The following is a 230686-nucleotide window of genomic DNA, read 5'->3' as shown; positions in this document are numbered from 1 at the left end:
GCGGTTATCAATAGGCTGAATGAATGCAAACACTAACATCAGAAGACAAACAACAGTTACAATCTGCAAAGCAATTATTAGAGAATCCAGGCTTAGCTGCCAAAATGTCTAATGCTATTGGTTCTCCTATCGAGCAAGGATTAAAGCTATTACCTAAAAGTTGGAATAGCACCATTAATGAGGTGACTCAAAAAGCCTTATTAAAAGCCTCTGATGCTGCAATTTATACTATGAAAAGCACTTCAACTGGGCTCGCTTCGAATAGAATTCACAAGTTGAGTGTTGCAGTAACTGGTGGTGTCGGTGGTTTTTTTGGTGTTGCTGGGATTGCCGTAGAACTGCCTATTTCAACCACGATTATGTTACGCTCGATTGCCGATATTGCGCGTGCGGAAGGGGAGTCAATTTCTAATCTAGAGACCAAATTAGCTTGTTTAGAAGTGTTTTCGTTAGGTGGAAAAAGTAAACAAGATGATGGTGCTGAAAGTGGTTATTATGCAGTAAGAACGGCATTAGCTAAGTCGGTCCTCGATGCTTCTGAGTTTCTCGCTAAAAAAACTATTACCGATCAAGGTTCGCCGATTCTGGTTAAGTTTACCGCTGAAATAGCCAAACGATTTGGTATTCAAGTGACTGAAAAAGCGGCAGCCCAAGCAGTGCCAGCAATTGGTGCGGCAGGTGGCGCGATCATTAATACTATTTTTATTGGCCATTATCAGGACATGGCAACAGGGCACTTTATTATTCGTCGCCTAGAGAAAACTTATGGAAAGGACTTTGTGCAACAAGAGTACAATAAGCTTTAATACTAATTCTAACAAGTAACGAGTCACCTTGCTTGTTATCCAGCTTTTTCCCAAGCTAACGTACACTGCCTACTTACTAGATTTGATATAACAATTTATCTCCTATACTGAATAACACTCAATAAAAAAGGAGATGATTATGCAGGAACAAGTTCTTGAATTTTGGTTTCAAGTTTTATCACCAGAACAATGGTGGGCAAAAGATCCTGAGTTAGATGCTTTAATTGAATATAAGTTTGCTAATTTACATATTCAAGCAGAGCAAGGCGATCTCTACACATGGCGTTCAGAGCCGAAAGGTGCGCTTGCAGAAATCATCATTCTCGACCAATTTTCCCGTAATATCTACCGAGATACTCCCAAATCTTTTGCTAGTGATGCCCAAGCTTTAACACTTTCTCAGGTGGCGATTAGCCAAGGCTTTGACCAACATTTAAGTCAAGATGAACGTTTATTTTTATATTTACCTTACATGCACAGTGAATCGCCAATGATTCATGAAATTGCAGTTGGTTTATTTACAGAACTAGGTTTGTCATCCAATTTGGATTTTGAATATAAACATAAAGAAATTATTGATCGCTTTGGTCGCTACCCTCATCGAAATGATATTTTAGGCCGAGCTTCAACCGACGCAGAGGTTGAATATTTAAAACAACCTAACGCCGGTTTTTAATTTAGATAAGGCTCACGTATTAAGGATCGTTTACAAATAACGTGATTTTAAATGAGCTTTGAAGTGCTCGGCATTTAAGGGTTCCCCGGTGGCTTGCTTAACAAGATCATCGGTTGAAAACAGGCTTGCCTTCTTCCAAATATTCTCATCTAGCCAAGCAAAGATTAAGCTTAAATCCCCTGATTCAATAACGTCTGAAACATTCACTTGTTTACGCATACTTGCCATAAATTGTGCGGCATACATTGCACCGAGTGTGTAACTTGGGAAATAGCCAAAAGCGCCATCGGTCCAGTGAATATCTTGCATACAACCATTTTTGTAATTATCTTTGGTTGATAAACCAAGGTAAGCCTGCATTTTTTGATCCCATAACTCTGGAACATCTTGATAAGATATGTTGCCATTCATTAAGTCACGCTCAATTTCATAACGTAGGATGACATGAGCAGGGTAGGTGAGCTCATCAGCATCAACACGAATAAAGCCTTTCTCGACGCGAGTGTAGAGCTTACGGAAATTGTCTGCCGAAAACGCAGGCAGCTTTCCTGATTGAAATTCATTTCTCGCCATTGCAGATAGGTGATTAATAAATTCTGGGCTGCGGCCTAGTTGCATTTCAAAGAACAGAGATTGTGATTCATGAATACCCATTGATCTGGCTTCACCTACTGGTAAGCCTGCTAATGATGTCGGCAGTCCTTGTTCATAACGTGCATGACCCGTTTCATGAATCGTGCCCATTAGCGATTGGATAAAGTCATTTTCATCATAACGAGTGGTGATCCGTACATCAGTCGGTACACCACCACAAAATGGATGCACGCTTTCATCTAATCGACCATGTTCAAAATTAAATTGTAAAAATTTCATCGATTTTAATCCCAATGCTTTTTGTTGTGAGCTTGGGAAACTGCCTTGTGGATATATCACGCTTTCCTTATCTTGCTTTTCAATCACTCGATCAACAAGATTTGGTAGCCAAGTTTTGACGTTTTCAAAAACGGTATCTAAGGATTGGCTACTTGTACCGGGTTCATAGAGTGAGAGCATGGCATCGTAAGGTGTTGTACCTAAATTATTTGCGCGAATTTGGGCTTCTTGTTGAGATAGGTTAACGACTTCTTGCCAGTTTTGAGCAAAGCCATTCCAGTCGTTTTGTTGACGTTGTGTTCGCCATGCATGTTCACATTTAGAACCTGCTAATGATTTGGCTTGTACTAGATCTTGTGGAAGTATTGTGGCTTGTTGCCAGCGTTGTTTCATTTCACGTAAACTGGCTTTTTCGATAGGGCTTAATGATTCTTGTTCTGCTTCATGGAACCAGTCTTCTAATTGTGGTTCAGTGTTGAGTTGATGAATTAACACTGATAACTCCGCCATTGCTTTGGAGCGAGCTTCATTACCACCACTTGGCATCACAGCAGCCTGATCCCAGCCAGATATTGCGGCTAAATGATTAAAGTTAGCAATTTTTTGTGCGTGTTGAACGAGTTTTTGATAATGGCTCATAATATTCCTTAATTCATTGCTGCGCAGTGTGATTTGAAAGAGGCTTACATTCTTTCGCCAGTCTTCCTTACCTTAAAGGTTTGGATGATAGCTTTGAATCCTACACCTTGAAGTCACTTGGATATATAACATCTTGAAAAGAACGCTGCAAAACTCTTTATTTACTAAGCTTTCACTGATATAACAAAGATACATTTGGACGTTCACCATAGGGATATTATGGACTTTTATATCATCAATTCTGGCGCATTTTTAATTGCGATTACAATTTTGACACTCACTCCGGGATTGGATACCGCACTTGTGATCAGGAACACGTCTCGAAGTGGTAGTGTAGATGGTTGTGTAACCAGTTTAGGGATCTGCTGTGGTTTGTTTGTCCATGCCACACTCTCGGCCATTGGTATTTCAGCGATACTATTACAGTCTGCCGAACTGTTCCATGCGATGAAATTAGTTGGCGCAGCTTATTTGGTGTACCTTGGTGTGACGAGTTTAATTGCGATTTGGAAAGGGCAAGGTCAGTTAGATGTCACTAGTGGGACGGTAGGAAAACCTTTATCAGCTAAGCGCTCGTTCCGTGAAGGTTTATTATCGAATGTGCTTAACCCTAAAACGGCGGTATTTTATTTAGCTTTTCTACCACAGTTTATTAATCCTGAACATTCCGCCTTGCTACAGTCATTATTTATGGCCTCGATTCACTTTGTGATTGCTATGGTATGGCAGTGTGGCATTGCGACTATGGTGCATTCTGCTAAAAATTGGGTACAAAATTCTTCGGCGATGAAGTGGATGGAAGGGATCACAGGTGCAGTATTAATCACACTTGGTCTAAAATTAGCATTAGACAACGATTAAGTATTCGAATGAGTGCGGGACTTCACAAAGCGACGCCGTATTCATCAAAAATGACATTGTGAAAACAAACCTTGAGCTAGACCAAGGTAATTTTCCATGAAGATGTTATAAATTTTTAAGCTTATTGAATAACTTACTGGTTTTTGTAAGCGACATAACATTGAAAGGGATACTATGACTCGATTGATTGCCATTGCCATCTTTGTGGTGCTTGCATATTTGCTACTGAAATATCGAACCAATGCCAAACTACAAACCTGGGTGGCAATAGTCTTGTCATCTGCATTGCTAATCTATATTAGCTCCGTGGTGATTACTGAGCTTGCTCGCTAGGTATATATCCATTGGTTCGACATCGTTAATAAACCTAGGAAACACGACATCCATGAATAATAAAGTTCCGCTCATGATTTCAACCGTTATTGGAGTTGTTTTAGGCTCGGTGATTACTTACGCCGTTATTAACCCAGCAGCGCAAGAAGCAACACTTCAGCAAAATGAACTGGCTGGAAAACATCAGCAATTATTAGCGAAAGTAGAAACACTACAAACGAAGCTAGATACCGAAGGGCAATCATTCGAACAACAATCTCAGCAGCAACAAGAAAAGATAGAACAACTGACTCAACAATTATCAAAACTGCAACAACAGAAGAAAAAAGTTGAAAAAACTTTAGTTGTGCAAAAAGAGCAAGCGGTCTCATTGAAAACAGAAAATAAACAGCTAGAGAAAACCACCGAATTACAAAGTGATTTATATAAACAGTCACATGAACTATTTGATAAAGAAGGTGAGTTGAAATCTCAAGTGGCTAAGCTGGCAACGACTCGTGAAAAGTTAGCAGTTCAAACAGAAAAATTGAAAGAAGAATGTAAATTATTTAAAGATGGTACTAGTTGGGATCCAAAATCCGATTCATGTAAAAAAGAGAAACTTGCCACAGACCAGATTGGTAAAATTGATAGTGCTCTAGCTAAGAAAAAACAAGAACTCGCTGATGTAAAAGCCTTAATTACGAAACTAGGTATAAAACCTCAGAGTTAAATTTTAATAAATATTCAATAAAATAAAGGCGATACACTGATGTATCGCCTTTATTTATTAATATACCCAAGTGAATTCTGCATCTTGAAGTTACTTGGGTATATACAAGCGTACAGATTTAGTCTTTAAAGTTGTTGAATTGGAAGGGTTGATCCATTTCCGCACCTTTAACTAATGCCATAACTTGCTGCAAATCATCACGCTTTTTACCCGTTACACGAACTTTATCACCCTGAATCGAAGCTTGAACTTTGATCTTTGAGTCTTTGATTAGTTTTACCACTTTTTTGGCAATGGCAACATCAATACCTTGTTTGAAACTGGCCTCTTGAGTATGTGTTTTTCCAGTTTGATCGGCTTTTTGTAAATCTACCGCATTGGCATCAACACCACGTTTAGCAAGTTGACCACGAAGCATCGTCATCATTTGTCCAAGCTGGTATTCATTTTCTGCTGTCAGTTTTACAATATCGTTTTTAAACTCAAAATTAGCGTTTACGTTACGAAAATCGAAACGTGTATCTAGTTCACGGTTGGCGTTTTCTGCGGCATTTCTTACTTCAACGCTGTCCACTTCAGAAATTATGTCAAATGAAGGCATGATCAGTTCTTCTCCGATTGATTCTTAATGGTATTGGCAAGCATGTCGAGCATGGTTACCGTATCTTTCCAACTTAGGCATGGATCAGTAATCGATTTACCATAGGTGAGGGCATTTAAGTCCGTCATTGGTTGATTACCTTCCTCGATAAAGCTTTCCGCCATAATACCTGCAATTGATTGAGAACCATTGTTGATTTGGTTGCAAATATCTTGCGCTACATCTAATTGCTTACGATGCTCTTTTTGGCAGTTAGCGTGACTGAAATCCACGACTAAACGGGGAGTTAAGCCTACTTCACTTAATTGTTCACAAGCAGATTGAATTGATTCTGCATCAAAGTTAGGGCCTGTATCACCGCCACGTAAAATCGTATGACCGTATGGGTTACCGGATGTGCGATAAACCGTCATTCGACCATTCTTATCTGGAGAACAGAAGTAATGGGAGGCTTGCGCGGCACGAATGGCATCGGTTGAAATCTTCACATTACCATTGGTGCCATTCTTAAACCCAACAGGGCAAGAAAGCGCCGAAGCCATTTCACGGTGAATTTGGGACTCAGTGGTACGTGCGCCAATTGCCCCCCATGAAATAAGGTCAGCAATATATTGACCTGTCACCATGTCTAAAAATTCAGTGGCAGTGGCTAAACCCAGTTTATTGATGTCGAGCAGTAATTTACGAGCTTTGTTTAAACCGTCTTCTAAAGCGTAGCTACCGTCAAGATTAGGATCGGTAATTAATCCTTTCCAACCAATTACGGTTCTAGGTTTCTCAAAGTAAGTACGCATCACAATAAACAGCTGATCTTTGTGTTGCTCTTGTAGTGCATTAAGGCGTTGCGCATAGTCTAGAGCCGCGTCGGTATCATGTACAGAACACGGCCCTACAATAACCAGTAGGCGAGAGTCTTTACCTGACAGGATGTTTTCTATTTGGCGACGCGAGTTTTCAATATGTTCTGCCACATCATCAGGCAGTGGGTGAGCTTGCATTAATTCCATTGGCGTAGGCATAGGCCCTAACGCTTGGGTTCTTAGCTCATCGGTTTTTAAAGGCATTCGTTTGTCTTCATTTAAAGATACACAGAGTAAAGATAACGGAAATAGCGTAGGGAATAAACGTTCATGGGCATTTTGTTGTGGAATTTTATTACTTTGTTATTAATTGATGCCTTATTGACCAGTAAATTGGAGTTTTGCTTGTTTTATCACGTTAATCTCAGTATTTTCAGACGATAACGATTTATTTAATGGAGTAATTATGTCAGATACTGCGCAAGGAACAATCCCAACGAATGCATTACTAGGGGATGTACTGCCATCTTCCCAATCATCATCAATTGAAAGCGCAACGCATTTGTTTGTATCACTGAGTGACTTAGTTCAAGAAAGCATTTTTTATCACCCAGAGATTGGGCTGCATTTAGATACATTATCTGAAGTAGATAAATCGAGTCTACAAGCTTTACTTGGGGAACAATCTTCAGATGAACATTTTGTGTCGACGTTAGTATCCCGTATCGAGTCTTCAATATTGCCTCAGCATAAGCAGGTGAGAGTCTGTTTATCCGATGCTGACAGTTATGCTTATAAGGCATTGATTGGTGGCAATATTGAAATGCAAGAAGTTAACCCTGTGATTGGCGTTCGAGGCGTTTCTCGCTTTGCTTCCGCTGAATATACCCATTCCTTTGAGCTTGAATGTAAAGTGATTAAGCAGCTACGTGATAAGGGGATCGACGTTGAAATCGTGGTGCCATTTGTACGTGCGTTAAGTGATGCTGCAATGGTGATTGACCGTTTGGCTGTTCAAGGGCTTCCGAGAGGACTGGGTGGATTAAAAGTTCTGTATTGCTGTGACGTGCCTTCTTCGGTGCTGCTTGCGGATAAACTTCTTCAATATTTTGATGGCTTAGTGGTAAATACCGGCAATTTAACCCAATTAACTTTGGGGGTAGATATTCATAATGAAGCATTAGAATCGTTATTTAATCCTGATCATGAAGCGGTATTAATGCTGTTATCACAAGCAGTAAAAGCGGCTAGTCATGCTAATAAGCCTTGTGTGGTGTATTGTCAAAATCTTACGGACTACCCTAAGATCCAAGAAATGCTGGCGGAGCTAGACTCGGTACAGGTTCTTGCTGCTGTGTAATTAATCAAAACATACTATTGTTGTCACAAAAAGCCGACTTAACTGTCGGTTTTTTTTATGTTGCTAACAGCTTGTCAATTTTACTGTTGACGAAGTTGTTAATACCGACTTAACTGGTCTGATGTGATAACTAAAAAGGAACATTTCTATGACGGCACTTAGCAAGGCAAATCAACATTTAAAATATTTCGGTGAACAATTGGTTCCAATGATTGGTTATTGCCAGCCTGAGATTTTGAAGCTAACTGATGAATCCGTTGAAATTAAAATTCCATTAAATAAAGAGACTAAAAATCACCTTCAAAGCATGTATTTTGGTGCTCTTGCCGTTGGGGCTGATGCGGCAGGTGGTTTTTTGGCGATCAGTAAATCTGAGCAGATGGGGAAGAAGATATCGTTAGCATTTAAGGCGGTAAAAGCGGAATTTCTTGCACGCCCTGAATCGGATGTGGTTTTCGTTTGTAATGATGGAAAACTCATTGATAAAATGTTATCAGAAACAATGGAGACCGGCGAGCGAGTTAATCAGCCGGTACGAATTACAGCATTGTGTCCAAGTTTACATGATGACAAACCGATGGCTGAATTTGAATTAACCCTGTCAGTGAAAGCGGTAGGCAATTAATAGTGGTTATCTGATCAGCTAACTTTTAGTTTTACGTAGTATTTATGTGAATAATGTCGGTAAGCGAGTATAATATTTTCAGTCTTGCTTCAGTTATCACTAGCAATTAATACGTTTTTAATAAATAAGAGTTTTCATGATTAATATTGGTCAAATCAACACACTTAAAGTTACCAAACAAGCCGATTTCGGTCTTTTCTTAGACGCAGATGATTACGGCTCGGTTTTGTTGCCAAATAAATTTGTACCAGAAGGAACAAGTATTGGTGATGACATTGATGTGATGTTGTACTTTGATTCAGATAACCAACTATCGGCGACAACTGAGAAACCACTGGCTCAAGTAGGTGAGTGGGCAATGATGCACGTGGTAGGTGTCAATAATGTTGGTGCTTTTGTTGATTGGGGAATTGATAAGAAAGATTTATTAGTACCTTTTAGCAACCAACGTGTACCGTTAAATGAAGGGCAAAACATTTTAGTTTATGTTTACTCTGATAAAGCCTCAGGCCGTATCGTTGGCACCACTAAGTTTAATAAATTATTAGATAAAACACCTGCTAATTATGAAATTAATCAGCAGGTTGAACTGTTGGTTGCAGAGCGTACGGATCTAGGCTTTAAAGCCATCATTAATGGTGAACATTGGGGTGTTATCTTTAAATCTGATGTGTTCGGTAAGTTGTTTGTTGGTAAACGCCTAAAAGGATATATCAAAGGTATCCGTGAAGATGGGCGTATCAACCTCTCTTTACAGAAAATTGGTGTGGCGAAAATGGATGATCTTAGTGAAAAGGTTATGCATGTATTAGAGACCAAAGGTGGCTTTTTACCTTTGAGTGATAAATCCACGCCAGAAGCAATTTTCACTGTGTTCCGTACCAGTAAAGGAACATTTAAGAAAACCATCGGCGGATTATACAAACAAGGTAAAATCCGTATAGATAAAGATGGAATTTACAAGATCTAGCATTAAGACTTTAAAAAACGCACAACCTCAAGTTGTGCGTTTTGCTATTCAGAAAGCATAAGGATAGGTGATGGGAAGAATTTTATGGGCTGTCGTATTTGTAGTGACATTTGTATGGTCTGCACTTGATCCGAAAGATACTTTTACTTGGTTTTTGGAAGTGCTGCCAGCATTGATTGGTGCGGCTATCTTACTGTTAACTTATCAACGCTTTAAGCTGACCTCATTACTTTATTTCTTCATTCTTATCCATTGCATCATTTTGATGGTGGGTGGGCATTATACGTATGCTGAAGTGCCTTTATTCGATAATCTATTTGGTGCGGCCCGTAATAATTACGACAAACTAGGTCATTTTGCGCAAGGTTTTGTTCCTGCTTTAATTGCTCGTGAACTATTGCTCAGACTCAAGGTTGTTAATGGCAAAGCATGGATGAATTTATTTGCGCTATCGGTTTGTTTAGCTTTTAGCGCCTTTTACGAGTTAATTGAGTGGTGGGTAGCGGTAGCGACGGGTGAAAATGCAGAAGCGTTCCTAGGGACCCAAGGCTATGTATGGGATACTCAGTCGGACATGGCTTTTGCTCTATTTGGGGCGATTACTTGCCTTATTTTGATGGCTAAGTGGCATGATAGACAGCTAAAGGAGCTTAAAGGGTAAAGTTTAGTTGAGTTATATCAAAGAAGTTGCTTTTCTAGGGGCAGCTTGGTGATAATTTAAACCCCTATGCTTGAACCTACGAAACAAATGGCATTAAATAGCGGCCCACTGAAAGTGAATAACTGTTATACCCAAGTAACTTCAAGAGGCAAGTTTCAGCAAGAGTAAAACAAGCTGTAGGCAAGGCAAATTGAATATGATCAGATACTATCTCTGTTCAAATATAATCAACAAGGTTTTATTATGTATCTTTTAAGTAGAAATAAAATCATGGACTATCAGGTATGGCGTGACTACTTCAATGTAAACACCATTTCCTATGAAGAAGCTGGCTTAATGATTAAAAGCCTTTGGCATGAAGCCTCATCGACCCAATCAGAATTTAACGTGTTTTGTATGTTTAAAGTCTGTGATCCTAAGAAAGCGAAATCATTTTTAAATGCTCCAGAACTGATTCAACAGCAGACAAAAGCCGGAGTAATAGAAAAAGAACACCATTTTCTTGATGAGCTGCCTCATTTTATTCGCCATTAATCTCTTCCCATATTTAATTTGCCTTGCTTAAAATTTGTTTTAATGTGGCTGAAACTCGTATATTGAAGTTATTTGGGTATATTTATACTGCTTTTAATTAATCTTCGTTAACATTGCTCTCATTTTAGTATTCGGTTTGTTACTTCTACTGAAATCAATAGAGGGTTAGGTAGCTTTATTGCTATAGTCATTTTATGGTCATAGATGGATACTCAGTGACCTTGTTATAATGGGGCGTTTTCACCTCAGTTGTTTTATACATGGAAGTTAATAATATGGAAAAGAAACAATATTGGCTTACGGGGCGGATGTGCTTACTGACCATTTGTGTTTCGGTAATGGCTCAATCGGTTCAAGCAAGAACGTGGAATGAAATTAAACAAAGTGGGGAGTTACGTATTGGCCTCACAGGAGACTACTCTCCATTGTCATTTCGTAATAAATTAGGGCACTTAGTCGGTTTTGATGTCGATATGACTAAGAACTTGGCTCACTCTTTAGGGCTAACGGTTAAATTTGTCGAAACTTCTTGGCCAACCTTAAGTGCTGATTTAATGGTTGATAAATTTGATATTGCGGCGGGTGGTGTCACCAAAACCGCACAAAGGCAAAAACAGTTCGCACTATCTAACTCAGTAGCTAAGAATGGCAAAATAGCATTAAGTCATTGCAGTAAAAAGTTGCTTTTCCGAACTCTAGATGAAATTGACCAACCTAACGTGAAAGTAGTCGTTAATCCAGGTGGTACCAACGAAGCGTATGTGAACTCTCATATTAAACAAGCGCAAATTATACGTAAGAAAGATAACTTTGATACCTTGCAAGCGATAAGGTCGAATCGAGCAGATGTAATGTTTACCGATTTAATCGAGGGTAAGTATTACCAAAATCAAGAGAAAGGCGTGTTTTGCATCGCCTCTGAAGAGGTACTTGCAGGGACAGAAAGCCACAAAGTTTATATGATGGATAAAAGTAATACCGAGCTACTCGTTAAAGTGAATGAGTGGTTGGCCGGCAATACTAAAAATCGCTTAGCTAAGCAATGGGAAGTCGTACAATAATCTTTTGTTCTTCTCTGAAAATCAATACGGCTCGTATAAGTAATTTACGAGCCGTAAAAAAGCCTCTCTAAAATAAATTCTTATCTCGGACCAACTCTCGAGGTAGTCCATTTTTTATGCGATTCCCTACCCATTTTCCTAGGCCAATAACCGCACTGGAATGAGTAACCATTACCTCACCAATACCTGACTCTATATTTGGGCGGACATCTCGTCCCATAAACCATTCACGAGCATCTTCGATAGACAACTCAACACTTTTAGCATTGCTTGCTTTACCCAAAGCCATTATCGCTTCATGTTGCCAGCGATAAAGAGGGGCATTTTTTTTCTTTGAGGGTTTTAATACTTCGGCTAATTTCAAGCCAATTCGACTAAAACGGAGCTCACCAATCATATGTGTCATAGCGGCAGGGAACAACCATACTTCTTGATCTCGTAACCATATTTGGCAACTTGTTGGAATATCAAGTCCAAGCGTTGATTGCAGCTCTTGTTGAATTTGTAGGCAGGTTTTGTCATTAGCTGCTTCAAAAGGAAACTTACCTAAGCGTTTTTTTACTTCAGGAGCTTGAACCGATGAAAGCTTTTTGATTTTTGCGACAAAAAAACCTTCGCTATCAAATATTTGTGGGTAAATGTGAAGAAAACCATGCTCAGTTAACGCTTTCTCAGCATTTTCAAATAAGTCACCTAGTGGTAAAAATTCAACCGCATCGCCAAACTTTTGTTTTAGGTGTAGGCAGACTTGTTGATTTTCCTGTTGATTTAGCGTGCAGGTTGAATAGGTGATCGTGCCGCCCGGTTTTAAGGCGTAGAAGGCGCTTTCAATTAGAGCTTTTTGCGTCTCGGCAATTTCAGACACTGATTCCAAATCCCAATTACTCATGGCATCAGCATCTTTACGAACCGTGCCTTCACCAGAGCAAGGTGCGTCTAATAAAATGGTATCAAAATGCTCTGGAAGCCACCCACCAAATACGCGGGCATCAAAGTTACTTAAAGCCGTATTATGAACGCCACAGCGTTGAATATTAGCACTAAGAACTTTAACTCGGCTAGCTGCGTACTCATTTGCAACCATTGCACCTTGATTATTCATTGCTGCGGCAATTTGTGTAGTCTTTGAGCCTGGTGCGGCAGCCATATCGAGTACTAGGTTAAGCTTATCATTGTCTTTTAGTAATGCACTGACAGGTAGCATTGAACTGGCTTCTTGAATGTAAAATAAGCCGGCTAAATGTTCCGCTGTATTGCCAAGTGGTACACTTTCATCTCCACGTTCTATCCAAAATCCTTCTTCACACCATGGAATCGGTGATAATTTCCAGCCTTTTTTAGCTGAAACCGTTTTGAATGTGATGACGTCGGTTTTGAGTGTATTAACCCGAATACTACGACGAAGAGGTCGTTGACATGCTGCGATAAAATCCGCCATAGATAAATGACTAGGCATAGTGGATTTAACAAGTTCAAGAAACTCATTGGGTAGCTTGACATTAGAATGCAAAAGAGTGGCCTCAACGCGTATAAAAAGTAAGGGCGAATTTTAACTGATATAAAAAAAAATGCAGCTGATTTAACGACTGCATTTTCGGTTAATTTACTTTTCTTTTATGTTGGCTATTTGGGTATCGCTAATTGCCATGTGAGCCACTGTGGTTCAGGTTCTTTATTGAGTAAAAATGTAGATTCTACCGCCGCTTTGGGTTGTAAAGGTTCGTCGTCTGGTGTCGCAAAGGCAATACCACCGCGTAATACATTATCCACCGTTCCGGCTTTTATGTTTGCACCAGATAAACCGATACTCACATTCACCCCAGAAACGTTCCAAAACACAGAATTTTTACGGATTAGGTAAGCATACTTAGGCTCAACTTCAAAGCTGGTAATGACTCGATCAGCGAGATCTCCCAATTCGACACTGGTTACATGACCAATTTCAAAATCTCGATAGAGAATTGGGGCACCAACTTTGACCGAAGAACGGCTTAAGCTCTGTAAATAGAAAGTGCTACCACTGGTTGCCTTTTCATGGGACTCAAGATTAAAAGTATAACTAAGTTGAGTTGAGTCTGAAGGGGACACCTCGATATATGGACTTAAGATAGTATCGATATGTTTTGCTCCAGAAAGACCAATTTCAGGTGAGACTACCCAGAAGTGGCTATCTTTTTTAGCAATGTTATCGACGTATTCTGGGAAAATACGAGCTGAAATCTCAACATTTTTACCAGGGAAGTTAAGGTGAACAAGCGTCACTTCACCAACTTGAACACCTTGATATTTGATAGGCATACCTTTGGTGACCGTTTCATTTTTTTCTGTCACTAAGGTGATTTTACGTCCAAACTGGCGAGCAGATTTATAATCTTGGTATAAGATCCAGTTATCATTGAGTTTATTCTCAACTCCTGCCAAGTTATCAAATGAGATACCACCTTTAAGTAAGCTGGAAATTGGTGACGCCGTCACGCTTAGGCCGCTTAGATTAGCATCTATTTTAACGCCAGAATGATTCCAAAATACCGTTTGCTTAGTGAGTAAGTGTTTGTAGCGGTTTTCGATACGAACGTGAATTTTAACGCCACCATCAACCAATGAAAATTGAGAAACTTTACCGACTTCTAGATTACGATACAAAATGGGGCTACCAATGGATACTGGAGGTAGGCTAACCGCAAATAATGTTAAGCCAGTTGAACCTGCAGTTTCATACTTAGCAAGATCGGCTAACGGCTTGCTTGCGTATAAGTGGTACTCTGAGTTGATTTTGTCATCCCCAAGACTATCAAAACTTACAGAGCCTGCTAGAAGGCGTTTTATGGGCGGCATAGAGACGTTAATGCCTGTACCAGTAAAGCTTGCGTCTACGCTAGAGGTAATGAAAAATCGGCTTTTAGACTTAATTAAGTGTAGATATTGGGTATCAATTTGAGCATTAAAACGGACACGTTCACCATCAAGATAAATTTTATTGATATTGCCTACCGGTATTCCGCGATAGAGGATCTGTGTACCTTCTTCTAAACCGTAGGTATCGTCTGCCGCTAAATTAATTTGTGTGGTTTGATGTGACGCACGTAGTAATTCATTCTTTTTCACAACATTAAAATGACGCGCTTTCTGGCCAGTACCAGGTATTAAACTAAGAAAATTACCTCGTATAAAGTTGCTGACATTTTTCATTTCAGTCAAAGAGAGTTTGGCTTCTTCTAAAACAAAATGAGAGCCAGTATTTAACGCATCTGAAAATGCAGGCTGAATCGCGGCAGATGCGACCACTTTGCTTTTGTCATCAGATAAGCCGATATCAGTTATTTGGCCAACTTCAATGCCTTTGTACATGATGGGTGCATTAGCTGAAATATTGCTGTCATCAGGTACATCCATGGTAATGCGAACACCACGGCCCGCAGTTTTGATATCTGAGTAGAGTTTATATACTTTATCTGCGCTAATCGGTTGGCCATCTTCTGGAGAATCAACTGCAATAGCTCCCATGAGCAATGAATTCAAACTGTCTAGTTGAACATCGACACCATTAAATCCAACAGTCGCACTTATACCACTAACATTCCAAAATCGGCTGTCTGAATTCACAATATGGGAATATTCTTGTTTAATCGATGTCTGAATTTTTACTGAACTGCCGTCGTCGGCTAGGGTGAAATTGGTGACTTCACCGATAGGAATCTTTCTAAACATGATTTTAGAACCGACAGAAATGGAGCCTAAATCTTTGGAGGTTAGAGTAATATTGACGCCATTTTGCGCTCGGATATCCATCGGCTCTTCTTTTAGCGCGGTGTATTCTTTTGAAATATCATGTTTTTTTCCATCCATGACATCTTCTGCTGGTTGAATAGCAATATAGTTACCGGATACAAGCGCATCCAAACCAGTGATACCACTTAAACTTGCTTTAGGTTTAACTAGCCAGAAACGGGTGTTTGTAGATAAAAGTTTGGTGGCTTTAGGGTAAATATCGGCAGTAACATAAATGTCTTTTAAATTGTCTGATAGGCTAATTTTACGGACGATACCAACTTCTAGACCTTGATAACGAATGGTCGTTCTACCTTCAATAAGCCCTTGAGCATTGGTAAAGTGAATTTGGATGCGTTGACCCATTTCACTATAACTTTTATAGCCAAGCCAGCCAGCAAGACATAAGGCGATGATCGGTAAAATCCATAGGGGCGATATCTTACGATCTTTTTTTAGTTTGACTTGGTTTTCTGGTGTCTCATTGTTCATAAGAGGATTCATTCTTATTGTTGGTTTTAGACGGTGTATCCCAAATTAGGCGCGGATCTAAGCTTTCAGCTGCACACATGGTTAATACCACCACTGCAGCAAATGCGATTGCGGCAGGGCCGGGTGAAAAATCCAAAATTTGGTCACGGTCGACAAGTGCAATGGTGGTAGCAATGACAAAAAGATCTAAGATTGACCATTTTCCTATCCATTTTACAAAGAGATAGAGTTTCATTCTTTTATATTGGTCTAGTGATGATTTTAATTGTATATAGACCAAAATATAAGCTAAACCTATAATTTTAGCTACAGGGACTAAAATACTGGCCACGAAAATAACAATGGCGATGGGTATATGACCTTTGGTTAAGCTTACAACACCGGAGAAGATAGTATCTTGATAACGAATACCATTGCTAAAAATAATCGATATTTCTAAAAAGTTGGCAGGAATGAGAAAGACGGTTGCCGCAATTAAAAAAGCCCATGTTTTTTGGATAGAGTTTGGCTTTCTATCGATGAGAGGACTATGGCAGCGTTGGCAGCTGTTATTGTTATCTTGAGATAGGTGACAGTGCTGACAGTGGGATTCAATGGCCGTAATATTCAATTCATTACTAGGATTCCAAGCCTCCCAATAGCGGCGAACACTCATACGTATAATTAAGGTGATAGCAATAATTTGCGAAAAGGTGATACAAATTAAACCAATTTTTGGGGTAACGGTTGAATACTCTAGAAGTTTGAAAGCAGCCACTGCAATACTCAATAAAAAAACATCAACCATCCACCAATGTTTTACTTTTTGATAAATGACAAGAGAGTATTTAAAAACAACAAAATTTTTATGCTTTAATCCCCAATGTGCGCCAATGACAGAAGCAAATAGCAGCACAGGAATGACAGATGAACATAAAAAAATTAAAACCCCGAGAGCGTAAAAACCTTCATTAAAGAGTGCAAATGCCCCTGAAACGAGAGTAGATGAAAAGTTTACATTAATGAGACGTATGGTAATAAAGGGTATGAATAGAGCCGGAATGAAAAATAGTAAGCCACTAAAAGCCAGCATCAAGTTGGTATTGAGTAAGAAGTCTTTGCCACGATAAAGCAAAGTATCGCACCTAGGGCAGTGTGCATTTATCCCTAAGTGCAAATCTTGGGTTATGACTTTCATATCACAACAAGGACAAATAATAGAGGGTTGAGCTTGGTGGGGGATGCTTGACATATAGTCCGAAGAAAGGTTGGATAAATTATCCTTACCTTTGGCTTTGGAACTCATGTCGTGAACATTATTAGCACTCATATTGCTCTCTGTTATTACTCTACTTATATATTAGATTGTCATTGTTATATCTGTCTTTTTCGGCGTTACCGTATAACGTTTGGTACAGACCATCTTCAACCAATAGCTCTCGATGAGTGCCACTTTGAATGACTTTGCCGTCTTCTAGAACATAGATAAGGTCTGCTTGTTGTACCGCAGACAAACGATGGGCAACGATAAGAGTAGTGCGTCCGTCAAGAAAGGTATTCATCGCTTTATGTAGTCTTGATTCTGTCGCAGTATCTAAAGCTGAGGTTGCTTCATCTAATATCACAAATTGCGGATTGGTTAATAGCATACGAGCAATCGATAATCGCTGCCTTTGTCCGCCCGATAATCGAACGCCTTGTCGACCTACTCGGGTATCTAAACCTTCAGAAAGCTGAGTGATCACATCATCTAACTGGGCCACTTCCAATACATGCCATAAAGCACTATCGGGAAAGTCACTACCAAGTGTCAGATTTTTCCTGAGGGTGTCATTAAATAGGATAGGTTGCTGTAATACAACTGCTATTTGATCACGAATTACTTCATAACCAATGTTATCAGCATTTTCACCGTTAAATTGAATTACGCCACTTTGTGGTCGGTATACACCGATAAGTAGCTGAATTAACGTTGATTTCCCACCACCGCTTGCACCAACAAGTGCCACTTTTTTACCTGCAGGTATCGCTAGGCTTAAATGGTTTAACACTTGTGACTCATCGTTGTAAGCAAAGCAGACATTATTGAGTTTGATATTGACAGGCTTATCTGTTTCAAATGGGTTAACTGTCGATGTTGGGCGGTGTTCTTCTTCCATTTGTAATAATAAATTGATGCGCTGTAATGCCGCTTTAGCGCTGTACCATGAAAACTGAACGCCTAATAGTTCTTGAACTGGGCCTAACATAAACCACAAATAACCAAAGACGGCAAAAATTTGACCAATGGTCAGATCGCTAAATAACACCATTAACATGGCGACAGCACGGAACAATTCAAACCCTAGAAGGAAGAGTAGAAAGGACAAACGTCCAGCAGCTTCAGATTGCCAAGCAAATTTATCGGCATCTTGGCGTATCTCATCAGCCTGTTGCTTTAATTGTTCTAAATAGAGCTTTTCTTTATTTGATGCTCGTAATTGATAAATACCATCAAGTACTTCAATCAAACGGTTCTGAAAACGTTCAAAAGATTGATTCTCTTTTTGTTTCAGATGCTTAACCTTGCTACCAAGCTTGCGAGAGAAGTAAATGACGATAGGGTTGACCAATAAAATAAACAAGCCTAATCGCCAATCTAACCAAAGTAATACGATGGCGGTACCAAAAACAGTTAAAAAACTAATGATGAATTTACTAAGAGTGGTCCCAATAAAAGCATCTATGGTTTCAACATCGGTAATTAAGTGAGAGTTAATGCCGCCACTACCACGGGTTTCGTATTGTTGAATACTAATTAATCCGAGTTTATCGAGCATTTTAGATCGAATGTGATAGGTGATGGTTTTTGAAACCAAAGTAAACTGTCGGCTTTGCACAATATTAAGAAGTTGGCTTACAGTACGCATTAGTACGATCAGCAAAAAAACAAAACCAATATACCCGGTTGGGTTTTGTAACGAATGGGGTAAAAGCGCATTCATAAACTCAATACCACTAGATGGTTTGTTGAGTAAGACTTCATCTACCATTAAAGGCATTAATAAAGGAATCGGCACACTGATAATAGTCGCCAAAATTGCTACCACATTGGCAAAGATTAATTTACCCTTGTGTTTCTTAACTTGAGTGAACAACCAACTCTGGTTAATTAAATGCCTATCGTTATTATTCATATTTGATAATGATTCCTATTTGCAATGTAAGGCATTGTACGTAAATTGAAAAAAAGATGGAAGACAAAGCATGAGTCTAAAGATGTACCAGCGTATTACAGCCCAAGTAAAAGCATTAATTGAATCTGAACCGGATCTTATTGCTAACTTAGCTAATATTAGCTCGTTATTGAACATGGAATTAGAAGAAATTAATTGGGTAGGTTTTTATTTGTTAAAGGATGACCAACTAGTATTGGGTCCTTTTCAAGGGTTACCAGCTTGCGTACGCATTCCATTAGGTAAAGGTGTGTGTGGCACGGCAGCAGCAGAGAATAGTGTACAGCGTATTTATGATGTTCATCAATTTGAAGGTCATATTGCTTGCGATGCCCAAAGTAATTCGGAACTTGTTATTCCATTTTCGGTCAATAATAAAGTGGTTGGCGTTTTAGATATAGATAGCCCTAATATTGGTCGTTTTTCGGAAGAGGATGAGCAAGGGTTAGTCGCAATGATGAAAGAAGTTGAGCTAATTTTGCAAACTCACTTTAAATAATAGTATTAAATGTGCATTTTTTGAGTGAAAAAAACTTTTTATTAGCATATGGGCATAATAACCTATGTTAATTTGCACGTGTTGGTGGTTTTTCGCTTCCATCTCACTATAATAGCGTGAATTATTTATACGAACACCCGTGCGGATGAGACCGCACCAACCAGGAACCCTCATGGAAAACACTGAAAAGTTAAAGAACAGCAAAGAAGTCATCGCCTATATTGCTGAACGTTTCCCACTATGCTTTACTTTAGAAGGCGAAGCAAAGCCTTTAAAAATTGGTATCTTTCAAGATCTTGCTGAGCGTCTAAACGAAGATCCTAAAGTAAGTAAAACTCAATTACGTGCTGCTTTACGTCAATACACGTCATCTTGGCGTTATCTTCACGGCGTAAAATTAGGCGCAACGCGTGTTGACCTTGATGGTAATGCGTGCGGTGAATTAGAAGCCGAGCATGTTGAGCACGCTCAAACTACACTTGCAGAAAGCAAAGCTCGTGTTCAAGCTCGTCGTAAAGAACAAGCTGATAAAAACCGTGAAGAAAGAGCGGCTAAAGCCAAAGCAAAAGCAACACCAAAAGCACCACGTAAGCCAAAAGCTGAATCTAAGAAACCTGCTCAAAAAGCGCCAGTAGTTGAAACTCGTGAATTGAAATCAGATGAAATTCTCATCGGTAAAGATATCAATGTAAACATGGGTCAAGGCAACATGGCTGCAACGATTGTTGAGATTAATAAAGACGATGTTCGTGTCCGTCTTGCTAACGGCTTACAAATGGTCGTAAAAGCGGAGCACTTGCGCGTATAAAAGGATATTCCTACGCATGAATTGCCGATTAAAAGTTTCACTACTTGCTGCTAGCTTAACGCTAGCGGCAAATTCTGCATTTGCTGTGCAGCCGACGATCAGCGAGTCACAGATTCCTACTCTGACTCCTGAGTCTCAGCATGCAATTGCAAGTCAACGAGTCGCTAAACGTTTTACTCGTTCTCATTACAAACACTTCAATCTAGATGATGCTTTTTCTAAAGGTATTTTCGACCGTTACTTGGAATCTCTCGATTACAATCGTAATATTTTCACTCAAGCTGATATTGATAGTTTCAAACCATTTGAAACGGATATTGATGATCAATTGAAGTCGGGCGATACCAAAGCTGCATTTGATATGTTTAACTTATCAATGAAGCGTCGTTATGAGCGTTTTTCTTATGCATTGACGTTGCTCGATAATGAAATAAAGTTTGATACTGATGAGAAAATGGAGCTTGATCGCTCTAAAGCTGCATGGCCTAAGGATACAGCTGAAGTCGATGAGTTGTGGCGTCAAAGAGTTAAGTATGATGCGCTAAACCTTAAGTTGACTGGTAAAAAATGGCCAGAAATTAAGGAGTTATTAACTAAGCGTTATAATAATGCCATCAAGCGAATTACTCAGGCTCATAGTGAAGATGTTTTTCAAATCTACATGAATGCGTTTGCTCGCCAAATCGATCCACACACTAGTTATCTATCACCTCGTTCCGCGGATGAATTCCAATCTGAAATGAGTTTGTCGTTAGAAGGGATTGGTGCGGTTTTACAATCAGAAGATGATTATACCATCATTCGTTCGCTAGTAACGGGTGGTCCAGCAGCCGGTTCGAAAGAACTTTCTGAAGGGGATAAAATCATCGCGGTTGGTCAAGATGGTAAAAAGATGGTTGATATCATTGGAATGCGTCTTGATGATGTTGTGCAACTGATTAAAGGTCCGAAAGGAACCAAAGTTAACCTGCAGATCTTACCTGAAGGGAAGAATGCAAAAAGTCACGTTGTCACAATTGTGCGTGATAAAATTCGTTTAGAAGACCGTGCTGTTAAATCAAAAGTTATTGAAAAGAATGGCAAAACAATCGGTGTGTTAGAAGTTCCAAGTTTCTATGTTGGATTGGCTAAAGATACCAATAAACTATTAGCTGAGTTTAATCAGAAAAAAGTAGATGGTGTTGTCGTTGATTTACGTAACAATGGCGGTGGAGCATTAACAGAGGCTATTGATTTATCTGGTTTATTTATCACCCAAGGACCCGTAGTTCAAGTCCGTGATAGTTATGACAGAGTGAATGTTGATAGCGATACCGATGCTGTTGAACATTATGATGGCCCATTAACGGTATTAATTAACCGCTACAGTGCATCGGCATCTGAAATTTTTGCAGCAGCAATGCAAGACTACGATCGTGCAATCATTCTTGGTGAAAATTCTTATGGTAAAGGAACGGTTCAGCAACATCGTTCATTAACGCATATTTATGATACTTTCGATCAAGAATTAGGTTACGTGCAATATACGATTCAAAAATTTTACCGTATCAGTGGTGGCAGCACACAAAGAAAAGGGGTGTCACCTGATATTCCATTCCCAACTGCAATTGCGCCTGAAGATACAGGAGAAAGTGTAGAAGATAATGCTCTGCCTTGGGATCAAATTCCAGCGGCTAACTATACCCCAGTTGAATCGAAAGATGCATTACAAGCTGAAGTCGCGAAATTAACTACTTTACATAAGCAGCGTATTGCTAACGACCTTGAGTTTTCATTTATTCAGCAAAATATTGAGAAATATCAAGCAGAAAAAGATGATACTACGATTTCTTTAAATGAGAAGTTCCGTGAAGCTGAAGTCGATAAAGCGGATAAAGAGCGATTAGAGCGTGTAAACAAACGCCAAAAATTAGCAGGTAAACCAGAGTTTAAAACTTTGGACGATATCCCTAAAGACTATGAAGCACCAGATGCTTATTTAGATGAAGCTGTTTCTATTACTGCAGATTTATCAAATAGTTAGTTGTATTCGTTTTGTTTTACCTATATCAAGCGAGGCCATTTCGGTCTCGCTTTTTTTATTCAATTCAATTTGCCGCTCTTAAAACATACAACTATCCTTAATTCATAGGTTCAAGTCTTTTCCTTTTCGATATGCCTGAGTGAAGAGCCTTTATGTCGTATTTACAATGATATGGAGAGAGGCGGATGAAAAGTTTAATTGTGCTATTAAGTAGTCTTGCCTTAGGGGCTGCGGCGTTCGAGTCACCTAAAAAATATGATATGTTTTTGTTTGATAATCCTTTTTTGATTGGACAGTGGCATGTTATTAATCCTTCACCAGAACTAATCCCCGAAGATTTCCTATCTATTACTTTGCAATTAGAATCTAACTATCAGTTTGAAATTCAAATTAAGCGTAAAGATCATACTGTTCATTCATGGTCTGGAGAATATTCTGTGAGTAATGCAAAAATCATTTTGGGTACTCAGTCTGAGGCTCCTCAATCGTATCAATATAGTGTAAATGCCAATCAACTATTATTAAATGGTGTTGCGTTTAATAAAACGGTACCTAAACATTTATCCGGCTACTGGCGTAGTATTGAAGTAAAAGGTGGAGATGTTGCTTCTAGCTCAGTATCTGATATTGATTTGGTTCTATATCCCAACTTTTATTTTTCCATTCAATCCTTTAATGAGAAAGGTGATAACAAGTATCGCGATGGCGTTTACTATATAGAAGACAATTACATTTACTTTATCTATAGCGATGGAGAGCAATCATCTCAATTTGCATTAAACTCTGATCAGTTAGTGTTGAGTAGTCATGATGTGGATATGTATATTGCTTTTCAGCGCAGCAACCTCAAGCTTCATTGAAAAATAGCAAAGGCAGCTTAATAAATAATCATAATAGCTTTTGATAAAGTGTTTATTAGCATTTCTGCTGTGGGCTAATGGGAAATATCAATATTTTGTGCAAGAATGGTTTGACTCATTCGAACATGAAAAGGATTGAATATGACTCACCAGCCACAAGCTAAGTACCGTAAAGATTACACTTCTCCAGATTTTACGATTAGCGATCTCGATTTAACGTTTGATTTATTTGATCAAGAGACAACGGTTACTGCTGTCTCTAAAGTGATTAAGCAAAAAGATAACTCAACACTTACCTTAGACGGTGAGCATATGGAGTTGGCTGGTATTCAAATTGATGGAGTGGAGTGGTCAGCTTATGAGCTTACTGACACCAATCTTCATATTCATGACTTACCGAAAGAATTTGAATTAGCCATCATCACTAAAGTTAATCCATCTGAAAATACGGCATTAGAAGGCTTGTATAAATCTGGCGGTGCATTCTGTACTCAGTGTGAAGCCGAAGGTTTCCGCCGGATTACTTATTTCCTTGATCGTCCAGATGTGTTGGCAAAATACACCACTACCGTTATTGCAGATAAAGAAACCAATCCTTACTTGTTAAGCAATGGTAACCGAGTAGATAGTGGTGATCTTGATAATGGTCGTCATTGGGTGAAGTGGTCGGATCCACACCCAAAACCATCGTACTTGTTTGCTTTAGTAGCAGGCCAATTTGATGTATTAAGAGATCAATTCACGACAATGTCTGGTCGTAAAGTGGACTTAGAAATCTTTGTTGATCAAGGCAACCTAGATAGAGCACCACACGCAATGGCTTCACTGATTAATGCAATGAAGTGGGATGAAGAGCGCTTTGGATTAGAGTATGACCTTGATATTTATATGATTGTAGCGGTTGATTTCTTCAACATGGGCGCAATGGAAAACAAAGGTTTGAATGTCTTTAACTCTAAGTACGTATTGGCGAATGACCAAACTGCAACCGATACTGATTACCTAGGCATTGAAGCTGTGATTGGTCATGAATACTTCCATAACTGGACGGGTAACCGAATTACTTGTCGTGATTGGTTCCAACTGAGTCTGAAAGAAGGCTTAACGGTTTTTCGTGATCAAGAATTTTCTTCTGATCTAGGCTCGCGCGCTGTTAATCGTATTAATAATGTTCGCATTATTCGTGGCCCACAATTTGCTGAAGATGCCAGCCCAATGTCACACCCAATTCGTCCTGAAACAGTTATAGAAATGAATAACTTCTATACTTTAACCGTGTATGAAAAAGGTAGTGAAGTGATCCGAATGATCCACACCTTACTGGGCGAAGAGAATTTCCAAAAGGGTATGAAACTTTACGTTGAGCGCCATGATGGAACCGCGGCGACTTGTGATGATTTTGTTGCGGCTATGGAAGATGCATCTGGTGTTGATTTACAGCAGTTCCGCTTGTGGTATAGCCAATCAGGTACACCACAAGTAAAAGCGACAACAAACTATGATCAGCAAAATAGAACTTTCACTTTACAGCTGACTCAAGCAACGGCAGCAACACAAGATCAGCCTGAAAAACAAGCTCTACATATTCCAATGAATGTTGAATTATATGCCCAAGATGGCAGCATAATTCCTATGGTTATAAATGATAAACCAGCTGGCAATATATTGAATTTCACGCAAGATGAACAAAGTTTTGTATTTGAAAATGTCTCAGAAAAACCGGTAATCTCGTTACTGCGCGAATTCTCTGCACCAATTAAATTACACTACGACTATTCTGATGAAGATCTGATGTTCCTAATGGTTAAAGCACAGAATGAATTTGCTTGTTGGGATGCTGGACAGAACTTGATTGCTAAATATTTACGTCAAAATATTGCCGCATTTCAAACGGACAAAGAATTATCTTTACCACAGTCCGTGCTCGATGCATTTAAAGGTATTTTATTAAGTGAAACATTAGAGCCTGCCTTTATCTCCGAAATGCTTACGCTACCAAGTCAGAACGAAGTAGCAGGTTGGTTTAAACCGGTTGATGTTGATGCAATCGCTGAGGCACTAGGCTTTATGAAACGTGCCATTGCAGCAGAATTAGTTGAAGAACTGACTGCTATGTACCACAACTTAAAGCAAGATCAATATTCGGTAGAACATGATTGTATTGGTAAACGTTCATTACGTAATACTTGTTTAGCCTATTTAGCAGTGACAGATGAAGGTGAAAAGCTGGTCACAGCACAATATCAATCTGCAAATAATATGACAGATACAATGGCGGCGATGAGTTCAGCTAACCAAGCACAATTAGCTTGTCGTGAATCACTAATGAAAGATTTTAGTGATAAGTGGAGCCATGATGGTTTGGTTATGGATAAGTGGTTTATGTTGCAAGGAACGAATCCTGCAAATAATGCTTTAGAGATGATAAAGCAAACCATGTCTCATACTGCATTTAGCTTGAAAAATCCCAATAGAACGCGCAGCTTGGTTGGTGCTTTTTTCGGACAAAATCCAGTGAACTTCCACAAAATTGATGGTTCGGGTTATCAATTTGCCAGTGAGATTCTTATTCAACTGAATGAAAGTAATCCACAGGTTGCTTCTCGTATGATCGATCCTTTATTGAAGTATCGCCAATACGATGAAACTCGTCAGGTACTTATTCGTACTGAGCTAGAAAAGTTATCGAAACTTGAGAATCTGGCTAAAGATCTTTATGAAAAAATCAATAAGGCATTAGAGGCATAAGTCTAACCCTCACAACTTCAATATCATTAATGATAAATCTATAAGCAGTCTTCGGGCTGCTTTTTTCGTTTTATACCTTTGAGAAACAAAGCGATTTCGCTCTTTTAATTATAAAAGTTACCGATAAGTTAAGCTCTTTATAGCGAAAGTGATTATAACAAGTCGCTTAAACAGATGTTTCATTTTTACATTGATAATTTTGAAGTGGTTCCAATAAGTACCTAGGTCACATATTCGACTTTTATCCTGTATATCGCTAGGAAACCATTTAACTTTCTATCAATACTACTCTTACAATATACCTGTATCTAAATAACATCTGGCGGCTTTTGGAATAAGTAATTAAAGATTCTAACCAGTCGTTTTTTAGAAGTGTTTGGTACTGTTTTATAGCGTGAACAATATAAAAATAAATGTTCTACCCATTTTGTGGAGTGTAAAGATGCCAACGAGTGAAAAAGTCACCCCTGTATTACTTGAGAAAGTCTACCAACTCATACAGGACAAATTAGAATCCGAAACTCAGCCTTTAGTCAGCAAATTAGCTGAACATCTATACAGTAATATTTCGCAAGATGATCTTTTTCAAAGGAATGAATCTGATCTCTACGGTGCTGTTGTCAGTTTGTGGCAGCACATCCTAGAAAAAGACGCCGACATGGTGTCAGTGAAAGTGTTCAACCCAACATTAAGCCGCCAAGGTTGGCAGTCGAGTCATACGGTTATTGAGATAGTCGTACCTGATTCAGCATTCTTAGTCGACTCCATCAAAATGGCGATTAATCGTTTAGGGTTAACCAGTCACTTTATGGCCAATGCCCCCACTCAAATTAGTCGAAATAAAGGTGAAGTTGTTGCTATCAATGATGGACAAGGTGACATGCAATCTTTATTTCATATTGAAATAGATCGTTTGAATGACAAAGCTCGAATGTCAGAATTGAAAGAAGAATTATTGTCGGTTTTGAAAGATACTCGCTTAGTCGTTGAAGATTGGCACGAGATGAGTGACAAGTTACTACTTGCGATAAAAGAAACTGAAGACAATATAAAAAATATCCCATTAGAGAAAGAGCGATTACAAGAAGACTTAGCATTTCTACGCTGGCTTGGTGAACATAACTTTACCTTTATGGGGTACAAAGAATTTGAGCTAAAAGCCACAAAAGGGGACTTAGAGCTTAATCCATCTCAATCTCCTGCACTTGGTTTACTGAAACAAGAAAGTCGAATTCGCAGTTACAAACTATCTCAACTCCTTGAATCTGCAAGAGTGGAAGTCACCAAGCAAGAGCTGTTAGTTTTAACAAAAGGCAGTCATGCTTCTACTATTCACCGTCGTGCTCACACCGATTATGTTGGCATCAAAAAGTTTGATGATAAAGGTAAAGTGATTGGAGAGCATCGTTTTGTCGGCCTATACACCTCAGCGGTTTATAACCAAAGTGTTGGTAGCATTCCGCTTATTCGAGATAAAGTTGCGCGTATTTTGCAATCAAGTGGTTATCTAAAAGGATCGTATTCCTGGAAAGCGTTGCATAATATTTTAGAAAACTATCCAAGAGATGAACTCCTTCAAGCCACTGAAGAAGAGTTACTTGAAGTGGGGATGGGTGTCGTGCAAATGCAGGACCGTGATCTATTACGTCTGTTCGTTCGCAAAGACCCATTCGGACGTTTCTTTAGTTGCATGGTCTACGTAACCAAAGAGCGCTATAACACAGAGCTTCGATTCAAAACTCAGCAGATCTTTAAAAACTACTTTAAAAGCGATCAAGATGTTGAGTTTACTACCTACTTTTCGGAAAGCCCGCTAGCAAGAACCCACTACATAGTACGAGTGGATAATAATAATCAAGATATCAATGTTAAATCTATTGAGAGGGATCTGATGGAAGCGTCTTCATCTTGGGATGATCGTTTAACCCAATCTATTATGGGCAATTTTGGCGAAAATAAAGGTACTGAACTGGCTAAGCAATACCAAGATGCTTTCCCTCGCTCATATAAAGAAGCTACATTAGCTGGTGGTACAGCCGTTGCCGATATTGAGTTGTTAGAATCTTTAAATGAAGATAAAAAACTGGGCATGTTGTTTTATCGCCCGCAAGAAGTGAGAGCGGATTCAAAAGCAGTCCGTCTGAAATTGTACCATCGTGATGAACCAATCCATCTTTCTGATGTAATGCCAATGCTTGAAAACCTTGGACTTAGAGTGATCGGAGAATCACCATATGAGATCGAAAAAGCGGATGGGACGGTATTTTGGATCTTAGATTTCTCAATGTTGCACCGTGGTGATCAAAGTGTCGATCTACGTGAAGCGCAAGATCGTTTCCAGAAAGCGTTTGCGGCAATTTGGTCTGGCGATCTCGAGAGTGATGGTTTTAACAGATTGATTCTATCAGCGGGGTTAACCGGTAGAGAAGTCACGATATTACGAAGCTATGCACGTTACATGCGTCAAGTAGGCTTCCCATTTAGTCAACAATATATTGAAGATACACTTTCTAATCATCCTAAATTGGCACAAGCCTTAGTTGCCTTATTTGTGAAACGCTTTGATCCAAAAGTGAAAGTAAGAGGTAAAGGGGAAGAGAAACTGGTTGCTTCAATTAAAGAGCAATTAGAGAAAGTTGAAAGTTTAGATGATGATCGGATTATTCGTCGTTACATGGAAATGATCCAAGCAACCATTAGAACTAACTTCTATCAAACGGATGAAAATGGTATCGAAAAACCGTGGTTAGCGCTGAAATTGATGCCTAGAAATATCCCAGAAATTCCAGCCCCAGTACCTGAATTTGAGATTTTTGTTTATGCACCGGATGTAGAAGGTGTGCATTTACGTGCTGGTAAAGTTGCTCGTGGTGGGCTGCGTTGGTCTGATCGTCAAGAAGACTTCCGTACTGAAATTTTAGGCTTGGTTAAAGCGCAACAAGTTAAAAATACAGTGATTGTTCCAGTAGGAGCAAAAGGTGGCTTTGTTTGTAAGCGTCAACAAAACTTTACTACTCGAGATGAAATTTTTGCCGAAGGGAAGCGTTGCTATAAACGTTTTATTCGAGCGCTATTAGATGTATCCGATAACATTATTGAAGGCGAAATTGTGCCACCGACTAATGTGGTTCGACATGATGCTGATGATGCTTACCTTGTTGTTGCCGCCGATAAAGGAACCGCAACCTTCTCTGATATTGCCAACTCAGTTTCGGCTGAATACAATTTTTGGCTAGGTGATGCTTTTGCTTCTGGTGGTTCAAATGGTTACGATCACAAGGCAATGGGGATTACCGCTAAAGGTGGTTGGGAGTCGGTAAAACGTCACTTCCGCGAAATGGGTATTAATTGCCAAACCACTGATTTTACTTGTGTTGCGATTGGTGATATGGCTGGTGATGTATTTGGTAATGGTATGTTGTTATCTAAACATACTCGCCTCCAAGCAGCTTTCAACCACATGCATATATTTATTGATCCAAATCCAGATTCGGCAAGCAGTTGGAAAGAAAGAGATCGCTTGTTCAAATTACCACGATCGAGTTGGGAAGATTACGATCAAAGTTTGATCTCACAAGGTGGAGGTATATTCTCAAGACGCTCTAAGTCGATCTCGTTGACCCCTGAGATCCAAAAAATGGTCGGCACGCAAAAGCAATCTGTCACGCCAACAGAATTGATCAAGTTGCTGCTGAAAATGAATGTTGATCTACTGTGGAACGGTGGCATCGGTACTTACATTAAATCGTCAGAAGAAAACCATACTGATGTTGGTGATAGAGCCAATGATAGTCTGCGTATTGATGGCCGAGAACTACGCGCCAAAGTTGTCGGTGAAGGCGGTAACTTAGGCATGACGCAGCTTGGCCGTATTGAATATGCACTCACTGGCGGCCGAGTAAATACCGACTTTGTTGATAATGTTGGTGGTGTAGATTGTTCTGATAATGAAGTGAATATTAAGATCTTCTTGAATACGCTAGTCAGCAATGGCGATCTGACCATCAAGCAACGTAACGAAGTACTTAATAGTATGGAAGACGAAATTGGCGAGATTGTTTTAGAAGACGCGTACTGCCAGTCAGAGTCTATTTCGGTGAGTGAGCATCAAGGTACTGCTCAAGTGAAAGAGCAAATTCGCTTTATTCATGCATTAGAAAAGCTTGGCAAATTAGATCGCGCTTTAGAATATATTCCTGACGATGAAACCTTATTGGAGAGGGAAAAGCAGGGCAAAGGGCTGACTCGACCTGAGCTTTCAGTATTGATTGCCTACGCTAAAATGGTGCTTAAAGAGCAACTTGCTTGTGAAGAGATTGCCAATGACCCATTTAATGCACAATTGTTAACTTATTACTTCCCAACCAAGTTACGCCGTAACTATGGTTCATACATGGATCAACATCCATTAAGACAAGAAATTATCGCCACTTCACTTGCCAATCAAATGGTCAATGAAATGGGCTGTAATTTTGTCTCGCGCTTACATGATGAGACAGGGGCAAGTGTGATTGATATTACTAATGCCTATGTCGCTGCGAGAGAGATATTTGATGCTGGCTCTATGTTTGACAAGGTGCGAAGCCTAGATAATACAGCCACATCAGAAGTACAGTATGAATTATTGATGTCTTTACGCCGTATTTTACGCCGATCATCTCGTTGGTTACTAAGAAATCGTATGCTTAAATTAAGTGTTAATGAAATCATTAAACACTACCAAGCAGATGTGATTGCCGTTCAAACGAAAATCGATGATTACTTAGTCAAAGATGAAGTGAAAGAGCACAATCAGCAAGCTCAGTCTTGGATAAAACAAGGTGTAGACTCTGAATTGGCAAATAAGATCTCTCGTTTAACCAGCTTGTATTCTGCTTTAGATATTTCTACGGTAGCAGCTGAATGTGAGGTGACGATTGAACAAACCGCTAAGATGTATTTCACCCTAGGGGATCGATTGTCACTGCATTGGTTCTTGAATCAAATCAATAATCAACCGGTTGATAACCACTGGCAAGCACTTGCTCGTGCAACATTCCGTGAAGATCTCGATTGGCAGCAACGCAATTTAACATTACAAGTTCTTTCTTGTCGTTGTGATGATAAGCAAGCTAGGAAAGTAGAAAGTGAGTTAAGTGATTGGCTGGAATCTAATCGACCATCACTAGAACGTTGGGAAAATATTTTGAATGAGTTCAAAGTCGGTTCTGCACATGAATTCGCTAAGTTTTCCGTCGCACTTCGTGAGCTTATGCTTTTAAACTTAAATTGTGCCGCTAACAGGTGAACAAATAGGTGACCCTGTAACTAATGTTTTGTGTTTTAGCTTTGATTTCATCTATAGCAGTATGAGATCAAAGCTCTGCAAACGATTACAGTAGTATAAGACTGATAACAAAGGTATACTTCGCCCCGGAATTTCGGGGCTTTTTTGATCTTATTTGGAGGAAGTATGCTTTACCGTATCGCCAGAGCTGGCTTGTTTAAATTCAACGCAGAAACAGCACATGAATTAGCGATTAAGAATTTAAGAAGACTGAATGGAACACCTTTAGACTTTTTCTTCCGCCAAAACCTACCAATTCGTTCTGTTGAAGTGATGGGGTTGACATTTAAGAACCCAGTTGGCCTTGCCGCTGGCATGGATAAAAATGGCGAATGCATTGATGCCTTTGGCGCGATGGGGTTCGGTTTTTTAGAAATTGGTACAGTGACGCCACGTCCACAACCTGGTAATGATAAACCACGCTGCTTCCGAATTGTTGAAGCTGAAGGGATTATCAATCGTATGGGGTTCAATAATGAAGGTGTTGATGCACTTATTGAAAATGTTAAGCAATCAAACTTTGATGGCATCCTAGGCATCAATATTGGTAAGAATAAAGATACACCAATTGAAAAGGGTACTGAAGACTACTTAATTTGTATGGAAAAAGTGTATCCATATGCAGGTTATATTGCCGCTAACATTTCTTCTCCAAATACTCCTGGGCTACGTACATTACAATACGGTGAAGCCTTGGATGAATTATTGTCGGCCTTAAAAGAAAAACAAACTGAACTGGCTAAGCAATACGATAAATATGTTCCATTAGCGTTAAAAATTGCCCCAGATTTAACCGATGATGAATTAAAGCAAATCTGTGACTCACTGAAGAAGTATAAGATTGATGGTGTTATCGCAACCAACACAACACTGGATCGTACTTTAGTCGACGGTATGAAAAATGCCAATGAAACAGGGGGCTTAAGTGGTCGTCCTGTGCAATCGAAAAGTACTGAAGTGATCCGTCAGCTTTATAAAGAGCTAGGTGAAGAGATCCCGATCATTGGTGTTGGTGGTATTGATTCTTATGTTGCAGCAAAAGAGAAAATGATGGCTGGCGCAAAACTTGTACAAGTGTATTCGGGTTTCATTTATCATGGACCTAACTTGATTAAAGATATCGTTAAAAATATTTAATCCCGCTGTACCCCCAAATGATCTTAAGATGCTGAAACTCACATCTTGGGGTTACCTGGGTATAATTACCAAAAAAGCAAGAAAAAGTTCTCACCTTAAAATCCAATTTCAGCCTGAAAAGAGGAATATGTTTTCCTCTTTTTTTTTGCCTATCTGTTTGTACAATCAAAGAACATCTAACGGATAGACGAGAAGTGGAGTGTCTATTTCACTTTATTTTTGAAGAGGCTGAAACAATGCTTAAACCGAGTGATACATGGAAATGGTATTACAATGAGACCAACAAGTCCCTTATGCTGGATCTTGGGCGGGACATGGTTTTCAGCGTAAATCTTCCTCAAAAACTTCTAGTAAACAGTGCATTTCAAGAAAATGAATTTTCTGTTGATGATGCATCTAGCTACCACAAATTTAAACAACAAGTTGATGTACTTCCTTTATCAGAACCAAGAAAAGCAGAATTGGCATTAAATAGCGTCGCAGCTCGTCGCTTTCATAAACCAGTTCAACCTAAGAGTTGGTTCTTCTCTTCACAAGGCGGCGATTTTGCGCCAGAAGAGGGGGAGATTGTACATTTACGTAATTGCTTCTCTGAGGGCCATTTCATGGTGGTTGAAGTTGGAGAAAGCGCCAGTATTTGTGTCTCTGTCTCTTTGCGTGATTTCAGTCTTACAGAGTCCAAAGCGCTTAAATTTGGTGAACCAATTAAAGTGATGCACGATCGCTTTGCGAAAGCTAACTTACATACTCAGTTTGAAACTTATGCAATGGTAGGGTAATTACCTTATCTAAACCAGTTCGTTCCTTGTTGTTCATTCGGTCGGCCTTAGCGCCGGCTTTTTTTTGCCTAAAATTTCCTACCAATAGTTACTACCTTCAGTTAACGACTAGCTAAAAATCACATAAAACCAACTTAGTTTGGCTATTGATTCACCAACTCATCGCTATCAATACACAATTAAAACTGTGAATAGGGCAAAATAAAAGCAATACAAAGGCAGTTTTTAAACAAAAATGAAAGTTTTTTAAGCCTTATTTCATCGTATATCTTCCCTTTAAAGTGAACAAATTCCCCATTTAAGCTTATTTAGTAATAAATTTACACTGTAAAAACACCATTGGTATAGACCAATAATGTGTGCTTTATTGGGTGAATAAGTATTCACTTTCGTTTCGGTGTCGATATTTTATATATGCGCATGCTGCATATTTAAATAAAACGAAGTTAGTTAGTGCAGATGTGCTAGTTGTTTAGGATTTAAGTGCTGGAATGAGATGTGCAGGGGGATATTTGAAGTGCTGAATGATGAATGTGGAAAAATATGATGACTTTTCTGTGATATTCGGTGCTTAAAGCATGTAGGTGGTCGCATAAGGTAGGGGTTTCGTTATATAATCTGACTCCATTTATTACCGTACTGAAAGTTATAATGAATCAATATTTAGCGATAACATCTAATGGCCTTGAAAATTTGCTCGCTGATGAGCTGACACAACTAGGTGTTACCGATGCAAAACCAGTGCAAGCAGGGGTTCGATTTACTGCTACCAATGCACAACTTTACCGCTGTTGCCTATGGAGCCGCTTGGCTTCTCGTTTCGTATTAATTCTTTCTGAGTTTTACTGTAACGATGATATGGATCTTTATTTATCAGCCTCTGCAGTAAATTGGTCTTCTTATTTCTCGGTGAACAAGCGTCTAATTGTTGATTTCAATGGTACCAACCGCGAAATTCGCAACAGTCAGTATGGTGCGATGAAAGTAAAAGATGCCATCGTTGATAGCTTTACTAAAAAAGACTTAGGTCGCCCGGAGATCAGCAAAGATCAGCCAGATCTTCGCATCCATGTTCGTTTGCATCGTGATAGAGCGATTCTTGGTATTGATATGGTAGGCCGTGGTTTGCATCAACGTGGCTATCGTATTCAAGCCGGTGCAGCGCCATTAAGAGAAACCTTAGCGTGTGCGATTGTTAGCCGTAGTGGTTGGGATAAATCTCAGCCTTTACTCGATCCTATGTGTGGTTCAGGTACTTTGCTTATCGAAGCGGCTTTAATGGCTGCGAATGTGGCTCCAGGTATTCAACGCGCCACATGGGCTTTTGAGTCACTATATGATTTTGAATCTGAAGTTTGGGCCGAAATTAAAGCCGAAGCTAGTGTTCAAGGGCGTAAGGGTATTAAAGCGCTTGGTGAAAATCGTTTCTTTGGTATTGATAATGATCGTCGTGTTTTACAAACAGCCAAAGACAATGCCAAGCGTGCTGGTTTAGAAGGTGTGATTCAATTTAGCCTAGGTGATGCCGCTAAACTTGAAAAACCACAGGGCTTTACTGAAGGCGTGGTGATTTGTAACCCGCCTTATGGTGAGCGTTTAGGTACTGAGCCTGGCCTTATTGCTCTTTATACGTCGTTTGGTGTGCAATTAAAGAGTGAGTTTGCGGGGAGTCAGGCTTCTATCTTCTCTTCAAGTGAAGAGTTATTAAGTTGCCTACGTATGCGAGCGGATAAGCAATATAAATTGAGTAATGGTGCGTTACCGTGTCACCAAAAAAACTACTCAATTACCGCACGAGTGAATCCAAATGGTGAAACGTTGCGTCATTCTGAGAAAGAAGAGGCACAAATTGCTCCTGATTTTGCTAACCGTTTAAAGAAAAACTTAAGCAAAATAGGCAAATGGGCGAAACGTGAGCAACTCGATTGCTATCGTGTGTATGATGCAGACTTACCTAATTACAATGTGGCAATTGATCTGTATTTAGATCACGTCGTTATTCAAGAGTATGCGCCACCTAAGACTATTCCAGAAGAGGTGGCTAAGCGTCGTTTGACGGACATTATTCGTGCGACCATTCAAGTGTTAGGTGTTGATGCTAATAAAGTCATAATTAAAACTCGCGAAAAGCAAAAAGGCAAACGCCAATACCAGAAGTTATCGCAAGATTCTGAATACTTAAAAGTGAACGAATATGGCGTTCAACTATTAGTTAATCTGCAAGATTATCTTGATACCGGTTTATTCCTTGATCATAAATTAACCCGTCGTCGTTTAGGTCAAATGGCAGAAGGTAAAGACTTCTTGAATTTGTTTGCCTACACGGGTAGTGCAACGGTACATGCTGCGGCTGGTGGTGCGAAAAGCACAACGACGGTTGATATGTCGAATACTTATCTACAGTGGGCTCAACGTAATATGGAGCTTAATGGTTTTACCGGTGAAGCGCATCAATTTGAACAAGCTGATTGTTTGCAATGGTTACAACATGAAGATAGAACGTTTGATTTGATTTTTATCGATCCACCAACGTTTTCTAACTCAAAACGTATGGAGCAAACTTTCGATATTCAACGAGATCATTTAATGTTGATGGAAAATCTAAAGCGTCTGATGCGTGAAGATGCTGTTGTCGTCTTTTCGAACAATAAACGCTTATTTAAGATGGATCTCGATGGTTTAGAACAATTAGGTCTTAAGGCTGAAAATATTTCAGCGAAGACATTGCCGCTGGATTTTTCTCGTAATAAGCATATCCATAACTGTTGGATCATTACTCATCGTGGCTGAGTAATATACTTGTATACATAAGTTATTTGAGTATAAAAGTTAAATAACATAGGGGTAGAAAACAAAAGTGCTGACGCTGTACTCAACTTCGGGTTGTCATTTATGCGAATTAGCTTACCAACAGCTTGATACTTTATGGGGGGAAGATTCTCAACAATCTTTAGCGCATACAGTACAAGTGATTGATATTGCTTTTGATGATGCATTATTTTCTCGTTACGGTGTCACCATTCCTGTGCTTGCCTTACACTCACAAGATATACAAAACGACCAAAGTAACTTAAAACACCAAAATAACTTACAAAGCATTGTTAGTGAGTTATTTTGGCCATTCAATTTAGACGAATTACAAGCGTGGTTAAAACAAAATGGCATTAATTACCATTCATAACGGCCAGCTGGCTTTTGGCGATCATCCATTATTAGATAAAGCCGATTTTGCGCTTCAGCAAAACGAAAGAGTATGTTTGGTTGGCCGCAATGGTGCAGGTAAATCCACCATGATGAAAGTGCTTGCAGGCGAAATCATCATGGATGACGGCAAAATTCAAATTGAGCAAGATGTGGTGGTGTCTCGTTTAGAGCAAGATCCACCAAGAAATGCCGAAGGTACGGTTTACGACTATGTTGCAGAAGGGCTAGCGGAAGTCGGTGAGTTATTAAAAGAATACCAGCACCAGCTAGACATCATGGCGGAAGATCCGTCTGATAAGAACATTAATCGCTTATCTAAAATCCAAGAACAGCTTGATCATAATGATGGTTGGCGTCTTGAAGATCGCATTAAAAATATTTTGACGTCTTTATCTCTTGATGAACATACGTTACTGACGAGTTTATCTGGTGGTTGGCAACGTAAAGCTGCTCTAGCTCGCGCACTAGTGTGTGATCCAGATGTGCTATTACTTGATGAGCCAACTAACCACTTAGATGTCACCACGATTGAATGGCTGGAAGCATTTTTGAAAGACTTCCGTGGTTCGATTGTGTTTATTTCGCATGACCGTGCTTTTATCCAATCGATGGCAACACGTATTCTCGATTTAGATCGCGGAAAACTAAGTTCTTACCCTGGTAACTATGAACAGTATTTGATTGATAAAGAAGAAGCGTTGCGTGTTGAAGAAATGCAAAATGCGGAGTTTGATAAAAAGCTTGCTCAAGAAGAAGTTTGGATCCGTCAAGGTATCAAAGCGCGCCGTACTCGTAACGAAGGGCGTGTTCGAGCGCTTAAAAAGCTCCGTGAAGAACGCTCTGAGCGTCGAGAAGTTCAGGGTAAAGCTAACATTCAAATCGATGAGTCTAATCGCTCTGGTAAAATCATTTTTGAAGCAGAGAATCTATGCTATCAAATTGATGGTAAAACCATTGTAGATGATTTCAGCTTCAATATTATGCGTGGTGATCGTATTGCCTTAATTGGTCCAAACGGTTGTGGTAAAAGTACCTTATTGAAGTTGTTGCTTGATAAGTTAAAACCAGATTCAGGTCGCTTGCATTGCGGAACAAAATTGGAAGTTGCTTATTTTGATCAATATCGCGAAGTACTCGATCCTGAAAAAACAGTGATGGATAACTTAGCTGACGGTAAGCAGGAAGTGACGGTAGGTGGAAGAACTCGCCACGCATTAGGTTATTTGCAAGATTTCCTATTTGAACCGAAAAGGGCACGTACGCCGGTTAAAGCTTTATCTGGCGGTGAGAAAAACCGCTTACTTTTAGCGCGCTTGTTCTTAAAATCGAATAATTTATTGATTCTAGATGAACCAACCAACGATTTAGATATCGAAACATTGGAACTTTTGGAAGAAATTCTTGCCAACTATCAAGGTACTTTGCTTTTAGTGAGTCACGATCGTCAATTCGTTGATAATACCGTGACAACCAGTTGGATTTTTGAAGGTAACGGTAAGATCGAGGAGTTTGTTGGTGGCTACCATGATGCTCAAGAGCAACGAGCTCAAGTGTTGTTGGCTCGTGGTGTTACGCAACAAGCTTCTGGGAACGAAAAACCAACGAAAGCGGACAAAGTGGTTGAGAATACTCCCAAAATTCAACTAAATACTAACAAACCGAAGAAGTTATCTTATAAACTGCAACGAGAGTTAGAATCCTTGCCTCAAGTGCTAGAGTCACTGGAAGCAGAAATTGAACAATTACAAGCTCAGGTCAATCAACCTGATTTTTTCACACAGAGTAGCGACGAGACTCAAGCGATTTTGGATCGATTGAACGCTGCTGAACAAGAATTAGAAACTGCATTCGAGCGTTGGGAAGAGCTTGAATCAATGCAGGGCTAACGGATTAGAAGTTGACTTAATGCCAAATAAAATTTTTAAACTATCAATGGTGGCTGCTGCATTAATGGCAGCCAACTCTGCTAATGCGGCACTGTATAAAGTTGTCCGAGTAGATCCCAGTGTCAGCGCTAAACAGGTTTTTTCAAGTGCGATTAGTGATTCATCTACTGTTTCTGATACGGACCCTCTAGGCTGTTTTGCTGATAGCGCAAGCTGTACCGATGGGGATTACTTACTTGGTGGTGATACTCGACAAGGTGAAGATGGTATTTCTTACCGTGATGAAGTGCCGTTTAAGTATGATAATACTTTCACTTATCTAGATTATGGTGACCTGCGTAATTATTGCTACAACCAATTAGGTTACTCAACTTGTGATAGTTGGGCGGTTAAGCAATGGTTTGGAGCAAATTCAGAAAACTCAGAAGAAGATTGTGATTACAGCTTAACGGGAGGCTTATGCCAAGAGCGTCGAGCTTTTTATCAAGGATACAATGGTCGTAATGCTGTTGGTATTGTGGATGGCACAGAGGTTCCAGCGCCTATAGATTCTAGTTATATTCCTCCAGGCGGTACGCTACAGCAAGATAGTGCCAATGTCGTTGTGAATAAAGTTCTAGAGGATGGAAGTCCAATCGGAATCGCAAGCAGTGGTTATTATAATGTTGGTAGTAATAGTGTTCTAACTTACCGCCAACGTGGTTTTTATAATGATATTGTTTTACAACCAAAACAAGATGGTGACGCGATTGTAAAACAAATGGGCCGTACCTTTGCATATGATTCATTTGAATACCCAGTAGGTAGTGGGACACGATATGTCGTCGGTTCTGCCTCTGTAGCACCATTTGATAATAGTGATGATGATAAAAATTATTGGGGTGACTTGAGTAACTGTACTGATAGCACTACTTATCCAGATCCTGTCTTGCTAGCAGATTGTCAAAATTTCGCATTTGCCACTAAAGCTTATATTTGGAATAGTACTGATGGCGTGTCTGGTAAAGCGGTTTCAGGTTGGGATAATACCACTGCTGCTAACCATGATGAAGCTGCTGCACAAGGTAGCGCAAGAGCTGCTGCGATCAGTGACGTTACAGCCTATAATGGTCTGCCAGTCCTTGCTGGTTTTAACACTCATAAAGATGATGATAATTACTTAATGCAAGCGGCTATCTTCTATCCTAAAGACACGGTTGATCCTGCATTGACGGATGAGAACCAATGGGATTCAGTTTTTGTTCAAGGTGCTGAAGTAGAAGATGATGATGACTATATCTACAGCAATAGTTTAGTTAAAGACATCAATAAAAACTTGATTGCTATTGGTGAAGCGAAACGTAGCGGACGTTATCCTGAGAATGGGGCTGCTAATAATCGCTTATTCTATACTGATGCATCAGTAGGTAATGCTACTACTAAACCTACAGCTGTCTATCTTAGTGGTGATATCTTCTTTAAAGGTGCGGGTGGTGAAGCAAATGCCATTAACAACTATAACGAAGTGGTAGGTTCCATTGATGCTGAAGAAAGTCGTGAGTGGGATGGTAAACAGCGTCGTCGCCGTGGATTTATCGATCCTCTAAATGTTACAGGTACAGATGCTAGTCGTTTGGCTATTTTCCAAGGTAAATCTTGGTGGCTAGATAACCTAACGAATGGCGGTGCTGATTCTGATGCCAACAACGCATATCGCATTGTGAATGCAACAGGTATCAACGATGATGGCGTAATTTCAGCAACGGCTAACTACTGTGTTGGTGGTTATGATAATACCGATCATAATTCATATTGTGGTGATGGTAGTGGTACAGAGGAATTGGTTGCCGTTAAACTCGTTCCAATTGCGGGTGCAACAGTGGATGATATTGTACAACGTAAAGGTGGCCAGCCTAATGTTGAACGTGAGGGCGGTAGCTTAGGTTACTTCGCTTTAGCCTTACTTGGTTTATTAGGTTTCCGCAGAAAGAAAATTAAATCATAACGTTAACAAATTTAACATTATACCGAGGTTCACAAAATTGAATCTCGGTTTTTTTTCGCCTTGAGAAAATGGGATCTTTGGTCGATGCTTAATAAGTGGAATGTATATATCCTTCGTACTGGAAGTTGCAGCTTCATTGACGGTGTTCGCTTATCCCAATCATATAGATGAACTACTCTCATGGGGCTTCATTTACTTGTCGCCTCACTGCAACTTAAATTATTTTGGGTATAAATTGCCACAAGTAGTCATTTTGGTAATTATCAAAGTAAGAGGACCATACTATGAAGAGACAGAAACGCGATCGCCTAGAAAGAGCGCAATCTCAAGGTTATAAAGCTGGCCTTAATGGGAGATCGATGGATGACTGTCCATATCAGCAAATGGATGCTAAATCGAATTGGTTAGGCGGTTGGCGTGATGCAAGGGACGATCGTCAATCCGGACTGATTAAATAATTTAAGATCTTAAACTTAATAAGTTTAGTCGGTGCAGAATTAGGCTCCAGAGTTGGAGCCTTTATTATCAACCCTAACGCACTATAACTAGATGTTTTAAACAAAAATAAATCAGCAAAATTGCTGATTTATTTATTAAAAGGGGACATCTCTTATTCTAGAAAGAAGATGTATCTTGGAAAAGACCTACTTTTAAGTCTTTAGCAACGTAGATTTCTTTACCATCAACAAGTACACGACCATCAGCTAAACCCATAACTAGGCGGCGATTCACGACACGTTTCATGTTGATTTCGTAAGTGACTTTCTTAGCTGTTGGAAGGATCTGGCCTGTGAATTTCACTTCGCCAACGCCTAGTGCACGGCCTTTACCTTCACCGCCAACCCAGCCAAGGAAGAAGCCTACTAGCTGCCACATTGCATCTAGACCAAGACAACCAGGCATTACAGGGTCGCCAGGGAAGTGGCAGTCAAAGAACCATAAGTCAGGAGTAATATCTAATTCTGCAATAATCACACCTTTGCCAAATGCACCTTCGCCTTCAGCGTCTGTGATTTTTGAAATACGGTCCATCATTAACATGTTTGGTGCAGGAAGTTGTGGGCGACCAGGGCCAAAAAGTTCACCTTGGCTTGATGCTAGAAGGTCTTCACGAGTATATGAGTTACGTTTGTTTTGCATTATATAATCACTCCAGAAATAGTCTGTGTATCTTAGAGAACAGGTGTAAGCTAAACAAGTCCGATCAGTGAATACCAAGTAAACTTTTGATCTTATTCACTATGCCGCAAGGTGCAGACTCATGTTTATCAAAGTGTTCGATTCTCTCAGAGATTTTTTTCAATATTGTTTCTTCTTCATCACCACGGAAGGCTTTACCAAAGATGATAGGTAATGCTTCATCAACAGATTCAACTGACCATAGGTGGAATTCTTCATTTTTAATGGCTTCAACAACATCATGATGCAAAGATAAGTGTTTTAAGTTAGTTTTAGGTAAAACAACACCTTGATTGCCTGTTAATCCTCGATGGTTACATATTTGGAAGAAACCTTCGATTTTTTCATTTAAACCACCGACTGCTTGTACACGACCAAATTGGTCCACTGCACCAGTAACCGCAATTTGTTGATTAATCGGGTACTCTGATAAAGCACTTACAAGAGAACAGAGTTCAGCTAGAGAGGCGCTATCGCCGTCAACTTCTGAGTACGATTGTTCAAATACAATAGAGGCCGCAAATGGTAGGGGCTCATCTAAGTTTAAAGCACTGCCTAGAAATGCCTGCATGATCATCATGCCTTTCGCGTGTAAGTTGCCACCAAGCTCGGCTTTACGCTCAACATCAGCAATATCGCCATCACCAAAGTGAATAACACATGAAATACGAGCGGGTTCACCATAAACAACAGGATGTCCAGGCACTTCAATAACCGTTAAGCCATTCACTTGTCCGACACGTTCACCTTGGGTCTCAATGATAACTTGACCTTCCAATATATCGGCTAAAGCTCTTTGAGGAAGATACTCTTGGCGATAAGTCCGAGCGGCTAAAGCTTTTTCCATATCTGATTGAGAAATAGCTTGCCCATTGGAAACTAAAGCCGCTTCCGATAATAGTGTTCTATGCCAGATGGGACAGAGAGGCATTCTTTCTTGATCTTCGGTTTCCCGAGCACCTTGAGTTAATAAAAACGTCCAGGCGTGTGTATCTAAAAGCTGAGGAAGTCGGTATTCATTAATAATGCCGTTAATATACTGAATGTATGATTCAATCGTATCTGCAGAAATTTGAAAATCTAACTCAACTTCAGCAAATAGGCATAAGTGGCTTCTCATATCCGCATCGAATAAGTCTAAATCACCTAACTGCATTCTATCGCCAATAACAACCAACTTTACATCATATTTCTTGAGTGGCGCATTTTCGATAACTTGTTTTGAGTCGGAAGACATGCCAGAACAAGCATTACCTAAAACAGCTGCTTTTAATTTCGGCCAAGCACGTGGGTTAGCTAATATTAAATTTGATGAAATAATGAGATAGCCGCCATTAGCTTTATCAAGCAATCCTTCAGAGGAATGAATAATTTGGCCATTTTCAACTTGGTATTGGCCAAATAATTCTTCAAGTTCAATACTTTCACTAGTGATAATAGGGGTACGGTCAATTTCACCCGTATTCATTAGCATTGAATAAGCATGATGAATTTCTTGGCGATAAATGAAATTATCCGGAGCATTCACTAATAGAAAACGCGGAAAGTTAACCATTTGTGCAAAATGCAGAATAGAAGATTTGAGTCTAGGCTGAAGATCCAAAAAGGATAAGTGACTACTAGAGTCGTTTTGCGTAAGGATATCTTCATATTGTGAAAAGTTGGGTGTTACAGATTGCCAAGACTCTTTGATCATTATAAAAAATTCAATATATGGTTAGAAGGAAAGAAGTATATAGAAAAATAACTTAACCTTATATACCCAAGTGACTTCAAGATGCAGAATTCAGAGCTATTATCCAAACTTTTAGGCAAGGAAGATTGGCGAAGGAATGTAAACACCTTCTCAATTTGCTACCTAAAGCTTGTTTTATTCTTGCTGAAACTCGCATCTTGAAGTTACTTGGGTATACCTGTTTATGCAGTTGAAATAGAGCGCTTAATCAATGGATTTGAGAGGCTGATATCATAAAGTAAAAATAGGTTGGACTATTATTCTAGATTGAGGAAAAACAGTTGAGAATGTGATGGTTTTTAGTTACGCTGTCACTGTGAATCATCTATAGGGAAGATTAATGAAATATCAACAGCTTGAAAACCTTGAATGCGGTTGGAAATGGCAATATTTAATTCGAAAATGGAAAGATGGGGAATCGATCACTCGCTATCAAGATTCGAGTGAGTCTCACGCTGCCATCATGGGGCTTCAAAAGCTAGAACATCAGCCAACACAAGTATTAAGTTGGATTGATGAGCATATGAATCCAGAGCTCGATAATAAGCTAAAGCAAGCCATTCGCGCGAAGCGTAAACGTCATTTTAACGCCGAACACACCCATACCAAGAAAAAATCGATTGATTTAGACTATGCGGTTTGGGAAAAACTGTCGGATAGGGCGCAAGAATTAGGTTGTACATTATCAGAAGCGATTGAATATCTGGTGAGTGAGGCGTCTCGAAGTGAGAAAGCTAGTAAGAAAGTGCATAGTATCAAAGCCGATCTTAGTAAATTACTCGACTTTTAACCTATAAATCATCATCTGCTAAGTCAAATTTTTGTGATAGTAAGTGATCGAGATTAAGTTTCTTATTCTCAGTCCTAGATATTGTCGATTAAATTGCTAGATTGTATACAGTGATGTTCACATTTATCTTCCCATTTTGAGGTGCTGTATGAAAAAGCTCGCTATTTTATCATTATGTTTATTCGCCACATCTTCCCATTTTGCTTTTGCAGGAGATCCTGAAGCTGGTAAAGCGAAAGTCGCAATGTGTGCTTCATGCCACGGTGCCGATGGCGTTGCAGTAATCAAAACGTATCCAAATCTTAAAGGTCAAAACGCTGCTTATCTTGAAAAAGCGATTAAAGCTTTTAAAAGTGGTGAACGAAAAGATCCAGTAATGTCTCCAATGGCGACTGCAATTAATGATGCTGATATCGCTGATATCGCTGCATATTACGAAAGCCTTAAATGAATTTAAGCAGAATCATTATTGATTAGTATGATTGTCGCATCTAACGCTAAAGATGCGGCAGATTTTCAAATGGCCCTAACGGAAACATAATCTTAAATTCTCAGACGGTGTAGTGATCAAGAAAAGAAGTTGAATATGATTATTCACTAGAAGAAGATCTGGAACATTTAAATGTTTATCCTAAGTACAGGCTAAGTTGCCAAGTAGTCGCAAATCCAAATAAAATCATTTAAGAAAACATTTTCGTATTTCACCCAGATAATTTTTGGGCTGAAATTGGTTAACGTTAATTTAGGATAAATAAAGCTGTAATCGCTCTTTAACAAACCAAATATAAGTGCGCATTATGTATCTTATGTTAAATAAAGTGTTCAATTTCTTAATAATCAGTTTGTTATGCCCTGTGATTGCTTTGAATTATAAAACATCCCAAACTACCTCTATTTTTTAAACAGTATAAAGACGATGTTTTGTCTTTTCCGGTAGCTCAACTTAATTCATTCGCTTAGATAAGCTAAATTGCTCTCCGTCCTTACCTAAACAAAGTTCTGAGCTAAAGTGATCTGGATTTTGCATTGCCCAGCATTCTAATTGATGACTGATGTGGATGAGTCGAGTTAGCTTTGGTTTGATTCCTGTGACTATCTCGACAACATCGGTTAGATTATTATGGTTTCTATTTGGATGATTGAATTCCGGTGAATGATTACAATCGATAAGCAAAACATCGACGCAGTTTTCCTCTAGCCATGCTTGAGTTTCTTTTGGTAAACCAACAGTATCCGTTAAATAAGCTAAGTGTTTTGTGCTTTCAGTGTCTAAATCTTGGTAACTAAAGTAATAGCCAAAGCAGATTTTAGAATGTTGCATTGGCAAAGGCGTTATTGTAATTCCTTGCCACTTAAATGATTCAAATGCAGCTAATGGCGGTTGAAAGTCTAATAAGCCTGAATGTTTGAATAAGTCATCACACCCTTGCTCATCAGGTGGACCATCGACTGGAATGCTCTCCCCGACTCCCCAGCGTAAATCAAATAATCCATGAACATGATCCATGTGGTAATGCGTGAGTAAAATCCTATCAATAGAGCCACTTGGAAAGCGCTGTAAAAGCTCATCACAATTAGCATCAAGTAAGAGTTTCTTACCATTACACTCAATTAAAGCAGACGTTTTTTGTCGACGATATTGCGAATTTATCATTGCACGCTGACAAGCCTGACAATCACAACCATATACTGGAAGCATACTAGTGTTGCCCGTACCTAATAAGGTTAGTTTCATTCTTTTACATCCATTAATTGATCATTACTGCTAGTTGAAGAGCATGATTGAATAGATAGTAGTCGTTGTTGATAATAGTGATTAAAAGGCTCAATTGCTTTATCTAAACAGCCACTATTATCGAGCGATAATGCACCTTTTATTGATTGTAAATTCAATTGATTAGAACGAATTAAACGTTGCTCAATCTCCTTAAGGTTTTCTCTTCCTCGGGCAATTAGTCGATTTTTGAGTATGCTACTTTCAACAGTTATCACCACAGGAATTAAGGCATTGCCATAACGTTTTTTAGCTTGCTCTAAATAGGCTCTTGAACCGTTAACCATGACATCGACGCCTTTATCTAACCACACGTCAATTTCACAACCAATACCATAATAATGCCCATTAGCTTGCCAATCTAAAGCGAAAAATTGGTTGTCTTTACGCTGTAAAAATTCATGTGACGACAGTGCCACATGATTTTCGCTTCCTGCATCTGCAAAACGTGTTATATAGCGATGAGCAATCATTATGTGTTTTGGCCAATGCTCACGAATTCGACTTATTACGCTATCTTTGCCAGAACCAGATGGTCCAATTACGTAGAATAAACAAGCATTTGACGTGGAATAAGGATAACTAGCTTCCATTAGAATACCTTTATCCCTTCACGCCAAACACCATCGATATAGGCTTGACCGTGTTTATACTGTGCTAGCAATAAGTCAGCTCGTTTTCCTTCTTCAATCTCGCCACGGTCAAACAGTTGCAGAGATTGAGCAGGATTAAAGGTTGCAAGTTTAACCGCATCAGAAAGCGTTAATGAGTTACGAGAATCATTGGTTAAATTAAATACGGCATCGAGCAAACTGACCGGGTAATAATCAGAGGAAAGGATATCTAACGCTCCAATACTTGCCAGTTCATGTGCGGCAATATTGCCTGAGTGTGAACCTCCACGGATAACATTTGGCGCCCCCATTAATACGTGCAAACCAAGATCTCTTGAGGCTTTGGCCGCTTCCAATGTGGTAGGAAATTCTGCTATCACCATACCGAGATCTTTTGATTCTGTAACATGAGCTAATGTTGCATCGTCGTGGCTGGCCATCGGAATATTACGTTCACGGCATTGCCCACAAATTTCTTCACGATTTGGCGCAGACCACCGTTCGGAATACGCTCGTTGCATGGCTTCAAACTCGGCCATTTCGGCATCGTTGTAACCGTATTTACCTTGGTAATAGGTGCGATATTTCTCTATATTGACGAATTGGCGTTGCCCCGGTGCATGATCCATCAAAGACACCAGTTGTACTCCTGGAGTATTAATATAACGCTCAAAAATACCAACCGTGGTTTCATGTGGTACTTCACAACGTAAATGAAGACGATGATCAACGCGATTAGTACCATTTTTCTGGCTTTGTACTACGGTATCAATCTGACTATCGAGAATTTCATGGCGAAGCTCACCGCGGTGGTCACCTAAGGAAAGTGCATTTAATACTGTAGTGATCCCTGCGCCAATAAGTTGAGTATCATGGGCTTTCATGGCTGATAATGGTGGCCAGTCTACTTTGGGCCTAGGGGCAAAATACTTCTCAAGATTATCTGTATGTAGTTCAATTAGCCCTGGCATTAAAAATCCATTATTGCCATCCATCGCTTGTGGTAATTGGCTTGAAGTATTTGACATACTGCGAATCTCACCATCTACGACTTCAACTGAGCCTTTAACGACTTCATCTTTCAGTACTAAATTTACATTGGTAATGATCATTTTATTCGGTCCTTAAACTGGCGTAGTTGTTGTCGCACTGACTTGACGAGTATGAGAGATAGTTTGAGTGTTCATGTGATATAAGCGATCTGCGACTTGATTACGGTTTATTTCATCATGGAAGATTCCTACAACCGCCGCGCCGCGTTGCTTGGCCTCTTGAATCAACTCCACTACTACTGCACTATTTTTTGCATCTAGTGAAGCGGTCGGCTCATCGAGCAATAAAATTGGATAATCCCAAATAAAGCCACGTGCAATATTTACTCGTTGTTGTTCTCCGCCTGAAAATGTAGCGGGTGCTAAATGCCATAAATGTTCACCAACATTCAAACGATGTAATAAAGTTTTGGCTTTTTGCTCAGCTTCAATACGATCACCCCCCATTTCAATCATGGGTTGCATGACGACTTCAAGTGCACTAATGCGCGGAATAACTCGTAAAAACTGACTGACCCAACCAATGGTATGGCGACGAATATTAAGTATTTGGCGTGGGGAAGCTTGAACTATATCGATCCATTTTTCGTTATGACGAACTTCAATCGAACCACTATCGACCAGATAATTAGCATACAAAACGCGGAGTAATGTCGATTTACCTGAACCTGAGTGACCGTGTAACACAACACACTCCCCCTGCACTACATTAAGATTCGCGTGATTTAATACTGGTAAACGAATCCCACTCTGGTTATGCAACACAAAGGTTTTGCTGACGTTATTGACCTTGAGCATGATTGTATTTTGATCTTTCATGTGTCGTTACCCCTGTAATACTGAAGATACTAATAATTGGGTATATGGATGCTGTGGGTCATCTAGCACTTGGTCGGTTAAGCCGCTTTCTACCACTTTACTTTGTTTCATCACCATTAAGCGGTGTGCCAACAAACGAGCTACGGCTAAATCGTGAGTGACAATTACTACCGCCAGATCCAGTTCATTTACCAAGCGACGTAATAGATCTAATAACTTTGCTTGAACAGAAACATCTAGCCCACCAGTCGGTTCATCCATAAAAATCAATTTCGGATGAGTGACTAAGTTGCGAGCAATTTGTAATCGTTGCTGCATACCACCAGAAAAAGTGGTTGGCATACCATCAATACGATCCGCTGGAATTTCAACATCCTGCAACCATTGCATTGCTTTGTCTCGAATGTCTCCATAATGACGCTCACCGACTGCCATTAATCGCTCACCAATATTGCCACCGGCCGAAACACGTGCACGTAAACCGTCCATTGGATGTTGATGTACTACCCCCCATTCGGTACGCAGTAGATGACGACGTTGACTTTCTGCCATTTGATATAAGTTTTCGAGTTGTTCTACACTGTCTTCACTACCGGGTTGTAGGTACAGCACCTCACCATTATCTGGTGTTAAACGACCTGATAGTGATTGTAATAAAGTACTTTTTCCTGAGCCTGACTCGCCAACAATGCCCAGAACTTCTCCGGGATAAAGCTCGAAAGACACATCACTAAACCCTTTGCCAGGTGCGTATAATTTACTGAGTTTATGCACTTGTAATAACGCGCTTTCAGAACTTGGTGCGCTGCTTTTTGATAAATCTTGTGGCTGAGTTGAAGTTAACATCGCGCTTGCTCTCCATTTTGACGGCAGTAATCGGTATCAGAACAAACAAAGGTACTTTCCCCTTGGTCATTAATAATGATTTCATCTAAGAAGGTATCGGTAGCGCCGCAAATACTGCATGGCTCATCCCACTGCTGAATCTCAAATGGATGATCATCAAAATCTAAGCTCTGCACTTTGGTAAAAGGAGGAACGGCATAAATGCGCTTTTCACGGCCAGCGCCAAATAATTGCAGCGCAGGCATGTTGTCCATTTTTGGGTTATCAAATTTAGGAATCGGTGAAGGGTCCATAATGTAACGGTCATTGACTTTCACCGGATAAGCATAGGAAGTCGCAATATGACCAAACCGAGCAATATCTTCATACAGCTTCACCTGCATCACGCCATATTCTTGTAATGCATGCATTTTTCGAGTCTCGGTTTCCCTTGGTTCAATAAAACGCAGCGGCTCAGGAATCGGCACTTGATAGACTAAGATCTGTCCGGTTTGTAGTGGTGTTTCAGGGATACGGTGACGAGTTTGAATGATGCTTGCTTCAACCGTTTTCTCTGTGGTGTTGGCATCGGCAATATTTTCAAAGAATGAGCGTATCGACACCGCATTGGTCGTATCATCAGCGCCTTGATCAATGACTTTTAAAATATCGGTTTGACCAATGATAGTAGCAGTGATTTGTACTCCACCGGTTCCCCAACCATAGGGCATCGGCATTTCTCGACCAGCAAAAGGTACTTGGTAACCAGGAATAGCGACCGCTTTTAGCAATGCACGACGGATCATTCGCTTAGTTTGCTCATCTAAGTAGCCATAGTTATAACCGGAGTTTGAGACTGGCGAACTGATTTGACTAGACATTGTTTTTGTCCCCTTGCTGGTACTTAGATTCAAATTCTTTATGCATTTCACGTAATAGTGCCAATTCCGATTGAAAGTCGACGTAGTGCGGCAGTTTTAAGTGCGATACAAAACCAGATGCTTCTACATTATCAGCATGTGCTAATACAAATTCTTCATCTTGGGCTGGTCCATCAACTGCTTCACCGTATTCTGGTGCTTGTAAGGCTCGATCCATTAGAGCTACTGACATGGCTTTACGCTCGGTGAACCCCATTGTTAAGCCGTAACCTCGGGTTAATTTCGCCTTGTCTTGTTTATTACCAACAAAGCCATTAATCATTTGACACTCGGTTAATTCAATATCACCAATTTCAATACTAAAACCGAGCTCTTCTGGGCAAACTGACAGCGTGACCTCACCACTACGGATTTCACCAGCAAAGGGATGGTTGCGGCCATAGCCACGTTGAGTCGAATAACTGAGCGATAATAGAAAACCTTCATCGCCCCGTACTAGGTTTTGCAAACGTGCCGAACGATCACTTGGATAATTGACCGGCTGCATCGTGATATCTTCAGGTTGTTGCTGGTTATCGACTTCTGTGACCATCAAGTCAGCATGCTCTAGCATGGATAGTACTTGTGGGCTCTCCTCTGTTTCCGATTTCGCTTGCTGTGAATCGTTACCACTATCTTGTTGTGCTTGCGGATCTACCCCTTCGGCCAGTAGTGAGAAGTCAAGTAATCTATGGGTGTAATCGTAAGTTGGTCCAAGTACTTGCCCGCCGGGAATGTCTTTATAAGCGGCGGAAATTCGACGTTCGATACGCATTTGGGTGGTATCTATCGGCTGACAGACAATCACACGTGATAGCGTTGTTCGGTAGGCGCGTAATAGAAATATCGCTTCGATTAAATCTCCAGCGGCTTGTTTAATGGCGAGTGCGGCAAGATCTTTATCGTAAATGCCGCCTTCATTGATCACTCGATCGACCGAACCAGATAATTGTTCACGAATTTGCGCCACTGATAATTCATTAATCGAGGTATCACCACGGCGTTTTTGCGCTTGTAATTGATGGGCAGCTTTAATCGCTTTTTCGCCCCCTTTCACCGCTACATACATGGCATCACCTCTACAGTCGTTGAGCGAGGCAGTGCCACCACTTGCTCGCCACTCACCAAGATAAAATCAAGCCCTAGTGGGAATTTGTGCGTTTTTCGCTGCGACAACATGACGCTGATGGCTGTCGAGGATAAAGATTGCACGACTACCCTAGCCTCACGTTCGATTCCAGGCCCTGAAAGACGTAAAACGACTGGAGACTCAGTATCAGATTCAGATAACGAGCAAGGTACAGTCGATAACCCGACGACCTCTACGATCACGGTAGTGCTGCGGTCTGGGTATTCTTCACATCCGACATAAAATGAGGTTTGTGACCAATCAAAGTTAGCTATATCGTGCTGACTAATCACAGCAAAATTTGGCTTCTGCTGAATACCCGATAACGATTCCGCATCCTTTTGACTTGATAAAATTGCACAACCGAGGTGAAAATTTAGGTTTTCTCTGATGGCTATATCATTGGCAAATGCATTGGATAACCATACCGGCGTGCTGTTATCGGCCAACGCGAGTAAAATTTGCGTAGAAGCAGGCATCATACTGCCAAATCCTTGTGCTAAATTAAGTTCAACCAAAGTGCCAGGTTGTGACATTGCGGTGAGTAACTGTCTAAAACAATATTGACTGTCGTGTATGGTGTCGCCAAAACCAGCGGCTATTACGCTCATGTGGACTCCTAATTAATAAATTTGTGTATTCCGTTATTTGATTTTCAGCTTGAAGTTAATCGTCACGAGCCTAGTCTTCACTTCTAACTAGTCTTCACCTCTCACTAGAGTAAAGAAATCCACCTTGCTGCTCGCTACTTGCTGCTGACGTAGTTGATGCTTTTTCGCCCGAGTAGTTTGTAATGGTTGAATAACGCTCATCATTAATTCTGGCTGGTAAGTTTCTGATTGCATCAAGCCATCAATCACTGCAGCAAGCTCTGCATGAGGTTTATTTCGACCAGATATATAGCTATAACCAAGATCGCCATTTTCTAGCTTGATTACGCAACGAGTCACAGTGACATCGGCAACATTAAAGCGATTTCCGGTTCCGCCCATACGAGCTTGGACTTGAGCTAAACCGATTTCTGGAGATCGGATAAATTGATAACTAGGCGTAAAAGATTGAGCTTGCCATAGCGCAGTTAATTGTTCGAAATCTGCTGTCGCCAGTGCAGACATCCATTGCTGACGTTGGCTTTGGTTTTGGGCGGTTAATTCATCAGTTTTCATTTAATGGTCCACAACAAGTTCCATCAGATCAGAACGAGTACTTGAGCAGGAGTATTCCGCTATAGTGTCTGTTCCGCTGATCACATTAAGGGTTTTCACCGTGAGTAACGGCAACGAAGGAGTAATTTGTAATAGTCGACAAGTTTGATTATTGGGTGGATTAGCACTGATTCGTGTCTTATTGCGGGTTAGGTTCACCCCCAAATGTTCACGTAAAAATTGGTGTAAAGAGCCTGATTTGAAGTTTTGCAATACTGGCCACCAGTTTAAGTTGGCAAGGTATTGCTCAATCATTGCCATTGGTTTGCCATCAACTTTACGTAATGTTCGAATGTGAATAATGCGACTATCGAGTTCAACATTGAGTTGCTGTGCTAAATCCGAATTGGCATTGATCAATTGTGCTTTAAGCACTTCACTACGAGGATGGGATCCTTGATCAATTAAATTACTGGTAAAAGCGGCATTGGCATGTAATGGGTAACTTACTGGTTGAGTCAGTACTAAACAGCCTTTTCCTTGTTGACGACGCACTTTTCCAAGCATTATTAATTCATCAACCGCTCGGCGAACCGTGTGTCGATTCACCTCAAAGCGCTCTGCCAACATTTTTTCCGAGGGAAGATAATCTCCGCCAGAATATTGGTTAGTGATCTCTTTTTCTAACGTATGAGCAATATCTAAATACACCGACATGTTATTTCAGCTCCCTAATCACTTATCTAGACAAGTAAGAAAGATGCGCTTCTTACTTGTTGCTGAAACTCATACTGATGGCTGAATGTGACAGTTAGATGGCTATTTTGTGTCTTAAAAGTTGCGGTAGGTAACTTGTAGAGCAGTGTAATTAATTGATTTTCTAGCTTTAAAGAGTAACAACTCAATAATAGTTAAGGGGTTGTCTAGACCTGTGTGTCATATAAGGTTCATGGAGATTATTGGTTACGCACATGAGCTTAGGTGAAGAAGGTGCGGAATTTCGCTTCACGCTAGTTAGGTTAGCGTAAGATATTCTAGATAATTCGCACCTTGAAGTGATTTGGGTATAAAAAAGCCAGCACCTATTTGGTAACTGGCTTTCAATCTTTATGGTTGAATTAAACGGTGGTCTACGGTTTACAATCCATTGTAATACTGCTGATTAGTAGACTCTGGCACCATATCGAATAGCACTTTACTCGCTTGTTCTTCTCCGCTTAATACCGCTTCAAATTGCTTAATTAATTCAACTTTTCCTGGTAATTGTTTGCCACCAGCACCGATCTCGGTTAAATCAATCATAAAGCCATCAAACAAGTCACTTAGATCATCGATAATGTCGGTGTTCAAGAATTGATCTTGGTTGTAGATACTCGGGTATCCGCCCTTTTGCTTATCAATAGAAAACGAAACACCTTTTAAGTTTTTAATGCTGGTTTTCTTATCACATGACAACATACAACCATTGTCGATACGCGGTTTTTCACAACCGACACTTTGCTGGAAGAAGCACTGACGACTCGCCATCAACAAAATCGGATGATAGATGCTGTACATCATTTTAAAGTTCTTTGGTCTAACAATGTGGCGGATCTGCTGTTTGCTTATCTCATTAGAAATAAATGCACCACTACAGTTAAAGTTTTGTTGTAGCGATTGCAACACATAAGAGTTAGTGGTGTTAAGCATTGGTCCTGCAATCCATTTAATCCCTAATTGTTCTGCGTGATAAGCAATACCCGTATTATTGGTCACGATCCATTCTGGCTTCACTTCTTGCAAAATATTCAGAGCAACATCGAAGTCTTTACCGATTAATACTGGTGGGAACCACGGAATTAATCGTGGATTCTCTTGGAAGAATGTCACGAACTTTGTGCAACCGCGCTTGTAGGCATCCGGTAGTTTAAAGTAGATGTCGGCATCGGTCTCATCCACCAGTGTGGCATCTTCTTCATCACAAATGAGTATAGATAGTTCTGGTTTTTGACCAGCCGGTTTCGCATGGCGTTCAAGCTTAGGTAGAGTCACTTCTGCTACTGGTTTAATACCATCATTTAAGTAAGTGAGTAACTCATTTTTAAGCGTGGTAATTTCACGATATGGAATGCTTAATCCATCGGCTACTTGCTCTACATCGAACTCAACGAGTTCATAGTTAGCGTTATTTATATTTTTGAAGCGTTTTTCAATAGCTTCTTTATCAACACTCAATTTCTCGCTTTCAGTCATTAGACTGTTTGAAGTGAAGACTGCTGTATTTGTTGACACAGAGCTATTAGGAAGAGCACTCGCATTTTGCTCTGTTGTGACGGTTAGCGTTAAAGGTTGTTCTTTTTGGCTAATGAAATGCAGTTTAAGTTTTATTTTATCGATACTAACTTGCGCGATTTTTTCATCGACCGTGGCATTAATTTGCTGTTTTTCTTCATGCAATTGCTTTTTAGCATCAAAGATCTGCACGACTGAAATAATTTCATTTTTGTCGGCTTTAAATTTATCGATAGCATGATTTTTTGAGTTATCACGAGGGTTATCGATAAACATCGATTGGTTTAAATCACCGCGTAGGAAGGCATTGGTAAAATCTCGGTTAAATACTTTGTATAAGCGCTCACCATCTTGAGTGAGTTCACCCGTTTCTATGTAGCCATCGATTTGTTTACGGAAGCTGTCGATAACGGTATGAACATAGCTAGCACCTTTAATACGCCCTTCTACTTTCAATGAATGAACGCCTGCATCAATTAACGCAGGTAGATCAAAGAAAGCGGAATTGTCTTTGATATTCAGTGGGAAATTATTACCAGACTCAGTTGTTTCATACTCTTCACGGCAGGCCTGGCTACAACGGCCGCGATTACCTGAGTTCCCTGCTGTAGCAGATGTTGAATAGCATAAACCAGAGAATGCGACACATAATGAACCATGTACAAATACTTCAACGAGTACATCATGCTCATTAGATACTTTGGTAAGCGCTGTGATTTCACGTAGGTTCATTTCACGTGATAAATTGACACGGCTGACCCCAAGTTTTTTTAGAAACGGTATTTGACCTACATTGTGAGTAGTCAGCTGAGTAGATGCATGGATATCGAGCGTTGGGAAGTATTCACGTAATACGTACAATAAACCTAAATCTTGTACAATAACGCCATCTAGAGTGGTATTGACGAGACGGTTAAGCAACTTAATAACGGTTTTAAACTCGCTTTCTAATATGACAATATTTAGAGTGAGGAATATTTTACAATCATACTGATGAGCCAGTCGAATCGCACCTACGAGTTGATCAAAGGATATATTAGACGCACGGTTACGAGCATTAAAGGTATCTAGGCCACAGTAAACGGCGTCAGCACCTGCAATAATGGCGGCTTTAATGGCATCTATATCACCACCTGGGGCTAATAATTCAATCTTTGGATTCATCACTCGGAGTCTCGTATAACTTTAAAGGCGGCATGATACCTTGATCTGTAGTTGATGAGTATCATTGAAGGTAATTAATCTATTATCTCGAATAAAATTTAACCATCAAAGTTCAACAGGGCCTAGGTACTTTTACAGATAAATAATTAATTTGAACCATAAGCGTAGAGGAAAACATTATGAATACAAACTTAAGTGGACCGTTACCTATCCTCTATTCTCTTAGAAACTGTCCATATGCCATGCGAGCAAGAATGGCAATATATCGCTCACAGATACCTGTATTACTACGTGATATTGTATTACGCGATAAGCCGCTAGAAATGTTAGCGGTCTCACCGAAAGGTACTGTTCCTGTTGTTGTCACAAGTCGTGGGACAGTCATTGAAGAAAGTGCGGAAGTGATGCTATGGGCGTTAAGTGAAAATGATCCAGATGATTTATTGTTGAGCAAAGAGCCTGAGATGTTAGGTTCAATGCGCAGCCTTATTCACCAGTTTGATACCGAGTTTAAACCTTGCTTGGAAGCCTATCGTGCGGCAAAGCGTTATCACGAACCTAACTTAGTTGAATGCCGGCAAGCGTGTGAGCAATATCTCTGTGAATTAGAGAGCCGTTTAACTCAACATTCTTTTTTAATGGCCAACCAAGAAAGCCTTGCCGATTTAGCGTTGTTGCCCTTTATTCGGCAATTTGCCAGAGTAGAAAGACAATGGTATCTACAGTCGCCCTATCCAAAGTTACGAGAATGGTTAAATCAGTATTTACAGAGCAAAATGTTTAGTAAGGTCATGACAAAGCATGAATTATGGCTAAACAATCGTAGTGATATTCTGATGGAATCTAAAGCCGGTTAAATTGGAAAGCAAAATAGACCTCTCTCCAATTTATAAGTAGCCATGCAAACACTCTTATCCAAAGCGGAGGTTAAGTAACTTAAAGGTTAAGGTTATTCGTGATTTCTTCGTTCAAATAATGGAATATCTTCCCCGATAATATACTTCTGTCGTAGTTTGGATGAGATCATATCCATGGTCATTACGATGACGACCAAATTTAAAGTAATGAAAGTCACTACATCCCAATTCCATAAGCGCATATTTTCGGCATAGACTAAACCAATACCACCTGCTCCAACAAAACCAAGAACTGCCGCAGAGCGAGTATTGGATTCTATTTGATATAAACTTAGAGCTAAGAAGGTAGGAAAGGATTGAGTGAAAATTCCGAAGCGATGTTTTTGTAAGCTCGCAGCCCCTAGTGCCGTTAGACCGCGGGAAGGTTTGTTATCAGCCGCTTCGTGCCCTTCTGCAAATAATTTACCAAGTAACCCTAAGTCTTGAATAAATATCGCCATAACCCCTGCGAGTGGTCCCATCCCAATTGCCCGAACAAAAATCATCCCCCAAATTGCCATATCAATGCCTCGTAAAACATCAAATAACTTACGCATGGCATAAGCAATAATAGCAAATGGGCCAATCATAATATTGCGAGAGGCAAAAAAGGAAAGTGGAAGCGCAACTAAAGACGCGGTGATGGTCCCTCCAAACACTATCGCTAATGTGATCAAAATTTGGTTGTAATAATAAGCAAATGGCCACTCAGCCACCTCTTTCCAAATAAACATATTCGAAAAGTAATGTAATAATTGCCTACTACCATTGAAGAACATTTCCTGACTAACGCCAAATTCAACAAAAAAGAAAGCATAAAATAAAACGATCCCAAGGGTGATGATTGATAATTTAGAAAGATAGCTTTTTTGTTGAGAGAAGATTGCGCCATGTTCCATTTTCAATGTGTCTAAATCGGCATTAGACATGCGATAAATTAATGTCATCATGATTCCTTTAAAACTTTATTGCGTAGGTGCCCAGATAATGAATCCAAAGCGGATACCACGATAATAATGAGTATCAATGTAATACTGACTTGATCGTAACGGTCTAATTTTATATTGGTCATTAATTCTTGACCGATACCACCTGCTCCCACTAACCCTAGAATGGTTGAAGATCTAAAGTTGATTTCTAACCTTAAAAAGCTGTAAGACATAAAAATAGGTTTTACTTGTGGCCATAGACCAAAGCGAACGTTTTCCCAGCGGTTAGCACCACAAGCTCGCAACCCTCTTACTGGTTCCATTGATGCGGTTTCAATTGATTCATAAAACAACTTAGTCAAACTACCTATGGTATGCAGTGCTAAAGCAATAAATCCCGGCAATGCACCAACACCATAGGCCATGACAAACATCACCGCCCAAGCGAGTTCTGGCATGGTTCGTAAAAATGCAACAAAGCCTCTTACAGCCCAGCGCACACTAGCTGGTGCATAGGTATTGTTGGCAGCGAAAAAAGCCAAGATAGTCGCAATAATCGCTGAAACAACCGTAGCCGCCATTGCTACACAAAAGGTTTCCCACAATAGTGGCAATTGAATTGGTAATCGATACCCCCAGTAGACTAAAGATCCTTCTATTGCATGACCATTAACATCACGCCCAGCAAAAAGCACCTCCCATTTCAAACTTGGAATAGTATCGGCTAAATAGTCAAAAAAGTTTGGAGCACTAGTGAGAATCTTGCTTAAACTAAACTCAGCAACATAGCCAGAACTTAGATATAAAAGCATCAATATCCCTGACCACATCAAAGCATCACGTTTTTGCTTTGATCTAATTTGGTGGTAATACTGTTCAAATTGTTTATCCAAAATACAACTTCCGTTTCAATCAATTGACCTAAAAAAGAACGCCAATGGTCTGTAAGTCTTGACCACTGGCGCGTTGATTAGCGAGTCGTTTTCTTTTGTGCTTGAACGAGATCAATGACAGATTGATATTCACTGACAGATGTATCTTCTAAATGAAGCTTTCCACCGGTCGCTTTCATGAAGCAATCGTGCTGCTCTTTATCCAATTGCTTAACCGCCATAACAAGCTTCTCTTTTAATTCTTTATCCATATTGCCACGAACAATTGTCGGGCCATTTGGAATCAGTGGAGACTTCCAAATAATACGTAGTTGTGACATTAGGTCATCAAACCCATTTTCTTTCACTTTACGTAAAGCACCGGCTGAATAACCATCGTCACGGTTTCCAACCATAGAAGACCAAGTTACCGCTGCATCAAACTGACCATTTAATACGCCTAAAATATCCTGCTCATGACCACCAGAAAAACCGACTTTATTAAAGAAGCCATTAAACTGATTATCCATGTTTCCACCCAAAGTTTGCTCAAACTGGTTATTTGGAATTAAGAATCCGGACGTTGAATCTGGGTCAGCAAACGAGAACACTTTACCTTTTAAATCTTCTAATTTTTGGTAAGGACTATCGGCTTTCACTAATACAACAGAGTGATAACCTTTTGAATTATCAGTGTCATCTGTAGTAATACCTACTAGCTCAACTTTGCTTTTATCTTTTAAATAAACTGATGCATAAGCTTTTGGAGACATATTTAATACAAGGTCGACCTGATCACCCAATAAACCCTGAATTACAGCACTATAATCTGATGCGTTACGAATATTGACGGTTGCTCCGGTTCTTTCTTCAATAAACGCTTTGGCGCATTGATTATTTCCTATTTGTGCTGTTGAGTTCTCACCCCCTAGTACACCTAGGTTAATCTCTGTATTTGCCTGTGCAGTAACACTACATAGACCAGCAGCGATCATAGTAAGAGTCAGTAATTTCTTCATTGTGTGTTCCTTTCCAATTGAATATAAGTTAATGATTATTAGTTATTTATGTTATTAGCTAATTTGCTCGACTTCATCGCCATAAAGCGTATGTAAGATGTCATCGGTTAATCCATCTGGTGAACCGTCATAGACAACTTTGCCTTTCTCTAAGCCAATAACACGAGTGCAGTATTGCTTCACCAATTCGATGGAGTGAAGGTTGACCATCACCGCGATTCCTTCTTCACTAACATTCTGTAAAGCATCCATAATTCGAGTCGTATTCTTAGGATCTAAAGAGGCGACGGGCTCATCCGCTAACAAGATTTTGGGTTGTTGCATTAACGCTCGGCAAATAGCGACGCGTTGCTGCTGGCCACCAGAAAGGTTTTCTGCTCGTTGAAGAGCATGAGGTAAGATCTTTAACCACTTGAGTAGTTCAATAGCTTTGGCTCTATCTTTATCATCAAAGATTTTAAACATGGATTTCCACGTTGGGGTATAACTTAAGCGGCCAAGTAATACATTGGTGATGACATCTAACCTAGGCACTAGGCAGAAGTTTTGGAAAATCATGCTACATTGACTGCGCCATTGCCTAAGTTGTTTTCGAGGCATGGTGACGACATTTTCCCCTTGCCCACTGATATCTATAATTTCACCAGAGCTAGCTTCAATCGTGCCATTTAATGTGTGAAGCATGGTTGATTTTCCTGCTCCAGAGCGGCCAATGATGGCGACAAACTCTCCTTCATATAAATCAAAGCTGATGTTGTCTAATACATTCTTCCCACCCTTGTAAGCTTTAGTCAGTTGGTTCACGGCTAATAATTTTTTTTGGGTTTTAAGACGGTTTGTTATTTGATCTCCGAGACTGATGTCTTGATCAAATATCGTTTCAGGGGGAATAAAGTAATTTAATGTATGGTTATCGTTTGATTGGTACATAATCTCGTTCTTCTTAATTCTCAAAACTGATATGAATTAAGAAGAAACACTGTGACACTTTAAATACAAATAAGTGACGGAATTGAAATATTAATATTCTGAGATAAGAAAATTAGGTCGACAAGTGATTGGTAGACGGGGGAAATAGGAGCTTGGATGAATAGATATCTCTTTTTCACATATAAATTAATTTTTTGTGATATTTAGCCCTAAAACAAAAAAACCTAACGCATGTTAGGTTTTTAAGAGAGCTAATTGAAGTTTGGTTTACTTCTCTTGAGCATTTTGTGCTTGTTGTGCAATGCATCCATCAACCAGTTGTTTTGGTTGTACGCTTACCATTTTGTACTCGCCTTTTAAGCTGCGGAATACTTTAGCGACATAAGCCGTACCGTCATCTACGGTAAATGCGACTTTATAGTTCATACCTGCCACAACTTGCTGCTCAACAGAAATTACTTCTTTAAGAGTGTGGTTTCCATCCATGCTTGCGATAGCCAATAATGCAGATTGCTTTGCTTCTGGTGTTATTTCAGCTTTTTGCCAGCCACCAACGAGGCGTTGAGCCGTTTCACATTGAACCTTCAACTCTGGGTTTGCTTCTTGTTCTGGTTCTGATGAGCTACATGCAGATAAAACGATAGCGGCTGCAGACACAGCAAGTAATTTCTTATACATAGTAAAACCTTAAATTTTATAGTTACTTGAGTATATTGTTAGACATTATGTACGATGTTCATCGATTTCTATATAGGCTTCACCAGTAATTTTAGCAATTTTTTTGTCATCTTCGGTTAGATTTTTGTTTTTCCAACTCCCTCTTGCAAACCAAGCAATAGAGAACAACGCGACAATAATATTTGTGATAGCAAATGACCACCAAATCCCAGACGCTTCAAGCTGAGTATGTTTTGACAATATATAAGCCAATGGAAACTGAACGACCCATTGAGAAAATAAAGAAATCAGCATGGTATTGAGCATATTTCCTGACGCTCTAAATGCTGAAACAACACACAACTGCACACCAATAAAGCCCCAGGTTAAGCACATGGTTCTAACAAATTGGGCACCATGCTCTATGACTTGCGGATCATCCGGAATAAAGAAGGCAACACACAGTGGCGCCAAAATGTAAGCAAAAACACCAAGTATTGTTAACGCTACCCAGCCCCAAATCGTGCCTAAAATTGTGATTTTTGATGCTCTTTCAATATTTTTAGCGCCGATATTCTGCCCAACAAGCGTAGAAACTGCCATTGATAATCCCATGGCTGGAATAGTGACAATTTGTAGAATGGTCGAACCTACACCGTAAGAGGCAATGGTGACAGTACCAAAACTCGCTACTAAAAAAGACATGATCATTAACCCTAGGGCTCTTGCTGAAAGCTCAACTGAGCCCGGAGCGCCTAAAAAGAATGCTCTTTTAATGTATGAAAAATCAGGCTTGAAGCTTGTTAGGGTTAAGTGGATACCATGTTTGCCACGAAAGAAAATACCTAACCCAATTATTGCCGCGATAGCTTGAGTGACTAAGGTTGCTAATGCAGCTCCTTTGACTCCGAGCCCTTCAAAGCTTCCTAAGCCAAAAATAAAAAGAGGATCAAGTCCGAAGTTTAGAATCACCGTACCAAATACAATAATCAATGGGATTTTTACTTGCCCAATACCACGCATGATCGATTGAAACATGGCATACGTGAAGACAAATATCACTCCTATAAATGAGACATGCATATAGTCAAGTGCATCGTGATACACTTCATCCTCAACACCAAGCAACCTTAAAAAATGTGATGATAAAGTATAACCTGTGAGCCCTAAAACGATGGCAATGACAACGACCATTAGCATGGTTTGGGCTGCGACATGGTTAACCATTTTTTTATTGCCGGCTCCCATATATTGAGCAGACAGTGTTGCGCCAGCCATTGCTAGACCTGCGCCGAGAGCAATTACCAAGAAAGTGACAGGGTTACTTATTGATACAGCCGCAACTTGCACCGCGCCTAAGCGACCCACCCAAAAAGCATCGGTAAGTTGATAAGCAGATTGAAGTATCTGAGCAAGAACAATCGGAATAGCTAAGGAAAGTAAGGCCCTATTGATAGAGCCTTCAAACATATTGTGACGATTCATAAAATGGGTTTCTTGATGGGGAGTAAAATGAGCGACTAGCCGCCCGCAAGTTTAACCGTATGCCCTTTTTTCTCTAGGTGAGCTTTAATTTTATCTCGATTATCGCCTTGAATTTCAATTGTGCCATCTTTCACACTACCACCGCAGCCACACACTTTTTTTAGTTCGGCAGCCATCAGTTTTAATTCAGTATCATTCATATCAAGGCCAGTCACTACACAGACGCCCTTGCCTTTACGGCCTTTGGTTTCTCTTTGAATGCGAACAATACCGTCGCCTTTTGGTCGCTGTTTAACTTCTTCTTCTGGTTTAATACGACCAACTTCGGTTGAATATACGAGTGACATAAGGCCTCTTTATTTCGGTTTATTTGTTTTTTATATACTCTTCGTACTTGAAAGAACAGCTTTGTTGCCAGTGCTCATTCACCCTAATCAAACAAGCTATGATCATGGGGCTTCACTCACTTGGCGCCTCACTGCAACTCCAATTACTTTGGATATAATAGTATAAGAAGTCACTACAAGATGCTATTTTCAGTATGCACTACTGCTCATTTAGTAAGGTGAATGATGAGAAAGAACATTCCATTGATGTCTGATCCTACCCAATTAAAAGAAAGCATCAAACTGTTTTCAAAACCGATTGGTTATCAGGATTTTGTCGAGCTAACTCACGGTCTATATTCGCATAACTCATTATTGTCGATGGTCAATGATTGGAATCGCTTTGTTGATTTTTGTCGTTCTCATCATGTCAATCCGTTGCCCGCTTCCGTTACTGCCATTCGTTTGTTTTTAGAACATGAAAGCAGACAAAGAAAATATGCCTCTATACGTCGCTATAGTTTGACGATTGGTTTAGTTCACCGCTTACATTCACTCCCAGAACCAACCAATCACAGACAAATTCACTTTACCTTATCGGCTTTACGCAATATGAAAAAAGGCGATGCAGCTCAGGCAACCCCTTTTACCGAAAACCATCTTAATAAGCTATTTAAATGCTTAGCTGAAAGCGATTCAATAAAAGATCTGCGTGATTTATTGATATATAGCTTAATGTTTGAATGTTTTTTAAAGCGCGGGCAATTGAGAGATTTAACATTGCATCAGATAGATTTATTAAATGATGAATGTGCTCAATTGATGATTGGAGATAATGCTTATCAATTGACGCCAAGAACAAGCTTATTACTTCAAAAGTGGTTAGCCGTGTTGGGCGATGAATACCAAGGTGCTTTATTTTGTCGAATCGATAAGCATGGTAATCTAGGGAATGAATCGTTAAATGATTCGTCGATTTATCGTGTATTCCGCCGAGCAAGCGATCGACTTAATCTACCTGAACATTTAGCGTTTTCAGGGCAATCAAGCCGAGTCGGAGCCAGTCAGGATCGATATAAGAAAGGTTATAATTTACGACAAATTCAGCAGTTGGGTCGTTGGACTAGTGCGGTTATGCCAGCTCAATATATTGGAAAACACGCCCTGTCAGAATCCGAGCAATTATTGTTTAAAAAAATAAAAAGCTGGGATTAGCCAGCTTTTTAGATGATTTAGGTGCTGTAATAACTTATTTTTTTAGCTGTTTTTTAATCGAGCTTTCTAAGAAATCACTAAACTTATGGCCGTTATGTTCCATTAATTTAGGAAACATTGAGATTGGCGTCATACCCGGGAAGGTATTTACTTCATTTAAATAGATATCGCCTTCTTCGGTTAAAAAGAAATCAATACGCGACAGGTTCTTCAAGTTCATATGTGTAAACACTTTTCGTGAATAGTCTTGAATGGCCAGTTGTTCACTTTCACTCAATCCTTGAGCTTCTAGTACAGTCGATGAATGGCTATCTGCGCTGTATTTTTCATCGTAAGTATAAAACACGCCATCGGGTGCAATGACTTCACCCGGTTTAGTGATCACAAGTTCGCCGTCAAGTTGATAAGCTGCAACTTCTAACTCTCTTGGTTTCACCGACTTTTCGATAAGCACTTGATCTGAATATGTAAATGCTTCACGAACTGCTTGAGCTAGCTTAGCTTTTTCAGTTACGCTGTAGCAACCTACTGATGAGCCTTGCCTTGCGGCTTTAACGAAAACTTTCCCCCACAAATCAAATGCTTGCTCAGCAATTTGAATCGACTGTTCATTGTTTTCGGTTAAAAAACGATATGGAGTATTTGGAATGCCTAAAGCGTCATACCATAACTTTGAAGTGATCTTGTTAAAGCTATTAGAGCTCGCTTCTGGGCCGCAGCCTAAGTATGGGATGTTGGCCATTTCAAGCAAAGATTGAATATCCCCCGTTTCTCCAGGGAAGCCATGAATACAGGGCACAACAAAATCAATCGCGCATGAAGGGAAGTCTTCGCCTTTTAAGCAGGAATGAGCAATATCTAGCTCCACTTTTTGCCCAGAAGAAACAAACCAAGCGTTTGCTTTTATTTCAACTTTAATAACGTTGAAATCTGGAGTGAGATTAAGTTGTTGCTCAAGGTATTGGGCTGAAACTAGTGACACTTCATGTTCAGAAGAGCCACCACCACATAAAAGTAAAATATTTTTCATCTTAATTTCGACGCTGTTTATGTTAACGCTATACACCAATCATAATGCTTTATCGTTCCAAGAGCAGTACAAAATCGCGTTAAAGTACTAAATCATCATAAAAAAGGAGCGCATCAGCACCCCTTTGTTTGTTTTTTATACTTGAAGCTGCAGCTTTGTTGACGGCGTTCATTCCCCCAATCATTTAGGCAAGCTAAACTCATGGGGCCTCATTCACTTGTCGCCTCACTGCAACTCCAGTTACTTTGGGTATAGTTTCAGAGTTTGAACCTACTATGGTAGCTTTTTCAGCGTTGGATATTGTGAATTAGTAATCGATTTTACACTTTTCACAAATGGTCCCATGTTTTGGTAGCTTGCAGGTAGACGCATAATGGCATCTTTCGCTTCTTCTGCAGTTTTAAAGTTACCAAATAGTAAGCTGTGCCATTGTTTACCATTGACTGTTTTTATGTTTTGCCATTTTGGCTGATTTTCTGGCAAGCCTTTCGCGGTATTCGTTAAGAATTTCTCACTTTGCAGTGCCGCTACTTGAACAAGGTAGTTACCTGCAGCTGGTTGAGTAACGTCATTTTGTTCTGGATAAAATACTTTAACGGTAGATTCAGAAGATTCCGCTTTGGTTTCTTCTTCCGCTGGAGGACTCAATTTAACCACTTTTTTGCCAGATTCTGTTTTTGCTTCAGGCGCTGCAGGTTCAATCATGCTTGGCTCTGCGGCTTGGGTTGAATCAACCGATAAATCTTGCTCTAAAGGCGTGTTAGATTCAGTGATTGGTTGAGGTACTTCATCGGTTTGATAAGTTTCTTGATACGTTTCTGTAGACACTTCGTCATCGTAATTTGCCGATGAACAAGCTGCTAAAAATAGAACGGATAGAGAGATAATAGCTATTTTTTTCATAGTAAGACCAAAGTGTTATAAAAACTCTCAACATCATGCCTCTGACATGTCTGAATATCAAGGTGATTAAGAGTTTGAAAGTAATATGTTTGTAAATTTCTTAGACTGCAAAGATAAAATGATAGTTAATTAATCTCAGGTTTGAGTCGCTCTGTTAACCAAACTGAGGTTAATTATAGCGATAGATCACATTGATAGGTTTGGGAAAGCGTTTCGATATTAATATTGATTATGATATGGCTATGTCTTTGTAAAGGGTGTAGGTGGAAAAATGTTAACGTTAGATAAACTATTAAAGCCAAAGTCTGTTGCCGTTATTGGAGCTTCACAACGCCCTTTTCGAGCTGGCTCTATCGTTATGCAAAACTTACTCAGTGGTGGTTTTCAAGGCACGATCATGCCGGTTACCCCTAAATATCAATCTGTGAGTGGAGTGCTTGCTTATTCTAGCATTGATCAACTGCCACTTATTCCCGACCTCTCCATTATTTGTACTAAAGCGAAATATAATAAAGCCATTTTCACAGAGCTAGCGGCCAAAGGTGCTGGTGCGGTGATTGTGATTTCATCGGATATGTATCAATCGGAACAAGATTCAGAGCAAAGTATCGATGAAGAATGCTTAGCCATAGCACGTCAATCGGGTATGCGGGTGTTAGGCTCCAATAGCTTGGGGTTAATACTCCCTTGGGTTAAGCTAAATGCCTCCCTCTCCCCTGTGACAGCCTCACAAGGTAGTATCGCCTTTATTTCCCAATCAGCGGCAGTGTGTACCACTATCCTAGATTGGGCGACCGATAAACAAATTGGTTTCTCCGCTTTTGTTTCACTTGGTAATGCGGTTGATATTGATTTTCCCGAGTTACTAGATAGCTTATCTGTGGATAGCAAAACCTCCGCTATTTTGTTGTATGTTGACTCGATTAAAGATGCGAGAGCCTTTATGTCGGCAGCTCGTAGCGCATCACGTAATCGTCGAATCTTGGTTTTGAAATCAGGACGAAGTGTTGAAGGCCAACAAGCTGCTTCGTTGCATACTCGTGGTAAGCAAAGTATCGATATTATTTATGATTCTGCAATTAAGCGCTCTGGTATGTTACGAGTAAATAATACTCATGAACTGTTTGCCGCTTTAGAGACCTTGACTCATTCGGTGCCATTACGTGGTGAACGTTTAGCGATTATGACCAATGGTGGCGGCCCCGGTATTATGGCGGTCGATGAGTTGATCCACCGTGGGGGCAAGCTTGCCACGCTAACGGAAGAAACCATTGAACAATTAAATCAAATCCTACCACCAAGCTGGTCCCACAGTAATCCGATTGATCTTGTTGGTGATGCGGATAGTCAGCGTTATGCAAAGGCAATGGATATCTTGCTCGATAGTGATGCAATTGATGCCATATTAGTGATGCACAGTCCTTCGGCAATTTCTCACCCGACACAAACTGCCAATACCTTGATTGAAAAGGTAAAAAATCATAAAAAGAGCCGGTGTTTTAATATCTTGACCAATTGGTCTGGTGAAACCACGGCAAAAGAAGCTCGTTCGTTGTTTACTCAGGCTGGCATTCCTACTTATCGAACACCCGAAGGTGCGGTAGGTGCTTATATGCATTTGGTTGAATATCGACGCAACCAGAAGCAGTTAATGGAAACCCCTTCTTCTGTCGAATTACGTAATCCAGAGCAATTATTACAAGCGCAAAGTTGGATTCAGTCTCACCTTCAAGAATCCACTAGTTTGTTTGATTCTCACCAAATTGATGGCTTACTAAAAAGTTATAACATTTCGGTGCTTCCGACGTGGTTAGCTTCAGATGCCAGTGAAGCGGTACATATCAGTGAAAAAATTGGTTATCCGGTGGCGGTGAAATTGCGTTCACCTGATATTGTGCATAAGTCAGAAGTCCAAGGCGTGATGTTGAATTTACGCAATGCCAATGAAGTTGCCAGTGCCACTCAAGCCATTATGGATAGAACATCACTCCTTTATCCTTCTGCCTTAATTCATGGTGTTTCGGTGCAAAGTATGGCGAGTCGAGCTGGCTCACAAGAGTTAAGAATCCGCATCGAAACCGACCCTATTTTTGGTCCCGTAATCATGCTTGGCCAAGGTGGTACAGAATGGGATGTGACTGAAGATGCTTCGGTTGCTCTACTGCCTTTAAATATGGCGCTAGCGCGTTATTTGGTGATACGAGCTATGCGCGTAGGTAAATTACGATTAGAGCAGTTACCAAATCCGGTCGATACTATCGCTTTATGTGAGCTATTGGTTCGCTTATCACAAATGGTTATCGATAATTCTGAAATTCTCAGTTTAGATTTGCACCCATTATTAGCTGCAGGAAATGAATTTACGGTTATTGATGCTCGCTTAGAGTTACAAGCCGCCAATGGCAATAAAAGGCAACGTTTAGCCATTAAGCCTTACCCGGTTGAGCATGAAGAAATGACGCAACTTAAAAACGGTCAGCGTTGTTTAGTGCGGCCTGTATTGCCTGAAGATGAAGAAAAAATGGCTTCATTTATTACTCAAGTTTCCCGTGAAGATTTGTATAAGCGTTTTTTTTCAGATGTTGGTGAATTTAATCACGAAGCCTTGGCCAATTTAACGCAAATTGATTATGACCGAGAAATGGCATTTGTTGCCACACAAATCAATGAGGAAAACCAAGAGATATTACTAGGCGTAGCTAGAGTGATCGCTGATTCTCACAATTATGATGCAGAGTTCTCAATTTTGATTCGTTCCGACCTAAAAGGAATTGGTCTTGGCAGATTACTGATGGAAAAGCTGATTGCTTATAGCCAAACCAAAGGCACTGTTCGTTTAACGGGAATAACAATGCCATCCAATAAAGGTATGGTCCAATTAGCCAAAAAATTGAACTTCAAAACAGAAACCCACTTTGAAGACAATATTGTGGATATGCTTTTAATTCTTTAAAAGGGATTGTGGGTATATTCTTATATCCACTATCAGCTTTGAGAGGTTGTAAGATTAGCGATTTTCCAGTGTTTTTTAAGGTACTGAATACACCAAGACTTCGCTTTACCCATTTTATTGCGTCGCCATGCAATCACCATTTCTACTGATTGAGTCTCGCTTCCTTCAATAACTTTGAGTTTACCCTGTTCGATCAAAGGTGTTGCTATGTGCATAGGTAACGTTCCAATGCCTACACCTGCACATAATGCTTCTACTTTGGCTGGAAAGTTGCTGACGGTGAGTCTAGGTTGATCATCCGCTAAATTTTTACTTAATACTGGTGAATTACGAGCAGAGTCGGCAACTGCAATAGCTCTATATTTATTTCGAGTGTTCTGATCAAAGGTTGAAGTTCTCTTATGCACGATATGATTGGGCTCTGCCACCCATAACATATTGATAGTCCCTAAAGGCTCTATTTTAGTATCAATTGGTGTGTGTTCCATTTTTGCACAAACGAGCAAATCTGCACGCCCATAAGCTAAAGCTTCCCAACAACCGGCAAGAATTTCTTCTTGTATTTTGACCCGTGTTTTTGAATGGTTTTCTAAGTCCTTCACTAATGGAAAGAAAAATTCAATGGGTAATAAATCATAAGCAATAGAGATCTCTAATTCCCATCCATGTGCCAGTATGTTGGCATCTTCAACTAATTCATGGGCGGCAGAAAGAATGGAACGCCCTCTTTCTAACAGTAAGTGACCTGCATCGGTAAATACGGCTTTATGGCCTGAGCGATCAAAAATGACAAGATCCAGATCTTGCTCTAATTTTTGCACCTGATAACTTAAAGATGATGGTGCACGATTCAATTCGTTTGCAGCAGCAGCGAAGCTTCCTCTCCTCGCGATGGCATCCAATACCTGTAGTGCTTCCAATGTAATACTGTTGTTCAAATCATTTTTCCTTATTTTTAACCCACTTAAATGTGAAGTTAATCACAATTAATGTAACTGTATGACTTATAAGTGAACTTTTTATACTCAGTATAATTTGTTGTTTTTCAATGGCTTTTGTTAGCTTTATGTCACTTCATGTAATAATTTGGTTAAAATAAGCAATACAAATGATAGTTATTATCATTCTTATTTATTAGAATGTATTCGAAAACTAACATAGGGAATGGAATAACTATATGTACACCCATAAATTAAAACCAACATTACTTGCGATTACGATTGCTTCCACTTTAACTCCAGCAGCTTATGCGGCACAAGAATTAACTTCTCTCCAAGAAGTGGTCGTTTCGGCAACTCGAACTGAGCAAGACATCAAAGATGTATCTGCTTCAGTTGAAACGGTTTCGTCAAATGATATCGATAATCAAATGGCAACCGATCCACAGCAAGCATTAAAATATACCCCAGGGGTTGATGCTGAAGGGACGGGTCGATTTGGTATTTCTGGATATAACATTCGAGGAATGGAAGATTCACGTATTAAAGTAATGGTTGATGGTGTTGAACAACCTGTTCCGTATAACCCAGGAGCAACAGAACAACGCTCCTACCCTAACAATATAGAAGTTGATACTTTAAGTGCCATAGAGGTGAATAAAGGTCCTTCCTCTACCCTTTATGGTTCTGATGCATTAGGCGGTGCAGTACTCTTTAAAACCAAAGATCCTTCAGATGTTTTAGTAACAGAAGGTGATGAAAATCGTTTTGGTCTTAAGTCTTCATATACTTCAGCTGATGAAACATTTAAAAATACCCTTACATGGGCGATGCGATATGGTGATTTAGAAACGCTACTTATGTTGACTTATGCTGATGGTCAAGAAACCGAAACATATTCTGATGGTGATGATGTATCTGGTTTTGGGCGCGGCCAAGCTGATCCTGCTGATAAAGATATTAGCAACCTACTTGCTAAAGCTTATTATCAAGTGAATGAAGCTCACCGTATTGGTGTATCATTAGAGTACTACCTGAGAAATTACGATGAAGATGAATTGTCATACGATGGTTACTCTATTTCATTCCCAGGTATGGGTCCTGTAATCACGTATGCCAATAATTACAATGAAGATCAATCCGAGAGATTACGAGTTGGTTTTAATCATGAATGGCTAATGGATGCAGCGATTGCAGATAGCTTAAATTGGTCGCTTAATTATCAACAAAGTGACTCTTTAAGTAAGAACTATGACACTACCACTGGAATGATGGGTAGTGGTGAGCGAATGCGTGAGCGTGATGCTACCGATAAAAGTGTTCAGTTTGATTCTCAATTCGATAAACTGGTTGAATTTAATAGTCATTATCACCAATTTACTTATGGCGCCTCTTTTATTCACGATAAGTTTGAATTGGATAATACCGACTATAAATATGATTTAGGTACCGTTGGACCAGGTAGCACGGGAATGCCAGATGCAACCCTGACCAAGTGGGGTATTTATTTCCAAGACCAAGCTTTCTTTTTACAAGAACGCTTAATCCTAACTGCCGGTATTCGTTATGATTCGTTTAAAACCGAACCTGAAAGCGATGATGGATTTGCGACCGATTACCCAGACAGTGATAGTGATGCTGTGACGGGTAAATTAGGTTCGGTATATCACTTTAGTGATGGGTTCAGTGGCTTTGCTCAAATAAGCCAAGGTTTTAAAGCCCCTACTGTTTATGATCTTTACTATTTTTATAATCAAGGCGCGATTGTTGAGCCTAATCCAGACTTAAAACCAGAAAAGAGCATTTCTTATGAAGCGGGTTTCCGTGGTCGTAGTGAAAGTACACGTTTTGAAATAGTCGGCTTTTATAATGATTACTCTGACTTTATTAGTGATACTAACCTTGGCACTGACGCAAGTAGTGGTAAAGATAGATATAGTAAAGAAAATATTAATAAAGCTGAGATTTACGGTGCAGAATTTTCATCGACAACAATGTTAGATACCGCATTCGGTGCACCACAAGGTTTTTACTCGAAGATTTCTGTCGCTTATGCCGAAGGCCGAGATAAAGACACTGGTGAACACCTTGATTCTGTGGCGCCGCTAACCGGTAATGTTGGTCTAGGTTATGATAGCCTTAACTCAGTATTTGGTGGGTTACTTAACGTTACGATGGCCGCGAGTAAAGATGATTGGTCGAGTGATGAATACAAAGATGCACCGGGCTATACATTAGTGGATTTAACAGCGTATTACCGCCCTATTAATGACTTAACCCTTCGTGCAGGTTTATTTAATGCTTTTGATAAGAAATATTGGCATTATTCTGATCTAGAACGTGGTAATACGCCGGGATCAAAGAATGTTGATTTTTATACTCAACCAGGTCGTAACTGGGGCGTAAGTTTAGATTACCAATTTTAAGTTCCTAGTGACATCTGTTGAGTTATACCCGTCGTATTTGAAGCAGTAGCTTATTGCCGGCGTTCATTCGCCCCCTATCTCTTTGAAAGTCATAGGCGAGCTATGCTCATGAGGCCTCATTCAGGTGTCGCCTCACTGTAACTTCAATTACTTTGGGTATAAGTTAAAAGCTAACTAAAATAAAGACTCCTATTTTTATAGGAGTCTTTTTGTTTCTTTAACTGGTCTATTACGGTGATTTAACGTCGTTAGGTGTTAACAGGTCGGTGTTGAATAGCTCTCGTTATCCAAATCTGATGTTAATTAGGCTTTAAATGAAAAAAAGCCAGCAATCGCTGACTTTTATTGAGTTAATCAAATCAATTTACATTAAAAAGTTTTATTAAAGATTATGTAAATAATTATGATTGATTAGACATTTCATGCTTTACCATTACTGCGCTTGCAACAATAAAAGCAATGATCAGACCTAGTGATAATGACATGTTTTTCCCCTGATTTAAGTAGACTTAATAGTAGCCCTAAAGTAAAAATCGAGGGAATTATAACCATGTTTGTTATGAAAATGTAGTGAATAGTTTGTTTTTGCGATCAAAGCAATGTTTTGTGTTAAAAAAAAGAGCAACTTAACATTGCTCTCTTTCATTATTTATTACTTATGATTCAGGATAGCCTTGTGGGTTATTAGATTGCCAACGCCAAGTATCTGCCGTCATTTGCTCTAATGAGCGTGTGGCCTTCCAATGTAAATCGGCTTTTGCTTTAGCAGGATCTGCCCAACACTCAGCAATATCACCAGGACGGCGGTCAACAATTTTATAAGGGACTTTCTTGCCAGATGATTTTTCGAACGCGCTAACCATTTCTAACACGCTATTGCCCTTACCTGTACCTAGATTATAAATATGAAGACCTTGTTTGCGACCTACATGTTTAAGCGCTGCTAGGTGGCCATCTGACAAATCCATCACATGGATATAATCACGAACACCAGTACCATCAGGAGTTGGGTAATCGCCACCAAATACAGATAAGAATTCGCGACGACCTACCGCGACTTGAGAAACAAAAGGCATCAAGTTGTTTGGAATACCTTGAGGATCTTCCCCTAGCTCACCTGATGGGTGAGAGCCGACTGGATTGAAATAACGTAATAAAGTAACACTCCAATCTGGGTTCGCTTTTTGGAAGTCTGTTAAGCATTCTTCTACAATTAATTTACTGCGGCCATAAGGGTTAGTCGCGCTGGTTGGGAAGCTTTCTAAAATTGGTACCGAATCAGGATCACCATATACCGTGGCCGAAGAGCTGAAAATTAACGATTTAATGCCGGCTTCACGCATCGCATCAACAAGAACTAAAGTACCATGGACATTGGTGTCGTAATACTCTAATGGTTTTTCAACGGATTCACCGACAGCTTTTAAACCAGCAAAATGAATGACCGATTCAATATTATATTGATTCAAAACGTGGCTTAGTGCTTGCTTGTCGCGGATGTCACCTTCAACAAAAATTGGGCGAACGCCTGATACTTTTTCAATGCGATCGAGTACGGTTGACTTGCTATTATATAAGTTATCAAAAATGATTGGTGTCATCCCTGCTTCAATCATTTGAATACAAGTGTGACTGCCTATATAACCCATTCCACCGGTAACTAAAACAAACATAAAAGCCTCTATATCAACAAATTATTACTTGGATCTAACCTTACAACATTGCGACTTGTAGATATACCCTTGGGGTGTCAATATTAAAATCTCAAATATACATAATAGACTATGATTGGTGCACAAAAATGACACTTGAATCGGCAAAATTAAAACTCAATTGTGATATGGGAGAAAGCTTTGGTCATTGGACGATGGGGGAAGATGAAACCATCATTCCTTATGTTCATATGGCCAACATTGCTTGTGGCTTTCATGCTTCTGACCCTGACACTATGGCAAAAACGATTCAATTAGCCGTTAAACATGATGTCAGTATCGGAGCCCACCCTTCTTATCAAGATTTATTAGGTTTTGGTCGACGCTCTATTGCGCACACAGCAGAACAAATTTCCCATCTCATTAGTTACCAAATTGGTGCTATTCAAAGCCTTGCCTCGTTTTATGATACGCAAGTTGATTATGTGAAGCCTCATGGTGCTTTATATAACGATATGATGGAGGATCTTGAGGTTTTTGAAGCGATTGTGCAGGCAGTAATGCCTACAGGACTACCATTAATGGTATTAGCCAAGAAGGATAATACTGCCTACTTAGATATTGCCGATGAGTATAATGTACCGTTGCTTTTTGAAGCTTTTGCTGACCGAGCTTATAAAGATGATGGTTCGTTAGTACCTCGAAATAAGCCCAATGCCGTACACCAAAATGCGGAGGATATTTTCTACCAAGCGATGCAATTGGCAAATTTCGGTACGGTCACCACTATTAAAGGGCATACTCTCGAATTACAAGCGGACACCCTTTGTGTTCACGGTGATAATGAGGAATCGATCGCTGTGGTTAAGCGAATTTATACCGCACTTACTCAACCTATTGTTTAAGAGCGGTTGAAATTAATGAGTAGATTGAGCCCGAAAAAGTGTATCAAGTTGATCAACTACCTCTACCCAATCAGCATCTTCTTTCTTAGCCTCTTTAATAAAATTTGACTGCGAAGGAGTCCAAAACGGCGCTCGATGTAAAGGTTGTGAGTGGTCCAATTGAGCGGCATGTTGAGCAATAAAGGCTTCAATATCTTCATTTGAACTTGCCAAACCAAGTTGCTCAAATAGCGTTTCTAGCGAGTGACGATGCATTTCCATATTACCACCTCTCTTTTTTATAATCCGATTGTTAAAAGCATAGAACATATGTCAAAAACAATCTTATGTATTCGTTGTTGAGGCTAGTTCAAATTTACTTTGAAGCTTATTGGCTAACTCCATTCCTACAACCATGGCAGCAATAAAACTAATCAGACCGAAGTTAAGCGTTGATAATGATGCCAAAGCTGGGCCTGGGCAGATCCCTGCAATGCCCCAACCTAATCCAAATAAACTTGCTCCAAAGATCAGTTTACGATCCACAGCATTACTCTTGGTTATACAAAACTCAGTTTGATCAAGCGGCCTTTGTCTTGGTTTAATAACAAGATGGTACATAGGAGCAAAGACCAATAATGCCCCTCCCATAACAAAAGCCAGATCGACTTTCCATGCGCCAGCTACATCAAGGAAGGCGATAACTTTTATTGGGTTGACCATATCTGAAATCACCATGCCAGCACCAAAAAGCAAACCAGCAATTAAGGGAATAGAAGAATAACGTTTCATAGTCGCTCGCTTATAAAATATGTAATCGAATGTAGACCGTGATTACCGCCACTAGCATAAAAGTCAGAGTGGCTATCGTAGAACGGATAGAAAAGCGCCCCATTCCACAAATGCCATGACCGCTAGTACAACCATTACCTAGTTTGGTTCCAAGACCAACTAATAAACCGGCTAGTAGCATAGTCACGATAGAACTAGAGTAATGCGTGGGGATACCTGCGAGATCAGGTTGAATAAGCTTGTTCGTCAATAAACCACCAGTAATCAAACCAATGATAAATTGAATTCGCCAACCTTTATCTACAGTTGATGCCGTTATTACACCATTAAGAATTCCGCTAATGCCTGCCACTTTGCCTTTAAATAACATAAGGATAGTTGCAGAAATTCCGAGTAACATCCCACCGAATAAAGCACTCCAAGGAATAGTCATAATTGCCTCTTGAGGGTTAATATCTCACTCAATTATATTAGTAACCATTAATTTAGCAACAACTAAATATGTTGATGGTTACATAAAAAACGTCCATGGATTTCTCCGATGGACGTTTTAACAAGAGATGTATTTGTATTGCTAAATTAATCTTGGTGAGCTTTACAGTGTTCGATTGCATCTTGTAGAAGTTGCAATGCTGTTTTTTCACAAGGCTCTAATTCCGCTGTTTGTGCTTCGATTGGTGTGACTCTATCGCCCCACTTAATCATGCCAGCTCCCCATGTTAAACCTGCACCAAATGCGGCAACAAGGATATTCATATTCGGCTTAACAAACCCTTGTTCAACGGCCTCGCATAGAGCGATAGGAATCGTCGCTGCGGAAGTGTTACCGTATTTTTGAATATTCACGAAGGCTTTATCTTGAGAGATACCAGCAAAATCACACAAGGTTTGGATTATGCGAATATTGGCCTGATGAGGAACAACACAATCTATTTCTTCTTTGGTTAGGCCGGAACGTTCAAGTACGTTTTGCGTCGCTGCGCTCATTCCTTTTACCGCACGTTTAAAAATATCTTTCCCGACAAAATCAAAACTCCAGTGACCACTATCTTGATCAAAACGGTCCATAGCAGTACCAAATTTAGGTATAGCAAGAATATCGCGCCCTTCCGCATCACAGCCTAGTGAAGCCTGTTGAAGCCCGACTGGGGTATCCTGCTCACGTCGAGATAATACGACTGCTCCTGCACCATCGCCAAACAGTACAGCGGTATCTCGTTGGGTCCAGTTTAAATAAAACGATAAATGTTCTGCACCAATAACAATCGCATTACGGTAATTACCTGCTTGAATTAATCTGGTTGCCGTTTCTAAACCGTAAAGGAACCCAGTACAAGCCGCGTTTAGATCAAATGCGGCAGCGGCTTGAATACCAAGGTTACTTTGCACTTTTGACGCAGTATTCGGAATCAAGGTGTCTGGAGAGCAGGTCGCAACAATGATGCAATCAACTTCATTGGCTGTTATTCCAGCCGCTTGCATGGCATTTTTAGCGGCTACTGTTGCAAGATCGGATGTCTCTACATGGCTAATGCGGCGACTTTCGATACCTGTACGAGAGCGGATCCATTCATCAGAGGTTTCCAAAAATGTACTTAAATCGTCATTAGTTAAAACAGCAGGTGGTAGACATTTTCCCCACCCTGTAATTTCTGCGTAAACGTTAGCCATAAAAATACCTTATTAATTTTATTGTTTTATTTTTGTTTATTTCAAACTTGTAAACATTATACGATAGTTGCTTGAAAACTTATACGTTAAGCGTTTCCTTACTAACTGTTTTGTAAACAGCTAGTCACATTTTTATAAGTAGAAGAGAATATTCTTAAAGAGGTACTTCATGACATCATTTATAACCGCTTGCCCATACTGTCAAAGTAAGAACAAAGTTCCAGAATCCAGAGTGTCGGATAAAGCGAGTTGTGGACGTTGTCAGTCATCTTTGTTTGATGGTAAGCCAATCAATACTACAACTGAAAATTTAAGTGCATTATTAACCAGTGAACTACCCATTGTTATTGATTTTTGGGCACCTTGGTGCAACCCATGCGTTGGCTTTGCTCCTATCTTTGAAGATGCTGCAGCAGAAATGACTGGTCAAGTCAGGTTTTTAAAAGTAGATACCGAATCACAACAAACTATTGCCGCTAAGTATCAAATACGTAGCATTCCAACCATTATGGTATTCAAGTCTGGAAAAATGATCGACTCTATTAATGGTGCATTGCCAAAAAGCCAGTTTATACAATGGTTAAACCAAGCTGTTATCAAATAGTTAAAAGCCTAAAAACCACAATAAAGATTGCCTAATATGCTTATTATTAGGCAGTTTCCTACTGAAAATACGGTAATAGCCCTTCAATCAATTTCTTTTATCGTTAAGTCAAAAAAATCTCATTTTACATCCTGTGATGTAAGCCTCATATTCGCCGCGAAATTACCCTCTTATTTACATTCAAAACATTAATTTTTCGGAGTATGCGGTGAACGACGTAGCTTTGACTTCATCAAAAACATCATTTTTGATCCCAGTTGCAGCACTATCTTTATATGCTGTTGCATCAGGTTATTTAATGAGTTTGATCCCATTGATGTTAGGTCAATATGGTTTAAGCACGGACGCTGCAAGCTGGTTAGCCAGTGCATTTTATGCTGGATTATTATTGGGTGCGATGTTCATTGAGCCTATTGTGGCAAAAATTGGACATAAGAATGCTTTTGTATTTTTCCTAGTGCTTTTTTCGCTCACTATTGTGGCAATGCCGATTGTTCCGGCATTTGAGTCATGGCTATTTGCCCGTTTCATTGCAGGCATTGCAGTAGCTGGCATATTTGTAGTGGTTGAATCTTGGCTATTAATTGGTGATGAAAAAAGCCGAGCTAAGCGACTAGGTTTATATATGGCTTCACTTTATGGTGGTGCGACGCTAGGTCAGCTTGGTATTAGTGTTTTTGCAATTGAAAGCGAGTGGCCATTTGTCGTGATTTTGTCTTTGCTTGTTGCTGCTACCCTACTACTTTGCTTTGGTCGCTGCCAACAACCGCAAACTGAAACCCATTCAGTACTTAGCTTAAAGCAAGTATTTAAAATGAATAAAGCGGCTTTAATCGGTTGTATGGTATCTGGCCTGTTAATTGGCTCTATTTATGGCCTTATGCCTTTAGAGTTACACGACCGCCATGTCTCAACTACCAAAATAGGTAGCTTGATGGCATTGTTAGTGATGGGCGCAATGTTGGTGCAACCTATTGTGTCTTGGGGTAGCCAATTCATGGGTAAGAAATTATTGATGGGATTATTTTGTCTACTCGGTGTGTTTGCAATTGGCTTAACGACATTAAGTTCTAGCCTAGTTGTACTTGCAATTAGCTTAGTGTTACTTGGTATGGCAACCTTCTCTATCTACCCTTTGGCAATAAGCCTAGGTTGTGATGGATTAGAAGAAAACTACATTGTTTCTGCCACGCAAATTATGTTGCTTGCTTATAGTATTGGCTCGGTTGCTGGCCCTATTGCTGCGCAGCATTGGATGAATAATCCTGAAGGTTTAACGGGTTTCTTATTCGTGATCTTGTTAGCAACATCACTTTATATGTTTGCTATGAGTATCAAGCGTAAATCACGTATGGTCGCGGGTGAATAATTAAATCGATTAGCCAGAATCAATAAAAAAGCGCCTCATTCCACTTTATTTATGTGAAATGAGGCGCTTTTTCTTATTAAGAGATAATAAGTCTGCAACCTGCTTAGTTATCCGAAGATGGTAATTAAGCGATATTCAAATACTTATGCGTTTGGATGGATAAACGCCAATTACGCTTAATGCAGGTTTCCATACAAAGTTCAGTGGCTCTAGGTTTCTGACTGATTGGCTGCAAGGCTATATTAGATTTAGATTCACATTGTGCACGTGTGAGTAGTGCATCAAGTTGATCGATATCTTTTTGTGTCCCTACTGGATGTTTAATTTCATTGGCACGTTGTAATGCTGAATCGAGTACTTCCAGTTTACCTTTCATTGCAATTTTTGGTGACACTGTCACCCATGTGTTATCAGAACATGTTATTTCCGATGTTCCACTGGTCTCAATTTGACACTGACAACCTATCGCTTCAAAAGCAGACGTTAATGGGTGCAAATCATAGATACAAGGTTCACCACCCGTGATCACAACATGCTTTGCTGTGTAGCCTTGCTGTTGATATAGCGAGACAATGTCATCAACGCTGGCTGGGCTCCAGCTTGGGCTATCACCTTGTTTGATGATGATATCGCCAAGTGTGGTTTTATCACTTTCTTCTGCCGTCCAAGTTTGTTTTGTATCACACCATGAACATCCTACCGGACAAACTTGCAGACGAATAAAAACAGAAGGTACACCAGTAAAGTAACCTTCTCCTTGGATAGTTTCAAAGATTTCGTTTATCTTGTACACAAGACTTACCTTTTATCTTAACCGCGGTATATACAGCCTGCAGTACAGGTTTCTTTAATTTCAACTTGGCTTAGTTGTGGCAGAAGTGGTTTTACTTTTTCCCAGATCCACTTAGCCAATACTTCGCTAGTTGGGTTTTCTAACCCAGGGATATCATTGAGATAGTAGTGATCAAGTTGATCATAAATTGGTGCGAATATTTTCTTCACATCACCAAAATCGATAATCCAGCCAGTGGTAGGGTCGACTTCACCTTGAATGTATAAGCGAACAAAGAAAGAATGACCGTGCAAACGCCCACATTTGTGCCCTTCTGGTACGTTAGGTAAATGGTGCGCTGCTTCAAAAATGAAGTCTTTATATATCTCGCAAGTCATAGTAATTCCGAGTCTGATTAAAATGGGGTTCGAATATATAGAACTCGATCATGAATGAAAAGAGAAAATATAAGCTAGCTTTAAAATAAGCGTTTGATATGATGCGCACCCACTTTATCGCAGAGACAGGTTATGAACCGTAAGAAAAAAATCAATTCGATTTTAAAAAAACGCTTAAAGCAACAAAATGCCAAACTGCATAAAACCAATAAGCCGAAATATATTTCTAAAGCAGAGCGAGCTCGTATGGAAGAAGAAGCTCAAATACAAGCCTCTTCTGAAGGTGTGCAAAAAACAGATCAAGTAGAATCAGAGCAATAACTCATCTTCAATGGGTTGGTATCGATCGGCGGCTTCAATAAGAGAATTCGCCGTTAAGCCGGGCACCCCATAAACTTCAACCGTTTTTCCGTAACGACTTTGAATACGCTTAGCTAATAGATCGAAGTCACCATCTCCCGATGCAATCACAATCACATCTGAAACTTCAGCTAGTTCCATAGCATCAAGTGCAATTCCAACATCCCAATCCCCTTTTGCGGAGCCATCTTGTCGTTGAATAAATGGTTTGAGTTTTACGTCAAACCCAATGCCTCTTAAAATATTATGAAATTGCTTTTGTTTATCATCACTTCGAGCTATCGCATAAGCATTGGCATTGACTAAAGTGCGATCTTTCATCACTTTTGCCCAGAATGCGTTGTAATCAAAATGACGATGATATTTGTCGCGAGTAGTGTAATAGATGTTTTGTACATCAACTAATATGGATACAGTTTGCATAAATTTCCAAATAAAATACCGCGTTATGAGTGACTACTAGATTGGATCCATTGTAGGTACTCGTGAAAACCCGTTTCGATGGGCAGCATAACAATTTGTGGAACTTGATAACTATGATTAGCGAGAATAACTTGCTCAACTTCTTGGTAGTGTCGATGCAGTATCTTAATGATCAATAGTGATTCTTGATCATGATTTATTTCTCCGTGCCAATGGTAGTAACTCGTTATTGGCATGACTTGAATACAAGCGGCTAATTTGGCCGTTAATAAGGCATTAATAATTGCTTGTTGGCTTTCTTCTTCGTTTGTTGTTGATAGAACAATTGCATAACCCTCAGGGTGTGTGTCCATAGTGCCATTCTCCCTTTCGTAGGTATCTATCTAGTGTAGAGCGTTACTCTGGTTTTACCCATACCTGACTAAAATCAAACCAGCCCAAAGCGTTACAGGTTGCATTTTGTAAGGAGCCACATTGATCTTGGCTAACGCCTAACCAACAGTGAAACATCGGTATGAGTTGCTGCGTTTGAACTAATTGCTTTGCCAGTTCTTTTGCCGGAAAAGTTTGATTGGGTTGAGAGCGCCAATCCGAGACCATTTTCTTCCAGTTAGAAAAGTTTTCCTGATTACTCATAATATCAATATCACTATAACCAAGGAGCCAACCAATTAAGGCATCTTTACGATGGTTAGCCAGTCCCATAGGTTTGAGCCAAATATCAACTTCATCAGGGGTTTCGACGGTCAGATCATATTTGACCATTTTTAAAGTAATACCGTCTTCTTTTAATAAACTTTTCATGGATTGAATCACATAAGGAAATAACGGGTGCATACTGTGATAGGCAACAGTTACTTGTGTTTTTTCATTATCTTCAATCAATGGTGGCGTTAAGTTTGACTGTAAAATTCCACTATGATGCCAACCTGGCTTTAAACCGTGAGCGTGTAGTAACCCTAATTCGATGACTTTTTGATCAGGAATTCCCCGCAATAAACTAAACGGGTTTAATCTTTGCGCTAAGTAATGTGCCCAATCATCATTTTTTGCAATACCTGAACGGCGGTTAAGTAGTAGGTATGTGCAACCAGGATCGAGCTCTACATCGGTAAATTGCCCTTCTGTGGGCTTATTTGGGTGAGTTAAGCTAGGATAAACCATCGATGAGTGAGCTTCATCGAACACCCATACTTCTACTCGTTCGATTAGCGGTCGATAACCAAAGTAATGTTCAAAGGCTTCTAACACCAAACGAGATGAATCATTTCTGGTGACTTTATATGGCCCAGTTCCGTTGGGAATTAAATCAAATTTCTCTGGTTCACTAATGTGTGACTGCAATATTTTTGCAGGTGTTTCCGTTAATAATAAAGGTAAATAATAATCGGCATCTGTTAAGTGAACATCTAGTGTATTATTGGAAGGTGAAGAAACCGATTCAATATGTTCAAATAAAGTTAATGTTTTTAATCGGTTAATGCTCTCAATTACATCGGTAATACTTAAACGGTCGCCATTATGAAAGCGAACCCCTGAACGTAGATAAAAACGCCAATGCGTCGGTGATAACATTTCCCAGTGATGAGCCAGATCCGGTTTCACTTGTTCTTTTTCATCTAACTGAGTTAAGCCACTAAAAATTTGTCGAATGATATGTTGTTCAGAGCGCCGAGTCGGCTTTAATGGATTGAGTGTCGCAAGTTGTCGGTAATAAGGTAAACGGATGACCTGCTGCCCTTCTAAATGGCTAAAGCCTAAGTAGCCTTGAAAGACTTGAGTCAGCCGTGCTGGGTCATTATCTAAAACAGAAAGCGCATGTTCAATTTTGCCTTCTTCTAAATAACGTTTGGCAAGATTTTCACTAACATCTATTTTATTACGTTTAAAAATTAAGCGAGATAATTTTCCGCGCCCTGCCGCAGGTATCCATTCGATCCAGCCTTCTTCTACTAACTTATTAAGAACAATACGAGTATTTCGGCGCGTACAACACAATATATCGGTTAATTCTTCTAACTGAATAGCGCAATCTTCGCCTTGGAAATGCTCAAATAAACGCTCAAATTGTGTTCTTAATCGTGGGCTGCTCATAAAGGGGAAACTCTATTGTTTGGCAATAAGAAATTATTTCCTACTTTATCAGCTTTAAAGAGATAAATCTTGTGGTAACACCATTTTTAGGCATTGACAATAAAACAGAAAATTCCTCTTTTATTAGGGCATGTTTATCTTTTGTGAGTAAATTTTGTTCGAGATAAGCTAGCCCTAATCGCTATTGTATTGGCAAACAAAGAAAATCAGCCAGTTGTTGTAATTGTTGTTCAGAGTCTAACTTAATCGACCATTGGCATTGCATGTCATGTGCGGTAATCACATTGACACCATGACCAATTAGCTTCAATGCTTCGGTTTGAGATTGCATAGTGACACTCACTATCTGAGTCAAACGCACAACAATTTCATGTTGGTTTGCAATAATTTTTCCTTGTGAGAATTCAATGATCATTTTCGGTTTTTAACCGCCTTTTCGAGTTTTAACGGCCATGGTAATTCGGCTAGTACATAGTAGACGCTGTTCTTCATCAACAATTTCAATTTGCCATACTTGAGTTGATACTCCAATATGAATTGGCCACGTTTTTCCCGTCACGACTCCGTTACGTTTTGCTCGAATGTGATTGGCGTTAATATCCAATCCAACACAGTAAGAGTTATCGTCCACACACATATTTGCTGCCAAAGAACCTAAAGTTTCAGCTAATACAACAGATGCACCACCGTGCAACAACCCCATAGGCTGATGAGTGATACTCGATACTGGCATGGTCGCTGAAATACTATTATCCGTGATCTCAACGTACTCAATATTGAGGTGCTCCATTAAGGTGTTACGGGAAGTTGCATTTAAACGCTCTAAAGTGACGTCTTTTTTCCAAATCATGGTGATTCCTATTGGTCCATAAAGCTGTGCTCGTAACAATATTATTATCAATAACTAAGTGCAAGATCTCACTTCTCAATATGAACATATCACTCTAATTTTGATTTCAGTTTTATCGTATATTTGAGTAATTGCAGCGATCATTAATGTGTTTTAAAGTGAATTTAATATTGTTAGCTCAAGGAATGAATATGAAGAAAATTTCACCACGATTAAAGGTCCTCACTTTAAGTGGCTTCATCATGAGTTTGTCTGCTTGTACTTCTTCCCCAACAGGCAGAAGCCAAGTAATTCTATTTTCAGACAATGAAATGTCTCAATTAGGCGCTCAATCCTTTGAGCAGATGAAGCAAAATGAGAAAGTCAGTAAAGATGCCAAGATCAATGCTTATGTAACCTGTGTAGCTAATGCGATTACCAAACAAGTGCCGAAGCAAGCCAGTTTTGAACAGTGGGAAGTCGTCGTGTTTGATTCTGATCAAGTCAATGCTTTCGCTCTACCAGGTGGTAAAATTGGTGTTTACACTGGCTTACTTAAAGTGGCAACAAACCAAGATCAACTGGCAACGGTTTTAGGACACGAAGTGGCTCATGTTCTCGCGAATCATGGTAACGAGCGTATGTCACGTAACCAAATAACTAACACAGGTTTGCAAGTTACCGACTTTGCCTTAGCGGGTACGGAATATAAAGAAATGACGATGAGTGCCCTAGGCTTGGGCGTGGAATATGGTATTAACTTACCTTATGGACGAACCCAAGAAACGGAAGCCGATATTATGGGTATCGATCTGATGGCTAAAGCTGGATTCGATCCACAGCAAAGCATTCAATTATGGAAGAATATGGCAAAGGCATCCGGTGGGAATCAACCTCCAGAATTGTTATCAACTCACCCTTCGCATAATACTCGAATACAAGATCTCGGTAATGAGATTAAAGAATTGCCTAAATACAACACCTCAGCCCCTAATTGCCAAACATAGATATATGAAAAATTAATGACAAAAAACATTATTTCATGGTTTCTTACGCAGATTTAGAATGAAGTCTAATAACGCAATTATTGCGAGCGTGAATGAATGGTTTGTTGCTATAATGAAAAATCAATAATGTCAGTATTAGTGCTGGTATAAATCCCACTATACCCAAAGTAATTGGAGTTGCAGTGAGGCGACAAATGAATGAGGCCCCATGAGCATAGCTCGTCTATGTGATTGGGGTGAATGAATGCCGTCAACAAAGCTGCAGCTTCAAGTACGGTGGTTATAGATGGGAAACGGGTGTTACCTTTGCTTGCAAACACCAAAGGGGTAAGTCGCTGGACTTACCCCTTTTTCTTGTCGTTTACTTTTTCCCTACGCTAACTTAGACCATTTACTTATATTGATTGGTACTAGGCATCAAAGTTGGTAATGAGAAATTATGATTCGTTACTGATCTTTTTATGACCTTGCTCTAAATGCACCACATCAACAAGATCGTCACCTGAAACCTGGAAGGCTTGTCCAAATCCTTTAACAAACAGGCCTTGTACGGGTTTTAAACAAAATAGTTTAAAGTCTTCTAATTGGCTTAACCCTTTCACTATCTCGCCAAATCTTTGTTCTAATTCAGTTGTTACTTGTTGCCATTGCGTTGAATCTCGTTCAACAATACTTGCTACAGCATCAAAAGTTAGTCTTTTACGAGCAAATAATTGCTTAGAGCTATCTTCGTCCTCAATTAACATTAAAGAAACTTGAGGGTTTGCTGTAAGGTTTCTAGCATGACGAGCAATTTCAGAAATAAGTACAAAATAACCATCACTATTGACCACAAATGGCGCATAGCTCACGTTGGGTTTACCTGTTTCATCAACCGTTGCTAATTGGATAGTTTTTCTTTCGGAGCGAAACTCTTGAATTTCTGGACCTAGTCTATTCTGTAATCTTTCTTGCTTTACTTCTTTCGCCTGAATGGTTTGGCTTTCCATAATCTTCCCTTATTGGCTCAATTCAATTTGAATTTGTTTAAATTTCTCTACCTGATCTGCGAATAAAACGCGTTTCTGATCTCTACCTAAATAAATTTTAAAAATGCTATTTCCTAATGAATCAAAAAAACCGAAATAGTAGCTCTCCTTTCCTCTAAAAGGTTTTGAAACAAGAGCAACTTTCTCGATAAGGTCTAGCCTTAAGTGACCGTGTAACTCACCAGGTCTACCCATTAAATTATAGTAACCATGGGCATTCTTACCTTTTGGGAATGGTGCTTTCACTTCAAAAATAGAACCAAAGGAATGCATGATAGTGGTCACAGGTCCCCAACCGACAATGGTTTCAAGCAATGTTTGAGCATGTTCGCCTGGCACGATAACCGCCATGTCATTTGGAAATGCACAAACCACCTCGCCCTCGCTAACCCCTAAATGTTGAGCTAACGTAGCAGGTAAAGTACTGTCATCTTTCTCTAGAAGTTCTCTAACTCTTTGTTTTAGTTCATCCCTGTCCATTGGTAATCACTCTTTTTATATTCATATTAAGCATGTGAGCAGAATCATAATTTCACATTAATGAGAATGCAATTGATAATTGATATTATTTAGATTGTGATCAATAATCGTTGAAAGTTAAGTTTATGTTCTAAAGGATTTGATGTGAACGTTCGTCGTTATACTTGTGCTGCAATTATTTCTTTTGGTGCTCATGCTGCGTTAGTAACTCAATTTGATGAGCAAAAAGCTTTTGCTATGCCTGTAGGTACTCAAGCCAACACTATTTCCCTTCAGTTTGTTAAAGCTGCCTCACCTTCTGTCACAAACAAGTCCGAGAGCAAACCAAAAGAGTCGGCGAATCTACAGCCACCTTCTGAAAAAACAGAACCTACACCCCCTACGCCTAAAGCAGCACAACCTGTAGAACCCAAGGTTGCCAAATCTGTGACAAATAAAAAACCTGTTACTAAGAAGCCTACCGAAAAGCAAGCTATTGCAAAAAAATTGGTAGAGAAAAAGCCTGTGCCAAAACACTCAGTAGTAAAAGAGCCATCAATAACTAAGTCGCAACCAAAGGCTAAAGTCGCTCCAGACACTGAAAAAGAACTGACGGCTCAATCTTCCCCTGTAAGCCCAGCAAAGCAAGGTGTGAGTGAAAAACCAATTCTCATTGAGCAACCAAGCTTTTTATCGCCTCCAACAAAGCCCCGTTACCCTAGATTAGCTCAGCGTCGAGGTATTGAAGGCACTGCTATGTATGAAATCTGGCTCGATGAAAATGGTCAGCAAATAAAACAAAACTTATTGTCTTCCTCTGGTGCGTCGATGCTTGATCAAGCAGCACTAGAGGCAATAAAAAAATGGAAGTTTTCACCACGTAAAATCAACGGTACTTCGATCGCGCATCGAGTACAGGTTCCTATTCGTTTCAAGTTGGATTAATCAATGATATTTATCTCTCAAGTAGAACAGTTGCTTGGCTTAATGGCTTGGCCACTTATGATTTGTTCTTTGCTCACCTTAATTATTATTGTGGAGCGTCTAATTCATGTTGTATTTAATCACTCGATTGGGCGAGCTCAAATATCAAGCCCGTTAGCTTCTATAAAGCCATCAGAAGTGGAAAAAATACAGCATCTAGCAAATATTTTTTCTCAACATAGAGCTTTGATTTATCAGGGTGTTTCATTAATTCTTCGTCAATCATCTTTAGCTAAACCATTACGTGAAGATGTTGCTAGCATTTGGCTACAAGAAAAGCGCCATCAGTTACAAAGTGGTTTAAAGATCCTCACTCTTATAGGTGTGATCAGCCCATTAATCGGTCTGTTAGGAACCGTATTGGGGCTAATTGATATGTTTAAAGGTGTAGCGGCGAGTTCTGGCAATATTACACCAAACGATCTTGCTGATGGTTTAGGTATCGCGATGCGCACTACTGCTGCTGGCTTGATTATTGCCCTACCTGCGATTGTTAGCGCACAGCTTTTCACTTTATGGTCAGAACAGCTTATAAGTAAACTTGAACATGCGATGAACCGAGTCAATTTATGGATTGAAGGTGTTGATATGATGCCCTATGCAAAAACATCATCAACAGAATCTAATCGTTTAGCAGCAACAGAAACGCAGGCTGCAAAATGATTCGTTCAAACTCCACAGCTTATTCATCACCGATAACCCCTGATTTAACACCACTTCTCGATATTATTTTTATTGTGATGGTTTTCCTAATGCTAACCGCTTCCGTTAAGTTGAGTTCATTGGAAGTGCAACTCCCCTCAACGGAATCAGGTGAAACAAAAGTTGTCGAGAAACAATCTATCACGATTAATATATTGAACCAGCCACCCTACTGGGCGATTAATGGAAAAGCCTCATCGAGTTGGACTGAATTTCAAAAGAGTTTAACCGTTAGCGTCGCTCAAGATCCTAAAAAAGAAGTGATTATTGCCGCTGATAAGCACGCTGAAATACAACATATCGTGAAGTTATTTGGCTTCCTTCAACAACAAAACATCTCTGCTACTCAAATACTTATGGAGGAACAAACTAATGCTAAATAACGACAACAATATCTTGTCTTTTTTCGACACGATTGAGCTTCAAAGCTTTAAGAATCCTGTATTAACGGCTTTATTGTCACTTTTAACTAGCTTTTCATCTAATGCTCTAGCTTCTAATACTGATAGCAAAACTGAACGTATTATTAGCGCAGGGTCAGCTGTAACTGAAATTATTGAAGCATTAGGCGCGCAAGATCAATTAGTGGCAATTGATGTCACCAGTGAACAACCTAAAGGAAGAGCATTACCTGTAGTGGGCTACCATCGCCAACTATCTACCGAAGGTTTGATGGCACTACAACCTAGCTTGTTAATTGGTTCGGATGAAATGGGCCCTGACTCGACTCTTAATACGTTAAAACAAGCCGGTATTGCAGTAGAGATTGTCAATAACGAAGCAACAATTGAAGGGCTAGATAGACGTATTGAGCAAATTGCTCACATTACCGGTAAGCAACAACAAGCCATAAGTATCAAGCAAAATGTAGATAAACAAGTTGCTGCGTTAAAATCTCATCAACCACAAGATAAAAAGAAAGTGATGTTCTTGCTTATCCATGAAGGGCGACCTGCGAATGTGGCCGGAAATCATACGACGCCAAATGCTTTAATTGAAATAATTGGTGCAATCAACCCTGCCGCAGTATCACTCGATTCATACAAGCCGATTTCATTAGAGTCGATGATTGAGATGCAACCTGATGTAATTTTAGTGAGTGGTCGTAGCTTAAATGAGTTAGGGGGAGCGGATGCTATTTTAAAAAAAATGCCTATGTTAGCGGCAACCCCAGCTGGAGAAACTCATAATATCATTTCGATTGATGGTAAAGCATTGGTTGGCGGTGTTGGACTAAAAACGCTATCTGAAGCCGCACGTATTCAGCCTTTAATTTACCCTAGCGAGTAAGCTAAATATGTTAAGACAAGCTTCCTTACCTATTATTTTATTACTGCTTGCTAGCCTTGCGATTATCACAAGTTTTGTGTCGATAGCCGTTGGGCCTATGCAGATTAGCTTAACCCACAGCATAATGAGTTTTATGCCATCAAACGCAGAACTCCCTCAACATGTCGCTTTGATTATTCATCAAGTTCGCTTGCCAAGAACATTATTATGTTTACTTGTGGGGGGGATTTTAGGGTTATGTGGCGCAGTGATGCAAGGCCTCTTTCGTAACCCACTCGCTGAGCCTGGTATAATCGGTGTGTCCGCTGGTGCCGCCTTGGGTGCAGCGCTTGCCATTGTGTTATTTTCTGGGATGACCAGTTACTATCCTAATTTCATGAATTTTGCTGCGGTACCTATTTTTGCCTTTCTTGGCGGCGCTTTAACGACAATCATTGTTTATAAACTTGGCACGAGTAATTTAGGTACTTCCGTTACCATTATGTTATTAGCTGGTGTTGCCATTAGCGCCTTATCAGGGGCTGCTATTGGTTATTTGAACTTCATTGCTGATGACCAAATGTTAAGAGATCTCTCTTTGTGGTCTATGGGGTCATTAGCTGGAGCAACCTGGCCTAGCATTACCTTAGCCAGTATAACTTTAGCACTATTATCATTTCTATTTATTAAACAAGCACCTGCTTTAAATGCTTTATTGCTAGGTGAATCGGAAGCAAAACATCTTGGGGTGCCTATTCAATCCCTAAAGCGTCGTTTGATCTTATTAACAGCAGTAGGTGTGGGTGTTACCGTCAGTTTAAGTGGCATGATAGGTTTTGTGGGTTTAGTCATTCCGCATCTAGGTCGAATGCTTGTTGGGCCGGATCATCGTACATTACTCCCCGTTTCTATATTATTAGGTGCGTTATTGTTAACCGTTGCGGATATGTTTGCACGAGTGGCGGTTATGCCAGCCGAGCTTCCAGTCGGTATTGTCACAGCTCTCGTTGGCGCCCCTTTCTTTCTCTATCTTCTATTCAAGCAAAAGGGACGTTTTATCTAATGCAGATTCATAATATGTTTTCTAAAAGCTTGAAAGCGACTCATGTAAAGGCTAACACTGACAACCTAGCCCCTCTTTTAATCGAGGAAGATAGAAAACTAAATAGTCAAAAAAACATTCAGCATAAAATTGCAATCAAAGCACAACACCTCACCTTGCAATATGGAAAAAAGAAGATTTTAAATGATGTCAGCTTAGAAGTTCATCTAGGTGAAGTGACGGCCTTACTTGGCCCTAACGGCACAGGAAAAAGCAGTTTATTGAAGTTACTATGTGGAGAAGTACCGCTAACACAACAAAATAATTTAAATGCCAGTTTGCAATATTTTGGTAAGCCCGCGGTAAGTTGGGATAAGCAACAACTCGCACGTCATTTAGGAATGTTGCCTCAGAGCAGTACCCTATCATTCCCTTTCTTAGTTGAAGAAGTCGTTGAATTAGGTGGTTTACCATTAAATGCTTCTAAAGCTGAATTGAATCTTATTGCTAGAGAAAAAATGAAGCAAGTGGGCATACTACCAATGGCCAAGCAGCTTTACCCTCAATTGTCTGGTGGTGAAAAGCAGCGTGTACACCTTGCTCGGGTATTAACTCAACTTCATTATGCTCAATCTAATCGAATCTTTATGTTAGATGAGCCGACTTCTGCGCTCGATTTATCACATCAACATAATACATTGCAGTTAGTAAAAGATATGGCTAAAACAGGTACTGCTGTTGTCGTGGTATTACATGATTTAAACCTAGCAGCCCAATATGCAGATAGAATTTTACTACTTGATCAAGGTGATATTATGAGTGATGGCAATGCTTGGAATACTTTAACCGCATCGAATATAGAACAAGTTTATGGACAAAAAGTGCTCCTGTCAGAACATCCTCAACATGGATTTCCTGTCATTATGCCGGCTTAATGACGACAAGTAATCTGCTGTAGGTTTGTTTTAACTCAATGCTTTTTTCTGGTTTTAATCTAAAATCAGGCGTAAAGTACCCACAGTTTTTGTACGAGGATAAACATATGACAACAGAAGCAGAGTTAGAAGTCAGCGCAGAGAATGAAGTATGCGAAGCTTGTGGCTGTAGTGCGGAAATGGGATTCATCATCAAAGAAGGTGATGATGTTGCTGAAGTAACCATTTTAGCTCAAGGTAAAGAGACATTGATGGCTCAACTTCAACCTTATCTTCAACTTGCTGAGCGTGTGAACTCAAACTATCAAAGTGACATTGAAGATGTGGCAGACGATGCCATGCAATTAACCGCTCGCATTAAGTTTGAATGTAGCGCTGAAAAGTTAATTTTTGAACTTCAAAGTCGTTCTTTGAATCGTTAATTTGACCTGCTATTTAGGTAATAAAAAAGCAACTGAATCAATCAGTTGCTTTTTTTATAACTTAAAACTTTAAGGGTCGATTATTCTGTTGCTTGCTCGACTTCGTTTTTCTTAGTCACAGGATTGGCATACATTACGACTAATTTCTCTTGAGCACCCGCCGGTAACGCTTTTAATTTTTTAGCAAAATTCGCTTCAACTTCTTCCGTAATGGCATCGCTTTGCTTACCCGCGGCCAATAAGTTTACTGGATACAAGCGATATAGAGCATGAATTTGACGATCTAATTCTTTAGCAAGTTCATCAGGTGTTTCAAAGTCATCGGTGATCACATCACCAAAGCTAACATGTACTCGCCCTTTTTCACCAATAATGCCTTTAACAATACTGGCAATATCTTCAAACTCTGTTTTCTCGTACTTACCATTCACTTCTATTTCATAAAGCTCTCTGGCTTTGTCGAGGTCACAAGGATCATTTTCATACGAGATAGAAACTGGCACAATTTTGAGTGATTTAATATAGTCAGGAAATGCAATTTTTTGACGACGCCCCTCTACATGAAACATCTTCAAAATAGCCGGTTCGGTCATGTCATTTCCATCTTTAGCTCGACCTTCTCGTTGAGCAATCCAAATAGAGTTCTGAGTTTCTAATGAATGTTTAATATAAGACGACAACAAACCTAACGATTTCATCATTTCACGAGGGGCTTTAATTGAGCGCTTTACGATAAAGCTTTTATTCAGCTTCATCATCTCTGTCGCACAAGGCATTTTTAATAAGTTATCACCAATCGCGATACGAACGGTTTTATGACCATTATTATACAAGCCCCAGTTAACTAATGCGGGATCCATTGCAATATCGCGGTGGTTAGAAACAAACAGATACGCTTGATCAGGGTCGAGCTTTTCTAAGCCAGAGTAAGTCACACCATTCGTCGTCTTATTTAAGGTTGACCCCATGTAAAGCTCAACTTCACGTTGGATATCATCAACGGTTTTAAGTTTTGACCATTTGATCTTTAGATAGACTTTTATCGCAGGAGAAACCAACTTTTTAAACCAAGCCGGCTTATGAGAAAAACGATATTTGATGATCGCATTAATGAAGCTATCATCATTAATTAGGCGCTCAAGAGCCGCTGGGATTTCATCATCATTATAAGGACGAATTTCTTTGTATGGATCGTTATCAATGCTCATTAATTTACTGCAGTTGTGAATAAACAGGTAATTTTACGATGATATGCGCCAAATAGACAGGGACAATCTCAAGGTAAAGCCAATTGGGATGCGTAAATTACATGAATTCGCGAAATTAGTGAATAGACGAATGTTCAAGTTTAACAAAACCCTCAATTTCATTGTGCTAAAACAAGAATTGTGATGATGCCAAAGGGATTAAATGATTGGAATGGTGATTAGAAAACGGTATCTTAGCGCTGAATTTTAATTGCTAAAAAATGGCTCATGAACTATTTAATTGCTCACCATATACATCAATATCCTTTCTTACACACTACGGCCCGTAAAAAAACCATAAAACATAAGTTAATTTCTGTTTTAAGTGGTTTTGCTTCTGTGCGATTAGGAAAAACGGAATATGTAATGAATGCTGGTGATACCTTCTGGTTGCCTTTTGACTGTCTAAACGCCCTAACCTACTTTCCAAACTGTTCATTGATTGAAGTGGAAGTATCGGTACGTTCAACCAAAAACTATCCCCACCAAGCGGGTTTGGTTCAACGCTCAGCACTATTAAATGTTTTACTAGAGACCTTGAGTCAATCCTCTTTTGATCCGAGCAATAATGAGCAGAAAAAATGGCTGGAAATCGTAGGTTTTGAGCTTGAGAAACTGAGTCCTCAGCTAGATGACTCCGTGTTAACGCTAGATAATGCAGCTAAAATACCAAGCATTGATCAAGCCTCACTGCAAATGGCATTAAAAGTAAGACAAGCCTTTAAACTGCGTGCATCAGGCATTAAAACAGAACGTATTATTGATGAAGTGTTTTCGGCAAATGCCCAGCAGGCTGAGCAATTGTGTTTGGCTATTGCCAATAAGTCGTTAAGTACATAGAGGCTCTTTAGCTATAAAGCTTATGCTCTTGAACATATTCCTCAACAGATGGCGTAGTCAGATCTCTAATCGATTGGTGATTGGCAAGGCGCTGTCTGATCTGAGTACTACGAACCGGTAATGTTTCAGGGCAAGCCAATATTGACCATTTGCTCGTGATTTCATCCGCTTTATAAAATTTACCAAAGTTTAGAAAGTTATCTGGGCCGAGAACAAAAGTAAGCTGACTTTGTGGGTAGTGTTCTTGCAACGCTGTCATTACTGCATACGTCGTCACCGACTGCCCCTGTTCCTCTCCATTTGATTGCAAAATCTCCGCTTCAATATTGCTGATTTGTAAATTGTCCAACTTAACATCTTGAATAAAAGCTTCGACCATCTCACAGCGAGTGGAATACCCGAGCATATCTTTCCCCCATGCGTGAGCAATACTTGGCACCAATAAAACCAAATCATAGTGCTTAAGCCTTTCTAGTACACTTTGATGCCCCCGACTAGGTGGATTAAACGCACTACCAAAAATTGCAATATTCACGAAAAAGAAGTCCCTCTAGTCAATATAGAATTAGATGTATACCCAAGTGACTTCAAGATGCGAGTTTCAGCAAGAATAAAACAAGCTTTAGGCAAGGCAAATTGAAAATGATAATAGTCATTCTATCTCAGTTCAATTTAACGCAGCATAAAGCTTGTTTTAACTTGCCCTTCGGGAGCTTCATCCAAACCTTTATGCCGCGTCAGATTGGTTTGAAAGGTGCTTACATTCCTTCGCCAATCTTTCTTGCCTAAAGGTTTGGATGATAGCTCTGAATTCTGCACCTTGAAGTCACTTGGGTATATGCCTAGGTAAGATTACCATCGTTAGCCATACAGTGAAACGAGATAAAACGATTAAAATACGAGTGGCTAGACTCACTCCTTGAGGTCACTTGGGTATAGTTATATGATTACAATCACAGTTTATACCCAAGTAACTTCAAGATACGAGTTTCAGCACCTTGAGGTCACTTGGGTATGACCTATAACTTTTTTGCTGCACAATAAGGAATTCTCATGGAGCAACTCATTCGTCAAGAAATGCAAGTCCTACCCGTTATCGATGCTCAATTTGAAGTTACTCGCCGAGTTTCTTTTATTAAGAATAAATTGCAACAATCTGGCTGTAAGTCATTAATTCTCGGTATCAGTGGTGGTGTAGATTCGACTACATGTGGTCGTCTTGCTCAGTTAGCGGTAGATGAACTGAATACCGAAAATAATACAACCGATTACCAATTTATTGCTGTACGCCTACCTTATGGCGAGCAGAAAGACGAAGATGAAGCACAGGTAGCACTGTCATTTATTCAGCCAACTCATTCCATTTCCGTTAATATAAAAGCTGGCGTCGATGGACTTCATGCTGCAAGCCATGAGGCTCTCAATGGTACAAGCCTGTTACCAAGCGATCCGGCGAAAGTCGATTTTGTTAAGGGAAATGTTAAAGCTCGAGCACGTATGGTGGCTCAATATGAAGTGGCAGGTTATGTTGGTGGTCTTGTGTTAGGGACAGACCACTCTGCAGAAAATATTACTGGTTTTTATACTAAGTTTGGTGATGGTGCATGTGATTTAGCTCCATTGTTTGGTTTAAGCAAACGCCAAGTACGTCAAGTTGCAGCCAAACTCGGTGCACCAGATATATTAGTTAAAAAAGTACCAACAGCCGATCTTGAAGAGCTTGCTCCACAAAAAGCGGATGAAGATGCTCTAAACTTAACCTATGATCAAATTGATGATTTCTTAGAAGGTAAGCCGGTAGCTCAAGAAGTCGTCGATCGTTTAGTTGGGATTTATAAAGCGACGCAACATAAACGCCAGCCAATCCCGACAATTTACGACTAAGCTTTTTATTACAATAAAGATTTTATAACAAGGTTTTTTACGACTAAACATACAGTTACGTTGGAAAGTAAAAGCTACGGTGCCAAATAAAAGAAAAAAGGCTCACTAATTTAATTAGCGAGCCTTTGTTATATGGGTAGGTATATGTTTTAACCGTTACTGCTTAACACCTTCAACATAAAGATCTAAATCTACGTAAGTTGCCCCTGCCATTTCTTTAATACCAAAGTCTTTTACTTCCAGACGAGTAGTACCTTTAAAACCTGCGCGTTCACCACCCCATGGGTCTTTACCTGCACCAATAAATTCAGCATCAATCGTTACCGGAACGGTTTTACCATGTAATTGTAAATTACCATCAACCGCTAATTTACCGTCCCCTTTATCGGTTACTTTAGTACTCGTAAATGTCGCTTCAGGGAATTTACTCGCATTTAAAAAGTCATCGCTACGAATGTGCTTGTCACGATCAGCATGGTTTGAATCAATACTTCCAGTATCAACCACGACATTTACTTTTGAAGCTTCAACATTAGCCGGGTCATAAGAAAAAGTGCCTTCAAAATTATTAAAACGACCTTGTGTGAAGCTGTAACCTAAGTGGCTTACACGGAAGTTTACTGAAGCGTGTGCGCCTTTAGTATCAATTTGGTAATCCGCTGCAATTGCACCCATAGGTAGTACCATAGTGGCACATAGACCGGCGGTTGTTAGCCATTTTTTCATTTCCATTTTAATCATTTTGTCGCTCCTGTCATTTTTCGTAACGTATTGTCTTTATTAACAAAGTGATGTTTTAGTGCTGCAATCGCATGTATGGATGTTAAACCTATCAAGATACATGCAAAATAATAATGTAGTAGACCTGCGATATCGGATTGGTCTTCAAATAATGCACCCAGTGATGGTACCGTGTACCAATCAAAAATATCGATCCCACGGCCATCAGAGGTTGAAATAAGATAACCTGAAATAAAAATTCCAAACAGCAGCGCATACATTAAAAAGTGAGCAATTTTTGCTGCGACTTTTTCAAATGTAGTCCCTTCTACTTCTGGTGAGTGAGTAAATAAGCGCCAAATCACTCGAAACACAGTGTAAGCCGCGAGCAATAAGCCAACCGATTTATGCCAATGTGGCGCATCTTGATACCAAGCGCTGTAATAACTTAAATCAACCATCCATAGACCAGCAGCAAATAGTCCGATAATGACTACAGCAGAAATCCAGTGATTAATTTTGCTAATAAGGTTATAGCTATGTACAACTTGATTCATGTAACTCATTCCATATATGAAAGTTATTCTTGTTTATACCACAGAAGATAAGAGTCTATTCTGGACAACTTGTTCAATTTTTTTGACCACACTGTATACATTGTGACAACCATTACGATTGTAAGGAATAACAAACATAAATTAATGGTTACTTTTGTGTAACAAAAATTTTGTCAAGAAATGTCAAGTTAACTAACGTCTGTCGAACTTTGATAATAGTGTTCACAACCAACAAATCGCAACTACCTGAAATTATTTATTCCTTATTGCGGTCTTATTAAAACGAATCTTATTTTTATCTTCACAAAGGATTGCCTTATGTTGATTAAATCACGTCCATCTTGGTTTTTAAGTGAAAATGATGCAACCCCAGAATCTATTTATAAACAACGTAGAGACATTGTTAAGAAGCTAGGTATTGCAGCGGCAGCCGTCCCTTTCGCATCTCAGACTCATGCTGGACTATTTGATGTATTTAGTTCATCAAATGATAAAGTCACTGAGCAAGATTCAAGAATGGCGTTAGAAGGTGCATCTTCTGAATTTTCAACAAAAGGATTGGCACTAACACCAGAAAATAAAGTACTGACTTATAATAATTTCTATGAGTTTGGCACCGGTAAAGGTGAACCTGCAGAGCAAGCAAAGAATTTCAAAACGACACCTTGGACGATAGAGATCACAGGGGAAGTCGCCAAACCGGTGACGCTTGATATAGCTGACGTGATGAAAAACATGGAGATTGAAGAACGAATCTACCGTCATCGGTGTGTAGAAGCTTGGTCGATGAATGTTCCGTGGTTAGGTTTTCCATTAGCGTCACTATTACACTTGGTTCAACCTACCAGTAAAGCCAAATACGTAGCATTTGAAACACTTTATGATCCCGACCAAATGCCAGGGCAACGTGGTTTTTCAAGTATCGACTACCCGTACGTAGAAGGTTTAACCATAGCTGAAGCTATGAATCCACTGACTTTAATGACTGTTGGTTTATATGGCAAAACGCTCGCACCACAAAATGGTGCACCATTACGCTTGATAGTGCCTTGGAAATACGGCTTTAAAGGAATTAAATCGATTGTCAAAATCCATTTACTTGAAAAACAGCCACCTACTACCTGGAACTTACTTGCTCCTGATGAGTATGGTTTTTATGCCAATGTTAATCCAAATGTCGATCACCCTAGATGGAGTCAGGCAAGTGAACGATTTATTGGTGAAGGCAGTGTATTCAGCTCAGTTCGACAAGAAACACTTATGTTTAACGGATATGGTGAGCAAGTTGCCTCTTTGTATAAAAATTTAGACCTAAAGCGAAATTATTAATGCCTTTAAAACCAAAGCATATTATTGGCCTAAAAGTGATCATACATTTAGCCCAAATATTTTCACTTACGTGGTTGGTATTTGCCGTGATAAATGGGCACTTAGGAGCCGATCCTGTTCAGCCCATTATTCACTTTACTGGTAAAGCAGCTATAAATACCTTGATGATGACTCTCCTCATTTCACCAGTGGCGAAAAAATTCAAACAAGGTCAACTAATTAGAACACGCCGTTTGCTGGGTATTTATAGTTTTGCTTGGGCAGTGATTCACTTAACGGCATTTGCTTGGTTGGATTTGGCCTTACAATGGCAATTAATTGGTAGTGAGATAATTAAACGTCCTTACCTAGTTTTAGGCGCAGTGATTTGGATTATCCTGCTACTATTAACGATCACTTCTACACAAGCACTACAACGAAAAATGGGCAGGAAATGGCAGCAATTACACAATTGGGTATATATCGCTGCCATACTTGCACCAATCCATTATTACTGGTCAGTTAAATCAGAAATTTTAGAGCCAAGCCTCTATATTGCAGGAGCTTTATTCTTATTATGGTTAAGGAAAGAGAAAATCCAGCGCTGGCTTCATACTCTACTGCCAAGTAAAATATCAGTAGAAAAAAATAGCCCTAAGTAATAATTTCGTAATCATTGTTTGGCATGGTAGTGATTACCTTAATAACAATGATTTTTATATTTGAAGACACTCAAACGATACCAATACGAACGTTATGCTATTCTTTGCCAATTGGCCTACCCTAGAGTTTTTAAGCAAACACGCTATGGTTTTGATCCCAATGGCCAACGCATTATTTATAACGCCAAAGGAAAAACGTTAATCCGTGTATTGTGGTGTAAAGATAAAGAAGAAGTGATCGTTGTCATTAAAGGATCACATAGCATTAACGACTGGTTGTTAAATCTCGCTATGTGGCGTAAGTCTTGCCTTCCTACTTTAGGGTTACCTTATTCAATACATGCTGGTTTTCATCATTTGTTACACCAAGAAAGCATGCCTTCACATCGCGACGATAAGCTAGGTGATTCGGTTTATATTCGTTTAGAGACAATACTGACTCCCCTGATTGAAAAAGGTAAAAGAATTAGTATTACCGGCCACTCTTCCGGTGGTGCTATAGGATTAGTTTTTGCCGATTATTTAGAAACCAAATATCCGAATATTATAAAACGTGTAGTGACATTTGGTCAGCCAGCCATCGGAGGATGGCGGTTTCGACGACGTTATCAGTTAGCAAGAAGAACATTCCGTGTTTGCTGTGATATTGATATCGTCACCTTTCTACCTCCGATTCCATTTATGTACTGGCATGTAGGAAAAATGCTGTGGTTATACAATGGACGTATTTATGAAAACACCCCCACAATATTACGATTAGGTCGTTCTTTATTGAGCTGGTTAATTAGACCGTTTTCTTATCATTTAATGAGTAAATATATACGCGACAAAGACTTTTTTGATGAGCGATAACATACATGAGATACTCTCCACTCAATAGTTTTTCCTATAAAAATCAATATCGAATTGAGTTAAAAAGCTATTTATATCATTAAATAGATAGCTGATGCTGGTTGTATTTGCTATCTTAAGTGTAATTTGTAGTAGTCATTGAGTACCTGAATTAATGTCAAAAAAATTCGACATGTCTTTTTTTAAAGACGAGTGTGGTAATCACTTTGCACAATATAAAAACTTAACATTAAATAGTGTTTTTCAGCCTATTTTTAATCAAAAAAATACGATTGTTGGTGTTGAAGCCTTGTTAAGAATGAAAAGTGAATCTGGTGAGCATATCTGTCCTGGCTATTACTTTTCAGATGACAACCCAAATCAAGATGATAAAAGTGCGATAGACCTTATTAGTCGAATACTACACATCAATAACTTTGTTGATTCTCAGCACAAACAAATTAAGTTGTTCTTAAACTTTTTACCCAATAGTTTTAAAACCATAGAGCCTTCTTGCCCACATGAAGTTCGTTTTCTAAAAGAGCTGAACAAGTTGAAGATTAGCTCAAATCAAATCGTTCTCGAATTACTTGAATTTCACTGTGATAACATTGAGCAGCTGAAAGCCTCAGTTAGCAAAATGGCTGAACATGGGTTTGATATTGCGATTGATGACTTTGGTTCGGAATACTCAAATAGTGAGCGTGTTGATCTCATTAATCCGACTATTGTTAAAATTGATCGCATGCTTTTAAGTCAATACATGGCAGGTGAACAAGAAAAGCTACTAGAAGCTGTGGCTATCGCAAAGGCTTACGGTGCTCAAACGGTTATTGAAGGTATTGAAAACCAACAACAACTGGATACCATGCGTGCATTGAATATCAATATGTATCAAGGGTATTACCTTGGTATGCCTGAATCCATGATTCCAGCAGCTTGATATCTAGTTCGCACATAAAAAAGGCGTTCACTTCAAATCGGAGTGAACGCTTTTTTATTGTTTAATTAACCAAACCTGAAGTTAATTAGGTTCGATAAAGCACCTTTACGATGTGCCAACCAAATTTGGTTTTGACTAAATGAGGAGTAATTAACTCACCACTAAAACAAACTTTATCGAAAGCGGGAACCATTGCACCTTTAGGAAATTCTCCTAGGTCTCCACCCTTTTTGCCTGATGGGCATGTTGAATACTTCTTAGCTAATGCTTGAAACTTAGCACCTTTCTTAAGTTGTTGTAGAATATCTTTAGCTTGAGACTCATGCTTTACTAAAATATGCAGCGCAGCGGCAGTACGAGCCATATTAACCTCTCTCAATAAAAAATAGCGCCAATATTATCAGCGCTATTTGTACTCAAGTCACTTGGATATAAATTAAAAATAAAGACGGATAACTGAAACGACCACGCAACCTGGGCGTCTTACACCATCAATTTCTACTTTCACTTCACGTTCAATTTCTAAACCACGTTTAATTGGTGTCACTTTTAAAAGCTTGCTACGAGCTCGGATGTTATTGCCTGCTTTAACAGGATAAGGAAAACGAACTTCATTCAGCCCAACATTAACTGTCATTTTAGCCGTTGGAAATGGAGGATTTTCCTCATCAACACTATCCGTTAAACGAGATAATAAAGATAAAGTTAGAAAGCCATGTGCAATAGTCGTTTTAAAAGGAGATTCTGTTGCCGCACGATCGGTATCCGTATGAATCCATTGCATGTCTTCGGTAATTTGGCCAAAGGAGTTAATGCGATCTTGATCGACTGACATCCACTCACCTACATGAATTTCTTGGTCAATTTTGTCACTTAACTCAAGATACAAAGCTTCTGCTTCCGGTGACATTTCTATCTCAGGAACGGCAGTAGGTGCTACTTCTTCATTAACAGCTGGTGTTTGATGATCTTTCAGCCAAGGAAATATTTGTTGAGAATTCGCACGATTAATAAAATCAGCCCAGTATTCTCTCAATACTGGCGACATCAAATCTTTCAATTCGAATTGATGTTTCGCTAAAGAATCTGTTTTGTGCTTGATAATATCAACGACTTTCATGTTCAGTCTTTGCCCTATAAGATGTTAGAAGAACTCTTACCAGTTACTCACTAAACGATAATTTTGAACCAGTTCACATACCCGTGCAAATACTTTCGAGCGTACAGCTGTATTGCAATTACATGACAACTCTTTAATATCAACCACTTAACAATATTTTATAAATTTTCTATTTGTAGTGAATTTGACATAACCATGACTTTTAAAGTGTCTTTTTAAAAGAAATTAATGTCTTAGCGCAGTTGAATAAATTTTACTCTATTCATATATTGGTCATTTTTTGATATTTTTCAAATTAACTAATTAAAAAAGCCTTGTTATGTCAAACAAGGCTTACTTGGGTATATATTCTTAGTATGTACTAGCCGTTTTATTTCAGTTGATAGACTGAGACACTCCCACTTACCTCATTTGCTACTAGTAACAACGCCTGCTTAGTTGGACTTTCTTGCTTACTAATAAAACGCATACCTTCTGGAGCTAAGTCCCCAGCTTTCTCATAATCACCTTTCAAGCTGATTGGCTGGGTTGAATCGTCTATTTCAAAATTAACGGATAAATCACGGTTAAGATGATAATCGACAAATTTAGATTGATTCGGCTGGCTGATATCGTAAATCATGATGCCGCCCATTCGCTCTAAACCAATAAAAGCGTAAGTCTTGCCGTCTACTTCCCCTACAGCAAGCGCTTCAGGTTCTGAACCTTTATCATCAGAGCGATTATCCATTTTGTTTTCAGTTTCATTGGTATTGAAGCTATCGGGAAAACGTTCAGCAATCACTTTGGCAAACTGATTACCACTATCAAAAATTTGCAACCCTTGTTCATCCCAAATAGAAAACGAACGAGCACCAAAGCTGACAATTTTCTCATAGAAACCATCACCATCTTCATCCCCCATGGCTTTTGTCACTTTAAGACGCCCAAGTGCTTGTTTGCCCATGTTTTGTTTTGCTGGGTTATCTTCAGCTAACGGTAATTTAGCCGCTCGAGTTTCTTCACTGTAGGCTAGGCAGCCATCTTCTTCATCATAATCTCGACCACCCGCATCAATGCAGGTTTGTTGATCACTGGCCTCAAACCACCAATCTCGTGAATCACCTTCATTAGCAGTGACAATGTAACTCTTACCATTAACGGTATAGATGTGAATAGTATCTGGTTGATATAGGCCATAGACGCCCTGCCATGGTTGGATGTTGATCGTCTCATCCTTATCACTTGCATCTATCCCGTTTTTTTCTAGGCTGTAATCTTTCAAACCAAGTGGGTAAATAGCATCAATATTACTTTTTTCTAAATCGACTTTAGCTAAAGCATTATTATCTTGTAGGGAAACCCAAGCATAACGACTATTTTTACTGACTGTAATGTACTCTGGTTCAATATCTTGTGCTAATGAATACCCCTTTGGGCTCGCGTATTTGAATCCTTGTTTTATAAGCTGATCTTTTTGTTTTTCAAATTTATCAAACATGAGTAAAACAGCCGTATCAACAGGGCCGTTTTTATCGAAAGCAATCACACCCACACTACCCACAGGATCATGCTGGTAATCATTAGTCGGCTCCCCTTCATTGGCAACCACTACCTTTGAACCATCTGGGGTAAAAGTCACCATATCAGGTAAAGCGCCGACTTCAACGGATTTCAACAACTTTGGCTGATCTTCTTTAATATGATAGAAAAGAACGGCACCGTTTTCTTGTTTTTCTTTATTCGCGACCGCCACCGCTAACCAGTCATCATAGATACTTAACGAGTTCGCTGAACCCAATTGCATAGTCTGATTGTTTGTAGTAATCACTTCTTTGGGTAGGGCTAATTGATTTGCCTTTAATGTGTTAGCGGTATATGAATCTTTAATAGCTTCTGTAGACAAATTGTCTAGTTTGATAATATCAATTCGATTTTTTGCGCCATTGACCACATAAGCAGATTGTGTGGTTTGATGATAGTCGACAATTTCGGCACCCGCTTCACCATAAATTTTCGTTTGATAACGTCCAACGAGATCCATAGTAAGTGCATAACTAGGAAACGTTGAGAGATTGAGTACTAATGCCGATAATACAGGTAATAACTTAGTGTTCATTGTGTTCTATCTTCCTTGCATAATAAAAACACTATGCTCTAAGTTATATTTGAATGCTAAATGACAAAAATATTTCAATTTGATTACGCAAGAGAGATTTGAGATATAAGAGAGGAAAAATAAAAAAGGCCTACCGAAATCGGTAAGCCTTTGATATAGATGGTGCCCCGGGCCGGACTTGAACCGGCACAGCGCGAACGCCGAGGGATTTTAAATCCCTTGTGTCTACCAATTCCACCACCAGGGCACGCAATTCTTTTTGCGATGCACCTAACCATTTAGTAGTTAAATGAACAGTTAAGACACCATCTTTAACATCGCATTTGCCATGTTAGTAAATAGATTATTAAACAGTAAAGAATCAGCTGTTTAAACAATGTTTGATACTTTACTGGACTGAGCGATTGAGTCAATAATAAATTAAAACTTTCTAGCTTAACTGCTCAAAAATCCAACCAAACGCCCCAAAATACGAATAAAGTTTGGTGACTACCCTATTTTTGCTTTACTAACTTTTGCCCCAAACTAGGCGTATAAGACCATACATGGTCAAAAATATTCATCAATTCTGGGTTTCCATACTTTGATAAACTTATTGCGTGGAAACGGTTATTTTTTTGCTTTAATGCTTCAACTTGCTGGATCATGTTTTTGGATTGTTTTGGGGCAATAAAGTCAGACAAAATAACCAAATCAGCATGTTGATAACGCTCCCCTTGCATTTGTTTTATTGCTTCAGAAATTGCTGGCTCTAGGTCAGTACCACCATGAAATGTATAGGAAAGGAAATCACTCGCTTCCCTAAGACCATCTTGTTTGGTCAATTGATAAGTGATGTAGTCAGTGGAAAATAAAACCACATAACAGTCACGATCTTCAGCCAAGGCGATCTGCATTAAAGCAAAGGCAATGGCTTTTACACATTGCTCTGGGAAACCACGCATCGAGCCAGATGCATCAACACAAATTATAAATGGGCCAGTATCATTTTCCGCTTTGGCGGGGATCGGTTCCATTGCTGTAACTTTCTTAGATGAATGGGCTTTTCCTTCCATTTGGTAATTCATCAAGCGCTTATCAATAAGGTGCTTATAAAAAACCACTTCGAGCTCTGGGTAGGTAAGAAATAGCAGCTCATTCGGTAGCAGTTTATTCAGATCATCGTTTTCATGAATGCCAACAATATCATCAGTAGCCTGTTGAGAGTTTTCTTCTTCAAAACGAATCCCTTCGCTATAGCTAGGTGGCTCATTAAGATCGTTTTGATTCGCCATTCGACCCAATTGTTCTGCAATATCTTTTAATTTTGGATGCTTATTTAAAAAGTCAGCCTGATCTTTCATCACTGACCAATCGCTTTTTGATAAGCTGATATTGGTCATATCCCACATTCGTCCAGCAATGGTTCCTGTATCTTCATCGGGCGAAAGTTGTTCCATTTGTTTAATGTTTTCTAGACGTTTACGCAGCTGTTCGAGTTCTTTCTGTTTCTCTACTTCAAGCTGAGACTCTTGAATACGCCTAACATTACTTACAATACTGTTATACCATTGCTGACAAAAATAGTGTGGCAGCATAGGGTTCAGTTTCGCATTGGTGGATAAAAGAATTTTTTTAGCGTCAGGATAAAATTCTGAACAAGATTGTAATTGCTCAAGTAGAGTGTCAATTTGGGCTATGAATTCTGTTTCACTCCAATGAATCACTTCTTGGTATAAAGCCAATTCTTGTTTAATTTCTTTAGTATGAGGAATATTATCAACCTTAGCAGCCACCTTGCTCTTCCATCGCTTAAGTTGCGATTTAACCATCCCTCGGACGCTTTTATTTTCCTCAACCAAAGGCAATAACTGAGAGCGACCCATTAAATCTTGTAAGGCCACTTCAATCATTTCAGCATCGGCTAATAAAACCGCAATATCTAAAGCATCAATTCCAAGCATAATTGTCGCTCATTATTCAAATGCTTCTTGCAAACGATGAATTTGTTCCATTGCATCATCAGTTTTTTGTTTGATAGCCTCAGTAAGCTGAGTGAGCTCTTGAATACTTGATTCGATTTGTAGTAATAAACCTTTATCTAAGAAGCTGTGGGGCAAACTAGAGTGAAATTCCTCTCGAGCCTTACGCACATCAAAATCTAAGCTAGTTAGTTCTTTCACCACCGACTCAGTTGTCGACTGCCATTGGGTTACTACTTCTGGATCAAAACCTTTATCCGTCGCCAGTGTAACGGTGATTGCACGATTGCCTATATCTTTGATTACAAGGCGCTGGTCTACATCTATATCAAATACGAAGCGGCATAAATTGGTCTTTTTATTAACAAAACCATAAGCTTCGCCGCCGCCATCTTTAATAATTGGCTCTAGCTCTTTATACGGAATGTACACCCAACGACTATCACCCGTATCATGGTTGGTTACTGACATATTGGTTTCTAATAGGACCAGCTTAACTAAATCTGATGTATTACCGACACGGTATTTTTTCGCTTTTGATAGATCATATTGATAAATATTTTTGCGGCGAATCGTCCCTTCGACGTCTGACGATAACGTCATAGCAAACCGTTTAGTGATGGATTGATCCAACTCGGCTAACTTATCCTGCTTTTGTTCAATTTGGGCTCGTAAAGTACCTTGATGATAGGCTTGCTCACTAGCGAACTCAGCAATACATTCACGAACAATTAAACGAGATTGTGGTGAATTCCATAAACAATCTTGTAGTAGCAACAAATCAAGTGCGTTAATACTATCTCTACCATTAAAGTAAGCGCTGGCCTTAAGTAATTTAACTGCTTTTTTCCAGCGGCGATCCGAAACATATAAATCACTTTCGACTGCTGCCGATGAAGCGGTCTGCTCTTTTGCTTCTATCTTAGATTTTAGGTAGTAGAGTTGCTCAAAAGTACTTTCTGATAGCTCTAGTTGATCAAGTTCGTTTAACCAACGGTAGTACTCTTCATCTTTAATGGCGAGTCCTTCTGGAATCTTCGCTTCTTGCGGAGTACCAACCGTTAACATCGAGTGGAAGTTTTGCTTATTTTGAATACGATTAACAAAAACACGGACTAACATTCGGTCATATAGTGCTTCTAAGCCACTGTCTTCATTTGGGAGTTCATTCGATGCGGTAATCAATAGGCGCATTGGTACGGGTTCAACATCACTGCCATTTTTAAAAGTTTTTTCATTCACCACGGTGAGTAGTGTATTTAATATCGCTGGACCAGCTTTCCAGATTTCATCTAAAAATACGACATGTGAGGTTGGTAAATACCCTTCAGTCAGACGAACATAGCGTCCATTGTCTTTTAATTCTTGAATGCTTAGCGGACCAAACACCTCTTCAGGAGTAGAGAATCGAGTCATTAAATATTCAAAATAGCTATTACTTTCAAAAGCTTGAATAAGTCGCTTAGCAATGAGGCTTTTGGCAATACCAGGAGGACCAAGTAAAAAAACACTTTCACCGGACAAAGCTGCTAATAAACATAATCTAATGGTATCTTCTCGCTCATAAACACCATCAGATAACGCTTGAACCAATTTATTGATTCTTTCCGATAACAATGAACGTTCTGTGACGGTTCTTTTTTGTGCGCTTTCCATGCTTACCTCTTCTAAATACCTCTTTAGTAACACTTTGTCTTATTCTGAGCGAAAGGTGAATCATTTTTTTATTATGGATCATTAAGTTGTTAATTTTAATGATCATTGAAACTTGCACCTTGAAGTCACTTGGGTATATAGGGTGTAATCTATCAATCCTTTTGATAACCTGCATTTAATCTCGCAAACACAACATATCGACCCGTTAAGAGTGATAACTATGAGCCATACTGTTTTACACCGTTGGAAAAATATTCAATTGGCTGAGATCGATGTCGATCTACCTAATGGGAAATCTATTCGTCATACCACTATCATTCACCCTGGCGCAGCCGTTATTCTACCCATCACAGATGATGGCGATATTTTATTACTGCGACAATTTCGCCCATCATTAAATAAATGGATCTTAGAACTTCCAGCCGGAACCATTGAAGGCGATGAAAGCCCAATAGAATGTGCGAGGCGTGAATTAATTGAAGAAACTGGCTACAGCGCTCAACATTTCGAACCTTTAGGGCAATGCTCTCCTTTGGCGGGGTTCTGTGATGAGATTCAATATCTCTTTGTTGCTAAAGGCTTATCTCCGAATCAATCGTTATTACCAGATGATGATGAAGTAATTAATGTTATTAAAGTCTCGTTAGATGATATTGAGAATTGGATCAAAACCGATGAGATCACTGATGGAAAAACCATTGCTTGTCTAAGCAAAGCAAAACTGTGTGGTTTTTTAATTTAGCTATTTAATTTTAAGGAAATAACATGGACTTTCGTTCAGATACGGTTACCCAACCTACGGAAGCGATGCGTATCGCAATGGCAAATGCAATTGTAGGTGATGATGTTTATGGGGATGACCCTACGATTAATGCTTTAGAAATTTGGGCGGCAGAGCGTCACGGTTTTGAAGCTGCCATTTTTACCAGCTCAGGTACACAGGCTAATTTACTCGGCTTAATGTCTCATTGTGGTCGTGGTGATGAATACCTTTGTGGTCAACAAGCACATAACTATAAATTTGAAGGCGGTGGCGCAGCTGTACTCGGTTCGATTCAGCCGCAACCAATCCAAAATGAAGCTGATGGCACACTTTGCTTTAAAAAACTAGAGCAAGCCATTAAACCTGATGATATTCACTTTGCACAAACCAAGTTATTAAGTTTGGAAAATACTATTAATGGTAAAGTGCTACCGCTTGACTATTTACGTCAAGCACGTGAATTTACCCAACGTCATAATTTACAGCTACATTTGGATGGCGCTCGTGTTTATAACGCAGCAGTAGCATTAAATGTTGATATTAAAGAAATCGCTTGTCATTTTGATTCTATGACCATTTGTCTTTCAAAAGGGTTATCTGCTCCGGTTGGTTCACTCCTCTTAGGAACAAAAGAATTCATCAATAAAGCTCGACGTATTCGCAAAATGCTTGGTGGTGGTATGCGTCAAGCGGGCATTTTGGCTGCTGCAGGTAAAATTGCGTTAACAGAACAAGTTAATCGCTTACAAACTGATCATGATAATGCCAAAAGACTGGCAACCGGTTTATCTGAACTGGACGGCTTTAATATCAACGTTGATCACGTACAAACTAATATTGTCTTTGTTAAGTTAGCACCACATATTGATACTCTTGCCATGCAATCTCAACTAAAGAAAGAAGGTATTATTATTACCGCCGGTAATCCTCTTCGCTTTGTATTGCACAATGATGTTCAAGCTAGTGATGTTGATATCTTAGTAGAACGTATTCGTCATTTTGTTAAGGCGGGTTAAATGAGTATAAAAATGAAGTAGGTATATCTAAATCTACTTCATTTTTTGACATTATGGCTTAGTGCGAAATAGCTGAAGAATTTTCTTACTTGGGTATATAATGACAAAGAAAATACTGGTTGATTATACCAAGTGATGTCAAGTTTCACTTTGAGGTTACTTGGTTATATACCCAAGTAACTTCAAGATGCGAGTTTCAGCAAGAATAAAACAAGCTTTAGGCAAGGCAAATTGAATATGATCATAGTTATTATCTCTACTCAATTTAACGCGGCATATAGCTTGTTTTAACTTGCCCTTCGGGAGCTTCATCCAAACCTTTATGCCGCGTCAGATTGGTTTGAAAGGTGCTTCATTCCTTCGCCAATCTTTCTTGCCTAAAGGTTTGGATGACAGCTCTGAATTCTGCATCTTGAAGTCATTTGGGTATAAATACTAAATAATAATATTGGTAGTACATTGAACTCAGTCACTGAAAAAAAACAAGGTCGTCGCACAGCTCAAGAAGCCGAGCAGACCAAAAAAGCCATTTTAAAGATTGCTGCACAGCTATTTTGTCGATTTGGCTATAAAAAAGTATCGCTGCGCCAGATTAGTGAACAGGCTAATGTATCCCATAGCTTGTTACGCTATCACTTTGGTAGTAAAGAGAAAATTTGGCAGCATATCAGTGATCATATCTACCAATATTTCCAAGAGTACTTTCAATATATTATTGATTCTCTACCACAAAACCTACCGGCAAATGTTCAGTTATATATGCTGATGAATCGTGTTTTAGCTTGTAGCTTACATGATTCGCGAGCCATTACTTTCCTTGCCGATGCGGTTCGACAAGAAAAGAGTATGGTGAACTACTTCTTAGAACCAAATCGTAAAAACAACCAACTAATTGATGGTCTAATACAGAAATTTAAACAAGATCATCCAGATTCCCCACTCACATCTAGGACTTTACGTTGGCAAGCCTCAATGTACTCTCATACAGCAAGTACGTTAGAGCCTTTGATGTTACATGCCTTTGAATCTGATAACCGTCAATCTGCACTATTTGCACATTGGCAACAATTTAACCGATTACTTGCAAGCCAACTCTATATTTCCAATGAATATATTGAGTCACCAAGCTGCTTAGACGAAATTATTGTACCACCACCTAAAGAATCCAATGGGTAATAGATATTATCGACGTTTGCCTCTAGAGCTATGTATCTTTAGTTTTGCTTTAAGCTTTCTCTTTTCTGAAGAACGGCTACGGCGTTTGGTTTGAGTTTCCTCTTCTTCAAATGTGGGTTCATAACCAGGCAGCCATTGTTGAGGAAGGCGTGTATCAAGCAAGGTTTCGATAGCATCTAATAAATACTGCTCTTGTGGGCACATCAAAGAAATTGCTTGCCCCTTCTCTCCTGCTCGCCCGGTTCTTCCAATCCTGTGAACATAGTCTTCTGCTTGAAAGGGTAATTCATAATTAACCACGTGCGGTAGTTGTTGGATGTCTAATCCGCGTGCCGCAACATCGGTAGCAATCAGAGCTCTTACTTTTCCTGATTTAAAATCGTCTAATGCTTTTTGTCTTGCCCCTTGGCTTTTATCACCATTAATGGAAGCCGCCTCAATGCCATCGAGCTTTAATTCTTTAGCTAACACATCTGAAGTTTGCTTTGTTTTAGTAAACACCAAAACTTGTTGCCAATTTCTAGAACCAATTAGGTAAGAGAGGAGCTCACGTTTACGCGATTTATTCACTGGGTAGACTATTTGTTCAACAGTTTCTGCTGTGCTATTTTCCGAAGCAATTTGTATTTCCACAGCATTATTTAACAATTTATAAGCAACCTCTCGAACGCGCTTGGTGAACGTTGCCGAGAAAAATAAGGTCTGTTTCTCTTGACTCATTCGGCGCAAGATTCGTTGTAAATCTGGCATAAACCCCATATCCATCATGCGATCGGCTTCATCGAGTACCAGTGTTTGGGTTTGTTGCAAATGCAAATTGCCAACAAAAAGGTGATCAAGTAAACGACCAGGAGTCGCAACGACAATATCAGCGCCAAGGCTTAAATTTTTAGTTTGCACGCTCATGCTGGTACCGCCATAAACCACGACAATTTTCAAACCTTGGTTATAAGACACAAGATTGTCGTAGACTTGTTGAGCGAGTTCTCGTGTCGGCGTCAAAATCAGTGCTTTAACGGCTGCGCCACGCGTTTTTTTCTGCGGAAGTTCTTCAGGCTCAGCAATATCATTGTTTCCATCTAAATCAGGGCTATCTAACAATTGTTGAATGATAGGTAAACCAAACGCAGCCGTTTTCCCAGTTCCTGTTTGTGCGCTAGCAAGTATATCCTTGCCTTCTAATATTTTGGGAATGGCTTGTTTTTGAATATCTGTTGGCGTTTTAAAACCAAGGACTGATAAAGTTTGGCAGATTTGGGGAGATAAGCCTAAGGTTTCGAACGACATAGAGTGCCTAATACTATAAATAAAAAATAAAACGAGACTGATGCGGTGATTCTATCAAACTTAAGCTCACGGCTGTTGATGTTTATCGATGAATCTTTTGCTGTTATTCAGAATATCAGGATAAAACTGTAAGAACACCGCACGTAACTCTTCATAATGTGCCACTAAAACATCACCACAATCGTTTAAAGGGCCCATTCTAGGGCTACGGTGTGACATTCTTTCAAGGGCGTACAAGGTGCTATTAATATCTTGATAGGATAGCAACCATTCTCCACGCCACATCGCATTCATCGTCGTTCGGTAATGATCCGGTACTTCATAGCTTTGTGAATCACAGAAAGAATGACACTTCTCAACAAAATCAACTAGCCTAAGATGATGAAACTCACCCCATTCGCAAGCTAAACAATGATCCCAAAACATATCCAATGCAATCGGTGAGAATCGTTTAATTTGAGGATCAAATAGTGATTTTTGTTGTAGTATCAATGGATGAGTATCTGTGTAGCTGTCAACAAACCGATGAAGGCGTATCCCATCAACGACATGATTAGGATACTTCCCTTCCGGGTTACCTTTTACAAAATCACCAAGTAGATTACCAGCCAAATCACTCTGACAATATTCAGCAATATGTAAATGCGCTAAAAAATTCATCTTACTCCTTAAATAAGCGATATTTATGACTGGTATGATCTGGTGATTAAATAAACATTTCGAACCATAATTCAGTATACTGCTAACCTTGGCTATTTGATTTTTGCGACACTTATCTTAATACAATGTAACCGAGTGCTAAAGTGAAGGTGTTTTGCTGTAAACCAGTCGCTTTATTATGGCCCAGTGATAGGAAACTTATGCATACATCTATTGATGGGCTCATACTGTATGAAGATAAAAGAGGGTTTTATAATGAAGAAAAACAACAACGATACTTTTCTTTATGAAGATTCGGAAATTAGCTGCTGCCCAATTTGTTCGAGTGATGAATTTTTGCTATCGGAAGATCAGGATGTATTGATCTGTGTTGAGTGTGGGCCGGTTCCAATTAATAGTAAAAACCGCTTAACCATAACAAATAACTCAGAAGCTCCCCTTCTGAAATCCATTTCTACCTTGCACTAGTCTCTGTCCTTGCCTTTCCATTATTTAATTTTATCAGGCTGATTACTGCGGTTTAGTTAAAAAGGAAGTTAACTAAACCATCGGTGTAATTCAGTTAGGCACTTGACCGTTGTCACTTGTGGATCGTCTATATCACTACCAACGGGAGAATAATAAATCGTCTTCAATCCTGCATTAATACCAGCGTATATGCCATTCTCGGTATCATCAACAAACATACATTCTTCAAGCAAAAATCCCATTTGCATAGCAGCAAATAGTAATAAATCAGGTTCTGGTTTCCAGCTATTAATATCAAAAGCACTAAAAATTTTGTTTTCAAAAAGCGGTAGCATTCCTGTCAACGCAAGGGAATGTTGCATTTTACTTTGCGGTCCATTAGAAGCCACACACACTGCAATGCCTTTTTGAATCAAATGCTCAACGGTCTGTTTTGCATGTGGAATAGGTTGAAGTTGTTCATCAAAAAGTTGCTTTACTTGTTCACGATATTTAGGCTCTAGCACTTCCATTGGAATACTTAAACCAGCAGCTTGGCTGGTTTCGTTCAATATATCGAACATTTTCCCACCTTGAAAATTGTTCATACATTGTTCAAAGTTAATATCAGCTCCGTAACTTGCAAACACATTTACGAGCGCTTGGCAGCATAAACTCTCACTGTCGACTAAAGTTCCATCACAGTCAAAGATGACACATTTTATTTTATCCGTATCCATCGCCGCACCACACCTATACGTTCATTCCGATATATTCAGTGTCGATGTTTATCTAGAAAAGGACAGAAGCAATTAAATTTTGTGTTATCTCAAACAGAATTAAAATTTAAAAATTATAACAAGATCACTATTTATACCCAACTAGGATGAATAACCTTATGTATTATCAGTGATTTGGATATTAAATGCTGCAAAACATCTGATGCAAAATCTGACGTTTTAAATAAATTTTGAGCTTTTTTTGAAATGACAATATCCGTTAAAACCGCGAGACGATCATCTAGATCAATCTTACAAATCAAGGCTGAAACGGCTTCCCCACCATCAAACCCTAGGAAGAGTTGATATTCATTATCGAGGATAATTTGTGTAAGAAACTCGATGATAAGGTTTTGATTATCTGGCTTATCAGAAAGATGCGATGCTTGAAGAACTGCAAATAAAATAGTTAATCGATGAAAATCCACTTCAATGACATTTAGTCCTACTTTGTTATTCAGCAATGATTCAATCTCAGACACACTATATTTCACATCTTGTTCTGTTTCTAAATACAGCTTGCGTCCCATTAGGCTTTCTGGTGTCGGATATTCGACGTCCACTTGCTGAGACAACCAATGGTTTTTAGCCGAAATATAACTATCGATTTGAGACTGCATACTTTACCTCAGCGACATTTATTGCCGCTTTGAATACGTGAGTACGATTTTAGCCGTACGAGTGATGTCATCCTAACAGCTCAGCTTGCTGGCGGCTAGTGATTGCGAACTTGCCTATAGGCAATACACATAACGAGTGAATTCACCAAATCATTGAATTTATTTTCATTAGTATTGATGGCTTATGTTAAACTTTAAGCATTCTATACCCAAGTAACTTCAAGACGCAGAATTCACTTGGGTATAAATCGATATTCAATATTTACTGATTTATTCCAAAGGAAAGGAACATGATAAAAAAACTTGTACTTTTATCTTCCATTACACTGTCACTTACTGCTTGTGATAAAAATGAAGTGGGAGATGTCTCTTTGGGGATATTCACCACTAAAGACATTAAGATTGAAGTGTTATCTGATCCTATTGTGACTGGCGTTACTTGCCATATTTCTAATGTAGAGGCGAATTTAGACTTTGCCGACCCTTCTGATATGGGCATTTCATGTCGTCAAACAGGTGAAATAACACCTGAAATGATTGCTGAGATTGATAAATCTAAATCCGGTGAAGTGGTATTTAAGAAATCGAAAAGTGTTTTATTCAAGACTTTGAAAATCCGTAGAATTTATGACCAAGGCTCGCAAACCTTGTTATACCTTTCATACAGTACCAAAGAAATTCAAGGTAGTTACAAACATAGCTTATCAACGGTACCTCTTTGGAATACCAAAGCTTACAAAACCCCAGAACAAATTGAAGCAGAAAAAATAGCGAACCAAAATAACAGCTAAAACTTTAAATCTAAAGATTTGTTAAAAAGCAGCGAATAACATAAAGCTATTCGCTGCTTTTTTATCAAAACTTTGTACTCGTTTTCTTTCTAAAGACAAGCAATGATAGCAACACAGCTAACCAAGCTAAGTTTATCGTTCCACCACCACTACTTCCTTCGGAAGAATTAGCTTCGTTATCATCTTCTTCCAGTTTAGTTACATCAAATTTAGGTATTTCACTACCATTTAGTACGTTGGCTACCCAGTCAGCATAATCATAAACTTCAGTGTAAACGCTTTGAACCGCTACATTAAGGTCTCCACATTCTTTAGGCCCATAACTCACAATGCCAGCTTGGTACTGTTGCCCCTTTTCTTCATATAATAATGGCCCGCCAGAATCCCCACCACAGACACCAGAGTGCAAACTGTTTTTTTCTTCACCAATTACACAAATTTGTTTATCAGAAATATCAAAATTCTGTTCACATTGATCAGGCTGTAAATATTCAATTTGAACCTCTTGTAAGGAATTAGCACTGTCAGCCTGTGGACCTGTTTTTCCATAACCAATAGCGGTAAATAATTGGCCATCCATACGGTAGTTTTCATTCACGGCTGTTTTCACATAATCAGCTGAAGATACAACGCTTTCAGGAACGGTAGATATCAATTTAATAATAGCGATATCATTTTGAAAAGTTGTTGTGGTGTAGTCATCATGATAATACACCTCCTTTGCTGCATAGGTATTTTCTTGGTTAAAAATATCATCATCAACATTGTTAACATTGAAAACCACCGCTAAATTTTTAAACTTGGATGGGTTATCTGAATATAGGCAATGCGCAGCGGTTAACACATATTGCTCATTAAGTAAGGTACCACCACAAAAGCGAGTTACCGTACGTTTGTTATCGGTCACATTGTCTGTGATTAATACTCCCATATAAGGAAATGATGTAGTTAAAACCGTATTACCATTGATGATATATGGGGAGATGGGAGTCGTTTCTTGTGCATGAAGTAAAGAGGAAAATCCACACAAAGAAAAGATACTTAAAGAAAGTAAATGACTTAATTTTCGTTCCATATTGAAAATTTTTTTATTCATAAAATTCAACCAAATCCATAGGTATTATGGTTCAGTTTACGCTAAGCTCTAGTTGATTTGTATGTTTTTATATCGTTTAAGAACACATTGATACAAAAGAAGTTTTACTTATGCTGGAACTTTTCATATCTTACAAGTTCTATATTTTACGTAGTTAATTTTTATCTATTCACCTAACCTAACACTGAAGAACATCATGTTAAACATATTAAAAAACATCATTTTACTGACTGTTACCGCCTTTTTTATTGCCGGATGTTCTGACTCCGACACCCCTAAGCAAGGTGAGCAATATCAACAACTCACAACAACATTAACGCAACCTGAAGTTAGCCCCGTTACCGAAGTCTTTTCTTTGACTTGTGGTCATTGCCGAAATATGGAAGCTTCTTTACCTGAACTAGAGAAATTAACTGGCCAAGACATTGGCAAAGTACACGTAACCTTTAACGATCAAGCGCAAGTGGCTGCATTAATTTATTATGCAGCGGTAATGCAATTGAATCACAAGCCTGATGAAGCGATGATGAAAGATTTATTTTCAGCGATTCAACTAGGTGAAGGCTCAACAATTTCACAACAAAAACAGGCTATTGAACAAGTATTTACCTCTCGCCATATGATTAGCCCTTATAGCTTTGATGACTTACAGCAAAAAGCTCTATTCCGTTATTTAGATCAAGCAATGGAAATCAGCAAACAAGGTGGGTTTAATTCAGTACCAACCTTCATTGTTAACGGTAAATATGAAGTGCTAGTTGGCGGTCATCAAGATATCAACGAAATCGCACACACCATTAACTTTCTACTCAAACAACCTTAAGGGACTAACGTGAAGATCATACTTCCTATTATCGTTCTATTGCTTGTTGCATTCTTCATTTACCGCAACATCAATAATCAAAAACTTGCCGTTGTGAATATTGAAAAAGGTAAGCAATTTTTAGCGGAAAATAACCAACGTGAAGGTGTTATTCAAACCGAGAGTGGCTTGCAGTATCTAGTATTAAAAGAAGGAAACGGCACCGCTCACCCTACTGCAACGAGTCAAGTTAAAGTTCATTATCAAGGTACGTTGTTAGATGGCACCGAATTTGATAGCTCTTATAAGCGCGGTGAACCAATCAGTTTTAAACTTAATCAAGTAATCAAAGGTTGGCAAGAAGGTTTACAACTGATGGTAGAAGGTGAAAAGGTTCGCCTATTTATTCCTTACGATATCGCTTATGGAAAAAGTGGCTCCGGTCCAATTCCAGCGGGAGCGACATTAATTTTTGATGTCGAGTTACTTGAGATCTTAGATTAATCTCTTATTTCAGATACAAAAAATGCAATACAGTCTCCTGTATTGCATTTTTCAATTCTAGAGTGCATTACTTATAAAAAGCTTCAACTTCGCCTTTTAGTTTAATCAACATTGGTTGACCAAAACGATCTTTTGATTTCGGTGATGCAATTTTCACCCAACCTTCACTAACGCAGTATTCTTCTACATCAGTGCGCTCTTTACCATTAAGACGGATACCGATTGGTTGCTCAAAGCATTCCGCAACATAATGTGGGCTGCGAGGGTTGCCAGAAAGGTGATCAGGTAAAGCTGGGGTTGAATTAGTATCGCTCATTATTTTGACCTAGTTTTTTAAAAGTACGTCATTGTATACCTAAGTAGACAAACACCTCAATAATGCATTCATCGTTAGGCGACTAACTGACCATTAACTACCATTATGCATGCCATTCCTGCAGATAAAGCCGCCTGTCGACCTATCTCAGTATCTTCAAAAACGACACACTCACTAGGTAATAAACCTAATTTTTCTGCTGCTAATAAAAATGTATCTGGATTGGGTTTGTGGTTTTTAACATCAGCAGCCGTCACGACAGTATCCAATAGTGGCAATAAGTTATTATGTTCTAATAAACGAAGCGCATTTTGTTGATTACTACCCGTTCCTATCGCCAGCTTTTTTTGACCGTAGAATTGTTTTAGAACGTCATAAGTACAATTTATGATATTGGCATCCTCAATCAAACCAGCAAACAAGCCGGTTTTCATTTCAGCAACCTTTTGAGGATTGATATCAATGTGATATCGTTCATTCAATAACAATGCGACTTTCTGAGTGGGCATTCCACCTAGGCTGTGAATCCATTCAGCATCAAACGGGAAATTGAATTCTTCCGCCGTTTGTTTCCATGCGAGTAGATGTGAAGGCATAGTATCAATTAAGGTGCCATCCATATCAAAAATTAAGCCTTTATAACTAGAAACATCTACTGCCATACGTGCCTCTCTTGTTTTATTTTTGCTGAAACTCGCATCTTGAAATCACTTGGGTATATTAGGCAAGCATATCACCGATGCAATTAACAATTCGATAACTAAATCCACAAAATCTGTGAGCTAATGGTCAATTTATGTTAAAAATATCCAATAATGTCGAGCTAGGAAGCTGGGAAATAGAATTAACGGCGATTAGAGCTCAAGGGGCTGGCGGTCAGAACGTCAACAAAGTCTCCTCTGCAATTCATTTACGCTTTGATATTAATAAATCATCGCTTCCAGAATTCTACAAACAAAGATTACTCGAATTAAAAGATAAGCGGATCACTACTGATGGCGTGATTGTGATTAAAGCGCAGCAATTTCGAACTCAAGAAAAAAACCGTGAAGATGCACTCGAACGTTTAAAACAGATGATTTTAGATGCTGCGAAAGTGGATAAAGTACGTCGAGCCACTGCCCCATCGAAATCTTCTCAACGCAAGCGTACAGATAAAAAAGTCATGCGTGGCCAAACTAAGAAATTACGTGGCAAGGTAAATGTTTAACCCTGCACAGCTTTTACTTGTGTTACAGAAACGACAAAGCCACTAAAAATAGCGGCTTTGTGTTTAAATGTAAGGTAGTGGTTTTAGCATTGAAGCTAAGTGAATCAATTATCTTAAACCATGTAAAAACTCAGCGCGTGTAGCTGGGTTTGATTTGAATATCCCACCTAAAGCAGTCGTAGTCGTTACACTAGTGGCGTCCATCACTCCACGTGATTTCACACAATAATGAGTTGCATCCATAGTGATTGCAACATCATCAGTTTCTAGTAAGGCTTGCAGCGCAACCAAAATTTGCTGAGTCATACGCTCTTGAACTTGTGGGCGCTGTGCAAAAAAACGTACGATACGATTAATTTTAGATAGCCCAATAATTTTACTTCTTGGAATATAAGCGACCGCAGCTTGACCATCTATCGTCACTAAATGATGTTCACAAGTACTGGTAACGGTAATGTCTTTTACTCGTACCATTTCACTGCAAGACATTTTATTTTCAATCACAGTGATCTTAGGGAAGTTTTTATAATCAAGGCCCGAAAACACCTCATCTACGTACATTTTAGCAATACGGCGCGGCGTTTCTTCTAAGCTATCATCAGCAAGATCAAGTTCAAGTAAAGAGAGGATTTCACGCATATGATATTCAATGCGTTCTTTTTTCTCTTCTCTTGATACATCATTCGGATACATAGGAGTTTCAATGCCACGCTTAGCCAATGCGTTTTGAACTAATAATGCCGCTTCACTTAGCTCGGAATTAGCGACTGCGTGCGTCTCCAAATTTGCCATTTGATTTCTCCGGTTTCAAGGACTTGATTCGCATATATACCCAAGTAACTTCTCAGCTATATAAGGCTTTAAAGGATACTCGTTATTAATAAAAAATACATCCCTAAATTGAACAGAGATAGAATCACTATGCTCATATTCAATTTTCCTAGCTTACAGATTGTTTTATTCTTACTGAAACTCGCACCTTGAAGTTACTTGGGTATAATAGTCATCATTAAATGATGAAAATGATTAGGAACATTGTATATGGGTTGCTGCGACACTCCAGGCTTAATGCCAATTGATACTGCTATTTCAAAGATGCTTGAATCCATCACACCAATTTCATTGGTGACAAACTTACCTCTTGATAAAGCAGTTGGGTATGTTTTAAGCGAAGACATTCACTCACCAATCAATGTCCCACCATTTGATAATTCGGCAATGGATGGATATGCATTGCGTTCTAGTGACTTAGAATCGACAACACAATTACCATTAATAGGAAAATCCTTTGCAGGTATTCCATTTGAAGGCGACTGGCCACAAGGCACTTGCATTAGAATCATGACCGGTGCGCAAATCCCACAAGGTTGTGATCTCGTGATAATGCAAGAACAAGCTGAAGCGAATGGCGATCTTGTTAATTTCTCACAAGCACTACCCGTTAAGCTACAACAGAATATTCGACCTACCGGCGATGACATCGAGCAAGGTGCATTAGTTTTAGCCAAAGGTCACAAGCTAACATCTCGTGATATCCCAATGATCGCCACACTAGGCATCCCAAGCGTTTCGGTATTCCAGAAGCCGAAAGTAGCCTTTTTTTCAACTGGCGATGAATTAAAACCATTAGGTACAAAACTTAAAGCAGGTGAAATTTACGATAGTAATCGTTATGGCATCAAAGTGATGCTTGAAAAGTTTGGTTGTGAAGCGATTGATCTCGGTGTCATTCCTGACGATAAAGAACAACTTAGACAAGCCTTTCAACAAGCACAATCTCAAGCGGACGTTGTCATTACATCAGGTGGTGTAAGTGTCGGTGAAGCAGATTACACCAAAGAGATTTTAGATGAGTTAGGTGAGATAGGCTTTTGGAAGATTGCTATGAAGCCGGGTAAGCCTTTTGCTTTTGGTAAGTTACTAGAAACCGAAGAACGTAAAAGCGCCCTATTCTGTGGTTTGCCTGGTAACCCAGTGTCGGCGGTATTAACGCTTTATATTCTGGTTCAACCACTATTAGCAAAACTAGCAGGTCATAGCCAATGGCAACCACAACCTAGCATCCCAGCTGTTAGCCAAACACGATTCAAAAAAGTACCGGGACGTACAGATTTTCAACGTGGCATTTTCTCAATAACTGAGCAAGGTACACTTGAAGTATCAACTACTGGTAATCAAAGTTCAGGCGCATTTCGCTCAATGAGTCTTGCCAATTGCTTTGTTGTATTAGAGCAAGAACGCGGTCACGTTGAAGCTGGTGAAACCGTCCATATCCAAATGTTCAGCCCAAGTTTTTATTAAATCTGAGGTTATTTACAAATCAAGCCCCAGTAACTTCAAGGCCGAAGCAATAAACATTGCTTCGGCCTTTTATTTTTTGTTTACTGAACTAGGCTGCTATTAAGTTATTTTGCATCTAACTTTTTGAGCTTTTTCTCTTTCATAATGGAGGCAATCACAGCAACAGTCATAGTTGTTAATAGTACGAGCAACGATACCATAGTCGGAATTGCCCATGGCGTACCAATTAATAGCATCTTAATACCAATAAATATCATGATAAATGCCAATGCTGGACGTAGATAAACAAACTTATCAAGCATGCCTTCTAAGACAAAATACAAAGATCGCAATCCAAGTAATGCAAACACATTCGCCGTTAACACCAAAAATGGTTCTTGAGTTACCGCGAAAATAGCAGGTATAGAATCTAAAGCAAACAATACGTCTGTCATTGCTATTACGGCAACAACTACGAGCAACGGTGTTACCATCAAACCTAAATTATCACGAGTAAATAATTTGGTCCCTTGGTAATCTTCCGTCACTCTAAAGAGTTTGCGAACCATGCGTTCAGGGAAAGAATTTACCTCTTCTTCCTCATCACTTTCTGGCTTACTTAATTGATAGCCTGTCCAGATTAGGAAGAAAGCAAATAAATACAATACCCAATGGAAAGCTTCTAGCAATTCCGCACCAATGGCAATCATCACTGCACGCAACACTAAAGCGCCAATAACGCCCCACAATAAAACTCTAGGTCTTAACTCTTGAGGTACGGCAAAGCGACCAAAAATTAAAGCAAAAACAAATAAATTATCAACACTGAGGGATTTTTCGAGTAAATAACCCGTTAAAAATGCTGTTGCAGCATCATGAGCGGAATAAGCACTATCCGGCTCGAATACAGGCCAAAACTCATATAAAGAGATAAAGAAGACTAAGGCTAATAAAACCCAGAACAGGCTCCATATAGCGGCTTTTTTTATGGTGACATTGCCATTACGTGTTTGCCAAACATCTAGGGCTAACATCAGTAGGGTAAGTAAACCGAAGTAAGCATAGGTTGTGACGTGCATTTCTGATCCTCAAATGGCGGATAGAAATGAATGAGAGCACTCAGACCATCCGCACAATACGAAAAATATCAGGCTCACACTTTGTTGGTATTTGTCCTGATATTTAAACTATGTGCGTTGGTCTCGTCAGAGTGGAAAACCACCTTTACTTACCGGAAATAGATCTATCACATTAATGTGGCCTATCTCGAGATGACGACAAGTAAATTCTCACTGACTACTCCCCAAACGCAGTCAATTTACTCTGAAGTAGATTGACCTACAAGCACTATTTTATACCAATGCCAAGAAATAGCAGACTATCTTGATAGTTACTTGGGTATAAACAAATTAGTTACGGTAATAGCGTTTATTTAACTGTTGAATTCTATGTGGGTTATTCTGTAAAAATTCAGTAAAGCAGTCAGACATAGAATAATGAGTTACTTTACCGTATTTATGCATATTTAAAATGGCATCGTAACCCTCTTTCCCTTTCATGGTATAGGCCGATGATGTACCTTTATACCATTGTTCTTGTTCCACTGGTTGCCACTGCTCACCAACAGTAAAAATCCGTAAATTGGTAATTCTTTTCCCCATAGGGTTGTCCGCAATATAAGTAAAATCAAGGTTATGGACATAAGGGTAGCTACCCGAACCAGTACCTTCTACTCCGTTATTCAAAGCATTATTGATAGCGCCTTCCAATATGGTAGCTAAGTAGCGGCCTTGAATTTCATAGACGCCAATCGGAACTGCAAATGGTAATAACTTACCTGCAATATCCGCAATGGTAATGTTGCCAGGGTTGAGCGATGCTCTCACCCCTCCGGCATTATGAATTGCAAAATCAACCTCATAACCTTGCTGTTTCATCATAAAAGCGAACGACTCTGCCACCAATGGCGCTAACACACTTGGACCGTCTTGATCTGGAATTCGCACGTGTCTTAATGGCGAATCACTTTGTGCTACTATGGTTTCTTGTAACTTACGGACACGTGGAATGTATTTATTCAGCAAAATATCATGTACTTTCGGATCTTTTTTACAAATGACAATATGTTCATGTTGACGTAAATAATCACTGGCTTTTGCATGAAAATCATCTTGATAAGCATCAGAAAGCGTGGCATCTAGACATAAGCGTCTGCCGAGTAACAATTCATTTTTACCATTAAAAGCAATTACTTGGCCATTAGCATCGAAAGTAATTTCGCTGTGCCCCATTGAAAGAGCGTGGTAGCCGGCCTGTACGACATAAGTACTGTTGATGCACTGACCGTAGTCGTCATCTTTCGCGAGTCCAACACCAGAAAAGTCACCCTGTAACCTATGCGAGTGCCCTCCAACAATAATGCCAATACCTTCCACTTGTTTCGCTAACTCTAAATCCGCTTCATATCCTAAGTGGCTAAGCAGAATGATATTTTTAATACCTTGAGCATGAATCGCTCTTACGGTCGCTTTAGCAACATCGATAGAATTGATAAATGGCGTATCTTGGTCGGGGTTAGAAATATCCGCCATTTTATCGAGTGCCAAACTAAAGATGGCCACTTCACTACCCTGCACTTGCTTGGTGATCCATCCTGCATGTTGGGTACTTGGCTGATAAGGAACTAATTTCGGTGAGTCACTGACACGAATCGTCTTATTAATCGACTCATTCGAGACATCCCAGTTGCCTGCTAACAATGGAAATTCGATACGTGTTAAAAATCGCGCGACCGGCTCATTGCCCATATCCAATTCGTGATTACCGAGTGCCATTGCATCAATGTTTAACGCATTGAGTAACTCAGCATTGGCCCGCCCTTTAAATAGCGAAAAATATAAAGTGCCTTGGAAACAGTCACCAGCGTGCAGGAATAGAAAACCCAAATCACGTTGTTGAGCTTGCTCTCTTAATTGTTGAGTACGAGTTGCGATGCGAGCAAAACCACCAGCGCTAACATAAGGCTTTAGTTGTTGCTGTTCAATATTCAGCTCAAGTTGTAACGAGCTAGGTTCAAAGTAAGAATGCGTGTCATTGATGTGAGCTAAAATTAAGCTAACGGCTTGGTTATTCTTTTGGGTCATTATACCTCTGTTTGTCATTGTTTAACCGGCGCAGTTTTAAAACCTGACTAGCCAGTTAAGTTACTTGGGTATATTTTACTGCTTGAATGATGACAAAACTATGAATATTTAATATTCGATCTTGATTTCATTCACTCAACAAAGCCTATTGGTAAAAAAGTGTGATGAATACAAACGTTTAGCAATATTCAATCCTATACTCTTAACTCAAAGACCAACTTTTTCTCATCCGCTTCACTTACTTTATTGTGGGTCTATAAAAAGGAGCGATTAATGATACTAGACCGAATTGAAATCCTTGGCTTTAGAGGCATTAAGCGTCTTTCCTTAAGCTTAAATGAAATGACCACACTACTCGGTGAAAATACTTGGGGAAAATCATCATTATTAGATGCGTTGTGTATCGCCTTACCAACAACTAACCAGTTATATCAATTTGAAATTGAAGATTTTCACGTCGATTACGCCCAATCTCACCCACAAACTCAGCAGATTCAAATCATTACTCGCTGGCGAACCTCTCAGCCAAATGAGCATAGAAACATTCGTTATCGTAAACTTAAACCAGTTTGGCAAGATGATAAGAGCGAAGACAATCAGCCCTGCAAAACCTGTATCTATCAACTTAGTGCTTCCCGGAGTGAGCTTAAAATTGATACTGAGTACCAATTCTTAGATCAGCAAGGCAATCCACTCAAATTAAATGACACTCATAAATTAGCAATGGAGTTATCTCGTATACATCCAGTAATTCGCCTACGTGATGCTAGAAGAATACCGATTCCGAACCGTCGAGAACAACACCTTGAAAGCCCAATTAACGACAAAATAGAAAAACGTATTAATAATACTTATCGCCGATTACTTGCGATGCCCGGCCATGTAAATAAAGGTGAATTGAAAAGCACCATTAATGCTATGCAAGATTTAATCGAACACTACTTCTCTTTTGAGCGACATGTTACGCAACAAAAGATAGAACCTAGAGAAAACCTATTCAATGGAGAACATCCCTCTTCAGACGACCAAACTAGCTTAATAAAAATTCTGCGTAAAAGTAAAAATCAGCAAAGTAAGTTATTACTTATGGGATTACTAAACGCTTTCTTACAAGCCAAAGGCAATGCCACCATCAGCACCATGGCTAGGCCGATATTGATCTTAGAAGATCCTGAAGGCCGACTACACCCAACCAATTTATTGAAATCATGGGAAATATTGCAACTTATTCCAATGCAAAAAATACTCACCACCAATAGTGGGATTTTACTTAGTGCGGTTCCTCTTTCTTCAATACGTCGCTTAGTACGTCAATCAGATATGACACAAGCGTACAGTATTCAAGAGCATCAACTAAATCGAGATGATCTAAGGCGGATAAGCTTCCATATTCGCTTTCATCGACCTAATGCCTTATTTGCGCGTTGTTGGTTATTGGTAGAAGGTGAAACCGAAGTATGGCTATTTAATGAATTAGCGAAAATCTATGGTTATAACTTGGCAGCAGAAGGTGTGCAGATTATTGAGTTTGCCCAGTCTGGCTTAAAGTCATTAATCAAAATGGCGAAAGCTCTACACATAGATTGGCATGTTGTGGTAGATGGTGATCCTGCCGGTAAAAAATACGCTACTACGGTGAGAACCCAGCTCGATCAAGATATGGAAAAGCACCGTTTAACCGAGTTACCCGATCGCGATATTGAACATTTCCTCTATCATAATGGGTTTGAAGATTTTTTCCGTAGCATGGTACATATCACTGCGGATCACCCGATTCCTGCCAAAAAGATTGTTCAACGCGCAGTAAAAAAACATGCCAAGCCTGATCTTGCACTGGGCATTGTTGAGTATTGCGAAGAACATGGGCCAGAAAAAATCCCATTACTACTACGCTGGATTTTAAAACGTGTGATGACTATGGCTAGCGGCAATAATTAGCGAGTGGCAATAATAAAATGGTAGTATTACAGCGATAAAATTAATACTACCACTGCCTCTCTCGCTGTAAGGATTCGATTTAATGTACAAACTTATCGCTATCGATATGGACGGAACGTTATTAAATAGTTCTGGCAAAATTTCTGAACATAATAAACAAGCCATTACCCAAGCAAGACAACAAGGTGTTCATGTTGTATTAGCATCCGGTCGACCACTAGATGGTATGCGTGCCGCTCTTAATGAATTAGAAATGACTCAAGATAGCGATTATGTCATCAGCTATAACGGTTCATTAGTTCAAACTGTCGCAAGCAATACCATGATTCGCCAAGAAATCTTGACAGGTAAAGAGGCAAAACTATTAAATAACTGGGCAAAGCGCCTAAATGTTTTCATTCATGCTTTTTCTCTTGAACAAGGTTTAATTAGCCCACAATCTAATCCGTACACAACTCATGAGTCTGAAATTAACGGCATCACATTAACTGAGCGCCCTTTTGAAACACTTAATGATGGTGATCCAATTTTAAAAGTGATGATGGTTGAAGAAGAAGGAAAGCTAACTCAAGCGATTGAACAAATTCCACATGAACTACATCAGCAATTTACGATTGTTCGCAGCTCGCCATTCTTTTTAGAATTTATGAACCCAACCAGCGATAAAGGTTCTGGCGTACAAGCCCTAGCTAAGCACTTAGGTATTCAAGCATCGGAAGTGATGACATTAGGCGACGCCGGTAATGATCATCACATGTTGGAGTACGCTGGTTTAGGCGTTGCTATGGGGAATGCAACAGAAGCGACCAAAAAAATTGCTGATTATGTCACTGAAACGAACGAAAACAGTGGTGTTGCTCTGGCCATTGAGAAGTTTGTCCTCAAGTAATATAGGCTCTTACCTATAAACTTATACTGCGCACTAGGTTTTCCTTATCTAGTGCGTTTTTATTTGCAAATATCCCAATTTCGCCTTGACCTTAGAGTGTACTCCAAGGTGTATTCTTAGCATAACAGCCTTAATGGAGCTTAGTTATGACGACGAATAATATAAAAACACTTCACTCAATCTCAGCAATACAACCTTTAGTAGAGCCAGATAAAAAATGTTGCTCTTCAAATAACTGCAATAATAGCGAACAACAAGCGCCACAGAACCCTCAAGATAATTCCAAGAATAGTCAACTTGAATCATGGAAAGTATCTGGCATGGATTGTCCATCGTGCGCCCAAAAAATAGAAAAAGCGGTCGCGAAAATTCATGGCGTAGACAAAGTACAAGTGCTATTTGCTACTGAGAAATTATTAGTCAATTTCGCACACCCTGCAACAGTTCAACAAATTGAACAAGCTTGTCAAAATGCTGGCTTTACTTTAAATAATTTAAGCTCACCATTATCAGAAAGTGCCAATAACAAGCCTACAAATATTGTTAAAGACAACCTACAAATCATGAGTATTGCTGCTGCTATGCTGATTGGCGCACTTGCTAAAATATGGTCACCAGAAATTAGCCAATGGATATTTACATTAACTTGTTTAGTTGGTTTATATCCCATTGGTAAAAAAGCGATTCAGCTAGCAAAATCAGGTACGCCTTTCGCGATTGAGACATTGATGAGTGTTGCCGCTCTCGGCGCTTTATACTTAGGTGAAACCGCAGAAGCGGCGATGGTATTACTACTCTTTTTAATTGGTGAACGATTAGAAGCATTCGCGGCATCGAGAGCTCGTAGCGGTGTACAAAGTTTAATGGAATTAGTGCCAGAAAATGCGACTAAAATCATCAATGATGAAAGAGTTATTGTGTCTGCTGCATCACTCCAACCCGGTGATATTGTTGAGGTATCACCTGGTTCGCGCCTACCCGCTGATGGTCAACTTCAAGATGACACTGCCAGTTTTGATGAAAGTGCATTAACCGGTGAATCCATCCCTGTCGAGCATCTAAAAGGTGACAACGTAATGGCGGGTTCAATTGCGACAGACCGTGTCGTGCGATTTATGATCACATCTAAGCAAGGTGAAAATGCCATCGACCGTATCTTACATTTAATTGAAGATGCCGAATCACGCAAAGCTCCTTTAGAGCGATTTTTAGATAAGTTCAGCCGTTGGTATACCCCGTTAATGATGCTGGTAGCTTTAGCGGTAATCATTACTCCTCCGCTTGTATTTGCTCAACCTTGGGAAACATGGGTATATCGCGGTTTGGCATTGTTACTGATTGCATGCCCTTGCGCCCTTGTCATTTCAACACCTGCCGCAATTACTTCAGGGTTAGCGACTGCCGCTCGTCGTGGTGCTCTAATTAAAGGCGGTGCGGCGCTAGAACAATTAGGTAAAGTTGAAATTATGGCTTTTGATAAGACAGGGACACTTACCCAAGGAAAACCTGATGTTACCAATATCATTGGCTTAAATAATACCAATGAAAAAGACTTGATGCGTTATGCTAGCGCAGTTGAATTAGGCTCTAATCACCCACTTGCGACCTCTTTCATTCGTAAGGTAGAAGCGCAAGGTATTGCCATTCCAGAAGCAAGTAATAAACAAGCTTTAGCTGGGGTCGGTGTGCAAGGAGAAGTCGATGGGAAACTTGTTCAAATTATATCGCCTTCTAAAATGAAATTACCTTTAGGTACAGAAACTTTACGGCAAGTTCAACAACTTGAATCACAAGGTAAGACTGTAGTCGTCGTTACCCTAAATAGTCAAACAGCAATTGGTATTATTGCTTGGCAAGATACTTTAAGAAGCGATTCAAAGCTGGCGATTCAAGCGCTGCATAAGCTTGGTATCCGTTCTATTATGTTAACGGGTGATAATCCAAGAAGTGCCGAAGCGATCAGTAGTCAATTATCAATGGAATATAAAGCTAGTCTATTACCACAAGATAAAGTGACATTTGTAGAACAATTGGCGCAGCAATCTCAAGTCGCAATGGTTGGTGATGGTATCAATGATGCTCCCGCAATGAAGGCGGCAAGTGTCAGTGTAGCAATGGGAGGCGGAACCGATGTGGCATTGGAAACAGCTGATTCAGCCCTCACTCATAATCGCTTGACCGAACTGCCTGCTATGATTGAATTATCTAGAGCGACCCTTGCGAATATTCGTCAAAATGTCACCTTAGCATTAGGGTTAAAAGCCGTATTTCTTGTGACTAGCCTACTTGGTATCACTGGATTATGGGTTGCAGTATTGGCAGACAGTGGCGCAACCGCTCTAGTAACGTTGAATGCATTAAGATTGTTGAGATTTGAGCCTAAAAGCACTGATTGAACTAAAACAAGTTGAAAGTTAATGCCTCAGAAGTATGATGTGCGAATTAACGTTATCGAATAGGAAAAGCCGATGAAGATCGTTGCTGTTACTGCTTGCCCAACTGGAATCGCGCACACTTATATGGCGGCTGAGGCATTGGTTAAGTCTGCCGCACAAGCACAAATTAATATTCATGTAGAAACACAAGGTGCGATGGGAATTGATAATAAACTGACTTATAAAGATATCAGTTTAGCTCAAGTGGTTTTGATCGCATCGGATATTGAAATAGAACAAGCTGAACGATTTGAACATGCTCAAACTATTCAAGTGTCTATAGAAGATATCCTCACCAACCCTGATGCAGTGATCCAACGTTGTATAGCGCATGCAAAATAAACGTATTACCTTCTATCTAGGTTCCACTGGGTTACCAACTTGGTTGATTAAAGGTATTCACCAACAAGTCAAATCTTTTACAGGAAGTGTCACTTTAGTTAAAGTGCAATCCCTGCAACAGGTTGATGTTAAAGACTACCTCAGTGCGATGACATTAGCCTTTCACCCTTTCGAGCTTTGCCAACTAGTATTAACTGGTGAAAATGCCGAGCAGTATCAGTTACCGTTAATTACTTTCTTGCAAACTGATTGCTTTATTATTGAAACACAAGCTATCAATCTTCCGACTACATCTAATAACAGTCTCTTTCAAATCCAATGCCTTGATATTGAAAAAGAGATAAACAATTTTACGAAGCTTTATACGGCACTGTATACCGAACCAACAGACCAATTAATTCAAAAGCAATATTGCTTAAAAAGGCTGTCTCAGTTAACTCAAAATCAAGATCGCCAAGCCATAGAAGAAGCATTAAAAAAACGTGAAGCATTGTCTTCAACAGCAATGAATAATGGCGTTGCCCTACCACATTTACTTAATGCTGCAATTGATAAACCACAGCTAATTATATTAACCACCAACACGCCTTTAAATTGGGGAAGCCACTTTCCTCCTGTTACTCATATTATTGCTTTAATGCTACCAACCGATGCAAATAAGCAAACCTTATTGGCAGTGAGGCACTTGGCAATGGCTTTGGTTAATTCTGAGATTAATCAATTTATCTGCCAACATAGGCATCATTCGGAGCTACAAGCCATCATCACGTGCTTTATGAAGTTAGACAAATAACTTTACTCAACTTACCCAGTTAGTTTGTTAACTTAACTTCCAATTGACTATTCCACATACATGGCTCGAAACTCACTAGGCGTTCTACCGGTTTTATTCTTAAACACTCGAAAAAAGTAGTTCACATCGTTATAACCACACCGTAAAGCCACTTCACCTAAACGAAATGAATAACGTGTCAACATGAATTTCGCCCGCTCTAATCGAACCCAAGTGATGTAATCAGCCAAACGCATGTGACCTTGCTGGCGGAACAATCTTGATAGATGATTTGGGCTGATATTAAAGCGGTGCGCGATACTGTCTCGAGTAATGTTGCGATGGAAGTTTTCTTGAATATAAATACATATACCTTGATAAAGATCTTCACTACGACTCTGTGATGATAAATCAGGAGACAGCAACATACCGTGGCAATAAGTCATTAAAGCCATCAATAAATGTCCACCTGTGGGATGAAGATTCTTTTCTTTGGATAACGTATTTAATGCGCTGAGAATATGATCGATCGCATGGCCAGTTCGAGTTTGAATACTATGCTTCTGCACATCGAAGAAATTGGCTTCCCCTTTCCTTTTTTCAACCAAGCTAAACCCTAGCTGGCGCTTGCCAAATAGTAAGCTTAAAACGCAACAATCACTATCCCAGTCAGGCTTATTCCAGCTATTGGGCGGAATATACAAAATATCACCGGGTAGAACCTTTACTTTCGTTACGCCAAAATCAGGATCTTCAATTTCATTGATGTATTCCCCGGTGATCACAAACTCCATTCGGGAAAAGTTTACTTGATAACTGAAAGGCGGTGGAGTGGTGTGATCATTGGCAAACCACACACGATTAAAGTGCTCACGGTCAGATAGCACACCTTCTAGCACATTGATAAAAGTCTGATTCATGCGGTACAGCAGCCTTAGATTATTTAGGGAATGTATACGTTATATAGCACCACTTAATTTACCAGTGATCAGGATCACAAACAATTTCAGTGGTTACAATAATCCAGTAAATGCAACTTATATGCACTATTCTTTCTTTAGTAAATGACCAACAATTCATATCAACAATACATCAATACTAATAATAGGTACTGCCATGATTACCCAGTTGATTAATGCAAATCTAATCTGCTTAAATCTAAAAGCGACCACCAAGGACGAAGTGTTCAATGAAATGGTGACGATTTTAAATTCCCAAGGCAAGCTCAGCGATAAAGCTCAATTTTTGAAAGATATTTATGCTCGTGAAGAAATTGGTAATACAGGTTTTGAAGAAGGCGTCGCAATTCCACACGCAAAAAGTGCAGCGGTAGCAGAGCCTGCGGTAGCCATTGGTATCAGTCGTTCTGGTATTGAATATGGTGCCGAAGACGGTGAAGATTCGAAACTATTCTTCATGATCGCCTCTCCTGATGGCGGCGCTGATCACCATATCGAAGTATTAGCAGAACTATCATCAAAATTAATCGAAGATGGCTTTATTGAAGCATTTTTTAAAGCTGAAACACCTGAAGCGGCTCTAGCATTATTGCTTGAAAAGAAAGAAGTTGAAAACACGGTTGCGGCAGATAAAGGCTTAATCATTGGGGTTACGGGTTGTCCTGCTGGTATAGCCCATACTTACCTTGCAGCTGAAGGTTTAGAGAAAGCTGCCGCAGAAATGGGTTACGAAATTAAAGTTGAAACCAATGGTTCGATTGGTGTTAAAAATGCACCAACTCAAGAAGAAATCGACCGTGCGGTAGCCATCGTAGTGAGCTGTGATAAGCAAGTTGATATGGCCCGATTTAATGGTAAGAAGCTTATACAAACAGGTGTAAAAGCACCTATTAGTAATGGTAAAGGCGTCATTCAACAAGCTCTCGATGCTGCACCTTATCAAGCCGATGCTAGCAGTAATACCAAAGAAGAAAAATCAGGAGCTAATTCTGGACGCTCAAATCTTTATCGTTACTTAATGAATGGCGTATCACACATGATCCCGTTTGTGGTAACTGGTGGTTTGATGATTGCGCTTTCACTAGCAATTGGTGGTGAACCAACACCAAACGGCATGCAAATTCCAGATGGTAGCTTGTGGAACCAAGTATTAAATGTGGGTGTTGTGGCCTTTACTTTAATGATTCCTATACTAGCAGGCTATATTGCTTATGCCATTGGCGATCGCGCAGCACTTGCACCAGGTTTTATTGGTGGCTGGATTGCTAATAATGGCTCTTTTTACGGTGCCGAAGCGGGTACAGGCTTTATTGGTGCCATCATCGCAGGTCTGCTAGTGGGTTACTTTGTTCGCTTTATTGCACAGCGTGAGTATCACAAAATGATCGCACCACTTGTGCCAATAATGATTGCTCCAATCTTAGGTACAGTATTTATTGCTTCATTGTTTATCTTCGTGATTGGTGCACCGATTGCTGACCTAATGCAGTGGTTAAACGCAGTACTAACGGAAATGAGCACAGGTAACGTAGTTCTACTAGGTATTGTTCTTGGTGGTATGGCTGGTTTCGATATGGGTGGCCCATTCAACAAAGTCGCCTTCCTATTCTCTGTCGGTATGATTGCAAGTGGCCAAACTCAATTCATGGGTGCAATGGCCGTGGCTATTCCAATTGCTCCTCTGGGTATGGCGCTAGCAACCGTCATTGGCCGCAAATTTGGTATCTTTGAAGACAGCGAAATTGAAGCAGGTAAAGCTGCAGGTGCAATGGGCTTAGTCGGTATCTCTGAAGGTGCCATTCCATTTGCAGCGCAAGATCCACTATCGGTAATCCCAGCAAACGTACTTGGTTCTATGGTTGGCGCAGTAATGGCATTTTCATTCGGCATTACCAACAGCGTAGCTCACGGTGGTCCTGTGGTTGCACTACTCGGTGCGATGAACAAACCTTTGCTGGCGATTCTATGCATGGCAACAGGTGCAGTGGTAACCGCTGTAGTTTGTGTCGCATTGAAAAAAATGCGCCAAGCAAAAATGGCAACAGCATAATAAAGAATGAAATAACTTCTGAACATTTTGAATCCAATGCAGGCTATAATGCCTGCATTGTTTTTTCCAAATTTTAATTTTATATACCCAATATGATTCGAGTTGTCGTTCAGGATCTAAGGTATGACCGTAAAGGATTATTATGAAAACTCTTCCTCCTTTTATTTTCATGCAAAACGTTATTCAAGATTACGCATGGGGCAGTACGTCATCGATTCAACAGCTTTTCAATATCCCAAATCCTGATAATAAGCCTCAAGCTGAAATTTGGATGGGCGCGCACTCTAACGGCTGCTCTCAAGTCGACATAAATGGAGAAATCGTTCGTTTAGATAGCATCATTGAACAAAACAAAACGGCGATATTAGGTGAGCGTACTGAAAAACGTTTCAACGAACTACCATACCTGTTTAAAGTTCTTGCAGCAGAAAAAGCCCTTTCCATTCAAGTTCACCCAAGCAAACAAGCAGCAGAAGTTGGCTTTGAAAAAGAAAACCAAGCAGGAATTGATTTAAAAGCAGCAAACCGGAATTATAAAGATCCCAATCATAAGCCTGAATTGGTCTACGCATTAACGCCATATCAAGCAATGAATGGTTTCCGAGATTTTAAAGATATTATTCGTATGTTTGAAACGGTGAATGCCCCTGCTCTACAAACACAGGTTGCGGCATTAAAAGACAATCAAACCGAATCAGGCTTAAGTCAATTTTTTGAAGCTATTTTGTCCCTAACTGGTGAAGCAAAAGACTCTTCGATTCAGGCATTAATGGCTCACGCACAGGAATACAAAGGCAACGAACTCGCTGACCTATTAATTGAATTAGAAAAACAATATCCAGGTGATGTCGGTTTATTTGCCCCATTGATGTTACATGTGATCACACTAAAACCGGGTGAAGCTATGTTCCTTGATGCATGTACTCCTCATGCATACATAAAAGGTACAGGTTTAGAAATCATGGCTAATTCAGATAATGTATTACGTGCCGGGTTAACCCCAAAATATATGGATATTCCAGAACTCATTGCCAATACAATTTGCCAACCAAAACCAAGCAACGAAATTCTTCTAGCACCAAAAGAAGAAAAAAATGCTAAACACTATCCAATTCCAGTCGATGATTTTAAATTCAGTGTCTATGAGTGTGAAGCAAACTTAACCTGTGATAGTGCTGAGATCATTTTTGCTATCAATGCTGATGTCACGCTTACCCACCCGAGTGGCTATATTTTAGTGCTAACTAAAGGTGAGTCAGCGTTTATTCCATACTCTGCCGGTGAATACAGAGTATTAAGCTCTGGCTGTTTTGCTCGTGCATATAACTAGCTTAGAAATAATATAAATTACGCTTTGTGATAAGTGTATTGAGTCGATATCTCAAACCGTGCCACACTATTTTTGTGGCACGGTTTTTTATTATTATCAGACCAACTTATTGCACGCTTGGAAAATAAACGAAAGGTGTTAAAATCCTGTCTCCAAAACATAGGATTGCTCATGTTAAAACAATTATTACTGGCTACAACCGTTTGTATCACCCTTTCAGCTTGTAACGATTCTTCAAGCTCGAACTCTGAACCATCTGAATCTCTGACTGAGCTTAATTTTTCTTCATTAACCAATGTCTCTAGCATCGCTCGAATTGATGGTTCAAATGATAATGAAGGCACTCACCTTATTGGGTTTGATTCTAATGGGTCAACTATCGGTGATATTTCAAATGTAAATGTCGACAAATTTACACCCGTGTCTAATGGTGGTTTTATCGTTGAAGTAACAGAGAATCATCGTTCTCATTACCAATATCAAAACTTAAGTGATAGTGTTGAGCAACATGATCCTATCAATCATACCTATCGAAAACCTGTTTGGTATTATGTACAAACATCGACTTCTGATGATGGGACAATCCAAGCTGGTGAATATTTCTTAATTTCTGACAATAAAGATTTACCTGAATTTATTGGTGAGAATAGTAAAGGTTTATTAGTTTTTTCTAACGGTGAAACCTTTAATACCAGCTCTTATACTCGGGGCCACTTTTATAACAACCTTAAATTGAATACTAAATCTATTATTGATGCTATTTCTAAATTAACTGATGAAAACTCTAATGAATCAATTATTGAAGTGTTAGAGCAACTTATTGAGAATAAAACATTAGAAAAAGCAAAACATATTATTCAGATAAGCGGTGATACATTATTATCAACTAGCACGAACCTCGGTGATGTATTAATAGAAACAAATAAAGGTGCCCCGGCCTCGTTCAGTAATGAAATTTGTAATAGTGATAAGCTTACTGTCGCACAACAAATTACTTGTAAAACGGTAGTGATTCCAGCTATCAATTCTGGTGTGGTTTCAGGCTTACTCGGAATTGATAATAAAATTAAAAATCTCAGCAATGTAAACCAGATCCTTACTGTGCATAATTCGGAATTAACTTTATTGAATACTGGATTATTAAACAGCGATGCTGAACTTGATGAATCTTTAGCAGGTGGTTGGGATGGTGAAATTGCTCTTAACCCACGCAATCAAGACGATGCACAAACATTGGCTTTAAGCCGATCTTTTAATGGCAACGATTGTGATGATGGAAACAAACAATGTTTGTATTCTATCTCAGAAACAGAATCAGAAACGGGGCCATTGACAAATAAAGTAAAAACCTTAACAAGTGATTTTGTTATTAATGCCAACACTGGTTTCGAAACAGGAAGTGAAGCTGGCCAAATCGAAGGCGGCCAGCAAAACTACCTTTGGGTAAATGACCATTATATTGTAATTAAAGAATCAACTCAGATTTCTATCATCAAACGTGAGGATAATTCGATTTCAACTATCCTTGCTGGAACTGAAATCGACACTATCAACTTAACCGACGACAGTCAGTTGTACATCACAGCAACTGACTCATCAGGCCAAACAGCGGCTTATATTTATGATATTGCTTCAGGAGCGGGTTTAGATACGCCGATTACCAATGAAAAACTGCATGCTTTCAAAGCCTTGATTAAATAGCTTCACCCCGCAACTCTCTAAGCGTTTATCTTCACCAAGATAAGCGCTTTTTTATACATCCCCTTTAGCGACAAAATCCCTCACTTTCAAAATTTGACGGGTATCACATAGCCTTCATATCGTCTATAATGCGCGCTAATTCATAATCACACGTGCATTTACAAACACGGTGAGCCATGATTAAAAATTTAAAGATTAAACCAGAGGAACGCCGTTATCTTAAGTACAGCTAATATCACCATGCAATTTGGTGCAAAACCCCTATTCGAAAACATCTCTGTTAAATTTGGTGACGGTAACCGCTATGGTTTGATCGGTGCTAACGGCTGTGGTAAATCCACCTTTATGAAAATATTAAGTGGTGAACTTGAGCCTAGTTCTGGTAACGTGAGTGTTGATCCTAACGAACGCGTTGCAAAATTGAATCAGGATCAGTTTGCTTACGAAGAGTTTACGGTTATCGATACCGTTATCATGGGCCATAAAGAACTTTGGGAAATCAAGGTTGAGCGTGATCGCATCTACTCTTTAGCGGAAATGAGCGAAGAAGATGGCATGAAAGTGGCCGATCTTGAAACGCAATTTGCTGAAATGGATGGTTATACCGCCGAAGCTCGTGCAGGTGATTTACTTTTATCCGTAGGTATTCCAACAGAACAACATTGGGGCCCAATGAGTGAAATCGCTCCAGGTTGGAAACTGCGTGTTCTTTTGGCACAAGTATTGTTTGCCGATCCAAACATCATGCTACTTGATGAACCGACCAACAACTTGGATATGGATACTATTCGCTGGTTAGAAGATACACTAAACCAACGTAACTGCACCATGGTCATCATCTCGCATGACCGTCACTTTCTAAATGAAGTTTGTACACACATGGCCGATATCGACTACGGTGAGCTACGTGTCTACCCTGGTAATTACGATGACTACATGTTCGCAGCGACTCAAGCTCGTGAGCGTTTGTTATCCGATAATGCGAAGAAAAAAGCACAAATCGCGGAACTACAAACGTTCGTATCTCGCTTCTCTGCTAACGCATCAAAAGCAAAACAAGCGACTTCCCGTGCTAAACAAATTGATAAGATCCAGTTAGAAGAAGTAAAAGCCTCTAGCCGTCAGAACCCATTTATTCGTTTCGAGCAATCAAAAGAGTTATTCCGTAATGCTTTAGAAGTCGAAAACTTATCACAAGGTTTTGAAACCACGCTTTACTCAGATTTCAATGCCATTTTCGAGGTAGGTGAACGTGTTGCGATTATCGGTGAAAACGGCGTGGGCAAGACTACCCTATTAAATACACTCGCGGGTGCTCTAGAGCCAAAAACTGGTAGCTACAAATGGTCTGAAAACTCAAATATTGGTTACTACGCTCAAGATCATGCTCATGAATTTGCAGAAGATCTAAAAGTTTTTGATTGGATGGCACAATGGCGTCAAGAAGGTGACGATGAGCAAGTGGTTCGTAGCTTCCTAGGTCGTATGTTGTTTGGCCAAGATGATATTAAGAAACGCGTTCAAGTACTTTCCGGTGGTGAACAAGGTCGTATGTTACTTGGTAAATTAATGATGCATAAACCAAACATGCTGTTGATGGATGAACCAACCAACCACATGGATATGGAATCAATCGAATCATTAAACTTAGCACTTGAGAACTACAAAGGTACACTGTTCTTCGTCTCACACGATCGCCAGTTCGTATCATCACTAGCCACTCGTATTCTTGAGATTCGTGATGGTCAGATTCATGACTTCCGCGGTACTTACGATGAGCTACTAAAAGCACGTGCTGCTACAGCTTAAATAAAGAGATAAACACACAAAAGCGAGCCTAAACGGCTCGCTTTTTTATTACATTCAATGTCAAGGCTAGTGATCTTCCGAGATCAACAACCCCAAATATTACTTCATTAAAGCAACAGATTCTTGAGCAATAACAAACTCTTCATTGGTTGGGATAACCATAGCAACTGGAGAGTCTTCAGTGGTAATAATTCCTTCTTCACCAAAGCGAGCGTCTGCATCTGCTTGAGCATTTTCTTTGTAACCGAAGATCTTAAGGTAGTTAAGAATTTCACTACGGATTGGTAGCGAGTTTTCACCAATGCCCCCAGTAAAAATAATACCGTCTAGGTTATCTAACGCCACCATGTATGAACCGATGTATTTTGCAACGCGGTAAGTAAACACTTGAAAAGCCAGTTTGGCACCTTCATGCCCTTCTTCCATCGCTTCTAAAACGCCGCGCGCATCTGAAGTTAAGCCAGATACACCTAGGAAACCTGATTTTTTATTCAGTGTGTCGAAAACTTTTTCTGCAGACCAACCTTTGTTGATCAAAAACTCAATAATACCTGGATCTAAATCACCGCAACGTGTGCCCATCATTAGGCCAGCAAGTGGCGTGAAGCCCATACTAGTATCAACACTTTTGCCATCTTTAATTGCACAAACCGAAGCGCCATTACCTAAGTGAACAGAAATAAAGCTACACTCATCAACAGGTTTGTTGATCATCTTTGCAGCTTCACGGCTTACAAAGTAGTGACTTGTACCATGGAAACCATAACGACGAATCGCATACTCATCGTATAACTTTTTATCAATTGCACCAGTGTAGGCTTTTGGTGGCATAGTTTGATGGAAAGCGGTGTCGAATACTGCGAATTGAGGAAGAGATGGAAAAGCTTCTAGAGCGGCTTTAATACCAATGACATTGGCTGGAGCATGAAGTGGAGCAAGTTCTTTTACGGATTCGATATCTTTTAAAACTTGTTGGTCAATCTGAACTGTTTTAGTAAATTTCTCACCACCATGAACAATACGGTGACCAATCGCAATAACATCATTGGTCAGGTTATATTCATTTACTATATCGACCAATTTTTTGACGGCTAGTTGATGGTGATTTTCTTCACCTACGATGGAAACTTCTTGTTTATTCCCTTGATACTTCCAACTCATTCTTGAGTCTTCTAACCCGAAACATTCACCTAAGCCAGTTAAAGCGGCCTCACCTGTTTGAGAATCAATGACAGCGAATTTTAATGAAGAACTGCCCGAGTTGATAACTAATACGTATTTGTTTGACATGAGTTTCTCTTTTGTGCGGTCTGTAGAATCTACACTATATTATATTTTGCGTGTAAGTTTCATTACATTATTCAATATTTTTTTAATCTTTCAACTTTATTTTGGTAGTTTCAGCAATGAGAAATGATTTGATTGATCTAAAACAAGGGATGATTTCTTTTAGAAATTAAATTAAATACTAGGTCAACAGACACTAAATACAAAAAAGCCGAGATATCACTATCTCGGCTGTTATTTATATTTTTATGCTAGAGCTTAGCCTTCACGGTTACCGCGTGGCGCTGGCTTACCAGCTGGTTTTGGACCTCTGTTGCGGTCGAAACGACGCTCACCATTACCAGAACCACCTTCACGACGACCACGATGACCTTCACCACCACGCCCACGGAAACCACCACCATCACGACGAGGACCACCAGAGCGCGGACCACGTGATTCACGGAAGTCATCAAAGTCACACACTACTGCGCCAACTTCTTTTTGACGAATACGTAATTTCTTAAGTTTGCCAGCAACTTCTGAAGTCATTGCTTTTGGAAGCTGAACAAACGTGTGACCTTGAGCCAGTTTAATAGCACCAATTGAATGCTTAGTTAAGCCAAGTTCGTTTGCAAGTGCACCTACGATATCTTTAACTTGAACACCACTATCACGGCCAACTTGCAATTGGTAAGTATCCCAATCTTGCTTAGTACCACCGAATGAACGACCGCCGTCACGACCACCATCACGAGGATTTTCACGACGCTCTTTACGACGCTTGTTATCACGCTCAATCGCTTCGATCATTGGATCCGGACCAGTGTAGAATAATGGACGCTTACCTTGCTGACGTTGAAGAAGAATTGCAGCTAGTGTTGCAGCATCTACTTCTAAAGACGCTTGAAGTTTCTCAATTAACTCAGCAAAGTTTGCAATTGAGCTATTTGATTTCTCAGCTTCTAATTCAGCACTTAATTTAACAAGGCGAGCTTCCGCGACTTTATCACGGTTAGGAAGTTGAATTTCTTCCATGCTTGATTTCGTTACACGCTCAATAGTGCGAAGCATACGAATTTGGTTTGTACGAACCAATAATACGGCTTTACCAGTACGTCCAGCACGGCCAGTACGACCGATACGGTGAATGTATGATTCAGTATCGAATGGGATATCGTAGTTGAATACGTGAGTAATACGTGGAACATCAAGACCACGAGCCACTACGTCTGTTGCAACTAGGATATCAATTACGCCACGTTTGATGTTATCAACGGTACGTTCACGTTGTGCTTGAGGAATATCACCGTGCAATGCCGCAGATTTAAAGCCGCGTGCAGATAACCAATCCGACAGACGTTCAGTATCTTGGCGAGTACGAACGAACACGATTGAAGCATCAGTGTCTTCAGTTTCAAGTAGACGAGTCATTGCTTCGTCTTTTTCTACGCCCTTCACTACCCAATATTGCTGCTCAACTTTAGCAACAGTACGGTTTTCGCCAGCAACGTCAACTCGAGCTGGGTTGCGTAGGAAGCGGTCAACAATGGTTTTTACCATCGGAGGCATAGTTGCTGAGAATAATACACGTTGTGCAGATTCTGGTGCTTGTTCCATGATCCAAGTTACATCATCAACAAAGCCCATTTTTAGCATTTCATCAGCTTCATCAAGAACGAAAGTTTTCACTTCATCAAGATGTAGAGTACGACGATTAATTAAATCTTTAACACGACCAGGCGTACCAACAACAATATGTGAACCATTTTTAAGCGCACGCATTTGATCAACGATAGATGCACCACCGTAGATTTCGATTACTTTTAGGCCTTTAATTTTTTGGCCAAGTGTTTTGATTTCTGCTGCTACTTGAATTGCAAGCTCACGAGTTGGTGCCATAACGATGGCTTGTGGCTTGTGTTGACCTAGGTCGATTTTATTTAGAACAGGTAAAGAAAACGCAGCTGTTTTACCAGTACCGGTTTGTGCTTTACCTAGCGCATCTTTACCTTCTAAAAGGAAAGGAATAGATGCTGCTTGAATTGGAGTTGGGGTTTCAAAGCCCATAGAGTTAAGTGCAGATAGAAGGTTTTCGTTTAGATCAAGATCGACGAATTTGATTTGATTTTCTGACATGGGGTTCCTACTTATTTAAGGAAAATTTCGGTCCCATTAAGCTCTACTACCTCTAATACCTACCCTAACATCTAGTATCCATACATATCATGGATTAGGTAGAAAACGCCTTAAGCTGTTTCGGGACATCATTAAGGGAGGCGCATTCTGCCTGATAAACACAAAAAAAGCCAGAGAAAATTGAATTTCATCACATTTTTGTTCTAATCAGGCCAAATTTTATAAAAAACTCTCCTATCTCTTTATTTTTAGACGTCTAGCCGTCACCAAGGTTACATTTTTATTATTTAACACAAACCGCAACAACTTTAAAGCAGCATTTTGTCTTTGTTTAAAGCAATACAGTGGTAATCCATTGGTGCAATCATTATAGTGTCACCAGAATATACCCAAGTGATAAACTCGCATCTTGAAATTACTTGGGTATAACCCCAAAAACTCATAAAGAATTTTTCTATGTTTTCTGATAATCCGCTGTTAGCCCAACTTAAACAACAAATGAAAGAAAACCTACCTAAAAAAGAAGGTACGGTAAAAGCAACTGATAAAGCATTCGGTTTTTTAGAAGTGGATAGCAAAACTAGCTATTTCATCCCGCCTGCTTCTATGAAGAAATGTATTCACGGTGACAAAGTTGTCGCGATTATTCGCTCTGAGAACGATAAAGAAAGCGCAGAACCAGATGAATTGGTTGAACCTGCTTTAACGCGTTTTATTGCTCGTATTAAGTTATTCAAAGGCCGCTTAAATGTCGTACCAGATCACCCGCAACTTAAAAAGCTCTCTTTAAAAGCGAAAGCGCGAAAAGGTGTTAACCCTGAAACACTAAAAGACGGTGACTGGGTTGTCGCACACCTTGTTGACCACCCCCTTGCTAAAGATTGCGACAAAGATAACTTCTTTGTTGAAATTTCAGAAAAGATCACCGATTCCGATGACAAAATTGCCCCTTGGTGGGTAACGTTGGCACAAAACGATTTACCGAATTGTGAACCACAAGGTTTAGAAGATGGTCAAGAATGGCAATTAAAAGATGATGAAGCTCTACAACGCGTTGATCTGACAAACACCCCATTTGTGACAATTGATGGCGCATCGACGAAAGATATGGATGATGCCCTTTATGCAGAGCAATTAGATACTGGCGATTTCAAATTAACCATTGCAATTGCTGATCCTACCGCCTACATCACACCTGATTCAGATATGGATACGGTAGCAAGAAAGCGCGGCTTCACTATCTACCTTCCAGGTCGCAACATTCCAATGTTGCCTCGAGATCTAGCCGATGATTTATGTTCACTTAAACAAGATGAACTTCGTGCAGCTCTATGTTGTCGTGTAACCGTAAGCAAGGATGGCGTGATTGGTGATGATATCCAGTTCTTTGCCGCTAACATTCAATCACATGCTCGTCTTGTTTATGACCACGTTTCTGATTGGTTAGAAACCGGCAGTTGTGAAGCATGGCAACCCAATGACACTATCGCCAACGTAGTCTCTACCCTGCACAAATTTGCGCAAGCGCGTAGTGAATGGCGTCAAAATAACGCTGTGGTTTTCCCAGATCGCCCAGATTACCGCTTTGAGTTAAGTGAAGATAACGATGTGGTGGCGATTCATGCTGATATGCGTCGCACTGCTAATAAACTCGTTGAAGAGTCAATGATCACCGCTAACATCTGTGCCGGTACTGTGCTTAAAGATAAATTTGAATCTGGTATTTTCAACACTCACGCTGGCTTTAAAGAGGATAAAGTAAAAGAAGTTATCTCACTGATTAATCCAGAAGGTGAATTGCCATTTACTGCTGAAAGCATTGTGACATTAGAAGGTTTCAGCGCCCTACGTCGTTGGTTAACCGCACAGAATGAAAAATACCTAGACAACCGTATTCGTAAATTCCAAGCTTACAGCGAAATTAATCATAAACCAGAACAACACTTTGCAATGGGATTGGATATTTACGCCACTTGGACTTCACCAATTCGTAAATACGGCGACATGATCAACCATCGCATGTTGAAAGCGCTAATTTTAGATAAGGCGCCAGTGCAAACGCCAGATGAAAGTGTCGGTGCTGAGTTATCACTTTGCCGTCGTTATCACGGAATGGCGGAACGTAATGTCTCTGATTGGTTATACGCTCGCACTCTGCTTAATGAACCAGAAAAAGGCACTAAATATCAAGCTGAGATCTTTGATATTAATCGTGCTGGTGCTCGTGTTCGTCTGTTAGAAAACGGGGCAGCTGCTTTCATTCCTTGTTCACAAATTATCGACAACAAAGAACGAATTGCCGCTTCACGTGAACTCGGTACAATTGAAATTGATGGCACCGTTGAGTTCAAACTTGGTGATACTATTGAAGTTGTACTAACGTCCGTCAGTATTGATAACCGTAATATCGTGGCAAAACCAACGCAAATTTTTGCGTCACTGCCAGAATCCGTTGAGCCGACTAAAGACGAAGCCGATTCTGAATAATTTAATATATAAATAACCTCATATTTAGATAATACACCGATCTTTTAACGCCTAACTGAGGTTAAATAGAAAAACTAAGGCTACCCATTTTTAATGCGGTGGCCTTTTTTAATGATATAATTCAACTACCGCCAGATACATTCTTCGGCATCTTTCTCGATTATCGATAATAAAATCATTGGGTTTGAATGAGCAAAATGAACAGGATGTGGCAACCATTCAGGTTCGACTAACGAAGCATCTTCGGCACTGTTAATATACAGTTCCCATATCTCATGACTTGAATCGTAATCTAATTTGGCAACTTCAATCGTGTGACTACAGTGCAGCGAATCAACTGAAAATACCGCGTTAGAAAAAATCAAAACTTTAGTGGCTTCATCGCTATCAAAACAGGCTTTCCCTTGACCAACGGGTACACTACCATTTCGATAATGACAGAGTTGTTCGCAACGTTTAAGTAATCGACGCCAATCTAGTTCATTAATCATAGTAAACCTCCACTATGAGTATATACCCAGTGACTTCAATATGCAGAATTCAAAGCTATCACCCAAGTCTTTACACTACGGCATGATTCACTCATCACGATTTCACTTTATCTTTAAGGCGTGTTTATCCGCCAGTTTAGTCACAAAACTGTCACACAAACGACATAGAATAATGACAAGTTTTATTGCCGTTAATCATATTGGAGAACTACATGTTTCGAGCTTTACTAGCTACCCTTTTATCTTCAGTACTCTTTGTTTCCGCTGTTCAAGCTAAACAAATTGTTGTCTCTGGCTCTACTTCTGTCACTCGAGTGATGGATGTATTAGCCGAGAAATATAACCAAGCCCACCCTGAAGATTATATTGCCGTTCAAGGCGTTGATTCGACCGCAGGTATTGTACTTGCTGAGAAAGGTGTAGCAGATTTTGGGATGAGTTCTCGCTACTTAACAGAAGCAGAAGCTAACGAACAAGTTGCTATTGTACCAATCGCTCATGATGGTATTGCGGTAGCCACAAACATTCAAAATCCAGTTCAAAGCCTAACACGAGATCAACTGGCTAAAATTTATCTTGGTGAAATAAAGAACTGGAAAGAAGTTGGTGGCGCAGATCAAGTGATTGCCGTAGTCACTCGTGAAGCATCATCAGGATCACGTTATAGCTTTGAAACTCAATTGGGCTTGACTAAAGTAATCAATGGACAAAGTGTTTCTAACATCAATGCCAAAAGCTTAGTTGTAAACAGCAATGGTATGATGAAAACGCTGATTAACAACAATCCACAAGCTATCGGATTCGTTTCAATGGGTTCAATTGATCGTTCGATTAAAGCGATAGAATTAGAAGGTATTAAACCGACGCAAGAAAACATTGCCAACGGAAAATACAAATTAGCTCGCCCTTTCTTAATTATTTATAAAAAAGATCACCTAGAAGAGCGTGCCGAAAAGTTTTTAGACTACGTGCTATCTAATGAAGGACAGCAACTTATCGAAAGCTATGGTTATACTGCGATAAAACAATAGTCTATACCCAAATAACTTGGCTATAAATTCAGACAAAAAAATAGCCCGCAATCAATGCGGGCTATTTTCGTTCAATATATTGTGGAATCTATTCGCCTTATTTGGCTAACTCACTGACGGTATCTGATAAAGAATCCGTACCATGTTGAAAACTATCCGCAGCATCTTCAATATGGTCATAAAGACTTTCCATATCGCGCATGTTCAACATATCTAAAATGTCATCTTGGTAATTAATGCCGATACCGATACCAATGGCAATCAATAAAATCCAAAAAACTAACTTACCCATATTACCCTTTCTCATTCCAATGGAATATCTGGCGCTAATTTTACACAAATTAAACAATCCGTCCATAATTGCTGATATAACACAAAATGTATGCTGCTCTTTGGGGTTAAATTTTGTTCGAGATAAAAGTGGTTTAGGCAAGTCGGTTGTAGCCTAGTTGTTCTAAGTAAATGAACCTTAACACAGATTAAAACACTTTTAGCCGCCCCCTTTGGACAGCGTTTGTCGACCGTTTTGGCTTCATTTTCCGATTCTCTCACACAATATCGATTTTAAGGACAACCCTATGCAAACGCCACTTTCTCATCAAACACAAGATTCCGCATCCGAACAACAACTGGATAATATCATCGAACGCATAGTAGACATGAGCCCAAAGCAGCTCACGAAAGTTCAACAATTCTTAGATGAAATGGAAGCGGTACACGATTTTTCCTCTCCTGTATTAACCGAACAAGAGAAATTAACCCTAGCTAAAATTTTTCAGGTATGACCTAAACATCAGAAAATGGCCTAAAATAGATATTCCCCTTTAAAATCTATGGATAACATGGATAATAGCGGCTCAAAATAAAACCCTGACCAAATTAGGTAAAACATTATGTCTATAGAAGCTACGCTACTTGAACGTTGCGAATCAAAATGTGAGCTTTGCTCTTCAACTTCTTCATTAGCGCCTTTAGCGATTGCGCCGCAAACTCAAATCACTGTCGATTATGCAGCGATGCTTTGTGATACTTGTCGCGCACAAATTGAATCACCAGAAGACATGGATGTAAACCACTGGCGTTGTCTTAATGACAGCATGTGGAGCCAAGTACCACAAGTGCAAGTTCTTGCATGGCGTCAACTGACGCACCTTTCTCGTAAAGGTGAAACTTGGGCAAATGAACTTTTAGATATGATGTATCTTGAAGACGAAACCAAGAAGTGGGCAGAAACCGGAATGGATGAAGACGAAGATAAGCCTCGTGATGTAAACGGTGTTGAGCTGAAAAAAGGCGACGACGTAACCATCATTAAAGATCTACCAATCAAAGGTTCTTCTCAAGTGATCAAGCAAGGTACTGTAGTACGCGGTATCAGCTTATCAGATGACCCTAAATTGGTATCTGGTAAAGCCAATGGCCAATCAATGTACATCATTGCTGAGTACTGTCGTAAGAAGTAATTGATAGCAATGTTACTGAGTCAATAAAAATGCCGCTTCATTCAGTGTGAAGCGGCATTTTTGTGTCTAATGTTAGCCTTAAATATAGTCACTTTTTCATTGCTGATATTATTAGCATCATTGGTCTTCTTAGCTCATCATGCCATCCCATTTTTTCAACTAACTCACTTGATGGTTTAGGCTCTAAAACCGATTTTATTTCAAACCCTTCTTTAAGCAGTGCTGATATATGGGTTTCAATAGTACGATGGTATTTAATGACTTCACTACCTAAAAATTCTGTTTTTCTTAATCCTTCATGAAAATAGTTATCCAATGGCCAATGCTGAACACATTCATTCTCATAGTGCCAGTTTTGAGAACTATTTGACGTAAATACTGGGTGTTCAACTGAATAACAAATAAAGCCATTTGGTTTTAATAGCTTAAATGCCCTCCTAAAAACTGAACTTAAATCTTCAATATAATGTAAGGCTAACGAACTGAATATCACATCAAACGTTTCTTCATCAGCATTAAAATCTTCGATTGCACAACGCTCATATTGAATGTTTTCATTTCTCGTCATTTCGCGAGCTTTTGTAAGCATTTTTTCTGATAAATCTATGCCAATGACAGTCTTTGCACCCTGTTCAATCGCGTATTGACAGTGCCATCCATAGCCACAACCAAGATCAAGGACATTCTTATTTGATAAATCAGGCAAGTTAGCTCGAAAAACTTCCCACTCACCTGCTGAGCTTAAACCATCGATAGACCTAGGCATTTTCGAGTAAGCTTCAAAGAATTCCATATCATCATATTTATTTTGTTTCATCGTTATTCTCCAAATTTAAACAAAGCGGATAATAGCAGGAAAGCCTAGATAAAAAAGACTCTCTTAGAATTGAATAATGAGCGATGTAACCTTGTATTTACAGCTGACTATCAATGTCTTTTTAACCTCAGCTTCGGATAAGAGTGTCACAATAATTAACCTAACCCACTGATATACAAATTATAAAAACACTTGTCAGGCATCTAGGATTGATGACTTTCTCTCAATGCTGCAATTTGGGATGGATAACAAGGCAAAATCATAAGTCAATAGCAGGCCTATAGTGTTGATTTTAACGAAGTTAGACGCCTAAAGTGCTGTATTGAGTGACTTCTAGTTATCCGCAGCTGAGGTTTTTTACATGCTGGAGACCTTAAAAAGTCACCAATATTGCATGTACGATTATCCATATGACATAAAAAAAGCCACCATTGGTGGCTTTAATGAATTGTAGGTTTACCTTTTACTCTGTCCGTTGCCCTAATTTTACTGAGCCATCGGTGTTGAACCATAAAGCTTCTGAACGTCGACGGCCAATTAAAATCGGACCGTCATCGAAGAATAAGAAGTTCTTCCAATGTTTTTTAAATATCGCCCATTTAGTTTCGATGATGTTGTACTTTTCATAACAGAAGTAGACCGTTACGTCATCTTGCCAATCGATATGATCTAGAATTGCTTGAGGCAGTTCGGGCTCATCGGCATCCCACGCTTCGGACCAATCGACTTCATCTAACCAATTGCTCGCTTTACTTGGCCAATCACCAGAGCTTAAACGATCGGCATCTGGGCTTTGCTTACTAATATTTTCAATCCATAATTGTGCAGCACGTTGCTGAGAAATGGGTTTGATATGCACCAACTCTTCTTCTGGCACAGGAAGAGATTGATGAGTGAAAATCCACTTTCTTTGGTATTGCTCCAAAGGTGTATACGACATAGTAACTCGCTTTGTTTAATTTCTTATTGGTCTTTCAACCAGCCATTTTTTACTGCTTCAGCGACGATTTGCTGTGTTTTTTGCCACAAAGTTTCTGAGCCATATTCAATTTTTGCATTGACGGTTAGCGCCTGGGTTTTAGTTACACCATGCTCTTTCCAGCTTTGCCCATTGTTATAGTAGTTCAGTAGCATTGGTATTAAACGGTCGAGCGCCTTGGCAAACTTCGCTTCAGGGCTTTGTGCTTGTTCAAATTCTTGCCAGATAGCCATCAACTCTGCACCTTGTTCATCGGGCAACATACCAAACAACCGCTGAGCAGCTTTAAACTCATTTTCTTCTTGCACTTGTGATGCAGCGGTGTCGTACACGAAAGTATCACCAGCATCAATTTCCACGATATCGTGTAACAGCAACATTTTAACAACTTTGGTAATGTCTACTGGCTCATTCGCATGTTCTTCCATTAACAATGCCATCATCGCAACATGCCAACTATGTTCAGCTGTATTTTCTAAACGCCCTTCTGCTGCTTTTACACGAGTACGGCGTAACACGGCTTTCAGCTTGTCGAGCTCCATTAGCAAAGTGAGTTGTTTATCAAGTCGTTCCACGTAATCCCCTTTAATCCAATGCTATGCTTCTGTTCGCCATGCTGAATTTATCAAAGACATTAATCGATGTGTTTCCCATTGGCCATTAATTAATAAATAGTCTTTTGCGATGCCTTCAAATTCAAAACCTAAATTATCGAGTAATTTCTCACTACGGCGATTCTCTGGCATATAGGCGGCCATGATTCGATGTAGGTTCTGATGTTTAAAAATCCACTGAATACAAACTTGTAGAGCTTGAGTCATAATACCTTTCCCTTGAGCTGTTGCTGCTAATGAGTAACCAAGGTTACAAGCATGGATCGGAAAACCAGAAACATTCGTGAAGCTAATGGTACCAAGAACTTTAGTCTCTTGCTTATCCACAATAATGAAGCTAAACACCGTATTCATTTGATGAAAGTCATTCAAACGCTTAATTCGGTTTTTCCACCCTTCAATTGTATAAAATTCAGAACCTCGCACAGGGTCCCAAGGCGCTAAATGTTGATGATTTTGGTTATAAAAATCCGCCATCATCTTTTCATCGCCAGAACCAATAAGACGCACGTTAGTGTTCTCAAGTTCAAAGCTATCGCCAATCAGCAATTCAAAGGTAGAGAAATCCATTTTCATTAAGATTTTCGAATTCCATAATCACGTAACTTATTCGCAATCGAGGTATGTGACACTTCTAGGCGTTTTGCTAACTTACGACTCGATGGGAAAGATTGGTACAAACGCTCTAAAATTTGCGCTTCATGTTTACGCATCATCTCATCGAGGGAACCATCAAGCGTAAAGCTCTCCGATTGCGTTTCAAATGCAGAACGACTTGCTTGCAGAGTTGGCAATTGGAAATGCTCAAATTTTAAGACATCATCATCAAGCTGGGTCATGGCACGCAATACTGAGTTTTCCAGCTGACGAATATTACCCGGCCAAGGATATAAGGTGAGCTGCTCGATCAGTTGTTCATCATAACTAGGCACTTTGAGTCCAAGCTGTTGAGCATATTTGGCAACAAACATATCCACCAACGGCAATACGTCACTACTACGTTCACGTAAAGACGGAATGCTTAAATTCAAAACATTTAAACGGTAGTACAAATCTTCACGAAATGATCCGGATTGTGTTAGTTGTGATAACGTTTGTTTCGTCGAAGCAATAACACGTACATCGACATGCATTTCATTTTCTTCCCCCACTCGACGGAATGAACCATCTTGTAAGAAGCGCAGTAGTTTGATCTGTAGGTGTGGGCTCATTTCACCAATTTCATCGAGAAAAACCGTACCGTTATCCGCTTGTTCAAAAATACCTTTATGACCAATATCGTTATTAAATGCCCCCGGAGCATTACCAAACAGTTCGGTTTCTGCAGCATCATCTGGCATAGAAGCACAACTTAAAACTAAGAATGGTTCATTGGAGCGATGAGAACGATTGTGGCAAGCACGAGCCAGCATTTCTTTACCGGTTCCTGTTTCACCTTCAATCAATAACGGTTGGTCTAGCATCGCCAACTTTTTAGCTTGAGACACTAAACGCTGATGATGGTTTGATACACCAACAAAATGCTCAAAGCCTAATGGGTTGTAATCCGGTACAGCAGTCAGTTTGGTTTCCGAATGCACGATAGGTTTTAGCATAATTACTGCACTAGCAAGAATCGCTTCACCAGAATCACTATGGATCATTACCGGCATGACATCCATTAAGTAATTTAACCCTTCAATGGTGATCTTATCCCGGTAACGTAGTAAGCCTTCATCAAATTTACCTTGTTTAGGCTTAACTTCACCGCTGGCTAACGCTTTAAACCAAGGTGCGGACTTTAGTTTTGGGATGTAGTGAAAGATGCTGTAGGTCTGGATTTCTTTAACGGTGACTTTAAACAACGCCAGTGCGCAGAAGTTCGCCATTTCAATATCCCCTTTCAGGTTTATCGAAATAACAGGATCAGGCAGTGTATCAAGAATCGCATTTAACTCGGTGCTTTCTCGTTCACTTGGCATAAATGGAATTTTACGAACATCGGTCACTCCTTCAATTTGACGAATTTGCGCCATCAAGCCACTAAAGGTTCCAAACTCAACATCGGGACAATTTAAGTAGATGATCCCAGGATCGCCAATGTGAATACCTCGAGTACTTAACTCAATACCACGTAAGTCGATATTTTTAGAAACTAGGATATCTAGCAGTTCACGAGTAAGGCCAAGGCGATCTTGGCAAAGGACTTCTAAACGCACGGTTCTATTCCTGAAAAGGTGTCACGAAAAGTTGACAGTAGTTTGTTGTATGAGAGGTGTTTCGTCAAGAAATTAGATGATTAGGGCGAGATTCTGTTATCTCAGCCCTAGGGCCTGTTTATTGATATACCCAAGTGATTTCAAGATGAAACCCTCGAAGTCACTTGGGTATACTGCTATTTCTGTTCGGTTTTTCCTATCACTCGCCCAACCACGAGCTTACGAATTTCACCCAATCGCACCGCTTTATCTTTACGCCACGGTAGTGGACGCAGTAAGGCCATCGCTTTAATACCTAAACGGCCAGTTAACAAGCCAACCCCTATTCCCTGCGCAGCACGAGTTGAGATCTTACCCGCGACGCTTAATGACATCATGTTAGTACCAACATCCACCGCAAGTTCACTTGCACCAGCCGCCGCCATGTTAATGAACACAAGTTTAAGCAGGCGAATACGGGACCAGTAGCCTAGTTCAACACCGTAGATTTTTCCTAACTCATCAATCATTTTAAAGTTACGCCAAGCGACCAATAGCATGTCAGCAATAGCTAATGGACTCAGTGCCACCAGTACCGCAGATTCCGTTGAATAACTGGCCACTACTTTTTTTGCTTGTTTATCTTGCAACGCAATCACCATGTCATCATATAACTCAATCACATCGGCATCGTTATGGTTATCATTCACCGTTTTAGCCCAACGGTCATAACCAGCATGTTCAAGCGTCACACCCGCTTGTGAAGCAAGATCTTCACAAAAGGGTTTGGCATTGCCGGTTTTATGAGAATGAATTAAGTCCATTGCCAATTCTTGGCTGCTCAGTTGTTTACGTAGTCTTCGTAATTTCCACAATTCTTTTACTGTCGCACCAATACCAAGTGAAGCTAACGCCGCAATAAAACCTGTCCAACCAAGAGTTAGCCAATCAGATTGTTGGTAGGCTTGCATAACATTATGTACGCTCTGCCAACCGACTAGACCAGTAAACGCCAGCACACCACCAGTCACTAACCCACGCTTTTTCGAGCGAGGACGAATGATATTAACCATTTCATCTTCGACTCTCGCCTCTTCACCCACATCTAGTTGAGCTTGCGACATAGGCACAAATTCAGTGGTGTCATCAAATTTCATTTTTGCGCCCATTTTCTGGTAGGCCCGCTGTTGGTTAGCCGATTGTTGGTAAGCAGGATCTAAATTCAGCGCATCCAATGTTTCTTGTTGGTAGTCTAATGTTGAACTGGAAGGCTCAGCCTTGTCTTGCTGTACTTCTGTCTCTTTATTGCTATTGAAGATAATTTTATTTTTATAATCGCTCATCGTAATTTATCTCCTAACAAAAACTGTAACACCTTATCTATCCGAATATGCGGTAATGCTTGGTCATGGGGTATTTTTAATGGCCTAAATTCATAGAACTCGAAGCCATTGCCCTGCCAGTAGTCTTTTTGTGGCAGTTTTGGCGGCACTTCACCGGGAAATAAGGTCAACGTTTCTTCTTCCAGTGTGGTGCCTTTAACTGCTTGGAAAGTCTTATCACCAGACGAGGCATAACCTGGCATAGTGGCTTGAATTGAAGCAAGGCTAACACATTCCATATCGATACCTTCATAAGACACATGCTGCCATGCTTCATGTACCAATTGTTGCAATAAAGACACGAGGTTCACATGCTGATCTGGAGTGACATGATCGGCTTTTGTCGCCGCAAACATCACTTTGTCTATTTTGGCAGAGAACAAACGTTTTAATATCGAATTGCGACCATATTTAAAACTCTGCATCAATTGGCTGATTGCTCCGCTCATGTCCATAAAAGAATCATAACCGGAGTTAAGTGGTTGCAAACAATCCACCAGCACAATTTGTCGATCAAATGAAGCAAAGTGCTCTTGATAAAAGTGCTTCACGATTTTCTTTTTGTATTCATTAAATCGAGATCGCAACATCGCATAAGCTGAATCTCGTTTAATTTCTTCTAGCGGTTTGCCATGTTCATCCGTTTTAAGTTCAACAGGGAAGAATTGCAGCACTGGCGCGCCAACCAGTTCACCCGGTAGAACAAAACGACCTGGTTGAACCCAATGCAAACCTGCATCCTTACAAGCGTGTAGGTAGTCGGTATAAGATCTGGCTAGTTCAGCAACACGGTTTTCATTGGCGGTTGCAAGACTATCGAAATGATTCAACTTCAATAACCATTCTTTCGCCAGTTTCGAACGTAATTCACTGCCCGCTTTTTCGCCTTTTAATAATTCAAGTTGGCTTTGTGACCACTGCTCAAAGCTCATATCCAATAACGGAAGATCGAGCAACCATTCACCAGGGTAATCAACAATATCAAGATACAGAGTTGAAGTATTTTTGAGTAAACGTCTCGCACCCTTTTTAGGTTTAAAACGAATGGCTAGACGAATTTCGCTTACATCACGAGTGGGTACTGGCCATTTCGGTGGTGTCGAATGTAGTTGTTCAATAGCCAGATCGTAGTCAAACCTTGGTACCATTAAGTTCGTTTGAGGTATGCGCTTTGCACCCAACAATTGTTTATTACGGCTAGGCTCAAACAACGGCAGGTTATCTTGGGTTGAGCTATTCAAAAGCTGATTAACCAATGAAGTGATAAATGCGGTTTTACCTGCACGAGAAAGACCTGTCACGGCGAGACGCAAGTGTCGGTCTAAACTACGCTTAACGAGATCATTCACTTCTTGTTTAATTTTCATTTACCACTCCACATACCAAAGCATGATTCATTTAATTGGTTAGATCATATCATATTTCGCTAAAATCAATATCTTCAGCCGTTTATACCCAAGTGACTTCATCTTTACCAAAAACAAAAGGCCCGTATTTCATCAATACGAGCCTTTATGAATTTTAACGATTCGGTTTAAATACCGTTAATCTTCTTCTATCAATTTGTAGATGATAAATAAAGATAACTCTAGCAATAAACCAAGTACCACTGTCATTACTGCAAACCAGTTATTGCTTGTGTCAAAAATGGCAATCCCATGTAGGATCATCTGAACACCAACGTAACCACCCACCACTACAGCAATTAAGATCTGCAAAATCTGTACAAAACGTGGCATAAAATCTCCTAAATATTCAGCCTGTTATATTGAAACTATAATCAATTTACCGCCATTAGTCAGGAAAATTTTGCTAATAGGTTGAAATAACTTTGTTCAAAAAACAACTCGAAGCGTAGCGTACTCGCACCACGCAACTCGTTACCTAGACGTTATTTTTCCATTTCAGCAATTTTTACTTTCCAAGTATCAGGGCCAATTTGGTGAGCATTCGCACCGGTTGAATCGACCGCGACAGTAACTGGCATATCTTCAACTTCAAACTCATAAATTGCTTCCATGCCAAGATCTTCAAACGCGACCACGCGTGCTTTCTTAATCGCTTTCGCCACCAAGTAGGCCGCGCCACCAACTGCCATTAAGTAAACAGATTGATGTTTCTTGATCGATTCAACGGTATCCGCTCCACGCTCTGCTTTACCGATCATCCCCATAATGCCAGTTTCTTCTAGCATCATATCGGTGAATTTATCCATACGTGTTGAGGTTGTCGGGCCTGCTGGACCAACTACTTCGTCACCCACTGCATCAACTGGACCTACGTAGTAGATGAATTTGTTTTTAAGGTCGACACCTTCTGGTAAACCTTCTCCGCTTTGTAGCATACCTTGAATGCGTTTATGCGCAGCATCACGGCCAGTTAGAATCTTACCAGATAGCAGCACAGTCTCACCTGTACGCCACTGAAGAACATCTTCTTTAGTAATCGTATCTAGATTTACTCGACGAGTATTTTCACCTGCTTCCCAAGTAATTTGAGGCCAATCCTCTAATTTTGGAGGCGTTAATACTGCTGGGCCTGAACCATCAAGTGTGAAATGCACGTGACGAGTTGCCGCACAGTTTGGGATTAAACAAACTGGCTTAGAAGCGGCATGCGTTGGCGCAGTTTTAATTTTCACATCCACAACAGTAGTTAAACCGCCAAGGCCTTGTGCGCCGATACCGAGTTTATTGACTCGGTTAAAGATGTCTAAACGTAATTCTTCTTCGGCATTTTGTGGACCCCGCTCAATCAATTCATGAATATCGATATGTTCCATCAAAGATTCTTTTGCCAATACTGCGGCTTTTTCAGCAGTACCGCCAATGCCTATACCCAGCATACCTGGTGGACACCAACCCGCCCCCATCGCCGGTAGCGTTTTCTCTACCCATTCTGCAATATCATCGGACGGGTTTAGCATTACCATTTTGGTTTTATTTTCAGAGCCGCCGCCTTTTGCCGCAATTTGGATCTCAACTTTATTACCCGGTACCATGTTGATGTGTACCACGCCTGGTGTGTTATCTTTAGTATTGATACGCTTTCCAGCAGGGTCAGAAAGCACCGAAGCTCGTAATGGATTATCAGGGTTGGTATATGCTTGACGAATGCCTTCATCGACCATTTGTTGAACCGTCATATCCGTTTCATCCCAACGAACATCCATACCAATATTGACAAAACAGGTCACAATGCCGGTATCTTGGCAAATTGGACGGTGCCCTTCAGCAGCCATACGTGAGTTAATTAAGATTTGAGCAATCGCATCTTTCGCTGCTTGGCTCTCTTCTTTGTAATACGCCTTTTCAAGCGCCTGAATAAAATCCATTGGGTGGTAGTACGAAATATATTGGAGAGCGTCAGCAACACTGCTGATCACATCTTGCTTACGAATGACGGTCATACATGCCTCTACACATTACATTTATTATAATTGGATAAAGACTGGCGATAGTGGATAGTTATATCAGTGACGGTGTCACCTTGATAACCAACTAATCCTTGTTTGGGCGGGATTTTAACTAAACCAATCAATTACCGATTCACATACATTGCTTAATCTGGAATTATGATACTCTCGCTCAGCATTCGATGCCACGTAACGATTGAATCTTTGTCACACTTTATAGAATGAAAAAGCAAAATAATTCCAATATGACCGAAAACAACTCAAGTACACACCAAGACCGTATAAAGATTAAACATATTCCTTATTCGGAGTCTTTAGCTAAGCATTATTTTGCAACCATCGAACACTTACCTTGGGTAATGCTTTTACGCTCAGCTGCAGATGGCCATCCTAATAATCGCTACGATATTTTAGTAGCCAACCCTATTGCTAAGTTGCTCACTCATGGCAGCATCACGAGTATTTATCAAAAGACGGATACTAGCGAGTGGCAAACACAACAATCTAAAGATGACCCATTCACACTACTTGCTCACTACCAACAACAATTACTGCCGGCACAACCAAGCATCGATGATGTTCCTTTCATTGGCGGTGCTTTAGGCTATTTTGGTTATGATCTAGGCCGTCGTATCGAACAAATACCCTCTTTAGCAGATCACGACATTCCAACCGCGGATATGGCTATTGGTCTATATGAGTGGGCATTTATCATTGATCATCACTTAAAACAGGCTTATTTCGTTGGACAGAATATCGATCAGCATCAAGCTTGGTTAGAATCGCAGCAAAACCTACCTAACAAGGCGTTTTCATTAACATCTGACTGGCAATCGAACATGACCAAATCGTCATATATTGAAAAATTCAACGCTATTCAGGAATACCTGCGCTCGGGAGATTGCTATCAAATAAACCTTGCACAGAGATTTAGTGCTCAATATCAAGGCTCCGAGTGGTTAGCTTACCAAGCATTAGAAGAATCTAATCACGCACCTTTTTCTGCTTTTATCCGCACTGATGAAACAACGTTAATCAGTATTTCACCTGAACGTTTCTTAGAATTGAATCAAAACCTAATTGAAACTAAGCCAATCAAAGGTACTCGCCCACGTTCAAAAGAGGTAGAACAAGACAACCAACTAGCCGAACAACTTAAGAATGCCGAGAAAGATCAAGCTGAAAACTTGATGATTGTCGATCTATTACGCAATGATATTGGTCGTGTCGCCAAACCCGGCTCGGTCACCGTACCAGAACTATTTGCGATTGAAAGCTTCCCAGCCGTACACCATTTGGTAAGTACTATCCGTGCTATACTCGATAAAGATCAATGCGGTAATGATTTACTCCGAGCATGTTTTCCTGGGGGCTCTATTACCGGTGCGCCAAAAATTCGCGCAATGGAGATCATTGAAGAATTAGAACCTCACCGTCGTAATGCTTATTGTGGAAGTATTGGTTATCTTAGCCGTTGTGGGCGCATGGATACCAATATCACCATTAGAACCTTAGTTGCCTATCAACAGCACCTTTATGCTTGGGCTGGCGGTGGTATTGTTGCCGATAGCGAAGCTGAGTCGGAATACCAAGAAACACTAGATAAAGTCAGCAGAATTTTGCCTACATTATCGAATCTATAAATACAGCCAAATAGATGAAAAGGAATGTTTATGAAAAAAGAAGAATTATTGCGTCAGTTTTCATTAAATATTCCTGTTAGATATCAGCCTGAGAGCTTATTACGTGTGGCTCACTTAGATCCTGAAAAGTTAAGAAAAGCGGCGGTTTTAATTCCTTGTGTCGATCGTCCTAATGGTCTATCCGTCATACTGACTAAACGTGCTTCCCATTTAAAAAACCATCCGGGGCAGATTAGTTTCCCCGGCGGTAAATTCGAATTTTTTGATCATTCGTTAGCCGATACCGCAATCAGAGAAGCACACGAAGAAATTGGTTTACATCCTAACCAAGTAAACATTTTTGGCCAATTACCTGAACTCACGACTATTAGTCGATTTAGTGTCACTCCTTTCATTGCCTTTGTTGAAGATGGCTATCAAAGTACAATTGATAAAAATGAAGTCGATTATATCTTTGAAGTACCGGCCAATTACTTATTTAATTCCGATAACCTTTACAGTAAAAAAATGCAAATTAAAGGCACGACACATCGTATCTTTGCCATCAATTACCAAACACATTTTATATGGGGAGTAACAGCACAAATCATCCAAGCTTTGCAATCCCAACTTTCTATCAAAGATCTACCAAGCTCTTCACAATCATCGACTGATAATCAAGTCACTTCGAATCCAACTATTCAACCGCAAGAGGTTCTACCTTTATCAGTTTAGTTGGCTATTCCCCTTATTTTTACAAGTGAATTAATTTTAGTATTTCCCTCTTGGCAGATAAGTCGTTTGACTTACCTTCTGCTCATCATTTAAACAAACCCCGATTTCACATAAGAATTTCGAATATTTCGGATAAGTTTATTTAATCTGAAGCGTGGTTTTTTCGTGACACAGCGCATGTTATGAAACATTTGCAATTTATTCGGCACATAAACTGATATTGATCCTATTTTTATCCCTCCAAATCAGCATAATCCACGCCAATTCTTCCTGTTCCCAACTTTTAAGAGAATTAAACATGAATACAAAAACCATTAATGCTGCAGTCGAAAATGCTCCAACTTCGACTAAATGGACTTACCAAGATTTTTCTTGGGTACTATCTTTATTTGGCACTGCTGTTGGTGCTGGTGTTTTATTTCTACCAATTAAAGCTGGTGCTGGTGGCTTTTGGCCATTGGTTATTCTAGCTTTAATTGCCATGCCAATGATTTGGCTTGCTCACAAAGGTTTAGCCCGTTTCGTTTTATCCGCTAAAAATCCAAATGCAGATATTACTGATACCGTAGAAGAGCATTTCGGTAAAACCGGCGCCACCATCATTACTTTTGCTTATTTCTTTGCAATCTACCCAATTGTACTTATTTATGGTGTAGGCATTACCAATACGGTTGACTCTTTCTTAGTAAACCAACTTGGTTTTGAATCTATTCCTCGTTGGTTGCTTTCAGGCGCTTTAATTAGTTTGATGACTTGTGGAGTTATCTTTGGTAAAGAGTTAATGCTAAAAGTGACATCATTGATGGTTTACCCTCTTGTATTTATCTTATTAGCACTATCTATTTTTCTTATTCCAGAATGGAATACTTCAATGGCTGAAGTCACGCCAAACTGGGCTGAAATGCCAAAAATCATTTGGTTAGCTATTCCAATTATCGTGTTCTCATTCAACCATAGCCCTATTATCAGCCAGTTTGCTAAAGAACAACGTCGTGTTTATGGTGAAAATGCGGTGAAAAAAACCGATATGATCACTGGTGGCGCGGCAACCATGTTAATGGCATTCGTGATGTTTTTTGTATTCTCAGTTGTGCTTTCTTTAACACCAGAGCAACTAGGTGAAGCGCAAGCACAAAACATCAGTGTATTGTCTTATTTAGCCAATATTCACTCTTCGCCAATGATTTCTTACCTAGGCCCTATCGTGGCATTTGCTGCTATTACTTCAAGCTACTTTGGTCACTTCCTTGGTGCACATGAAGGCTTAGTTGGTTTAGTGAAATCTCGTTCAAAAGCCTCTGAAACAAGGGCTAACAAAATTTCACTACTCTTCATTGTATTAACCACATGGGTCATTTCGATCATCAACCCAAGCATCTTAGGTATGATTGAATCTATGGGCGCACCAATGATTGCAGCAATCCTCTTTATTATGCCGATTTATGCAATGCGTAAAGTGCCAGCAATGGCTAAGTTCAAAACCTCAACTTTCGCACAAATCTTTACAGCTATTTGTGGTGTTGCAGCGATTACTTCTGTAATCTACGGCTCCTTTTGAGCTATGGTGCTAGAGATATAGCAAACTAGGCTATAATTTAGCTAATCAATACAAAGTTTCAAAAATAAAATAACAACGCTACTCTACATAAACAGCAATAGAAAACTTAAAGCCTCTTAATCCTAAGGGGCTTATCAGAGGTAATAACATGATCAGTGTTTTTGATATCTACAAAATTGGTGTTGGTCCATCCAGTTCTCACACGGTTGGTCCTATGAAAGCCGGTAAACAGTTTATCGATGATCTTACAGAGCAAGGTAAACTTCGTGATATTACAAAAATTACTGTCGATGTTTACGGTTCATTATCACTGACAGGGAAAGGTCACCATACTGATATCGCCATCATTATGGGTCTGGCAGGTAACACGCCAGAACACGTAGATATTGACTCCATCCCGAGCTTCATCGCTCGTGTTGAACAAACAGAACGCTTACCGGTTGACATGGACAGCCACACTGTTGATTTTCCAAAAGACGGTGGCATGAACTTCAAAAAGACCAATCTTTCATTACATGAAAATGGCATGACTTTGCACGCTTGGATTGGCGATGAAGTGGTTTACACTAAGACTTACTACTCTATCGGTGGTGGTTTTATTGTTGATGAAGAAAACTTTGGTAAGAAAATTGAATCGACCTACCAAGTGCCTTACGAGTTTAACTCTGCAACTGAGCTAGTGACTCTGTGTAAAGAACATGGTTTGTCGATCAGCACATTAGTGATGAAAAACGAAAGTGCTCAATACTCTCAAGAAGAAGTGTGTACCTATTTCGCTAACATTTGGAAAACCATGCGTGAATGTATGGAGAAAGGCATGAGTACTGAAGGTATTTTGCCTGGTCCATTGCGCGTTCCTCGTCGAGCTTCAGCATTGCGCCAGCAGTTAATGACATCATCTAACACCTCCACCGATCCTATGGCTGTGATCGATTGGGTAAATATGTATGCCTTTGCAGTCAATGAAGAAAATGCTGCGGGTGGTCGGGTAGTCACTGCGCCAACCAATGGTGCATGCGGCATTATTCCAGCGGTACTCGCCTACTACGATAAATTCATTCAACCAGTCACCGAAAAAGACTATATTCGCTACTTCGCTGCTTCTGGCGCAATTGGTGGTTTGTATAAACAAAATGCTTCTATTTCTGGTGCTGAAGTAGGTTGTCAAGGTGAAGTTGGTGTAGCATGTTCAATGGCAGCAGCTGGCCTTGCTGAGTTACTAGGTGGTAGCCCAGAGCAAGTGTGTATGGCGGCGGAAATTGGCATGGAACATAACCTAGGTTTAACTTGTGACCCTGTCGCAGGACAAGTACAAGTACCTTGCATCGAGCGTAATGGCATTGCTGCGGTGAAAGCCATCAACTCGACTCGTATGGCGCTACGTCGTTCTTCTGAGCCTCGTGTATCTTTAGATAAAGTTATCGAAACCATGCTAGAAACCGGTAAAGATATGAATGCTAAGTATCGTGAAACCTCACAAGGTGGCTTAGCGGTTAAAGTCATTTGTTGATTTGAGTTGCTAGTCCCTAGTTTCTAGGAAAAATACGGCGCGTGAAGTATATTCTTTACGCGCCTTATTCATTTTTGGGCTGCCGATTATCCCCATAGGAGCTAGGAACTTTACTCCGCTGCCGCAACAAATGCTATTTCAACCAATAATTCTGGATTAGCTAATTCTGCTTTTACGCATGCTCGACTTGGTGCACCGCCTTCAGGTAGCCATGTTTCCCACTCTTCGTTAAAAGTATCAAAGTTTGCAAAATCGGTTAAATAAATGGTGCAGGATAAGATTTTCGATTTATCACTATTCACACTTGCCAGCATTTCTTCTGCTTGTGCAAATATTTGCTGGGCTTGCCCACGAATATCCGCTTTGGTATCACTTTCAGCGACTTCGACAAAATGGGCAATGCCATTATAAACCGTCACATCAGACCAACGTGCGCAGGGGTTCACTCTTTTAATTGTCATTACTCTTATTCTCATCTTGTTGAACTTCGACTGCAACTTCTTTCGCTTTAGCCTCATCCACTTGTTTCATTAATTCGTCTAGGTTTAAAGAAAATGCATAACTAACAGGCTGTTCAACCGTAAAGGTACAATCGTGCTGTTTTCCTTTTAAATGCATTACCACAGGAGCTTTACTAGCAGCTTTTAATTGTTCAGGGGAGATATTTAAAGCAAAATTTTCATATACTACAGAATCTGATTTATTTTCTGGCTTATAAATCTCTAATGGATAATCCTCACCATTGTCATCAAATGCTTTCTCAATACCATAAGCACCTTGAGAAGATTTTAAGCGAACATAAAGTTGCGTCTGCTGATTACCACTGGCATAGACTGAAGTACGGTATCGATATCCTAAGCCATCCCATTCCGATTCACATTTAGCCCAGTAGGAATCGGTTTGTAAGTCCATACTACGAGTAATAGGATCTTGCTTAAACGTCATATGATCATTGACATCTTGAGCCGATTTCACCGAAGTGCGATTTCCGCCAATTGTAGAACAACCTGCTAAAAAACTTGTTGCTAAAATGCTGGTACATAACAGTCGAAAGTTCACCAATCCCCCTTAATTATTCTCATCTAATCACATCATTGTAGCGCGACTAAAACCGATATAGCTTATTTTTTTACGCATAATTTTGGCTATTATCACCTCAATTTAGAACTAAAGCGCTAAAAATAGAAATAATTGCACAATAAAGGTTGATGCCAAACCTGTGTTGAGTAATATGTCGAATACTTGTAATAATTTTCTATCGCGCTTAATTGATAGCCTATTACACCTAAATTATTAGTTTGCACTGCCCTTTTTTGCAGTGTTTTAATGGAGAAAAAAATGACTTACGCGCCTGTAACAGACGTACTAAGCGGTAAATTAGCCGTAGACAGTGAAATCACTGTTCGTGGTTGGATCCGTACACGTCGTGATTCCAAAGCTGGAATCTCTTTCCTTGCCATTTATGACGGCTCTTGTTTCGACCCGATTCAGGCCGTGGTCCCTAATGAGTTAAATAATTACAACGATGAAGTCCTAAAACTAACAACGGGCTGTTCTGTTGAAGTGACTGGTAAAATCGTTGAATCTCCAGCTAAAGGTCAAGATTTTGAACTAGCAGCAACCGCAGTAAAAGTGGTTGGTTGGGTTGAAGATGCTGACACTTACCCAATGGCTAAAACTCGCCATTCAATTGAATACTTGCGTGAAGTAGCACACCTTCGCCCACGTACCAACGTAATTGGCGCAGTGGCTCGTGTACGTAACTGCTTATCTCAAGCTATCCACCGTTTCTACCATGAGCAAGGCTTCTTTTGGACTTCAGCTCCACTCATCACGGCTTCTGATGCAGAAGGTGCAGGCGAAATGTTCCGTGTCTCTACACTAGATATGGAAAACCTACCTCGTACAGACAAAGGTGATGTCGATTTCAACGAAGATTTCTTCGGTAAAGAAACATTCCTAACGGTTTCTGGCCAATTAAATGCCGAAGCTTATGCATGTGCTTTAAGCAAAGTTTATACATTTGGTCCAACTTTCCGTGCTGAAAACTCAAACACTAGTCGCCACTTAGCGGAGTTCTGGATGGTTGAGCCTGAAGTCGCTTTTGCTGATTTAGATGATGTAGCAAAACTTGCTGAAGATATGCTGAAATACGTATTCAAAGCAGTACTTGCTGAGCGTCGTGATGACCTTGAGTTCTTTGCTTCACGTATCGATAAGGAAGCCATCACTCGCCTTGAAAAATTTGTTGAGTCTGACTTTGCACAAGTGGATTACACTGATGCAATTCAAATCTTGCTAGATTCTGGTCGTGAGTTCGAATTCCCTGTTGAGTGGGGTATCGACATGTCTTCTGAGCATGAGCGTTTCCTTGCTGAAGAACACTTCAACGCACCAGTCATCGTTAAGAACTATCCGAAAGACATCAAAGCTTTCTACATGCGTTTAAACGACGATGGTAAAACCGTTGCAGCAATGGATGTACTTGCACCTGGTATTGGTGAAATCATTGGTGGTGCACAACGTGAAGAACGTTTAGATGTACTTGATCAACGTATGATTGCAATGAATATCGACCCTGAGCACATGTCTTGGTATCGCGATCTACGTCGCTACGGTACTGTACCACACGCTGGTTTCGGTCTTGGTTTTGAGCGTCTTGTTTCTTACGTAACCGGTATGGGCAATGTTCGTGACGTGATCCCATTCCCACGTACTCCGCGTAGCGCAAACTTCTAATCATTAGAATTCAACCTAATAAATCAAAGCCTGCTCACTTAAAAATGAGCAGGCTTTTTTATTCCCTATTGTTGTATACCCAAAGTAATTGAAGTTGCAGTGAGGCGACAAGTGAATAAGGCCCTATGAGCATAGCTCGCCTATGTGATTGGGGTGAATGAACGCTGACAACAAAGCTGCAACTTCAAGTACGACGGGTATATTCAATCTTGGTCATCAATCCCCATAGATACCTCCAAATAATGAAAACAATTCAAATAACCCCTCTTCTTTATCTGGTTAATATTTCTTACAAATGACTATATTGTCAGTATTAGGAAGCTATGATGTACTAGGCCTTCCTAAGTAATAAGAGGTAAATAAAAAATATATGGACGACCCCTTTAGTCGACTGTACACACACCAAGCTTCCACAGTCTTGGGAGCAACAATATGTTAGAACTATTCTTACAACCCGAAACTTGGGCGATTTTCGCCACATTATTCGCACTTGAGATCATCTTAGGCGTAGATAACATCGTCTTTATTTCGGTTCTATGTGAACGACTGCCAGTACAACAACGTAAACTTGCTAGAAATCTAGGTATAAGCTTGGCGGTATTAGCTCGTATTACTTTAGTCTTTTCAATTTCTTGGGTAATGTCTTTAACGCAACCATTATTTGAAATACAAGACTTTAGTTTAACCGGTCGCGATCTTATTATGATTGCAGGTGGTGGCTTTTTATTAACTAAAAGTACAAAAGAGCTGTGGGCGTGGCTAATACATTCAGAACAATCCCACTCAACTCATATTCGAACAGGTATGGCGATAGTTTTATTGCAAATCGTTGCCGTTGATGCTGTATTCTCGATGGATTCAGTTATTACCGCTATCGGTTTAACAAGTGAAATCCCAATCATGGTGGCGGCTATTTTGACATCAGCGTTTGTGATGATACTTATTGCAGAAAAAATTAATAATCTCGTTATCCAGTATCCTGGATTTAAAACATTAGCACTATTATTCTTGATCTTGCTTGGTGGACTTTTAATAGCCGAAGGGTTCGCTATTCATATCAACAAAGGCTATGTGTACTTTGCGATGCTATTTGGTTTAATTCTTGAACTGTGCCATATACAACTTAAGAAAAAACAACATCGTGAAACACTAATGAAGACGCACAGCGCAAAAATAAAAATTCTTTCCACCTCTCAATAATATTAATTCATAGGCTACAGGTCATCACAAATATAAACTGATGTCCTTAGCCTTTTTATTTAATCACCGTGTTTCGACCAGCAAACAACCCTATTGTGCCTGCGATAATACATATGATCAGGATCATCCAAATCACTTCGTTCCAACCATTATTTATTCCGTATAAATACCCAGCCAACATCGGTCCAATCGCGGCTAATAAATACCCTAAAAATTGAGCCATTCCCGATAATGTAGTGGCTTGTAAAGGGCTACTCGTCCTGAAACTGATAAAAGACAGTCCCAATATGAACCAAGCTCCCGACGATAAGCCAAGTAAAAACGACCACATATAAGCAAACTGTGGCAGTATCAATAACCCCACTGACGCCACACCCGCAATAAAACAAATACCAAAAGCCGGCATACGCTGATCAGCAAGCTTTGCTACTAGAGGGATAATAAAAATCCCCGGAAGTGCTGTTCCAATTTGAAACACTCCATGTATCACCCCTGCTTCCGCAGAGCTATATCCCGCTTGAACTAATAAGCTTGGCAACCAAGCCACCATGGTATAAGTAAAATATGAACCACATCCTAAGTAGAAAGAAACTTGCCACGCCAGAGACTTAGACCATAAATTAATTGATGTAGAAGCTTTATCATTTACCGCATTAGGCTTTTGATTATTGGACAATTGCGGTAACCAAATAATCATGGCAATAAATGTAAGTATGCTCAACGCCGCCAGTGACCATTGCCATCCTAGTTGATGAAAATTGGCTAATGGTATCGAAAACGCCGATGCCAGTGCCGAGGCAATCCCCATAGCCAGCACATAACTAGACGTCATCAATGCAACTTTCATTGGGAAATCTCGTTTTACCACTATAGGAAGTAATACATTACCAATACTCACTCCTATACCAATTAGTCCGGTTCCAATAAACAAATTACTAACACTACCAAGCGAGCGGAGAATCAAACCTATCGCAATGAAGACCAGAGCAAAAAAGATTGTATATTCGACACCAAAACGTTTGGCTAAATAAGCAGATGGTGGTGCAAATAATGCAAATGCAATAAGCGGTAATGTTGTCAGCAACCCTGCTTGAGTGGCTGATAATTGAAAAGAGCCTGATACGAGCTCAATCATTGGAGCAATTCCGGTGACTGGAGCTCGTAAATTAGCCGCAATTAACAGCACCCCCACCACTAGCAACATCATACGATTTTTCGTTGTCATTATTCTGTTTGTTTCAATTGATGATGTCGTCATTTAGTCCTCTTTAATCCCTAATAACCATAAAATTACAAAGTATAAATACATTGCCTTTTTGCTTATATTCTATACTATTAAAATCCATTTCCCGTTTTGTCATGTCATCTAGAATGCCTAGTTAGCTGGCTCAGCGCCAACGATTTAGGCTACCATGACAAAATTACGTTTAAGCTATCAGACCATAGAATTTGGTAAAACTGATATACACTTGTGCACCCTACGCAATAATCAAGAATTTTATGACCCTGACGGCACAGCTGAAAAACTCGGAATCTCATCGGCTTCTTGGCCAATATTTGGTGTTTTGTGGCCTTCTAGCCTAGTACTTGCGCACTATATGTTTGATTGTGAAACGGGTAAAAAACGTATTCTAGAAATTGGTTGTGGTATTGGCTTATCGAGCCTAGTTCTTAATGCACAATCGGCTAATATTACCGCCACCGACTACCACCCTGAAGTGCAAACTTTCCTTGACCGTAATACTGAATTAAATGGTGACCGTTTGATTGATTTTGAACGTACCGACTGGGCCGATAGCAATGATAATCTAGGTTTATTCGATATGATCATTGGTAGTGATCTACTTTATGAAGATAATCATATCAACCTACTGGCAACGTTTATTAATGCTCATGCAAACTCACAATGTGAAGTCATTTTAGTTGATCCTGGCCGTGGCAGAAAAAATAAGCTCAGCACAAAAATGATCGAGTTTGGCTTTAATTACACTAATGAAAAACCAGCTCATACTGATTATATTGACGGTGAATTTAAAGGTCACATTTTAAAATTCATTCGTTAATTATTTTCATTAGTGATTTGATAATAACGTTTTGCGTTTTGGCTCAATTTTCCCCAAAGTGATGCTTTTACCCTTTGTTGATGAAACTCAAAAGCAGCTTGGTCTGTAAACTCTTCATAGACATTAAATCGACATAGGTTATTAGGGCTTTGCTCTACATTAAAAACCAAACAACCCTCTTCTTGCCAAGTTAACAGACGATGGTTCTCAAGTTCATTAATTATTAGTGCAAGGTCTTTCTCTGGAACAATAATGTATCCCTGTAAAACAACTTTGGGCATCGTAATATTCCAATATTATGGGTAAACCTTCTTAAAACGCTCACAAACTAGCATCATATTTTCATCAAATGTAATACCTTCTTGCTGACACTCTTGCTCAAAAAATGCTTTATGAGCTTTACGCCAATGCTCAAGTGACTTATCTCCCTCGCCTTCATCAAAAGCAAATTGCTCGGTCATTTGATTAAACGGGATTTCAAATACCTCTAATGTTTCGATAATGCATTGTGGCTCTCCATCCCAATTTAAAACTACTTGTAAGTGCCCGACTTCTGGTAGTGGTTCATTGGCTTGTTCATACCAATATTTCAAGCTACAGGTTGCCGTTTTATCGCCTTGAATAACAAGTTGGGCGCAAGTATTAGCATCTTGCTCGGTAGCACAAAAGAAGTCTGCATTAAATGAAGTATAGCGTCGACGTAAGCTTTCATTTAATGAGAAAAGATAGTGATTAAGATAAGATTTTGCACGTGGTGTCATTTTCCATTGTTCCATATTCATCCTTGAATATTGGAAGCTTAAACTAGAAAGTCTCTAACTGTCATGACGTTATGATGAATGAGGTTAAAAAGTGTTACCAACCACTGAAAAACAGTTAATTTTTATTCTTTTGGCGATATACCCTAGTGACTTCAAGATGCAGAATTCAGAGCTATCATCCAACCCTTTAGACAAGGAAAATTGGCGAAGGAATGTAATCACCTTTCAAACCAATCTGACGAGGCATAAAGGTTTGGATGAAGCTCCCGAAGGGCAAGTTAAAACAAGCTTTAGGCGGCGTTAAATTGAACTGAGATAGAGTAACTATGATCATGTCCAATTTGCCTTGCCTAAAGCTTGTTTTATTCTTGCTGAAACTTGTATTTTGAAGTTACTTGGGTATAAATTCTATAGATAAAAGATAACAGTAAACAACAAACAGCGGGAATGACTAATGCTGATACATTAATACGCTGGAATGCCAAATAACCTAAAACACCACCACTTAAAAAACCACAGATAATCACACTAAACATAACGAATTTTCGTTTATTAACCTCCTGACCTTTTATTTTGCTACCCAACATCAACCCAAGGTCGGTAAAGATGCCTGTTAAATGTGTAGTACGAATGACCGCGCCGCTGTAAGTGGTTACCAGTGCGTTTTGTAAGCCACAAGCCATTGAGGCTAAGCATAATCCCCAGCTGATATGTTCGTAGAGTAAAAAGGTTGATAGAAGCAGTAATATCCCTTCCAACAATAAAACTAGATCATAATGTCGCCCTAACTTTAAAGACTCCCCAGAAATTAAAATCCCCGATATGGTTGAGCCAACAACAAAACTGCCAACTAAAGCGATTAAAAACACAGAGACAATCGGACGTTCCATCAGGCTCACACCAATTTGCGTAACACTACCTGATAAGTGAGAAATGGCTTGATGCTCAAAACCTAGCAAGCCAATCGCATTCACAAACCCCGCGATTAAAGCTAATGTAAACGCGCCATATTCGACCCACTTCGGTAACTTGGTAAACATAATCACTCTCCCAATTAATGACTGACAAGTGTACCCCTGTTTATTTCTGATTGAATGATATGAATCAAACATGTCACCAAGTACGATTTACGGTTGTAACCTATAGCGTATAACGGTATAAATAATCGAATTATTTACTCATTTACATGGACGGAATTATGTTTGAAAAAGTACCTGCTGCACCTGCCGACCCGATTCTTGGTTTAACTGAAGAATTTAAGAGTGATTCTCGAGCAACCAAAATCAACTTAGGTGTAGGTATCTACAAGAATGAAGAAGGTCAAACGCCAGTATTAGCCACGGTAAAAAAAGCGGAAGCCGCATTACTTGAGTCAGAGAAGACTAAGTCTTACTTAACTATTGAAGGTACTGCCGAATATGGCGCTGCAGTACAAAAACTTCTTTTTGGTGCTGATTCAAAAATTGTAACGGGCAAGCTAGCAAAAACAGCTCAAGCCCCAGGTGGTACAGGCGCACTTCGTGTAGCGGGCGAATTTATCAAACGTGAATTAAATGCAGGAAAAATTTGGATCAGCAATCCAACTTGGGCGAACCACGTAGGTGTGTTTACTGCTGCAGGTGTAGAAACCGCACAATACAACTACTACAACGCCGAAACTCACGATAAAGATTTTGATGCAATGCTCGCCAGCTTAGCTGATGCTCAAGCTGGTGACGTGGTATTGCTACACGGTTGCTGTCATAACCCAACGGGTATTGATCCTACCGCTTCCGAGTGGGATCAACTAGCCAAGCTGTGTGCCGATAAAGGACTACTTCCACTATTTGACTTCGCATACCAAGGCTTTGCTAAAGGTGTTGAAGACGACGCTGCTGGTTTACGTACTTTCGCTCAATACTGCGATGAAATTTTAGTTGCAAGTTCATTCTCTAAAAACTTCGGTTTATACAATGAACGTGTCGGGGCTTTCACACTTGTCGCGGCAACCACAGAAACTGCGACAACTGCATTTTCACAAGTTAAAAAGATCATTCGTTCTATCTACTCAAACCCACCCGCTCATGGCGCGGCAGTCGTTACCCACATATTAAACGATGAAGCGTTACGTACTGAATGGGAATCGGAAGTAGCAGAAATGCGTGACCGAATTCAAGAGATGCGTACCCTTTTTGTTCAGACGTTAAAAGATGAAGGCGTAACACAAGATTTCAGCTTTATCGAAGCTCAAAATGGTATGTTTTCTTTCTCTGGTTTAAGCAAAGAACAAGTGAATCGCCTGAAAGACGAATTTGCTATTTACATTGTAGGTTCGGGCCGTATTAGCGTAGCGGGTATGACAAAATCGAACATGGGTCCACTATGTAAAGGTATTGCGGCGGTTCTATAAGCCCACCATCAATGCTCATTTTCAAAGGTCAGCGTTTGCTGGCCTTTTTTATTCATCCTCAACCTTAATATTAATCTTCATCCTGAAATTTTTTAAAGCTTAAGCCTGTCTCTTAGTTTATCCCTATCGATATACTACCGTCGAAACATACCAGTACCATATGGAAATAAGTATGCTAAAAAAACTATTATTACTCACAAGTGCAATTATTTTAATTGGCTTATTCTTCACTTTCGATTTACAGCATATTTTGACCTTAGATGGGTTAAAGGCTCGCATGGATGACTTTAGCAATTGGCAACAGAGTTCCCCTGTTTTGGTTGCTGCGAGCTTTTTTATCGGTTATATCCTTATTACTGCATTATCACTACCTGGTGCAGCTATTTTGACTCTCGCTGCAGGTGGCTTATTTGGCTTAACCACGGGATTATTTCTTGTCTCATTTGCTTCAACGATTGGCGCAACATTAGCATTTCTTGTGTCCCGTTATTTACTACGCGACACCATTGAAAAGAAGTTTTCATCTCGTTTAAAACCAATTAATGAAGGCATTGAAAGGGATGGTGCTTTTTATCTTTTTACTCTACGCCTTGTTCCTATTTTCCCCTTTTTCCTAATCAATTTATTGATGGGCTTAACCAAAATAAAAACCCTCACTTTTTACCTTGTCAGCCAAATAGGCATGCTCGCTGGTACTGTAGTTTATGTGAATGCAGGAACCCAACTAGCTCAAATAGATAGTTTAAAAGGCATCCTATCTTTCGATCTTATTATTTCATTTGCCCTACTCGGTATTTTCCCATTGATTGCTAAATCGATTATTGCCGCTATTCAGAAAAAACGTGTTTATGCAAAATGGAATAAACCTCAAAAATTTGATCGAAACATGATTGTAATTGGTGGTGGTGCAGCGGGGTTGGTTAGTAGTTACATTGCAGCCACGGTACGAGCAAAAGTCACGTTAATAGAAACCAATAAAATGGGAGGTGACTGTTTAAATTACGGTTGTGTACCTAGCAAAGCACTCATTAAAAGTGCAAAAGTTGCCGAACAATTCAGACATGCTGAACATTACGGTTTAGATAATCACACTCCTACTTTTTCCTTTAGTAAGGTTATGCAGCGTGTTCATGATGTCATTGCCCAAGTTGAGCCACATGACAGTATTGAGCGTTATACAAGCTTGGGTGTTGAAGTTAAACAAGGTTACGCCAACATCATCGATCCATGGACGGTAGAAATAACTCTGCAAGATGGCTCAATAGAAAAACTCACCACTCGAAACATTGTAATTGCCACTGGTGCTCGGCCATTTGTACCACCATTACCAGGATTAGAAGATGTAGGTTATGTCACTAGTGACACCTTATGGAAGACCTTTATTGAGCTTGAAACACCACCAAAGAGACTAGTGGTGTTAGGTGGTGGCCCTATTGGTTGTGAATTATCACAAAGTTTTGCTCGCCTAGGATCTAACGTTATTCAAATTGAAATGGCTGATAGGATCATGTTGCGCGAAGATCTAGAAGTATCTGAACTAGCTCATCAAGAGTTAACCCAAAGTGGTGTGCAAATTCTTACCGGCCACAAAGCGTTAAGATGTGAGAAACGCGATAACCAAAAACTCATCATACTTGAACATCAAGGAGCAGAAATTGAAATCGAATTTGATCAGCTACTTTGCGCAGTAGGTCGCTCTGCTCGCCTTGAAGGATATGGTTTAGAAGAGCTTGGCATTGAAACAAACCGTACTGTACAAACTAACGATTACTTAGAGACTTTATACCCTAATATTTTTGCTGCTGGTGATATTGTTGGTCCTTATCAATTTACTCATGTTGCCGCTCATCAGGCTTGGTATGCTGCAGTTAATGCCCTATTTGGTAACCTCAAAAAATTCAAAGTAGATTACCGTGTTATCCCATGGACAACATTTATTGATCCTGAAGTTGCTCGTGTTGGACTAAATGAAACCGAAGCTCAGCAACAAGGCATCGATTACGAAGTCACTCGCTTTGAATTTGAAGAATTAGACCGAGCTATAACAGAAAGTAACACCAAAGGTTTTATTAAAGTCATTACCCCTAAAGGTAAAGATACCATTTTAGGCGTCACTATTGTCGGTCAACAAGCAGGAGATTTAATCGCTGAATTTGTTTTGGCAATGAAGCACGGACTAGGATTGAATAAAATACTCGGCACTATTCATGCTTATCCGACTTGGGCAGAAGGTAATAAATACGCAGCAGGTGAATGGAAAAAAGCACATGCTCCAGAAACCATTTTAAACTGGTTAGAAAAATATCACACATGGCGTAGAGGTTGATTAAGTTTGGGTCTATTGTTCTTACTTGGTTAAATTTTACTCGTGATAAAATCATTTTAGATGTTATCTTTTTACAGTATAAAAGACCGATAGACCCTAAAGTCACTCATTTACAACTATCTTTATGAATTACAAAGATTACCGCTTTAGTTCTTACCTTCAATTGCCTATAGTTACTGCACATTCATAAAGTAGTAGTGGTTCTTATGGAAGCCGAATTACAAGAAATACAAAACTTTCTTTCTCAATTTCCCCCTTTTGATTCCCTACCGGAAGAAAAGCTCGCTTACGTAGCAAATAATACTGAAATTGCTTATTACCGAGAAAATACCCCTATCATCAAATTCGGTGATCATATTAAAGATTTATATATGGTCCGATCTGGTGTCGTCGAAATATATCGCCGTAAGGGTGAGCTTTATAACCGTTTAGACGAAGGTGACATCTTCGGACAAATGGGGCTACTGATGAACGGAAAAGTTCGCTTGCCAGCTACGGCAACCGCCGATTCTCTTATCTATTGTATTCCGGTTGAAGTTTTTAATGAGCTATATGAAACTGAAGATACATTCGCCGACTTCGTTGAGATCGAAAATCATGCACGATTACGTCAAGCACTTTCAGATAATAAAAATGCCAACGACTTAACAACGTCTAAAGTTAAAACCTTATTAACACGTGAAGCCTTTAGTTTAGATAGGCATCAAACGATTCAAGCTGCTGCAAAATTGATGGCAGATGAAAATATTTCAGCGTTATTAATCACTGACGATTCCATCAATATTGATGAAGAAAATGATAATCAAGTGATTGGCATTATTACTGACCGTGATTTATGTACCCGTGTATTAGCTGAAGGGCTAGATCCGAGCACAGAAGTCAGTGAAGTCATGTCTCATGAGTTAATTTCTCTCGATCACAATGCCTACATTTATGAAGCTATGCTAGCAATGTTACGGTGTAATGTTCATCACCTCCCTATTCTTAAAAATAAACAGCCTATTGGTGTCGTCGAAGTAGCGGATATCATTCGTTACGAATCACAAAACAGCCTATTACTGGTTAACCAAATATATCAGCAGCAAAACATTGATGATTTAGTTTCCATTTCTGAGCAGGTGAAAGATTGTTTTGTTCGCTTGGTGCACGAAGATGCCAACTCGCACATGGTAGGTAGTGCGATGGCGGTAATTGGTCGTAGCTTTAAACAGCGAATTCTTGAACTAGCAGAAGAAGAATATGGCGAGCCACCAATTCCCTACTGCTTCCTTGCTTTGGGCTCGATGGCTAGAGATGAACAGCTAATTGTTACCGATCAAGATAACGCGATTATTTTAGACAATAGTTATGATGAAGCTCTACACGGTGAATACTTTGCCAAGTTAGCGGAGTTTGTTTGCCAAGGACTCGCTCGCTGTGGTTATCACTTATGTACTGGTGACATCATGGCAACCAACCCAATGTGGCGTATGACACGTACTGAGTGGGAAGAATGTTTTGCTGACTGGATTGACAACCCGAACCCTAAAGCCTTACTAAACAGTTCTATCTTTTTTGATTTAGATGGCGTTTACGGCCGAGTAAAATGGGCAGAAAGCTTAAATGGCTTTATTGTTCGCCGAGCACGTAGAAATAATAAATTCTTAGCTTGCCTTGCACGTAATGCGATTAATCGGACACCACCACTGGGCTTTTTCAAAGGCTTTGTCATGGAAAAAGATGGCCGTCATAACAATTCGATTAACCTGAAACGCCGTGGTACCGCACCACTTGCAGATCTTATTCGTGTGCATGCTTTAGCCGTAGGATCGCGTGCACAAAATTCATTTGAACGCCTAGATGACATCATAGAAGCTGGCATTCTACCTAAAGGCCGTGCTGAAGATATTCAAGATGCAATGGAGTACATCTCCATGGTACGCATTCGCCATCAAGCATTAGATGTTGAAAATGAAATAGAGCCGGACAACAACATTGAACCGGACAATATGTCTGATTTTGAAAGACGTAACCTGAAAGATGCTTTTCAAATATTAAGTAATGCTCAGAACTTCTTAAAATATCGCTATCACGGCAATTCCTTTAAGAATGCTCCACCACCAGAGAAAAAGACGGAACCCATTCGTCGTAAGCGCTAATTTGGAGTGGATATGAAACAGAAGACAGACAACAAACTAGCCTATTTAGATCCTAAGCTAACCTGGCAACAGCACTTTGAGCATCAAGTTAACTCGGTAAAAGATTCTCGCTTAAAGCACTTTTATCAAACTGGCGTCATTGATCCTGAAACACCTCTATCAGAAGTGGAATTCGTCGCATTAGATTTTGAAACCACAGGTTTAGATATCGATAAAGACGGCATTATTAGCATAGGGTTAATCCCATTTACGCTGCAGAGAATCTATTGTAAGCAGAGTAAACATTGGCTAGTAAAACCGCGAAAACCACTTAATGACGATTCTGTGGTTATCCATGGAATTACGCATAGTGATTTATCTGATGCTCCAGATCTAAGACGCATATTAGATGAAGTATTGGATTCACTGGCGGGAAAAATTGTCGTCGTTCATTATCAATACATTGAGCGCCAATTCTTTCATCGGGCATTAATGGAGCGGATCAATGAAGGGATCCTATTCCCTATGGTAGATACCTTAGCTATTGAATCTGAAGTGCAGAAGCGAGCAGTAAGTGGTTGGTGGGATAAATTACGAGGCAAAAAGCCTGCCTCTGTTCGTTTAGGTTCAAGCCGTAGTCGATATAATCTACCAGCCTATCAGCCTCATCATGCGCTCGTTGATGCCATTGCAACAGCAGAGCTACTACAGGCACAGATTTATCACCATTACAGCCCAGAGACCCCAATTAAGGTTTTGTGGGTATAGTTAAAACAACTAATCTACTTCGAACATTATCAAACTTATGTATACAAAAAAGGTTGGCGCGAGGCCAACCTTTTTAATTTCTACAATTTTACTATCCCCAAAGTAATTAAAGTTGCAGCGAGACGAATGAGCGCCGTCAACAAAGCTGCGGATTCAAATACTAAGGGTATTAGACGTTATTTCTTCACTGGCTTCGGTTCAGTCCGCATACCCAATACTAAACTAATACACATAATGATTAGTACGAATACAAACGGTAATGCCGTCGAAATTGCTGCCGCTTGCAGTGCACCAATGGCATTTGAGCCACCAACCCACAATAATGCCATGGCAACCGCACCTTCAATGAAAGCCCAGAACATACGCTGAGGAACAGGCGCATCAACTTTACCACCAGCTGTAATACTATCGATAACCAAAGAGCCTGAATCTGAAGAACTGATAAAGAATACCAACACTAAACAAACTGCAAGCATTGAGATAATTTGGCTAAATGGTAGCGCATCAAACATTTCAAACATCGCCATTGTTGCGTCGTTGAAACCTTGCTCACCTAGCATACCGACTTTATTGATTAACTGATCAATACCAATACCACCGAAGGTACCCATCCAAACAACTGTAATAATTGTTGGAATCAGTAGAACCGCCGTTAAGAATTCACGTACAGTACGTCCACGAGAAACACGTGCGATAAACATACCTACGAATGGTGACCATGACATCCACCATGCCCAATAGAATACAGTCCAACCATGCATCCAATCTTCATCAGGACGATTGAATGGGTTTGATAATGGAATGATGTTTTCAACGTAACTCATAAAGGTTTCAGGAATAGTATGAGAAACGATAGAGAAGCTCACACCACCAACAAATACAAGTAGAATAAAGGCTGCAACCATGTTGATGTTACTAACCAGTTTTACACCACCGTCAATACCACGATATACCGAGATACCCGCAAGTACGGTCACTGCTGCGATCACAATAAGCTGCAAGCCAACACCGGAATCAATACCAAAAATATGCCCGATACCACTGGCTGCTTGTTGAGCACCAAAACCTAACGAGGTTGCAAGGCCAAACAAAGTCGCCAATACCGCGATAATATCAATGATATGGCCAGCCCAACCCCAAGCGCGGTCACCTAAAATAGGATAAAAAACCGAACGAATAGAAAGTGGTAAGCCTTTGTTATAGGTAAAAAATGCCAGTGACAACGCCACTACGGCATAAATTGCCCAAGGGTGTAAACCCCAGTGATACATTGTTGCACCTAATGCCATACGCTGTGCTTCAGGCGTATTTGCGGCAACATTTAATGGAGTACCATACCAATCGGTAAAGTAAGCGGCAGGCTCTGCAACACTCCAGAACATAAGACCGATACCCATACCCGCGGCAAACAACATTGCTAACCACGATAAGTATGAGTGCTCTGCTTTTGCATCATCGCCACCTAAACGAATTTTACCGTATGGTGAAACGATCATACCTAAACAGAATAATACGAAAAAGTTACCCGCTAAAATAAATAACGAATCAAAATTATTAATTATTGAGTTCTTAACACCATCCAATGCCGATTTCGCCGTTACTGGATCGGTAACTAACACCGCAATAATAAAAAGAATGGTCAACCCAGCGCTGGTGGTAAATACGGCGTTATGGACATCAAACCCCCACTTTTGAACATTATCTTGTCCAATCGTATAGTCGGTGCTGTCTATACTGTATTTATCTATACCCTTAGTCATAAAACCTCGTCCATCTGTGACAATATTGTGCTTAGTAATGTATTAAATAGTTTGCTCACTAAACAATAAAACACTAAGCACACAAAATTGATAAGGCTAGATCCTAACCTTGATCGAAAAAATATCCACTAAAACCCGATAAAACTTAACTTAACTGATTAATTATTGTACTTAAAAGGCGATTTAATAACAGTTTCATCATAAATATTAACATCACAATGATAATTCATTTTTATTTCGTCCACTAAACAATGACACTAAAGAGCTTATAATAAGCCATGCTCAACAGCGTATTTAGTCAGTTCTGCTATCGAATTTAAATCTAGTTTGTGCTTGATGTTTTGTCTATGTGTTTCAACCGTTCGATCACTAATATTCAATGCCTTGGCAATTTTTTTACTGCTTTCTCCTTGAGCGACGAGTGCCAAAATAGTTTCTTCGCGCCGACTTAATGGATTCACCTGATGCTCTTTGATTGATGGCTTTGGAGTAAATAACGTCTGAGTAACGGATTCGCAAAAATAAGTGGAACCTTGATAAACGGTTTTAATCGCTTGAATAAGCTTATCGGAAGAAATATCTTTTAATACATATCCCATTGCTCCCGATTGCATGACTTTCATAATGTACTCTCTATTATCATGCATCGTCAGCATCAAGACTTTCACATTAGGAAAGAGTTGATTAATTTGCTCTACAGCTTCTAGGCCATTCATAATTGGCATACTGACATCCAGAAGCACTACTTCGGGGTGATGTTGCTTAACATTTTGGATCGCTTCTATCCCATTACTTGCTGTCGCAACAACATCAATATCATGCTCAAGCTCTAACCGAGCAACAAAACCATCCAACACGACTTGATGATCATCGACAATCATGACTCGAATGCTGCTCATCTTTATCTCCATTTCAATTAGGCTGTTAATTGGGGGTGATGATTCACTTTTTTAGTTCAATTAAAGCAGTGATCTCAGTTCCCCCCCCTCTTTCGCTACTAAGCTCAAAGTCCCCACCTAAAAACTCAACTCTTTCACGCATATTTCTGAGTCCTATTCCTTTTTTCTTACTCACTTCTGTTAATTGGAACCCCACGCCATCATCTCGAACAATACATTGGATCAAATTTTTAAACAGTTGTATTCGGATCTCTACATGGCTGGCAAAAGCGTGCTTTTCAATATTGGTGAGAGATTCTTGGATAATACGATAAATAGTCGTGCTAATTTCATTATTGATCTGAGCATCATTTAGCTGAATGTCTCGACGCACGGACAATTGAGAGTGATCTGAAAAATCATCAAGCAAAGTATTTAATGCCGCTTCTAAACCGAGATCGTCTAGTGCACTAGGTCGTAAATTATGAGAAATCCTGCGAACTTCTAAAATTGCGGTTTGTAATGAAACATCAGATTTAGAAATAAGTGTTAATACATCACTGCTTACGCCTGAACTTTGTAATACTTTGTGCGACAACACTTCCAGATGACATTTACTCGAAACCAATAACTGATTAATGCCATCATGTAATTCTCGAGCAAGATGTTTCTTCTCATCCTCTTGAAATAACACTGTTTTATTGACCAATTCACGTAGACTTTTATCGGCTAATTTATGCTCATGAAAATTGATGGCTAGGGTTAAAACGATAATGATTAATATAGTCACAGAGAGTAGTGCTACGACTGAGAAGAAAGTTGTCTCAATATTTTGATTAATACTTTCAGTGATTTGTGCCATTTGTTTTTCAATATCATCAATATATAACCCTGTACCAACCATCCATTGCCACTTATCTAACCAAGCAGCGTAGCTCAGCTTTTCCTCCATTTTTCCAGAACTAGGTTGCTGCCATAAATATTGATGAAATCCACCACCAGTTTTGGCTTCAAATAACAAAGCTTGAATTAGGTAATTACCATTATTGTCTTGCAAGTTAATCAAGTTTTTTCCAATTAACTCGGGCTGAGTCGGATGAACTAGATTGATGCCATCTTTATCGTAAACAAAGAAATAACCATCATCGCCATAGCGTAAGTTAGTCAATATCTTTTTGACTTGTTGTTTAGCTTTTTGGTCATCAGAGTTAGCCTGTTTGTAAACATGACTAATCGCTGCCATTGCAAGCTGCAAATTATCCTCTAAGGCATTTTCACGTGACTCTAATAATTCTGCACGAAAGGTATCGATTTCTTTCTGCCCTAACGCTTTAGTTTGATGCACAAAAATCCAGCTAACACTGGCAGTAACGCATAATAAAGGGATTAAGGTAAGTAGAAATAACTTGGCTTTTAACGGCATTCCTTTGCCTACTCAAAATAATTCAAACTATATTGATACTAGCAAGAAAATCCGCAACTAAAATTTTGATAAAAAGAAACCCCGCGATTGCTCACAAAACAATACACGGGGTGAATTTTATTCTCTCTCAATGCTGCAATTTGGGATGGATAACAAGGCAAAATCATAAGTTAATAACTGGCCTATTGCGTTGATTTTAACGAAGTTAAACGCCTAAAGTGCTGTATTGAGTGACTTCTAGTTATCCGCAGCTGAGGTTAACTACTAAAGTGATTAACTTTCACAGTACCTTTAGTATTAATAAGAGGCACTCATTCCATATAACTCAGGTACTAATAACAATGAAATCAGCACTGCTATTTGGATCAATATAAATGGCATCACACCTCGGTATATATCTCCAGTGGTAATGCCGTTAGGAGCAACCCCTTTAAGGTAAAATAAGCTAAAACCAAATGGAGGTGTTAAAAATGAGGTTTGTAAATTCATCGCGATCAAAATACCAAACCACATCATATTAATACCCATCAATTCAGCTACGGGAGCAAGAATTGGCACAATAATGAAACAGATTTCAATAAAATCGATAAAGAAACCTAAGATTAATATCACCAGCATAGTGACGATTAAAAAACCCCACTTTTCACCTGGTAAAGATGTCATCCACTCTTCGACTAAGTAATCACCGCCAGTATAGACAAACGCCATTGAGAATGCTGTCGCCCCTAACAAAATAGCAAATACCATCGCGGTGACTTTGACGGTCTCTTTCGCACTTTCATACACCATCTTCCAGCTAAACTGACGATATAACAAAGCTAATACTAGCGAACCAGCCCCCCCTAAAGCAGCGGATTCCGTTGGTGTGGCAATACCTGCGAAAATAGAACCTAACACCACTATAATCAATGCCAACGGTGGAATAACTGCAATTAAAGCTTTTTTAATTTCTTGCTTACGCGACACATCATCTTCACGCACCATACACTGAGCTTGTTCAGGATTAAGTTTGGCATAGATCAGAATGTAAATAACATAAGCTGCCACTAAAACTAACCCTGGCCAAATAGCGGCATGGAAAAGATCGCCAACCGGTACACCCAGTACATCACCTAATAGGATTAAAACAATGGATGGTGGAATAATCTGACCAAGCGTTCCTGAAGCACAAATCGTGCCGCAAGCGAGTCCTTTGTTATAGTTGTATTTCATCATCACCGGTAATGAAATCAAACCCATCGCGACCACAGACGCCCCAACCACTCCTGTTGAGGCTGCCAATAAAACCCCAACTAAGACGGTTGAAATAGCGATACCACCACGAACACCACCGAACAATTTCGCCATCGACTCTAAAAGCTGCTCAGCAAGTTTCGTTTTCTGTAGCACTAAACCCATGAAAACGAACAAAGGAACGGCCATCAAAACCGTGTTCTGCATGATTGATTGAATTCGGTAAGGCATAAAAGCAAACATTTCTGGCCCTTCAGCCCATAAGCCAAAGATGAGCGCAATACCACCAAAGGTGAAAGCAACTGGAAAGCCAATCAGTAGCGCGAATAACGCCACAATAAACATTACAATACCTATCATGATAAACCTCCCTGTGCATCCAAGCTTTCAGTGTCTTTGCCTAATTGGGGATGCATTGGATTCATCATTCGGTTGATAGCATTTAAAATCATACCGAGGCCAGTTATTGCCATGAAGAAAAATGAAAGAGAAATAACTGATTTAATGATCCAGCGATAAGGCAAGCCTCCCGGATCACCAGAGGTTTCCCCTAACGCATAAGATTCTTTAGCATAATCAATACCAAACCATGCCACTAACAAACAAAAAGGTAATAAAAAAAACACACCACCGAGTACATCAATGACAGCTTGAGCTCTCACCGTCAGTTTTTCATAAATAATATCAACTCGAACATGACCATTCGTTCGAATTGCATAAGGCACACCCAATAAAAAAACCACCGAGAATAGGTGCCATTCCATTTCCTGCATACCGATAGAAACATCATTAAACGCATATCTCATAGCAACGTCATACACCACATTCAGCATCAACAATATAAATAATATGCTAGTAAACCAGCCTAAAGCGTCCCCTATTCGGTTGATGCCCTTTTCTGCAGAAATTAATAATTTCATTACGACTTATCCTTGTCAGAAATTGTTCGGCTTATACCAATCACACTAATTAAGTGCTCAATATTTTCGATAAGCCGAACGCTATCGGGTTACTCCGCTTCGTTATCTAAATAAGCTTTGGTAGAAATATCCGTCCAAGCTCGAACCTTTTTCTTATAATCAGCTTGAGATTGTTGGATTTCTTTTGCTAATGGATCTTGAGATGCATGTTCAGCTAATAATTTATCATTCGCTGATCGCAATGCATCCATCACCTCTGGTGGGAAGTTTTTCACTTTGACATCAGGATATTCAGTTTTAATTGATGCCCAGTTCTGACCACTTTCATGTACCGCTTGAATATACATGTCGTAGGCTGCAGTTTTCATTGAAATTCTTAGAATCTCTTGTAAATCAGCTGGTAGTTTTTCCCATACTTGTTTATTCACTAAAAACTGAAGTTCAGAGCCCGGCTCATGCCAACCCGTGTAGTAATATGGCGCAATTTTATGGAACCCCATACGTAAATCTAATGAAGGGCCTACCCACTCTAAGGCATCAATCGTACGACGCTCTAATGCGGTATAGAGTTCACCAGGGGCAATATTAGTTGGTTTAGCGCCTAATTCAGCCATGATCTCTCCAGCAAAACCAGGAATACGCATTTTTAAGCCTTTCAGATCATCAACTGAATTGATTTCTTTTTGGAACCAGCCCCCCATTTGAAATTCAGTATTACCACCAGGAAACGATAATAGATTATGCGGGCTATAAACTTTCTCCATCAGTTCCATCCCCCCGCCATAATAAAACCATGCGTATTGCTCCGCAGGCAGCATGCCAAATGGCATTGAGGTGAAGTACAGAGTATTCGGAACTTTACCTTTCCAATAATAAGAACCTGAATGGCCCATATCGTATTGGCCTGATTTCACCATATCAAATACGCCAAGTGGCGCTTTATGTTTATTGGCTGAATCAATGCGAATTTGTAAACGGCCGTTAGACATTTCTTCTGCCATTTTTGCCATATTTTTCGTCGCATCACCAAACACAGGAAAATTCGGCCCCCATGTTTCAGCCAGTTTTAATCGGTATACTTTGTCTGCAGCAAAAGCACTAGAGGCAAGTAAAGCTGTGGTAGCAACCACGGCAACCAGTGTCTTTTTAACGGCATTTTGTGCCATCCTTGTCATGATATTCATATCTCATCCTTTTGTTATTATTCAATAGTTATACCCAAGTGACTTCAAGATGCAGAATTCAGAGCTATCATCCAATTCTTTAAACAAGAAAGATTTGCGAAGGAATGTAGGTACCTTTCAAACGAATCTGACGTAGTGTAAAGGCTAAATTAAATAGAGATCGAATCACTATGATCCTATTTAATTTGCCTTACCTAAAACTTGTTTTAATCTTGCTGAAACTCGCATCTTGAAATTACCTAGGTATAGATTAGGAGAATGAGTGAATATGCCAATGCGAAGATTTACGGAAAATTATTAGCAAAAAGCACGACTAATAAGCCAACTTACCGTCCTATCTACGTAGATATACTTAGAGAAAAATATAAAAATCTTATTTATAAAGGGATTCAGAGAAAAAACAGTCCACAAATTCTACGTAGTTTTCATTAAGTGATTTTTAAAAATCTATTTAACATTAAACGCTAAAATTGAGAACGGACGCAGGGTATATACGAGCACGTACAAAAAAGCCTTTCTACACAGAAAGTAGAAAGGCTATTAGTATTATACTCAGGAAACTTCAAGATGCTGAAACTCGCACCTTGAAGTTACTTGGGTATAGATATATGTGAGTAATCTTAAGCTAGTTTGTAAATAACTTTATTACCTGCAGCTTGCTCTTTCACTACTAGGTTTTCTTCAACTAGCTTTTTCAAACCGCCCGTTGCCCAAGCTGCTGCTTTTGCATCTTCTTGACCAGCTTCTAGACCGATTGCTTTCGGGCTGATACCGTCAGCATTAGCTGCTACGATATCTAATACTTGTTGCTGTTTAGGAGTCAGCTTTACATCTTGAGATGCTTCTACTGCCGCTTCAACTGCAGCACTGGCAACTTTTTCAACTTTAGCTGCTGCTGATTTCGTTTTAGCAACGGCTTTCTCTGCTTTTGGCTTAACTGCTTTTACTGTTTTTTCAGCAGCCGCCTTTGTTGCTTTGATTTTCTTTTTAAGTTTAAGTTGTACGTTGCGCTTATGTGCAAGTCTCATTGAAGTTCTCCACAAATCACTAATTTTAGTGTGGTAAAAATGTTGGACGGTGTTATAACAAAATATAAATCAAATTTACAGCCATTGCCTAAAAAACACTCTAATTTAATCGAAATTAGTCTATTTGAAGTGAAGATCTTCTATTTTTGTCATTTTCAACACAATTGAACAACCTTAAACTCATTATTCTGAATTTGCTTTTAGGTTGTCAATAAGTCTCTATACTCTCTTTATATTTTTCGGTTTCTTGACAGGAGTTGTATGCCAACCAAACATCTATTTTATCCACAGCCCCGATTGCCTATTTGGAGCCAATATTTAATATGGGCTTGTCTACTTATGGTTTCATTCACCATTGATAGCCAGCTAAATAGCAAAGTTGCCGGGTTGTTTTTTCTTACTTGTTTAAGTATCGGATTAGCTATTAAGCATTATGTTTATGGACAAAAATTAGGGTTTACTCTTACAGAAACGCATTTTCAGCAACATTTATATAAAGGTGGCTGGGTGTTGCGGTGGCATAATATAAAAAGAGTCGATGCACTGAATTATAGTATTCAAGGTTGGACAACATCGATTCCTTGGGTCGGTGTTGAGATAAAAGATTATCAAGCTTTTATCAGTACGATTAGTCCAAAAGTCATCACACAAATACTACTGCATCAACGTAGCCTGCTTTTCCTAGGCCTTAAACAGTATAGTCGGCAACATGAACTAGAAGATCACATCATTAATGACAAACCTTTTATCTATTCAGATGGTAGTAATGTGAAAGGCTTAAAAGCAATGCTTGCCAATAGAATGATGATTCAAAGGCAGTTGTGGGGTTATGATTTATTTATTGCTGAAAGTGATATCATCACGTCAAAAGAAGAGTTTGTTGGTCTGGCTCGCCGCTATCTTGCCGCGAGCCATAGTGGAGCGAATATTTAGACATATTCTAAATTTAATAAAGCGGCATTTCGTCAGCAACAAATGGATTGGTTTTTCTTTCTTGACCAAATGTTGATTCTGGACCATGCCCCGGAATAAAGCGGACATCGTTACCTAATGGCCATAATTTGGTTTTAATACTATTAATCAGCGTCGCATAATCGCCTTTAGGAAAATCAGTACGACCAATCGCGCCATTGAATAGAACATCCCCAACAAAGGCAATATTCGCAGACTGGTTAAATAAGACAACATGCCCTGGAGTGTGCCCTGGAGTATGTATCACTTCCAATGACTCCTTTCCAAATTCAATGACATCCCCTTCTTGTAGCCATTGTGTCGGTTCAAATGGCTCAATAGGTGGGAAACCAAACATTTGGCTTTGGTTCATAAGGCCTTGTAGCCAAAAAGCATCATCAATATGGGGACCAATTACAGGTACGTCCATTTCTGCTTTCAGTTCTGGCGTCCCACCAACATGATCTAAATGTCCATGAGTCAGTACAATTTTTTCTAACGCCACACCAAGGGTATTAATAATCGTCACTAGATGGTTTACTTCACCACCGGGATCAACGATCACTCCTTTCATGGTTTGATCGCACCATACTATTGAACAGTTTTGCTGAAAAGGTGTTACGGGGACTGATTGATATTGAAGGCTCATTGGGAATGTCTCTAACGATTCAAATTTTCGAAACTATACCTGAAACTATGCCAGTTAAGTATAAAATTAGCAATCTCAGTCCCCCCAACTGTTCTCTTCTACTATTGAGGTAAATACTGAATCACCATATTAGCTTGCGACCATATTTTCCATTGGCCATTTTCTTTCTTGAACACGACTAAAATTTGCATTCGGTTATTAGCAAACACTGCCCCTGAAATTTTTGTTGTTTCTAACCATGCTTTTGCATAAGCATATTCATTATCTTCACCAACAAACTGAACATCTTGTAGTTGATAGTCTAGTTCATAATTATCGAAAATCGGAGACATTGCTTGTTGAGTTTGTAAATATAATAAGGACTGAGAATGCACAGTATTCATATAATCTGTTATTTTTTCATTTTTAGCAGCAATAATATTATCTTGTAAAACTTGATAAACTTCCTGGCTTGTATTCGCTAAAGCCTTAACGGAAAACAACATCGACAATAGAAACCAGTACCATTTAGATTTTACATTCATATATTTTCCTTAATGTGCTTATTTTGGTATTGCAGTCCAATGATTGTCCCATAAAACATGAGATTGGTTAGCGAGTGTGTTTTCTAATGGTAATCGTTTAATCGTTTCTCCCGAGCCGGAACTAATATAAAAATAACCATCATGTGAAATCGCACCAGACGCATCAGTTAAGCTGTTTAGCTCTAACAATCGATTTTGTGATATTGACCATATACCGTAACAATTGCCCGGCGGAGACGTTGCTAACACATAATCATCAACCACGGCAATGCTGGCAATATAATGATTAAATCTTGCCCATTCCTCTGGTTCCGCATTTAAGTTGGTTAATTCTCCCCCTACGTCTTGCATGGCGATGAGTGCGGGGTAATCATCAGGTTCACCTCGATACTGCTGGCCACACAGAACAACACCATCATGGTTATATCCCAAGTGACGAATACTCAACTTTTTATCGCTAAGTCCTACTTGGCTTACTATTTCTCCACTGCGACTCAACCGTGTCAAACTTGGCTGCATTGTCTCTAAATTGAGTGGCTCTCTACCTTGAGTATGTACACCTCCAACTCCAACAGCATAACTGCCATCATCCAGTCGAATAATTTCATGTGGTCCAATACCAATACCGTGCCACTCATCTACTTTGTGATATCCTGCTGCAACGTCATAAACACCAATTAATCCTTGGCTCGTATTACGTACACCTTCGGTTGCGAGCAACCAACGACCATCTTGACTAAACACGCCATGACCATAAAAATGTCGGTCAGGAGATGCATCAATCAAGACTTTCTTTTCACCAGTGATATAATCAAAAACTTGAAAAAAATGTCCTGGACGGCGAGCAAAAGCAACAGCATCAACAAAACCCATCGTACTTTCCTGGCTAATTGCCACACCATGAGCTCGCTCAGGAAGCGATAATTTAAAAATAGCGTTACCCTGCCAATCAGCCACCACAGTGTAGTACTGTTTATTCTGGCCTAGAGCATTTCCAATGAGTGCTGGTTGTGAACGATTACGGTCAGAAAAAGCTTTCAAGCTTAAACCCGTAGTGGCACCTACTCCTGCAAATGCTGCTAATATCAATAATTTTCTTCGTTTAAGGTCAATTGGAGCACGATTACTCATAGGCGCTTAATCTCCATCTGTGGAGTTAAACCCAACCACAATCCCTAATGCAACGGCAGCTTCATCATGAAATAAATATTTAAGTCGCTGTAGTTTATTTTGTTGAGCTAATGCTTCTCGGTAACCATCTTTGGTTTGCAACATATCAAATAAGCTTACTTGAGCCGGCCAAGTCTCTAGGGTTTGCCTAAATTGTGAGTCGAGACGGTCTGCTAAATCGCTTAAACCTTTTTCTCTCAATAAACGATCAAATCCAGCGCCTTCGGCTAAATACAGTTTATATAAAGCATCTATATTCGATTTCATTAATGCTAATGATTGTTTCGAACGCCAACTCTCTGAAAAGTAAGCCCTTGGATGTCCAATTTTTGCTAAAGGTCGCTGTATTTTTTGTAATAAGAAATCGAGTTGATTCATAATCAGCCCCAGATATTCCGCTGGCCACTGAGACTCAGGTAAAGCTTTCCACGGATTGTCTTGCCAGGCCGCATTGATTTCTTCTGCATGATTGGTCAAGTTATCGCTAATTGATAAAGCAAGTTGGCAATAGGATTTATCTTGACGAGAAAAGTCGGAATTCTCATCAAATAATAGCCACTCCATTGCCCCTAAGCCCTGCACTGTCACGCTTTGCTCTTTTATCGACTCGACTCGCCATAAATCTGGATTGTGTAAAATCTGATCCATTTTTCTACCAGTGATGTCTTTTTTATCTGGCCAAAATTGAATCGTCCAACTGAGATCGAGCGCTTTCTTTGGCCCTTTACCTTGCCCTTGCAATGGCATCCAACTATGCATTGTCTCCAACCAGCTCGTTTGTACCGTCGCAAGTTTTTCAATTGAATCCGCCTGGCAATATTGATTCAACGTTTGATGCAGTGCGTTGGTGTGATTTAAAAACTCTTGAGTCTTCTGCTGTTCATACCGCAGAACAGACATCTGAGAATTATTTTTTGATATATCACTACTCTGATCTTTATCAAAGGACATTCCATAATAGGTAACGCTTCCGACCAATACACAACTAGCCACAGCTAAAATGATCTTATTCATATCTGGTCCGCTATCTTAAAGAGAGTTTAAAAATGCAATTAATGCATCACGATCTGATTTGTTTAATTGCATCACTTTTTGTTTGCTTGATTCAGCTTCTCCACCATGCCACATAATCGCTTCCATCAAGTTTCGGGCGCGTCCATCATGCAAAAAGTATTGGTGACCACTGACCTCTTCGGTATAGCCAATTCCCCAAAGTGGTGGTGTTCGCCATTCTTGGCCATTCGCAAGAAACTCAGGGCGATTATCTTCCAACCCTTCCCCCATATCATGCAAGAGTAAGTCACTATAAGGGTGAATAGTTTGTTCTGATAAAGAAGGAAGCTCATCGCGTTTAGCTGTTTTTAACTCTGGAATATGGCAAGAAGCACAATCCAGCTCAGCAAATAATACTTGTCCACGTTGAACAGCAGGATCATTAGTATTACGACGAATTGGTACCGCGAGATGTTGTGAATAAAATTCGACAAATCTCATGATCTTATTGCTGACTTCTGCATTTTCACTATCCGCACTATTCCCATTTGGTAACTCAGAACAAATGGTTTGTTTTGGTGAGCAGTTTTCATTGGGAAACAATGTGCTGGTTAACCCAAGGTCACCATTAAAGGCTGCTGCATTTTGTTGGTTCAATGTTGGCTGTCCTGCCTTCCAACCAAATCGCCCTACCTCTGTGGATTGTGTTTGTACATTCCATACTTGGTTTAATTTACCTGAAATCCCTTGGCCATCTTTTAACTGTTGCTCTGCGATATGTTGCAGTGTTTCAACGGGAATCGATTCCAATAGTCCTAAACCAATCATTGGAGGAGCAACGCGTGCCGATAACATAGTCTCTGGGTGTAATTCACCATAATTTAAATCATGCAAAGTTAACTGGGGCTTTCTTAATTCAATTTCTTCACCATCTTTAAAGCTCAATTTAATCGTTTCATATTCAATCTTCACTTTGCCTTCAGGCTTAGCATTCGGTATGGAAAAATCTTCAAGTTGATCCCCATAAGTTGGTTCAGGAATGACTCCCGACACGATCAGTTGTTGTTTTTGATTTGCGGTTAAGGCAGGAATACTCATTCTAACCAGCATAGAAACCACTTGATCTTCGCCTTCTTCTGGCGGATGACCTCGCCCATCTTTAATATGACAGTTTTGACAACCATTGGTATTAAATAACGGCCCTAGGCCATCACGGGCGTCTGTTGTTGCAGGGGCTTGAACCCAAGGGTTTCGAAAAAAGCTGTTACCGACACTAAAATCAAGGCGCTTTGAGATAGGTAAATTATTGGCTGGCATTGAGTAAGCATTGTTGCCTTGCTTATTCGTACTGGTATCACCACCAGATTTGATGCCATAAGCAACTGTAGTAAGTGGAAATAATAAACATGTAAACGTGAGGATAAAAGCAGGTTTCATGGTACATCCTGTAAGGGCTCATTTTCAGAGCCCTTGTCCATTTTCTATTGGTTAAAACTCATGATCAGCATTGTCTGGACTCAAGCTGGTCACTCCAACTAAACTAGCTACTTTTTCAATGGCTTCTGTTTGTTTCACCAATGAGTTAATCGCGTTATTTACTAACTCATTACCAGACTTATTATTCGCTGCAATCAACTGATCAAAATGTTGATTATTGTTTTCAGCAGACTCAACCAATTTATGGACACTAGATCGCGTCTCATCAAACTGTTGAGCTATTGCATCTGTCGCAGCTTTATCTTTCTCAGCAGCTAAATCTTTAATACTGGCTCCTTTCACTTCACTACCGTCAACGCGTGTATAAGAACCATTAAATACGTTATAAATCCCTTGTTCATTATAAAAGTGCGAGTTATGTGTATTATCTGAGAAGCAATCATGTTCATCTTCAGTAGAGTTCGCTTCGAGTGCTACTTTCATACGTTCGCCGGCAAGTTCACCTAATGATAATGACCCCATCCCAAACAACATTTTGCGTAAACCTTCTTCAGCGGGTTGTTGCAATAAAGCACTACGGTAATTATCTTTACCTTCTGTCGACCATTGATCTTTCATCCAACCCAGATCTTGGACTAAAAGCTGTGAAGCTGCGGATAAGTATTGAGCTCGGCGCTCACAGTTACCATTAGTGCAGCCTTCGCCTTGTATATAATCGGTATAAGAACGCTCACCAGCACCTGGTTCAGTGCCATGTAGGTCTTGTCCCCATAATAAAAATTCGATGGCGTGATACCCTGTAGCAACGTTCGCTTCGGAGCCCGCTAATTCATTTAAACTTGCCAATAACTCTGGTGTAATTTTAGAAGCATCAATTTTATCCGCGCCCACTTGAATAGTTTTATTGGCAATTATATTGGCTTGAGCGCCTTCATTACCTAATTCGTGATGGTAGCCATCTGCTACGTAATCAATTAGACCTTCATCAAGTGGCCATGCATTTAACTGCCCTTCCCAATCATCTACGATTGCGTTACCAAAACGAAAAGTTTCTGATTGTTGATAAGGAACACGCGAAGCCAGCCAAGCTTTACGTGCTTGCTCTAAAGTTTCAGCCGAAGGATTTTCAATTAAGGTATCAACCGCAGTTTGTAATTGCTGAGCCGTAATATAAGCATCATCAAACACCGCGTAAGCAATATTCGCATAGTTCGAGACCACATCTTTCGGCGTAGAAGCAGCAAAGGCGGTATTACCTGTAACTAAAAGGCTTGAAATGATTAGTGAAGAAGTTCGAAGATTAAGCATGTCTCATCCTTGTATAAACTATCTGAGTGAAAATCATTATCACTTGCAGTTGGGTTTGAGAATAATACTTACTTACAAAACTTTTACAACTATTAAACATAAAAAAGACCTCTTCAATGAGAGGTCTTTTCCGATAATATTGTGTTTTAATCAATCAAATTTAAGTCGATGCTTACCATGTGATGCTTTGGCTTTAAGATAGCTTTCGTTACCATGTTTGATATGTACATGGGTTGGAATCACTTCTTCAAGCTCAATTCCAAACTCTTGAAGCTCTTTCATCTTTTTAGGATTGTTCGTTATTAACTTAATTTTATTGATACCGAGTGCTTTCAGCATTTGAGCTGCTTCAGAAAAGTCACGCAGATCATCACCAAAACCTAAATGATTATTTGCTTCGTAGGTATTCATACCTTGACTCTGTAAACGATAAGCATCAATTTTATTATATAAACCAATACCACGTCCTTCTTGGCGTAAATACAATAAAACCCCACCGTGCTGAGCCATTTTCTCAATAGTTTCATCTAACTGTTCGCCACAATCACAGCGCGACGAATGAAAAACATCACCTGTTAAACACTCTGAATGCATGCGAACTAAAGGGGCTTGAGGGTTTTTATCCGCTGATTTAAAAATAATGGCGATGTGCTCTTTATCCGTTTTTAAGCCTGTAAAGGACAGGATTTCAGCGTCAATTTCGCTTTTTTTACCTACTTTTAAATCCACTCTGGCACGAACTTCCGCCATATTCTTTCTCACTTATTCTTATAATGCTCCCTCGATATTTTATCTTAAAGGTTCTCTAAACACTGATAAAAATGAGGGTTATATCACATCGGTCAATCAATATTGTTATACTATAACATCCAATTAACTAATCAAGTAAAACCGACTTTAATTAAATATAAAAAAGCCGGAAGTATTACCTCCGGCTTCTATCTTTCATATCACTAAAAGCGATTACTCTTCGTCGTTAGTATCAGCTTGAGCAGCATCATCAGAAGATGTTGGTTGGGTTTCGTCAATATCAACAACTTCCACACCAGCTTCTAATAGTTCGTCTTCTTCCACTTCTTCGATGCGCTGTAGACCTACAACTTTTTCATCTTCTGAAGTACGAATCAGAGTAACACCTTGAGTATTACGGCCAACTTGGCTTACTTCCGATACACGTGTACGAACAAGCGTACCCGCATTAGTGATCATCATAAACTCATCGGCTTCAAGGGCTTGGATTGCACCAACCACTTGTCCGTTACGCTCAGATACTTTAATCGATACAACGCCTTTCGTACCACGGCCCTTAGTTGGGTATTCCGTGATAACGGTACGTTTACCGTAACCATTTTCCGTGACTGTCAGAACATCGCCACCATCATTTGACGGTACAATCAATGACACAACTTGGTCGTTATCTGCAAGGCGAATACCACGAACACCTGCCGCGGTACGGCCCATTGCTCGAACATGCTCTTCACTAAAGCGAACCACTTTACCCTCTTTCGAGAACAACATGATTTCATCTTCACCTGATGTGATATCAACACCAATTAGAGCATCATCATCACGTAGATTAACAGCAATCAAGCCATTTGAACGAACATTGGCAAAACTTGCTAGAGATGTTTTCTTAACCGTACCGTCACCCGTTGCCATAAAGATAAATTTATCTTCAGCAAACTCATCAACACGTAGAATAGCAGTGATACGTTCACCTTCTTCTAGCGGCAAAATATTGACGATAGGTTTACCACGAGCATTACGGCTCGCAAGCGGTAGTTGATATGTCTTCAAGCGGTAAGTTTTACCGCGAGTTGAGAAGCAAAGAATATTATCGTGAGTATTGGCAACCAGTAAACGCTCGATGAAGTCTTCATCTTTCATCTTAGTTGCACTCTTACCTTTACCACCACGACGCTGAGCTTCGTAGTCGCTGAGTACTTGATACTTAACGTAACCTTCGTGAGAAAGCGTTACCACAACATCTTCTTGAGCAATAAGCTCTTCCATATCAATATCATGGCTTGCTGCGGTAATTTCAGTACGACGAGCGTCACCGAAACCTTCACGAACGGCTTCTAGCTCTTCACGAATAACTTCCATCAAGCGTTCTGTGCTCGATAAAATATGAATTAATTCGGCAATTTCATCTAGAAGTGCTTTGTATTCGTCTAGGATCTTCTCATGCTCTAAACCAGTTAAACGGTGTAGGCGTAATTCAAGAATCGCTTGTGCTTGTTGTTCAGTTAGGAAGTATTGACCATCACGGATGCCATAATTTTCTTCTAACCAATCAGGGCGTGCGGCATCGGTACCTGCACGTTCAAGCATTGCTGCTACATTACCAAGATCCCAACCACGAGCGACTAAGCCCGCTTTCGCTTCTGCTGGTGTCGGTGCATTACGAATCAATTCAATGATTTCATCAATGTTAGCAAGAGCAAGTGCCAGTGCTTCTAAGATGTGTGCACGATCACGAGCTTTACGAAGTTCAAAAATAGTACGGCGTGTTACCACTTCACGGCGGTGATCAACAAAGCACTTCAACATTTCTTTTAGGTTGAATAGCTTCGGCTGGCCATTATCTAGCGCAACCATATTGATGCCGAAAGTCGTTTGCAACTGAGTTTGTGCATATAGGTTATTAAGAACTACTTCACCTACTGCATCACGCTTACATTCAATAACGATACGCATGCCGTCTTTATCTGACTCATCGCGTAATGCACTGATACCTTCCACTTTCTTGTCTTTTACTAACTCTGCAATTTTTTCAATAACACGAGCTTTGTTAACTTGGTATGGAATTTCAGTCACAACAACCGTTTCACGGCCATTTTTATCGGTATCGATATGCGCTTTAGAACGCATGTAAACTTTACCACGACCGGTTTTATAAGCGTCGATAATACCTTTACGACCACTGATTAAAGCAGCCGTTGGGAAATCTGGCCCAGGAATGTGTTCCATCAATTCATCGATGGTCACATCTTCATTATCAATATAAGCCAAGCAACCATCTAACACTTCACCTAAGTTATGTGGCGGAATATTAGTGGCCATACCTACTGCGATACCAGAAGAGCCGTTCACAAGTAAGTTTGGAATTTTCGTCGGTAAAACAGCTGGGATCTTTTCTGTGCCGTCGTAGTTATCGACGTAATCTACTGTTTCTTTATCTAGGTCGGCTAATAACTCATGAGCCATTTTAGACATGCGAACTTCGGTATAACGCATCGCCGCAGCAGAGTCACCATCGATAGAACCAAAGTTACCTTGGCCATCGACAAGCATGTAACGAAGTGAGAATGGTTGAGCCATACGTACAATCGTATCGTAAACTGCACTATCACCATGTGGGTGATATTTACCGATTACGTCACCGACTACACGGGCTGATTTTTTATAAGGCTTATTCCAATCGTTACCCAGAACGTTCATTGCAAATAAAACACGGCGGTGAACCGGTTTCAAACCATCACGAACATCTGGAAGTGCACGACCAACGATGACAGACATCGCATAATCAAGATATGAACCTTTCAGTTCATCTTCAATATTTACTGGCGTAATTTGTTTAGCTAAATCGCTCATAGAGCCATTATCCCTCTATTCTTTTTGATCGCGTACTTCATTACAAATAGCGATACGCACAAGGTCTAAAAATATAACACAGAAATCATAAATCAGGCATCTATTTCATAGCAGTTTTAATCACTTGATGTCTACTTCACGCTTTAACTGCAGAAAAATTGAGCTAGATTCAAATTTATGCTTTTTATCAATTACTTTAACTTTCTCAATTTCACAGTCAGGATTTCATTGCCCTTCCCTTTCCTGATATATTAATCACATCTTGATGACTTGAAGAATGACCAATATGACGACTAAACAAAACGTTGATCCTGCAGAAATTAAAAAATTTGAAGATATGGCTTCTCGTTGGTGGGACTTAAATGGTGAATTTAAACCATTACACCAAATCAACCCTCTTCGCTTAAACTTTGTCTTAGATAATGCACAAGGACTATTCGGTAAGAAAGCTCTTGATGTTGGTTGTGGTGGGGGTATTCTCGCAGAAAGCATGGCAAAAGAAGGCGCAGATGTCACAGGTCTCGATATGGGTAAAGAACCTTTAGAAGTGGCTAGACTGCATGCTCTCGAATCTGGCGTTACGCTTAACTATATACAAAGCACTATCGAAGATCATGCAGCTCAGTGCCCGCAAACGTACGATGTAGTCACTTGTATGGAAATGTTGGAACACGTTCCCGATCCTCTGTCGGTTATCCAAGCGTGCGCGCGATTAGTGAAACCTGGCGGCCATGTGTTCTTCTCAACATTAAATCGTAATCTAAAATCTTATCTGTTTGCCATTGTGGGCGCAGAGCAAGTTATGAAGATAGTACCTAAAGGCACTCACGATCATAGTAAATTCATCCGTCCTTCTGAGTTACTAAAAATGGTTGATTCTACGCCACTTCAAGAGCAGTCAATTACTGGCCTACGTTACAACCCGCTTACAGATAGTTATTCATTAGGAAAAAACGTTGAGGTGAACTATATCATTCACACGCAGAATGTTGGTTAATACCATCGACTAAATACAAAAAACGCTGACCATACATCAGCGTTTTATTACATTTGTTTCTTTATAAAATGTGCTTGATCATCCACAAATTCAACCACTAATTTCGTGATCATTTTCTTTTAAAGATCAAGCGAAATATTTTTTCTCTTGAGTATAAAATCACCATATTAGATCTTCAGAATCTCCCTATTCAGGGAATACGTTAGCGCATAGGTTAGTGTCTACTTACAGAATTTTTTCTATCCAAACGTTATCCACAACTTGAGAGAAATCCAAATCTTGAAAGTCACGTCTTTTCGCACTATCTTGTAAGCCAGCTATAGGGGTAACCCAACATATAGTGTTTAACCTTCAAAGTAAGGTAGGTCGGGAACCGCATAAAAAGCTTGCCAATACCATAATAATTCAACGTTGCAGCTTAGAATTCATCTAGTTTAGGGAACGCATTTCGAATGAACGAACAATTGACAGTCACAAAACGTACTGGACAGAAAGAGTCGATCGATCTTGAAAAGATCCACCGAGTGATCACATGGGCAGCAGAAGGCCTTCAAAATGTTTCTGTTTCTCAAGTAGAACTAAAAGCTCATATCCAATTTTACGATGGCATCACCACTTCTGATATTCACGAAACCATCATTAAATCTGCAGCTGACCTTATTTCAGAGCAAAGTCCTGACTATCAATACCTAGCGGCACGTCTAGCGGTATTCCATCTTCGTAAAAAAGCCTACGGTGAATTTGAGCCACCAAAATTATTCGATCATGTTTCAAAACTGGTTGGTATGGGGAAATACGATAAGCATTTATTGGAAGATTATACTGCTGAAGAATTTGCAGTATTAGATAGCTTCATTGATCACAGCCGTGATATGAATTTTTCATACGCAGCGGTAAAACAGCTTGAAGGTAAATACTTTGTTCAAAACCGTGTAACAAAGGAAATTTACGAAAGCGCTCAATTTTTATATATCCTTGTTGCTGCTTGCTTATTTGCCAAATACCCTCAAGAAACACGTTTAGACTACATTAAACGTTTTTACGATGCGGTATCGATGTTTAAGATTTCACTACCAACACCAATTATGTCTGGTGTTCGCACCCCTACTCGTCAATTTAGTTCATGTGTATTAATTGAGTGTGGTGATAGCCTAGATTCAATCAATGCAACAGCAAGTTCTATCGTTCGTTACGTTTCTCAACGAGCAGGTATTGGCATCAATGCTGGTCGTATTCGTGCGCTAGGCTCTGAGATCCGTAACGGTGAAGCTTTCCACACTGGATGCATTCCGTTTTATAAATACTTCCAAACAGCAGTTAAGTGTTGCTCTCAAGGCGGTGTTCGAGGTGGTGCGGCAACTGTTTTCTACCCGATTTGGCACCGTGAAGTTCAATCTCTATTAGTGCTAAAAAATAACCGTGGTGTTGAAGAGAACCGTGTTCGTCACATGGATTACGGTGTACAGCTCAACAAACTTATGTACGCTCGCTTAATCAAAGGCGCAAATATCAGCCTATTCTCTCCATCGGATGTACCTGGGCTATACGATGCATTCTTTGAAGATCAAGCTAAGTTTGAAGAACTTTACGTTAAATATGAAGCAGATGAATCTATCAAACGCGAAACCATTAAAGCTGTTGAACTATTTTCACTGTTAATGCAAGAGCGTGCTTCAACAGGCCGTATCTACATTCAAAACGTCGATCACTGTAATACTCACAGCCCATTCGACCCAAGCGTTGCACCGGTTCGTCAATCTAACTTATGTTTAGAAATTGCTCTTCCAACTAAACCTTTACGTAATGTTGATGATGAAGAAGGCGAAATCGCCCTATGTACTTTATCTGCATTTAACTTAGGTGAAATTAAATCACTTGATGATTTTGCTGAACTATCAGATCTTGTTGTACGCGCATTAGATGCCCTACTCGACTATCAAGACTATCCACTTCCTGCTGCACGTAAAGCAACGATGAACCGCCGTACCCTAGGTGTCGGTGTCATTAACTACGCTTACTACCTTGCGAAAAATGGCGTGAAGTATTCAGATGGTAGTGCAAACGGCTTAACACACCGCACTTTTGAAGCGATCCAATACTACTTGTTAAAAGCATCGGTTGAATTAGCAAAAGAAAAAGGTGCATGTCCATCCTTCAATGAAACGACTTATGCAAAAGGTATTCTGCCAATCGATTCTTATAAGAAAGATTTGGATACTATTTGTGATGAGCCCCTACACCTTGATTGGGAGACACTACGCATTGAAATTACCACTCACGGTTTACGTAACTCTACCTTAACTGCGTTAATGCCATCTGAAACTTCTTCTCAGATTTCAAACGCAACCAATGGTATTGAGCCACCACGTGGATTCGTTTCAGTGAAAGCATCAAAAGATGGGATCTTGAAGCAAGTCGTGCCAGAATATCAAACACTTAAAGACCAATACGAACTGCTATGGCGTATTCCATCAAATGATGGCTATTTACACCTAGTCGGAATTATGCAGAAATTCGTAGATCAATCTATTTCTGCCAACACTAACTACGACCCTAGCGTACAAGCCAATGGTAAAGTACCAATGAAGTTATTGTTGAAAGATCTGCTAACTGCATATAAATACGGCCTTAAAACGCTGTATTACCATAACACTCGTGATGGTGCGAGCGACGATCAAAATGATGCAGCTGCGGTTGTTGAAGATGATGATTGCGCAGGCGGCGGCTGTAAGATCTAATTCAATACTTGAAATAACGTAGCCTGCCCTGTTGCAGGCTGCTTTCATTCAATCACTACCCAAGAAATCGCTCAGTGACAGCTCTTCACATATCACTAGCGCATGGATGGTTCCTAGGCCGTTCATTTAAGAGGTTAACATGGCTTATACAATTTTTAATCAGAAGAAAAATGATCAACTCAAAGAGCCTATGTTCTTTGGCCAATCAGTTAACGTTGCACGTTATGACCAACAAAAATTTGAGATTTTCGAAAAACTAATCGAAAAGCAATTATCGTTCTTTTGGCGTCCTGAAGAAGTAGATGTATCAAGCGACCGTATTGATTACAACAAGTTACCTGATCATGAAAAGCACATTTTCATCAGTAACTTAAAATATCAAACACTGCTTGATTCAATTCAGGGTCGTAGCCCAAATGTTGCCCTACTACCATTAGTGTCTTTACCAGAATTAGAAACGTGGATTGAAACATGGTCATTCTCTGAAACCATTCACTCACGCTCTTACACTCATATTATCCGTAATATCGTAAACGATCCTGGTGCGGTATTTGACGATATCGTTGAAAATGAATTTATTGTTAAACGTGCTCGTGATATTGCACATTATTACGATGAACTGATCCGTTTAACCAATGACTACCATCGTCATGGTGAAGGTACTCATGTTCTAAATGGCGAAACGGTTGAAATCAAACTTCATGATCTGAAAAAGCAACTTTACCTCTGCTTGATGTCTGTAAATGCATTAGAAGCTATCCGTTTCTACGTGAGCTTTGCATGTTCATTTGCTTTTGCAGAACGCGAATTAATGGAAGGCAACGCAAAAATCATCAAACTGATTGCTCGTGATGAAGCTTTACATCTAACGGGTACTCAGCACATGCTAAACATCTTACGTAATGGTCAAGATGATTTTAGCTTTATGCAAATTGCCGAAGAATGTAAGCAAGAATGTTTTGATCTGTTTAAGCAAGCCGCTGAACAAGAAAAAGAATGGGCAGAATACCTATTCAAAGATGGCTCTATGATTGGACTGAATAAAGATATTTTATGCCAATATGTTGAGTACATTACTAACATTCGTATGCAAGCAGTTGGACTTGATGTTGCTTACCCTGAAGCCACCAGCAACCCGATCCCTTGGATCAATGCATGGTTATCATCAGACAACGTACAAGTAGCACCACAAGAAGCGGAAATCAGTTCCTACCTAGTTGGTCAAATTGATAACGAAGTTGGCTCTGATGACTTTGGAGATTTCGAACTGTAATGAAATCACTGCAAATCAATGGGATCACTCAACTGAATATTGACCCACAGCAAACCCTACTCGATGCGATGGAAAAAGCTGGTCTTGAACCTGAGTTTCAATGTCGTGATGGTCACTGTGGTGCTTGTAAATGTGAGTTAGAATCTGGTGAAGTAGAATACATTGGATTTGCTTTGGCTTTTACCCATCCTAAAGAAATTCTGCCTTGCATCTGCAAAGCAAAATCGGATGTGGTACTCAAAAATGTTCGATATCAATCAGTAAAGAAAAGAGCATAATCTTATCTTCACTTTACTAATATAAATAAGAAACGGGCTTGTGAGTAGTTCACAAGCCCGTTTTTTATCTAGTTTCAATTGTCATGATTAAAAATCGTAGCTAATACTCACTGTGGTATAGATTTCATCATTACTCTTATCTGAAGCAACGTCAGTGTTATAAACATATTCAGCATCAAAAACCAAAGCAACATCTCCCACCAAAATGTTCTTTAAATTCGCCCCTAAAGTATAAGTAGTATTCGATTCACCGTAATCCACTTCAGCATCGCCACCAATAGATAAAGTATCTGTCACCTTAGTTTTAACATTTAAGAAGCCATTGGCAATAATATCTTCATTCACTTGGTTTGGATGATCTATATCACTAGGCTGACGCTTGCTATAACGGTAACCAGGACCACCACCGATATTAACTTTCGTCGTTTCAGTATCGACTAATGCCCTTTCAATACCTGCAGTCACCGAATAAACATCACGGTAAGTTTCAAACTGATCATGTTCATATCGGTTATCAACAAACGCTTTATACTTGTCAGCAATTTGATAAGAGAGTTTATAACCTAATTCATACTTATTCGTACCATCTTCGTCTGAATCAGAAGTTTTCGTGTAGTAACTACTACCGGAAAAGTCATGGGTCCATTTCGCTTTTTCATACTTTAACCAACCACCTGTATTAAGAGAAGTCGACGTTGTAGAAGCATTAGAATATAAAAAACCAAGCTTTGCTCCACCGCTAAACTGCCCTTGCTCAGTTGATGTTACATCATCCGAAGCCAGAACTGAGGCAGAAGAAAATAGCAGCGCAAAAGAAGATAGATAAAGAGTTGATTTCATGCGAAGCACCTTTTGTTAAATATGTTCGCACAATATTTAAGATAGATGTCACATTTGTCATGTGAATGTCATGCAATTGAAAATCAATCTCATTTGATGATTTTATCACCAAAGGTTAACCTTCAATAAAAGCCAAACGTTCAAAGTGGCTTAAGGTTGCTAACATACTGATTTGTTGTAAATACCTTCTCACCATATCTAATATCAGAGTAGACAATAATATTTGTTGTGATTTCAATGGGTAGTCTCGCGTAAATGAAACTTGCTGAGCAAAATGATATTCAGCAGAAATCAAAACCAGAGCAATACTTCCATCTTCCATTCTGAAGCTACTAACAACAATATCCGATTGTGTATCCTGACGATATTCATCGGCAATCAGTAACGCATCTTGCAATTCTGATAATGGTTGAGCTTTATTATCAACCACACTCTGTACGAACTGTTCTTGCGCTTTTGCATCAAGTGATAAACTACGAGCAACTTCCCCACCAGTCACTTGTTCTAAGGCAGAGATCTGAGTTTGACTGTGATCGAGTAAATGTCCAACCGCAGCAATTAAAGGCTGGTTAATTGAAAGAGTAAACTCGGCTAACTCACCACTAATAATTTCAATTACTTGTTCGATATTTTGATCTTGATAAGGACTGAATATTTTCACTTCAATAAATGGCATGTAAGAGCGATAACCTAAACTGAATCCATCGGGCAATTTCACCGATTTCAAACGGTCAGCAATACCAGATTCACCTAGGCCAAAAGTATAAACCTTATTGCATTCAAGCCTTTCTACATTGGGAAAACGTTGCTTCAAACGCGGCAATATTTCATCAGTTGTCATGCGCTTGAATTCAAACGGCACTCCGGGAGTAAAAAATACCACCGCATTGTTAAGCTCAATACTAAAACCACAAGCCGTGCCAACTGGGTTATTAAGCATTTCAGCGCCAACAGGCAGCATTGCTTGCTTATCGTTACTTGCCGCCATAGGCCGACCTAGGCGAGCAAAATAGTTAGTCATAATCTCTAACCATTCTTGATTAAGCTCTAACTCTACACCGAGTGCTCTAGCCGCTGCTAATGCGCTGAGATCATCCGTTGTTGGGCCTAGACCGCCATTCACAATAACAACATCACTTTTTAAGCTTAACGCCGTAATTTCGTTTTCTAATTCTTCTAACTGATCACCGACAGTACTGCGATAATGAATAGCAAAACCTTGTTCAAAAAATAACTCTGATAGCCAAGATGCGTTGGTATCAACAATATCACCATGCAAAACCTCTTCGCCCGTACTCAACATTGATACCTTAATCATCCTAATTCCTCTTATGCATTATTTTTTCAATCCACATTGATTATCAATTCAAACACAACTACCCACAATTTAGTAGCTTACATTGAGCAAAAAATAACGACACCTTTAAAATTAACGTGAGTTCACTTTTAAAAACTAGCGTAAATAATTATTCCTCAACACTTTTCGAATTACACCTTGCTCTTTATTTAGCTGTACTAAAATAAATCATATACATTTAATGCTACTTGGTAGGAGATCATTATGGAAAGCCAAACCGTATTCATTGCCAACGTTTCAGGCCAAGCATCCCCAAAGACACTGCAGCATTTAGCGCAGATTACCCATAAACATGGCGGAACTTGGATCGTCAGTAAAATTAATTACCTAGATGAGCAAATCGCCGGATTAGTAAAAATTAAATGTCCTACCGAAAGTGTCAAAGCGATTCAAAAAGCTTTTAAGAATAGTGAAAATCTCACCACTCATTTTGCACCAACACAAGCTGCGAAACATGCCGAAGATGACATTTATGAATTACGATTCGATAGTCAAGAACAATCAGGGATCATTCAAGAACTTACTCACATCTTAGAGCGAGAACGTGCCAATATTTTAAGTATTGATACCCAGCGCTTATTTCTCGCAGGCGAAAATGGCATTAATGCGAATCTATTTACATCACAATTCAGTATCACGATTCCTGAGCAAACCAATATTAAGGATGTAATTGCAGAACTAGAAGCGATCACTCAGGGTACTAGAGTTATTGATGTGACATCTATATTGTCTAAAGAAGAGTAAAAATCAAACGTGACAAAAATGTTAAATATGGCATTCTGGGCTTCTAAAAAAAGGAGAACCAAATGTTACGGACGATTACTCAATTATTCCCGGTATGGGCAATTTTAATATCCATTTTGGCTTATATGCAGCCAACCATTTTTCAACCATTAAAAACTTATATTGTACCTTTATTGGTTGTTATTATGATGTCGATGGGTCTGACATTGAAAGCCAGTGATTTTGCAAATGTCGTTAAGCAAAAATTAGCCGTTACGATTGGCATCATTTTACAATTTACGGTTATGCCCCTTGTCGCACTGCTGATCAGTTATATTCTAGGCTTTAGCCCTGAACTTACGGTTGGTATGGTATTAGTCGGCAGCGTAGCCGGTGGTACATCATCCAATGTAATGTGCTACTTAGCCAAAGGGGATGTGGCACTTTCTATATCTATGACCGCAATTTCAACATTACTAGGCGTGCTTCTTACACCATTTTTATCTGAACTTTTAGCAGGACAAGCCGTTGATGTTCCGGCCGCAGCAATGCTTATGAGTCTAGTGAAAATTGTATTATTGCCAGTGGCAATCGGAATTTTCATTAATCAATTTTTCCATAATGTAACGAAAAAACTTGATTCAATACTCCCTCTAATTTCAATGGCTGCCATTGTCATGATTATTGGTATCGTTATTGCACTCAATGCATCTCAATTTGCCGCTATAGGTCCAATCATTGCACTTGCCGTTGTTCTACATAACGGGTTTGGATTATTAGCAGGATATTGGGGATGTCGTTTATTAGGCTTTAATGAAACTATCTCTCGTACTATTGCGTTTGAAGTAGGCTTACAAAATTCAGGTCTTGCTACTGCCCTTGCTATGAAGTTCTTTACACCAGCAGCCGCTATGCCAGGAACATTATTTTCTCTTTGGCATAATATTTCAGGCTCAATCTTGGCTGGGTACTGGTCAAGAAAAACAGTCCAAGATAATTCATCTTCACCTGTCAACACACAAGCTCAAGTTGAGAAATCATAATCTAGTGCCATTTAGATTATTCTGATTAGCAGTGACAACAAGGACTTCGTTATTTTCAGTGAAGTCCTTTTTCTTAATGCCCTAGTGCTGAAAGATCAAATTCTAACTCGCCGCAATCTAACACAGTAAGCGTCACTTTATTCTTATCCGTACCGGTTAAGTCAATATTGGTACAAGGGCTAAATACGAACCAATCATATTGATAGGCAAGTGAATAGCGAGCCTCCCCCAAGTAAGTTACCTCCATAATTTGAATACCATTATCATTAAGCGCTCTCGGATCAATGTAATCTAAATTGGGGATTAACTGGCGCTCAATTTTATCTTGGTTCTTTATCAGAAAGTCTTTTAATTGATTTGCAAAAACTTCACCGTGAGAAGCGATGACACCGGAATACATAATTTTCATTAGACACTTTCCTTTTGAAGTCTTATATATAGCACCCAAAGTAATTGAAGGTGCAGTGAGGCGACAAGTGAGTGAGGCCTCATGAGCATAGCTCGACTATGTGATTGGGGCGAATGAACGCCGGCAACAAAGCTGCAGCTTCAAGTACGAGGGTATAGCACTCTACCGGAAAGAAAGTAAAAAAGCCGCGATGTCCGTTTGATTTAAGTATTTCACTTAAGAGTATAAACAGGCAGCACAGCTTCGAAATTACGTTCTTTTACTCTTCAATCTATCGGGTTATTTTACCGACCATTGAGACAGGGAACGTTTGAAATCTTGGTAGTCAAATTCATTCAGCTTTTGAATCTCACCATTAGCACGTTGGCAATAAACCGTCGGCATTTTCAGGCCGTTAAACCAGTTTAACTTCACCATGGTGTAACCTGCGCTATCTAAAATATGCAAGCGTTGACCGATTTCTAAAGGCTTATCAAACTTAGCCACACAGAACTGATCCCCCGCTAGGCATGAGCAAGAACCAATCACGTATTCATGTTCGCCATGTTCACAGGCTTCACCAATCGAAGCTGGCTCGTTATAGATTAGCGTATCTAAACGGTGCGCTTCGGTAGCTGAATCGACAATCGCGGTTTTCATGCCATTTTCAACAATATCTACCACGGTAACAACAAGGTCTGTGGTTTGAGTAATGATGGCTTCACCCGGCTCTAGGTAAAGCTGCACGCCATGTTTTTCACCAAAGTGTTTTAATGCTTGAGCAAGCTTCTCAACTTCATAACCCGGCCAAGTAAAGAATACGCCACCGCCTAGGCTAACCCAGTCAAGTTTATCTAGATAAGCGCCAAAACGTTCAGAGATGCTCTCAAGCAAAGAGATAAAATCATCCGCTGATTTATTTTCGCAGTTCATGTGGAACATCACGCCGTCAAGATCATCAAAAATCTCAGCCGACAATTGCCCTTCTTGTATACCTAAACGTGAAAATTGACGGGCTGGATCGGCTAAGTCTTGCCCTGCACGGCTTACACCGGGATTCAAACGCACACCGATTGAGGCTTTGCCTTCCACCAAATGACGATAGGCTTTTAGCTGACTTAAAGAGTTAAAGATCATCTTATCGCAGATATCCGCCACTTCTTTTACGTCATCTTCGCTGTAGCCAACGCTGTATGCGTGCGTCTCACCACCAAAAGTCTCGTGGCCTAACTTCACTTCATACGGGCCACTACTTGTGGTGCCATCTAGGTAAGGTTTAATAATGTCAAACACGCCCCAAGTTGAAAAACACTTCAGCGCTAAGACTAATTTTACGCCGCTCAATTCTTTAAGCTGCTTGGCGATCTCAAGATTGCGGATCAGTTTTGATTCATCAATCATGAAATGAGGAGTAGGAAGATTGTTAGACATAAGTCTCCATACAGTTGCTAGTCCCTAGTTTCTAGTTTCTAGGAAAAAGCAAAGATATACATAATAAAATAAGCAGTAACAAACTAAGTATTACTGCTTATCATTAAAAGGAGCCAGCCCTCTAGGTACTAGAAACTAGGGACTAGGAACCTTCTCTTATTTCAAAATATTAATCTTCGGCTGACCTGGCTCTAGCTCTTGAACATGCCAATCTAGACCGATGCTTGGCATGGTTTCTAGGAAGCCGTCTGGATCAAGTTGTTCCATGTTGAACACGCCTGCTTCATTCCAGTTACCTTTGAAGTACTGAAGAGCGGCTGTGATTGCAGGTACGCCAGTCGTATAAGCAATCGCTTGGTGTTCAACGTCGTGGTAAGCCACTTCGTGATCGGCGTTATTGTAGATAAATACACTACGCTGCTCGCCGCCTTTTTTACCCTGAACCCAAGTACCGATACACGTTTTACCTGTATAACCCGGTGCAAGAGAAGTTGGATCCGGTAGCAATGCTTTCAATACTTTCAGAGGCTCAACCACAGTACCGTCTTGCAGCGTGATTGGATCTGGGCTTAGTAGGCCGATATCTTTCATGCAGTTGAAGTAGTTTAGGTAACGGTCACCAAAGCCCATCCAAAATTCGATACGTTTTGCTGGGATGAACTCTTGCATTGAACGAACTTCATCATGCGCCATTGAGTAAACTTTGTGGCTGCCACAGTTCGGGAAATCGAACTCAAGCATACGAGTATGGCAAGGTACTTGCTTCCAACTGCCCTCTTCCCAGTAGAAAGAATCGCCTTGGATTTCAAGCATGTTGGTTTCTGGGTCAAAGTTAGTTGCAAACTTCTTACCGTGGTCACCGGCATTCACATCCATCACATCAATGGTGTCGATTTCATCAAAAAGATGTTTTACGGCATAAGCGGCAAATACGCTAACCACGCCTGGATCAAAACCTGCACCTAAAATACCTGTAATGCCTGCTTCAGCAAATTTTTCGCGGAATGCCCATTGTGGATCGTAAGCTTCCGGTACTTGCTGACCTTCACTGCATAAATCGACAGCAACCGATGTATCAAGATAAGACACTTTCGCTTGGTAACACGCTTCCATAATGGTCACGTTCACCCATGGAGGACCGGCATTAATCACTAGGTCAGGTTTGACTTCGTTAATCAATGCTACAAGAGAGGCAACATCGTCAGCATCTACAAATCGTGCTTCTAGTTTCTTTGATGGATCTTTAAGGTTATTTTTGCCTTTGATCGACTCGATAATTTTTTCACATTTCGCAATTGTGCGAGACGCTAACGTAATATCACCGAGTACATCATTGTTTTGAGCGGCTTTATGAGCTACAACCCAACCAACGCCACCTGCGCCAATTTGTAAAATAGACATCTCTTCGTCACCTTCCTTTCTTCGTTATCCCCTGCGTACTTGAAGCTGTAGTTTTATTGACTGCGCTCACTACAGCTCCAATTACTTTGGGTATTAGTTCATATAAATAAATTAAATTTCTGTCGTTAAAACTTGAGCTAACTCGTTTACATCATTCAGTAATTTTTCAAAATCACTCAACACTAAGCACGGATTCAAAATCGTGAACTTCAGTGCCGCTTTGCCATCTACGGTGGTTTCGCCCAGTACCGCAACACCACGAACCAATGCTTCAATGCGAATTTGACGGTTTAGGTCATCAAGCGCTTGTTCTGATAAGTTCGGGTTGCTGTAACGCATCAATACCGTCGATAAAGCTGGTGGAGCCAATAGCTCAAACGCTGCATTATTGGCAACCATTTGCGCCACTTCGTGCGTTTGTTCAATCAGATGATCGTACATTTCACCTAACGCTTTAGTGCCGACACTTTGCATGGTCATGAACACTTTTAGTGCATCAAAACGACGCGTTGTCGCCATTGATTTATCCACTAGGTTTGGCAGCTCATCTGTTTCACGGTTTAAGTAATCCGCATGATGCAATAAGTACTTAAAGTTCGCTTTATCTTTCACCAATACCGCACCGCAGCTGATTGGTTGATAGAACAACTTATGGAAATCCACACTGATCGATGAAGCACGCTCAATACCTGCTAAACGGCTCTTATGGCTACTTAAGATCAATGCGCCGCCGTAGGCACCATCAACATGGAACCAAATATCGTGCGCTAGAGCTAAATCAGCCAATGTGTTCAAATCATCAATTGCACCGTGATCAGTAGTACCTGCTGTACCGACCATCGCAAAAGGAATTAAGCCTTCTGCTTTCAGTTGATTCAAAGTATCAGCCATCGCATCCGTGTTGATTGTGCCGTCGTTATGCGTATCGACACACACCACTGCCGCTTCACCTAAGCCCATTAACGAGGCAGTTTTTTGCACCGTAAAGTGGGATTTTTTCGAACACACAATACGAAGCTTGTCTGCATAGTCAGGCAAGCCTAGTTTTTGAATCGAGTGTTGGCTCAGTTTGTCTGCAATCCAATCACGCGCCAGCAACAAGCCCATTTGGTTACTTTGAGTACCACCACTGGTGAACACGCCATCTGCGTTATCGCCCATGTTGTAGCGCTCACAGAGCCAATCGACTACACGTTGCTCAACATAAGTCGCTGCTGATGCTTGATCCCATGAATCCATTGATTGGTTCAAAGATGCAATCATAGCTTCAGCTGCAATCGCTGGCACAAGCGGTGGCGTGTGTAGATGCGCAATACAATTTGGGTGCTGAACAAAAATTGAGTTCTTCGCCACCAAGTTTGTGGTGCTATTAATCACTTGCTGTAAATCGCTGTTGCTTGAATCTAAGTTCACCGCTTCAATTTGTGCTTTTAGAAGCTGTGGATCCATACCTGAATACGGTTTATCTACCGCTTCAAATACCGCTTTCATCGCTTGGGTAGTTTGGTTCATCGCCTTTTCAAAACTGTCTGCACCTTTTGTGCCAGTTTGAATAAAGTGTTGCTGCCAACCTTTTTGCTCAACCGATTGTTGCTCTGCTTTTTGCTTCTCAGGGTCGATACCACCGCCTGCCGCAATGATCGCCGCTTTCAATGTCTTCAATGCAAAATCAAGCTGTTCAAAGCTAATGATAACCGGCGGTAAGAAACGCAATACCGAACCGTCACGGCCACCTTTTTCAATCATCAAACCACGCTCTAATGCTGCACGTTGAATCTTCAGTGTCAGTGCAGAAGCCGACGCTGGCTCACCAAACTTATTCAATTCACCGTTCGGTTGAACGATTTCCAAACCAAGCATTAAGCCCTTACCACGAACTTCGGCAATGCAACCTACTTCTTTTTGTAGTTGCTCTAAGCCTTCACGTAAGTATTGGCCGGCCACTTTAGCGTGTTCAACCAAGTTATCACGTTGAATGATTTCTAATGCTTTGGCACCGGACACCATCGCCAATTGGTTACCACGAAAAGTGCCGGTGTGCTCACCTGGATTCCAAGTATCGATGTCTTTGTTGAAGACCAAAATCGACATAGGCAACCCACCACCAATCGCTTTAGATAAGCAAAGGATATCTGGTGAAATGCCCGACTCTTCAAAGGCAAAGTTATAACCGGTTTTACCTACGCCACATTGGATCTCATCAAAAATTAATAAGATGCCGTGCTCTGCCGTAATACGACGTAATTCACGTAACCAGAATGCAGGTGCTGGGATCACACCACCTTCACCTTGAACCGGTTCAACAATGATCGCCGCCGGTTTTTGAATGCCACTTTCATCGTCGTTTAGCATACGTTCGATATAGCGAATATTTTGACGAGCACCCTCTTCGCCACCAATACCAAATGGGCAACGTAAGCTGTATGGAAACGGCATAAAATGCACATCTGACATCAAACCTGTACGGCGCGCTTTAGTGCCTAAGTTGCCCATCATGCCCATAGTCCCGTTCGTCATTCCATGGTACGCACCACGAAAAGCGATCATGGTATTACGGCCAGTGGTTTGCTTAGCCAGCTTGATGGCAGCTTCTACTGCATCTGCGCCAGAAGGGCCACAGAATTGGATCACCGAGTTTTTCGCAAAATCAGCAGGTAAAAACGATTTTACTTGCTTAATAAAACGGTCTTTTGCCGGCGTGGTGATATCCAGCGTTTGATATGGTAAACCACTATCAAGCTGTTCTTTCAATGCTTGGTTAATTTCTGGATGGTTGTAACCCAGAACAAGCGTGCCTGCCCCAGCTAAACAATCTAAAAATAACTGGCCACGAGTATCTTCAACCAGAGCACCGTATGCGCGTTTAATCGCAATCGGTAATCGACGTGGATAAGAACGAACTGCAGATTCATGCTGTTCTTGATCAAGCAATACTTGGTCAAGAGCAAGATCATAAACACCCTCAACATAAGGAATGTTGGTGGTAAATGGTGTTTGAGCTTGGTTTAGCTCAAAGTCAAACGCAGTGGTCATTGATAAACCCTTAAACGGTATTTACTCAAAAAATTTGAATGACAGACATCAACAACAACGCTGTAATTTCAAAGACAAAGAGTATTGATATTTAATACTGACTGAATTACCAGCCAAACCGACTTCAATGAAATAAGCCATTAGTTCAAATTGAAGACACTAAACACAGCCCTTGCTTACAAATAAAATTGCAAACAATAGGCTAGAAATGCAAAAAGCAAGTCAGAGATTAGCGAATAGAACTCAAGGTTCAGTTATATTTGAACTTCGTCTGCTTAGTGGAGTACAAGTATAAGAATTTAAACTTGTAATATGAGATCGCTTCATAGTGCGCAAGAAGGCCACAATTGAACGATTAAGATGAGTAAAGCTGATTTTTAAAATCTGGATTAATGTTTTCAAAGTTGGGCTTCCTATAACAATGCGGGTGTTTATCGCATCGGTTCCCGTCTACTGATTAACGCGTTGTTAACAGTACCTACTCATACGTAATGGCACAATCAGCTTGAATGTCCTTACGCGTATCCCCCTAAGGTAAATCTATCGTTAGTATTAACGATAACCTTGAGATTGTGGCGGAAAATAACACAGAAATTATTTTCAACGCAAACAATTTTTATCACACATAATAAAGGGAGAATAAAATAAATTATCCTCCCTTTCATAACAAACGATAAACAATTGTTTTCTAAGTCATCATGACTTTTTAACCTTATACATTGCTTGAATTTCTTTTTTGTATTTTTCGTAAATCTTTTTACGACGTAATTTCAATGTTGGTGTGATCAGGCCGTCTTCAATCGAAAACTCTTTTGGCAATAAGGTAAACTTTTTAATTTTTTCAAAGCCTGCTAATTCTTTTTGAAGATGCTTTAAACGTTGTTCAAAATGCTCAACTACATGGCTATGCTTTAATAACTCTATCGGTGATTCATAATGAATACCTTTCTCTTTTGCCCAAGCATCGAGTGACTCAAACGCAGGAACAATCAATGCAGTTACATAATTTTTTGTATCGGCAACAATAGCCACTTGCTCAATAAAAGAACAGGTTCCAACTTTACCTTCCACCCTCTGCGGCGCAATATATTTACCATTTGAAGTTTTCATTAACTCTTTAATACGGTCGGTAATATACAAGTTACCATCTTCATCAAATTGCCCTGCATCGCCCGTTTTCAACCAACCATTTTCAAACGTTTCTGCAGTATCTTCAGGACGATTGTAATAACCTTTCATGACAATATCACCACGAACCAAAATTTCGTTATCTTTTCCGAGTTTTACTTCTGTTTGACTTAGCGGTTGTCCATTCGATCCCGTCACGCGATTTGAGATAGTATTACACGTCACGGTTGCTGTGGTTTCTGTCATCCCATAACCACATAACACTGGTACATTGATCGCATGGAAAAAACCTGCCACATCTGCATCTAATGCTGCGCCACCACAAGGCATAAATTTCAAACGTCCACCAAGCGCATTTTGCAACTTACTAAAGACTAATTTAGTTGCTAAGGTATTTTGCCACTCAAGAAGAACACTTGATGTACGGCGGCCTTGGCTTACTTCAAACTGCTTCATACCTACTTTCATCGCCCAAGCAAAGATTAGTTGCTTAACTTTACTACCCTTCGTCACTTGCTCTTGAATAGCGCTGTACACTTTTTCTAAAAATCTTGGTACCACACAAAGAGTATTAGGCTTTGTTACACTGATCGCTTGCTTAACACGGTTGGTATCTTGCAAGTAAACGTTCTTACCACCACGCGCTAAAACATAAAATGACCAACTACGTTCAAACACATGACTTAAGGGTAAAAATGCAAGAGAAGTATCACCTTCAGTAAAGCCTAAAACTTCATCGTGTTGAAAGATCGTAGAAGCAAAATTACGGTAGTCCAGCATCACTCCTTTCGGGTCGCCAGTTGTTCCAGAGGTATAAATAAGAGTAACCAAATCATCTAACTGAGCTTTCTCTACCCGCAGTACTAATTCTTCATCTTGTTTTGATGCAACCGGATACTCATCAGTCAATAACTCATCAAGGTGCCAATGGTTTGGACGAGCTTTTAATGTTACCGAACCATCAAACACAATCACCGATTCAAGATTGGGTAAATTATCCTGTAACTCACATGCCATTTGATACTGCTGATCATCATTCACAAACAGCACTTTAGCTTCGGCGTCATTTAAAATAAATTGCGCTTGTTCGAGCGTACTTGTTGGATAAATAGGAACAATTACCGCCCTAGCCTTTAAACTAGCTAAATCAGCACACGTCCACTGCGGGCAATTTTGTGCAAGAATGGCACATTTATCTTGGACTGATACACCAAGCTTTATTAGTGCTTTTGCCAGTTTATCGGTCTGTTCTTCAAGCTTCTGCCAAGTTACAAGGTTCCATGGAGCTTGAATTTCAAAACCTTCCAACGCAATTTTATCTGCGCGTTGTTGAGCTTGGTGTTTAAACAAACGAATAAGATGATAAGCATCAAGAGACATAAATAGATTCCAGTTGAGCGTACAGGTGTTTCGATTTGGCGCAATATTACCCTATAAAAAGAAAAAAGCGAAACAGTTGTAAGCTCAAAGAACACAAATGAGGAAAATAATTTAATACAAACAAAAGGCTTTATGGATGGCAATCTTACGCCAAAATGCAAAAAGCCCCGATCACTTCTGATCGGGGCTTTCTTATTTGGAGCGACACACGAGGTTCCCTGCTTTATGGACTAGGCGTGACCTCAACCTTGGCAAGGTTACACTCTACCAACTGAGTTAGTATCCAGTGCAGAGCCCGAACCTCGAAATCACAAATCCTTAAACGTAAAAAAGCCCGTTCATTTCTGAACGAGCTTTCTTGTTTGGAGCGACACACGAGGTTCCCTGCTTTTATGAACTAGGCGTGACCTCAACCTTGGCAAGGTTGCGCTCTATCAGCTACACTAATTTCGTTCAAAGATCTCGAACCTCGAAATTGACACATCTATAAATGCAAAAAGCCCCGACCACTTCTGATCGGGGCTTTCTTATTTGGAGCGACACACGAGGTTCGAACTCGTGACCTCAACCTTGGCAAGGTTGCGCTCTACCAGCTGAGCTAGTGTCGCATTTGCTACATAATATGTAGACTTTATAGATGGTGCCCCGGGCCGGACTTGAACCGGCACAGCGCGAACGCCGAGGGATTTTAAATCCCTTGTGTCTACCAATTCCACCACCAGGGCACGCAATTCTTTATTGCGATGCCATAACTGAAACGTTAGAACACCATCTGATATCGATTATGACAATCCATATCGCAAAATTTGGAGCGACACACGAGGTTCGAACTCGTGACCTCAACCTTGGCAAGGTTGCGCTCTACCAGCTGAGCTAGTGTCGCTTTATCTCAATGTTAGCAAGATAATGGAGGCGCCTCCCGGAGTCGAACCGAGGTCCACGGATTTGCAATCCGCTGCATAGCCACTCTGCCAAGGCGCCTTACCTTGCAAAGAACTTAACTCTTTCGAATTATGTCGCGTTCCTCTTGAGTACGGGATGGCATTTTACGGATTAAGCCAAGCACGTCAACACTATTTTTCGATTTTTAAATCGTTTGTCTATTTTGCAGTCAAAAACCGTTATATCGCACATTTTAACGCCTAATTTTGTCTATATTTTTGTCAGAAAATTGAGACAAATTTTTATCTACCTAAACCAAAAAGCCCTGCATAATCTTTCTTAAGAGTATGCAGGGCTCAGATAATTCAATTTTCAAGTGACTTAATTAATCGCCCTCGCTCGCGAGTAGATCCCCTTTGGCCGCTTTCAAATATTGATACATCGACCAATACGTCAGAGCTGTCGCAATATATAAGGTGATATAACCTAGCCATACCATCCAATCATCATAACGCCAGATCAGCACCCAAAGTGCAAACATTTGCGATAATGTCTTCCATTTGCCAATCCAAGAAACTGCAACGCTGGCTCGCTTGCCAATCTCTGCCATCCACTCACGTAGTGCTGAAATAATAATTTCACGCGCAATCATGGTCGCAGCCGGAATGGTAATCCAAATGGTATGATAATGTTCGGTAATAAGAATAAGTGTTGCGGCAACCATTACTTTATCGGCAACAGGGTCTAAAAAAGCGCCAAAACGAGACGTTTGACCTAATTTTCTTGCTAACACTCCATCGAGCCAATCGGTAAACCCTGCAACCCAAAACACCATTGCAGCAGCAAAAGGCGCCCATGCATAAGGTAGATAGAAAACTGCAACGAAAACAGGAATTAACGCAAGTCGAAGTAAAGTTAAAATGTTTGGTATTGTAAATCGCATAATTACGTCTCTTGGAGAGTGCGGCTTAATGTTGCGTTAAAACGTCTAGGGTTTCAATGCTTCATGGATGATTTCTGCCAAAGATTTACTGATCCCAGGAACTTTGGCTATTTCTTCTACAGTTGCTCGTTTTAATTCTTGTATACCACCCATATATTTCAACAAAGCTTGGCGACGTTTAGGGCCTACGCCTTCAATACCTTCTAAAGAACTGGTTCTTCTGGTTTTGGCTCTTTTAGCACGATGACCACTGATCGCATGATTATGGCTTTCATCACGAATATGCTGAATCAAATGTAATGCTGGTGCATCACTCGGTAAGTTAAATTCTTCACCAGTAACTTTAATTAGGGTTTCTAACCCCGGCTTTCTGGTGACACCTTTGGCTATACCAATTAGCTCTGGTTTTTTCGGCCAATCTTGCCAATGTTTTTGGATTATCTCATAAGCACGGTTAAGTTGTCCCTTACCGCCGTCAATAAAAATCACATCCGGTATCTTTTCGGCATAGATTTCATCAGTATATTGCTGTTTGGAATAACGACGTTCTAACACCTGCCCCATCGCAGCATAATCATCACCGCCTGTAATGCCTTCAATATTGTAGCGGCGGTACTCTTGCTTGACCGGCCCTTCACGGTTGAAGACGACACAAGAAGCAATAGTACTTTCCCCCATGGTATGGCTGATGTCGAAACATTCCATACGTTCAATACGCTCCATACCAAACTCAGTTTCAAGTTCTTTAACTCGCTGATTAACTGTCATTTTATGGCTAATCTTCGAAGTTAACGCACTGCGAGCATTGGTGTTGGCCAAATTAAGGTAACGACCTCGAATCCCTCTAGGGCTAACATGGAAAGTGACTTTACGGCCGGCAATTTCGGTTAAGGCTGTTTGTAATGGGCTTTCATCATCAAATAGATCGGCGTTATAAGTAATACGAGTAGGAATAGTCGACGCTTCATTATGGCTTAAATAATACTGATTCAAGAAGCTCGAAAATACTTCATGATCATCAGTATTATTAGGGATTTTAGGGAAGTGACTACGACTACCTAATACTTTACCTTGCCTAATCATTAAAATATGAACGCAAGCCAGACCATTTTCTTTAGCAAAGCCGATTACATCCATGTCTTCCGCACTGTCGTTGGATACCGATTGTTGCTCTTGCACTCGACGAATCGCTTGAATTTGATCACGGTACTTAGCCGCTTTTTCAAACGCTAAAGCTTGACTTGCCTCGTCCATCTTTTGAATTAAAGCATTCAGCACAAGATCATCTTTTCCTTGCAAGAATAAGCGGACATAGTTGACGCTTTCCGCATATTCTTCATCACTAATCAGACCTTTAACACAAGGGCCTGAACAGCGTTCAATTTGATACATCAAGCACGGCCTAGTGCGATTAGCATAAATGCTGTCTTCACATTGGCGAACTGGAATGATTTTTTGTAATAGATGAAGCGTTTCTCTTACTGCCCCCGCATCTGGATAAGGACCGAAATACTCCCCCTTCCTTTTTTTTGCGCCGCGATGGTAGGCAAGACGAGGATGCTTATGCTTAGTAATTAAAATATAGGGATAAGATTTATCATCCCTTAATAACACATTGTATTTAGGAAGATATTGCTTAATGTAGTTGTGTTCTAAAATTAAAGCCTCGGTTTCAGTATGTGTTACCGTGACATCAACTTTGGCAATATGACTAACGAGAGCTTTGGTTTTTTCGTTATCTAGATTTTTACGAAAATAACTGGAAAGGCGTTTGAATAGATTTTTTGCTTTACCGACATAAATAACATCAGCCTCAGCGTTATACATACGATAAACGCCGGGCTGGTCAGAAACTGTCGATAGAAAAGAAGCTGAATCAAACAGTTCAGGCACTACAGAGTCTCTGTATTTATCATGCCATAACGAATTGCGAGATGCGTTAACTCCACATCACCACTAATATCGAGCTTGCTAAACAGGCGGTAGCGATAGCTATTTACCGTCTTAGGGCTAAGATTAAGCTGCTCAGATATATCCGTTACCTTCTGTCCTTTGGTGATCATCATCATGATCTGTAGTTCACGTTCAGATAGTTCTTTAAATGGGTTATCTGAAGGCGCTGAAAATTGACTCAATGCCATCTGTTGCGCTATTTCAGGCGAAATATAACGCTGACCGCTGTTGACCATTCTAATCGCATTAACCATTTCATCTGGCGCAGCACCTTTGGTTAAATAACCGGCCGCCCCCGCTTGCATGACTTTGGTTGGAAATGGATTTTCAGTATGTATTGTTAGAACAATGATTTTAATATCAGGATTGAAACGTAAAATTTTCTTGGTGGCTTCAAGACCACCAATACCTGGCATATTCATATCCATCAAAATAACGTCCGCGTGATTAGCACGGCACCATTTTACAGAATTCTCACCACTGTCAGCTTCCCCTACTACTTTCATTCCACGGACGTCTTCAATTATACGTCGAATCCCTGTGCGAACCAGTTCGTGATCATCTACAAGGAAAACATTTATCACTCTTGTATCTCCACACTTGGATTATCGCTAGGCCAGTATTACTTATTATTTACTGGCCGCTACATACTAACTTATTTATGGCCACAAAATGAGTGTTAATCTCAGAATCCGTGCTATTTTGTGACCAACCCACAGTAGATATTATCTACTATGTGAGCAAATGATTTACACCCACTTAAAGTAAGCTTTATGAAATCAAGTAATTACAAATGTATTATTAATGGTTTACTCAGGAATGCAAGATCGGATTTGATATAAATATTACCATTTTGAGTATAGTCCTATTTTAGGCTTCTAATCTGTCTATTTTCCAATCAAAACAAATCGAAACTCGCACCACGCCCAATCAGTTTGTTATCATATTACTTCTTAATAACTCGGGATAGGTTTTCACTTGAATGGTTCATCAGATATAAATAGCGCCAATATTGATCAAGGCTTTGTATTGACGCGACAGGCTCGTGATTTACACCATTCTGGCTTCCAAACACAAATAGAACTTTGGGTGGCAACCGATAACGGCCCAACACAATTATTAATTGCCGCTGAGCGTAGTGTGTTTTTTGTTTTACAAGAACATCAACAGACTGTTAGCAATACATTAAAGCAGCAGAGCATACCATTTGAAATTCATCCCGTTGCACTCAAAACCTTTAGTCAACAACCGATTTGTGCCTGTTACTTTGGCAACATTCAATTAGCTAACCAAGCTAAAAATCTCTTAACTCAATCGAATATTGACTGTTTTGAAGATGATATCCGCCTGACCGATCGCTACTTAATGGAACGATTTATTCGCGGTGGCATTCAATTTACAGGCCAGTTTTCGCAACATAAACATTATAAGAAAGTAACACAGGCCCTCTGTAAATCGGCATCCTACCAGCCTAATCTCACGGTTGTTTCTTTAGATCTCGAATGTTCAGAAAAAGGCATTTTGTACTCAGTTGGCCTCGACTCAAAAATGGACAGCCGAGTCATCATGATTGGCTCCCCACAAGAGTACGATGCAGAAATTAACATTCAATGGGTAGAAAACGAATACGCCCTATTAAAAGCTTTAGTCGATTGGTTTGAACAATTTGATCCCGATATCATCATTGGATGGAATGTCATTGATTTTGACTGTCGATTATTAGCCAAGCGAGCAGAATGGCATAAACTACCGCTGAAATTAGGTCGAGCACAACAAAAACTGTATTTCAGGCAATCCAATAATACTCAGCAAGGTTTTGTTTCTATTCCAGGCCGAGTGGTTTTAGATGGTATCGATACCTTAAAAACTGCGACCTATCACTTTAATTCTTGGGCGTTAGAATCTGTAGCTCAAAGCTTACTCGGTGAAGGAAAAATCATCCATGATCCGTTTAACCGCATGGATGAAATTAATCGCCAATTCCGCGAAGATAAAATATCTCTCGCCACTTACAATCTTCAAGATTGCCGTTTAGTTACGCGTATTTTTGAAAAAACTCATTTACTGCAATTTGCGATTGAACGCTCACGGTTAACCGGTGTAGAACTGGATCGTATTGGCGGCTCAGTGGCTGCCTTTACCAATTTATATTTGCCCCAATTGCACCGTGCCGGTTATATCGCGCCAAATCTCCACTCTGAAAATTGGTTCGCAAGTCCTGGAGGCTATGTGATGGATTCCGATCCTGGGCTCTATCATTCTGTGTTAGTGCTTGATTTCAAATCCCTCTACCCTTCAATTATTCGCACTTTTCTTATTGATCCTATGGGATTAGTTGAAGGCTTAAAGCTTGAGATTGGCAAAGAAGAGCATCAAGCCGTTGCTGGATTTCGTGGTGGACAATTTCACCGTAGCAAACACTTTCTGCCTAACATGATTGAAGAGCTGTGGGCTGCGCGAGATGTTGCCAAGAAAAATAATGAAGCGGCTTTTTCTCAAGCCATTAAGATCATCATGAATTCATTTTACGGTGTACTTGGCTCTTCTGGTTGCCGCTTCTTTGATACTAGGCTTGCTTCTTCTATTACCATGCGTGGCCATGAGATCATGAAACAAACTCGAATATTAATCGAAGAACAAGGTTATCAAGTAATTTATGGAGATACCGACTCTTTATTTGTCTCTTTAATTAAACCTCACAATCAACAACAAGCCGACCAAATTGGCCAAAACCTGATTAAAGATATTAACCAATGGTGGGTGCAACACATTAAAGATGAATATAACCTGCAATCTGCACTAGAGCTTGAATACGAAACCCATTATCAACGGTTTTTAATGCCGACCATTCGCGGCTCGGAAACCGGTTCGAAAAAACGCTATTGCGGCCTCATCAATACTAATGGAAAGGAAAAAATGATATTTAAAGGACTAGAAAGTGCTCGCACTGACTGGACACCATTATCACATCACTTCCAACATAAGTTGTATTCGATGATCTTTCATGATGAAGACCCACAAGCCTTTATTCGCCAATATGTTGAGGATACTCAAAATGGGGTTTATGACGATGATCTTGTCTATCAAAAGCGCCTACGTCGAAAATTAAATGAATATCAGAAAAATATTCCACCACAAGTCAGAGCAGCTCGATTAGCTGATGCCAAAAATGCTCACCTAGGACGCCCTTTACAGTATCAAAATAAAGGAAGAATCGAATATCTGTTCACACTCAATGGTCCAGAGCCCAAAGATTACTTAGAAAGTCCTATCGACTATCAACACTATATTGATAAACAGATTAAACCGGTTGCCGATGCGATTCTGCCTTTTATCGGCTTAGATTTTGAGTCAATCATCGCCCCCCAAATTGGTCTATTTTAATATATACCCAAGTGACTTCAATATGCAGAATTCAGAGCTATCATCTAAACCTTTAGGCAAGCTAAACTCATGGTGCCTCATTCTCTTGTCACCTCACTGCAACTCCAATTACTTTGGGTATAACCTAAACTCATAATTATTTTTGGCGTTAAGCTCAGATCGTGATATTTTCTCGCTCATATACCAACAAATGTAGAGCCTCTGTGCTCCTTGATTAATATTCAGGAAAAATCATGCCTAAAGCTAGTGAAATTAAAAAAAATGCCGTTGTAGAACTAAACGGTCGTGTATTCTCTGTACGTGAAATCAGCAAATTAACGCCAAGCGGTCGTGCGGGTGCAAGTCTTTACCGTATGCGTATGTACGATGTAGCCACTGGTGCTAAATCAGATGAGAGCTTCAAAGCTGATGAAATCTTAACTCTGGCTGACTTTAGTCGTCACAGTGTAATGTTCTCGTACATTGATGGTGATGAGTATGTATTCATGGATAATGAAGACTACACCCCTTATCACTTCAATAAAGCCACAATTGAAGACGAAGCATTGTTCTTTAACGAAGAAACTCAAGGTTTAAGCGTGGTTATCGTCAATGACAAACCTGTAGCGGTTGAGCTTCCTTCAAGTGTTGAGTTAGAAATCGTGGAGACATCACCTTCGATTAAAGGTGCATCAGCAAGTGCTCGTACTAAGCCTGCAACGCTATCTACTGGCCTTATTGTTCAAGTACCTGAATACATTTCAGGCGGCGATAAAATTAAAATCAACACAGCTGAACGTAAGTTCATGGGTCGTGCTGACTAATCATTAAAAAAATAAGAGCGACCAATTGCGATAAATTGATCGCTTTTATATACCCAAGTCACCTCAAGGTACAAGTTACTCGGGTATATACCCAAGTGACTTCAATATGCAGAATTCAGAGCTATCATCCAAACCTTTAGGCAAGGAAGATTGGCGAAGGAATGTAGGCACCTTTCAAACCAATCTGACGCGGCATAAAGGTTTGAATGAAGCTCCCGAAGGGCAAGTTAAAACAAGCTCTATGCTACGTTAAATTGAACAGAGATAGAATCACTATGATCATATTCAATTTACCTTGCCTAAAGCTTGTTTTATTCTTGCTGAAACTCGCATCTTGAAGTTACTTGGGTATAAACACATCAATCAAATATATTTAAGGCAATAATGACAGATTTAATCTCTTACGATGACGTAATCGAAGTCGGCTATGACATCTTTTTGGAAATGGCACCAGACAATTTAGAAGCTGCAGATGTTCTCTTATTCACAATGCAATTTGAAGAGCGTGGCGCAGCTGAAGTAGTAGAAACTGGTGACGACTGGGGTCAACATGTTGGCTTTAATGTAGATAAAGAGACGTACGCTGAAGTAAAAGTAGGATTAGTCAATGAAGCTGATGATGCTTTGGATGATGTGTTTGCTCGCATGCTAATTAGTCGCGATCCTGACAATAAGTTTTGCCATATTTTATGGAAAAGAGATTAACCTCTTTTCCATAAGCACATAATGAACAAAGGGCCCATCAAAATCACTTGATGGGCCCTTTTAATATGTTTAATCAATGTGTCAATTATTGACGAGTTTTTGGCTTACCTGCGGTAGACGATGGCTTACGACGATTCGTCTGCTTACCTTGACGACCACCGACTGCTTCACCATTGTTAACTTTATTGGTTGTCGTACCTTTTGTCGCGACATTACCGCGAGAAGCATTACGTCCACGACCTTTTGGAGCAGTTGAGCGCTCTTCATGACGCTTCACTGCGCGACGAATCTTCTGACCGCGAGAACGCTCACGTTTACGAGAATGCTTATCAGGATCAATCAGTGTTTCACGTTCAGGTTTTAACTCAACCATTTCGCGTAAGTAGTTAACTTCTTTGAGCTCAAGTTCAACCCAGCCACCACGCGGTAATGCTTTCTCTAGGAAAATATCACCATAGCGAACACGCTTCAGACGGCTGACCGTTACGCCTTGAGATTCCCACAAACGACGAACTTCACGATTACGACCTTCAGTGATCATCACGTAGAAAGTATGGTTCATTCCTTCGCCACCGGCGTAGACAACATCTTCAAAACGTGCCATGCCATCTTCAAGTTCAACACCACGAGTCACGTTGCGAACCATGTCTTCGTTAACTTCACCAAATACTCGTACTAAGTATTCACGCTCAACTTGACGGCTTGGGTGCATTAAGCGGTTAGCGAGTTCGCCATCGGTTGTAAATAGTAATAAACCACCCGTGTTGGCATCAAGACGACCAACTGAAACCCAACGAGAACCCTTAATTTTTGGTAAGCGATCAAATACTGTACGACGACCTTCTGGATCGTGTCGAGTACAAAGCTCCCCTTCTGGCTTATTATAAGCAAGAACTCGGCAAATCACTTCTTCAGAATCTTTTACTGACACTTTATGGCCGTCAATACGAACGATGGCATTTTCATCTTCCAATCGATCGCCTAGTTTGGCCACTTGTCCATTAATGCTCACACGGCCAGCTTGAATCATCGCTTCTAATTCACGACGAGAGCCATTGCCTGCACGGGCTAAAATCTTCTGTAACTTTTCGCTCATTTATATACCTATTATTCGTCGACTTCACAGCCGTCTTCATTGTTTCATTCAAAATAAACTTTATAAAACAATAAATTAAAATTAGTTTCTTTTCTTTAACTATCATAAGATGCAGAAAAGGCAGCAAAGTATACACTAGTTTAGTAAATAGCTGAATGTTTAAACGACAAAGCCCCACAATTAAATGTAGGGCATAAACTAGGGTCTGTTGACTTTATTCAAATGGCGTTGGATCGCCTGCACCACGACGAGCAATCACCATTTCATCATCGCTAAAATCAATAACTGTTGTTGGTTGCTCACCTAAAAAACCACCGTTCATGATCAAATCAACTGAATGCTCTAATTTGTCACGAATATCTTCTGGATCAGACTCTGCATAATCATTACCCGGTAAAATTAAGGTCGTCGACATTAACGGTTCACCTAATGCTTCCAGTAAATCCAACGCAATCTTATTATCTGGAACACGAATACCAATCGTTTTTCGTTTCGCATTCATTAAACGGCGCGGTACTTCTTTGGTTCCTTTAAAAATAAAGGTATACGCACCTGGGGTATTATTTTTCAAAAGGCGAAACGCTGTATTATCGATACGTGCATAAAGCGATAACTCAGAAAGGTCACGACATAATAAAGTAAAGTTATGCTTATCATCGATTTTACGAATACGGCAAATACGCTCTAATGCGGTTTTATTTTCAAGCTGACAACCTAGCGCATAACCAGAATCCGTAGGATAAACAATAACGCCACCATTGCGAATGATCGCAACCGCTTGATTAATCAAACGAGCTTGTGGGTTTTCTGGGTGTAGATAAAAAAATTGGCTCATTGATACTCCTAATTGAGATAAAGATTAAGTCTAAGATTCGATTTTCGACTCAATCACATTGGCGAGATCAGATTCACTCTCTATTGGGCTTAGGTTTAGGCTTTATCTGCCCCAAACTCTAAATGTGCAATCTGCTGCCAATCTTTCCAAACTGGTTCAACACCAGACGGTAACCATAAATTACGACCAAGCTCTGTCCATGGGGATGGGTAGTGAAAATCAGATCCTTGCGAAGCAAGCAAGCCATTTTCAATCGCGTAGTCGGCTAATGTTCTTCTTTCTTGTTGAGCTTGCTGAGGTTGAGCGACTTCCATCGCGTCACCGCCAGCGGCCACGAATGCTGCAATTAAACGCTTCAACCATTTAGCTGTCAATTGATAACGCCCCGGATGCGCTAAAACCGCCACGCCACCTGCAGCATGTATTGCGGAAACAGCGTCTTCAATGCTGCACCACACTGGTGGAACATACCCCGGATTATTTCGTGTTAAATACTTCTTAAATACCTGCTGCATGGTTTTCGCATAACCATTTTCAACTAGCCATTTAGCAAAATGAGAACGAGTAATCGACGCTCCACTGGCAATCGCCTGAACTTCTTCTAACACCCCTTCTCTAGTGTGTTTTGCTAAGCGAGCAGCCATTAATTCAGAACGTTCCATACGTCGTTGTTTTTGCGATTCAATTAATTGCTGCAATTTTGGATGTTGAATATCAATATCCAAACCAACAATATGAATATCTTTATTCTGCCATACCGTCGAAAGCTCAATACCAGTGATCAAATGCAAAGGTAGAGATTGCTTAGCAATATAATCTTGTGCCATAGGAATCGCATCAACGCTATCGTGATCGGTGATCGCTAAAACATCTAAGTTCATTTCAACTGCACGATCGAGTAGTTGCTGCGGACTTAACCGTCCATCAGAACATGTCGTGTGACTGTGTAGATCGATTCTCATGAAAATAAATGGCCTTACACTGAAATTATTAAATAAAAAAGCTTGACTCAAAACCAACGAACTAGTTTACTAGTACACAAGAACTTAAGGGATAACCCGACAGATACAGCGGAGGCGAATATGACAAGCAATGTGTTACAAGATAATAACATTATTCTAAATCGTACTGTAGTTCATTCTCGTCGTTTATCTGAGGAGGTATCTTCTATAATTGCTATTTCACTTAACCATTGGCGCACTTGGCGTATTTCATCGTGGCAATGGGCAACTTAGTGAGTAATATTCAGCTCTCTCATTTTAATTAAGCCCGCCTTATTCTGCGGGCTTTTTATTGCTTCATTGTCAATCGAATACTTTATAAACAATGCCATCTTTTTCATTTAACCAATGCCACAAAATTCAGATAAAACACGTGAGCAACTAAGAAAATATGGTAAACCAAGGCTTATGCGGTTATATCTCTACTACTTGCACTTATAAATCTACATAGCAGCGATAAACTTGTGAAAGCAAACGGAATTTTAATAAAAGATTAAAGGAAGTCTTATGAATAAGGCAGCAAAGATTCATCAAGATAAGATCAACCACAAACACCCAATTGAGGTGTTTCAAGTGGACACCCCTTACCTCGAAGACCCGACGCAAGTTTTTCATGCTTTGTGTGTCAATGATAACGCGCTTGAGACCCAAAACAGTTTATTGCTTGAAAGTGCCGAAATTAGCTCAAAAGAGAACCTAAAAAGCCTACTTCTTATTGATGCAGCAGTACGTATTGAATGCCGTGGACACCGAGTTACCATGACAGCGAAAAGCTTGAATGGTCAAAACTTATTACAAGCGATCAAAGCAAACTTAACCAGTAGTGTATTAACTCAAGCAACCGACAAAGCCCTAACCCTTTCTTTCGATGCACCGAATGATGCAATTGATGAAGATTCTCGCCTACGTCAATCTTCTAGCTTTGATGCTCTACGTGTTGTGCAACACAGCTTTGATTTACTGCAACTTCCTGATTCACTCGGTGCCAATAAAAAGCTCGCTATCTTTATTGGTGGTTCGTTTGCTTATGACCTGGTCGCCAATTTTGAAAACCTAGGTGATGCGAAATCAATTGATAACTGTCCTGATTATGTTTTCTACGTAGCAGAAACTTTGATGATTTTCGATCACCAAACCCAACATTGTAGTGTGCAAGCAACAGCCTTTAATAGCACCAACAGTATCCAAGCGGAATTAAAACAACGCTTAGCAAACATTGCAGAACACTGCACCGACGTTGCCCCATTACCACAAGCAACAGAAGTCGCCGACATGTCGGTTGAAACCAATATTTCTGATAAAGACTTTTGCCAGATCGTTCGTGACTTAAAAGAGTTTGTAGTGAAAGGTGATATTTTCCAAGTAGTTCCATCACGCCGCTTTTCACTGCCTTGTCCATCCCCGCTTGCTGCATATAAAGCCTTAAAACAAAGCAACCCAAGCCCATACATGTTCTACATGAAAGATGAGCTATTTACTTTATTCGGAGCTTCACCAGAAAGCGCATTGAAATACGATGCAGATAACGAGCAAATCGAAATCTACCCGATTGCCGGTACCCGTCGTCGTGGAAAAAATTCCGATGGCTCGATCAACTTTGATCTTGATAGTCGTATCGAATTGGAGCTACGTAACGATAAAAAAGAAAATGCTGAACATATGATGTTAGTCGATCTCGCACGTAATGATGTCGCAAGAATTGCCACGGCAGGTTCTCGTCATGTAGCCGATTTACTGAAAGTCGACCGTTATAGCCATGTAATGCATTTAGTATCACGAGTAGTTGGCGAATTACGTTGTGACCTTGATGCACTGCACGCCTACCAAGCTTGTATGAATATGGGGACATTAACCGGCGCACCAAAAATTCGCGCAATGCAATTGATTCGCGATGTAGAACAACAACGCCGCGGCACTTATGGCGGCGCTGTTGGCTACTTAACCGGTGAAGGTGACCTTGATACTTGTATCGTGATTCGCTCAGCTTATGTTGAAAATGGTGTTGCCCATGTACAGGCTGGTGCCGGAGTGGTGTTTGATTCAGACCCTCAATCGGAAGCCGATGAAACCCGAGGTAAAGCGCAAGCCTGTATTAGTGCCATTCAACTCGCGCATCAAGCAAACTCAACTCACAGTCAACAAGATTAAGGTGATAATCATGGCGAACATTCTTTTTATTGATAACTTTGATTCATTCACCTATAACCTCGTTGACCAATTTCGCACACTAGGCCATGAGGTTACTATTTATCGTAATAGTTTATCCGCAGAAACTATTGAACAAGCGGTTAAACAACTAGAAAACCCAGTAGTTGTACTTTCACCAGGACCAGGCGCACCTTCTGAAGCAGGTTGTATGCCAGAATTAATTCAACGCTTAAAAGGTAAAGTACCAATGATAGGTATTTGTCTAGGGCATCAAGCAATTGTTGAAGCCTACGGTGGCACAGTGGCTGGTGCAGGTGAAATCATTCATGGCAAAGTATCAATGATGGTGCATGACAATCACCCCACCTACCAAAACCTTCCATCTCCTTTTGCGATAGCACGTTATCATTCTTTAGTCGCTACTCATGTAAGTGATGCGCTCACAGTAACCGCGCAAGTTGATGGGTTAGTCATGTCTGTCGTTGAAGAAAATCACAAAGTCTGTGGCTTTCAATTTCACCCTGAATCCATCATGACAACTTATGGCGCAACATTACTTGAAAATACGATCCGCTGGGCTTTAGAAAAATAAGCCGTCAGCCACGAAAGAATTATAAGGACATGACCATGCAAAATATCATCGACAAACTGTATGCCCAGAGCGATTTAACTGAACAAGAAAGCCACACCCTATTTGATACCATTATCAAAGGCGAAATGGACCCGATTCTATTAGGCGCAGTATTAACCGCATTAAAAATTAAAGGCGAAACGCCACAAGAAATCGCCGGAGCTGCACAAGCATTATTGGTGAATGCTTCTCCATTCCCGGCGATTGAAGGTGATTTTGCCGATATCGTAGGCACAGGTGGTGATGGTTCCAATACCATCAACATTTCAACGACTGCTGCTTTTGTTGCTGCCGCTTGCGGGGTAAAAATCGCCAAACATGGTAACCGTGGTGTATCGAGTAAATCAGGCTCTTCTGACCTACTCGACTCTTTTGGCATTAACCTAGCAATGAGCCCAGAGGATACAAAGTCTGCGGTTGAAAATATTGGGGTAGCATTCTTATTCGCACCGCAATATCACGGAGGTGTACGCCACGCGATGCCGGTACGCCAAGCCATGAAGACTCGCACTATTTTTAACTTACTTGGCCCTTTAATTAATCCTGCTCGCCCAAACATTGAATTAATGGGCGTGTATGATGAAAGCCTAGTACGCCCTATCGCCAAAACCATGGCAAGTATGGGCATGAAACGTGCTGCAGTGGTACATGGTAGTGGACTTGATGAAGTCGCGATTCATGGCCCAACACTGGTAAATGAAATCGTAAACGGAGAAATTATTGAATACACCTTAACGCCAGAAGATTTTGGAGTAAATTGTCACCCACTTGAGGCAATTAAAGGTGGCGAACCAGAAGAGAACCGTGCCATTATCACTAAAATTTTAAATGGCGAAGGAACTGAAGCTCAAGTATCTGCCGTTGCAGTTAATGTTGCACTACTGTTACGTCTATTTGGTCAAGAAGACTTAAAAGCCAATACCCAACAAGCCATTAATGTAATGAACTCAGGTAAAGCGTACCAGCTTGTTACTCAACTTGCCGCGCACGGATAGGAGAAAAAAATTGGAAACCGTATTAGCAAAAATCGTCGCGGATAAACGCATTTGGGTCGAAGAACGCAAAGCCCAGCAACCTTTAGAATCATTCAAACAAGATTTACAGCCAAGCGACCGTGATTTTTATCAAGCGTTGCACACTGGCAAGACTGAATTCATTTTAGAGTGCAAAAAGGCATCGCCATCAAAAGGCCTGATCCGTGAAGATTTCAATTTAGACTACATTGCATCGGTCTACGCCAATCACGCTAGTGCCATTTCAGTATTAACCGATGAAAAATACTTCCAGGGCGATTTCAATTTTTTACCTCAAGTCCGCAGGCAAGTCACTCAACCTGTCTTGTGTAAAGATTTTATGATCGACGAGTACCAAGTATACCTTGCTCGCCATTACCAAGCGGATGCGATTTTGTTAATGCTTTCAGTACTTAACGATCAAGAATACCAGCAGCTAGCACAAGTGGCTCGTTCATTAGACTTAGGAATTTTAACCGAAGTCAGTAATGAAGAAGAATTGGAACGTGCAATTGCATTAAAAGCGCCAGTTGTCGGTATTAACAACCGTAATTTACGCGACCTATCTATTACTCTTGAACGAACGAAAGAACTCGCGCCTCGTTTATCAAAAGATACGGTAGTGATTTCTGAATCAGGCATACACAACCATCAGCAAGTAAAAGAGCTATCACTGTTCGCTAATGGTTTCTTAATCGGTAGCTCTTTGATGTCAGAAGACAACTTAGAAGTGGCGGTTCGTCGTGTCATTCTAGGTGAAAACAAAGTTTGTGGATTGACTCATCCAGACGATGCTAACTTAGCCTACCGCTCTGGTAGTGTTTACGGTGGTCTAATTTTTGCTCCAAAATCTAAACGTCGTGTCAGCATAGAAGATGCACGCTTGATAATGAGCGGCGCACCGTTACATTATGTTGGTGTGTTTCAAAATCAGTCGATGGATGAAGTGGCTCAAACCGCTAATCAACTGGGTCTGGCAGCGGTTCAACTTCACGGCGCAGAAACACAAGTACAAGTCGCTGAATTGCGCCGACTACTACCAAAAAGCGTTAAAATTTGGAAAGCGTATGGCGTGTCCGATCAGCTACCAACATTATTCGAACAACACATCGATAAACATTTATTAGATTCTCAAGTAGGTAATCAATCAGGAGGAACTGGAATGAGTTTTGATTGGGACCTTTTAAATAAAGGCAATACATCAACTAGCCATCGTCAAAGCATTATGATAGCAGGCGGCTTATCACCGGATAATATCGAAGAAGCCGCACAACTTGGTTGTATCGGTTTAGATCTTAACTCTGGCGTTGAAAGTGAACCCGGT

General features: G+C 39.9%; 206 protein-coding genes, 5 tRNA genes and 1 pseudogene (1 of these 212 cut by a window edge). 95 read left to right on the top strand and 117 right to left on the bottom strand.

Annotated elements, in window-relative coordinates:
- Positions 1 to 23 precede the first annotated feature (23 nt).
- Positions 24 to 806: an EcsC family protein gene (locus QQJ93_RS08125; protein ID WP_089123009.1), complete on the top strand. Its 783-nt coding sequence runs from the start codon at positions 24 to 26 to the stop codon at positions 804 to 806.
- A 139-nt stretch (positions 807 to 945) separates the two neighbouring features.
- Positions 946 to 1482 (top strand): DUF924 family protein, encoded by a 537-nt coding sequence (locus QQJ93_RS08120; protein ID WP_089123008.1) that lies wholly within the window; start codon positions 946 to 948, stop codon positions 1480 to 1482.
- Between the two features lie 30 nt (positions 1483 to 1512).
- Here QQJ93_RS08120 and QQJ93_RS08115 read toward each other — a convergent pair whose 3' ends face one another.
- Positions 1513 to 2994, bottom strand: coding sequence for a carboxypeptidase M32 (locus QQJ93_RS08115; protein WP_089123007.1), 1482 nt, complete (start codon positions 2992 to 2994; stop codon positions 1513 to 1515).
- A gap of 219 nt (positions 2995 to 3213) precedes the next feature.
- Here QQJ93_RS08115 and QQJ93_RS08110 point away from each other — a divergent pair, with 219 nt between their 5' ends.
- The 3 genes from QQJ93_RS08110 (at position 3214) to QQJ93_RS08100 (ending at position 4900) form a co-directional block, all read left to right on the top strand.
- The gene (locus QQJ93_RS08110; protein ID WP_089123006.1) at positions 3214 to 3855 is read left to right on the top strand and encodes a LysE family translocator; all 642 of its coding nucleotides are present in this window, start codon (positions 3214 to 3216) and stop codon (positions 3853 to 3855) included.
- 174 nt (positions 3856 to 4029) lie between these two features.
- Positions 4030 to 4188, top strand: coding sequence for a hypothetical protein (locus QQJ93_RS08105; protein WP_089123005.1), 159 nt, complete (start codon positions 4030 to 4032; stop codon positions 4186 to 4188).
- Between the two features lie 52 nt (positions 4189 to 4240).
- A complete protein-coding gene (locus QQJ93_RS08100) occupies positions 4241 to 4900 on the top strand; it encodes a hypothetical protein (protein ID WP_089123004.1) in 660 nt (219 codons plus the stop codon).
- Positions 4901 to 5018: 118 nt separating this feature from the next.
- Here QQJ93_RS08100 and QQJ93_RS08095 read toward each other — a convergent pair whose 3' ends face one another.
- Positions 5019 to 5501 carry a YajQ family cyclic di-GMP-binding protein gene (locus QQJ93_RS08095; protein ID WP_089123003.1) on the bottom strand — a complete coding sequence of 161 codons (483 nt, stop codon included), beginning with the start codon at positions 5499 to 5501 and terminating at the stop codon, positions 5019 to 5021.
- Between the two features lie 2 nt (positions 5502 to 5503).
- Complete coding sequence (locus QQJ93_RS08090; RefSeq protein ID WP_089123002.1) at positions 5504 to 6565, bottom strand: 3-deoxy-7-phosphoheptulonate synthase; 1062 nt, start codon at positions 6563 to 6565, stop codon at positions 5504 to 5506.
- A gap of 202 nt (positions 6566 to 6767) precedes the next feature.
- On the opposite strand from QQJ93_RS08090, the gene QQJ93_RS08085 reads away from it, so the two are divergent.
- The 6 genes from QQJ93_RS08085 (at position 6768) to QQJ93_RS08060 (ending at position 11512) form a co-directional block, all read left to right on the top strand.
- Complete coding sequence (locus QQJ93_RS08085) at positions 6768 to 7661, top strand: putative PEP-binding protein (RefSeq protein ID WP_089123001.1); 894 nt, start codon at positions 6768 to 6770, stop codon at positions 7659 to 7661.
- Between the two features lie 148 nt (positions 7662 to 7809).
- Positions 7810 to 8286 carry a PaaI family thioesterase gene (locus QQJ93_RS08080; RefSeq protein WP_089123000.1) on the top strand — a complete coding sequence of 159 codons (477 nt, stop codon included), beginning with the start codon at positions 7810 to 7812 and terminating at the stop codon, positions 8284 to 8286.
- Positions 8287 to 8422: 136 nt separating this feature from the next.
- Entirely contained in the window at positions 8423 to 9256 is an 834-nt protein-coding gene (locus QQJ93_RS08075; RefSeq protein ID WP_089122999.1) for a CvfB family protein, read from the top strand.
- Between the two features lie 70 nt (positions 9257 to 9326).
- Entirely contained in the window at positions 9327 to 9917 is a 591-nt protein-coding gene (locus QQJ93_RS08070; protein WP_089122998.1) for a DUF2238 domain-containing protein, read from the top strand.
- A gap of 243 nt (positions 9918 to 10160) precedes the next feature.
- The gene (locus tag QQJ93_RS08065) at positions 10161 to 10451 is read left to right on the top strand and encodes a hypothetical protein (RefSeq protein ID WP_089122997.1); all 291 of its coding nucleotides are present in this window, start codon (positions 10161 to 10163) and stop codon (positions 10449 to 10451) included.
- A 275-nt stretch (positions 10452 to 10726) separates the two neighbouring features.
- Positions 10727 to 11512, top strand: coding sequence for a transporter substrate-binding domain-containing protein (locus tag QQJ93_RS08060; RefSeq protein WP_284186068.1), 786 nt, complete (start codon positions 10727 to 10729; stop codon positions 11510 to 11512).
- A gap of 67 nt (positions 11513 to 11579) precedes the next feature.
- On the opposite strand, the gene rsmF is transcribed toward QQJ93_RS08060, so the two are convergent.
- From rsmF to QQJ93_RS08040, 4 genes are all read right to left on the bottom strand, one after another.
- Positions 11580 to 13022, bottom strand: a complete 1443-nt coding sequence (gene rsmF / locus QQJ93_RS08055; RefSeq protein WP_089122996.1) for a 16S rRNA (cytosine(1407)-C(5))-methyltransferase RsmF — start codon at positions 13020 to 13022, stop codon at positions 11580 to 11582.
- Between the two features lie 113 nt (positions 13023 to 13135).
- Positions 13136 to 15772, bottom strand: coding sequence for an MlaD family protein (locus tag QQJ93_RS08050; RefSeq protein ID WP_284186067.1), 2637 nt, complete (start codon positions 15770 to 15772; stop codon positions 13136 to 13138).
- The gene (locus QQJ93_RS08045; RefSeq protein WP_089123591.1) at positions 15762 to 17003 is read right to left on the bottom strand and encodes a paraquat-inducible protein A; all 1242 of its coding nucleotides are present in this window, start codon (positions 17001 to 17003) and stop codon (positions 15762 to 15764) included. The genes QQJ93_RS08050 and QQJ93_RS08045 overlap by 11 nt, the downstream gene beginning before the upstream one ends.
- Before the next feature lie 97 nt (positions 17004 to 17100).
- Positions 17101 to 18927 (bottom strand): ABC transporter ATP-binding protein, encoded by a 1827-nt coding sequence (locus QQJ93_RS08040; protein ID WP_089122994.1) that lies wholly within the window; start codon positions 18925 to 18927, stop codon positions 17101 to 17103.
- A gap of 70 nt (positions 18928 to 18997) precedes the next feature.
- On the opposite strand from QQJ93_RS08040, the gene QQJ93_RS08035 reads away from it, so the two are divergent.
- The 13 genes from QQJ93_RS08035 (at position 18998) to rmf (ending at position 40678) form a co-directional block, all read left to right on the top strand.
- Complete coding sequence (locus tag QQJ93_RS08035; RefSeq protein WP_089122993.1) at positions 18998 to 19465, top strand: GAF domain-containing protein; 468 nt, start codon at positions 18998 to 19000, stop codon at positions 19463 to 19465.
- Positions 19466 to 19637: 172 nt separating this feature from the next.
- Positions 19638 to 20273 carry an RNA chaperone ProQ gene (gene proQ, locus QQJ93_RS08030; RefSeq protein WP_089122992.1) on the top strand — a complete coding sequence of 212 codons (636 nt, stop codon included), beginning with the start codon at positions 19638 to 19640 and terminating at the stop codon, positions 20271 to 20273.
- Positions 20274 to 20289: 16 nt separating this feature from the next.
- Positions 20290 to 22296, top strand: coding sequence for a carboxy terminal-processing peptidase (prc, locus tag QQJ93_RS08025; RefSeq protein WP_089122991.1), 2007 nt, complete (start codon positions 20290 to 20292; stop codon positions 22294 to 22296).
- Between the two features lie 185 nt (positions 22297 to 22481).
- Positions 22482 to 23156, top strand: a complete 675-nt coding sequence (locus QQJ93_RS08020; RefSeq protein ID WP_089122990.1) for a hypothetical protein — start codon at positions 22482 to 22484, stop codon at positions 23154 to 23156.
- Positions 23157 to 23297: 141 nt separating this feature from the next.
- Positions 23298 to 25904 carry an aminopeptidase N gene (pepN, locus tag QQJ93_RS08015; RefSeq protein ID WP_089122989.1) on the top strand — a complete coding sequence of 869 codons (2607 nt, stop codon included), beginning with the start codon at positions 23298 to 23300 and terminating at the stop codon, positions 25902 to 25904.
- A gap of 442 nt (positions 25905 to 26346) precedes the next feature.
- Positions 26347 to 31191 carry an NAD-glutamate dehydrogenase gene (locus QQJ93_RS08010; RefSeq protein ID WP_089122988.1) on the top strand — a complete coding sequence of 1615 codons (4845 nt, stop codon included), beginning with the start codon at positions 26347 to 26349 and terminating at the stop codon, positions 31189 to 31191.
- 165 nt (positions 31192 to 31356) lie between these two features.
- Positions 31357 to 32367: a quinone-dependent dihydroorotate dehydrogenase gene (pyrD, locus tag QQJ93_RS08005; protein ID WP_089122987.1), complete on the top strand. Its 1011-nt coding sequence runs from the start codon at positions 31357 to 31359 to the stop codon at positions 32365 to 32367.
- Positions 32368 to 32603: 236 nt separating this feature from the next.
- Positions 32604 to 33146 carry a cell division protein ZapC gene (locus tag QQJ93_RS08000; protein WP_089123590.1) on the top strand — a complete coding sequence of 181 codons (543 nt, stop codon included), beginning with the start codon at positions 32604 to 32606 and terminating at the stop codon, positions 33144 to 33146.
- Between the two features lie 651 nt (positions 33147 to 33797).
- Positions 33798 to 35936 (top strand): bifunctional 23S rRNA (guanine(2069)-N(7))-methyltransferase RlmK/23S rRNA (guanine(2445)-N(2))-methyltransferase RlmL, encoded by a 2139-nt coding sequence (rlmKL, locus tag QQJ93_RS07995; RefSeq protein ID WP_089122986.1) that lies wholly within the window; start codon positions 33798 to 33800, stop codon positions 35934 to 35936.
- A gap of 67 nt (positions 35937 to 36003) precedes the next feature.
- Entirely contained in the window at positions 36004 to 36327 is a 324-nt protein-coding gene (locus tag QQJ93_RS07990) for a glutaredoxin family protein (protein WP_089122985.1), read from the top strand.
- On the top strand, positions 36305 to 38236 hold the full coding sequence (locus tag QQJ93_RS07985; RefSeq protein ID WP_089122984.1) for an ABC transporter ATP-binding protein: 1932 nt from the start codon (positions 36305 to 36307) through the stop codon (positions 38234 to 38236). Before QQJ93_RS07990 ends, QQJ93_RS07985 begins: the two co-directional genes overlap by 23 nt.
- Before the next feature lie 19 nt (positions 38237 to 38255).
- Positions 38256 to 40220 (top strand): DUF3466 family protein, encoded by a 1965-nt coding sequence (locus QQJ93_RS07980; protein WP_089122983.1) that lies wholly within the window; start codon positions 38256 to 38258, stop codon positions 40218 to 40220.
- Between the two features lie 284 nt (positions 40221 to 40504).
- Complete coding sequence (rmf, locus tag QQJ93_RS07975) at positions 40505 to 40678, top strand: ribosome modulation factor (RefSeq protein ID WP_027695907.1); 174 nt, start codon at positions 40505 to 40507, stop codon at positions 40676 to 40678.
- A gap of 157 nt (positions 40679 to 40835) precedes the next feature.
- On the opposite strand, the gene fabA is transcribed toward rmf, so the two are convergent.
- Positions 40836 to 41360 carry a bifunctional 3-hydroxydecanoyl-ACP dehydratase/trans-2-decenoyl-ACP isomerase gene (gene fabA / locus QQJ93_RS07970; protein WP_089122981.1) on the bottom strand — a complete coding sequence of 175 codons (525 nt, stop codon included), beginning with the start codon at positions 41358 to 41360 and terminating at the stop codon, positions 40836 to 40838.
- A 64-nt stretch (positions 41361 to 41424) separates the two neighbouring features.
- On the bottom strand, positions 41425 to 43095 hold the full coding sequence (locus tag QQJ93_RS07965) for a S16 family serine protease (protein ID WP_089122980.1): 1671 nt from the start codon (positions 43093 to 43095) through the stop codon (positions 41425 to 41427).
- Positions 43096 to 43474: 379 nt separating this feature from the next.
- Here QQJ93_RS07965 and matP point away from each other — a divergent pair, with 379 nt between their 5' ends.
- Entirely contained in the window at positions 43475 to 43924 is a 450-nt protein-coding gene (gene matP, locus QQJ93_RS07960) for a macrodomain Ter protein MatP (RefSeq protein WP_089122979.1), read from the top strand.
- A 148-nt stretch (positions 43925 to 44072) separates the two neighbouring features.
- The gene (locus QQJ93_RS07955) at positions 44073 to 44375 is read left to right on the top strand and encodes a c-type cytochrome (RefSeq protein WP_089122978.1); all 303 of its coding nucleotides are present in this window, start codon (positions 44073 to 44075) and stop codon (positions 44373 to 44375) included.
- Positions 44376 to 44867: 492 nt separating this feature from the next.
- On the opposite strand, the gene phnP is transcribed toward QQJ93_RS07955, so the two are convergent.
- The 11 genes from phnP to QQJ93_RS07900 form a co-directional block, all read right to left on the bottom strand.
- Positions 44868 to 45659, bottom strand: a complete 792-nt coding sequence (phnP, locus tag QQJ93_RS07950) for a phosphonate metabolism protein PhnP (protein ID WP_089122977.1) — start codon at positions 45657 to 45659, stop codon at positions 44868 to 44870.
- Positions 45656 to 46291, bottom strand: coding sequence for a ribose 1,5-bisphosphokinase (phnN, locus tag QQJ93_RS07945; protein ID WP_089122976.1), 636 nt, complete (start codon positions 46289 to 46291; stop codon positions 45656 to 45658). The genes phnP and phnN overlap by 4 nt, the downstream gene beginning before the upstream one ends.
- Positions 46291 to 47424, bottom strand: coding sequence for an alpha-D-ribose 1-methylphosphonate 5-triphosphate diphosphatase (phnM, locus tag QQJ93_RS07940; RefSeq protein WP_089122975.1), 1134 nt, complete (start codon positions 47422 to 47424; stop codon positions 46291 to 46293). Before phnM ends, phnN begins: the two co-directional genes overlap by 1 nt.
- 12 nt (positions 47425 to 47436) lie before the next feature.
- Positions 47437 to 48183, bottom strand: a complete 747-nt coding sequence (gene phnL / locus QQJ93_RS07935; protein WP_284186066.1) for a phosphonate C-P lyase system protein PhnL — start codon at positions 48181 to 48183, stop codon at positions 47437 to 47439.
- 6 nt (positions 48184 to 48189) lie between these two features.
- On the bottom strand, positions 48190 to 49029 hold the full coding sequence (gene phnK / locus QQJ93_RS07930; RefSeq protein ID WP_089122974.1) for a phosphonate C-P lyase system protein PhnK: 840 nt from the start codon (positions 49027 to 49029) through the stop codon (positions 48190 to 48192).
- The gene (locus QQJ93_RS07925; RefSeq protein ID WP_089122973.1) at positions 49023 to 49889 is read right to left on the bottom strand and encodes an alpha-D-ribose 1-methylphosphonate 5-phosphate C-P-lyase PhnJ; all 867 of its coding nucleotides are present in this window, start codon (positions 49887 to 49889) and stop codon (positions 49023 to 49025) included. Before QQJ93_RS07925 ends, phnK begins: the two co-directional genes overlap by 7 nt.
- Entirely contained in the window at positions 49882 to 50997 is a 1116-nt protein-coding gene (locus tag QQJ93_RS07920) for a carbon-phosphorus lyase complex subunit (RefSeq protein WP_089122972.1), read from the bottom strand. Before QQJ93_RS07920 ends, QQJ93_RS07925 begins: the two co-directional genes overlap by 8 nt.
- Complete coding sequence (phnH, locus tag QQJ93_RS07915) at positions 50988 to 51668, bottom strand: phosphonate C-P lyase system protein PhnH (protein ID WP_089122971.1); 681 nt, start codon at positions 51666 to 51668, stop codon at positions 50988 to 50990. The genes QQJ93_RS07920 and phnH overlap by 10 nt, the downstream gene beginning before the upstream one ends.
- Positions 51669 to 51755: 87 nt before the next feature.
- Entirely contained in the window at positions 51756 to 52223 is a 468-nt protein-coding gene (gene phnG / locus QQJ93_RS07910) for a phosphonate C-P lyase system protein PhnG (protein ID WP_089122970.1), read from the bottom strand.
- Positions 52224 to 52919 (bottom strand): phosphonate metabolism transcriptional regulator PhnF, encoded by a 696-nt coding sequence (gene phnF, locus QQJ93_RS07905; protein WP_089122969.1) that lies wholly within the window; start codon positions 52917 to 52919, stop codon positions 52224 to 52226.
- A 420-nt stretch (positions 52920 to 53339) separates the two neighbouring features.
- Complete coding sequence (locus QQJ93_RS07900) at positions 53340 to 55637, bottom strand: peptidase U32 family protein (protein WP_089123588.1); 2298 nt, start codon at positions 55635 to 55637, stop codon at positions 53340 to 53342.
- Between the two features lie 179 nt (positions 55638 to 55816).
- Here QQJ93_RS07900 and QQJ93_RS07895 point away from each other — a divergent pair, with 179 nt between their 5' ends.
- Positions 55817 to 56494, top strand: a complete 678-nt coding sequence (locus QQJ93_RS07895) for a glutathione S-transferase (protein ID WP_089122968.1) — start codon at positions 55817 to 55819, stop codon at positions 56492 to 56494.
- 92 nt (positions 56495 to 56586) lie between these two features.
- On the opposite strand, the gene phnE (QQJ93_RS07890) is transcribed toward QQJ93_RS07895, so the two are convergent.
- The 7 genes from phnE (QQJ93_RS07890) to yciH all read right to left on the bottom strand — a co-directional run bounded on the left by phnE (QQJ93_RS07890) (position 56587) and on the right by yciH (position 62772).
- Complete coding sequence (phnE, locus tag QQJ93_RS07890) at positions 56587 to 57480, bottom strand: phosphonate ABC transporter, permease protein PhnE (protein ID WP_284186065.1); 894 nt, start codon at positions 57478 to 57480, stop codon at positions 56587 to 56589.
- Entirely contained in the window at positions 57480 to 58355 is an 876-nt protein-coding gene (gene phnE, locus QQJ93_RS07885) for a phosphonate ABC transporter, permease protein PhnE (RefSeq protein WP_089122966.1), read from the bottom strand. The genes phnE (QQJ93_RS07890) and phnE (QQJ93_RS07885) overlap by 1 nt, the downstream gene beginning before the upstream one ends.
- A gap of 77 nt (positions 58356 to 58432) precedes the next feature.
- On the bottom strand, positions 58433 to 59353 hold the full coding sequence (gene phnD, locus QQJ93_RS07880) for a phosphonate ABC transporter substrate-binding protein (protein ID WP_089122965.1): 921 nt from the start codon (positions 59351 to 59353) through the stop codon (positions 58433 to 58435).
- Between the two features lie 54 nt (positions 59354 to 59407).
- Positions 59408 to 60283, bottom strand: a complete 876-nt coding sequence (gene phnC, locus QQJ93_RS07875) for a phosphonate ABC transporter ATP-binding protein (protein ID WP_089122964.1) — start codon at positions 60281 to 60283, stop codon at positions 59408 to 59410.
- Between the two features lie 267 nt (positions 60284 to 60550).
- A complete protein-coding gene (locus QQJ93_RS07870; RefSeq protein WP_089122963.1) occupies positions 60551 to 60961 on the bottom strand; it encodes a cystatin domain-containing protein in 411 nt (136 codons plus the stop codon).
- Positions 60962 to 61006: 45 nt separating this feature from the next.
- A complete protein-coding gene (locus QQJ93_RS07865) occupies positions 61007 to 62425 on the bottom strand; it encodes an MATE family efflux transporter (protein WP_089122962.1) in 1419 nt (472 codons plus the stop codon).
- A 35-nt stretch (positions 62426 to 62460) separates the two neighbouring features.
- Positions 62461 to 62772, bottom strand: coding sequence for a stress response translation initiation inhibitor YciH (yciH, locus tag QQJ93_RS07860; RefSeq protein ID WP_089122961.1), 312 nt, complete (start codon positions 62770 to 62772; stop codon positions 62461 to 62463).
- A gap of 225 nt (positions 62773 to 62997) precedes the next feature.
- On the opposite strand from yciH, the gene QQJ93_RS07855 reads away from it, so the two are divergent.
- Positions 62998 to 63966 (top strand): tyrosine-type recombinase/integrase, encoded by a 969-nt coding sequence (locus QQJ93_RS07855; RefSeq protein ID WP_089122960.1) that lies wholly within the window; start codon positions 62998 to 63000, stop codon positions 63964 to 63966.
- A 34-nt stretch (positions 63967 to 64000) separates the two neighbouring features.
- On the opposite strand, the gene QQJ93_RS07850 is transcribed toward QQJ93_RS07855, so the two are convergent.
- Positions 64001 to 65002 carry a D-alanine--D-alanine ligase gene (locus QQJ93_RS07850; protein WP_089123587.1) on the bottom strand — a complete coding sequence of 334 codons (1002 nt, stop codon included), beginning with the start codon at positions 65000 to 65002 and terminating at the stop codon, positions 64001 to 64003.
- Positions 65003 to 65269: 267 nt separating this feature from the next.
- Positions 65270 to 65899 (bottom strand): SPOR domain-containing protein, encoded by a 630-nt coding sequence (locus QQJ93_RS07845; RefSeq protein ID WP_089122959.1) that lies wholly within the window; start codon positions 65897 to 65899, stop codon positions 65270 to 65272.
- A 271-nt stretch (positions 65900 to 66170) separates the two neighbouring features.
- Between QQJ93_RS07845 and QQJ93_RS07840 the strand changes: the two genes are divergently transcribed.
- Positions 66171 to 68852 carry a bifunctional acetate--CoA ligase family protein/GNAT family N-acetyltransferase gene (locus QQJ93_RS07840; RefSeq protein ID WP_089122958.1) on the top strand — a complete coding sequence of 894 codons (2682 nt, stop codon included), beginning with the start codon at positions 66171 to 66173 and terminating at the stop codon, positions 68850 to 68852.
- Positions 68853 to 68884: 32 nt separating this feature from the next.
- Here QQJ93_RS07840 and QQJ93_RS07835 read toward each other — a convergent pair whose 3' ends face one another.
- Complete coding sequence (locus QQJ93_RS07835; protein ID WP_089122957.1) at positions 68885 to 69790, bottom strand: LysR family transcriptional regulator; 906 nt, start codon at positions 69788 to 69790, stop codon at positions 68885 to 68887.
- A gap of 239 nt (positions 69791 to 70029) precedes the next feature.
- Here QQJ93_RS07835 and QQJ93_RS07830 point away from each other — a divergent pair, with 239 nt between their 5' ends.
- Positions 70030 to 72216, top strand: a complete 2187-nt coding sequence (locus QQJ93_RS07830) for a TonB-dependent hemoglobin/transferrin/lactoferrin family receptor (protein ID WP_089122956.1) — start codon at positions 70030 to 70032, stop codon at positions 72214 to 72216.
- Between the two features lie 656 nt (positions 72217 to 72872).
- Here QQJ93_RS07830 and galE read toward each other — a convergent pair.
- On the bottom strand, positions 72873 to 73889 hold the full coding sequence (gene galE / locus QQJ93_RS07825) for a UDP-glucose 4-epimerase GalE (RefSeq protein ID WP_089122955.1): 1017 nt from the start codon (positions 73887 to 73889) through the stop codon (positions 72873 to 72875).
- Positions 73890 to 74017: 128 nt separating this feature from the next.
- Here galE and QQJ93_RS07820 point away from each other — a divergent pair, with 128 nt between their 5' ends.
- Positions 74018 to 74773, top strand: a complete 756-nt coding sequence (locus QQJ93_RS07820; protein ID WP_089122954.1) for a 5-oxoprolinase subunit PxpA — start codon at positions 74018 to 74020, stop codon at positions 74771 to 74773.
- Between the two features lie 12 nt (positions 74774 to 74785).
- Here the strand turns inward: QQJ93_RS07820 and QQJ93_RS07815 are convergent, their stop codons facing one another.
- The 4 genes from QQJ93_RS07815 to QQJ93_RS07800 form a co-directional block, all read right to left on the bottom strand.
- Positions 74786 to 75034: a DUF2789 domain-containing protein gene (locus tag QQJ93_RS07815; RefSeq protein WP_089122953.1), complete on the bottom strand. Its 249-nt coding sequence runs from the start codon at positions 75032 to 75034 to the stop codon at positions 74786 to 74788.
- Positions 75035 to 75097: 63 nt separating this feature from the next.
- Positions 75098 to 75544 carry a YeeE/YedE family protein gene (locus tag QQJ93_RS07810; protein ID WP_089122952.1) on the bottom strand — a complete coding sequence of 149 codons (447 nt, stop codon included), beginning with the start codon at positions 75542 to 75544 and terminating at the stop codon, positions 75098 to 75100.
- A 10-nt stretch (positions 75545 to 75554) separates the two neighbouring features.
- The gene (locus QQJ93_RS07805) at positions 75555 to 75977 is read right to left on the bottom strand and encodes a YeeE/YedE family protein (RefSeq protein ID WP_089122951.1); all 423 of its coding nucleotides are present in this window, start codon (positions 75975 to 75977) and stop codon (positions 75555 to 75557) included.
- A 146-nt stretch (positions 75978 to 76123) separates the two neighbouring features.
- Positions 76124 to 77215, bottom strand: coding sequence for a ketoacyl-ACP synthase III (locus QQJ93_RS07800; RefSeq protein WP_089122950.1), 1092 nt, complete (start codon positions 77213 to 77215; stop codon positions 76124 to 76126).
- 169 nt (positions 77216 to 77384) lie between these two features.
- Between QQJ93_RS07800 and trxC the strand changes: the two genes are divergently transcribed.
- Together trxC and QQJ93_RS07790 are read left to right on the top strand one after the other, a co-directional pair.
- Positions 77385 to 77819 (top strand): thioredoxin TrxC, encoded by a 435-nt coding sequence (gene trxC, locus QQJ93_RS07795; RefSeq protein ID WP_089122949.1) that lies wholly within the window; start codon positions 77385 to 77387, stop codon positions 77817 to 77819.
- Between the two features lie 208 nt (positions 77820 to 78027).
- On the top strand, positions 78028 to 79188 hold the full coding sequence (locus QQJ93_RS07790; protein WP_089122948.1) for an MFS transporter: 1161 nt from the start codon (positions 78028 to 78030) through the stop codon (positions 79186 to 79188).
- A 124-nt stretch (positions 79189 to 79312) separates the two neighbouring features.
- On the opposite strand, the gene queE is transcribed toward QQJ93_RS07790, so the two are convergent.
- Complete coding sequence (gene queE / locus QQJ93_RS07785; RefSeq protein ID WP_089122947.1) at positions 79313 to 79981, bottom strand: 7-carboxy-7-deazaguanine synthase QueE; 669 nt, start codon at positions 79979 to 79981, stop codon at positions 79313 to 79315.
- Between the two features lie 17 nt (positions 79982 to 79998).
- Positions 79999 to 80358 (bottom strand): 6-carboxytetrahydropterin synthase QueD, encoded by a 360-nt coding sequence (queD, locus tag QQJ93_RS07780; protein ID WP_089122946.1) that lies wholly within the window; start codon positions 80356 to 80358, stop codon positions 79999 to 80001.
- A 132-nt stretch (positions 80359 to 80490) separates the two neighbouring features.
- Here queD and QQJ93_RS07775 point away from each other — a divergent pair, with 132 nt between their 5' ends.
- A complete protein-coding gene (locus QQJ93_RS07775) occupies positions 80491 to 80679 on the top strand; it encodes a DUF2986 domain-containing protein (protein ID WP_089122945.1) in 189 nt (62 codons plus the stop codon).
- Here QQJ93_RS07775 and QQJ93_RS07770 read toward each other — a convergent pair.
- The 5 genes from QQJ93_RS07770 to QQJ93_RS07750 form a co-directional block, all read right to left on the bottom strand.
- Complete coding sequence (locus QQJ93_RS07770) at positions 80668 to 81141, bottom strand: LabA-like NYN domain-containing protein (RefSeq protein ID WP_089122944.1); 474 nt, start codon at positions 81139 to 81141, stop codon at positions 80668 to 80670. The two genes, QQJ93_RS07775 and QQJ93_RS07770, sit on opposite strands and share 12 nt — an antisense overlap.
- 23 nt (positions 81142 to 81164) lie before the next feature.
- Positions 81165 to 81494: a divalent-cation tolerance protein CutA gene (cutA, locus tag QQJ93_RS07765; protein ID WP_089122943.1), complete on the bottom strand. Its 330-nt coding sequence runs from the start codon at positions 81492 to 81494 to the stop codon at positions 81165 to 81167.
- 43 nt (positions 81495 to 81537) lie between these two features.
- Entirely contained in the window at positions 81538 to 83235 is a 1698-nt protein-coding gene (locus QQJ93_RS07760; RefSeq protein ID WP_089122942.1) for an SgrR family transcriptional regulator, read from the bottom strand.
- Between the two features lie 181 nt (positions 83236 to 83416).
- Entirely contained in the window at positions 83417 to 83650 is a 234-nt protein-coding gene (locus QQJ93_RS07755) for a DUF3389 family protein (protein ID WP_089122941.1), read from the bottom strand.
- Positions 83651 to 83659: 9 nt separating this feature from the next.
- Positions 83660 to 84085 (bottom strand): hotdog fold thioesterase, encoded by a 426-nt coding sequence (locus QQJ93_RS07750; RefSeq protein ID WP_089122940.1) that lies wholly within the window; start codon positions 84083 to 84085, stop codon positions 83660 to 83662.
- A gap of 191 nt (positions 84086 to 84276) precedes the next feature.
- On the opposite strand from QQJ93_RS07750, the gene QQJ93_RS07745 reads away from it, so the two are divergent.
- Complete coding sequence (locus tag QQJ93_RS07745; RefSeq protein ID WP_089122939.1) at positions 84277 to 85071, top strand: M48 family metallopeptidase; 795 nt, start codon at positions 84277 to 84279, stop codon at positions 85069 to 85071.
- A gap of 437 nt (positions 85072 to 85508) precedes the next feature.
- Here QQJ93_RS07745 and hutZ read toward each other — a convergent pair whose 3' ends face one another.
- On the bottom strand, positions 85509 to 86060 hold the full coding sequence (hutZ, locus tag QQJ93_RS07740) for a heme utilization protein HutZ (protein ID WP_089122937.1): 552 nt from the start codon (positions 86058 to 86060) through the stop codon (positions 85509 to 85511).
- A 9-nt stretch (positions 86061 to 86069) separates the two neighbouring features.
- The gene (gene hutX / locus QQJ93_RS07735) at positions 86070 to 86579 is read right to left on the bottom strand and encodes a heme utilization cystosolic carrier protein HutX (RefSeq protein WP_089122936.1); all 510 of its coding nucleotides are present in this window, start codon (positions 86577 to 86579) and stop codon (positions 86070 to 86072) included.
- Positions 86580 to 86723: 144 nt separating this feature from the next.
- Here hutX and QQJ93_RS07730 point away from each other — a divergent pair, with 144 nt between their 5' ends.
- The 7 genes from QQJ93_RS07730 (at position 86724) to QQJ93_RS07700 (ending at position 91912) form a co-directional block, all read left to right on the top strand.
- Positions 86724 to 87503, top strand: coding sequence for an energy transducer TonB (locus QQJ93_RS07730; protein ID WP_284186064.1), 780 nt, complete (start codon positions 86724 to 86726; stop codon positions 87501 to 87503).
- A 3-nt stretch (positions 87504 to 87506) separates the two neighbouring features.
- Positions 87507 to 88205, top strand: a complete 699-nt coding sequence (locus QQJ93_RS07725) for a MotA/TolQ/ExbB proton channel family protein (protein WP_089122935.1) — start codon at positions 87507 to 87509, stop codon at positions 88203 to 88205.
- Positions 88202 to 88627 (top strand): ExbD/TolR family protein, encoded by a 426-nt coding sequence (locus tag QQJ93_RS07720; RefSeq protein WP_089122934.1) that lies wholly within the window; start codon positions 88202 to 88204, stop codon positions 88625 to 88627. The genes QQJ93_RS07725 and QQJ93_RS07720 overlap by 4 nt, the downstream gene beginning before the upstream one ends.
- Positions 88617 to 89534: a heme/hemin ABC transporter substrate-binding protein gene (locus QQJ93_RS07715; protein ID WP_089122933.1), complete on the top strand. Its 918-nt coding sequence runs from the start codon at positions 88617 to 88619 to the stop codon at positions 89532 to 89534. Before QQJ93_RS07720 ends, QQJ93_RS07715 begins: the two co-directional genes overlap by 11 nt.
- A gap of 7 nt (positions 89535 to 89541) precedes the next feature.
- Positions 89542 to 90576 carry a FecCD family ABC transporter permease gene (locus tag QQJ93_RS07710; RefSeq protein WP_089122932.1) on the top strand — a complete coding sequence of 345 codons (1035 nt, stop codon included), beginning with the start codon at positions 89542 to 89544 and terminating at the stop codon, positions 90574 to 90576.
- Positions 90576 to 91490 carry a heme ABC transporter ATP-binding protein gene (locus tag QQJ93_RS07705; RefSeq protein WP_244943709.1) on the top strand — a complete coding sequence of 305 codons (915 nt, stop codon included), beginning with the start codon at positions 90576 to 90578 and terminating at the stop codon, positions 91488 to 91490. The genes QQJ93_RS07710 and QQJ93_RS07705 overlap by 1 nt, the downstream gene beginning before the upstream one ends.
- Positions 91491 to 91597: 107 nt before the next feature.
- On the top strand, positions 91598 to 91912 hold the full coding sequence (locus tag QQJ93_RS07700; protein WP_089122931.1) for a DUF406 family protein: 315 nt from the start codon (positions 91598 to 91600) through the stop codon (positions 91910 to 91912).
- Positions 91913 to 91992: 80 nt separating this feature from the next.
- Here QQJ93_RS07700 and QQJ93_RS07695 read toward each other — a convergent pair whose 3' ends face one another.
- On the bottom strand, positions 91993 to 93120 hold the full coding sequence (locus QQJ93_RS07695) for a 1-acyl-sn-glycerol-3-phosphate acyltransferase (RefSeq protein WP_089122930.1): 1128 nt from the start codon (positions 93118 to 93120) through the stop codon (positions 91993 to 91995).
- A gap of 267 nt (positions 93121 to 93387) precedes the next feature.
- Here QQJ93_RS07695 and QQJ93_RS07690 point away from each other — a divergent pair, with 267 nt between their 5' ends.
- Entirely contained in the window at positions 93388 to 93999 is a 612-nt protein-coding gene (locus QQJ93_RS07690) for an AraC family transcriptional regulator (RefSeq protein ID WP_144388040.1), read from the top strand.
- A gap of 7 nt (positions 94000 to 94006) precedes the next feature.
- Here QQJ93_RS07690 and QQJ93_RS07685 read toward each other — a convergent pair whose 3' ends face one another.
- Entirely contained in the window at positions 94007 to 94534 is a 528-nt protein-coding gene (locus QQJ93_RS07685; RefSeq protein WP_089122928.1) for a nicotinate-nicotinamide nucleotide adenylyltransferase, read from the bottom strand.
- A gap of 518 nt (positions 94535 to 95052) precedes the next feature.
- Between QQJ93_RS07685 and nadE the strand changes: the two genes are divergently transcribed.
- A complete protein-coding gene (nadE, locus tag QQJ93_RS07680) occupies positions 95053 to 95883 on the top strand; it encodes an NAD(+) synthase (RefSeq protein WP_089122927.1) in 831 nt (276 codons plus the stop codon).
- Between the two features lie 156 nt (positions 95884 to 96039).
- On the opposite strand, the gene QQJ93_RS07675 is transcribed toward nadE, so the two are convergent.
- Positions 96040 to 96609 (bottom strand): YceI family protein, encoded by a 570-nt coding sequence (locus QQJ93_RS07675; RefSeq protein ID WP_089123584.1) that lies wholly within the window; start codon positions 96607 to 96609, stop codon positions 96040 to 96042.
- 11 nt (positions 96610 to 96620) lie between these two features.
- On the bottom strand, positions 96621 to 97160 hold the full coding sequence (locus QQJ93_RS07670) for a cytochrome b (protein WP_089122926.1): 540 nt from the start codon (positions 97158 to 97160) through the stop codon (positions 96621 to 96623).
- A 318-nt stretch (positions 97161 to 97478) separates the two neighbouring features.
- On the opposite strand from QQJ93_RS07670, the gene msrP reads away from it, so the two are divergent.
- The 4 genes from msrP (at position 97479) to QQJ93_RS07650 (ending at position 100904) form a co-directional block, all read left to right on the top strand.
- Positions 97479 to 98489, top strand: a complete 1011-nt coding sequence (gene msrP, locus QQJ93_RS07665) for a protein-methionine-sulfoxide reductase catalytic subunit MsrP (protein WP_089122925.1) — start codon at positions 97479 to 97481, stop codon at positions 98487 to 98489.
- The gene (gene msrQ, locus QQJ93_RS07660; RefSeq protein ID WP_089122924.1) at positions 98489 to 99130 is read left to right on the top strand and encodes a protein-methionine-sulfoxide reductase heme-binding subunit MsrQ; all 642 of its coding nucleotides are present in this window, start codon (positions 98489 to 98491) and stop codon (positions 99128 to 99130) included. Before msrP ends, msrQ begins: the two co-directional genes overlap by 1 nt.
- Positions 99131 to 99190: 60 nt before the next feature.
- On the top strand, positions 99191 to 99982 hold the full coding sequence (locus QQJ93_RS07655; protein ID WP_089122923.1) for a lipase family protein: 792 nt from the start codon (positions 99191 to 99193) through the stop codon (positions 99980 to 99982).
- Positions 99983 to 100154: 172 nt separating this feature from the next.
- Positions 100155 to 100904 carry an EAL domain-containing protein gene (locus QQJ93_RS07650; RefSeq protein ID WP_160117477.1) on the top strand — a complete coding sequence of 250 codons (750 nt, stop codon included), beginning with the start codon at positions 100155 to 100157 and terminating at the stop codon, positions 100902 to 100904.
- Positions 100905 to 100989: 85 nt separating this feature from the next.
- Here QQJ93_RS07650 and ppiC read toward each other — a convergent pair whose 3' ends face one another.
- The 6 genes from ppiC to QQJ93_RS07620 all read right to left on the bottom strand — a co-directional run bounded on the left by ppiC (position 100990) and on the right by QQJ93_RS07620 (position 107739).
- Positions 100990 to 101268 (bottom strand): peptidylprolyl isomerase PpiC, encoded by a 279-nt coding sequence (gene ppiC, locus QQJ93_RS07645; RefSeq protein WP_089122921.1) that lies wholly within the window; start codon positions 101266 to 101268, stop codon positions 100990 to 100992.
- Positions 101269 to 101340: 72 nt separating this feature from the next.
- Positions 101341 to 102024, bottom strand: coding sequence for a MaoC family dehydratase (locus QQJ93_RS07640; RefSeq protein ID WP_089122920.1), 684 nt, complete (start codon positions 102022 to 102024; stop codon positions 101341 to 101343).
- 370 nt (positions 102025 to 102394) lie between these two features.
- Positions 102395 to 104122, bottom strand: a complete 1728-nt coding sequence (locus tag QQJ93_RS07635) for a choice-of-anchor I family protein (protein ID WP_089122919.1) — start codon at positions 104120 to 104122, stop codon at positions 102395 to 102397.
- Between the two features lie 160 nt (positions 104123 to 104282).
- Positions 104283 to 104369 (bottom strand) — tRNA-Leu (locus QQJ93_RS07630).
- 247 nt (positions 104370 to 104616) lie between these two features.
- Positions 104617 to 106065 (bottom strand): ATPase RavA stimulator ViaA, encoded by a 1449-nt coding sequence (viaA, locus tag QQJ93_RS07625; protein WP_089122918.1) that lies wholly within the window; start codon positions 106063 to 106065, stop codon positions 104617 to 104619.
- Between the two features lie 12 nt (positions 106066 to 106077).
- Complete coding sequence (locus QQJ93_RS07620) at positions 106078 to 107739, bottom strand: ATPase RavA domain-containing protein (protein ID WP_089122917.1); 1662 nt, start codon at positions 107737 to 107739, stop codon at positions 106078 to 106080.
- A gap of 220 nt (positions 107740 to 107959) precedes the next feature.
- Here QQJ93_RS07620 and QQJ93_RS07615 point away from each other — a divergent pair, with 220 nt between their 5' ends.
- The 3 genes from QQJ93_RS07615 to QQJ93_RS07605 all read left to right on the top strand — a co-directional run bounded on the left by QQJ93_RS07615 (position 107960) and on the right by QQJ93_RS07605 (position 110694).
- Positions 107960 to 108481, top strand: coding sequence for an NUDIX hydrolase (locus QQJ93_RS07615; protein ID WP_089122916.1), 522 nt, complete (start codon positions 107960 to 107962; stop codon positions 108479 to 108481).
- A gap of 23 nt (positions 108482 to 108504) precedes the next feature.
- Positions 108505 to 109518 carry a low-specificity L-threonine aldolase gene (ltaE, locus tag QQJ93_RS07610; protein ID WP_089122915.1) on the top strand — a complete coding sequence of 338 codons (1014 nt, stop codon included), beginning with the start codon at positions 108505 to 108507 and terminating at the stop codon, positions 109516 to 109518.
- Between the two features lie 459 nt (positions 109519 to 109977).
- Complete coding sequence (locus tag QQJ93_RS07605; protein WP_160117476.1) at positions 109978 to 110694, top strand: TetR/AcrR family transcriptional regulator; 717 nt, start codon at positions 109978 to 109980, stop codon at positions 110692 to 110694.
- Positions 110695 to 110700: 6 nt separating this feature from the next.
- Here QQJ93_RS07605 and QQJ93_RS07600 read toward each other — a convergent pair whose 3' ends face one another.
- The 4 genes from QQJ93_RS07600 to QQJ93_RS07585 form a co-directional block, all read right to left on the bottom strand.
- A complete protein-coding gene (locus QQJ93_RS07600; protein WP_089122913.1) occupies positions 110701 to 111981 on the bottom strand; it encodes a DEAD/DEAH box helicase in 1281 nt (426 codons plus the stop codon).
- 66 nt (positions 111982 to 112047) lie between these two features.
- A complete protein-coding gene (locus QQJ93_RS07595) occupies positions 112048 to 112641 on the bottom strand; it encodes an acyl carrier protein phosphodiesterase (protein WP_089122912.1) in 594 nt (197 codons plus the stop codon).
- A 536-nt stretch (positions 112642 to 113177) separates the two neighbouring features.
- Entirely contained in the window at positions 113178 to 113828 is a 651-nt protein-coding gene (gene yieH / locus QQJ93_RS07590) for a 6-phosphogluconate phosphatase (protein ID WP_089122911.1), read from the bottom strand.
- Positions 113829 to 113959: 131 nt separating this feature from the next.
- Positions 113960 to 114487, bottom strand: coding sequence for a flavodoxin (locus QQJ93_RS07585; RefSeq protein ID WP_089122910.1), 528 nt, complete (start codon positions 114485 to 114487; stop codon positions 113960 to 113962).
- Positions 114488 to 114777: 290 nt separating this feature from the next.
- On the opposite strand from QQJ93_RS07585, the gene QQJ93_RS07580 reads away from it, so the two are divergent.
- Positions 114778 to 115278, top strand: coding sequence for a CreA family protein (locus tag QQJ93_RS07580; protein WP_089122909.1), 501 nt, complete (start codon positions 114778 to 114780; stop codon positions 115276 to 115278).
- A 64-nt stretch (positions 115279 to 115342) separates the two neighbouring features.
- Here QQJ93_RS07580 and QQJ93_RS07575 read toward each other — a convergent pair whose 3' ends face one another.
- On the bottom strand, positions 115343 to 116374 hold the full coding sequence (locus QQJ93_RS07575; protein ID WP_089122908.1) for a S1 family peptidase: 1032 nt from the start codon (positions 116372 to 116374) through the stop codon (positions 115343 to 115345).
- 196 nt (positions 116375 to 116570) lie between these two features.
- On the opposite strand from QQJ93_RS07575, the gene QQJ93_RS07570 reads away from it, so the two are divergent.
- Positions 116571 to 117197, top strand: coding sequence for a thiol:disulfide interchange protein DsbA/DsbL (locus QQJ93_RS07570; protein ID WP_089122907.1), 627 nt, complete (start codon positions 116571 to 116573; stop codon positions 117195 to 117197).
- A gap of 9 nt (positions 117198 to 117206) precedes the next feature.
- Complete coding sequence (gene bamJ, locus QQJ93_RS07565; protein ID WP_089122906.1) at positions 117207 to 117680, top strand: BamJ family beta-barrel-assembly machinery protein; 474 nt, start codon at positions 117207 to 117209, stop codon at positions 117678 to 117680.
- A gap of 67 nt (positions 117681 to 117747) precedes the next feature.
- Here the strand turns inward: bamJ and QQJ93_RS07560 are convergent, their stop codons facing one another.
- Both QQJ93_RS07560 and QQJ93_RS07555 read right to left on the bottom strand, forming a co-directional pair.
- On the bottom strand, positions 117748 to 117996 hold the full coding sequence (locus QQJ93_RS07560; protein WP_089122905.1) for a DUF3297 family protein: 249 nt from the start codon (positions 117994 to 117996) through the stop codon (positions 117748 to 117750).
- Between the two features lie 74 nt (positions 117997 to 118070).
- A complete protein-coding gene (locus QQJ93_RS07555; RefSeq protein WP_089122904.1) occupies positions 118071 to 118658 on the bottom strand; it encodes a beta-phosphoglucomutase family hydrolase in 588 nt (195 codons plus the stop codon).
- A 134-nt stretch (positions 118659 to 118792) separates the two neighbouring features.
- On the opposite strand from QQJ93_RS07555, the gene arfB reads away from it, so the two are divergent.
- Positions 118793 to 119206 (top strand): alternative ribosome rescue aminoacyl-tRNA hydrolase ArfB, encoded by a 414-nt coding sequence (gene arfB, locus QQJ93_RS07550; RefSeq protein ID WP_089122903.1) that lies wholly within the window; start codon positions 118793 to 118795, stop codon positions 119204 to 119206.
- Positions 119207 to 119314: 108 nt separating this feature from the next.
- Here arfB and folE read toward each other — a convergent pair whose 3' ends face one another.
- Positions 119315 to 119998, bottom strand: coding sequence for a GTP cyclohydrolase I FolE (gene folE / locus QQJ93_RS07545; RefSeq protein ID WP_089122902.1), 684 nt, complete (start codon positions 119996 to 119998; stop codon positions 119315 to 119317).
- Between the two features lie 249 nt (positions 119999 to 120247).
- Here folE and moeA point away from each other — a divergent pair, with 249 nt between their 5' ends.
- On the top strand, positions 120248 to 121507 hold the full coding sequence (gene moeA, locus QQJ93_RS07540) for a molybdopterin molybdotransferase MoeA (RefSeq protein ID WP_089122901.1): 1260 nt from the start codon (positions 120248 to 120250) through the stop codon (positions 121505 to 121507).
- A gap of 104 nt (positions 121508 to 121611) precedes the next feature.
- On the opposite strand, the gene QQJ93_RS07535 is transcribed toward moeA, so the two are convergent.
- Both QQJ93_RS07535 and QQJ93_RS07530 read right to left on the bottom strand, forming a co-directional pair.
- Positions 121612 to 122565 (bottom strand): TerC/Alx family metal homeostasis membrane protein, encoded by a 954-nt coding sequence (locus tag QQJ93_RS07535; protein WP_089122900.1) that lies wholly within the window; start codon positions 122563 to 122565, stop codon positions 121612 to 121614.
- A gap of 330 nt (positions 122566 to 122895) precedes the next feature.
- The gene (locus QQJ93_RS07530; protein WP_089122899.1) at positions 122896 to 124629 is read right to left on the bottom strand and encodes a bifunctional metallophosphatase/5'-nucleotidase; all 1734 of its coding nucleotides are present in this window, start codon (positions 124627 to 124629) and stop codon (positions 122896 to 122898) included.
- A 273-nt stretch (positions 124630 to 124902) separates the two neighbouring features.
- Here QQJ93_RS07530 and QQJ93_RS07525 point away from each other — a divergent pair, with 273 nt between their 5' ends.
- From QQJ93_RS07525 to QQJ93_RS07505, 5 genes are all read left to right on the top strand, one after another.
- Positions 124903 to 126567, top strand: a complete 1665-nt coding sequence (locus QQJ93_RS07525) for a DUF2813 domain-containing protein (RefSeq protein ID WP_089122898.1) — start codon at positions 124903 to 124905, stop codon at positions 126565 to 126567.
- 82 nt (positions 126568 to 126649) lie between these two features.
- Complete coding sequence (yidA, locus tag QQJ93_RS07520; RefSeq protein ID WP_089122897.1) at positions 126650 to 127456, top strand: sugar-phosphatase; 807 nt, start codon at positions 126650 to 126652, stop codon at positions 127454 to 127456.
- 146 nt (positions 127457 to 127602) lie between these two features.
- Positions 127603 to 129852, top strand: a complete 2250-nt coding sequence (locus tag QQJ93_RS07515; RefSeq protein WP_089122896.1) for a zinc/cadmium/mercury/lead-transporting ATPase — start codon at positions 127603 to 127605, stop codon at positions 129850 to 129852.
- A gap of 72 nt (positions 129853 to 129924) precedes the next feature.
- Complete coding sequence (locus tag QQJ93_RS07510; protein ID WP_089122895.1) at positions 129925 to 130233, top strand: PTS fructose transporter subunit IIB; 309 nt, start codon at positions 129925 to 129927, stop codon at positions 130231 to 130233.
- Complete coding sequence (locus QQJ93_RS07505; RefSeq protein ID WP_089122894.1) at positions 130223 to 131026, top strand: PTS sugar transporter subunit IIA; 804 nt, start codon at positions 130223 to 130225, stop codon at positions 131024 to 131026. The genes QQJ93_RS07510 and QQJ93_RS07505 overlap by 11 nt, the downstream gene beginning before the upstream one ends.
- Positions 131027 to 131073: 47 nt before the next feature.
- Here the strand turns inward: QQJ93_RS07505 and QQJ93_RS07500 are convergent, their stop codons facing one another.
- A complete protein-coding gene (locus QQJ93_RS07500; protein WP_089122893.1) occupies positions 131074 to 131925 on the bottom strand; it encodes a helix-turn-helix transcriptional regulator in 852 nt (283 codons plus the stop codon).
- Between the two features lie 196 nt (positions 131926 to 132121).
- On the opposite strand from QQJ93_RS07500, the gene QQJ93_RS07495 reads away from it, so the two are divergent.
- From QQJ93_RS07495 to QQJ93_RS07480, 4 genes are all read left to right on the top strand, one after another.
- Complete coding sequence (locus QQJ93_RS07495; RefSeq protein WP_089122892.1) at positions 132122 to 134014, top strand: PTS fructose transporter subunit IIABC; 1893 nt, start codon at positions 132122 to 132124, stop codon at positions 134012 to 134014.
- 142 nt (positions 134015 to 134156) lie between these two features.
- Entirely contained in the window at positions 134157 to 135344 is a 1188-nt protein-coding gene (manA, locus tag QQJ93_RS07490; protein ID WP_089122891.1) for a mannose-6-phosphate isomerase, class I, read from the top strand.
- Between the two features lie 171 nt (positions 135345 to 135515).
- Complete coding sequence (locus QQJ93_RS07485; RefSeq protein WP_089122890.1) at positions 135516 to 137045, top strand: hypothetical protein; 1530 nt, start codon at positions 135516 to 135518, stop codon at positions 137043 to 137045.
- 216 nt (positions 137046 to 137261) lie between these two features.
- Entirely contained in the window at positions 137262 to 138854 is a 1593-nt protein-coding gene (locus QQJ93_RS07480) for an ABC-F family ATPase (protein WP_089122889.1), read from the top strand.
- 99 nt (positions 138855 to 138953) lie between these two features.
- Here the strand turns inward: QQJ93_RS07480 and QQJ93_RS07475 are convergent, their stop codons facing one another.
- Both QQJ93_RS07475 and QQJ93_RS07470 read right to left on the bottom strand, forming a co-directional pair.
- A complete protein-coding gene (locus QQJ93_RS07475) occupies positions 138954 to 140144 on the bottom strand; it encodes an acetate/propionate family kinase (protein ID WP_089122888.1) in 1191 nt (396 codons plus the stop codon).
- 255 nt (positions 140145 to 140399) lie between these two features.
- Complete coding sequence (locus QQJ93_RS07470) at positions 140400 to 142259, bottom strand: DEAD/DEAH box helicase (RefSeq protein WP_089122887.1); 1860 nt, start codon at positions 142257 to 142259, stop codon at positions 140400 to 140402.
- Positions 142260 to 142715: 456 nt separating this feature from the next.
- On the opposite strand from QQJ93_RS07470, the gene rnb reads away from it, so the two are divergent.
- The gene (gene rnb, locus QQJ93_RS07465) at positions 142716 to 144746 is read left to right on the top strand and encodes an exoribonuclease II (RefSeq protein WP_089122886.1); all 2031 of its coding nucleotides are present in this window, start codon (positions 142716 to 142718) and stop codon (positions 144744 to 144746) included.
- 125 nt (positions 144747 to 144871) lie between these two features.
- Here the strand turns inward: rnb and QQJ93_RS07460 are convergent, their stop codons facing one another.
- Positions 144872 to 145237 (bottom strand): DUF3024 domain-containing protein, encoded by a 366-nt coding sequence (locus QQJ93_RS07460; protein ID WP_089122885.1) that lies wholly within the window; start codon positions 145235 to 145237, stop codon positions 144872 to 144874.
- A 212-nt stretch (positions 145238 to 145449) separates the two neighbouring features.
- On the opposite strand from QQJ93_RS07460, the gene QQJ93_RS07455 reads away from it, so the two are divergent.
- A complete protein-coding gene (locus QQJ93_RS07455) occupies positions 145450 to 146268 on the top strand; it encodes a phosphate ABC transporter substrate-binding protein (protein WP_089122884.1) in 819 nt (272 codons plus the stop codon).
- Between the two features lie 97 nt (positions 146269 to 146365).
- Here the strand turns inward: QQJ93_RS07455 and QQJ93_RS07450 are convergent, their stop codons facing one another.
- Positions 146366 to 146560, bottom strand: coding sequence for a hypothetical protein (locus QQJ93_RS07450; RefSeq protein WP_089122883.1), 195 nt, complete (start codon positions 146558 to 146560; stop codon positions 146366 to 146368).
- 286 nt (positions 146561 to 146846) lie between these two features.
- On the opposite strand from QQJ93_RS07450, the gene QQJ93_RS07445 reads away from it, so the two are divergent.
- Both QQJ93_RS07445 and QQJ93_RS07440 read left to right on the top strand, forming a co-directional pair.
- Entirely contained in the window at positions 146847 to 147053 is a 207-nt protein-coding gene (locus QQJ93_RS07445; protein ID WP_089122882.1) for a hypothetical protein, read from the top strand.
- Between the two features lie 108 nt (positions 147054 to 147161).
- Positions 147162 to 147731, top strand: a complete 570-nt coding sequence (locus QQJ93_RS07440; RefSeq protein ID WP_089122881.1) for a PhnA domain-containing protein — start codon at positions 147162 to 147164, stop codon at positions 147729 to 147731.
- 88 nt (positions 147732 to 147819) lie between these two features.
- Here the strand turns inward: QQJ93_RS07440 and QQJ93_RS07435 are convergent, their stop codons facing one another.
- The 9 genes from QQJ93_RS07435 to QQJ93_RS07395 form a co-directional block, all read right to left on the bottom strand.
- Positions 147820 to 148548, bottom strand: coding sequence for a class I SAM-dependent methyltransferase (locus QQJ93_RS07435; protein ID WP_089122880.1), 729 nt, complete (start codon positions 148546 to 148548; stop codon positions 147820 to 147822).
- A gap of 463 nt (positions 148549 to 149011) precedes the next feature.
- Positions 149012 to 149488, bottom strand: a complete 477-nt coding sequence (locus QQJ93_RS07430) for a DUF2947 domain-containing protein (protein WP_089122879.1) — start codon at positions 149486 to 149488, stop codon at positions 149012 to 149014.
- 23 nt (positions 149489 to 149511) lie between these two features.
- Positions 149512 to 150102 carry an HD domain-containing protein gene (locus QQJ93_RS07425; RefSeq protein WP_089122878.1) on the bottom strand — a complete coding sequence of 197 codons (591 nt, stop codon included), beginning with the start codon at positions 150100 to 150102 and terminating at the stop codon, positions 149512 to 149514.
- Between the two features lie 21 nt (positions 150103 to 150123).
- Positions 150124 to 150717: a ribosomal protein S5-alanine N-acetyltransferase gene (rimJ, locus tag QQJ93_RS07420; protein WP_284186063.1), complete on the bottom strand. Its 594-nt coding sequence runs from the start codon at positions 150715 to 150717 to the stop codon at positions 150124 to 150126.
- The gene (gene tyrR, locus QQJ93_RS07415; RefSeq protein ID WP_089122877.1) at positions 150717 to 152339 is read right to left on the bottom strand and encodes a transcriptional regulator TyrR; all 1623 of its coding nucleotides are present in this window, start codon (positions 152337 to 152339) and stop codon (positions 150717 to 150719) included. Before tyrR ends, rimJ begins: the two co-directional genes overlap by 1 nt.
- Positions 152340 to 152515: 176 nt before the next feature.
- Entirely contained in the window at positions 152516 to 153661 is a 1146-nt protein-coding gene (locus tag QQJ93_RS07410) for a YcjF family protein (RefSeq protein ID WP_089122876.1), read from the bottom strand.
- A complete protein-coding gene (locus QQJ93_RS07405; RefSeq protein WP_089122875.1) occupies positions 153658 to 155067 on the bottom strand; it encodes a YcjX family GTP-binding protein in 1410 nt (469 codons plus the stop codon). Before QQJ93_RS07405 ends, QQJ93_RS07410 begins: the two co-directional genes overlap by 4 nt.
- A gap of 177 nt (positions 155068 to 155244) precedes the next feature.
- The gene (locus QQJ93_RS07400) at positions 155245 to 155439 is read right to left on the bottom strand and encodes a hypothetical protein (protein ID WP_089122874.1); all 195 of its coding nucleotides are present in this window, start codon (positions 155437 to 155439) and stop codon (positions 155245 to 155247) included.
- Between the two features lie 152 nt (positions 155440 to 155591).
- The gene (locus tag QQJ93_RS07395) at positions 155592 to 157109 is read right to left on the bottom strand and encodes a fumarate hydratase (protein ID WP_089122873.1); all 1518 of its coding nucleotides are present in this window, start codon (positions 157107 to 157109) and stop codon (positions 155592 to 155594) included.
- Between the two features lie 251 nt (positions 157110 to 157360).
- On the opposite strand from QQJ93_RS07395, the gene pabB reads away from it, so the two are divergent.
- The 4 genes and pseudogenes from pabB (at position 157361) to QQJ93_RS07375 (ending at position 162540) form a co-directional block, all read left to right on the top strand.
- Complete coding sequence (gene pabB, locus QQJ93_RS07390; RefSeq protein WP_431313589.1) at positions 157361 to 158758, top strand: aminodeoxychorismate synthase component 1; 1398 nt, start codon at positions 157361 to 157363, stop codon at positions 158756 to 158758.
- A 24-nt stretch (positions 158759 to 158782) separates the two neighbouring features.
- Positions 158783 to 159367, top strand: a pseudogene (locus QQJ93_RS07385) (CoA pyrophosphatase); the annotation flags it as partial.
- Positions 159368 to 159770: 403 nt separating this feature from the next.
- On the top strand, positions 159771 to 161030 hold the full coding sequence (locus QQJ93_RS07380) for an aromatic amino acid transport family protein (RefSeq protein ID WP_089122870.1): 1260 nt from the start codon (positions 159771 to 159773) through the stop codon (positions 161028 to 161030).
- A gap of 148 nt (positions 161031 to 161178) precedes the next feature.
- Positions 161179 to 162540 (top strand): L-serine ammonia-lyase, encoded by a 1362-nt coding sequence (locus QQJ93_RS07375; RefSeq protein ID WP_089122869.1) that lies wholly within the window; start codon positions 161179 to 161181, stop codon positions 162538 to 162540.
- A 110-nt stretch (positions 162541 to 162650) separates the two neighbouring features.
- Here QQJ93_RS07375 and QQJ93_RS07370 read toward each other — a convergent pair whose 3' ends face one another.
- Both QQJ93_RS07370 and QQJ93_RS07365 read right to left on the bottom strand, forming a co-directional pair.
- Positions 162651 to 163001 carry a RidA family protein gene (locus QQJ93_RS07370; RefSeq protein ID WP_089122868.1) on the bottom strand — a complete coding sequence of 117 codons (351 nt, stop codon included), beginning with the start codon at positions 162999 to 163001 and terminating at the stop codon, positions 162651 to 162653.
- Positions 162991 to 163599, bottom strand: a complete 609-nt coding sequence (locus QQJ93_RS07365; RefSeq protein WP_089122867.1) for a hypothetical protein — start codon at positions 163597 to 163599, stop codon at positions 162991 to 162993. The genes QQJ93_RS07370 and QQJ93_RS07365 overlap by 11 nt, the downstream gene beginning before the upstream one ends.
- Before the next feature lie 279 nt (positions 163600 to 163878).
- Here QQJ93_RS07365 and asnS point away from each other — a divergent pair, with 279 nt between their 5' ends.
- Both asnS and QQJ93_RS07355 read left to right on the top strand, forming a co-directional pair.
- Positions 163879 to 165279 carry an asparagine--tRNA ligase gene (gene asnS, locus QQJ93_RS07360; RefSeq protein WP_089122866.1) on the top strand — a complete coding sequence of 467 codons (1401 nt, stop codon included), beginning with the start codon at positions 163879 to 163881 and terminating at the stop codon, positions 165277 to 165279.
- Between the two features lie 432 nt (positions 165280 to 165711).
- Complete coding sequence (locus QQJ93_RS07355; RefSeq protein ID WP_089122865.1) at positions 165712 to 166479, top strand: TerC family protein; 768 nt, start codon at positions 165712 to 165714, stop codon at positions 166477 to 166479.
- Between the two features lie 55 nt (positions 166480 to 166534).
- On the opposite strand, the gene QQJ93_RS07350 is transcribed toward QQJ93_RS07355, so the two are convergent.
- Positions 166535 to 167737, bottom strand: coding sequence for an MFS transporter (locus QQJ93_RS07350; protein ID WP_089122864.1), 1203 nt, complete (start codon positions 167735 to 167737; stop codon positions 166535 to 166537).
- 154 nt (positions 167738 to 167891) lie between these two features.
- Here QQJ93_RS07350 and QQJ93_RS07345 point away from each other — a divergent pair, with 154 nt between their 5' ends.
- A complete protein-coding gene (locus tag QQJ93_RS07345; protein WP_089122863.1) occupies positions 167892 to 168542 on the top strand; it encodes a class I SAM-dependent methyltransferase in 651 nt (216 codons plus the stop codon).
- Here the strand turns inward: QQJ93_RS07345 and QQJ93_RS07340 are convergent.
- The 4 genes from QQJ93_RS07340 to QQJ93_RS07325 all read right to left on the bottom strand — a co-directional run bounded on the left by QQJ93_RS07340 (position 168539) and on the right by QQJ93_RS07325 (position 170343).
- Complete coding sequence (locus tag QQJ93_RS07340; protein WP_089122862.1) at positions 168539 to 168823, bottom strand: putative quinol monooxygenase; 285 nt, start codon at positions 168821 to 168823, stop codon at positions 168539 to 168541. The two genes, QQJ93_RS07345 and QQJ93_RS07340, sit on opposite strands and share 4 nt — an antisense overlap.
- 15 nt (positions 168824 to 168838) lie before the next feature.
- Positions 168839 to 169303 carry an ASCH domain-containing protein gene (locus QQJ93_RS07335; protein WP_089123582.1) on the bottom strand — a complete coding sequence of 155 codons (465 nt, stop codon included), beginning with the start codon at positions 169301 to 169303 and terminating at the stop codon, positions 168839 to 168841.
- A gap of 187 nt (positions 169304 to 169490) precedes the next feature.
- Entirely contained in the window at positions 169491 to 169637 is a 147-nt protein-coding gene (locus QQJ93_RS07330; RefSeq protein ID WP_284186062.1) for a hypothetical protein, read from the bottom strand.
- A gap of 28 nt (positions 169638 to 169665) precedes the next feature.
- Entirely contained in the window at positions 169666 to 170343 is a 678-nt protein-coding gene (locus QQJ93_RS07325) for a YoaK family protein (RefSeq protein WP_089122861.1), read from the bottom strand.
- 158 nt (positions 170344 to 170501) lie between these two features.
- Here QQJ93_RS07325 and QQJ93_RS07320 point away from each other — a divergent pair, with 158 nt between their 5' ends.
- The 4 genes from QQJ93_RS07320 (at position 170502) to QQJ93_RS07305 (ending at position 176903) form a co-directional block, all read left to right on the top strand.
- On the top strand, positions 170502 to 171692 hold the full coding sequence (locus QQJ93_RS07320; protein WP_089122860.1) for an amino acid aminotransferase: 1191 nt from the start codon (positions 170502 to 170504) through the stop codon (positions 171690 to 171692).
- A 172-nt stretch (positions 171693 to 171864) separates the two neighbouring features.
- A complete protein-coding gene (locus QQJ93_RS07315) occupies positions 171865 to 174018 on the top strand; it encodes a dihydrolipoyl dehydrogenase family protein (protein WP_089122859.1) in 2154 nt (717 codons plus the stop codon).
- Between the two features lie 206 nt (positions 174019 to 174224).
- Positions 174225 to 176156, top strand: coding sequence for a DUF294 nucleotidyltransferase-like domain-containing protein (locus tag QQJ93_RS07310; protein ID WP_089122858.1), 1932 nt, complete (start codon positions 174225 to 174227; stop codon positions 176154 to 176156).
- A 12-nt stretch (positions 176157 to 176168) separates the two neighbouring features.
- On the top strand, positions 176169 to 176903 hold the full coding sequence (locus QQJ93_RS07305) for a 3'-5' exonuclease (RefSeq protein WP_089122857.1): 735 nt from the start codon (positions 176169 to 176171) through the stop codon (positions 176901 to 176903).
- Positions 176904 to 177079: 176 nt separating this feature from the next.
- On the opposite strand, the gene QQJ93_RS07300 is transcribed toward QQJ93_RS07305, so the two are convergent.
- The 7 genes from QQJ93_RS07300 to QQJ93_RS07270 form a co-directional block, all read right to left on the bottom strand.
- Entirely contained in the window at positions 177080 to 178663 is a 1584-nt protein-coding gene (locus tag QQJ93_RS07300; protein ID WP_089122856.1) for a BCCT family transporter, read from the bottom strand.
- Positions 178664 to 178929: 266 nt separating this feature from the next.
- Positions 178930 to 179574 carry a response regulator gene (locus QQJ93_RS07295; RefSeq protein ID WP_089122855.1) on the bottom strand — a complete coding sequence of 215 codons (645 nt, stop codon included), beginning with the start codon at positions 179572 to 179574 and terminating at the stop codon, positions 178930 to 178932.
- A gap of 31 nt (positions 179575 to 179605) precedes the next feature.
- Positions 179606 to 180964 (bottom strand): cache domain-containing protein, encoded by a 1359-nt coding sequence (locus QQJ93_RS07290; protein ID WP_089122854.1) that lies wholly within the window; start codon positions 180962 to 180964, stop codon positions 179606 to 179608.
- Positions 180965 to 181261: 297 nt separating this feature from the next.
- Positions 181262 to 182557, bottom strand: a complete 1296-nt coding sequence (locus QQJ93_RS07285) for a TRAP transporter large permease (protein ID WP_089122853.1) — start codon at positions 182555 to 182557, stop codon at positions 181262 to 181264.
- Positions 182554 to 183117, bottom strand: coding sequence for a TRAP transporter small permease subunit (locus tag QQJ93_RS07280; RefSeq protein WP_089122852.1), 564 nt, complete (start codon positions 183115 to 183117; stop codon positions 182554 to 182556). The genes QQJ93_RS07285 and QQJ93_RS07280 overlap by 4 nt, the downstream gene beginning before the upstream one ends.
- 89 nt (positions 183118 to 183206) lie before the next feature.
- Complete coding sequence (locus QQJ93_RS07275) at positions 183207 to 184292, bottom strand: TRAP transporter substrate-binding protein (protein ID WP_244943675.1); 1086 nt, start codon at positions 184290 to 184292, stop codon at positions 183207 to 183209.
- Positions 184293 to 184921: 629 nt separating this feature from the next.
- Positions 184922 to 185329 (bottom strand): MarR family transcriptional regulator, encoded by a 408-nt coding sequence (locus QQJ93_RS07270; RefSeq protein ID WP_089122850.1) that lies wholly within the window; start codon positions 185327 to 185329, stop codon positions 184922 to 184924.
- 261 nt (positions 185330 to 185590) lie between these two features.
- Between QQJ93_RS07270 and QQJ93_RS07265 the strand changes: the two genes are divergently transcribed.
- Complete coding sequence (locus tag QQJ93_RS07265) at positions 185591 to 186262, top strand: DUF2982 domain-containing protein (protein ID WP_089122849.1); 672 nt, start codon at positions 185591 to 185593, stop codon at positions 186260 to 186262.
- Between the two features lie 13 nt (positions 186263 to 186275).
- Here the strand turns inward: QQJ93_RS07265 and QQJ93_RS07260 are convergent, their stop codons facing one another.
- From QQJ93_RS07260 to gyrA, 8 genes are all read right to left on the bottom strand, one after another.
- Positions 186276 to 186929, bottom strand: coding sequence for an MBL fold metallo-hydrolase (locus QQJ93_RS07260; RefSeq protein WP_089122848.1), 654 nt, complete (start codon positions 186927 to 186929; stop codon positions 186276 to 186278).
- A gap of 101 nt (positions 186930 to 187030) precedes the next feature.
- Positions 187031 to 187453 (bottom strand): hypothetical protein, encoded by a 423-nt coding sequence (locus tag QQJ93_RS07255; protein ID WP_089122847.1) that lies wholly within the window; start codon positions 187451 to 187453, stop codon positions 187031 to 187033.
- Between the two features lie 18 nt (positions 187454 to 187471).
- A complete protein-coding gene (locus tag QQJ93_RS07250) occupies positions 187472 to 188584 on the bottom strand; it encodes a DUF1513 domain-containing protein (protein ID WP_089122846.1) in 1113 nt (370 codons plus the stop codon).
- 6 nt (positions 188585 to 188590) lie between these two features.
- Positions 188591 to 189637, bottom strand: coding sequence for an imelysin family protein (locus QQJ93_RS07245; protein WP_089122845.1), 1047 nt, complete (start codon positions 189635 to 189637; stop codon positions 188591 to 188593).
- Positions 189638 to 189652: 15 nt separating this feature from the next.
- Positions 189653 to 191053, bottom strand: coding sequence for a di-heme oxidoreductase family protein (locus QQJ93_RS07240; RefSeq protein WP_089122844.1), 1401 nt, complete (start codon positions 191051 to 191053; stop codon positions 189653 to 189655).
- A gap of 51 nt (positions 191054 to 191104) precedes the next feature.
- Positions 191105 to 192361 (bottom strand): imelysin family protein, encoded by a 1257-nt coding sequence (locus QQJ93_RS07235; RefSeq protein WP_089122843.1) that lies wholly within the window; start codon positions 192359 to 192361, stop codon positions 191105 to 191107.
- A 150-nt stretch (positions 192362 to 192511) separates the two neighbouring features.
- On the bottom strand, positions 192512 to 193111 hold the full coding sequence (locus tag QQJ93_RS07230; protein WP_089122842.1) for a GTP cyclohydrolase II: 600 nt from the start codon (positions 193109 to 193111) through the stop codon (positions 192512 to 192514).
- Between the two features lie 213 nt (positions 193112 to 193324).
- Positions 193325 to 195958 carry a DNA topoisomerase (ATP-hydrolyzing) subunit A gene (gene gyrA, locus QQJ93_RS07225; RefSeq protein ID WP_089122841.1) on the bottom strand — a complete coding sequence of 878 codons (2634 nt, stop codon included), beginning with the start codon at positions 195956 to 195958 and terminating at the stop codon, positions 193325 to 193327.
- Between the two features lie 286 nt (positions 195959 to 196244).
- Between gyrA and ubiG the strand changes: the two genes are divergently transcribed.
- From ubiG to yfaE, 4 genes are all read left to right on the top strand, one after another.
- Positions 196245 to 196955, top strand: coding sequence for a bifunctional 2-polyprenyl-6-hydroxyphenol methylase/3-demethylubiquinol 3-O-methyltransferase UbiG (gene ubiG / locus QQJ93_RS07220; RefSeq protein ID WP_089122840.1), 711 nt, complete (start codon positions 196245 to 196247; stop codon positions 196953 to 196955).
- Between the two features lie 452 nt (positions 196956 to 197407).
- On the top strand, positions 197408 to 199693 hold the full coding sequence (gene nrdA, locus QQJ93_RS07215) for a class 1a ribonucleoside-diphosphate reductase subunit alpha (protein ID WP_089122839.1): 2286 nt from the start codon (positions 197408 to 197410) through the stop codon (positions 199691 to 199693).
- Positions 199694 to 199832: 139 nt separating this feature from the next.
- Positions 199833 to 200966: a class Ia ribonucleoside-diphosphate reductase subunit beta gene (gene nrdB / locus QQJ93_RS07210; RefSeq protein ID WP_089122838.1), complete on the top strand. Its 1134-nt coding sequence runs from the start codon at positions 199833 to 199835 to the stop codon at positions 200964 to 200966.
- Positions 200966 to 201244 (top strand): class I ribonucleotide reductase maintenance protein YfaE, encoded by a 279-nt coding sequence (gene yfaE / locus QQJ93_RS07205; RefSeq protein ID WP_089122837.1) that lies wholly within the window; start codon positions 200966 to 200968, stop codon positions 201242 to 201244. The genes nrdB and yfaE overlap by 1 nt, the downstream gene beginning before the upstream one ends.
- Before the next feature lie 87 nt (positions 201245 to 201331).
- Here yfaE and QQJ93_RS07200 read toward each other — a convergent pair whose 3' ends face one another.
- Together QQJ93_RS07200 and QQJ93_RS07195 are read right to left on the bottom strand one after the other, a co-directional pair.
- Entirely contained in the window at positions 201332 to 202084 is a 753-nt protein-coding gene (locus tag QQJ93_RS07200) for a DUF481 domain-containing protein (protein WP_089122836.1), read from the bottom strand.
- 115 nt (positions 202085 to 202199) lie between these two features.
- Complete coding sequence (locus QQJ93_RS07195) at positions 202200 to 203402, bottom strand: CinA family nicotinamide mononucleotide deamidase-related protein (protein WP_089122835.1); 1203 nt, start codon at positions 203400 to 203402, stop codon at positions 202200 to 202202.
- Positions 203403 to 203645: 243 nt separating this feature from the next.
- Between QQJ93_RS07195 and QQJ93_RS07190 the strand changes: the two genes are divergently transcribed.
- Both QQJ93_RS07190 and QQJ93_RS07185 read left to right on the top strand, forming a co-directional pair.
- The gene (locus QQJ93_RS07190; RefSeq protein ID WP_089122834.1) at positions 203646 to 204185 is read left to right on the top strand and encodes a glycine cleavage system transcriptional repressor; all 540 of its coding nucleotides are present in this window, start codon (positions 203646 to 203648) and stop codon (positions 204183 to 204185) included.
- A gap of 62 nt (positions 204186 to 204247) precedes the next feature.
- On the top strand, positions 204248 to 205207 hold the full coding sequence (locus tag QQJ93_RS07185; RefSeq protein WP_089122833.1) for a bile acid:sodium symporter family protein: 960 nt from the start codon (positions 204248 to 204250) through the stop codon (positions 205205 to 205207).
- Positions 205208 to 205280: 73 nt separating this feature from the next.
- Here the strand turns inward: QQJ93_RS07185 and QQJ93_RS07180 are convergent, their stop codons facing one another.
- From QQJ93_RS07180 to uvrY, 12 genes are all read right to left on the bottom strand, one after another.
- Positions 205281 to 205616: a hypothetical protein gene (locus QQJ93_RS07180; protein ID WP_089122832.1), complete on the bottom strand. Its 336-nt coding sequence runs from the start codon at positions 205614 to 205616 to the stop codon at positions 205281 to 205283.
- 279 nt (positions 205617 to 205895) lie between these two features.
- Positions 205896 to 207026: a carboxynorspermidine decarboxylase gene (gene nspC, locus QQJ93_RS07175; RefSeq protein ID WP_089122831.1), complete on the bottom strand. Its 1131-nt coding sequence runs from the start codon at positions 207024 to 207026 to the stop codon at positions 205896 to 205898.
- 156 nt (positions 207027 to 207182) lie between these two features.
- The gene (locus tag QQJ93_RS07170; protein WP_089122830.1) at positions 207183 to 208427 is read right to left on the bottom strand and encodes a carboxynorspermidine synthase; all 1245 of its coding nucleotides are present in this window, start codon (positions 208425 to 208427) and stop codon (positions 207183 to 207185) included.
- 111 nt (positions 208428 to 208538) lie between these two features.
- Positions 208539 to 211460 (bottom strand): pyridoxal phosphate-dependent class III aminotransferase, encoded by a 2922-nt coding sequence (locus tag QQJ93_RS07165; protein ID WP_089122829.1) that lies wholly within the window; start codon positions 211458 to 211460, stop codon positions 208539 to 208541.
- Positions 211461 to 212156: 696 nt separating this feature from the next.
- A complete protein-coding gene (locus tag QQJ93_RS07160; RefSeq protein ID WP_089122828.1) occupies positions 212157 to 213968 on the bottom strand; it encodes an AMP-dependent synthetase/ligase in 1812 nt (603 codons plus the stop codon).
- 532 nt (positions 213969 to 214500) lie between these two features.
- Positions 214501 to 214576, bottom strand: a tRNA-Gly gene (locus QQJ93_RS07155).
- 30 nt (positions 214577 to 214606) lie between these two features.
- Positions 214607 to 214693 (bottom strand) — tRNA-Leu (locus QQJ93_RS07150).
- An 82-nt stretch (positions 214694 to 214775) separates the two neighbouring features.
- A tRNA-Gly gene (locus tag QQJ93_RS07145) sits at positions 214776 to 214851 on the bottom strand.
- Between the two features lie 24 nt (positions 214852 to 214875).
- Positions 214876 to 214949: transfer RNA gene (locus QQJ93_RS07140), tRNA-Cys, on the bottom strand.
- Positions 214950 to 215235: 286 nt separating this feature from the next.
- Positions 215236 to 215793 (bottom strand): CDP-diacylglycerol--glycerol-3-phosphate 3-phosphatidyltransferase, encoded by a 558-nt coding sequence (pgsA, locus tag QQJ93_RS07135; protein WP_089122827.1) that lies wholly within the window; start codon positions 215791 to 215793, stop codon positions 215236 to 215238.
- A 45-nt stretch (positions 215794 to 215838) separates the two neighbouring features.
- The gene (gene uvrC / locus QQJ93_RS07130; RefSeq protein ID WP_089122826.1) at positions 215839 to 217686 is read right to left on the bottom strand and encodes an excinuclease ABC subunit UvrC; all 1848 of its coding nucleotides are present in this window, start codon (positions 217684 to 217686) and stop codon (positions 215839 to 215841) included.
- Positions 217686 to 218330 (bottom strand): UvrY/SirA/GacA family response regulator transcription factor, encoded by a 645-nt coding sequence (gene uvrY / locus QQJ93_RS07125; protein WP_027696060.1) that lies wholly within the window; start codon positions 218328 to 218330, stop codon positions 217686 to 217688. The genes uvrC and uvrY overlap by 1 nt, the downstream gene beginning before the upstream one ends.
- Positions 218331 to 218724: 394 nt before the next feature.
- Between uvrY and QQJ93_RS07120 the strand changes: the two genes are divergently transcribed.
- The 3 genes from QQJ93_RS07120 (at position 218725) to QQJ93_RS07110 (ending at position 222638) form a co-directional block, all read left to right on the top strand.
- Positions 218725 to 221130, top strand: a complete 2406-nt coding sequence (locus QQJ93_RS07120) for a DNA polymerase II (RefSeq protein WP_284186061.1) — start codon at positions 218725 to 218727, stop codon at positions 221128 to 221130.
- Positions 221131 to 221363: 233 nt separating this feature from the next.
- Entirely contained in the window at positions 221364 to 221933 is a 570-nt protein-coding gene (gene efpL, locus QQJ93_RS07115) for an elongation factor P-like protein EfpL (protein ID WP_089122825.1), read from the top strand.
- A 384-nt stretch (positions 221934 to 222317) separates the two neighbouring features.
- Positions 222318 to 222638 carry an HI1450 family dsDNA-mimic protein gene (locus QQJ93_RS07110; protein ID WP_089122824.1) on the top strand — a complete coding sequence of 107 codons (321 nt, stop codon included), beginning with the start codon at positions 222318 to 222320 and terminating at the stop codon, positions 222636 to 222638.
- 85 nt (positions 222639 to 222723) lie between these two features.
- On the opposite strand, the gene rluB is transcribed toward QQJ93_RS07110, so the two are convergent.
- The 3 genes from rluB to rnm all read right to left on the bottom strand — a co-directional run bounded on the left by rluB (position 222724) and on the right by rnm (position 225531).
- Positions 222724 to 223734: a 23S rRNA pseudouridine(2605) synthase RluB gene (gene rluB, locus QQJ93_RS07105; protein ID WP_089122823.1), complete on the bottom strand. Its 1011-nt coding sequence runs from the start codon at positions 223732 to 223734 to the stop codon at positions 222724 to 222726.
- A gap of 214 nt (positions 223735 to 223948) precedes the next feature.
- Positions 223949 to 224569 (bottom strand): L-threonylcarbamoyladenylate synthase, encoded by a 621-nt coding sequence (locus tag QQJ93_RS07100; protein ID WP_089122822.1) that lies wholly within the window; start codon positions 224567 to 224569, stop codon positions 223949 to 223951.
- A 95-nt stretch (positions 224570 to 224664) separates the two neighbouring features.
- Positions 224665 to 225531 (bottom strand): RNase RNM, encoded by an 867-nt coding sequence (gene rnm / locus QQJ93_RS07095; protein WP_089122821.1) that lies wholly within the window; start codon positions 225529 to 225531, stop codon positions 224665 to 224667.
- 120 nt (positions 225532 to 225651) lie between these two features.
- On the opposite strand from rnm, the gene QQJ93_RS07090 reads away from it, so the two are divergent.
- From QQJ93_RS07090 to trpCF, 5 genes are all read left to right on the top strand, one after another.
- The gene (locus QQJ93_RS07090) at positions 225652 to 225804 is read left to right on the top strand and encodes a hypothetical protein (RefSeq protein WP_160117475.1); all 153 of its coding nucleotides are present in this window, start codon (positions 225652 to 225654) and stop codon (positions 225802 to 225804) included.
- 273 nt (positions 225805 to 226077) lie between these two features.
- On the top strand, positions 226078 to 227718 hold the full coding sequence (locus QQJ93_RS07085) for an anthranilate synthase component 1 (RefSeq protein WP_089122820.1): 1641 nt from the start codon (positions 226078 to 226080) through the stop codon (positions 227716 to 227718).
- 10 nt (positions 227719 to 227728) lie between these two features.
- On the top strand, positions 227729 to 228310 hold the full coding sequence (locus QQJ93_RS07080) for an aminodeoxychorismate/anthranilate synthase component II (protein WP_089122819.1): 582 nt from the start codon (positions 227729 to 227731) through the stop codon (positions 228308 to 228310).
- A gap of 35 nt (positions 228311 to 228345) precedes the next feature.
- The gene (trpD, locus tag QQJ93_RS07075; RefSeq protein ID WP_089122818.1) at positions 228346 to 229344 is read left to right on the top strand and encodes an anthranilate phosphoribosyltransferase; all 999 of its coding nucleotides are present in this window, start codon (positions 228346 to 228348) and stop codon (positions 229342 to 229344) included.
- A gap of 10 nt (positions 229345 to 229354) precedes the next feature.
- A protein-coding gene (gene trpCF / locus QQJ93_RS07070; RefSeq protein ID WP_089122817.1) for a bifunctional indole-3-glycerol-phosphate synthase TrpC/phosphoribosylanthranilate isomerase TrpF crosses the window boundary here: on the top strand, positions 229355 to 230686 show its 5' portion. Its footprint extends 54 nt past the window's final position; the window shows 1332 of its 1386 coding nt (coding positions 1-1332); its start codon is at positions 229355 to 229357; its stop codon lies beyond the right edge, outside the window.

The sequence above is a fragment of the Vibrio algivorus genome (assembly GCF_030161215.1).
Classification (GTDB): Bacteria; Pseudomonadota; Gammaproteobacteria; order Enterobacterales; family Vibrionaceae; genus Vibrio; species Vibrio algivorus.
Note: the sequence above shows the minus strand (reverse complement) of the source record. Positions and strands in the feature narration are given on the sequence as shown.

Bases quoted from the DNA above. Each gene is read 5' to 3' on its own strand.
- QQJ93_RS08125 (WP_089123009.1), top strand. From the start codon at position 24: ATGCAAACACTAACATCAGAAGACAAACAACAGTTACAATCTGCAAAG.
- QQJ93_RS08120 (WP_089123008.1), top strand. From the start codon at position 946: ATGCAGGAACAAGTTCTTGAATTTTGGTTTCAAGTTTTATCACCAGAA.
- QQJ93_RS08115 (WP_089123007.1), bottom strand. From the start codon at position 2,994: ATGAGCCATTATCAAAAACTCGTTCAACACGCACAAAAAATTGCTAAC.
- QQJ93_RS08110 (WP_089123006.1), top strand. From the start codon at position 3,214: ATGGACTTTTATATCATCAATTCTGGCGCATTTTTAATTGCGATTACA.
- QQJ93_RS08105 (WP_089123005.1), top strand. From the start codon at position 4,030: ATGACTCGATTGATTGCCATTGCCATCTTTGTGGTGCTTGCATATTTG.
- QQJ93_RS08100 (WP_089123004.1), top strand. From the start codon at position 4,241: ATGAATAATAAAGTTCCGCTCATGATTTCAACCGTTATTGGAGTTGTT.
- QQJ93_RS08095 (WP_089123003.1), bottom strand. From the start codon at position 5,501: ATGCCTTCATTTGACATAATTTCTGAAGTGGACAGCGTTGAAGTAAGA.
- QQJ93_RS08090 (WP_089123002.1), bottom strand. From the start codon at position 6,565: ATGCCTTTAAAAACCGATGAGCTAAGAACCCAAGCGTTAGGGCCTATG.
- QQJ93_RS08085 (WP_089123001.1), top strand. From the start codon at position 6,768: ATGTCAGATACTGCGCAAGGAACAATCCCAACGAATGCATTACTAGGG.
- QQJ93_RS08080 (WP_089123000.1), top strand. From the start codon at position 7,810: ATGACGGCACTTAGCAAGGCAAATCAACATTTAAAATATTTCGGTGAA.
- QQJ93_RS08075 (WP_089122999.1), top strand. From the start codon at position 8,423: ATGATTAATATTGGTCAAATCAACACACTTAAAGTTACCAAACAAGCC.
- QQJ93_RS08070 (WP_089122998.1), top strand. From the start codon at position 9,327: ATGGGAAGAATTTTATGGGCTGTCGTATTTGTAGTGACATTTGTATGG.
- QQJ93_RS08065 (WP_089122997.1), top strand. From the start codon at position 10,161: ATGTATCTTTTAAGTAGAAATAAAATCATGGACTATCAGGTATGGCGT.
- QQJ93_RS08060 (WP_284186068.1), top strand. From the start codon at position 10,727: ATGGAAAAGAAACAATATTGGCTTACGGGGCGGATGTGCTTACTGACC.
- QQJ93_RS08050 (WP_284186067.1), bottom strand. From the start codon at position 15,772: ATGAACAATGAGACACCAGAAAACCAAGTCAAACTAAAAAAAGATCGT.
- QQJ93_RS08045 (WP_089123591.1), bottom strand. From the start codon at position 17,003: ATGTCAAGCATCCCCCACCAAGCTCAACCCTCTATTATTTGTCCTTGT.
- QQJ93_RS08040 (WP_089122994.1), bottom strand. From the start codon at position 18,927: ATGAATAATAACGATAGGCATTTAATTAACCAGAGTTGGTTGTTCACT.
- QQJ93_RS08035 (WP_089122993.1), top strand. From the start codon at position 18,998: ATGAGTCTAAAGATGTACCAGCGTATTACAGCCCAAGTAAAAGCATTA.
- proQ (WP_089122992.1), top strand. From the start codon at position 19,638: ATGGAAAACACTGAAAAGTTAAAGAACAGCAAAGAAGTCATCGCCTAT.
- prc (WP_089122991.1), top strand. From the start codon at position 20,290: ATGAATTGCCGATTAAAAGTTTCACTACTTGCTGCTAGCTTAACGCTA.
- QQJ93_RS08020 (WP_089122990.1), top strand. From the start codon at position 22,482: ATGAAAAGTTTAATTGTGCTATTAAGTAGTCTTGCCTTAGGGGCTGCG.
- pepN (WP_089122989.1), top strand. From the start codon at position 23,298: ATGACTCACCAGCCACAAGCTAAGTACCGTAAAGATTACACTTCTCCA.
- QQJ93_RS08010 (WP_089122988.1), top strand. From the start codon at position 26,347: ATGCCAACGAGTGAAAAAGTCACCCCTGTATTACTTGAGAAAGTCTAC.
- pyrD (WP_089122987.1), top strand. From the start codon at position 31,357: ATGCTTTACCGTATCGCCAGAGCTGGCTTGTTTAAATTCAACGCAGAA.
- QQJ93_RS08000 (WP_089123590.1), top strand. From the start codon at position 32,604: ATGCTTAAACCGAGTGATACATGGAAATGGTATTACAATGAGACCAAC.
- rlmKL (WP_089122986.1), top strand. From the start codon at position 33,798: ATGAATCAATATTTAGCGATAACATCTAATGGCCTTGAAAATTTGCTC.
- QQJ93_RS07985 (WP_089122984.1), top strand. From the start codon at position 36,305: ATGGCATTAATTACCATTCATAACGGCCAGCTGGCTTTTGGCGATCAT.
- QQJ93_RS07980 (WP_089122983.1), top strand. From the start codon at position 38,256: ATGCCAAATAAAATTTTTAAACTATCAATGGTGGCTGCTGCATTAATG.
- rmf (WP_027695907.1), top strand. From the start codon at position 40,505: ATGAAGAGACAGAAACGCGATCGCCTAGAAAGAGCGCAATCTCAAGGT.
- fabA (WP_089122981.1), bottom strand. From the start codon at position 41,360: ATGCAAAACAAACGTAACTCATATACTCGTGAAGACCTTCTAGCATCA.
- QQJ93_RS07965 (WP_089122980.1), bottom strand. From the start codon at position 43,095: ATGATCAAAGAGTCTTGGCAATCTGTAACACCCAACTTTTCACAATAT.
- matP (WP_089122979.1), top strand. From the start codon at position 43,475: ATGAAATATCAACAGCTTGAAAACCTTGAATGCGGTTGGAAATGGCAA.
- QQJ93_RS07955 (WP_089122978.1), top strand. From the start codon at position 44,073: ATGAAAAAGCTCGCTATTTTATCATTATGTTTATTCGCCACATCTTCC.
- phnP (WP_089122977.1), bottom strand. From the start codon at position 45,659: ATGAAACTAACCTTATTAGGTACGGGCAACACTAGTATGCTTCCAGTA.
- phnN (WP_089122976.1), bottom strand. From the start codon at position 46,291: ATGGAAGCTAGTTATCCTTATTCCACGTCAAATGCTTGTTTATTCTAC.
- phnM (WP_089122975.1), bottom strand. From the start codon at position 47,424: ATGATCATTACCAATGTAAATTTAGTACTGAAAGATGAAGTCGTTAAA.
- phnL (WP_284186066.1), bottom strand. From the start codon at position 48,183: ATGAAAGATCAAAATACAATCATGCTCAAGGTCAATAACGTCAGCAAA.
- phnK (WP_089122974.1), bottom strand. From the start codon at position 49,029: ATGTTAACTTCAACTCAGCCACAAGATTTATCAAAAAGCAGCGCACCA.
- QQJ93_RS07925 (WP_089122973.1), bottom strand. From the start codon at position 49,889: ATGTCTAGTCAAATCAGTTCGCCAGTCTCAAACTCCGGTTATAACTAT.
- QQJ93_RS07920 (WP_089122972.1), bottom strand. From the start codon at position 50,997: ATGTATGTAGCGGTGAAAGGGGGCGAAAAAGCGATTAAAGCTGCCCAT.
- phnH (WP_089122971.1), bottom strand. From the start codon at position 51,668: ATGAGCGTAATAGCCGCTGGTTTTGGCGACACCATACACGACAGTCAA.
- phnG (WP_089122970.1), bottom strand. From the start codon at position 52,223: ATGAAAACTGATGAATTAACCGCCCAAAACCAAAGCCAACGTCAGCAA.
- phnF (WP_089122969.1), bottom strand. From the start codon at position 52,919: ATGTCGGTGTATTTAGATATTGCTCATACGTTAGAAAAAGAGATCACT.
- QQJ93_RS07900 (WP_089123588.1), bottom strand. From the start codon at position 55,637: ATGAATCCAAAGATTGAATTATTAGCCCCAGGTGGTGATATAGATGCC.
- QQJ93_RS07895 (WP_089122968.1), top strand. From the start codon at position 55,817: ATGAATACAAACTTAAGTGGACCGTTACCTATCCTCTATTCTCTTAGA.
- phnE (WP_284186065.1), bottom strand. From the start codon at position 57,480: ATGACATTAATTTATCGCATGTCTAATGCCGATTTAGACACATTGAAA.
- phnD (WP_089122965.1), bottom strand. From the start codon at position 59,353: ATGAAGAAATTACTGACTCTTACTATGATCGCTGCTGGTCTATGTAGT.
- phnC (WP_089122964.1), bottom strand. From the start codon at position 60,283: ATGTACCAATCAAACGATAACCATACATTAAATTACTTTATTCCCCCT.
- QQJ93_RS07870 (WP_089122963.1), bottom strand. From the start codon at position 60,961: ATGTATAAGAAATTACTTGCTGTGTCTGCAGCCGCTATCGTTTTATCT.
- QQJ93_RS07865 (WP_089122962.1), bottom strand. From the start codon at position 62,425: ATGAATCGTCACAATATGTTTGAAGGCTCTATCAATAGGGCCTTACTT.
- yciH (WP_089122961.1), bottom strand. From the start codon at position 62,772: ATGTCACTCGTATATTCAACCGAAGTTGGTCGTATTAAACCAGAAGAA.
- QQJ93_RS07855 (WP_089122960.1), top strand. From the start codon at position 62,998: ATGAGAAAGAACATTCCATTGATGTCTGATCCTACCCAATTAAAAGAA.
- QQJ93_RS07845 (WP_089122959.1), bottom strand. From the start codon at position 65,899: ATGAAAAAAATAGCTATTATCTCTCTATCCGTTCTATTTTTAGCAGCT.
- QQJ93_RS07840 (WP_089122958.1), top strand. From the start codon at position 66,171: ATGTTAACGTTAGATAAACTATTAAAGCCAAAGTCTGTTGCCGTTATT.
- QQJ93_RS07830 (WP_089122956.1), top strand. From the start codon at position 70,030: ATGTACACCCATAAATTAAAACCAACATTACTTGCGATTACGATTGCT.
- galE (WP_089122955.1), bottom strand. From the start codon at position 73,889: ATGTTTGTTTTAGTTACCGGTGGAATGGGTTATATAGGCAGTCACACT.
- QQJ93_RS07820 (WP_089122954.1), top strand. From the start codon at position 74,018: ATGACACTTGAATCGGCAAAATTAAAACTCAATTGTGATATGGGAGAA.
- QQJ93_RS07815 (WP_089122953.1), bottom strand. From the start codon at position 75,034: ATGGAAATGCATCGTCACTCGCTAGAAACGCTATTTGAGCAACTTGGT.
- QQJ93_RS07810 (WP_089122952.1), bottom strand. From the start codon at position 75,544: ATGAAACGTTATTCTTCTATTCCCTTAATTGCTGGTTTGCTTTTTGGT.
- QQJ93_RS07805 (WP_089122951.1), bottom strand. From the start codon at position 75,977: ATGACTATTCCTTGGAGTGCTTTATTCGGTGGGATGTTACTCGGAATT.
- QQJ93_RS07800 (WP_089122950.1), bottom strand. From the start codon at position 77,215: ATGGCTAACGTTTACGCAGAAATTACAGGGTGGGGAAAATGTCTACCA.
- trxC (WP_089122949.1), top strand. From the start codon at position 77,385: ATGACATCATTTATAACCGCTTGCCCATACTGTCAAAGTAAGAACAAA.
- queD (WP_089122946.1), bottom strand. From the start codon at position 80,358: ATGACTTGCGAGATATATAAAGACTTCATTTTTGAAGCAGCGCACCAT.
- QQJ93_RS07775 (WP_089122945.1), top strand. From the start codon at position 80,491: ATGAACCGTAAGAAAAAAATCAATTCGATTTTAAAAAAACGCTTAAAG.
- QQJ93_RS07770 (WP_089122944.1), bottom strand. From the start codon at position 81,141: ATGCAAACTGTATCCATATTAGTTGATGTACAAAACATCTATTACACT.
- cutA (WP_089122943.1), bottom strand. From the start codon at position 81,494: ATGGACACACACCCTGAGGGTTATGCAATTGTTCTATCAACAACAAAC.
- QQJ93_RS07760 (WP_089122942.1), bottom strand. From the start codon at position 83,235: ATGAGCAGCCCACGATTAAGAACACAATTTGAGCGTTTATTTGAGCAT.
- QQJ93_RS07755 (WP_089122941.1), bottom strand. From the start codon at position 83,650: ATGATCATTGAATTCTCACAAGGAAAAATTATTGCAAACCAACATGAA.
- QQJ93_RS07750 (WP_089122940.1), bottom strand. From the start codon at position 84,085: ATGATTTGGAAAAAAGACGTCACTTTAGAGCGTTTAAATGCAACTTCC.
- QQJ93_RS07745 (WP_089122939.1), top strand. From the start codon at position 84,277: ATGAAGAAAATTTCACCACGATTAAAGGTCCTCACTTTAAGTGGCTTC.
- hutZ (WP_089122937.1), bottom strand. From the start codon at position 86,060: ATGGAAAGCCAAACCATTCAGGCGAAAGAAGTAAAGCAAGAAAGATTA.
- hutX (WP_089122936.1), bottom strand. From the start codon at position 86,579: ATGGACAGGGATGAACTAAAACAAAGAGTTAGAGAACTTCTAGAGAAA.
- QQJ93_RS07725 (WP_089122935.1), top strand. From the start codon at position 87,507: ATGATATTTATCTCTCAAGTAGAACAGTTGCTTGGCTTAATGGCTTGG.
- QQJ93_RS07720 (WP_089122934.1), top strand. From the start codon at position 88,202: ATGATTCGTTCAAACTCCACAGCTTATTCATCACCGATAACCCCTGAT.
- QQJ93_RS07715 (WP_089122933.1), top strand. From the start codon at position 88,617: ATGCTAAATAACGACAACAATATCTTGTCTTTTTTCGACACGATTGAG.
- QQJ93_RS07710 (WP_089122932.1), top strand. From the start codon at position 89,542: ATGTTAAGACAAGCTTCCTTACCTATTATTTTATTACTGCTTGCTAGC.
- QQJ93_RS07705 (WP_244943709.1), top strand. From the start codon at position 90,576: ATGCAGATTCATAATATGTTTTCTAAAAGCTTGAAAGCGACTCATGTA.
- QQJ93_RS07700 (WP_089122931.1), top strand. From the start codon at position 91,598: ATGACAACAGAAGCAGAGTTAGAAGTCAGCGCAGAGAATGAAGTATGC.
- QQJ93_RS07695 (WP_089122930.1), bottom strand. From the start codon at position 93,120: ATGAGCATTGATAACGATCCATACAAAGAAATTCGTCCTTATAATGAT.
- QQJ93_RS07690 (WP_144388040.1), top strand. From the start codon at position 93,388: ATGAACTATTTAATTGCTCACCATATACATCAATATCCTTTCTTACAC.
- nadE (WP_089122927.1), top strand. From the start codon at position 95,053: ATGGAGCAACTCATTCGTCAAGAAATGCAAGTCCTACCCGTTATCGAT.
- QQJ93_RS07675 (WP_089123584.1), bottom strand. From the start codon at position 96,609: ATGAAAAAATGGCTAACAACCGCCGGTCTATGTGCCACTATGGTACTA.
- QQJ93_RS07670 (WP_089122926.1), bottom strand. From the start codon at position 97,160: ATGAATCAAGTTGTACATAGCTATAACCTTATTAGCAAAATTAATCAC.
- msrP (WP_089122925.1), top strand. From the start codon at position 97,479: ATGTTGATTAAATCACGTCCATCTTGGTTTTTAAGTGAAAATGATGCA.
- msrQ (WP_089122924.1), top strand. From the start codon at position 98,489: ATGCCTTTAAAACCAAAGCATATTATTGGCCTAAAAGTGATCATACAT.
- QQJ93_RS07650 (WP_160117477.1), top strand. From the start codon at position 100,155: ATGTCTTTTTTTAAAGACGAGTGTGGTAATCACTTTGCACAATATAAA.
- ppiC (WP_089122921.1), bottom strand. From the start codon at position 101,268: ATGGCTCGTACTGCCGCTGCGCTGCATATTTTAGTAAAGCATGAGTCT.
- QQJ93_RS07640 (WP_089122920.1), bottom strand. From the start codon at position 102,024: ATGAAAGTCGTTGATATTATCAAGCACAAAACAGATTCTTTAGCGAAA.
- QQJ93_RS07635 (WP_089122919.1), bottom strand. From the start codon at position 104,122: ATGAACACTAAGTTATTACCTGTATTATCGGCATTAGTACTCAATCTC.
- viaA (WP_089122918.1), bottom strand. From the start codon at position 106,065: ATGCTTGGAATTGATGCTTTAGATATTGCGGTTTTATTAGCCGATGCT.
- QQJ93_RS07620 (WP_089122917.1), bottom strand. From the start codon at position 107,739: ATGGAAAGCGCACAAAAAAGAACCGTCACAGAACGTTCATTGTTATCG.
- QQJ93_RS07615 (WP_089122916.1), top strand. From the start codon at position 107,960: ATGAGCCATACTGTTTTACACCGTTGGAAAAATATTCAATTGGCTGAG.
- ltaE (WP_089122915.1), top strand. From the start codon at position 108,505: ATGGACTTTCGTTCAGATACGGTTACCCAACCTACGGAAGCGATGCGT.
- QQJ93_RS07600 (WP_089122913.1), bottom strand. From the start codon at position 111,981: ATGTCGTTCGAAACCTTAGGCTTATCTCCCCAAATCTGCCAAACTTTA.
- QQJ93_RS07595 (WP_089122912.1), bottom strand. From the start codon at position 112,641: ATGAATTTTTTAGCGCATTTACATATTGCTGAATATTGTCAGAGTGAT.
- yieH (WP_089122911.1), bottom strand. From the start codon at position 113,828: ATGGATACGGATAAAATAAAATGTGTCATCTTTGACTGTGATGGAACT.
- QQJ93_RS07585 (WP_089122910.1), bottom strand. From the start codon at position 114,487: ATGCAGTCTCAAATCGATAGTTATATTTCGGCTAAAAACCATTGGTTG.
- QQJ93_RS07580 (WP_089122909.1), top strand. From the start codon at position 114,778: ATGATAAAAAAACTTGTACTTTTATCTTCCATTACACTGTCACTTACT.
- QQJ93_RS07575 (WP_089122908.1), bottom strand. From the start codon at position 116,374: ATGAATAAAAAAATTTTCAATATGGAACGAAAATTAAGTCATTTACTT.
- QQJ93_RS07570 (WP_089122907.1), top strand. From the start codon at position 116,571: ATGTTAAACATATTAAAAAACATCATTTTACTGACTGTTACCGCCTTT.
- QQJ93_RS07560 (WP_089122905.1), bottom strand. From the start codon at position 117,996: ATGAGCGATACTAATTCAACCCCAGCTTTACCTGATCACCTTTCTGGC.
- QQJ93_RS07555 (WP_089122904.1), bottom strand. From the start codon at position 118,658: ATGGCAGTAGATGTTTCTAGTTATAAAGGCTTAATTTTTGATATGGAT.
- arfB (WP_089122903.1), top strand. From the start codon at position 118,793: ATGTTAAAAATATCCAATAATGTCGAGCTAGGAAGCTGGGAAATAGAA.
- folE (WP_089122902.1), bottom strand. From the start codon at position 119,998: ATGGCAAATTTGGAGACGCACGCAGTCGCTAATTCCGAGCTAAGTGAA.
- moeA (WP_089122901.1), top strand. From the start codon at position 120,248: ATGGGTTGCTGCGACACTCCAGGCTTAATGCCAATTGATACTGCTATT.
- QQJ93_RS07535 (WP_089122900.1), bottom strand. From the start codon at position 122,565: ATGCACGTCACAACCTATGCTTACTTCGGTTTACTTACCCTACTGATG.
- QQJ93_RS07530 (WP_089122899.1), bottom strand. From the start codon at position 124,629: ATGACCCAAAAGAATAACCAAGCCGTTAGCTTAATTTTAGCTCACATC.
- QQJ93_RS07525 (WP_089122898.1), top strand. From the start codon at position 124,903: ATGATACTAGACCGAATTGAAATCCTTGGCTTTAGAGGCATTAAGCGT.
- yidA (WP_089122897.1), top strand. From the start codon at position 126,650: ATGTACAAACTTATCGCTATCGATATGGACGGAACGTTATTAAATAGT.
- QQJ93_RS07515 (WP_089122896.1), top strand. From the start codon at position 127,603: ATGACGACGAATAATATAAAAACACTTCACTCAATCTCAGCAATACAA.
- QQJ93_RS07510 (WP_089122895.1), top strand. From the start codon at position 129,925: ATGAAGATCGTTGCTGTTACTGCTTGCCCAACTGGAATCGCGCACACT.
- QQJ93_RS07505 (WP_089122894.1), top strand. From the start codon at position 130,223: ATGCAAAATAAACGTATTACCTTCTATCTAGGTTCCACTGGGTTACCA.
- QQJ93_RS07500 (WP_089122893.1), bottom strand. From the start codon at position 131,925: ATGAATCAGACTTTTATCAATGTGCTAGAAGGTGTGCTATCTGACCGT.
- QQJ93_RS07495 (WP_089122892.1), top strand. From the start codon at position 132,122: ATGATTACCCAGTTGATTAATGCAAATCTAATCTGCTTAAATCTAAAA.
- manA (WP_089122891.1), top strand. From the start codon at position 134,157: ATGAAAACTCTTCCTCCTTTTATTTTCATGCAAAACGTTATTCAAGAT.
- QQJ93_RS07485 (WP_089122890.1), top strand. From the start codon at position 135,516: ATGTTAAAACAATTATTACTGGCTACAACCGTTTGTATCACCCTTTCA.
- QQJ93_RS07475 (WP_089122888.1), bottom strand. From the start codon at position 140,144: ATGTCAAACAAATACGTATTAGTTATCAACTCGGGCAGTTCTTCATTA.
- QQJ93_RS07470 (WP_089122887.1), bottom strand. From the start codon at position 142,259: ATGTCAGAAAATCAAATCAAATTCGTCGATCTTGATCTAAACGAAAAC.
- rnb (WP_089122886.1), top strand. From the start codon at position 142,716: ATGTTTTCTGATAATCCGCTGTTAGCCCAACTTAAACAACAAATGAAA.
- QQJ93_RS07460 (WP_089122885.1), bottom strand. From the start codon at position 145,237: ATGATTAATGAACTAGATTGGCGTCGATTACTTAAACGTTGCGAACAA.
- QQJ93_RS07455 (WP_089122884.1), top strand. From the start codon at position 145,450: ATGTTTCGAGCTTTACTAGCTACCCTTTTATCTTCAGTACTCTTTGTT.
- QQJ93_RS07450 (WP_089122883.1), bottom strand. From the start codon at position 146,560: ATGGGTAAGTTAGTTTTTTGGATTTTATTGATTGCCATTGGTATCGGT.
- QQJ93_RS07445 (WP_089122882.1), top strand. From the start codon at position 146,847: ATGCAAACGCCACTTTCTCATCAAACACAAGATTCCGCATCCGAACAA.
- QQJ93_RS07440 (WP_089122881.1), top strand. From the start codon at position 147,162: ATGTCTATAGAAGCTACGCTACTTGAACGTTGCGAATCAAAATGTGAG.
- QQJ93_RS07435 (WP_089122880.1), bottom strand. From the start codon at position 148,548: ATGAAACAAAATAAATATGATGATATGGAATTCTTTGAAGCTTACTCG.
- QQJ93_RS07430 (WP_089122879.1), bottom strand. From the start codon at position 149,488: ATGTCGTATACACCTTTGGAGCAATACCAAAGAAAGTGGATTTTCACT.
- rimJ (WP_284186063.1), bottom strand. From the start codon at position 150,717: ATGAAAATGGATTTCTCTACCTTTGAATTGCTGATTGGCGATAGCTTT.
- QQJ93_RS07410 (WP_089122876.1), bottom strand. From the start codon at position 153,661: ATGAGCGATTATAAAAATAAAATTATCTTCAATAGCAATAAAGAGACA.
- QQJ93_RS07405 (WP_089122875.1), bottom strand. From the start codon at position 155,067: ATGAAAATTAAACAAGAAGTGAATGATCTCGTTAAGCGTAGTTTAGAC.
- QQJ93_RS07400 (WP_089122874.1), bottom strand. From the start codon at position 155,439: ATGCCACGTTTTGTACAGATTTTGCAGATCTTAATTGCTGTAGTGGTG.
- QQJ93_RS07395 (WP_089122873.1), bottom strand. From the start codon at position 157,109: ATGACCGTCATTCGTAAGCAAGATGTGATCAGCAGTGTTGCTGACGCT.
- pabB (WP_431313589.1), top strand. From the start codon at position 157,361: ATGACCGAAAACAACTCAAGTACACACCAAGACCGTATAAAGATTAAA.
- QQJ93_RS07380 (WP_089122870.1), top strand. From the start codon at position 159,771: ATGAATACAAAAACCATTAATGCTGCAGTCGAAAATGCTCCAACTTCG.
- QQJ93_RS07375 (WP_089122869.1), top strand. From the start codon at position 161,179: ATGATCAGTGTTTTTGATATCTACAAAATTGGTGTTGGTCCATCCAGT.
- QQJ93_RS07370 (WP_089122868.1), bottom strand. From the start codon at position 163,001: ATGACAATTAAAAGAGTGAACCCCTGCGCACGTTGGTCTGATGTGACG.
- asnS (WP_089122866.1), top strand. From the start codon at position 163,879: ATGACTTACGCGCCTGTAACAGACGTACTAAGCGGTAAATTAGCCGTA.
- QQJ93_RS07355 (WP_089122865.1), top strand. From the start codon at position 165,712: ATGTTAGAACTATTCTTACAACCCGAAACTTGGGCGATTTTCGCCACA.
- QQJ93_RS07350 (WP_089122864.1), bottom strand. From the start codon at position 167,737: ATGACGACATCATCAATTGAAACAAACAGAATAATGACAACGAAAAAT.
- QQJ93_RS07345 (WP_089122863.1), top strand. From the start codon at position 167,892: ATGACAAAATTACGTTTAAGCTATCAGACCATAGAATTTGGTAAAACT.
- QQJ93_RS07340 (WP_089122862.1), bottom strand. From the start codon at position 168,823: ATGCCCAAAGTTGTTTTACAGGGATACATTATTGTTCCAGAGAAAGAC.
- QQJ93_RS07335 (WP_089123582.1), bottom strand. From the start codon at position 169,303: ATGACACCACGTGCAAAATCTTATCTTAATCACTATCTTTTCTCATTA.
- QQJ93_RS07330 (WP_284186062.1), bottom strand. From the start codon at position 169,637: ATGATCATAGTTACTCTATCTCAGTTCAATTTAACGCCGCCTAAAGCT.
- QQJ93_RS07325 (WP_089122861.1), bottom strand. From the start codon at position 170,343: ATGTTTACCAAGTTACCGAAGTGGGTCGAATATGGCGCGTTTACATTA.
- QQJ93_RS07320 (WP_089122860.1), top strand. From the start codon at position 170,502: ATGTTTGAAAAAGTACCTGCTGCACCTGCCGACCCGATTCTTGGTTTA.
- QQJ93_RS07315 (WP_089122859.1), top strand. From the start codon at position 171,865: ATGCTAAAAAAACTATTATTACTCACAAGTGCAATTATTTTAATTGGC.
- QQJ93_RS07310 (WP_089122858.1), top strand. From the start codon at position 174,225: ATGGAAGCCGAATTACAAGAAATACAAAACTTTCTTTCTCAATTTCCC.
- QQJ93_RS07305 (WP_089122857.1), top strand. From the start codon at position 176,169: ATGAAACAGAAGACAGACAACAAACTAGCCTATTTAGATCCTAAGCTA.
- QQJ93_RS07300 (WP_089122856.1), bottom strand. From the start codon at position 178,663: ATGACTAAGGGTATAGATAAATACAGTATAGACAGCACCGACTATACG.
- QQJ93_RS07295 (WP_089122855.1), bottom strand. From the start codon at position 179,574: ATGGAGATAAAGATGAGCAGCATTCGAGTCATGATTGTCGATGATCAT.
- QQJ93_RS07290 (WP_089122854.1), bottom strand. From the start codon at position 180,964: ATGCCGTTAAAAGCCAAGTTATTTCTACTTACCTTAATCCCTTTATTA.
- QQJ93_RS07285 (WP_089122853.1), bottom strand. From the start codon at position 182,557: ATGATAGGTATTGTAATGTTTATTGTGGCGTTATTCGCGCTACTGATT.
- QQJ93_RS07280 (WP_089122852.1), bottom strand. From the start codon at position 183,117: ATGAAATTATTAATTTCTGCAGAAAAGGGCATCAACCGAATAGGGGAC.
- QQJ93_RS07275 (WP_244943675.1), bottom strand. From the start codon at position 184,292: ATGACAAGGATGGCACAAAATGCCGTTAAAAAGACACTGGTTGCCGTG.
- QQJ93_RS07270 (WP_089122850.1), bottom strand. From the start codon at position 185,329: ATGAGACTTGCACATAAGCGCAACGTACAACTTAAACTTAAAAAGAAA.
- QQJ93_RS07265 (WP_089122849.1), top strand. From the start codon at position 185,591: ATGCCAACCAAACATCTATTTTATCCACAGCCCCGATTGCCTATTTGG.
- QQJ93_RS07260 (WP_089122848.1), bottom strand. From the start codon at position 186,929: ATGAGCCTTCAATATCAATCAGTCCCCGTAACACCTTTTCAGCAAAAC.
- QQJ93_RS07255 (WP_089122847.1), bottom strand. From the start codon at position 187,453: ATGAATGTAAAATCTAAATGGTACTGGTTTCTATTGTCGATGTTGTTT.
- QQJ93_RS07250 (WP_089122846.1), bottom strand. From the start codon at position 188,584: ATGAGTAATCGTGCTCCAATTGACCTTAAACGAAGAAAATTATTGATA.
- QQJ93_RS07245 (WP_089122845.1), bottom strand. From the start codon at position 189,637: ATGAATAAGATCATTTTAGCTGTGGCTAGTTGTGTATTGGTCGGAAGC.
- QQJ93_RS07240 (WP_089122844.1), bottom strand. From the start codon at position 191,053: ATGAAACCTGCTTTTATCCTCACGTTTACATGTTTATTATTTCCACTT.
- QQJ93_RS07235 (WP_089122843.1), bottom strand. From the start codon at position 192,361: ATGCTTAATCTTCGAACTTCTTCACTAATCATTTCAAGCCTTTTAGTT.
- QQJ93_RS07230 (WP_089122842.1), bottom strand. From the start codon at position 193,111: ATGGCGGAAGTTCGTGCCAGAGTGGATTTAAAAGTAGGTAAAAAAAGC.
- gyrA (WP_089122841.1), bottom strand. From the start codon at position 195,958: ATGAGCGATTTAGCTAAACAAATTACGCCAGTAAATATTGAAGATGAA.
- ubiG (WP_089122840.1), top strand. From the start codon at position 196,245: ATGACGACTAAACAAAACGTTGATCCTGCAGAAATTAAAAAATTTGAA.
- nrdA (WP_089122839.1), top strand. From the start codon at position 197,408: ATGAACGAACAATTGACAGTCACAAAACGTACTGGACAGAAAGAGTCG.
- nrdB (WP_089122838.1), top strand. From the start codon at position 199,833: ATGGCTTATACAATTTTTAATCAGAAGAAAAATGATCAACTCAAAGAG.
- yfaE (WP_089122837.1), top strand. From the start codon at position 200,966: ATGAAATCACTGCAAATCAATGGGATCACTCAACTGAATATTGACCCA.
- QQJ93_RS07200 (WP_089122836.1), bottom strand. From the start codon at position 202,084: ATGAAATCAACTCTTTATCTATCTTCTTTTGCGCTGCTATTTTCTTCT.
- QQJ93_RS07195 (WP_089122835.1), bottom strand. From the start codon at position 203,402: ATGATTAAGGTATCAATGTTGAGTACGGGCGAAGAGGTTTTGCATGGT.
- QQJ93_RS07190 (WP_089122834.1), top strand. From the start codon at position 203,646: ATGGAAAGCCAAACCGTATTCATTGCCAACGTTTCAGGCCAAGCATCC.
- QQJ93_RS07185 (WP_089122833.1), top strand. From the start codon at position 204,248: ATGTTACGGACGATTACTCAATTATTCCCGGTATGGGCAATTTTAATA.
- QQJ93_RS07180 (WP_089122832.1), bottom strand. From the start codon at position 205,616: ATGAAAATTATGTATTCCGGTGTCATCGCTTCTCACGGTGAAGTTTTT.
- nspC (WP_089122831.1), bottom strand. From the start codon at position 207,026: ATGTCTAACAATCTTCCTACTCCTCATTTCATGATTGATGAATCAAAA.
- QQJ93_RS07170 (WP_089122830.1), bottom strand. From the start codon at position 208,427: ATGTCTATTTTACAAATTGGCGCAGGTGGCGTTGGTTGGGTTGTAGCT.
- QQJ93_RS07165 (WP_089122829.1), bottom strand. From the start codon at position 211,460: ATGACCACTGCGTTTGACTTTGAGCTAAACCAAGCTCAAACACCATTT.
- QQJ93_RS07160 (WP_089122828.1), bottom strand. From the start codon at position 213,968: ATGTCTCTTGATGCTTATCATCTTATTCGTTTGTTTAAACACCAAGCT.
- pgsA (WP_089122827.1), bottom strand. From the start codon at position 215,793: ATGCGATTTACAATACCAAACATTTTAACTTTACTTCGACTTGCGTTA.
- efpL (WP_089122825.1), top strand. From the start codon at position 221,364: ATGCCTAAAGCTAGTGAAATTAAAAAAAATGCCGTTGTAGAACTAAAC.
- QQJ93_RS07110 (WP_089122824.1), top strand. From the start codon at position 222,318: ATGACAGATTTAATCTCTTACGATGACGTAATCGAAGTCGGCTATGAC.
- rluB (WP_089122823.1), bottom strand. From the start codon at position 223,734: ATGAGCGAAAAGTTACAGAAGATTTTAGCCCGTGCAGGCAATGGCTCT.
- QQJ93_RS07100 (WP_089122822.1), bottom strand. From the start codon at position 224,569: ATGAGCCAATTTTTTTATCTACACCCAGAAAACCCACAAGCTCGTTTG.
- rnm (WP_089122821.1), bottom strand. From the start codon at position 225,531: ATGAGAATCGATCTACACAGTCACACGACATGTTCTGATGGACGGTTA.
- QQJ93_RS07090 (WP_160117475.1), top strand. From the start codon at position 225,652: ATGACAAGCAATGTGTTACAAGATAATAACATTATTCTAAATCGTACT.
- QQJ93_RS07085 (WP_089122820.1), top strand. From the start codon at position 226,078: ATGAATAAGGCAGCAAAGATTCATCAAGATAAGATCAACCACAAACAC.
- QQJ93_RS07080 (WP_089122819.1), top strand. From the start codon at position 227,729: ATGGCGAACATTCTTTTTATTGATAACTTTGATTCATTCACCTATAAC.
- trpD (WP_089122818.1), top strand. From the start codon at position 228,346: ATGCAAAATATCATCGACAAACTGTATGCCCAGAGCGATTTAACTGAA.